General features: G+C 63.3%; 218 protein-coding genes, 2 tRNA genes and 1 pseudogene (2 of these 221 only partly in view). 149 read left to right on the top strand and 72 right to left on the bottom strand.

Annotation, left to right across the window (positions count from 1 at the left end):
* Positions 1-433, bottom strand: the 5' portion of a protein-coding gene (locus tag SPH52_RS07680) for an L-fuconate dehydratase (RefSeq protein WP_411794414.1). Its footprint begins 869 nt before the window's first position; the window shows 433 of its 1302 coding nt (coding positions 1-433); its start codon is at positions 431-433; its stop codon lies off the left edge, out of view.
* Positions 434-675: 242 nt separating this feature from the next.
* On the opposite strand from SPH52_RS07680, the gene SPH52_RS07675 reads away from it, so the two are divergent.
* From SPH52_RS07675 to nanR, 6 genes are all read left to right on the top strand, one after another.
* Positions 676-1440 (top strand): SDR family NAD(P)-dependent oxidoreductase, encoded by a 765-nt coding sequence (locus SPH52_RS07675; protein ID WP_411794413.1) that lies wholly within the window; start codon positions 676-678, stop codon positions 1438-1440.
* A 592-nt stretch (positions 1441-2032) separates the two neighbouring features.
* Complete coding sequence (locus SPH52_RS07670; RefSeq protein ID WP_411794412.1) at positions 2033-3028, top strand: sialic acid TRAP transporter substrate-binding protein SiaP; 996 nt, start codon at positions 2033-2035, stop codon at positions 3026-3028.
* A gap of 78 nt (positions 3029-3106) precedes the next feature.
* A complete protein-coding gene (locus tag SPH52_RS07665) occupies positions 3107-3682 on the top strand; it encodes a TRAP transporter small permease (RefSeq protein WP_411794411.1) in 576 nt (191 codons plus the stop codon).
* A gap of 24 nt (positions 3683-3706) precedes the next feature.
* Positions 3707-5086, top strand: coding sequence for a TRAP transporter large permease (locus SPH52_RS07660; RefSeq protein WP_411794410.1), 1380 nt, complete (start codon positions 3707-3709; stop codon positions 5084-5086).
* A gap of 25 nt (positions 5087-5111) precedes the next feature.
* Positions 5112-6188 (top strand): Ldh family oxidoreductase, encoded by a 1077-nt coding sequence (locus tag SPH52_RS07655; RefSeq protein ID WP_411794409.1) that lies wholly within the window; start codon positions 5112-5114, stop codon positions 6186-6188.
* A gap of 64 nt (positions 6189-6252) precedes the next feature.
* Positions 6253-6969 (top strand): transcriptional regulator NanR, encoded by a 717-nt coding sequence (gene nanR / locus SPH52_RS07650; RefSeq protein WP_411794408.1) that lies wholly within the window; start codon positions 6253-6255, stop codon positions 6967-6969.
* Positions 6970-7035: 66 nt separating this feature from the next.
* Here nanR and SPH52_RS07645 read toward each other — a convergent pair whose 3' ends face one another.
* The 7 genes from SPH52_RS07645 to SPH52_RS07615 form a co-directional block, all read right to left on the bottom strand.
* Positions 7036-8676 (bottom strand): UxaA family hydrolase, encoded by a 1641-nt coding sequence (locus SPH52_RS07645; RefSeq protein WP_411794407.1) that lies wholly within the window; start codon positions 8674-8676, stop codon positions 7036-7038.
* 25 nt (positions 8677-8701) lie between these two features.
* Positions 8702-9565, bottom strand: coding sequence for a fumarylacetoacetate hydrolase family protein (locus tag SPH52_RS07640; protein WP_411794406.1), 864 nt, complete (start codon positions 9563-9565; stop codon positions 8702-8704).
* A gap of 22 nt (positions 9566-9587) precedes the next feature.
* Entirely contained in the window at positions 9588-10337 is a 750-nt protein-coding gene (locus SPH52_RS07635; RefSeq protein ID WP_411794405.1) for an SDR family oxidoreductase, read from the bottom strand.
* Between the two features lie 158 nt (positions 10338-10495).
* Positions 10496-11248 (bottom strand): 2-dehydro-3-deoxy-D-gluconate 5-dehydrogenase KduD, encoded by a 753-nt coding sequence (gene kduD / locus SPH52_RS07630; protein ID WP_411794404.1) that lies wholly within the window; start codon positions 11246-11248, stop codon positions 10496-10498.
* A 222-nt stretch (positions 11249-11470) separates the two neighbouring features.
* Positions 11471-12025: a porin family protein gene (locus SPH52_RS07625; protein WP_411794403.1), complete on the bottom strand. Its 555-nt coding sequence runs from the start codon at positions 12023-12025 to the stop codon at positions 11471-11473.
* Positions 12026-12391: 366 nt separating this feature from the next.
* Positions 12392-12468 (bottom strand) — tRNA-Pro (locus SPH52_RS07620).
* A 280-nt stretch (positions 12469-12748) separates the two neighbouring features.
* Positions 12749-13108 (bottom strand): hypothetical protein, encoded by a 360-nt coding sequence (locus SPH52_RS07615; protein ID WP_411794402.1) that lies wholly within the window; start codon positions 13106-13108, stop codon positions 12749-12751.
* Between the two features lie 201 nt (positions 13109-13309).
* Between SPH52_RS07615 and SPH52_RS07610 the strand changes: the two genes are divergently transcribed.
* The 5 genes from SPH52_RS07610 to SPH52_RS07590 all read left to right on the top strand — a co-directional run bounded on the left by SPH52_RS07610 (position 13310) and on the right by SPH52_RS07590 (position 18012).
* Positions 13310-13483 carry a DUF2970 domain-containing protein gene (locus SPH52_RS07610; protein WP_411794401.1) on the top strand — a complete coding sequence of 58 codons (174 nt, stop codon included), beginning with the start codon at positions 13310-13312 and terminating at the stop codon, positions 13481-13483.
* Between the two features lie 189 nt (positions 13484-13672).
* Positions 13673-14788: a cytochrome c oxidase subunit II gene (gene coxB, locus SPH52_RS07605; RefSeq protein ID WP_411794400.1), complete on the top strand. Its 1116-nt coding sequence runs from the start codon at positions 13673-13675 to the stop codon at positions 14786-14788.
* A gap of 82 nt (positions 14789-14870) precedes the next feature.
* The gene (gene ctaD, locus SPH52_RS07600) at positions 14871-16508 is read left to right on the top strand and encodes a cytochrome c oxidase subunit I (RefSeq protein WP_411794399.1); all 1638 of its coding nucleotides are present in this window, start codon (positions 14871-14873) and stop codon (positions 16506-16508) included.
* Positions 16509-16561: 53 nt separating this feature from the next.
* A complete protein-coding gene (locus SPH52_RS07595; RefSeq protein ID WP_411794398.1) occupies positions 16562-17155 on the top strand; it encodes a cytochrome c oxidase assembly protein in 594 nt (197 codons plus the stop codon).
* Positions 17152-18012, top strand: a complete 861-nt coding sequence (locus tag SPH52_RS07590) for a cytochrome c oxidase subunit 3 (RefSeq protein ID WP_411794397.1) — start codon at positions 17152-17154, stop codon at positions 18010-18012. Before SPH52_RS07595 ends, SPH52_RS07590 begins: the two co-directional genes overlap by 4 nt.
* Before the next feature lie 44 nt (positions 18013-18056).
* Here SPH52_RS07590 and SPH52_RS07585 read toward each other — a convergent pair whose 3' ends face one another.
* Positions 18057-18254, bottom strand: a complete 198-nt coding sequence (locus SPH52_RS07585) for a DUF2909 family protein (RefSeq protein ID WP_411794396.1) — start codon at positions 18252-18254, stop codon at positions 18057-18059.
* Here SPH52_RS07585 and SPH52_RS07580 point away from each other — a divergent pair.
* From SPH52_RS07580 to ihfA, 14 genes are all read left to right on the top strand, one after another.
* Positions 18253-19011, top strand: a complete 759-nt coding sequence (locus tag SPH52_RS07580; RefSeq protein WP_411794395.1) for an SURF1 family protein — start codon at positions 18253-18255, stop codon at positions 19009-19011. The genes SPH52_RS07585 and SPH52_RS07580 overlap by 2 nt on opposite strands.
* Positions 18996-19544 carry a hypothetical protein gene (locus SPH52_RS07575; protein ID WP_411794394.1) on the top strand — a complete coding sequence of 183 codons (549 nt, stop codon included), beginning with the start codon at positions 18996-18998 and terminating at the stop codon, positions 19542-19544. The genes SPH52_RS07580 and SPH52_RS07575 overlap by 16 nt, the downstream gene beginning before the upstream one ends.
* A 48-nt stretch (positions 19545-19592) precedes the next feature.
* On the top strand, positions 19593-20669 hold the full coding sequence (locus SPH52_RS07570) for a COX15/CtaA family protein (RefSeq protein ID WP_411794393.1): 1077 nt from the start codon (positions 19593-19595) through the stop codon (positions 20667-20669).
* The gene (cyoE, locus tag SPH52_RS07565) at positions 20662-21600 is read left to right on the top strand and encodes a heme o synthase (RefSeq protein ID WP_411794392.1); all 939 of its coding nucleotides are present in this window, start codon (positions 20662-20664) and stop codon (positions 21598-21600) included. The genes SPH52_RS07570 and cyoE overlap by 8 nt, the downstream gene beginning before the upstream one ends.
* A 177-nt stretch (positions 21601-21777) precedes the next feature.
* Positions 21778-22548, top strand: coding sequence for a 3'(2'),5'-bisphosphate nucleotidase CysQ (gene cysQ, locus SPH52_RS07560; protein ID WP_411794391.1), 771 nt, complete (start codon positions 21778-21780; stop codon positions 22546-22548).
* 72 nt (positions 22549-22620) lie between these two features.
* Positions 22621-23088 (top strand): DUF2489 domain-containing protein, encoded by a 468-nt coding sequence (locus SPH52_RS07555; RefSeq protein WP_411794390.1) that lies wholly within the window; start codon positions 22621-22623, stop codon positions 23086-23088.
* Between the two features lie 246 nt (positions 23089-23334).
* Entirely contained in the window at positions 23335-24033 is a 699-nt protein-coding gene (locus tag SPH52_RS07550) for an OmpA family protein (protein ID WP_411794389.1), read from the top strand.
* A 306-nt stretch (positions 24034-24339) separates the two neighbouring features.
* A complete protein-coding gene (thrS, locus tag SPH52_RS07545; protein WP_411794388.1) occupies positions 24340-26238 on the top strand; it encodes a threonine--tRNA ligase in 1899 nt (632 codons plus the stop codon).
* A gap of 75 nt (positions 26239-26313) precedes the next feature.
* Positions 26314-26853 (top strand): translation initiation factor IF-3, encoded by a 540-nt coding sequence (infC, locus tag SPH52_RS07540; protein WP_411794549.1) that lies wholly within the window; start codon positions 26314-26316, stop codon positions 26851-26853.
* A gap of 84 nt (positions 26854-26937) precedes the next feature.
* Positions 26938-27132, top strand: a complete 195-nt coding sequence (rpmI, locus tag SPH52_RS07535; RefSeq protein ID WP_089725334.1) for a 50S ribosomal protein L35 — start codon at positions 26938-26940, stop codon at positions 27130-27132.
* Between the two features lie 36 nt (positions 27133-27168).
* Entirely contained in the window at positions 27169-27522 is a 354-nt protein-coding gene (gene rplT / locus SPH52_RS07530) for a 50S ribosomal protein L20 (protein ID WP_411794387.1), read from the top strand.
* A gap of 217 nt (positions 27523-27739) precedes the next feature.
* Positions 27740-28759: a phenylalanine--tRNA ligase subunit alpha gene (gene pheS, locus SPH52_RS07525; RefSeq protein WP_411794386.1), complete on the top strand. Its 1020-nt coding sequence runs from the start codon at positions 27740-27742 to the stop codon at positions 28757-28759.
* A 60-nt stretch (positions 28760-28819) separates the two neighbouring features.
* A complete protein-coding gene (pheT, locus tag SPH52_RS07520) occupies positions 28820-31201 on the top strand; it encodes a phenylalanine--tRNA ligase subunit beta (RefSeq protein WP_411794385.1) in 2382 nt (793 codons plus the stop codon).
* 62 nt (positions 31202-31263) lie between these two features.
* A complete protein-coding gene (gene ihfA / locus SPH52_RS07515) occupies positions 31264-31569 on the top strand; it encodes an integration host factor subunit alpha (protein ID WP_411794384.1) in 306 nt (101 codons plus the stop codon).
* Positions 31570-31696: 127 nt separating this feature from the next.
* On the opposite strand, the gene SPH52_RS07510 is transcribed toward ihfA, so the two are convergent.
* A complete protein-coding gene (locus SPH52_RS07510; RefSeq protein WP_411794383.1) occupies positions 31697-31909 on the bottom strand; it encodes a DUF2788 domain-containing protein in 213 nt (70 codons plus the stop codon).
* Between the two features lie 155 nt (positions 31910-32064).
* On the opposite strand from SPH52_RS07510, the gene SPH52_RS07505 reads away from it, so the two are divergent.
* Together SPH52_RS07505 and SPH52_RS07500 are read left to right on the top strand one after the other, a co-directional pair.
* On the top strand, positions 32065-32529 hold the full coding sequence (locus SPH52_RS07505; protein ID WP_411794382.1) for a flavodoxin domain-containing protein: 465 nt from the start codon (positions 32065-32067) through the stop codon (positions 32527-32529).
* Position 32530: 1 nt separating this feature from the next.
* Positions 32531-32905, top strand: a complete 375-nt coding sequence (locus tag SPH52_RS07500) for a hypothetical protein (protein ID WP_411794381.1) — start codon at positions 32531-32533, stop codon at positions 32903-32905.
* A gap of 60 nt (positions 32906-32965) precedes the next feature.
* On the opposite strand, the gene ppnN is transcribed toward SPH52_RS07500, so the two are convergent.
* Positions 32966-34330, bottom strand: coding sequence for a nucleotide 5'-monophosphate nucleosidase PpnN (gene ppnN, locus SPH52_RS07495; RefSeq protein ID WP_411794380.1), 1365 nt, complete (start codon positions 34328-34330; stop codon positions 32966-32968).
* Positions 34331-34536: 206 nt separating this feature from the next.
* Between ppnN and SPH52_RS07490 the strand changes: the two genes are divergently transcribed.
* Positions 34537-35451, top strand: a complete 915-nt coding sequence (locus SPH52_RS07490; RefSeq protein WP_411794379.1) for a LysR family transcriptional regulator — start codon at positions 34537-34539, stop codon at positions 35449-35451.
* 86 nt (positions 35452-35537) lie between these two features.
* Here the strand turns inward: SPH52_RS07490 and gcvP are convergent, their stop codons facing one another.
* Positions 35538-38432, bottom strand: coding sequence for an aminomethyl-transferring glycine dehydrogenase (gene gcvP, locus SPH52_RS07485; RefSeq protein ID WP_411794378.1), 2895 nt, complete (start codon positions 38430-38432; stop codon positions 35538-35540).
* A gap of 80 nt (positions 38433-38512) precedes the next feature.
* Positions 38513-38905, bottom strand: a complete 393-nt coding sequence (gene gcvH / locus SPH52_RS07480) for a glycine cleavage system protein GcvH (protein ID WP_411794377.1) — start codon at positions 38903-38905, stop codon at positions 38513-38515.
* A 477-nt stretch (positions 38906-39382) separates the two neighbouring features.
* On the opposite strand from gcvH, the gene SPH52_RS07475 reads away from it, so the two are divergent.
* Together SPH52_RS07475 and gcvT are read left to right on the top strand one after the other, a co-directional pair.
* Complete coding sequence (locus SPH52_RS07475; protein WP_411794376.1) at positions 39383-40792, top strand: alanine/glycine:cation symporter family protein; 1410 nt, start codon at positions 39383-39385, stop codon at positions 40790-40792.
* A 99-nt stretch (positions 40793-40891) separates the two neighbouring features.
* On the top strand, positions 40892-42007 hold the full coding sequence (gcvT, locus tag SPH52_RS07470; protein ID WP_411794375.1) for a glycine cleavage system aminomethyltransferase GcvT: 1116 nt from the start codon (positions 40892-40894) through the stop codon (positions 42005-42007).
* 84 nt (positions 42008-42091) lie between these two features.
* On the opposite strand, the gene SPH52_RS07465 is transcribed toward gcvT, so the two are convergent.
* Genes SPH52_RS07465 through SPH52_RS07450 form a run of 4 tightly spaced genes read right to left on the bottom strand, consistent with a single transcriptional unit; the run spans position 42092 to position 46093 of the window.
* A complete protein-coding gene (locus tag SPH52_RS07465) occupies positions 42092-44206 on the bottom strand; it encodes a YjbH domain-containing protein (protein ID WP_411794374.1) in 2115 nt (704 codons plus the stop codon).
* A complete protein-coding gene (locus SPH52_RS07460) occupies positions 44203-44982 on the bottom strand; it encodes a hypothetical protein (RefSeq protein WP_411794373.1) in 780 nt (259 codons plus the stop codon). The genes SPH52_RS07465 and SPH52_RS07460 overlap by 4 nt, the downstream gene beginning before the upstream one ends.
* A gap of 14 nt (positions 44983-44996) precedes the next feature.
* Positions 44997-45749 carry a YjbF family lipoprotein gene (locus SPH52_RS07455; RefSeq protein ID WP_411794372.1) on the bottom strand — a complete coding sequence of 251 codons (753 nt, stop codon included), beginning with the start codon at positions 45747-45749 and terminating at the stop codon, positions 44997-44999.
* Positions 45749-46093 carry a hypothetical protein gene (locus SPH52_RS07450; protein WP_411794371.1) on the bottom strand — a complete coding sequence of 115 codons (345 nt, stop codon included), beginning with the start codon at positions 46091-46093 and terminating at the stop codon, positions 45749-45751. The genes SPH52_RS07455 and SPH52_RS07450 overlap by 1 nt, the downstream gene beginning before the upstream one ends.
* A 790-nt stretch (positions 46094-46883) precedes the next feature.
* On the opposite strand from SPH52_RS07450, the gene SPH52_RS07445 reads away from it, so the two are divergent.
* From SPH52_RS07445 to SPH52_RS07345, 21 genes and pseudogenes are all read left to right on the top strand, one after another.
* Positions 46884-48017 carry a polysaccharide export protein gene (locus SPH52_RS07445; protein ID WP_411794370.1) on the top strand — a complete coding sequence of 378 codons (1134 nt, stop codon included), beginning with the start codon at positions 46884-46886 and terminating at the stop codon, positions 48015-48017.
* 9 nt (positions 48018-48026) lie between these two features.
* Positions 48027-48476 (top strand): low molecular weight protein-tyrosine-phosphatase, encoded by a 450-nt coding sequence (locus tag SPH52_RS07440; protein WP_411794369.1) that lies wholly within the window; start codon positions 48027-48029, stop codon positions 48474-48476.
* Between the two features lie 45 nt (positions 48477-48521).
* Positions 48522-50720 (top strand): polysaccharide biosynthesis tyrosine autokinase, encoded by a 2199-nt coding sequence (locus tag SPH52_RS07435; protein ID WP_411794368.1) that lies wholly within the window; start codon positions 48522-48524, stop codon positions 50718-50720.
* A 135-nt stretch (positions 50721-50855) separates the two neighbouring features.
* Positions 50856-52172 carry a nucleotide sugar dehydrogenase gene (locus tag SPH52_RS07430; RefSeq protein WP_411794367.1) on the top strand — a complete coding sequence of 439 codons (1317 nt, stop codon included), beginning with the start codon at positions 50856-50858 and terminating at the stop codon, positions 52170-52172.
* Positions 52173-52201: 29 nt separating this feature from the next.
* Positions 52202-53152 (top strand): Gfo/Idh/MocA family oxidoreductase, encoded by a 951-nt coding sequence (locus SPH52_RS07425; RefSeq protein WP_411794366.1) that lies wholly within the window; start codon positions 52202-52204, stop codon positions 53150-53152.
* Between the two features lie 8 nt (positions 53153-53160).
* Positions 53161-53757 (top strand): annotated as a pseudogene (locus SPH52_RS07420) (acyltransferase); the annotation flags it as partial.
* 45 nt (positions 53758-53802) lie between these two features.
* Complete coding sequence (locus SPH52_RS07415) at positions 53803-54888, top strand: DegT/DnrJ/EryC1/StrS family aminotransferase (protein WP_411794548.1); 1086 nt, start codon at positions 53803-53805, stop codon at positions 54886-54888.
* Positions 54889-54915: 27 nt separating this feature from the next.
* Complete coding sequence (locus tag SPH52_RS07410; protein WP_411794365.1) at positions 54916-56361, top strand: lipopolysaccharide biosynthesis protein; 1446 nt, start codon at positions 54916-54918, stop codon at positions 56359-56361.
* Positions 56358-57983 carry an asparagine synthase-related protein gene (locus SPH52_RS07405; protein WP_411794364.1) on the top strand — a complete coding sequence of 542 codons (1626 nt, stop codon included), beginning with the start codon at positions 56358-56360 and terminating at the stop codon, positions 57981-57983. Before SPH52_RS07410 ends, SPH52_RS07405 begins: the two co-directional genes overlap by 4 nt.
* Positions 57984-57985: 2 nt before the next feature.
* Entirely contained in the window at positions 57986-58648 is a 663-nt protein-coding gene (locus SPH52_RS07400; RefSeq protein ID WP_411794363.1) for an N-acetyltransferase family protein, read from the top strand.
* Entirely contained in the window at positions 58645-59571 is a 927-nt protein-coding gene (locus tag SPH52_RS07395; RefSeq protein ID WP_411794362.1) for a GNAT family N-acetyltransferase, read from the top strand. Before SPH52_RS07400 ends, SPH52_RS07395 begins: the two co-directional genes overlap by 4 nt.
* Positions 59572-59576: 5 nt before the next feature.
* Positions 59577-61025: a polysaccharide deacetylase family protein gene (locus SPH52_RS07390; protein WP_411794361.1), complete on the top strand. Its 1449-nt coding sequence runs from the start codon at positions 59577-59579 to the stop codon at positions 61023-61025.
* A gap of 19 nt (positions 61026-61044) precedes the next feature.
* Entirely contained in the window at positions 61045-62379 is a 1335-nt protein-coding gene (locus SPH52_RS07385; protein WP_411794360.1) for a hypothetical protein, read from the top strand.
* Entirely contained in the window at positions 62339-63457 is a 1119-nt protein-coding gene (locus SPH52_RS07380) for a glycosyltransferase family 4 protein (protein ID WP_411794359.1), read from the top strand. The genes SPH52_RS07385 and SPH52_RS07380 overlap by 41 nt, the downstream gene beginning before the upstream one ends.
* An 11-nt stretch (positions 63458-63468) precedes the next feature.
* On the top strand, positions 63469-64719 hold the full coding sequence (locus tag SPH52_RS07375) for a glycosyltransferase family 4 protein (RefSeq protein ID WP_411794358.1): 1251 nt from the start codon (positions 63469-63471) through the stop codon (positions 64717-64719).
* On the top strand, positions 64716-65312 hold the full coding sequence (locus SPH52_RS07370) for a sugar transferase (RefSeq protein WP_411794357.1): 597 nt from the start codon (positions 64716-64718) through the stop codon (positions 65310-65312). The genes SPH52_RS07375 and SPH52_RS07370 overlap by 4 nt, the downstream gene beginning before the upstream one ends.
* Positions 65305-66024 carry an acetyltransferase gene (locus SPH52_RS07365; RefSeq protein ID WP_411794356.1) on the top strand — a complete coding sequence of 240 codons (720 nt, stop codon included), beginning with the start codon at positions 65305-65307 and terminating at the stop codon, positions 66022-66024. The genes SPH52_RS07370 and SPH52_RS07365 overlap by 8 nt, the downstream gene beginning before the upstream one ends.
* A complete protein-coding gene (locus tag SPH52_RS07360) occupies positions 66024-67205 on the top strand; it encodes a DegT/DnrJ/EryC1/StrS family aminotransferase (RefSeq protein ID WP_411794355.1) in 1182 nt (393 codons plus the stop codon). The genes SPH52_RS07365 and SPH52_RS07360 overlap by 1 nt, the downstream gene beginning before the upstream one ends.
* Before the next feature lie 49 nt (positions 67206-67254).
* Positions 67255-69234, top strand: coding sequence for a polysaccharide biosynthesis protein (locus SPH52_RS07355; RefSeq protein WP_411794354.1), 1980 nt, complete (start codon positions 67255-67257; stop codon positions 69232-69234).
* 140 nt (positions 69235-69374) lie between these two features.
* Positions 69375-71225 carry a glutamine--fructose-6-phosphate transaminase (isomerizing) gene (glmS, locus tag SPH52_RS07350; protein ID WP_411794353.1) on the top strand — a complete coding sequence of 617 codons (1851 nt, stop codon included), beginning with the start codon at positions 69375-69377 and terminating at the stop codon, positions 71223-71225.
* 131 nt (positions 71226-71356) lie between these two features.
* On the top strand, positions 71357-72631 hold the full coding sequence (locus tag SPH52_RS07345; RefSeq protein ID WP_411794352.1) for an O-antigen ligase family protein: 1275 nt from the start codon (positions 71357-71359) through the stop codon (positions 72629-72631).
* 9 nt (positions 72632-72640) lie between these two features.
* Here SPH52_RS07345 and SPH52_RS07340 read toward each other — a convergent pair whose 3' ends face one another.
* The 4 genes from SPH52_RS07340 to SPH52_RS07325 all read right to left on the bottom strand — a co-directional run bounded on the left by SPH52_RS07340 (position 72641) and on the right by SPH52_RS07325 (position 76100).
* Positions 72641-73252, bottom strand: coding sequence for an alpha-ketoglutarate-dependent dioxygenase AlkB family protein (locus tag SPH52_RS07340; RefSeq protein WP_411794351.1), 612 nt, complete (start codon positions 73250-73252; stop codon positions 72641-72643).
* An 82-nt stretch (positions 73253-73334) separates the two neighbouring features.
* Entirely contained in the window at positions 73335-74300 is a 966-nt protein-coding gene (locus tag SPH52_RS07335) for a LysM peptidoglycan-binding domain-containing protein (protein ID WP_411794350.1), read from the bottom strand.
* A complete protein-coding gene (locus SPH52_RS07330; protein WP_411794349.1) occupies positions 74249-75118 on the bottom strand; it encodes an acyltransferase in 870 nt (289 codons plus the stop codon). The genes SPH52_RS07335 and SPH52_RS07330 overlap by 52 nt, the downstream gene beginning before the upstream one ends.
* An 88-nt stretch (positions 75119-75206) precedes the next feature.
* A complete protein-coding gene (locus tag SPH52_RS07325; protein WP_411794348.1) occupies positions 75207-76100 on the bottom strand; it encodes a LysR family transcriptional regulator in 894 nt (297 codons plus the stop codon).
* A gap of 134 nt (positions 76101-76234) precedes the next feature.
* Here SPH52_RS07325 and SPH52_RS07320 point away from each other — a divergent pair, with 134 nt between their 5' ends.
* Together SPH52_RS07320 and SPH52_RS07315 are read left to right on the top strand one after the other, a co-directional pair.
* Positions 76235-76936 (top strand): CoA transferase subunit A, encoded by a 702-nt coding sequence (locus SPH52_RS07320; RefSeq protein ID WP_411794347.1) that lies wholly within the window; start codon positions 76235-76237, stop codon positions 76934-76936.
* A 68-nt stretch (positions 76937-77004) separates the two neighbouring features.
* Positions 77005-77664, top strand: a complete 660-nt coding sequence (locus SPH52_RS07315; protein WP_411794346.1) for a CoA transferase subunit B — start codon at positions 77005-77007, stop codon at positions 77662-77664.
* Between the two features lie 172 nt (positions 77665-77836).
* On the opposite strand, the gene SPH52_RS07310 is transcribed toward SPH52_RS07315, so the two are convergent.
* The 3 genes from SPH52_RS07310 to SPH52_RS07300 all read right to left on the bottom strand — a co-directional run bounded on the left by SPH52_RS07310 (position 77837) and on the right by SPH52_RS07300 (position 79960).
* Positions 77837-78604 carry a DUF1338 domain-containing protein gene (locus SPH52_RS07310; protein ID WP_411794345.1) on the bottom strand — a complete coding sequence of 256 codons (768 nt, stop codon included), beginning with the start codon at positions 78602-78604 and terminating at the stop codon, positions 77837-77839.
* A gap of 150 nt (positions 78605-78754) precedes the next feature.
* Complete coding sequence (locus tag SPH52_RS07305; protein ID WP_411794344.1) at positions 78755-79015, bottom strand: GrxA family glutaredoxin; 261 nt, start codon at positions 79013-79015, stop codon at positions 78755-78757.
* 123 nt (positions 79016-79138) lie between these two features.
* Entirely contained in the window at positions 79139-79960 is an 822-nt protein-coding gene (locus SPH52_RS07300; protein WP_411794343.1) for an inositol monophosphatase family protein, read from the bottom strand.
* Between the two features lie 95 nt (positions 79961-80055).
* Here SPH52_RS07300 and hybE point away from each other — a divergent pair, with 95 nt between their 5' ends.
* A complete protein-coding gene (gene hybE / locus SPH52_RS07295; protein ID WP_411794342.1) occupies positions 80056-80502 on the top strand; it encodes a [NiFe]-hydrogenase assembly chaperone HybE in 447 nt (148 codons plus the stop codon).
* 85 nt (positions 80503-80587) lie between these two features.
* The gene (locus SPH52_RS07290) at positions 80588-81361 is read left to right on the top strand and encodes a 3-hydroxybutyrate dehydrogenase (RefSeq protein WP_411794341.1); all 774 of its coding nucleotides are present in this window, start codon (positions 80588-80590) and stop codon (positions 81359-81361) included.
* 109 nt (positions 81362-81470) lie between these two features.
* Here the strand turns inward: SPH52_RS07290 and SPH52_RS07285 are convergent, their stop codons facing one another.
* Entirely contained in the window at positions 81471-82010 is a 540-nt protein-coding gene (locus tag SPH52_RS07285) for a response regulator transcription factor (protein ID WP_411794340.1), read from the bottom strand.
* A gap of 19 nt (positions 82011-82029) precedes the next feature.
* Positions 82030-83295, bottom strand: a complete 1266-nt coding sequence (locus tag SPH52_RS07280; protein ID WP_411794339.1) for an ATP-binding protein — start codon at positions 83293-83295, stop codon at positions 82030-82032.
* 185 nt (positions 83296-83480) lie between these two features.
* Here SPH52_RS07280 and prfC point away from each other — a divergent pair, with 185 nt between their 5' ends.
* Genes prfC through SPH52_RS07265 form a run of 3 tightly spaced genes read left to right on the top strand, consistent with a single transcriptional unit; the run spans position 83481 to position 86414 of the window.
* Positions 83481-85070 carry a peptide chain release factor 3 gene (prfC, locus tag SPH52_RS07275; protein WP_411794338.1) on the top strand — a complete coding sequence of 530 codons (1590 nt, stop codon included), beginning with the start codon at positions 83481-83483 and terminating at the stop codon, positions 85068-85070.
* 47 nt (positions 85071-85117) lie between these two features.
* Positions 85118-85606: a large conductance mechanosensitive channel protein MscL gene (mscL, locus tag SPH52_RS07270; RefSeq protein WP_411794337.1), complete on the top strand. Its 489-nt coding sequence runs from the start codon at positions 85118-85120 to the stop codon at positions 85604-85606.
* 46 nt (positions 85607-85652) lie between these two features.
* Complete coding sequence (locus SPH52_RS07265; RefSeq protein ID WP_411794336.1) at positions 85653-86414, top strand: TatD family hydrolase; 762 nt, start codon at positions 85653-85655, stop codon at positions 86412-86414.
* Here the strand turns inward: SPH52_RS07265 and SPH52_RS07260 are convergent.
* Entirely contained in the window at positions 86411-87451 is a 1041-nt protein-coding gene (locus tag SPH52_RS07260) for a YgfZ/GcvT domain-containing protein (protein ID WP_411794335.1), read from the bottom strand. The genes SPH52_RS07265 and SPH52_RS07260 overlap by 4 nt on opposite strands.
* A gap of 202 nt (positions 87452-87653) precedes the next feature.
* On the opposite strand from SPH52_RS07260, the gene SPH52_RS07255 reads away from it, so the two are divergent.
* From SPH52_RS07255 to nei, 4 genes are all read left to right on the top strand, one after another.
* Positions 87654-87851 carry a hypothetical protein gene (locus tag SPH52_RS07255; RefSeq protein WP_411794334.1) on the top strand — a complete coding sequence of 66 codons (198 nt, stop codon included), beginning with the start codon at positions 87654-87656 and terminating at the stop codon, positions 87849-87851.
* A 16-nt stretch (positions 87852-87867) separates the two neighbouring features.
* Positions 87868-88290 (top strand): OsmC family protein, encoded by a 423-nt coding sequence (locus SPH52_RS07250; protein ID WP_411794333.1) that lies wholly within the window; start codon positions 87868-87870, stop codon positions 88288-88290.
* 87 nt (positions 88291-88377) lie between these two features.
* Positions 88378-90399: an excinuclease ABC subunit UvrB gene (gene uvrB, locus SPH52_RS07245; RefSeq protein WP_411794332.1), complete on the top strand. Its 2022-nt coding sequence runs from the start codon at positions 88378-88380 to the stop codon at positions 90397-90399.
* A gap of 157 nt (positions 90400-90556) precedes the next feature.
* The gene (nei, locus tag SPH52_RS07240) at positions 90557-91378 is read left to right on the top strand and encodes an endonuclease VIII (RefSeq protein WP_411794331.1); all 822 of its coding nucleotides are present in this window, start codon (positions 90557-90559) and stop codon (positions 91376-91378) included.
* A gap of 88 nt (positions 91379-91466) precedes the next feature.
* On the opposite strand, the gene SPH52_RS07235 is transcribed toward nei, so the two are convergent.
* A complete protein-coding gene (locus tag SPH52_RS07235; protein ID WP_411794330.1) occupies positions 91467-93257 on the bottom strand; it encodes a thiamine pyrophosphate-requiring protein in 1791 nt (596 codons plus the stop codon).
* Positions 93258-93513: 256 nt separating this feature from the next.
* On the opposite strand from SPH52_RS07235, the gene SPH52_RS07230 reads away from it, so the two are divergent.
* The 3 genes from SPH52_RS07230 to SPH52_RS07220 all read left to right on the top strand — a co-directional run bounded on the left by SPH52_RS07230 (position 93514) and on the right by SPH52_RS07220 (position 97617).
* Positions 93514-95025: a fumarate hydratase gene (locus SPH52_RS07230; RefSeq protein WP_411794329.1), complete on the top strand. Its 1512-nt coding sequence runs from the start codon at positions 93514-93516 to the stop codon at positions 95023-95025.
* 138 nt (positions 95026-95163) lie between these two features.
* Positions 95164-96582, top strand: coding sequence for a cardiolipin synthase (gene cls, locus SPH52_RS07225; protein WP_411794328.1), 1419 nt, complete (start codon positions 95164-95166; stop codon positions 96580-96582).
* A gap of 117 nt (positions 96583-96699) precedes the next feature.
* Complete coding sequence (locus SPH52_RS07220; protein WP_411794327.1) at positions 96700-97617, top strand: LysR substrate-binding domain-containing protein; 918 nt, start codon at positions 96700-96702, stop codon at positions 97615-97617.
* Here the strand turns inward: SPH52_RS07220 and SPH52_RS07215 are convergent.
* Positions 97614-98690, bottom strand: a complete 1077-nt coding sequence (locus tag SPH52_RS07215) for a bifunctional nicotinamide-nucleotide adenylyltransferase/Nudix hydroxylase (protein WP_411794326.1) — start codon at positions 98688-98690, stop codon at positions 97614-97616. The two genes, SPH52_RS07220 and SPH52_RS07215, sit on opposite strands and share 4 nt — an antisense overlap.
* Before the next feature lie 138 nt (positions 98691-98828).
* Here SPH52_RS07215 and SPH52_RS07210 point away from each other — a divergent pair, with 138 nt between their 5' ends.
* Positions 98829-99734: a YihY/virulence factor BrkB family protein gene (locus SPH52_RS07210; protein WP_411794325.1), complete on the top strand. Its 906-nt coding sequence runs from the start codon at positions 98829-98831 to the stop codon at positions 99732-99734.
* Between the two features lie 42 nt (positions 99735-99776).
* Here the strand turns inward: SPH52_RS07210 and SPH52_RS07205 are convergent, their stop codons facing one another.
* Positions 99777-100814: a Glu/Leu/Phe/Val family dehydrogenase gene (locus SPH52_RS07205; protein WP_411794324.1), complete on the bottom strand. Its 1038-nt coding sequence runs from the start codon at positions 100812-100814 to the stop codon at positions 99777-99779.
* Positions 100815-101058: 244 nt separating this feature from the next.
* Here SPH52_RS07205 and yccX point away from each other — a divergent pair, with 244 nt between their 5' ends.
* On the top strand, positions 101059-101331 hold the full coding sequence (yccX, locus tag SPH52_RS07200) for an acylphosphatase (protein WP_411794323.1): 273 nt from the start codon (positions 101059-101061) through the stop codon (positions 101329-101331).
* A 6-nt stretch (positions 101332-101337) separates the two neighbouring features.
* Here yccX and SPH52_RS07195 read toward each other — a convergent pair whose 3' ends face one another.
* Genes SPH52_RS07195 through SPH52_RS07185 form a run of 3 tightly spaced genes read right to left on the bottom strand, consistent with a single transcriptional unit; the run spans position 101338 to position 104153 of the window.
* Positions 101338-102279 (bottom strand): nucleoside hydrolase, encoded by a 942-nt coding sequence (locus SPH52_RS07195; protein WP_411794322.1) that lies wholly within the window; start codon positions 102277-102279, stop codon positions 101338-101340.
* Positions 102280-102312: 33 nt separating this feature from the next.
* A complete protein-coding gene (locus tag SPH52_RS07190) occupies positions 102313-103203 on the bottom strand; it encodes a ribokinase (protein WP_411794547.1) in 891 nt (296 codons plus the stop codon).
* Between the two features lie 2 nt (positions 103204-103205).
* Positions 103206-104153: a D-2-hydroxyacid dehydrogenase gene (locus SPH52_RS07185; RefSeq protein WP_411794321.1), complete on the bottom strand. Its 948-nt coding sequence runs from the start codon at positions 104151-104153 to the stop codon at positions 103206-103208.
* A 155-nt stretch (positions 104154-104308) separates the two neighbouring features.
* Here SPH52_RS07185 and SPH52_RS07180 point away from each other — a divergent pair, with 155 nt between their 5' ends.
* From SPH52_RS07180 to SPH52_RS07120, 13 genes are all read left to right on the top strand, one after another.
* Positions 104309-104572 (top strand): FmdB family zinc ribbon protein, encoded by a 264-nt coding sequence (locus SPH52_RS07180; protein ID WP_411794320.1) that lies wholly within the window; start codon positions 104309-104311, stop codon positions 104570-104572.
* Between the two features lie 53 nt (positions 104573-104625).
* Entirely contained in the window at positions 104626-106404 is a 1779-nt protein-coding gene (gene aspS, locus SPH52_RS07175; RefSeq protein WP_411794319.1) for an aspartate--tRNA ligase, read from the top strand.
* Between the two features lie 94 nt (positions 106405-106498).
* The gene (gene ruvC / locus SPH52_RS07170) at positions 106499-107038 is read left to right on the top strand and encodes a crossover junction endodeoxyribonuclease RuvC (RefSeq protein WP_411794318.1); all 540 of its coding nucleotides are present in this window, start codon (positions 106499-106501) and stop codon (positions 107036-107038) included.
* A gap of 137 nt (positions 107039-107175) precedes the next feature.
* Positions 107176-107790, top strand: a complete 615-nt coding sequence (gene ruvA / locus SPH52_RS07165; protein ID WP_411794317.1) for a Holliday junction branch migration protein RuvA — start codon at positions 107176-107178, stop codon at positions 107788-107790.
* 112 nt (positions 107791-107902) lie between these two features.
* Positions 107903-108940 carry a Holliday junction branch migration DNA helicase RuvB gene (ruvB, locus tag SPH52_RS07160; RefSeq protein ID WP_411794316.1) on the top strand — a complete coding sequence of 346 codons (1038 nt, stop codon included), beginning with the start codon at positions 107903-107905 and terminating at the stop codon, positions 108938-108940.
* Complete coding sequence (gene ybgC / locus SPH52_RS07155; RefSeq protein WP_411794315.1) at positions 108937-109332, top strand: tol-pal system-associated acyl-CoA thioesterase; 396 nt, start codon at positions 108937-108939, stop codon at positions 109330-109332. The genes ruvB and ybgC overlap by 4 nt, the downstream gene beginning before the upstream one ends.
* Before the next feature lie 35 nt (positions 109333-109367).
* On the top strand, positions 109368-110045 hold the full coding sequence (gene tolQ, locus SPH52_RS07150) for a protein TolQ (protein ID WP_411794314.1): 678 nt from the start codon (positions 109368-109370) through the stop codon (positions 110043-110045).
* 12 nt (positions 110046-110057) lie between these two features.
* Positions 110058-110495, top strand: a complete 438-nt coding sequence (gene tolR, locus SPH52_RS07145) for a protein TolR (RefSeq protein WP_411794313.1) — start codon at positions 110058-110060, stop codon at positions 110493-110495.
* Between the two features lie 10 nt (positions 110496-110505).
* Positions 110506-111819, top strand: coding sequence for a cell envelope integrity protein TolA (gene tolA / locus SPH52_RS07140; RefSeq protein ID WP_411794312.1), 1314 nt, complete (start codon positions 110506-110508; stop codon positions 111817-111819).
* Entirely contained in the window at positions 111819-113108 is a 1290-nt protein-coding gene (gene tolB, locus SPH52_RS07135; RefSeq protein ID WP_411794311.1) for a Tol-Pal system beta propeller repeat protein TolB, read from the top strand. Before tolA ends, tolB begins: the two co-directional genes overlap by 1 nt.
* A gap of 37 nt (positions 113109-113145) precedes the next feature.
* Positions 113146-113682: a peptidoglycan-associated lipoprotein Pal gene (pal, locus tag SPH52_RS07130; RefSeq protein WP_411794310.1), complete on the top strand. Its 537-nt coding sequence runs from the start codon at positions 113146-113148 to the stop codon at positions 113680-113682.
* Between the two features lie 36 nt (positions 113683-113718).
* Complete coding sequence (ybgF, locus tag SPH52_RS07125; protein ID WP_411794309.1) at positions 113719-114489, top strand: tol-pal system protein YbgF; 771 nt, start codon at positions 113719-113721, stop codon at positions 114487-114489.
* Between the two features lie 27 nt (positions 114490-114516).
* Entirely contained in the window at positions 114517-115272 is a 756-nt protein-coding gene (locus SPH52_RS07120; protein ID WP_411794308.1) for a YciK family oxidoreductase, read from the top strand.
* 149 nt (positions 115273-115421) lie between these two features.
* On the opposite strand, the gene SPH52_RS07115 is transcribed toward SPH52_RS07120, so the two are convergent.
* The gene (locus SPH52_RS07115) at positions 115422-116084 is read right to left on the bottom strand and encodes an HAD-IA family hydrolase (RefSeq protein WP_411794307.1); all 663 of its coding nucleotides are present in this window, start codon (positions 116082-116084) and stop codon (positions 115422-115424) included.
* Positions 116081-116800, bottom strand: coding sequence for a bifunctional 2-polyprenyl-6-hydroxyphenol methylase/3-demethylubiquinol 3-O-methyltransferase UbiG (gene ubiG / locus SPH52_RS07110; RefSeq protein WP_411794306.1), 720 nt, complete (start codon positions 116798-116800; stop codon positions 116081-116083). Before ubiG ends, SPH52_RS07115 begins: the two co-directional genes overlap by 4 nt.
* 168 nt (positions 116801-116968) lie before the next feature.
* Here ubiG and galU point away from each other — a divergent pair, with 168 nt between their 5' ends.
* From galU to msrA, 6 genes are all read left to right on the top strand, one after another.
* Positions 116969-117859 (top strand): UTP--glucose-1-phosphate uridylyltransferase GalU, encoded by an 891-nt coding sequence (gene galU, locus SPH52_RS07105; RefSeq protein WP_411794305.1) that lies wholly within the window; start codon positions 116969-116971, stop codon positions 117857-117859.
* Positions 117860-117864: 5 nt separating this feature from the next.
* Positions 117865-119178 carry a nucleotide sugar dehydrogenase gene (locus SPH52_RS07100; RefSeq protein ID WP_411794304.1) on the top strand — a complete coding sequence of 438 codons (1314 nt, stop codon included), beginning with the start codon at positions 117865-117867 and terminating at the stop codon, positions 119176-119178.
* Between the two features lie 78 nt (positions 119179-119256).
* Complete coding sequence (locus SPH52_RS07095; protein ID WP_411794303.1) at positions 119257-120174, top strand: hypothetical protein; 918 nt, start codon at positions 119257-119259, stop codon at positions 120172-120174.
* A gap of 54 nt (positions 120175-120228) precedes the next feature.
* Positions 120229-122112 carry an autotransporter assembly complex protein TamA gene (locus tag SPH52_RS07090; protein ID WP_411794302.1) on the top strand — a complete coding sequence of 628 codons (1884 nt, stop codon included), beginning with the start codon at positions 120229-120231 and terminating at the stop codon, positions 122110-122112.
* A gap of 2 nt (positions 122113-122114) precedes the next feature.
* Entirely contained in the window at positions 122115-126353 is a 4239-nt protein-coding gene (locus SPH52_RS07085; protein ID WP_411794301.1) for a translocation/assembly module TamB domain-containing protein, read from the top strand.
* Between the two features lie 34 nt (positions 126354-126387).
* The gene (msrA, locus tag SPH52_RS07080; protein WP_411794300.1) at positions 126388-127002 is read left to right on the top strand and encodes a peptide-methionine (S)-S-oxide reductase MsrA; all 615 of its coding nucleotides are present in this window, start codon (positions 126388-126390) and stop codon (positions 127000-127002) included.
* Here the strand turns inward: msrA and SPH52_RS07075 are convergent.
* The 3 genes from SPH52_RS07075 to can form a co-directional block, all read right to left on the bottom strand.
* A complete protein-coding gene (locus tag SPH52_RS07075; protein ID WP_411794299.1) occupies positions 126983-128023 on the bottom strand; it encodes a hydrolase in 1041 nt (346 codons plus the stop codon). The two genes, msrA and SPH52_RS07075, sit on opposite strands and share 20 nt — an antisense overlap.
* Before the next feature lie 4 nt (positions 128024-128027).
* Complete coding sequence (gene pepQ / locus SPH52_RS07070; RefSeq protein ID WP_411794298.1) at positions 128028-129335, bottom strand: Xaa-Pro dipeptidase; 1308 nt, start codon at positions 129333-129335, stop codon at positions 128028-128030.
* A gap of 69 nt (positions 129336-129404) precedes the next feature.
* Positions 129405-130061, bottom strand: a complete 657-nt coding sequence (gene can, locus SPH52_RS07065; protein ID WP_411794297.1) for a carbonate dehydratase — start codon at positions 130059-130061, stop codon at positions 129405-129407.
* 181 nt (positions 130062-130242) lie between these two features.
* On the opposite strand from can, the gene gorA reads away from it, so the two are divergent.
* From gorA to SPH52_RS07005, 12 genes are all read left to right on the top strand, one after another.
* Positions 130243-131604: a glutathione-disulfide reductase gene (gene gorA, locus SPH52_RS07060; protein ID WP_411794296.1), complete on the top strand. Its 1362-nt coding sequence runs from the start codon at positions 130243-130245 to the stop codon at positions 131602-131604.
* 265 nt (positions 131605-131869) lie between these two features.
* Positions 131870-132448 (top strand): diaminobutyrate acetyltransferase, encoded by a 579-nt coding sequence (gene ectA, locus SPH52_RS07055; RefSeq protein ID WP_411794295.1) that lies wholly within the window; start codon positions 131870-131872, stop codon positions 132446-132448.
* 80 nt (positions 132449-132528) lie between these two features.
* Complete coding sequence (ectB, locus tag SPH52_RS07050) at positions 132529-133794, top strand: diaminobutyrate--2-oxoglutarate transaminase (protein ID WP_411794294.1); 1266 nt, start codon at positions 132529-132531, stop codon at positions 133792-133794.
* Between the two features lie 131 nt (positions 133795-133925).
* The gene (locus tag SPH52_RS07045; protein ID WP_111411858.1) at positions 133926-134321 is read left to right on the top strand and encodes an ectoine synthase; all 396 of its coding nucleotides are present in this window, start codon (positions 133926-133928) and stop codon (positions 134319-134321) included.
* Positions 134322-134680: 359 nt separating this feature from the next.
* Positions 134681-135535, top strand: coding sequence for an ATP-dependent zinc protease (locus SPH52_RS07040; RefSeq protein ID WP_411794293.1), 855 nt, complete (start codon positions 134681-134683; stop codon positions 135533-135535).
* Between the two features lie 36 nt (positions 135536-135571).
* On the top strand, positions 135572-137077 hold the full coding sequence (locus SPH52_RS07035; protein ID WP_411794292.1) for an inactive transglutaminase family protein: 1506 nt from the start codon (positions 135572-135574) through the stop codon (positions 137075-137077).
* A gap of 5 nt (positions 137078-137082) precedes the next feature.
* Positions 137083-138081 (top strand): alpha-L-glutamate ligase-like protein, encoded by a 999-nt coding sequence (locus tag SPH52_RS07030; RefSeq protein ID WP_411794291.1) that lies wholly within the window; start codon positions 137083-137085, stop codon positions 138079-138081.
* A gap of 33 nt (positions 138082-138114) precedes the next feature.
* On the top strand, positions 138115-138567 hold the full coding sequence (locus SPH52_RS07025) for a transcriptional repressor (RefSeq protein ID WP_411794290.1): 453 nt from the start codon (positions 138115-138117) through the stop codon (positions 138565-138567).
* A 21-nt stretch (positions 138568-138588) separates the two neighbouring features.
* Positions 138589-139041 carry a phosphoribosyl-AMP cyclohydrolase gene (gene hisI / locus SPH52_RS07020; RefSeq protein ID WP_411794289.1) on the top strand — a complete coding sequence of 151 codons (453 nt, stop codon included), beginning with the start codon at positions 138589-138591 and terminating at the stop codon, positions 139039-139041.
* Between the two features lie 3 nt (positions 139042-139044).
* A complete protein-coding gene (gene yidD / locus SPH52_RS07015; protein WP_411794288.1) occupies positions 139045-139410 on the top strand; it encodes a membrane protein insertion efficiency factor YidD in 366 nt (121 codons plus the stop codon).
* Between the two features lie 120 nt (positions 139411-139530).
* Positions 139531-140112: a DJ-1/PfpI family protein gene (locus tag SPH52_RS07010; protein ID WP_411794287.1), complete on the top strand. Its 582-nt coding sequence runs from the start codon at positions 139531-139533 to the stop codon at positions 140110-140112.
* A gap of 83 nt (positions 140113-140195) precedes the next feature.
* Positions 140196-140603 carry a ribbon-helix-helix domain-containing protein gene (locus SPH52_RS07005; RefSeq protein ID WP_411794286.1) on the top strand — a complete coding sequence of 136 codons (408 nt, stop codon included), beginning with the start codon at positions 140196-140198 and terminating at the stop codon, positions 140601-140603.
* On the opposite strand, the gene SPH52_RS07000 is transcribed toward SPH52_RS07005, so the two are convergent.
* Both SPH52_RS07000 and SPH52_RS06995 read right to left on the bottom strand, forming a co-directional pair.
* On the bottom strand, positions 140567-140998 hold the full coding sequence (locus SPH52_RS07000) for a SufE family protein (protein ID WP_411794285.1): 432 nt from the start codon (positions 140996-140998) through the stop codon (positions 140567-140569). The genes SPH52_RS07005 and SPH52_RS07000 overlap by 37 nt on opposite strands.
* Before the next feature lie 28 nt (positions 140999-141026).
* Positions 141027-142169: a tyrosine-type recombinase/integrase gene (locus SPH52_RS06995; protein ID WP_411794546.1), complete on the bottom strand. Its 1143-nt coding sequence runs from the start codon at positions 142167-142169 to the stop codon at positions 141027-141029.
* 322 nt (positions 142170-142491) lie between these two features.
* Between SPH52_RS06995 and SPH52_RS06990 the strand changes: the two genes are divergently transcribed.
* Entirely contained in the window at positions 142492-143535 is a 1044-nt protein-coding gene (locus SPH52_RS06990; RefSeq protein WP_411794284.1) for a DNA-binding protein, read from the top strand.
* 75 nt (positions 143536-143610) lie between these two features.
* Here the strand turns inward: SPH52_RS06990 and nfuA are convergent, their stop codons facing one another.
* Positions 143611-144201 carry a Fe-S biogenesis protein NfuA gene (gene nfuA, locus SPH52_RS06985; protein WP_411794283.1) on the bottom strand — a complete coding sequence of 197 codons (591 nt, stop codon included), beginning with the start codon at positions 144199-144201 and terminating at the stop codon, positions 143611-143613.
* A 246-nt stretch (positions 144202-144447) separates the two neighbouring features.
* Between nfuA and metH the strand changes: the two genes are divergently transcribed.
* The 4 genes from metH to SPH52_RS06965 all read left to right on the top strand — a co-directional run bounded on the left by metH (position 144448) and on the right by SPH52_RS06965 (position 151867).
* Positions 144448-148161 (top strand): methionine synthase, encoded by a 3714-nt coding sequence (gene metH, locus SPH52_RS06980; RefSeq protein ID WP_411794282.1) that lies wholly within the window; start codon positions 144448-144450, stop codon positions 148159-148161.
* 63 nt (positions 148162-148224) lie between these two features.
* Complete coding sequence (locus SPH52_RS06975) at positions 148225-149553, top strand: MATE family efflux transporter (RefSeq protein ID WP_411794281.1); 1329 nt, start codon at positions 148225-148227, stop codon at positions 149551-149553.
* Positions 149554-149691: 138 nt separating this feature from the next.
* Positions 149692-151344, top strand: coding sequence for a nitrite/sulfite reductase (locus SPH52_RS06970; RefSeq protein ID WP_411794280.1), 1653 nt, complete (start codon positions 149692-149694; stop codon positions 151342-151344).
* Positions 151337-151867 (top strand): DUF934 domain-containing protein, encoded by a 531-nt coding sequence (locus tag SPH52_RS06965; RefSeq protein ID WP_411794279.1) that lies wholly within the window; start codon positions 151337-151339, stop codon positions 151865-151867. Before SPH52_RS06970 ends, SPH52_RS06965 begins: the two co-directional genes overlap by 8 nt.
* Positions 151868-151929: 62 nt before the next feature.
* Here the strand turns inward: SPH52_RS06965 and smrA are convergent, their stop codons facing one another.
* Complete coding sequence (smrA, locus tag SPH52_RS06960; protein WP_411794278.1) at positions 151930-152523, bottom strand: DNA endonuclease SmrA; 594 nt, start codon at positions 152521-152523, stop codon at positions 151930-151932.
* A 122-nt stretch (positions 152524-152645) separates the two neighbouring features.
* On the opposite strand from smrA, the gene SPH52_RS06955 reads away from it, so the two are divergent.
* From SPH52_RS06955 to pdxH, 5 genes are all read left to right on the top strand, one after another.
* A complete protein-coding gene (locus tag SPH52_RS06955; protein ID WP_411794277.1) occupies positions 152646-153089 on the top strand; it encodes a gamma-glutamylcyclotransferase family protein in 444 nt (147 codons plus the stop codon).
* A 90-nt stretch (positions 153090-153179) separates the two neighbouring features.
* On the top strand, positions 153180-153536 hold the full coding sequence (arsC, locus tag SPH52_RS06950) for an arsenate reductase (glutaredoxin) (RefSeq protein WP_411794276.1): 357 nt from the start codon (positions 153180-153182) through the stop codon (positions 153534-153536).
* A 29-nt stretch (positions 153537-153565) separates the two neighbouring features.
* Positions 153566-154186 carry an NAD(P)H:quinone oxidoreductase gene (gene wrbA / locus SPH52_RS06945; protein ID WP_411794275.1) on the top strand — a complete coding sequence of 207 codons (621 nt, stop codon included), beginning with the start codon at positions 153566-153568 and terminating at the stop codon, positions 154184-154186.
* Positions 154183-154584 carry a DUF2069 domain-containing protein gene (locus SPH52_RS06940; RefSeq protein WP_411794274.1) on the top strand — a complete coding sequence of 134 codons (402 nt, stop codon included), beginning with the start codon at positions 154183-154185 and terminating at the stop codon, positions 154582-154584. The genes wrbA and SPH52_RS06940 overlap by 4 nt, the downstream gene beginning before the upstream one ends.
* Positions 154585-154700: 116 nt before the next feature.
* Entirely contained in the window at positions 154701-155342 is a 642-nt protein-coding gene (gene pdxH, locus SPH52_RS06935) for a pyridoxamine 5'-phosphate oxidase (protein WP_411794273.1), read from the top strand.
* Between the two features lie 56 nt (positions 155343-155398).
* On the opposite strand, the gene SPH52_RS06930 is transcribed toward pdxH, so the two are convergent.
* On the bottom strand, positions 155399-158146 hold the full coding sequence (locus tag SPH52_RS06930; RefSeq protein WP_411794272.1) for a GNAT family N-acetyltransferase: 2748 nt from the start codon (positions 158144-158146) through the stop codon (positions 155399-155401).
* Positions 158147-158254: 108 nt separating this feature from the next.
* On the opposite strand from SPH52_RS06930, the gene SPH52_RS06925 reads away from it, so the two are divergent.
* The 5 genes from SPH52_RS06925 to glp all read left to right on the top strand — a co-directional run bounded on the left by SPH52_RS06925 (position 158255) and on the right by glp (position 162035).
* Positions 158255-159190, top strand: a complete 936-nt coding sequence (locus SPH52_RS06925) for a histone deacetylase family protein (RefSeq protein WP_411794271.1) — start codon at positions 158255-158257, stop codon at positions 159188-159190.
* Positions 159191-159302: 112 nt separating this feature from the next.
* Positions 159303-159935 (top strand): helix-turn-helix domain-containing protein, encoded by a 633-nt coding sequence (locus SPH52_RS06920; protein WP_411794270.1) that lies wholly within the window; start codon positions 159303-159305, stop codon positions 159933-159935.
* Between the two features lie 60 nt (positions 159936-159995).
* Positions 159996-160316 carry a DUF1244 domain-containing protein gene (locus tag SPH52_RS06915; RefSeq protein WP_411794269.1) on the top strand — a complete coding sequence of 107 codons (321 nt, stop codon included), beginning with the start codon at positions 159996-159998 and terminating at the stop codon, positions 160314-160316.
* Complete coding sequence (gene moaB, locus SPH52_RS06910; RefSeq protein ID WP_411794268.1) at positions 160313-160834, top strand: molybdenum cofactor biosynthesis protein B; 522 nt, start codon at positions 160313-160315, stop codon at positions 160832-160834. The genes SPH52_RS06915 and moaB overlap by 4 nt, the downstream gene beginning before the upstream one ends.
* Positions 160827-162035 carry a gephyrin-like molybdotransferase Glp gene (gene glp, locus SPH52_RS06905; protein ID WP_411794267.1) on the top strand — a complete coding sequence of 403 codons (1209 nt, stop codon included), beginning with the start codon at positions 160827-160829 and terminating at the stop codon, positions 162033-162035. The genes moaB and glp overlap by 8 nt, the downstream gene beginning before the upstream one ends.
* 21 nt (positions 162036-162056) lie before the next feature.
* Here glp and SPH52_RS06900 read toward each other — a convergent pair whose 3' ends face one another.
* A complete protein-coding gene (locus tag SPH52_RS06900; RefSeq protein ID WP_411794266.1) occupies positions 162057-163433 on the bottom strand; it encodes an FAD-binding oxidoreductase in 1377 nt (458 codons plus the stop codon).
* A 174-nt stretch (positions 163434-163607) separates the two neighbouring features.
* Between SPH52_RS06900 and SPH52_RS06895 the strand changes: the two genes are divergently transcribed.
* The 6 genes from SPH52_RS06895 (at position 163608) to SPH52_RS06870 (ending at position 169925) form a co-directional block, all read left to right on the top strand.
* Positions 163608-164324, top strand: a complete 717-nt coding sequence (locus SPH52_RS06895; RefSeq protein ID WP_411794265.1) for a FadR/GntR family transcriptional regulator — start codon at positions 163608-163610, stop codon at positions 164322-164324.
* Between the two features lie 34 nt (positions 164325-164358).
* The gene (locus tag SPH52_RS06890; protein ID WP_411794264.1) at positions 164359-165315 is read left to right on the top strand and encodes a LysR family transcriptional regulator; all 957 of its coding nucleotides are present in this window, start codon (positions 164359-164361) and stop codon (positions 165313-165315) included.
* Between the two features lie 142 nt (positions 165316-165457).
* Entirely contained in the window at positions 165458-166981 is a 1524-nt protein-coding gene (locus tag SPH52_RS06885; protein WP_411794263.1) for an amidase, read from the top strand.
* 9 nt (positions 166982-166990) lie between these two features.
* Positions 166991-168274, top strand: coding sequence for a TRAP transporter large permease (locus SPH52_RS06880; protein ID WP_411794262.1), 1284 nt, complete (start codon positions 166991-166993; stop codon positions 168272-168274).
* A gap of 28 nt (positions 168275-168302) precedes the next feature.
* A complete protein-coding gene (locus SPH52_RS06875; RefSeq protein WP_411794261.1) occupies positions 168303-169286 on the top strand; it encodes a TRAP transporter substrate-binding protein in 984 nt (327 codons plus the stop codon).
* A gap of 84 nt (positions 169287-169370) precedes the next feature.
* Entirely contained in the window at positions 169371-169925 is a 555-nt protein-coding gene (locus tag SPH52_RS06870; protein WP_411794260.1) for a TRAP transporter small permease, read from the top strand.
* On the opposite strand, the gene SPH52_RS06865 is transcribed toward SPH52_RS06870, so the two are convergent.
* The 7 genes from SPH52_RS06865 to SPH52_RS06835 all read right to left on the bottom strand — a co-directional run bounded on the left by SPH52_RS06865 (position 169894) and on the right by SPH52_RS06835 (position 173225).
* Complete coding sequence (locus SPH52_RS06865) at positions 169894-170463, bottom strand: ACP phosphodiesterase (RefSeq protein WP_411794259.1); 570 nt, start codon at positions 170461-170463, stop codon at positions 169894-169896. The two genes, SPH52_RS06870 and SPH52_RS06865, sit on opposite strands and share 32 nt — an antisense overlap.
* Positions 170464-170476: 13 nt before the next feature.
* Positions 170477-170830, bottom strand: a complete 354-nt coding sequence (locus SPH52_RS06860; RefSeq protein WP_411794258.1) for a TusE/DsrC/DsvC family sulfur relay protein — start codon at positions 170828-170830, stop codon at positions 170477-170479.
* Positions 170830-171120 (bottom strand): sulfurtransferase complex subunit TusB, encoded by a 291-nt coding sequence (gene tusB / locus SPH52_RS06855; RefSeq protein WP_411794257.1) that lies wholly within the window; start codon positions 171118-171120, stop codon positions 170830-170832. Before tusB ends, SPH52_RS06860 begins: the two co-directional genes overlap by 1 nt.
* Positions 171121-171149: 29 nt before the next feature.
* Complete coding sequence (locus SPH52_RS06850) at positions 171150-171527, bottom strand: DsrE family protein (RefSeq protein ID WP_411794256.1); 378 nt, start codon at positions 171525-171527, stop codon at positions 171150-171152.
* A gap of 13 nt (positions 171528-171540) precedes the next feature.
* Complete coding sequence (gene tusD, locus SPH52_RS06845) at positions 171541-171933, bottom strand: sulfurtransferase complex subunit TusD (RefSeq protein WP_411794255.1); 393 nt, start codon at positions 171931-171933, stop codon at positions 171541-171543.
* 70 nt (positions 171934-172003) lie between these two features.
* Positions 172004-172672 (bottom strand): Bax inhibitor-1/YccA family protein, encoded by a 669-nt coding sequence (locus SPH52_RS06840; RefSeq protein WP_411794254.1) that lies wholly within the window; start codon positions 172670-172672, stop codon positions 172004-172006.
* A 109-nt stretch (positions 172673-172781) separates the two neighbouring features.
* Positions 172782-173225, bottom strand: coding sequence for an NUDIX hydrolase (locus SPH52_RS06835; protein WP_411794253.1), 444 nt, complete (start codon positions 173223-173225; stop codon positions 172782-172784).
* A gap of 76 nt (positions 173226-173301) precedes the next feature.
* On the opposite strand from SPH52_RS06835, the gene SPH52_RS06830 reads away from it, so the two are divergent.
* Together SPH52_RS06830 and nhaD are read left to right on the top strand one after the other, a co-directional pair.
* A tRNA-Ser gene (locus SPH52_RS06830) sits at positions 173302-173391 on the top strand.
* A gap of 148 nt (positions 173392-173539) precedes the next feature.
* A complete protein-coding gene (gene nhaD, locus SPH52_RS06825) occupies positions 173540-175024 on the top strand; it encodes a sodium:proton antiporter NhaD (protein ID WP_411794252.1) in 1485 nt (494 codons plus the stop codon).
* 411 nt (positions 175025-175435) lie between these two features.
* Here the strand turns inward: nhaD and SPH52_RS06820 are convergent, their stop codons facing one another.
* Positions 175436-177142, bottom strand: coding sequence for a potassium/proton antiporter (locus tag SPH52_RS06820; RefSeq protein WP_411794251.1), 1707 nt, complete (start codon positions 177140-177142; stop codon positions 175436-175438).
* Positions 177143-177284: 142 nt separating this feature from the next.
* Here SPH52_RS06820 and SPH52_RS06815 point away from each other — a divergent pair, with 142 nt between their 5' ends.
* Positions 177285-178541: an ABC transporter substrate-binding protein gene (locus SPH52_RS06815; protein ID WP_411794250.1), complete on the top strand. Its 1257-nt coding sequence runs from the start codon at positions 177285-177287 to the stop codon at positions 178539-178541.
* Positions 178542-178547: 6 nt separating this feature from the next.
* On the opposite strand, the gene SPH52_RS06810 is transcribed toward SPH52_RS06815, so the two are convergent.
* The 4 genes from SPH52_RS06810 to SPH52_RS06795 all read right to left on the bottom strand — a co-directional run bounded on the left by SPH52_RS06810 (position 178548) and on the right by SPH52_RS06795 (position 182527).
* The gene (locus SPH52_RS06810; RefSeq protein ID WP_411794249.1) at positions 178548-179327 is read right to left on the bottom strand and encodes an alpha/beta fold hydrolase; all 780 of its coding nucleotides are present in this window, start codon (positions 179325-179327) and stop codon (positions 178548-178550) included.
* 45 nt (positions 179328-179372) lie between these two features.
* Positions 179373-180044 (bottom strand): 7-cyano-7-deazaguanine/7-aminomethyl-7-deazaguanine transporter, encoded by a 672-nt coding sequence (locus SPH52_RS06805; RefSeq protein WP_411794545.1) that lies wholly within the window; start codon positions 180042-180044, stop codon positions 179373-179375.
* A gap of 213 nt (positions 180045-180257) precedes the next feature.
* The gene (locus SPH52_RS06800; RefSeq protein ID WP_411794248.1) at positions 180258-182168 is read right to left on the bottom strand and encodes a propionyl-CoA synthetase; all 1911 of its coding nucleotides are present in this window, start codon (positions 182166-182168) and stop codon (positions 180258-180260) included.
* Between the two features lie 20 nt (positions 182169-182188).
* Positions 182189-182527 carry a hypothetical protein gene (locus SPH52_RS06795; RefSeq protein WP_411794247.1) on the bottom strand — a complete coding sequence of 113 codons (339 nt, stop codon included), beginning with the start codon at positions 182525-182527 and terminating at the stop codon, positions 182189-182191.
* Between the two features lie 12 nt (positions 182528-182539).
* Here SPH52_RS06795 and SPH52_RS06790 point away from each other — a divergent pair, with 12 nt between their 5' ends.
* Positions 182540-182860, top strand: coding sequence for an ArsR/SmtB family transcription factor (locus tag SPH52_RS06790; protein ID WP_411794246.1), 321 nt, complete (start codon positions 182540-182542; stop codon positions 182858-182860).
* 24 nt (positions 182861-182884) lie between these two features.
* Here SPH52_RS06790 and sohB read toward each other — a convergent pair whose 3' ends face one another.
* Positions 182885-183925, bottom strand: a complete 1041-nt coding sequence (gene sohB, locus SPH52_RS06785) for a protease SohB (protein WP_411794245.1) — start codon at positions 183923-183925, stop codon at positions 182885-182887.
* 146 nt (positions 183926-184071) lie between these two features.
* On the opposite strand from sohB, the gene SPH52_RS06780 reads away from it, so the two are divergent.
* Positions 184072-184383, top strand: a complete 312-nt coding sequence (locus SPH52_RS06780) for an SCP2 sterol-binding domain-containing protein (protein ID WP_411794244.1) — start codon at positions 184072-184074, stop codon at positions 184381-184383.
* Between the two features lie 55 nt (positions 184384-184438).
* On the opposite strand, the gene nudC is transcribed toward SPH52_RS06780, so the two are convergent.
* Genes nudC through SPH52_RS06760 form a run of 4 tightly spaced genes read right to left on the bottom strand, consistent with a single transcriptional unit; the run spans position 184439 to position 187254 of the window.
* Complete coding sequence (gene nudC / locus SPH52_RS06775; protein ID WP_411794243.1) at positions 184439-185224, bottom strand: NAD(+) diphosphatase; 786 nt, start codon at positions 185222-185224, stop codon at positions 184439-184441.
* Entirely contained in the window at positions 185211-185975 is a 765-nt protein-coding gene (gene dnaQ, locus SPH52_RS06770; RefSeq protein WP_411794242.1) for a DNA polymerase III subunit epsilon, read from the bottom strand. The genes nudC and dnaQ overlap by 14 nt, the downstream gene beginning before the upstream one ends.
* Before the next feature lie 3 nt (positions 185976-185978).
* Positions 185979-186476, bottom strand: a complete 498-nt coding sequence (rnhA, locus tag SPH52_RS06765; RefSeq protein WP_411794241.1) for a ribonuclease HI — start codon at positions 186474-186476, stop codon at positions 185979-185981.
* On the bottom strand, positions 186463-187254 hold the full coding sequence (locus tag SPH52_RS06760; protein ID WP_411794240.1) for a class I SAM-dependent methyltransferase: 792 nt from the start codon (positions 187252-187254) through the stop codon (positions 186463-186465). The genes rnhA and SPH52_RS06760 overlap by 14 nt, the downstream gene beginning before the upstream one ends.
* A 179-nt stretch (positions 187255-187433) precedes the next feature.
* Between SPH52_RS06760 and gloB the strand changes: the two genes are divergently transcribed.
* The 7 genes from gloB (at position 187434) to SPH52_RS06725 (ending at position 197106) form a co-directional block, all read left to right on the top strand.
* A complete protein-coding gene (gene gloB, locus SPH52_RS06755) occupies positions 187434-188201 on the top strand; it encodes a hydroxyacylglutathione hydrolase (RefSeq protein WP_411794239.1) in 768 nt (255 codons plus the stop codon).
* Between the two features lie 75 nt (positions 188202-188276).
* A complete protein-coding gene (locus tag SPH52_RS06750; protein WP_411794238.1) occupies positions 188277-189434 on the top strand; it encodes a transglycosylase SLT domain-containing protein in 1158 nt (385 codons plus the stop codon).
* A gap of 112 nt (positions 189435-189546) precedes the next feature.
* Entirely contained in the window at positions 189547-191409 is a 1863-nt protein-coding gene (locus SPH52_RS06745) for an extracellular solute-binding protein (protein ID WP_411794237.1), read from the top strand.
* A 44-nt stretch (positions 191410-191453) separates the two neighbouring features.
* The gene (locus SPH52_RS06740; RefSeq protein WP_411794236.1) at positions 191454-192527 is read left to right on the top strand and encodes a microcin C ABC transporter permease YejB; all 1074 of its coding nucleotides are present in this window, start codon (positions 191454-191456) and stop codon (positions 192525-192527) included.
* 3 nt (positions 192528-192530) lie between these two features.
* On the top strand, positions 192531-193616 hold the full coding sequence (locus SPH52_RS06735; protein ID WP_411794235.1) for an ABC transporter permease: 1086 nt from the start codon (positions 192531-192533) through the stop codon (positions 193614-193616).
* The gene (locus SPH52_RS06730) at positions 193609-195207 is read left to right on the top strand and encodes an ABC transporter ATP-binding protein (RefSeq protein WP_411794234.1); all 1599 of its coding nucleotides are present in this window, start codon (positions 193609-193611) and stop codon (positions 195205-195207) included. Before SPH52_RS06735 ends, SPH52_RS06730 begins: the two co-directional genes overlap by 8 nt.
* Positions 195208-195354: 147 nt before the next feature.
* Positions 195355-197106, top strand: a complete 1752-nt coding sequence (locus tag SPH52_RS06725; RefSeq protein WP_411794233.1) for a GGDEF domain-containing protein — start codon at positions 195355-195357, stop codon at positions 197104-197106.
* A gap of 1 nt (position 197107) precedes the next feature.
* Here SPH52_RS06725 and SPH52_RS06720 read toward each other — a convergent pair whose 3' ends face one another.
* Together SPH52_RS06720 and SPH52_RS06715 are read right to left on the bottom strand one after the other, a co-directional pair.
* A complete protein-coding gene (locus SPH52_RS06720) occupies positions 197108-197809 on the bottom strand; it encodes a pseudouridine synthase (protein WP_411794232.1) in 702 nt (233 codons plus the stop codon).
* Complete coding sequence (locus SPH52_RS06715) at positions 197809-198624, bottom strand: amidohydrolase (RefSeq protein WP_411794231.1); 816 nt, start codon at positions 198622-198624, stop codon at positions 197809-197811. Before SPH52_RS06715 ends, SPH52_RS06720 begins: the two co-directional genes overlap by 1 nt.
* Before the next feature lie 161 nt (positions 198625-198785).
* On the opposite strand from SPH52_RS06715, the gene rarD reads away from it, so the two are divergent.
* A complete protein-coding gene (rarD, locus tag SPH52_RS06710; RefSeq protein WP_411794230.1) occupies positions 198786-199724 on the top strand; it encodes an EamA family transporter RarD in 939 nt (312 codons plus the stop codon).
* 4 nt (positions 199725-199728) lie between these two features.
* Positions 199729-200874 carry an FAD-dependent oxidoreductase gene (locus SPH52_RS06705; RefSeq protein ID WP_411794229.1) on the top strand — a complete coding sequence of 382 codons (1146 nt, stop codon included), beginning with the start codon at positions 199729-199731 and terminating at the stop codon, positions 200872-200874.
* Positions 200875-200890: 16 nt separating this feature from the next.
* On the opposite strand, the gene SPH52_RS06700 is transcribed toward SPH52_RS06705, so the two are convergent.
* Together SPH52_RS06700 and SPH52_RS06695 are read right to left on the bottom strand one after the other, a co-directional pair.
* Positions 200891-202483, bottom strand: coding sequence for a methyl-accepting chemotaxis protein (locus SPH52_RS06700; protein WP_411794228.1), 1593 nt, complete (start codon positions 202481-202483; stop codon positions 200891-200893).
* Between the two features lie 192 nt (positions 202484-202675).
* Positions 202676-203950, bottom strand: a complete 1275-nt coding sequence (locus tag SPH52_RS06695; protein WP_411794227.1) for an O-acetylhomoserine aminocarboxypropyltransferase/cysteine synthase family protein — start codon at positions 203948-203950, stop codon at positions 202676-202678.
* Positions 203951-204071: 121 nt separating this feature from the next.
* Here SPH52_RS06695 and SPH52_RS06690 point away from each other — a divergent pair, with 121 nt between their 5' ends.
* From SPH52_RS06690 to SPH52_RS06675, 4 genes are all read left to right on the top strand, one after another.
* Positions 204072-205784: a SulP family inorganic anion transporter gene (locus SPH52_RS06690; protein ID WP_411794226.1), complete on the top strand. Its 1713-nt coding sequence runs from the start codon at positions 204072-204074 to the stop codon at positions 205782-205784.
* A 241-nt stretch (positions 205785-206025) separates the two neighbouring features.
* The gene (locus SPH52_RS06685) at positions 206026-207186 is read left to right on the top strand and encodes a TAXI family TRAP transporter solute-binding subunit (RefSeq protein WP_411794225.1); all 1161 of its coding nucleotides are present in this window, start codon (positions 206026-206028) and stop codon (positions 207184-207186) included.
* Between the two features lie 64 nt (positions 207187-207250).
* Positions 207251-209275, top strand: coding sequence for a TRAP transporter permease (locus SPH52_RS06680; RefSeq protein ID WP_411794224.1), 2025 nt, complete (start codon positions 207251-207253; stop codon positions 209273-209275).
* Positions 209276-209330: 55 nt separating this feature from the next.
* Positions 209331-210758 (top strand): enoyl-CoA hydratase/isomerase family protein, encoded by a 1428-nt coding sequence (locus tag SPH52_RS06675; RefSeq protein ID WP_411794223.1) that lies wholly within the window; start codon positions 209331-209333, stop codon positions 210756-210758.
* Positions 210759-210769: 11 nt separating this feature from the next.
* On the opposite strand, the gene SPH52_RS06670 is transcribed toward SPH52_RS06675, so the two are convergent.
* Genes SPH52_RS06670 through SPH52_RS06655 form a run of 4 tightly spaced genes read right to left on the bottom strand, consistent with a single transcriptional unit; the run spans position 210770 to position 215332 of the window.
* Positions 210770-212161 (bottom strand): hypothetical protein, encoded by a 1392-nt coding sequence (locus tag SPH52_RS06670; protein ID WP_411794222.1) that lies wholly within the window; start codon positions 212159-212161, stop codon positions 210770-210772.
* A complete protein-coding gene (locus SPH52_RS06665) occupies positions 212158-212583 on the bottom strand; it encodes a PaaI family thioesterase (RefSeq protein ID WP_411794221.1) in 426 nt (141 codons plus the stop codon). The genes SPH52_RS06670 and SPH52_RS06665 overlap by 4 nt, the downstream gene beginning before the upstream one ends.
* Positions 212580-214181: a class I adenylate-forming enzyme family protein gene (locus SPH52_RS06660; protein ID WP_411794220.1), complete on the bottom strand. Its 1602-nt coding sequence runs from the start codon at positions 214179-214181 to the stop codon at positions 212580-212582. The genes SPH52_RS06665 and SPH52_RS06660 overlap by 4 nt, the downstream gene beginning before the upstream one ends.
* On the bottom strand, positions 214181-215332 hold the full coding sequence (locus tag SPH52_RS06655) for an acyl-CoA dehydrogenase family protein (protein ID WP_411794219.1): 1152 nt from the start codon (positions 215330-215332) through the stop codon (positions 214181-214183). The genes SPH52_RS06660 and SPH52_RS06655 overlap by 1 nt, the downstream gene beginning before the upstream one ends.
* A 198-nt stretch (positions 215333-215530) precedes the next feature.
* Here SPH52_RS06655 and SPH52_RS06650 point away from each other — a divergent pair, with 198 nt between their 5' ends.
* The 9 genes from SPH52_RS06650 (at position 215531) to SPH52_RS06610 (ending at position 223954) form a co-directional block, all read left to right on the top strand.
* Positions 215531-217054, top strand: coding sequence for a 3-hydroxyacyl-CoA dehydrogenase (locus SPH52_RS06650; RefSeq protein ID WP_411794218.1), 1524 nt, complete (start codon positions 215531-215533; stop codon positions 217052-217054).
* A 19-nt stretch (positions 217055-217073) separates the two neighbouring features.
* Positions 217074-218282 (top strand): 3-oxoadipyl-CoA thiolase, encoded by a 1209-nt coding sequence (locus SPH52_RS06645; RefSeq protein WP_411794217.1) that lies wholly within the window; start codon positions 217074-217076, stop codon positions 218280-218282.
* Positions 218283-218354: 72 nt separating this feature from the next.
* A complete protein-coding gene (locus tag SPH52_RS06640; RefSeq protein WP_411794216.1) occupies positions 218355-219164 on the top strand; it encodes an IclR family transcriptional regulator in 810 nt (269 codons plus the stop codon).
* Between the two features lie 134 nt (positions 219165-219298).
* Complete coding sequence (locus SPH52_RS06635; protein WP_411794544.1) at positions 219299-220393, top strand: MlaE family ABC transporter permease; 1095 nt, start codon at positions 219299-219301, stop codon at positions 220391-220393.
* Complete coding sequence (locus SPH52_RS06630) at positions 220390-221196, top strand: ABC transporter ATP-binding protein (protein WP_411794215.1); 807 nt, start codon at positions 220390-220392, stop codon at positions 221194-221196. The genes SPH52_RS06635 and SPH52_RS06630 overlap by 4 nt, the downstream gene beginning before the upstream one ends.
* Entirely contained in the window at positions 221196-222134 is a 939-nt protein-coding gene (locus SPH52_RS06625; protein ID WP_411794214.1) for an MlaD family protein, read from the top strand. Before SPH52_RS06630 ends, SPH52_RS06625 begins: the two co-directional genes overlap by 1 nt.
* Complete coding sequence (locus SPH52_RS06620) at positions 222131-222745, top strand: ABC-type transport auxiliary lipoprotein family protein (RefSeq protein WP_411794213.1); 615 nt, start codon at positions 222131-222133, stop codon at positions 222743-222745. Before SPH52_RS06625 ends, SPH52_RS06620 begins: the two co-directional genes overlap by 4 nt.
* A gap of 122 nt (positions 222746-222867) precedes the next feature.
* Entirely contained in the window at positions 222868-223557 is a 690-nt protein-coding gene (gene csiR, locus SPH52_RS06615) for a DNA-binding transcriptional regulator CsiR (protein WP_411794212.1), read from the top strand.
* A 175-nt stretch (positions 223558-223732) separates the two neighbouring features.
* Entirely contained in the window at positions 223733-223954 is a 222-nt protein-coding gene (locus SPH52_RS06610) for a hypothetical protein (protein WP_411794211.1), read from the top strand.
* A 24-nt stretch (positions 223955-223978) separates the two neighbouring features.
* Here the strand turns inward: SPH52_RS06610 and SPH52_RS06605 are convergent, their stop codons facing one another.
* Genes SPH52_RS06605 through SPH52_RS06595 form a run of 3 tightly spaced genes read right to left on the bottom strand, consistent with a single transcriptional unit; the run spans position 223979 to position 226370 of the window.
* Positions 223979-224914 carry a biotin-dependent carboxyltransferase family protein gene (locus SPH52_RS06605; protein WP_411794210.1) on the bottom strand — a complete coding sequence of 312 codons (936 nt, stop codon included), beginning with the start codon at positions 224912-224914 and terminating at the stop codon, positions 223979-223981.
* The gene (pxpB, locus tag SPH52_RS06600) at positions 224911-225588 is read right to left on the bottom strand and encodes a 5-oxoprolinase subunit PxpB (protein WP_411794543.1); all 678 of its coding nucleotides are present in this window, start codon (positions 225586-225588) and stop codon (positions 224911-224913) included. Before pxpB ends, SPH52_RS06605 begins: the two co-directional genes overlap by 4 nt.
* 29 nt (positions 225589-225617) lie before the next feature.
* A complete protein-coding gene (locus SPH52_RS06595; RefSeq protein ID WP_411794209.1) occupies positions 225618-226370 on the bottom strand; it encodes a 5-oxoprolinase subunit PxpA in 753 nt (250 codons plus the stop codon).
* Positions 226371-226586: 216 nt separating this feature from the next.
* Between SPH52_RS06595 and SPH52_RS06590 the strand changes: the two genes are divergently transcribed.
* The 3 genes in view from SPH52_RS06590 to SPH52_RS06580 are tightly spaced (at most 34 nt apart) and all read left to right on the top strand, a layout consistent with a single transcriptional unit that may run on beyond the window.
* Positions 226587-227024: a VOC family protein gene (locus SPH52_RS06590; protein ID WP_411794208.1), complete on the top strand. Its 438-nt coding sequence runs from the start codon at positions 226587-226589 to the stop codon at positions 227022-227024.
* Positions 227025-227035: 11 nt separating this feature from the next.
* On the top strand, positions 227036-228013 hold the full coding sequence (locus tag SPH52_RS06585) for a LysR family transcriptional regulator (RefSeq protein ID WP_411794207.1): 978 nt from the start codon (positions 227036-227038) through the stop codon (positions 228011-228013).
* 34 nt (positions 228014-228047) lie between these two features.
* Positions 228048-228160 carry the 5' end (the start) of a TRAP transporter substrate-binding protein gene (locus SPH52_RS06580; RefSeq protein ID WP_411794206.1) on the top strand. It continues 871 nt past the right edge of the window, so the window shows 113 of its 984 coding nt (coding positions 1-113); it begins with the start codon at positions 228048-228050; its stop codon lies off the right edge, out of view.

The raw sequence follows: 228160 nt of genomic DNA, 5'->3' as shown, positions 1-228160 counted from the left end.
GCACCAGCTGCTCGGGGGGCATGTCCACCAGCAGCTTCCAGATGGGCTTGCCCTCGCGCTTGGCCCATAGATCCCACACTGCATTGACCAGGGCCGCGGTGGCCAGGTGGATCGCGCCCTTGTCGGGGCCGATCCAGCGCAGCTGGCTGTCGCCGGTGATCTCGCGCCAGAAGCTACCCATGTCACCGGTGATCGAGGCAAGCGTGCGGCCTTCGACCAGGTGAGCCAGGGCATTGACCGCCGCGACGACGATCTCGTTGCCACGGCCGATGGTGAAGGTGAGGCCGTGGCCCTCTGGGCCGCCGTCGTCGACCCGCAGGATGACGTAGGTGGCGGAGTAGTCCGGCGCGGCGTTCATGGCGTCCGAACCGTCGAGGTTGCGCGAGGTAGGGAAGCGAATGTCCTGTACGTCGACCTGGGTGATGGTGGTCATGCGGCCTCCTTGCGAGGGTTGCCTGTCGTTGCGAGGGGTCTGGTGTTTGGCCGGGACTCGTCTAACATGCTATTTGTGTCGTGTTGTATGACAGGTATGCCAAACAGGTATCACTCTAGCGCAAGGTGTCGAGTCGGGTCGACAGCCGGTCGCATCGGCAGTCACACGGCGCGATACGCATAGCGCGATACACATAACGCAATATACGAAGTGGGCACATTCAATCCGGGGAGGTTCCAGCAATGCTCGACGAGTGGAAGGGCAAGCGCGTACTGATCACGGGCGCCAGCCGTGGTATCGGAGCCGCCGTGGCGCGGCAACTGGGCGCCTTGGGTGCCCGGGTCGCCGTGCACTACCACGCCAGCGCCGACAAGGCCGAGGCGGTGGCCGAGGACATCCGGGCGGCCGGCGGCGAGGCGGTGGTCGTCAAGGGCGACGTGAGCCGTTCCGAGGAGGCCCGGCGTGTGGTCGACGAGGCCGCCGAGCAGTTGGGTGGCCTGGACCTGCTGATCAACAATGCCGGCGACATGCTGGGGCGGGTCGCACTGGCCGAGATCGACGACGAGCACTACGACCGCGTCATGGACCTCAACGTGCGCTCGGTGGTGATGGTTTCCCGGGCTGCACTACCGCATTTCAAGCGCTCCGGCGGTGGCAACATCATCCACACCACCTCGATTGCGGCGCGCAACGGGGGAGGCCCGGGCGCGGGGCTCTACGCTTCGGCGAAAGGCTTCGTCAGCACCATGACCCGTAATATGGCCAAGGAGTTGCAGGGGGAAGGGATACGCGTCAATGCCGTGGCCCCGGGCACCATCGCCACCGATTTTCACGTGCGCCACTCCAGCGATGACCAGTTGGCCGCGGCGCGGACAACCATCCCCATGGGGCGGTTGGGCACCTCGGAGGAGTGTGTTGGCGCCTACGTGTTCCTGGGCACCGACAGCATGAGCGGCTATGTGACGGGGCAGATCATCGAGGTCAATGGAGGCCAGTTGATGCCATGAGCGATGCGATGGCCGGACCCGGTTACCAACTGGCCATCACCATGGGCGATCCGATGGCCGGATCGGTGCCGATGCCGGTGACCTGGCGTTTCGCTGCGTCAAGCGCGCGGTGGAGCTGGAGCCTGAGGCAGCGCTCGATGCCTCGCTTGCGACAGTAACGTCACCGCTACGCCTGCTGGTGCCTGGAGTGTCCGATAGTGACTGCGCTCCCGACGAGGTGGCGAGGGCAATGGGAGAGCGCGTGGCGTCGCCCTCGGCGTTCTCGATGGCGACCCACGCTGCCAAGTCATGACCAAGGCGGGAGGATTCGGCGACCCTGATCTGCTGCTGCGCCTGCATCTTCAGGTCGGGGCAGGCCCCGTCAGCGCCTGACCCAAGCCAATTTTGCCAGCCAGGCGTTTGTCGGTTGCACGCTGGCAAGGGACAGGCTAGGTTTGGAGTGGGTGGTATGATACGTATACAGCAAGACAATCTTTTCGACCGGTTGCTCTGGCCAGGACAGCGCTCCGGGCCGATGCGCTGACGCCGCTGCCCAATGCCTGCTACCTGAATCGATAAGCACAATAAACCGAGAGGTTGTGAGGAGAACAATATGAGCCAAAAGAGCCAACGCCAGCCCAAGCTCCTGAGAATGACCGCCATCGCCCTTGCGGCGGCAGGTATCAGCATGGGGGTATCCGCCCAGGAGAGCCTGCGATTCGCCCACGTCTACGAGACTTCCGAGCCCTTTCACAAATGGGCATTGTGGGCGGCCGAGCAGATCGAAGAGCGCACCGAGGGGCGCTACACCATGCAGGTGCATCCCGCGTCGTCATTGGGCAAGGAGGAGGACATCAACGAGGGGCTCCAACTGGGCACCATTGATGTCATCTATACCGGCACGCAGTTTGCTGGCCGCTCCTATGGGCCCATTGGCATTGCCGGCGGGGCCTACATGTTCCGCGACTTCGATCACTGGCAGGCATATGCGGACAGCGACCTCTTCCAGGAGATCGCCGAGGGCTACCAGAATGCCACCGGCAACGTGCCCATTGCCCTCAACTATTATGGCGAGCGACACGTGACCTCCAACAAGGAGATCAGCACGCCCGATGACATGCGCAACCTGCGTATCCGTGTGCCCAATGCGCCGCTCTACATGATGTTCCCACGTGCCGTGGGCGCCAACCCGACGCCGATTGCCTTCGATGAGGTCTACCTGGCCCTGCAGCAGGGCGTGGTGGATGCCCAGGAGAACCCGCTGCCCACCATTCGGGCCAAGGCTTTCCACGAGGTGCAGGACTACATCAACCTGACCGGGCACATCACCGACTCGCTGATCACCATCGTCGGCGGTCCGCGCTGGAACCAGCTCTCCGAGGAAGATCGCGAGATCTTCCGCGAGGTGTTCGAGGAGGCCGCACGCAACAACACCGAGGAGATCGTCCAGGCCGAGCAGGACCTGGTCGCCTGGTTCCAGGAGCAGGGCACCACGGTCAACGAGGTGGATCGCGCGCCCTTCCGTGAGGCCGTGATGCCCCAGCACCTGGGCGATGCGGCGACGTGGGACGAGGAGACGTACGACCGGTTGCAGGCCATCGGCCAGTAACACCGAGCGTTTCACAGAACCTACATTTCGTTTCAGCCCCATGCCGGCGTGCATGGGGCTGGCCAGGAGGCCTGACCCATGTCCGAGATCCCGTCTCCCAAGGTGCCGTTATCCGAGCCCCCAGAGCCCGAGATCGATTTCAACCTGGCTTTCGATGGCGACGACTTCCGCTTCAGCGATTACGCGGTGGAGGACTATGTCACGCTGGTGGTGTTCTGGGCGCTGATCTTCGTCGTGTTCCTGCAGTTCTTCACCCGCTACGTGCTGGGTGACTCCACCACCTGGACCGAGGAGATCGCCCGCTATTTGCTGATCCTGGTCGGCTTCATCGGCAGCGTGATGGCGGTGCGCAGGGGCACCCACATCATGGTCGAGTTCTTCTACCACTACATGCCGGCCTGGCTGTCGCGGCTGCTCAACCTCTGCGTCGATGTGGCGAGCATCACCTTTTACGGCATGCTTGCCTGGGTCACATTCAAGCTCTCGGGGCGAACGGGGGGGATGATGATCTCCGTTGACGTGCCCAAGAGCGTGCTCTACTACGCCGTTTGCGCGGCCTTCGCGTTGATGGCGCTGCGCGGACTGCAGCGGCTGGTAAGCAGAATTCTGGCAGAGCGACGCCAGGGCCAGCCCGTTCCATCCGACTCCCACTGACAAGAGCGACTCGCGAGGCTACGCATGGCTCGACTCTCCGTGATGCGCTGGCAGAAGCCCATCGTCACGCCCACGCTTTCGGCCCTGGCCGTGCTGGGCTGTATCGTTCTGGCCGTGATGGGGCACTACCTCTCCTTTCTGTTCTTCTCGTTGTTCACCATGCTGGTGCTGGGTATGCCGATTGCCATCAGCCTGGCGGGCTCCTGCCTGATGTTCGTGCTGATCAGCGGACAGGTGCCTGACATCGTGGTGGCCCATCGCATGATCAACGGCATCGACAGTTTTCCGCTGCTGGCGATTCCGTTCTTCATCTTTGCCGGTAGCCTGATGAACAACGCCGGCATCACCGAGCGCATCTTCAACTTCGCCAAGGCACTGATGGGCTGGATGCGCGGGGGGCTCGGCCACGTCAACGTAGGCGCGAGCATCGTCTTTTCGGGCATGTCCGGAGCGGCGGTGGCGGACGCCGGTGGGCTCGGCATGATCGAGGTGAAGGCGATGAAGGATGCCGGCTACGATGAGGAGTTCGCCGTCGGCATTACTGCGGCTTCCTCTACCATCGGGCCGATCATTCCACCCAGCCTGCCGATGGTGATCTACGGGGTCATGGCGTCGACCTCGGTGGGCCAGCTGTTTGCCGCCGGCCTGCTGCCCGGGCTGCTCATGGGGGCCATGCTGATGATGATGATCTTCATGATCTCGCGGCGTCGCGGCTACCAGCGCGATGCCATCTTCTCCATGCGCGTGCTGGGGCATACCTCCGGGCGGGCGTTGCTCTCGCTGATGACGCCGGTGATCATCGTCGGCGGTATCATCACCGGAGCCTTCACTCCCACCGAGGCGGCCGTGGCCGCCGTATTCTACGCGCTCTTCCTGGGCGTGGTGGTCTACCGCACCCTGACCTGGCGCAAGCTGCTCAAGGTGAGCATGGAAACCATCGAGACCACGGCGGTAATCCTGTTCATCGTCTCGGCCGCCTCGATCTTCGCCTGGATTCTCACCAGCAATCAGGTCACCCAGCATGTCATTGCCCTGATGGGGCCCTTCTCGGACAGCAAGGTGGTGGTGCTGATGATGGCCAACCTGGTGTTGATCCTGGTGGGATGCTTCATGGAAACCATTGCCGCCATCACCATTCTGGTGCCGGTGCTGTTGCCGCTGGTCATGGCCGTGGGTGTCGACCCCGTGCACTTCGGGGTGATCATGGTGCTCAACCTGATGATTGGCTTGCTGACGCCGCCGGTGGGAATGGTGCTCTACGTGCTGTCACGGGTTTCCAACGTCAGCTTCGAGCGCTGCATGCGGGGGACGATTCCGTTCCTGATCCCGTTGGTGATCTGCCTGTTGCTGGTCACCTTCGTGCCGACCATCTCCATGTGGCTGCCGACCTTGGTCTATCGCTGAAATGGAATCACAAGGGAAGTGAACGATGAGTGAAGGCGTAACCGATTTTCGAGTGGCCAAGGATGAGCTGGAGCGCTTCATGCTGACGGTGCTGGCACGTGCCGGGGCCGATACGGCTTCGGCTGATGCCGTGACCCGGGCACTGGTGACCGCATCGCGCATGGGCACCGACAGTCACGGTCTGCGTCTGCTGCCGCACTACGTGAGCGCGCTGCAGGGCGGGCGTATAGCGGGCTCGCCCAAGATGAGCTTCGAACGCTGCCTGCCTGCCACGGGGTATCTCGATGCCGGTCACGGTTTCGGCCATCTAGCCGGTTATACCGCCATGGCGCATGCTGCCGACATGGCCGGGGAGGTCGGCATCGGCGCGGTAGCGGTAGGGAACTCCTCGCACTTCGGCGCGGCGGGCTGTTACGCGCTGGCCGCCGCCGAGCGAGGGATGATCGGCCTGGCGGTGTGCAATTCCGACCCCTTCGTGCTGCTGCACGGTGGCACGCGGCCCTTCCATGGCACCAATCCCATCGCCTTTGCCGCGCCGGTGGCCGACGGATCGCCCTACCTGCTCGACATGGCCACCAGTTCGATTCCTTGGAACCGCGTACAGCAGTACGGCGCCATCGGCCGCGAACTACCCGACCAGGTAGCAGCGGATGCCGAGGGCAGGGTGACCCGAACCGCTGCGGAGGTGGCGGCGCTGCTGCCATTGGGTGGGGCGGATTTCGGTTTCAAGGGCGCGGGCCTGGGGGGCATGGTCGAGGTGCTGAGCTCCACCCTGGCAGGTATGGTCAACGGCTTTCGGTTGCTGCCAATGAACGGACCGGACATGGCCACGCCGCGGGGCGTCGGGCATTTCTTCCTGGCGCTGAAGCCCGACGCCTTTGCCCGGGGCGGCCCATACACGGCGCGAATGCGCGATTATCTCGCCGACCTGCGCGGTCAGCCGGGGCGCGGGGGCGCTCGCGTGCTGGCGCCGGGGGACCGGGAGTGGGCCTGCCAGGACCGTCGTGATGCCGAGGGCATTCCCCTGGATAGTGCCAACCAGGCTGTCTATCGAGAACTCGCCGAGCGCCTCGAGGTAGCTGAGCTGCAGAGCCTGCCGTGAGTGGTGCGATGTCAAAATACGGTAAACTGGCGGCGATTGGCGACATCAACAGGAGCACCAGCCTATGAGCAGATACCGGGTCGAGCGCAAGACGCTTTCCGAGCAGGTGGCCGAGCAGCTCGAGGCGGAAATCCTCGAGGGGCGGCTGAGTGAAAACGACCAGTTGCCTTCCGAACGCGAGCTGATGGAACAGTTCGGGGTCGGCCGCCCGGCGGTACGCGAGGCGTTGTTCCACCTGCAGCAGCTCGGCCTGATTGCCATCAACAGCGGCACCCGCGCCCGGGTGATTCGCCCTACGGCCGAGTCGGTGATGGCGCGCCTTTCCGGGGTGACGCGTCAGCTCTTGTCCAAGCCCGACGGCCAGCAGTATTTCCAGGAGGCGAGGGCGCTGTTCGAGATTTCCCTGGCACGCTACGCGGCGCGTCACGCCAGCGACGATGACCTGGCCCGGTTGCGCGATGCGCTGCAGGACAATCGCGATGCGCTGGGCGATGAAGCGCGTTTCAAGCGCTCGGACAACGATTTTCACGGCGTGCTGGCGAGCATCGGACGCAACCCCATCTTCGATGCCATCCACGTGGCGCTCTCGGAGTGGCTCGATGACCGTCGCGCCCAGGTGCTGCAGCAGAAGGATGAGGACAAGGCGGCAATGGCGGCTCATACGGAGATCGTCGAAGCCATCGAGTCCCGCGACCCCGATGCCGCAGAGGCGGCCATGCGGCGCCACCTCGACCGCCATTACGGTACGTACATGAAGTTGAAAAAACGCCTGGCGGAGTGACGCTCTGCTGCATCTAGGTGAATCGCATGCCTAGAGAACGTAGGCGAGCGCAGCCTCGTTATACCACTATAAAGAGACGCCGCGCTTCCAGGGGATGAAATCATACTGCGCCAGGCGCACCGCATGGGGCCGGTAGCGTCCCGAGGCGGTGTCGATGCACAGCCGCAGCAGCCGCTCTGCCAGTTCATTGATGCTAGCCTCGCCGCGGATGATGGACCCGGCATCGAAGTCGATCACGTCGCCCATGCGGGCCGCCAGCTCGCTGTTGCTGGATATCTTCAGCACCGGAGTTATCGGGTTGCCGGTGGGGGTGCCGAGGCCGGTGGTGAACAGGATCAGGTTGGCGCCCGAGCCGGCCAGCGCCGTGGTCGATTCCACGTCATTGCCCGGAGTGCAGAGCAGGTTCAGGCCGGCCTGGGTCTGCGGTTCGGTGTAGTCGAGCACGCCGACCACCGGGCTGTCGCCTCCCTTCTTGGCTGCTCCCGCCGATTTCATGGCATCGGTGATCAGGCCGTCGCGAATGTTGCCTGGGGAAGGGTTCATGGAGAAGTCGGCGCCCACCCGGGCGGCATGTCGCTGGTAGGCCTCCATGAGCGAACGGAAACGTTCGGCCACGCTGTCGTCGCGGCAGCGTGCCATCAGTTCGTGTTCGACGCCGCACAGTTCGGGAAATTCACTGAGAATGCCACTGCCGCCCAGGGCCACCAGGCGATCGACCACGGCGCCCACCAGCGGGTTGGCCGAAAGCCCCGAGAAGCCGTCGGAACCACCACACTCCACTCCCAGTGAGAGTGCCGAGAGCGGTGCGGGCGCACGCTCCACGGTATTAGCCAGGGCCAGGCCGTCGAAGATGGTGGTCAGGGCGTCGCGGATCAGCGCCTCCTCGCTGGTACTGGCCTGCTGCTCCAGGTAATGCACGGGGCGTAGCCCCTGGGGGTCGCGCTCGGCCACGGCAGCTTTCAGCATCTCGATCTGTGCCTTCTGGCAACCCAGACTGAGTACAGTGGCGCCGGCCACGTTGGGATGGCAGATATAGCCCGCCAGCAGCTGACAGAGCGCCTGGGCATCGTCGTCGGTGCCACCACAGCCCAGGGTGTGGGTGAGGAAACGCACACCGTCGACATTGGGGAAGAGCCGCTCGCTGGCAGGCAAGACGGGCTGGATGACACTCTCGCCATGCAGTAGCGCTCGCGCCATGTGTTTATAGTCACGATAGGGGTCCTCGCCCAGTGCATCGGCGACGCACTGGCGCAGTACCTCGATGTTGCGGTTCTCGCAGAATACCAACGGCACTACCAGCCAGACATTGGCCGTGCCGACCTTGCCGTCGGGGCGATGGTAGCCATCGAAGGTGGCACCAGTAAAGGCAGAGACATCCGGGGCATGCCACTCACCGCGCTTGGCCTGCGGCACGGTGGTGGCGGTGCTGTGCTCGGTGTTGTCGACGGTGATAGCCGTTCCTGCCGGGATGGGGCGCGTTGCGCGGCCTACGGTGACGCCGTACATGATGACGGCCTCGCCAAGGGCCAGATCCACGAGGCTGAACTTGTGCTTGTGGCGGATGGGCTCTGCCAGTGGCAGTTCGAGGTCACCATCCACGACCGTGGTGCCGGCCGGCAGGTCCTTTAGGGCCACGCGCACGTTATCCGCAGCGTGAACGCGCAGGCTATCGAGTTGGCTGCTGTCGCTGGCAATGGTCTCTGTCATGGCGAGGGGCTCCGAGGTGCTGGGCTCATGCCCGGCTGCTGTCGGTCGGTTCGGCAATGACGCGCTGGGTCTGTACACCCAGGCCTTCGATACCCAGCCGCATCTGCTGGCCAGGTCGCAGGTAGACTGGCGGTTTCTGTCCCATGCCTACCCCCGGCGGGGTGCCGGTGGAGATGACGTCACCGGGTTCGAGCGTCATGAAGCGGCTCAGGTAGCTGATCAGAAAAGGAATGCGATAGACCATGGTGCGCGTATTGCCGTTCTGGTAGCGGTGGCCGTCCACCTCCAGCCACATGTCGAGCGCATGCGGATCAGCGATCTCGTCCGGCGTCACCAGCCAGGGGCCCAGCGGGCCGAAGGTGTCGCAGCCCTTGCCTTTGTCCCAAGTGCCGCTGCGCTCGAGCTGGAACTCCCGCTCGGAGACGTCGTTGACCACGCAGTAGCCGGCCACGTGTTCCATGGCGTCGGCTTCGGCCACGTAGCGCGCCTGCTTGCCGATCACCACGCCGAGTTCGACTTCCCAGTCGGTCTTTTGCGAATCCCTCGGGATGATGACTTCGTCGTTAGGGCCGCAAATAGCGCTGGTCCACTTGTTGAAGACCACCGGTTCGGGTGGCACTTCGGCGCCGGTTTCGGCGGCGTGATCGGAGTAGTTGAGGCCGATACAGATGAACTTGCCGACACGACCCACGCAAGGACCGAGCCGGGTATCGGCAGCTACCTCCGGCAGGCGAGCGGGATCGAGCCCTGCCAACTCTGACAGAGTGTGTCGTCCCAGGCGACCGCCGTCGAGATCGTCGATATGGGCCGAGAGGTCACGGATCACGCCGTCGGCGTCGAGCAGGCCGGGTTTCTCGTGGCCCCTGGGGCCGAAGCGCAGCAGTTTCATGTCGTCTCCTTATTCTCAGAACTCAGACCAGCCAGCCGCCGTCGATGACCTGGGCGGTACCGGTTGTGTAGGCGGATTCGTCCGCAGCGAGATAGGTGGCCAGGGCGGCGATCTCTTCCGCCGTACCGAGACGGCCCAGCGGCTGGCGGGCGAGAAACTCGGCATGTACCTCGGCTTCGGGCCGCCCCTGCTGGCGTGCCTGGTCGCGAATGCGCTGGCGCAGCGAGGGAGAATCCACGGTGCCGGGGCAGATGGCGTTGCAGCGTATGCCCTGGGTGATGAAGTCGGCGGCAATCGACTTTGTCAGGCCGATTACCGCGGCCTTGGTGGTACCGTAGGCGCAGCGGTTGGGTACACCCTTGAGGCTGGAGGCCACCGAGGCCATGTTGATGATGCTGCCCCCACCATGTTCGATCATGCTCGGCAGCAGGGCGCGGGTCAGGCGCATCATGGCGGTTACGTTCAGGGCCAGCGACAGTTCCCAGTCCTCATCGCTGCCGGCAAGCAGCGAACCGCTGGCCACGAAGCCGGCGCAGTTGAACACCACGTTAACGGGGGGCAGCTCACGGGCAAGGTCATCGATGGCATCGCTGTCCAGCACGTCCAGGCGACGGGTTTCGATGCCGTCGGTGGAGGCCAGGTCGGCGAGCTTGTCCGCGTCGATGTCGGTGGCGATGACGCGTGCTCCCTCGGCAGCGAAGCGCAGGGCGGTGGCACGGCCGATCCCTTGTCCTGCGGCCGTGATCAGCGCCGTCTTGTCGCGCAGTCGCATGGCGGTTCCTCGTTGTGGTTATAGGAACATCGTGGTCATGGGCATGCTGGGTTCGTACCGGTCATCCTAGGTGGTATGACAGGATACTAGCCTGACGTTCATCCCGATTATGGCTCAGTCCGGAAGAAATGCAACTCGGCGCAGATGTCATGCGTCGGTCAGCGTGCCAGCCAGCCGCCATCCACGGCGAGGGCGTGTCCGTTGACGTAGCCGGCGGCATCGGAGCAGAGGAATATCACGGCGCCGGCGAGGTCCTCCTGGGTTCCCCAGCGGCCGGCGGGGATGCGGCCGAGTATCTCGGCGCTGCGGTTTTCGTCCTCGCGCAGCGCCTGGGTATTGTCCGTGGCCATGTAGCCGGGGGCGATGGCGTTGACGGTAATGCCATGGACGGCCCATTCGTTGGCCAATAGGCGTGTCAGCCCAAGGATGCCGCTCTTGCTGGCGGTGTAGGAGGGAACCCGGATGCCACCCTGGAACGACAGCACCGAGGCGATATTGACGATGCGGCCGGGCGCCTTGCGCTCCACCAGATGGCGCGCCACCTGCTGGCTGAGAAAGAAGGCGGCCTTGAGGTTGACGTCCATCACCTCATCCCAGTCCGCCTCGGTGAATTCCAGTGCAGGGGCGCGCCGGATCATGCCCGCGTTGTTGACGAGCATGTCGATGCGCCCCATGCACTCGACGGCACGGGCGACGATGTCTGCCTCGCGGTCATGCCCCAACTGGGCTTCGAGGTTTACGTAACGACGACCGAGCGACTCTATGCGCTTGCGGGTCTCGTCGGCGGCGCGGCGATTGACACCAATGACGTCGGCACCGGCTTCGGCCAGGGCCACGGCGATGCCTTGGCCGAGGCCCTTGTTGCAGCCGGTCACCATGGCGACACGGCCGTCCAGTGAAAAGCGTGACATGCGGTTCCTCCCTCTGCGAAGCCATATTGCTGTGAAATGATCATGCAGAGATGAAGATAGCGTCGATTCGCTGAGGAGGGCTGACAGGGGGAATTGTGTCAACTTATATGCTTGGGAGCGTCCTATGCAGGTGGTCATGCTTGTATCCGGATCTCAGAGGCCTCATGCAAGAGAGGCCGGCAAATGCCGGCCTTCTGTTTTTGTTACCCTGATGTAGGCTGATTAGAAGTGGTAGTTCAACCCCAGGCCTAGACTGGTCAGCTCGTAATCGGACTTGTCCAGATATGATGTGTATTCCAGATTGACCGACAGATGCGGAGTGAAGTGGCCTTGGATGCCTACGCCATAACTGAAACCGCTATCGCTGTCGCTTTCAGAGATGCCGAATGCGGGAGCCGACAGGGTTGCCTTGGCGCGTGTGAACCCTACCAAGCCGTACAGGGAGACCGGTGAAGCTCCCAGAGGCAGATAGCCGACGCCATAGACGCCGAACATGTGGTCGAGTTCACCTTCGATGTCGATACCGGCAATGGTGATGGTGTCATCAGATATGCCAGTTCCAGCACGCGCCTCGATGGCAAAGTGGTCAACGATGAAATGACCGAAACGGCCGATAGCGGCGGTTGGCTCGAGGTCGGTTGAGATACCGCTCTCATCGTAGTTGAGCCATGAGAACTGACCGCCTGCATAGGTACTGCCAGCTTTAACGTCAGCCAGCACGGTGGTGGAGGACAGTAGAGCGACGGCTGCGGCAACAGCTACGTTTTTCCCTTTCATTGGTTTCTTTCCCCTTGCGTATGGTTGCACTGCTTTGTGCGGGGCGAAACCTACCATCATCAAAGTAGAATTAACATAGTGAAACATGTCGCCCTGGTGGCCCTTTTAGGTGACACCATCATGGAGACGGCATCATTCGTGGAGTATTACTGTTGTGTAAGCCATGTCTTACAAAAAAAGACGATAATCTCTTACCTGCCATGGCGAGCCGGGAATGAATGCACATCCAGGTCGCCTGGGACTGGACTTGACTGGAGAGGGGAGCGACGCGGGCAAGGAAGGGAGTGACGATGATGGCAATTTTGCCCGCCCACGAAAAACCGCCACCCGGCATGATCCGTAAGTGGCGGTTTGTCTTGAATCTAATGGTCGGAGCGACAGGATTCGAACCTGCGACCTCTGCAACCCCATTGCAGCGCGCTACCAAGCTGCGCCACGCTCCGACGGTTCTTGCAGCACTAATAAGCGAGGCGCGCTTTCAGTGCTTCGGGTTGCCGACCATCGCCAGCGCCCCTGAGAACGAGGCGTATACTAGCGCGTTCGAGGTCAAATGGAAAGCCCCTTTTGTACTTTCCTTTCAGATGCTTGCCTGTACCCATGAGACGGCACGAGAGAGTGTCGACTGCTTCTCCGTGCGGGGTGAAGGGGCGGCATGCAGCCAAGCCGGTGTCAGAGGAGGAAACCGCAAGCCACCCTGACGCCGCTATGCTCGGGCTCGCTCGTTCAGAGTTCTTCCCAGATACGACGCCTGAATTCCTGGGGCAGGGTGGCTACCTGCTTGAGCCGCTGCATGTGCTGATCGGCCACTTCGCGGGCGATCTCTTCGTAGCACTCCTTCATTTTCTCCGGATCGGTCCCATGGGTCTCGTAACAGTGGCTGAGCTGTTCCCCGGCGGCGGAAAGGGCGGCGAAGAAGCGTGCCTCCTGTTGCATCATGTCGGTCAGGCTCTCCATCCAGGCGAGCTGCATGCGTGTCATGGGAGTAATCCCCTGGACCCATTGTTGAGTCCACCACTCCACCAGCGGCTGCGAGGCGCTTAGAGCGGGGTTGTGGAGAGGGGATGTCTTGCTGGCGCTGGCCATTGTCGGACTCCTGTCGCGAAGAAGCGAGGGTGGCGAAGGGAAGTTTGATCCATTGAGTGTAGCTCAGGCGCTGCGTGCCTCCAGCGGTTTTTGCTGCGCTGCGACATGAAATTTTCTCGCGTCCTGACACTTGTCGCTTCCCTTGGTCAGGCCTCGATGTGGCATGCTGCGGTTGTGGCTGAGCCTATCGGGAGCATTGCGATGTGGAATGTGATCAAGTCGGTGCTGGCGGCTTTCCTTGGTGTCCAACGAGACCAGCAACGCCGTGAGGATTTCGAGAAGGGAAGCCCGCTTGCCTTCATCGTGACAGGCATCGTCATGGGGCTGCTGCTGGTGGGAATTCTCGCCATGGTGGCGGTCCTGGTGGCAGGCTGATGCCAGGTTTTTCCAGGCATCGTTGACTGCCGCGTTAGCCAGAAGGAGGAGGCCGAACCAGTGACTTTCTCATTTCGGCTTCATATACTCGCTCCAGAAGCGGCTAATGTTCTCTGGGATGAGAACCCCCTGGACCCTGACATTCTGGGCGGCCGTTATCGAGACAACTACAAACATCGGGAGGCGTCGATGCGCACTCTGCTCGTCTGGTTGGCAGGGGGCTTGTCCCTTGTCGGCTCGAGCCAGGTGGCTCTGGCTAGCGGCTGGAACATGCCTGTTGGGGTTACGGACCTCAGTAGAGAAATCTACAACCTGCACATGATCATCTTCTGGATCTGTGTGATCATCGGCGTGCTCGTGTTCGGGGTGATGTTCTATTCCCTGTTTCGCTATCGCCACTCCAAAGGTGCCAAGGCTGCCAATTTCCACGAGAACACCACCGTCGAGATCATCTGGACGGCGGTTCCACTGTTGATCCTGGTCGGAATGGCGATACCGGCCACGGCTACACTGCAGAAGATTTACGACCCTTCCGATGCCGAACTCGATGTCATGGTCACCGGGCAGCAATGGCGCTGGCGCTACGAGTACCTGGGTGAAGACGTCGCCTTCAACTCCAACCTTGCTACCCCCAGGGCGCAGATTCGCGGCCAGGAGGAGCGCGGCGAACACTATCTGCTCGAAGTCGATGAGCCGCTGGTACTGCCGATCAACCGCAAGGTCCGCTTCCTCTTCACCTCCGATGACGTCATTCATGCTTGGTGGGTGCCGGATCTCGCCGTCAAGCAGGACACGGTGCCCGGTTTCGTGACCGAGAACTGGGTGCAGATCAACGAGCCGGGCATCTACCGTGGGCAGTGTGCCGAGCTGTGCGGCGTCGACCATGGTTTCATGCCTGTCGTCGTTCGCGCCGTGGAAGAAGAAGAGTTCGATGCCTGGCTGGCAGAGCGCCAGGAGATGGCCGCCGAAGAGGCCATGGGGGTCGATCGCGAGTGGGAAATGGATGAGCTGATGGAGCGGGGCGAGGGCGTCTACGGCAGTATCTGTGCCTCTTGCCACCAGCCCGAGGGGCAAGGTTCGCCGCCGGCATTCCCCGCCTTGGCTGGCAACGAGCATTTGATCGAGGATATCGATTGGCACAAGGACACGATCATCAACGGGGTGTCCGGCACGGCCATGCCTTCGTTCCGGACCACGCTCAATCCGGTCGAGCTCGCAGCAGTGATCACCTATACCCGCAACGCCTGGGGCAACGACACCGGGGATGTGGTACAGCCCGCTGAGATTGCCGAGCGGCTGCAGTGACGATCACCATCACGGTGCGCCTGCACCGTGATGCCCTCTGACATGCTGAGCTATTACAAGACAACGATACTGGAGTATTCCGATGGCCCCTAAGGTACCTCCTCAGCCGACTCTCGAGCAGAGCGCCACCGCCGCGGAAGCGGGGCATGGACATGCCCACGACTCGCCCCCCAAGGGCATCATGCGGTGGTTGTTGACCACCAACCACAAGGAGATCGGTACCATGTACCTGATCTTCTCGTTGGTCATGTTCTTCATCGGCGGGATCTTCGCGCTGGTGGTTCGTCTCGAGCTCTTCCAGCCCGGGCTGCAGTTCGTCAATCCGGAATTCTTCAACCAGATGACCACCATGCATGGCCTGATCATGGTCTTCGGTGCGGTCATGCCGGCCTTCACGGGGCTGGCCAACTGGATGATTCCGCTGCAGATCGGAGCGCCGGACATGGCGTTGCCACGCCTCAACAACTTCAGCTTCTGGTTGTTGCCGGTGGCGTTCGGGCTGCTGCTCTCCACTCTGTTGATGCCAGGCGGAGGCCCCAACTTCGGCTGGACCTTCTATGCACCGCTGTCGACGACTTATGCACCGCCGTCAACGACCTTCTTCATTCTGTCGTTGCACATCGCGGGCATCAGTTCGATTCTGGGCGCCATCAACATCATCGCCACCATCCTCAACATGCGTGCGCCGGGCATGCGCATGATGGACATGCCGCTGTTCGTGTGGACCTGGCTGATCACTTCTTTCCTGCTGATCGCCGTGATGCCGGTGCTCGCCGGGGTGATCACCATGATGCTGATGGACATCAACTTCGGCACCAGCTTCTTCAATGCCGCGGGTGGCGGTGATCCGGTGCTGTTCCAGCACCTGTTCTGGTTCTTCGGGCATCCCGAGGTCTACATCATGATCCTGCCGGCGTTCGGCATCGTGTCGGCGATCATCCCGGCCTTCGCCCGCAAGCGCCTGTTCGGCTATGCCTCGATGGTGTATGCCACCGCGGCTATCGCCGTCCTGTCGTTCATGGTATGGGGCCACCATATGTTCGTGGTGGGCATGCCGCTGGTCGGTCAGCTGTTCTTCATGTATGCCACCATGCTGATCGCGGTGCCCACGGGCGTGAAGGTCTTCAACTGGGTCACGACCCTGTTCCGGGGCTCGATCAGCTTCGAACCACCCATGTTGTTCGCCCTGGCCTTCGTCGTGCTGTTCACCATTGGCGGTTTCTCTGGGCTGATGCTCGCCATCGCGCCAGCCGACTTCCAGTATCACGACACCTACTTCGTGGTGGCGCATTTCCACTACGTGCTGGTGCCCGGGGCTATCTTCTCCATCATGGCCGCAGTCTATTTCTGGCTGCCGAAGTGGACCGGTCACTACCCCAACGTGCGCCTGTCGCAGTGGCACTTCTGGCTCTCCGTGATCAGCGTCAACCTGACCTTCTTCCCCATGCACTTCTCGGGGCTGGCAGGCATGCCGCGGCGGATTCCCGACTATGCGCTGCAGTTTGCCGACTTCAATCTGGTCTCGTCGCTTGGCGCCTTCATGTTCGGCCTTTCGCAGCTGCTGTTCATTGCCGTGATCGTGATGTGTGTGCGCGGTGGACAGAAGGCGCCGGCCCAGGCCTGGGGCGAATATGCCGACGACCTGGAGTGGACCGTGCCGAGCCCGGCTCCGTTGCATACGTTCGAGACACCACCGACCTTCCAGCGCCCGGCTCACTGAGCCGGGCGGTCGGCCATCGGCTGGCCGACAGGCGAGAAGAGGAGGAGTGAAGCATGAGTCAGAACGATATGCAGGCGCGACAGGTGGCGGTACGACGCACGGTATGGCGCAGTGCGGCTGCGTTGGTTGGCATGTTTGCCTTCGCGTTCGCCCTGGTACCGCTGTATGACGCCTTCTGCCGGGTGACGGGTATCAACGGCAAGGTCGATACCACCGCCCAGGCGCTCGTCCATGACGAGGTCGATCAGTCGCGCATGGTGACCGTGCAGTTCATCACGCGCAACGGCTCGGGCCTGCCGTGGCGGATGGACGTGGAGACGCGTCAGGTGAGGCTGCACCCGGGGCAGACGTCCGAGGTCAATTTCTCTTTCAGCAACCAGAGTGGCGCCGAGAGCTGGGGGCGCGCCGTGCCCAGCGTTTCGCCATCCACCGCCACTCGGCATGTGCGTAAGGCAAGCTGTTTCTGCTTCGAGGAACAAATGCTGCAGGCGGGGGAGCGGATCGAGCTGCCGCTGGTTTTCCAGTTGGACCGTGATCTCCCGCCCGAGGTCAATACCATCACTCTGGTCTATACCCTCTATCCCGTGGAGGGCAAGAAGGTAACGCTGCAGGCTGGGGTCAAGAGCGACGAAGGAGGTGAAGCATGAGTGGTGGCAGCTATTACGTTCCCGCAACCAGCAAGTGGCCGGTGCTGGGTTCCCTGGCCCTCGGGACGATGATGATCGGCACCGGGATGGTGCTGGTCCATGGGCGTGGCACCATCGTTTCGCTGATCGGTCTGGTGGGCGTCATTGCCGTCATGGCACTGTGGTTTCGCGACGTGGTGACGGAGTCACGCGGTGGCCTCTACGATGCGCAGATGGATCGCTCCTTCCGCTGGGGCATGGGCTGGTTCATCTTCTCCGAAGTCATGTTCTTTGCCGCCTTCTTCGGGGCGCTGTTCTATGTGCGCACCTTCGCCATTCCCTGGTTGGGCGGTGAGGGTGCCAAGGGGGCAACGGCGCTGCTGTGGCCGGAGTTCACCGCACACTGGCCTCTCCTCAGTCCACCTGATTCCTCCGTGGCTGGCCCTGCCCAGGTCTTCAGTCCGTGGCACCTGCCGCTGGTCAACACCCTGATCCTGGTGTCGTCGAGCATCACGCTGACCGTGGCACACGAGGCGTTGAAGGAGGGCAAGCGTAAGATATGCCGCAACTGGCTGGCGGGTACCGTCCTGCTGGGCTTGTGCTTCGTCACCATCCAGGCAGTGGAGTACTACGAGGCCTACGCGCACTACGGCATCACCCTGCAGGCTGGTATCTATGGTGCCACCTTCTTCATCCTGACCGGCTTCCATGGCGTACACGTCATCGTCGGTACTCTGATCCTCATCGTCATGTTGATGCGGGTGATGCGGCATCACTTCTCGCCTGAGGAGCACTTCGGTTTCGAAGCCTCCTGCTGGTATTGGCACTTCGTCGATGTGGTGTGGGTGGGGTTGTTCCTGTTCGTCTATGTATTTTGACGTTCTGTGCGGCAGCCCGATGAGACATTCGGCGACCTGGGCGGCTACGCCTGGCCCAGGTTGCCGAAATGAAATCCGTAGAACAGCAGGGCCAGCAGTAATGTGGCCAGGGCGACACGAATCTTCAGCGATACCAGCAAACGTCTCGAGCTGGAGTCATCGCGAAGAAGAAAGCCGACGCCGGCGGCAAGACTGGTCAGCATGGCCAGGAATACGACGGCTATCAGGGTCTTGAGGATCATGAATCACTCCATCAGGGATCAGGGGGTAGGGAGCTGGCGCCTGAGCGCCTGGTTCTTGTTCTGGTCGCTGCTGGTGGTGCTGGGTTCGTTACTCGGACTATGGCAGTGGGAACGGGCCGACGACAAGCGCGACTATCTAGCGCGGTTGGATGCAGCGCCAACGCTCGAAGCCCCGCGAGAGGCTCCGCCGGAAGGTACCCATCTTACCCTGCGTGGCCATTATCTGGTCGATCAGACACGGTTTCTCGATAACCGCACCCATCAGGGCCGCCTGGGCGTTGCGGTGCTGACTCCGTTGCGTACCGAAGACGGGCGTCTATGGCTGATTCAGCGAGGCTTCCTGCCTACCGGGACGAGTCGTGAGTCGCCTGCGGTGGACACCCCTGCCGGCGAGGTCGTGGTAGAAGGGCAGTGGCAGGTAGCGGGTGCGGGCACGCCGCTGTTTGGCCCCAATATCGAGGGTGACAGGCTGCAGCGTATCGAGCTTTCCGCCTGGGAATTCGATGTTGGCTTTGCCCACCCAGGGTGGATGCATCTCGAGCGAGGGGGCGGGTCGCTGGAGCCCTGGTGGGAGCCCAGCGTCATGCCGCCCAGCCGTCATGTCGGCTATGCCGTGCAGTGGTGGGGGTTGGCATTGACCGCCCTGGTAGTGATGCTCGTTGGTGGTCGCAGGTTGATGAGAGATCGACGTTCCCGTCGGGAAGCAACTTCAGGTAACGCAACATCCGAGGAGACGGAAGCGTGCAGGAAGCCCTGAAAATCCGCCATCAGCGCCTCAAGCTGCTGGCTCTGGTTGCCGTGTTTGCCGTGCCGGTAATAGCGGCCTGGGTCATGGTGCAGTGGCGCATTGGCATACCGGAACAGCGTACGGCCCATGGTCAGTTGGCCCCGGAAGTACCGCAATTGGCCGAGTGGCCCTTGGTCGAACCTTACGACACGCTGGATGGGGGCGACTGGGTACTTGCATTCGACTGCTCCAGTGCCTGTGCCCAGGAGGCCGAGCGCTGGTGGCGTCTGCATCGAGCCCTGGGTCGTGAGGCGCCGCGTGTCACCCGGCTCAGGGTCGGCGGCGAGGGCGAACTTTTGCCAGGGGAAGTCGCTAACCAGTGGTTTGAGGTTCCCGATTGGCAGACCCCGGGGCGGGTGTGGGTGTTGGATCCTCAGGGGAAGGTCGTATTGACCTATGGCCGTGAAGTCGAGGAACGTGACGTAATGGACGACCTCAGTCATCTGTTGCGCATGAATCCCGACCGCCGGACGGCACCTGAACTGGACGATGCTCAACGCTGAGTGGGCGACAACGACGATTCGATATGTGACGAAGCCATGGATTCCAACATGCAGGGCGTTTCTACGCCGAACTCTACCAGCCAGGTGCGCAAGTCGCGGCTGCGCCTGCTGCTGGCGCTGAGTCTGGCAGGTGTCGTCTTCACCACCGTGGTGATACTCATCGGCGTCTGGACCCGCCTGGTTGATGCCGGGCTGGGATGTCCGGACTGGCCGGGTTGCTATGGCCGGTTGGTGGTGCCCGATGCCGAGCGGGCGATGGCGCACTCTCCCGATGCGCCGCTGGAGTCCTTCAAGGCATGGGTCGAGATGATTCACCGCTATGTTGCCTCGGCGCTGGGACTGCTCGTCATCGGCCTGCTTGTGCTGGGAGCCGGGCTGCGTCGTCGCCCGGGCTATCCGTGGGCGACCAACGTGACGTTGCTGGTGGTGATCCTGCTGCAAGGAGCCTTCGGCGCCTTCACCGTGACGCTCAAGCTGTGGCCCCAGGTGGTCACGCTGCACCTGCTGGGTGGGCTTTCGGTACTGCTGTTGTTCCTGTGGCTGCATCTGAGCCTGCGCCGCTTCGCGAAAGGGCGTGTGCTCGATGCGCCAAGGCGCCGTTTGACCCCGCTGTGGGGGGTGGCCATGGTCCTGCTGCTGCTGCAATTGGCACTTGGCGGCTGGGTGTCCAGCAACTATGCCGGCATTGCCTGCCAAGGCTTTCCGACTTGCAATGGCCAGTGGTGGCCGGAGATGGACTGGAGCGAGGGATTCCACCTGACCCAGACAGTCGGTCCCAACTATCTGCACGGGCAGTTGCATGCCGATGCTCGCACCGCCATTCATCAGGGGCATCGTATCGGTGCACTGCTGCTGGGGTTGGCGCTGATAGCGCTCGCGGTACGCCACTGGCGAGAAGTGCGCATGCGGCCCTGGCTGGCTGGACTCGTCTTCGCCTATGCTGTTCAACTGGGCTTGGGGGTTGCCAACGTCTTGATGTGGCTGCCCTTGTGGTTGGCATTGTTGCATACGGCCGGTGCCGTTTCGCTGGTCTTGCTGATGGCATTGGCGATTTGGCGCTGGCGTGAGACGGCCCTCGAAGCCGTGGGTTCAAAACGACGAGACAAGGAGTGGGTGCATGTCTAACGCGCTGCTGAGGCGAGTGGGTGTGAAGCGCGTAGTGCTGGCTCAGTTGGAGACCTCTGACTGGACCTGGCAGGACCTGCTCACACTGTGCAAGCCCAGGGTGGTAGTGGTGATGCTGGTGTGCGCCCTGGTGGGCATGGCCTTGGCGACGCCGACCTTGCCACCGCTTGCCACGGTTGTGTTCGGCCTGGCCGGGATCGGCATGGCCGCGGGCGGAGCGGCCGCTTTCAACCATGTGGTCGACCGCAAGCTGGACGCGATGATGCTGCGGACCTCGCAGCGCCCCCTGGCCAGCCAGCGGATGCCCACCGCGCTGGCGCTGGGCTGGGCGACCCTGCTATCCATTGCTGGCATTGCCCTGCTGCTGTGGCAGGTCAATGCGCTGACGGCTTGGCTGACGCTGGGTTCGTTGATCGGCTATGCCCTCATCTATACGGCCTTTCTCAAGCGCGCTACGCCGCAGAATATCGTTATTGGCGGCGTGGCGGGGGCGGCACCGCCCATGCTTGGCTGGACGGCGGTTACCGGCCAGTTGGGGCCGGAGCCGCTGCTGCTGGTGCTGATCGTGTTCGCCTGGACGCCACCGCACTTCTGGGCTTTGGCGATCCACAAGCGCGACGAGTATGCCCGCGCCGGCGTGCCGATGCTGCCGGTCACCCATGGCGAGGCGTTCACTCGCCTGCAGGTGTGGCTCTATGGCTGGCTGACCGTCGCCGTGACGCTGCTGCCGTTCGTCATTGGCATGAGCGGAGCCGTGTACCTGCTGGGTGTGATGGCGCTTAACGTGCGCTTCATGCACTGGAACTGGAAGGTCTGGCGTGGCAAGGACCCCAAGGCACCCCTGGCAGCCTTCTGGTTCTCGATCCGCTACATTCTGGGCGTGTTCGGTATCCTGCTGCTGGATCACTACGCGGGGCTCTGGGTCATGTAGCCTCGCTGCGGCGCTATCGATCTCGCTCAGGCAAGCGCCCGGCATGTTCATGCCGGGCGCTTGCCGTTGCGACAAGAGTGAGGCGGTGACGTCAGCTTGTCGGTGCCGGCATCACCGAGCAGATTGGCCACCGCGGTGCCGATGCATGCTGTCTTCAGAAGCGAAAAGAGAGTCTATATGTTTTTCAATGGGTTGGATTCTAGCCTGCGTGAGTTGTGCGAGACGGCGGGACGGGACATCCTCGCCGTTCGTGGCATACGACACGAGGTGGACTACAAGGGGGATGGCAGCCCTGTGACGGCGGCCGACATGGCAGCTCACCGGCGCTTGGCCGAAGGATTGCCCCGCCTGCTCGACATCCCCTTGCTGTCGGAGGAGCAGGCGAGCATCTCCTGGGTGGAACGTTCTGCCTGGCAGCGCTACTGGCTGGTCGATCCGCTCGACGGTACGCGGGAGTTCGTCGATGGCTTCGACGATTTCACCGTGAACGTGGCGCTGGTCGAGGCGGGCAGGGTCGTGCTTGGCGTGGTGCATGCGCCGGCGCTGGGACTGACCTGGGCTGGCGGCAGAGGCCTCGGCGCTTGGCGCTGGTCTGATGACGAATGCCGGGCGCTGGCCGTGCACGCCGAGCGGCCGCCGAGGATGCTTGCCAGCCGTGCCCACCTGGACGAACGGACCCAGGCCTGGCTGGCGCGCTTTCCGGAAGCCGAGCTCGTGCGCTGCGGAAGCTCGGTAAAGTTTTGTCGGATCGCCGAGGGCGGTGCCGATCTTTATCCTCGCTTCGGCCCCACTTGCGAATGGGACACCGCCGCGGGCCAGGGGGTGCTCGAAGGGGCCGGTGGGGCCGTCATCGAGATGCACAGCAGGCTGCCACTGCGATACAACTGCCGTGAAAGCCTCGTCAACGGCGCTTTTCTCGCCTGTAGCGATCCAAGCCTGCTGGAATAAATACGACGATACCTGTCCTCGTCCTCGGCTTGCGTTACAATCCTGCCTGGAACTCATCACTCAGGAGCTTCGATGACGACGACAACGGCATTGATAATGACTGCCGTAGGCTTGGCCATCATCGCCGGCCTGGGAGCCTATGCCTTCACCCTCTGGCAGGAAGTGAGGCGTCGTCGGGCGTTTCGGGAGGACGAACTGCGTCGAGCCCAAGAGAACTGCCTGGCCAATCTCGAGATCGTCGCTTCCTCTCTGTTGCAGGAACAGGTCGATGTCACGGAGGGGGCCTGGCGCTGCAAGGCATTGCTCGATATTCTCGACCCCGGCTTGATCGAGGAGCCAGCTTTCCAGCCCTTCGGCGAGGTGTACACCCGAACGCAGCATCTGCATACTCACTCCGCACGCAAGGAGTTGGCGCCGCGAGATCGGATGCGTGAGGATCGTGAACGTCTCGAAGTCGAAGCACAATGGCGCCAGCCGATTCTGGCGGCAGCGGAAGAAGTGCTACGTTTTCGCCGGAACTGGCCGGATGGCCTGCACTAACTATACAAACACTTTACACCAATGTATGTTGGCAACGCGTGCGTACTCCGCCAAGCTAAACAATGGCCATTCCCTGGGTTTTTTCTGGCAGAAAACGGCACAATGGTCAACGAATGGAGTGAGACGGCGCTTTGAGCAAGGGCAATAAAGGCCTACACTTGAAGCCGTTGGGTCAATGAGTGTCCTGACCTTCGGGGAGTTCGCTTTTGCATAGCCCCGAGATGAAAATCAAGAAGGAGTCTTGCAATGAAAAAATCAACGACTGGCTTGCTGTTGGGTTCTGCACTGGTGATCGGCCTTTCCGGCTGTGCCACGGATTTTCAGAGAGGTGGTGAAACTGCGGGTGGCACTACGACTGCCTCAAGCGGCAACGCTTGGTACCAGCAGCCCGTAGTGTGCGGTATCGCGGGCGGCCTCATCGGTGGCAGCATCGGCTATGCCACCAGCGGTAGCTCCGACGAAGATACAGGTGCTGCAACCGGTGCCGTGGCAGGCTCCGCAATCGGTGCGCTGCTGTGTGCCGACCGCACTCCGCCGCCCCAGCCGGTAGCCACGCCCGAGCCGCCGCCCCCGGCACCCGAGCCGGCTCCGGTCACCGAGTTCGAGCCTGTGACGCTGGATAGCGAAGTTACTTTCGCCTTCGATTCCGCCGAGATTCGTCCCGGTGCGCACCAGACCTTGGACCAGGTGGCTGCAACCCTGCGTGAGAACCCGAATCTGCGGGTTCGCATCGAAGGTCACACCGACTCCGTGGGCTCCGCTCAGTACAACCAGGGCCTGTCCCAGCGTCGCGCCGATTCCGTTCGCGACTTCCTGGTTTCTCGCGGCATCGCCGAGAATCGCATGACCACGCGTGGCTTTGGCCTGGAGCGTCCGGTTGCGACCAACGAGACCGACGAGGGCCGCGCCCAGAACCGTCGTGTCGAGATCCTCAACTGGGATTGATAGGAGCAGTTTCGGGTTTACGACCCGGCGCTATTCCATCTGGACAGGGGCACCTTCGGGTGCCCCTGTTTGTTTGCTGTGCGGCTTCTCTGAGCCAACCACTCCTCTGCCAATGGCGCAGACGTTATCGATTCTGGTAGTCTTGTCGGCTCCTCGACATACGGCGGGGCCGGCTGGTGCGGCACCCGTATCACCCAGGGTAGTGGGTGGGCCGTATGCGGGTAGAGAGCCAGCTTTATTCGTATCTGCTATCAACCGCGACACGTGATCCCTGGTATGGATCACCACTGCGCAAAGGACCTTTCGATGCCCATCGTTACCCTGCCGGACGGCAGCCAGAGAACCTTCGACGAACCCATCAGCGTGATGCAGCTTGCCGAGTCCATCGGACCCGGTCTGGCCAAGGCCTGTGTGGCTGGCAAGATCGATGGCGAGTTGGTGGATGCCGCTGATCTGATCGACCGTGACGCCGAGGTGGCGATCGTCACCGCTCGCGACCCCGAGGGGCTCGAGATCATTCGCCATTCCTGTGCGCATCTGATCGGGCATGCGGTCAAGCAGCTCTATCCCGATGCCAAGATGGCCATCGGTCCGGTGATCGACGACGGTTTCTACTACGACATCGACTTCGGTCGCTCGGTGACGCCCGACGATCTGGCCGCCATCGACGCGCGCATGCAGGAGCTGATCGACAGCGAGTACGACGTGGTGCGCGAGTACGTCGATCGCGACAAGGCGATGGCTACCTTCGAGGAGCGTGATGAACCCTACAAGCAGGAGATCATCCGCGATATCCCTCAAGGGGAGACGATTCGTCTTTATTACCACAAGGAATACACCGACATGTGCCGGGGCCCTCACGTGCCCAACACCCGGCACCTGAAGGCGTTCAAGCTGACCAAGCTGGCCGGCGCCTACTGGCGCGGCGATGCCAGCAAGCCCATGCTGACGCGTATCTATGGCACCGCCTGGGGTGACAAGAAGCAGCTCAAGGCCTACCTGCAGCGGCTCGAAGAAGCCGAGAAGCGCGACCATCGCAAGCTGGCCAAGCGCATGGATCTCTTCCACCTGCAGGAAGAGGCTCCGGGCATGGTGTTCTGGCACCCCAACGGCTGGACGCTCTACCAGGCGCTGGAGCAGTACATGCGCCGTATCCAGATCGAGCACGGCTATCAGGAGATCCGCACGCCGCAGGTCGTCGACCTGTCGCTGTGGAAGAAGTCCGGTCATTGGGGGCATTACAGTGACCTGATGTTCACTACCGAGTCGGAGAAGCGCGAGTACGCGGTCAAGCCGATGAACTGTCCCTGCCATGTGCAGGTGTTCAATCAGGGCCTCAAGAGTTATCGCGACCTGCCGTTGCGCCTGGCCGAGTTCGGCAGCTGCCACCGCAACGAGCCTTCCGGTTCGCTGCACGGCTTGATGCGGGTACGCAGCTTCACCCAGGACGATGCCCACATCTTCTGTACCGAGAAGCAGATCCAGGGTGAAGCCGAGGCCTTCATCGCGTTGACGCTCAAGGTCTACAAGGAGCTCGGTTTCGACGACGTCGAACTCAAGCTGTCGACCCGTCCGGAGGATTTCATGGGCGAAGCCGCGCTGTGGGACCGTGCCGAAGCCGGCCTCGAAGCAGCGTTGAACGCTACCGGTCTCGACTGGGAGCTGCAGCCGGGCGAGGGGGCCTTCTACGGGCCCAAGATCGAATTCGCGTTGCGCGACTGCCTCAATCGCGTGTGGCAGTGTGGTACCCTGCAGCTCGACTTCAACTTGCCGGGCCGCCTGGGCGCCCAGTTCGTCGACGAGGATGGCGAGCGCAAGACGCCGGTAATGCTGCATCGGGCGATCCTTGGCTCCTTCGAGCGTTTCATCGGTATCCTCATCGAGCACTACGCCGGGGCCATGCCGCTGTGGCTGGCTCCGGAGCAGGCGGTGGTGATGACCATCACCGATGCACAGCGCGATTATGCCTTCGAACTGGAGCGGCGCTTGCAGAAAATTGGTCTTCGCGTCAAGGCGGACTTGAGGAACGAGAAGATCGGCTTTAAAATCCGCGAACATACGTTGCAGAAGGTTCCCTATCTTCTTGTGGTAGGAGATAAGGAAGTCGAAGCCGACTCGGTTGCCGTGCGCACGCGCACCGGCGAAAACCTGGGCACCATGACCGTTGATGCCTTCCTTGAGCGTATTCGAGCTGAAGGGTGGTAGCATGGGATGGTAACGACAGGTTGGTAAAGACAGTTTGGTAACGACATCGTCAATTACCGGAACGGAGACGGAACGATCAAGCGAAGCAGCCAGCGCGCACGTCCACAGGACAAGCGCCCCCCGATGAACGAGCGGATAACCGAGGATCAGGTTCGCCTGATCGACAGCGACGGCGAGCAGCTGGGCGTAGTGCCCACCAGCGAAGCGCTCGAGCGTGCCGAAGCAGCCGGTCTAGACCTCGTCCAGATTTCCAATGCCGATCCGATCGTCTGCAAGATCATGGATTACGGCAAGTTCGTCTTCGAGCAGAAGAAGCAGAAGTCAGCTCAGAAGAAGAAGACGAAGCAGATTCAGGTCAAGGAAGTCAAATTCCGACCTGGCACCGACGAGGGCGACTATCAGGTCAAGCTGAAGAACCTGATCCGTTTCCTCGAAGGTGGCGACAAGGGCAAGGTCACGCTGCGGTTTCGCGGCCGTGAAATGGCGCACCAGGACCTCGGCCGCAAGCTGATGGAGCGGATCGCCGCGGATCTCGAGGATATCGGGACCGTGGAGGCCTTCCCGAAGATGGAAGGGCGCCAGATGATCATGATCATTGCCCCCAAGAAGAAGTGATCCGAAGGCCAGTCAAACGGGTGGCCGGCGCAAGCCGTCCACCGGCCCCGGGTTTTCTGAAAAATCTCGAGCGGAGTTATTCTCATGCCGAAAATCAAGAGCAACAGCGGCGCTGCAAAGCGCTTCAAGAAGACGGCCAACGGCTTCAAGCACAAGCAGTCGTTCCGTAGCCACATCCTGACCAAGAAGTCGACCAAGCGGAAGCGTCAGCTGCGCGGTATGAAGCAGATTCACGACGCCGACAAGGCCCTGATCCAGCGCATGCTGCCGAATCTGTAAGCCTTTGGTTGCCCAATTTAACGTCAGGAGAAAGCTATGACTCGTGTCAAGCGTGGTGTCGTCGCTCGTCGTCGTCACAAGAAGATTCTTAAGCTGGCCAAGGGCTACTACGGTGCCCGTTCGCGCGTCTTCCGCGTAGCCAAGCAGGCCGTCATCAAGGCCGGTCAGTATGCATATCGCGACCGTCGTCAGCGTAAGCGTCAGTTCCGTGCCCTGTGGATCCAGCGTATCAACGCCGGTGCCCGTCAGCACGGTATGTCCTACAGCCGCTTCGTCGGTGGCCTGAAGAAGGCCGGCATCGAGATCGACCGCAAGGTGCTGGCCGACCTGGCCGTTCACGAGAAGGCTGCGTTTGCCGCCATCGTCGAGAAGGCCAAGGCTGCCCAGTAAGTGACATCGGCCGATGGCGTCGGGCCGGCCCAGGCCGGTCCGCTACAATGCCAGACCGTCGCAGGGGAAGAGCAGCCGCTCTTCCCCTGTTTTTTGTGGCCACCATGGCGGCCACGCTGCGGGCCGTCGTTGTCGCGGTATGAGAGAACGCTCCTGCGTTTTTGCCACGCGCCATTGACGTGTTAACAGTAGAACCAACGATTTCGGAGCTCAGCGGATGGACCATCTACCGACATTGGTCACCGAGGCCCGTCAGGCCATACAGGCCGCCGAGAGCATTGCGGCGCTCGATGAACTGCGGGTGCGCTACCTCGGCAAGAAAGGCGAGATAACTGCCCAGCTCAAGAGCCTGGGCAAGCTGCCGGCTGATGAGCGCCCGGCAGCAGGAGAGCGTATCAACCAGGCCAAGCAGGCCCTGGCCGAAGAACTCGATGCGCGTCGTCACTCGCTCTCCAAGGCTGCCCTCGAAGCGCAACTGGCCGCGGAGCGCATCGACGTGACTCTGCCGGGGCGCGGTCAGGCCAGCGGTGGCCTGCATCCGGTCACCCTGACCCTGGAGCGCATCGAGGGGCTGTTCAGCCGTATCGGCTATGAGGTCGCCGTGGGGCCGGAGGTGGAGGACGACTACCACAATTTCGAGGCCCTCAACATCCCGGCGCACCACCCGGCGCGGGGCATGGCCGACACCTTCTACTTCGACGCCACGCGCCTGCTGCGTACCCACACCTCGCCGGTGCAGGTGCGCACGATGAAGGAGCAGGCGCCGCCGATCCGCATCGTCTGCCCGGGGCGGGTCTATCGCAGCGACTCCGACCTGACCCACACGCCGATGTTCCATCAGGTCGAAGGGCTGCTGGTCGACGAGGACGTGAGCTTTGCCGACCTCAAGGGGACCATCGAGGATTTTCTGCACGCCTTCTTCGAGCGTGACGACCTCTCGGTGCGCTTCCGGCCTTCCTATTTTCCCTTCACCGAGCCTTCCGCCGAGGTCGATATCCAGTGCGTGATGTGTTCGGGCGAAGGCTGCCGGGTCTGCTCTCACAGCGGCTGGCTGGAGGTCATGGGTTGCGGCATGGTGCATCCGGAGGTGTTCCGCCACTCGGGCATCGATTCGGAGCGCTACAAGGGCTTCGCCTTCGGCATGGGCGCCGAGCGCCTGGCCATGCTGCGCTACGGCGTCAACGATCTGCGCATGTTCTTCGACAACGACCTGCGCTTCCTGCGCCAGTTCGCCTGAAACAGGCTCGCAAGTGCTCGAAAGGCGTGACATGACATTCGGCCGAACACAGGATAGATCATGAAATTTTCCGAACAGTGGCTGCGCGAGTGGGTATCTCCGCGGCTGGGCGTACAAGGGCTGGCCGACCAGATCACCATGGCCGGGCTGGAGGTGGATGCCGTCGAGCCCGTGGCGTCGGCGTTCAGCGGCGTCGTGGTAGCCGAAGTCGTCGACAAGCAGCCGCATCCCGATGCCGACAAGCTGAACGTCTGCCAAGTGGTCGATGGCAGCGGCGAGACGGTGCAGGTGGTGTGCGGTGCTGCCAACGTGGCGGTGGGTCAGAAGGTGCCTTTCGCCCGGGTAGGCGCCGTGCTGCCCGGCGACTTCAAGATCAAACAGGCCAAGCTGCGTGGCGTCGAGTCTCGCGGCATGATCTGCTCCGCCTCAGAATTGGGCCTGGCCGAGGAGACTTCGGGAGGCATTCTGGTACTGCCCGCCGATGCTCCTGCCGGAGAGGACTTTCGCGCCTGGATGGGACTCGACGATCACACCGTCGAGGTGGACCTCACGCCGAACCGCGGCGACTGCCTGAGCCTCAAGGGGCTGGCACGGGAGGTCGGCGTACTCAACCGGCTGCCGGTCACGCCGCCCGTCGTCGAGGCGGTTGCCGCCAGCCATGACGAGACCTTCCCGGTGCGGGTCGAGGACGCGGAGCGCTGCCCGCGCTATATCGGTCGCTTGATCAAGGGCGTCGACGTTGCCGCGGCGACGCCACTGTGGATGGTCGAACGCCTGCGGCGTAGCGGTATCCGTTCGATCGATCCGGTGGTCGACGTGACCAACTACGTAATGCTCGAGTTGGGCCAGCCGCTGCATGCCTTCGACCGTGAGAATCTGCACGGAGCGGTAGTGGTACGACTGGCACGGCAGGGCGAAAGACTGACTCTGCTCGACGGCCAGGAGATCGCCCTGGAAGCTTCCACGCTGGTGATTGCCGATGAGCGCGGTCCGCTAGCCATTGCCGGCGTGATGGGTGGCGAGCACTCCGGGGTTGGGCCGGCGACGCGTGACATCTTCCTCGAGTCGGCCTTCTTCTCGCCGCTGGCGGTAGCTGGCCAGGCGCGTTCCTATGGCCTGCACACCGATGCCTCCCACCGCTTCGAGCGGGGCGTCGATCCGCAGCTTACTCGCGATGCGGTGGAGCGTGCCTCGGCGTTGCTGCTGCAGATCACCGGTGGCGAGCCAGGGCCGCTGGTGGAGGCGGCAAGCGCAGCACACTTGCCGGGTGAACGAGAGGTTACCCTGCGTGCCGCTCGACTGGAACAGGCGTTGTGCAAGGCACTGCCCGGCGAGGAGGTGCAGGAGATCCTCGAGCGACTGGGCATGCAGGTTCGTACGACAGACGCCGGATGGCAGGCTCAGGTGCCGAGCTGGCGCTTCGATATTTCCATCGAGGAGGATCTGATCGAGGAAGTCGCGCGCATTCACGGCTATAACCGACTGCCGGTACGCCGTCCGGCGGCGCGTCTGGCACTGCGCCCCGACCACGAGGCACGTACGCCACTGGCGCGTTTGCGCCGCCAGATGGTGGCGCGGGGCTACCAGGAGGCGATCACCTACAGTTTCGTTGCTCCTGAGCTGCAGCGGGCGCTGCTGCCGGATGCAGTATCGCCGCGCCTGGCCAATCCCATCTCCAGCGACTTGGCCGTGATGCGGGCGAGTCTGTTCCCAGGGTTGGTGCGAGCGCTCGAGTACAACCTCAACCGTCAGCAGACCCGCGTGCGACTGTTCGAAACGGGCCTGGTGTTCCGTGGTGATCTGGACGATCTCGAGCAGACACCCATGGTGGGTGCGCTGGCCTGTGGTGAACGCTTCCCCGAAGGCTGGGCCGGCAGCCGTGACAAGATCGATTTCTTCGACATCAAGGGCGACCTGGAGAGCCTGATCGCGCTGGGTGGCGAGGAGGGGGCCTGGCGCTTCGAGCCGGGCGAACATCCCGCCCTCCATCCGGGGCAGAGTGCGCGGATCGTCCACTGCGGCGAGCCGGTGGGCTGGATCGGTGCGCTGCATCCCGGCGTCAAGGCTGAGTTGGGGCTCAAGGCTGAGGTGTTCCTGTTCGAGGTGCGCCAGGACGCGCTGACCTATGGCGATTTGCCCAAATTCGAGCCGCTGTCACGCTATCCCGAAGTGCGTCGGGACCTGGCCTTCTTGCTTGGAGAGGGCCGCCCCGTGCAGGCGCTGCTGGATTGCGTTCGCAGCCAGGCTGGGGAGTGGCTGCAGGAGCTGAGTCTGTTCGATGTCTATCAGGGCAAGGGCGTACCCGAAGGAAGCAAGAGTGTTGCCTTGGGCTTGACCTGGCAGCATCCTTCGCGCACGCTGAATGACGAGGAAATCAATCAGTTGGTCGATGCCATCGTCGCCGAATCGCATCAGCATCTGGGAGCCGAGCTGCGCGGATGAGCGCACTGGGAGAGCCGGGGCCATGAAGGCGGCGGGCTGGACCGCCACTCTGAGGAGGGGACATGGGAGCGTTGACCAAGGCGGAACTGGCCGAACATCTTCACGCCGAGCTGGGTCTGACCAAGCGCGAAGCCAAGGCCATGGTAGAGGCATTCTTCGAGGAGATCAGGGCGTGCCTTCGCGAGAACGAGCAGGTCAAGCTGTCGGGATTCGGCAATTTCGACCTGCGCGACAAGCGTGAGCGTCCTGGGCGTAACCCGAAGACCGGCGAGGAGATCCCCATTTCGGCGCGTCGTGTCGTGACGTTCCGCCCTGGGCAGAAGCTCAAGAGCCAAGTGGAACGTTACGACGGTCCACAGCCCAGCTGATGTGTAGCCGCCAGGGTGCTACTCCGACAGGAGTGGCACCCTGGCGTTCGTCTCGGGGCGAGGCGGGCCTGGGTCTTTCAAAAGCAGGCTTGCGAAAGTGGAACGATCGGACACTGCTCGGTCGCAGCTAGATGCCGCCGCTCTCCATCAGCCAGGTAATGATTACCTTGAAGATATAGCCCATCATTCCCGCGCCGAGCACCACGAAGAGCATGATGGTGCCAAAGCGCCCCGCCTGGGATTTCTTTGCCAGGTCCCAGATGATGAAGCCCATGAACAGGATCAATCCACCTATCAGCAGAGGAGTGATCCAGGCTTCCAACGTGTAGGTATCCAGCATGACGCCTCCTTGACAGAGAGGCCGACTATTATACTCGGGTATTTGTGGTGCCGCATGCGACAACGCGTCGCTCGACGGCAGCGCCTGGCAGCGAACTGCGTCAGTCGCCTACGTCATGATATTATGCCGTTGAATGGTTAAGGTTTATCCCCGCTATGCCAATGCTGAAAATCTTCGTAGGAACCATGTATGGCGGTGCACTCGATGTCGCCGAGCAGATCGCCCCGCTGTTCGAGGCAGCCGGCTATGAAACCGCCGTCCTCGAGCAGCCCACGCTCGAGGACTTGACGGAGGAGCGGCCCGACCTGGCGCTGTTCTGCGTCTCTACCACCGGTAGCGGTGATTTCCCCGGCAACATCGTGCCCTTTGCGCGTGCGCTCGACGAGCAGAGCCCGACGCTTGTCGGGCTGCGCTACGGCGTCATCGCCCTGGGCGACAGCTCCTATGGCGACACCTTCTGTGGGGCCGGGCGGCGCCTCGACGAGATGCTCGAAGGGCTCGGTGCCATTCGCCTCGGGGAGCGGCTGGAAGTCGATGCCATGGAGACCTTCATGGCCGACGATGCCGCGCTGCCATGGGCCGAGGAATGGATCGAAAATCAACAGCTCAAGGTGGCTTGAGATGAACGCCGCACCGACTGCAGAACGGTTGAGCCTGCTGGTGGGGTTGCTGGTGCTGATGCTTGCCACCGTGCCGAGATATCTTGCCGGAGGGTATGAGAATCGCCTGAGCCTGATCACCATTGCCTTGGCGGTGGTTGCAGCGGTGGCGTTCATGAATTGGCGCATGCTCGACAAGAGCGAACGTATCCGGCTGCCCCGATTGGGCAAGAGGCTGGTGGCGTCGCTGGTGGCCGGCCTGGCCCTGATGGGGCTGTGGCACGTGCTGTTCACGGCCTGGATCAGTTGGGAGCTGCTCATTGCCCATGGAGCCACCCTCGGGCTGCTGTTGCATGCCCTGTGGATATGGTGGCGCCCCGTTAGCCCACAGGATTGATGGCAAATGGCCGGACGCGACTGCGTCCGGCCATTTGTCGATATTTGCTTTTCCTTCCTTTCACACCAGTCGGTAGCAGGGCTCGTACTCGCGCCCTGGCAGCTTCATGCGCCCTTGGGCGACGAAGGAGCTGAGCAGGTCGTCCAGGCGGCGCATCAGCTCCGACTCTGCATGTAGTTGAAACGGCCCATGAGCCTCGATGGCGCGTAAACCGTGTTCCTTGACGTTGCCGGCAACGATGCCCGAGAACGCCCGGCGCAGGTTGGCCGCCAGCTCATGGACCGGCTGGTTGCGATGCAGTGCCAGGCCGGCCATCGCCGCGTGGGTGGGTTCGAAGGTTTCCTGGAAATTGCGGGCGATGGTCAGCCGCCAGTTGTAGTGGAAGGCATCCTGTTGGGCGCGGCGGAATTCGGTGACGCTGTCGATGCCTTGGCGCATGGTGCGGGCGACCTCGACAGGGTCGTCGACGATGATGCGGTACTTGCTGCGTGCCGCTTCCCCCAGGGTGTAGACCAGGAACTCATCGATACGCTGGAAATAATCGGCCGAATTGGCCGGGCCGGTGAAGATGACCGGCAGTTCCATGTTGTCGTTGTCGGGGTGGAGCAGAATACCCAGCAGGTAGAGGATCTCCTCGGCCGTGCCGACGCCGCCCGGGAAGACCACGATACCGTGACCGAGACGGACGAAGGCCTCCAGGCGCTTCTCGATGTCGGGCATCACCACCAGTTCGTTGACCAGCGGGTTGGGTGCTTCGGCGGCGATGATGCCGGGCTCGGAAATGCCCAGGTAGCGGCCGTCGCCGATACGCTGCTTGGCATGCGCCAGATTGGCTCCTTTCATCGGCCCCTTCATGGCGCCGGGGCCGCAGCCGGTGCAGATGTCCAGTTCGCGCAGGCCAAGCTGGTAGCCGACATCCTTGGTGTATTCGTACTCCTCGCGGGTGATCGAGTGGCCGCCCCAGCACACCACCATGCCGGGGTCGCGTCCGGGCTTCAGCGTGCCGGCCTTGCGCAGGATATGGAATACCGCGTTGGTGGTGCCTTCGCCCGTGGACAGGTCGAACCGCTGGTGCTGCTGGATCTCGTTGTAGACATAGATGATATCGCGCAGCACCGAGGATAGGTGCTCGCGTATGCCGCGAATCATCTTGCCGTCGACGAAGGCCTCGGCCGGTGCATTGGTGACCTTGAGTCGAATGCCGCGGTCCTGCTGAATCACTTCGATATCGAAATCGTGATAGGTCTCCATCAGCACCAGGCTGTCGTCGGTCATGTTGCCGGAGCTGAGCACGGCGAGGGAGCAGCGCCGCAGCAGGTCGTGCAGGCCGGCCTTGGAGGTGTCGCGCAATCGGTTGACTTCGTGCTGCGAGAGCACTTCCAGGCTTCGCAGGGGAGAGATGGTGGCGGAGATGGTGTCGGGCATGAAACGATCCTTGTGGTGTCGGCTTGCGCCCCTGTTACGTGCATGCGGACAGGGGGTCATGCAATGTTCATCGAGTCGTGTTCATCGAGTCGTGAACCGATGCTATCACGCCGGCCGAAAAGGCGCAGCGCTGCGCCGTGGGGCTCGCGGTGTTAGGATGGCAGCATCCGGTCTCGCCCCCTGACCGAACTTGCAAGCGATGCACCATGTTCAACGCCCAGTACTTCCGTACCTTCATTACCCTGGTCGAAACCGGCAGCTTCACGCGGACTGCGCGTCACCTCGACATGACGCAGCCCGGCGTCAGCCAGCATGTGCGCAAGCTCGAGCAGTATCTCGACAAGCCGCTGCTGGAGCGGCAAGGGAGGCGCTTCACGCTTACCGAGGCTGGGCGGCGGGCCTATGACTATGGTCTGCGCCTGTTCGCCGAGCACGAGCAGTTCCGCCATTCGCTGGATGACGATGCGCTCGATACCGGTGAGTGTCGCATCGCTTCGCCGGGTAGTGTCGGCCTGATGTTCTACCCCTACATTCTTGGCCAACAGCAGATGTCGCCGGGACTGACGGTCAATTACAGCTTTGCCTTCAGTCATGAGATTGTCTCGGACGTGTTGGCCGGCCGCCACGACCTGGGCATCGTTACCGAGCCGATCCGCCATCCGGAGCTGGATTGCAGGCTCTGGCATCAGGAACCTCTGTGCCTGGTGGTGCCGGCCGATTTCGCAGGGACCACGTTGGCTGAGCTGATCGGCATCGGCTTCCTCAACTATTCCGATGGTATCAGCCATGCCGGGGCGCTGCTGCGCAGCAATTTCCCCGACGAGTTCCGCTCCATGAGCCAGTTCCGGCGCCAGGGCTTCACCAACGAGGTGGGCATGGTGCTGGACGCGGTAGCCCGTGGCCTCGGCTTCACCGTGGTGTCGCGGCTGGTGCTTGAAACCTCGCCTTGGCAGCGCCAGGTCAAGGAGCTCGACCTGCCGGTGACGGAGCACGAGACGCTGCATCTGGTCAGCCGTTCCGGCGCCAAGATACCGCGCCGCTATGAGCGGCTGCTGGAGGGCTTCCGCGAGCAGCGCATGCGCGAACGCTTCGGTTACGGTGAAGTCGCTTCGCCGTTGTAGCTGGCGTTCGGCAATGTGCCATGCAAACGGCCCGCCGATCGCTCGGCGGGCCGTTTCGTCTGCTGCGCTGTATCAGCGGTGACGGTTCAGTCGCGATACTCGTCGATGCTGGGGCAGGAGCAGATCAGCTGCCGGTCGCCGAAGACGTTGTCGACGCGATTGACCGCCGGCCAGTACTTGGCTGCCTTGACCGCTGCCGAGGGGAAAGCGCCGGTCTCGCGGGAGTAGGCGCGCTCCCAGGTCGGGTCCATCAGGTCGGCCAGGGTGTGCGGCGCGCTTACCAGCGGGTTGTCGTCGGCCGGCCACTCTCCACTTTCGACCCGGGCGATCTCTTCGCGAATGGCGATCATGGCGTCGCAGAAACGGTCGATCTCGTAGCGCGACTCCGACTCGGTGGGCTCCACCATCAGCGTACCGGGCACCGGGAACGACATGGTCGGGGCGTGGAAGCCGTAGTCCATCAAACGCTTGGCTATGTCTTCCTCGCTGATGCCCGAAGCCGCCTTGAGCGGGCGGATGTCGATAATGCACTCGTGGGCCACGGTGCCGTTGATGCCACGGTAGAGCACCGGGTAGTGCTCCTCCAGACGCTTGGCGACGTAGTTGGCGTTGAGGATGGCCAACTCGGTTGCCTGGCGCAGGCCGCGAGCACCCATCATCTTGATGTAGGCCCAGGAGATCGGCAGGATCGAGGCGCTGCCATAGGCTGCCGCGGAGACGGCGCCGCAGTGCTCCTTGACGCCTGCAATCGGTGTTACCACATGGTTGGAGACGTAGGGTGCCAAGTGCGCCTTGACGCCGATGGGGCCCATGCCCGGACCGCCGCCGCCATGGGGAATGCAGAAGGTCTTGTGCAGGTTGAGGTGCGAGACGTCACCACCGAAGTCGCCGGGGCGGGACAGGCCCACCTGGGCGTTCATGTTGGCACCGTCGATGTAGACCTGTCCGCCATGGCGATGAACGATGGCGCAGGCTTCACGGACCCCCTCCTCGAACACGCCGTGGGTGGAGGGGTAGGTGAGCATGATCGCGGAGAGCGCTTCGCTGTGCTGCTCGGCCTTGGTGCGCAGATCATCGAGGTCGATGTTGCCCATGCTGTCGCACTCGACCACCACCACCTTCATCTGCGCCATGGCGGCTGAAGCGGGGTTGGTACCATGGGCGGAGCTGGGGATCAGGCAGACATCGCGATGTCCCTCGCCCTGTGCCGCCTGGTAGCGGCGGATGGCCACCAGACCGGCGTATTCGCCCTGGGCGCCGGAGTTGGGCTGCATCGAGATGTGGTCGTAGCCGGTGATCTCGACCAGGAACGCCGCCAGCTCGTCGATCATCTGCTTGTAGCCGACGGCCTGCTCCTGGGGCACGAAGGGGTGCAGCTGGCCGAACTCGGGCCAGGTGATCGGGATCATCTCGCTGGTGGCGTTGAGCTTCATGGTGCACGAGCCCAGCGGAATCATCGCGTGGGTGAGCGAGAGGTCCTTGTTCTCCAGGCGCTTGAGGTAGCGCAGCATCTCGGTCTCGCTGCGGAAGCGCTTGAAGTTCGGGTGCGTCAGGAATTCGGTTTCGCGGCGGCTGGCAGCGGGTATGCCGCTGATACCCTCGGCGGCGATTCGCTCGTCCAGGGCCGTGACCGACAGGCCATGCTCGTCGTCGACCAGCACGTCGAACAGGGTATCGAGGTCGTGGGCGGTGGTGGTCTCGTCCAGGCTGACGCCGATATCGCCGTTGTCGAAGTAGCGCAGGTTGATCTCATGGGTCAGCGCTCGGCCGTGGATCTTGCCGGCGTCTACGCCAGTCAGGCGCAGGGTGTCGAACCAGCTGTCGTGCACCAGTGACACGCCCTTGGCCTTGAGACCTTCGGCGAGGATGGTGGTCAGGCGATGGATGCGGGTAGCGATCGTGGTAAGGCCTTCGGCACCATGGTAGACGGCGTAGAAGCCGGCGATATTGGCCAGCAGCGCCTGGGCGGTGCAGATGTTGGAAGTGGCCTTCTCGCGGCGGATGTGCTGCTCACGGGTCTGCATGGCCATGCGCAGCGCGGTGTTGCCGCGGGCATCCTTGGACACGCCGATGATGCGGCCGGGGATGGAGCGCTTGAGTTTGTCTGTAGTGGCGAAGTAGGCCGCATGGGGGCCGCCGTAGCCCATGGGCACACCGAAGCGCTGGGTGTTGCCGACGACGATGTCGGCGCCGAGCGTGCCCGGATCCTTGAGCAGCACCAGGCTCATGATGTCGGCGGCCACACAGGTCATCACATCCTTTGCGCGGGCGGTGGCCAGCAGCGGGGCCAGGTCGTGTACGCGGCCGCTCTCGCCGGGGTACTGCAGCAGGGCACCGAAGACGTCATGCTCGGCCAGACTCTCGGCCGGGCCGACGATCAGCTCGAAGCCGAAGTAGTGGGCGCGCGTGCGTACCACGTCCAGCGTTTGCGGCAACACGTCGTCGGCAACGAAGAAGGCATTGCTCTTCGATTTCTTGTTGGAGCGCTGGCACAGCGCCATGGCTTCGGCGGCGGCGGTGGCTTCGTCGAGCAGCGAAGCGTTGGCCAGCTCCATGCCGGTGAGGTCCATGACCATCTGCTGGAAGTTGAGCAGACCCTCCAGGCGGCCCTGCGCGATTTCCGGCTGATAGGGGGTATAAGCGGTATACCAGCCCGGGTTCTCCAGCACGTTGCGCTGGATCACTGCCGGCACGTGGGTGTTGTAGTACCCCTGGCCGATGTAGGTCTTGAACACCTTGTTCTGACGCGCCAGGCGCTTGAGGTAGTCGAGCGCCTCGGCTTCGCTGCGCGGCGGGTCGAGATCGAGTTCACGGCCCAGGCGAATGTCCGCCGGAATCGTACGTTCGACCAGTGTCTCGAGGCTGTCCATGTCGAGCGCCGCCAGCATGGCGGCTACATCTTCGGCCCCGGGGCCGTTGTGGCGGCGGATGAAGGCGTCATGATCGGCCAGTTCGGCCAGGCGGCGATTGTCGTTAACCATGGAGAACCCTGTGCTTGGATGTGAAGTGCCAGCGATTGGAAATACCCGGCCGCGTGGCCGGGAGCATCGCTGCGTCGTGATCAGGCGTCGCTGTCGACCACTGCCTGGTAGGCCTCTGCATCGAGCAGGGCTTCTACGGCGGCCGCGTTCTCGACGCGGACCTTCATGATCCAGCCACCCTCGTAGGGCGCCTCGTTGACGGTCTCGGGAGCGCTCTCGAGGGCTTCATTGACCTCGACAATCTCTCCGGCCAGCGGAGCGTAGAGGTCGGAGGCAGCCTTGACCGACTCGATCACGCCGAACTCTTCTCCTTTCTTCAGGGTGCGACCCACTTCCGGAAGCTCAACGAACACGACGTCTCCAAGTGCCTCCTGGGCGTGATCGGTGATGCCTATGGTGACGGTGCCGTCGCCGTTGTCCAGTACCCACTCGTGGCTATCGTTGTAGCGCAGGTTGGCAGGAATCGAGCTCATGATGATTTCCTATAAGAAAAAGGTTTTCTGACTGGGCGAATGCTAACGCCATTGACGGCGTTTGGCGAGCCCGAGGGCGGCCTCCGGTGCATGTGTGCCGGCTTTTGCCGCATCGATAGCGTGGCGCGCGGAGTGACAGGCGTCCAGTGCAACTTGCTTATGCTTGGGCAAGCCCGGCAGGTGGCCACGCCATTCGACACCCGCGGCACGGCTCACTAACCTGTGAGGCATGCTGATCGGCTGCGCCAGGGCGAATGGGGCGTGTCGCCAAGTTGAAAGTCGGCGGTGTTTTGACGTTTGTTTCCGATACGAAACACGCGCTAAGCTTGCGCAGGCAGCATACTGGCGAACGGAACGCAGCAGGCATTGCGACCGGGTGGTGCATTCTTGGCATTTTCCGCTATGGTACGCCGTCTCGTCGTGTAGATTTTTCGAGAATGTCCTTAAAAACAGTTCATACAACAGAGGGAAACGTTCGTGGAAACCTTGACAGCGATATTCAGCGCCATCAACGGGGTGGTCTGGGGGCCGTTGATGCTCATCCTGCTGCTGGGAGTGGGGCTCTACCTGCAGATCGGATTGAAACTGATGCCCATCCGCAAGTTGGGCACCGGCTTCAAGCTGATGTGGCAAGGTCGTGATGCCAAGCCGGCGCCGGGAGAAGCGAAGAAACCAGAGGACGAAGGTGAGATTTCACCTTTCAATGCCTTGATGACGGCACTGTCGGCCACCATCGGTACCGGCAATATTGCCGGCGTGGCCACGGCCATCGCCCTGGGTGGCCCTGGTGCGGTGTTCTGGATGTGGATCACGGCGCTCGTCGGCATGGCGACGAAGTTCGCCGAAGCGGTGCTCGCTGTGCGCTACCGCGAAACTGACAGCACCGGCTATCACGTCGGCGGGCCGATGTTCTATATCAAGAATGGCCTGGGCAGGAAGTGGCTGTGGCTTGGTGGCGCCTTCGCCTTCTTCGGCGCCGTGGCGGCGTTCGGCATCGGCAATACGGTGCAGTCCAACTCCGTGGCCGATGCCCTCGACTCGACCTTCGGCATTCCGCACTGGTTGACCGGCGTGGTGATCATGATCCTGGCGGGGGCCGTGATCCTGGGCGGTATCAAGCGTATCGCCAAGGTGGCCGGCAAACTGGTGCCGATCATGGGTATCGCCTATGTCGTGGCTGGCCTCGTGGTACTGGCCGTGAATGCAGGCCAGATCGCCGATGCCTTCGGCTTGATCTTCTACTATGCCTTCAATCCGCATGCGGCGATGGGGGGCTTTGCCGGTGCCGCCGTGATGGCCGCCATTCGCTTCGGTGTGGCACGCGGTATCTTTTCCAACGAGGCGGGCCTGGGTAGCGCACCGATTGCCCATGCGGCTGCCAAGACTCGCAACCCGGTGCGTCAGGGCATGATCGCCATGCTGGGTACTTTCATTGACACCATCATCATCTGCACCATCACCGCGTTGGTCATCCTGACCTCCACGGTGTGGGTGGACGGGGAGGCAGGGGCATCGCTGACGGCGCTCTCCTTCGATGCGGCGTTGCCCGGCTGGGGCAACCAGATCGTATCGCTGGCGCTGGCGATCTTTGCCTTCACCACCATCCTGGGCTGGTCGTTCTACGGTGAAAAGTGCTTCCAGTTCCTGTTCGGCACCCGCTCCATCATGCTCTACCGCGTGCTGTTCGTGCTGGCGATCCCCTTGGGGGCCATTGCTCAGCTCGGCTTCATCTGGCTGATGGCCGATACGTTCAATGCCTTGATGGCGATTCCCAACCTCATTGCGCTGGCGCTGCTGTCGCCGGTGGTGTTCAAGGTCACGCGCGATTATTTCGATGGCAAGGAAGTGTTGCCGGGCGAGGATCTCGATCACAACACTCGATCATAACGAGGGCTGACGGAAGCCTTGCGCGCAACGAGGCGCTCAACGTGGCGCCTCGTTTCACCCGGGCTCCGGCTGCTTAACACCACCTTCCGAGGAAAACCCATGAGTCAACTCAAGCGTACACCGCTGTACGACCTGCACCTCGAGCTAGGGGGCAAGATGGTGCCCTTTGCCAGCTATGAGATGCCGGTGCAGTTCCCTCTCGGCGTCAAGAAGGAGCACGAACACACCCGTGCCGCCTGCGGCCTGTTCGATGTTTCCCATATGGGCCAGATTCTGCTGCATGGCCCGCGTCCCGCTGAGGCGCTCGAGACACTGGTGTGCGCCGATATCGTTGACCTGCCCGAGGGCATGCAGCGCTATGCGCTGTTCACCGGCCAGCAGGGCGGTATCCTCGACGACCTGATGGTGGCCAATCCTGGTGGTGGGGTGCTCTACCTGGTAGTCAATGCCGCGTGCAAGGAGCAGGACGTGGCGCTGCTCGAAACGGGGCTCGTCGATGAGCACCGGGTCGAAGTACTGGAGCGCGGCCTGTTGGCCCTGCAGGGACCGAAGGCGGCTGAGGTCATGCGCCGTTTCTGTCCCGAAGCCTGCGAGATGGTGTTCATGCAGCATGGGCGTTTCGAGATCGATGGCGTGCCCGTATGGATTAGCCGCAGCGGCTACACCGGCGAAGACGGCTTCGAGATATCGGTGGCGGCAGAAGCGGCGGATGCGCTGGCCCGTCGCCTGCTTGCCGAGGAGGAGGTGGAGCCCATTGGTCTGGGCGCGCGGGATTCCTTGCGCCTGGAAGCTGGGTTGTGCCTCTACGGTCACGATATCGATACCGAGACCACACCGGTGGAGGCGGGGCTGGTGTGGGCCATCGGCAAGGCGCGTCGCCACGGCGGCCAACGCTCGGCCGGTTTCCCGGGCGCCGACCTTATTCTGCATCAGGTGGATGCCAAGGACCATCGTCGCAAGCGGATCGGCCTGCTGGGTGAAGGGCGTGCCCCGGTGCGTGAGGGAGCCGAGCTCTACAGTGCCGAAGATCGGCGCATCGGTGAAGTCACCTCCGGAGGTTTCGGGCCCAGTGTGGGCCAGCCAGTGGCGATGGGGTATGTCGACATCGAGCATGCCGAGATCGGCGCGACCGTCTATGCCGAGGTGCGTGGCAAGCGTCTGCCGATGGTGGTGAGCAAGATGCCGTTCGTAGCGCCGGGCTACCATCGCGGTTGATTGGGTTATACCGTTATCTTTCAAGTTGCAAGGCCACCGCATGAAAATGCGGTGGCCTTGTCTTTGCTGTCGTTAAATCGATGCTCAACGCATCAGTTCGGCTTGATCTTCCCAGTAGCGACCCATGCTGCGCTCCTCGGTCAGGTCGAAAAGCGTTTCTCGACGTGACAGCTGGGCGCCACCATCCCGCGTGAGCGGGCGCCATGCGAGTTGGGCGCGCTGGCGTGTGGAACGGACGAAGAAGGCATCCAGCGGTAACGAGAGGTAGATCCCCTTGTCGAAACTGCCTTCACCGAAGTCACTGCCGGCATCGGTAAACGTAGCCCAGCCGCCGAGGCGAACACCGGAATCGAATTCACGTGATATATCGAACGTGACGCCCAGGTCGCCGGCCAGGTAGCGGCCCACGCTGACCTTGGCCAGCACGTCCTCGTAGTCGGTCTGCCAGTAGCCGGTCAGGTGGCCCGTCCAGGTGCTGTAGTCGCGCATCTCGAAAAGTTGGTCGAATTCGCGCTGTTTGACCCAGTTGACGTCGAGGCCGAGTGCCACGTCGCCATTGAACGGCCGATAGAGCAATTCTCCACCTGCCCCTGCGAACATGGTTTCGAGAAGGCCACCATAGCCCATGGCGTACCAGTCGCCGCCCAGGTGGGCGGTATGGGTGTACTGCAGGTTGCTGATGCCGATGTCGGTCTCGGCCAGGTAGTCGCCAATGTGGGTGCGTACCCGTGGCAGGTCCGAGGGGCCGAGATAGCGGTACTTGTCGAGGTTGTCGGCCACCGTATAGGTGAGCGTACCCGAGAGCCAGTGTTGGGCTCCCAATCGGTATTGGCCGTCGAGGTTGGCCGAGAGCCGGTAGAGGTAGCCGTCGGGGCCGCCGAAGTTTTGTTCGAGCTGTGGCTCGAGGCTGTAGGAAAGCCCGCGAGAACTAGATTCATGCAGCACTTCGCCTTGGCTCGGGGAGAGCATGGCATGGGCATAGAGTCCGTGGCGATATGTTACGGCTTCATCACTGGACGAAGAGGCAGCGGTCAGTGCCTCACGCTCATGTACGCTCTCGCGCAGGGGCATGCCGCGCTCGTGCCAGCGGAAGCGGAAGGTCTCAACCTCGCCGCCGAGATGGTTGTGCAGCAGGCGTCCGGCCCGCTGCTCGCTCTCGGCCAGTGAGCGATAGCGCGTAGGTTCGCCTTCGACGATCACGTTCGATCCGTCCTGGCGGATCCGGTAGACACCAATGCCGGCATTTGCTTCGAGCTCACGACTGAGCCCGTTCCAATCGCTGGTGTGCTCGGCAGGGGCAGGGGCCAGGTCCACGGGGGGCGGGTCGCGCTTGACCTGTGACACGCTGGCTAGGTTGGTGGCAAAGCTGACCCCGAGCATGGCGGTATTGCCTCGTTGCCATCCGGCCTTGAGCTCGATGTTGTCCGTCAGCTGCAGGCGAGCGCCGAGGTTGATACGTGAATCCTGGTCCTGATGGTTGCGCTGCGGCTCATGCTGGTAGTTATTGCCTTCCACCTCCAGCTGCAGTACCAGGGGGTCCCATGGCGTCTGGTACTCGATGCCGCCAAAGAGCGCACTGCGCCCGCTGAACAAACTGCCGAGATTGACGCTGCCGCCGTCTCCTCCCGAGGTAAACCCGGAGCGCCGTTCGAAACGATCGTCGAGTTGGGCCAGGGGATTGGTGAAATCGGCATGGTTGCCCAGGTAGCCCCAGCCGATCCCCAGGGAAAAGTCGAAATTGTGCCAACGCTTGTTCGCAACCAGATACTCGCCGGAAAAGAGGCCGGTACCGCCGATGTCACGGGCGCCGACGGCTACCTGTGGCCAATAGCGATCCTCCTCGCGCAGCCTTATCTTGAAATCGACACCCTTGTCCAGGTTGTTACGGTCTCCCGTGGCAGCCAGGTAGCGCCTGTTTTCTACCTCGACGTAGCGAAAGCCGGTTTCCAGCCATTCGGTGGGCTGGAAGAACAGGCTATAGCGTCGGTAGGGCGCCGTGCGCGAGAGCGAGAATGCGAATCCTCCAAGCGGTGCCATGCGCGCGGTAGGGGTCTGCATCAGCCCCACGCCCCCGAAATCGCCCTGGCCGGAGCCAAGACGTGGCTGGCTCGGATCGGCGAGCGCCGGCGTGGCAGCGGCCATGGCGATGGCCAAGGTCAGCGGGGTGAGGCGTGACGGGCGAGGCTCGGAACGCTTCATGTCGCAGGCCCTTCCGAATCGGTTTGGCCTGCTTCAGGCAGAGCGATGGAATGGCAGGTATCGCCGGGTAGGCGGGTTGCCAGAAAGCCGGATAGGGCGCGATTGACCCAGTCTGCCTCCTGTACCGGTTCGGGAAGGACTAGCGCGACGCGACTGCCGGCAACCAAAGGGGAGTCGCCAGCGTTCCAGGCTGCCACACCGATTCGGCGGGGGGAGCTTTGAGGGGTGATCACCCACGCTTCCTCGGCGCTGGACCAGTGGGAGCCGGGCTGCTTGCGCAGCAGTTCCCGCAGACTCAGGCCAGGGCTCCAACGATGCCGGGACACGCCTCCGAAATGCCACAGTTCCACCCATTCGGGCACGTCGCAATGGCCAGCTTCGGCTAGCGTGGCCAGTAGGGGATCGTGCCGCGGCATGGCGAGCAGGGCGGCAAGGTCAGCCCTGGCCGCCGTGCGGCCCGGTGTCGACTGCAGCGCGGCGATAGCGTCCTGCCATTCGCTCAACCCGCGGGCGAGCTCGGTGTGGCCGTCAAGGGAGTACCAGTTGATCAGTGTCGCCAGCTCTTCCTGCAGGCGTCGGGCCTGGCGCTGCTGGGGCTCTTGCTGCCGTTCGAGCAGGTAGTAGGTGTAGGCGGGTGGCTCGGGCAACGCCGGCTGCTCGAGCCACAGGTCGGAAAGCCGCAGGGCATCGGCCTGGCCGTTCAAGGGCAGGGTCAGTAGCGCACCCAGACAAGCTGCCAGCCAGCGGCTGGCACGGGGGGGGGAACGTCGGGTCATTCTCGCTCTCTTTGTCACGACGATGGCGCGCCGTCGGGCAGGGTAGCCTGCTCGTCGCCGCGCCCGGTGTCCTCGGCATCGCTCCACCAGGGTCTCGCCACCTGCCAACGCAGGCGGGGACCGTCCGGCCAGAGCGCCATGTCACCCCCCCAGATCCGCAGGCTGCCCGGCTCTCGCCAATACACCCCACGGCTATGCGTATTACTGCTTTCCCAGTCGAGTCGCTCGGTACAGCGCTCCAGGGCCAGTCGGGTCAGAGGGAGCTCGACGGACTGGGCCGACTCGCATGAGAGTCTTGCCGTTGCCACGTCCTGCCATTCCTGACCGCTGGCGTCCCGCCAGTGTACGTGTACTCGGTAGTGCCCTGAACTCGAATCGGCCGAGAGCCAGCGCCCCAACAGGATTTCTTCGAAGCCGGCCGTACTCGCGGGTACGCCGTCGCGCAGGTGCAAGGTGGCGCGATCGCCGGCCTGCCAGTATGTATCACGCCCCTTTTCCCCGGTGCGATGTGCCATGACGAGCAGAGCGCGATTTCCCTGATTCCGCGCCACCAGCGATGCGTAGGGCAAGGCTTCGGCCTGTGCCGCCAGATCCTCCCTGTGACGATCGCCCATCAGCGTGGCGCCCATGGGAGTCAACTGACCGCCCTGCGCACAGGCCGTCAGACCTGCGACCAGGCTTCCCAGCAGCATCAAGCGAAACAGGACCGCCTTGCGGCGGCCCTGGGTCGGCACACGTATCTTGCTGCACCGTCTGTTGCGGCTCATCAGCGCGTCCCGGTGCCGGTACCTGTACCTGTTCCGGTACCCGTGCCAGTAGCACCGATCGCCACGCCAATGCCGGCTGCGCCACGGTTCACGGCGCCGGCCAGAGCCTGGCCGGAATTACCCGGGGCGCCACCTCCAGCTCCGACGCCAGTGGCGAGTCCGCCGCTGGACACCGCGCCTGGCGCGGGCGTGTTGGCTGAATTGCCAGGAGCGCCTGGCGTGCCCTGGGGCAGCGTTGCCTGCTGCGCTAGCGCGACTGGGGCGAGGCCCAGCAGGGCCACCCCAGCCAGGGCGACGATGTGTCGCCGCAGTTTCCTGGGACCACGTTTCATGGGATCAAGCATATCGATATAGCTCCTCTGTTGCGCCGGCCACTGCCGACGGGACGAATAGCCGGATAGTGCACCCTGCTCTTGATAGTGAGTGCCGGATGACTATCTGGCCGACCTGCCGTGGGCAGGCAATTCGGGCTGGCTCATCCCATAGAATCGCCCCCGTGACGTTTTAATGTCATGGGGGTGACGGTTCGGACGCTGAATTGATACCCTAGTTTTAGATAAGTGAAAAGAAACTTATCTTATTGTAGGTTTTCTATGTGTATATTAAGGTAAAAAAATGTATAAAATCAAATAAAGGGTAGTGACAAGCCAAGAAAAAGGATTATTCTAGCCCCGTTCGCTTGGTGCCTTGCATGGAGGTAAAGGCTCCCTGTCTCAGTCGATTCCTTGAGTTTGCGTCGTGCCGCGGTTTATGCCGTGGGTCATTTTGTGCCTTGTTGATCAAGGTGTTGCGCATGGTTTCGGGGAATTCCATCTAACCTCGTGGCGGTAGCGTGTCTAACGGCAGAGGTTATATCGATAAATATAGAGCGATTGGCAAAGAAGATTTCGGTCGAGGTTGGAAGATGCTGGGTGTCTAAATAGAGCGACAGTTTAAACTAGTCGGCGTCGCTAAACGACAACAGCAGTGTCTTAATGGAGTGTCATGGTGAGAAACGTGTATGACATTGGTGTTAATTATTCGTTTCTGCTCGTGTCACTAAGTGGCGACATGCGGTGAATAATAAAAGCGACATGGAATGATTGCTTGAAGCGACAGGGTAAAGGTAATAATGACCACGCGAGTGAAAGTCGAATGAACCACTATTTCCTGCGACCCCGAGTGCGTGCGCTTTTCATTTTCGGGCTTTTCGCCCTGAGTGGATGTGCCTTTGCCCCTGGCGGGCATATCGACTATCGGGCCGACTCCGCCCCTATCGACGACCTCGTCGACATCGAGCCCATTACCTTTGGCCTGGTGCGTAGCCAGCGCCAAGAGATGCGGGGGCCGGAGGATATCGGCAAGATCAGTGAGACGCTGCGCGAAGATATCAGGGGCTATGAGTACTACATCGGCAAGGGCGACGTCCTCAGCGTCATCGTCTACGGCCATCCGGAGTTGACGATTCCCGCCGGCGCGGAGCGTAGCGCCGCGGAGTCGGGCAACGCCGTGCACAGTGATGGCACCATTTTCTACCCCTTCATTGGCCGCATTCCCGTCGAAGGGAAAACGGTACGCGAGGTGCGCGAGATCATCGCCCGTGGCTTGGAGCCCTACGTGGCCATGCCGCAGGTCGAAGTCCAGGTTGCCCAGTACAACTCACAGAAGGTGAACGTCACTGGTGCCGTCCAGGACCCCGGTCCGCTGCCGATCCGCAATTTGCCGCTGAGCGTGCTCGATGCCATCAACCTGTCGGGTGGCCTGGCGGATCACGCCAACTGGCACGACGTCCTGCTGACTCGCGATGGAGAAGAAGTCCGCTTGTCCCTGCACGAGATGCTCAACGATGGGCGCCTCGACCAGAACATGCTGCTCCGCGCTGGCGACGTGCTGCACGTGCCCGATAACACTAACCAGAAAGTCTACGTCATGGGCGAGGTGCGCGAACCCAGGAGCTTGCCGATGGGGGCGAGCCGGCTGACGCTGACCGATGCGCTTTCCGAAGCCGGGGGCATCAACGAAGGCAATGCCAATGCGTCGGGCATCTTCGTCATTCGTCGGGCACCGGAGGACAGCGACAAGCTCGCCACGGTCTACCAGCTCGATGCACGCAACGCTACGGCGTTGATGCTGGGGGCAGAGTTCACCTTGCAGCCGACCGATGTGATCTATGTCACTACCACGCCGCTGGGTCGCTGGAACCGTGTGGTACGCCAGATCCTGCCCACTGTCAGCAGCATCTACCAGACCACGCGTACCGGGCGTGAGCTGGAACGCATCGGCGAGTAGGGGAAGACGATGTTTCGAGACGTTCTCGTGGTGTGCACCGGCAACATCTGTCGCAGCCCGGTCGGAGAGGCACTGCTCAAGCAGGCGCTGCCCAGCCACCGCATCAGTTCGGCGGGCCTGGGAGCCTTGGTCGGTCACTGTGCAGACCCTACCGCGGCGCGGCTGGCCGAAGCCGATGGACTCGATCTTTCCCGGCATCGTGCACGCCAAGTCGACGCCGAGATGGTCAGGCAGGCTGACCTGATTCTGGTGATGAGCGAGGGTCAGCGCCTTTCCCTCGCCGAACGCTTTCCCTTTGCCACCGGCAAGACCATGTGCTTCGGACGCTGGCTGTCGAGTGACGCGGGCAACGGGGTAGACATCCCCGACCCCTATCGCAGGAACGAAGAGGTCTTTGTACGCGTGCATCTTCAGCTCACCGAAGCGGCGCGGCTGTGGCAGGCACGCCTCGGTAGCTAGCGGGGCTGACGCGAACGACCACCTTTTCACGCCAGGACCTTATCAATGGTGAAAGAGATCAAGACGGGCTCGCGCCCGGGCAGTGACGATATCGATCTGGGCAGGCTGTTCGGCGTCCTGCTGGACAACAAGTGGCTGATCATGTTGGTGACGGCGATCTTTGCCGTGGCCGCCATAGTCCATGTGCAGCTAGCCACGCCGATCTATCGTGCCGATGCCCTTGTACAGGTGGAAGGCAAGACCGGTCTGAGTAATCCGCTTGCCGAAGTGCGCTCCATTCTCGGTGAGGAGCCCAAGGCCGAGGCCGAGCTGGAGATCCTGCGTTCACGCATGGTGCTCGGTCAGGCCGTGGACCAGGAACGCCTCGACATCGTGGTGACCCCGACCCGTCTTGCTTTCGTTGGAGATTACCTGGTCCGTCGCGGTATGGGGCGGCCCGGTTTTGCCGAGCGAAGCGTATGGGCAGGGGAGTTCCTCAATGTGGGCGAGCTGCGCGTCGATCACGAATGGCTGGGGCGCGCAATGCGCCTGGTCGCCGGTGAGCCTGGCAGCTATCGGCTCTATCACGGCGAAGAGTTGCTCGGCGAGGGGCGTGTCGGTACCACGGAGAGCTTCGATGAGGGCCGGGTCGAGCTGCGCGTGGCCGAGCTGGAAGCCGGTGAGGGTGCTGAGTTCACCGTGGTGCGCCGTACCCGCCTGGCCGCCATCAACAACCTGCGTTCACGCTTCAGTGTCGGCCAGCGTGGCCGTGACAGCGGCGTGTTCAACATGACGCTGACCGACGAAGACCCGCGTCGCGCCGAACGCACCTTGAGCGTCATCTCACAGATCTACCTGACCCAGAACGTCGAACGCCAGAGCGCCGAGGCGGAGCAGAGTCTTAAATTCCTCGAGGAGCAGGTGCCAGAGGTGCGTACCGAGCTGGCTGCCGCCGAGGACGCTCTCAATGCCTTTCGCATGGAGCACGAGAGTCTCGATCTCAGCCTCGAAACACGCTCGGTACTGGATCGGGTCGTTGACCTCGATACCCAGCTCGGCGCGCTTGAGATGGAGCAGGCCGAGCTGAGCCAGCGCTATAACTCCTCGCACCCGCTCTATGCCGCCTTGATGGAGAAGCGCAACAACCTGGAGCGCGATCGCGAGCGGCTCAACGAGCGTATCCACGGGCTGCCGGAGACCCAGCAGCAGATCCTGCGCATGTCGCGCGACGTGGAGGTGACCCAGCAGGTCTACGTGCAACTGCTCAACAAGATCCAGGAGATGAGCATTACCAAGGCCAGTACCGTGGGCAACGTGCGCATTCTTGACGATGCCGTGGCCCAGCCGGGACCTGTGGAGCCGCGCAAGCCGGTTACCGTAGCCATGCTGACCCTGGTCGGCGCGTTCCTCGCGGTTGCCTTCGTGCTGGTTCGCAGCATCTTCAACCGCGGCGTGGAGAGTGCGGAGCAGATCGAGGATCTGGGTTTGCCGGTCTATGCCACCGTGCCGCTCTCCGAGGACCAGCAGAAGCTGCTGCGGCGGGTCAAGCGCGACAACCGTCGGCGCGGCCGAGATGTCGCCTGTGGGGTGCTGGCCCAGAACGCGCCCGACGATACGGCCGTCGAGGCCCTGCGTGGTCTACGTACGTCGCTGCACTTCGCCATGCTGGAGGCCAAGGACAACCGGTTGATGATCACCGGGCCGAGCCCGAACATCGGCAAGAGCTTCATCAGTGTCAACCTAGGGGCGGTCATCGCCCAGAGCGGCCAGCGCGTCCTGGTTCTGGATGCCGACATGCGCAAGGGGCACGTCCATACCGCCTTCAACGCCGACAGCAAGGGTGGCCTTTCCGAGGTGCTGGCCAACAAGGCTGGGCTGGAGGAGGTGGTCCGGCAGTCACCGATCAATGGGCTCAGCTATGTGGCCCGCGGCAAGGCACCTCCCAACCCTGCCGAATTGCTGATGAGCGAGCGCTTCACGCGGCTGCTCGATGAACTGAGCGAGCGCTTCGATCTGGTGATCGTCGATACGCCGCCGATCCTGGCCGTGACCGATGCTGCCGTCATCGGCCACCACTGCGGTACCACGCTGATGGTGGCCCGATTCGGCCTCAATCCGCCACGTGAGGTAGATGTCGCCATCCACCGCCTCGAGACCAGTGGTGTGACGGTCAAGGGTGCCATCCTCAACGCCATCGAGCGCAAGGCCGCCACCAGCTACGGCTACGGCTATTACCACTATGCCTACAAGACCACCCAGACCTGAGCGCTGCCTACGCAGGTGAGTGCTGTCCGTGCCTGCCTGGGCAGGCCGTTCCCTGGCGTGAGGCCATCGGGCCGCAACTGGCTTTGCGGCCGGGCCGAGCGCCGATCACTACCACTCGAAAACCATGGATGCGTCATGACCACTATCAAAGATCGTCTGATTGGCCGGCTCGAGCGCAAGGAAGCCGTGATCGGGATCGTCGGGCTTGGCTATGTAGGGCTGCCCCTGATGCTGCGCTATAACGAGATCGGTTACCGCGTACTCGGCATCGACATCGATGCCGGTAAGGTCGAGAAACTCAATGCCGGGCGCAGCTACATCGAGCACATTCCGGCCGAGAAGGTCGCCCAGGCGAGGGACTCCGGCTTCGAAGCCACGACTGACTTCTCTCGTGTAGCTGAGGCGGATGCGCTGATCCTGTGCGTGCCCACGCCGCTCAACAAGTACCGTGAACCCGATATCAGCTTCGTCATTGGCACCGTCGATGCGCTCAAGGCCCATCTGCGCGAAGGCCAGGTGATCTCGCTGGAGAGCACCACCTATCCCGGTACCACCGAGGAGGAGTTGCTGCCGCGTGTCGAGGAGGGCGGGCTGAAGGTCGGTGACGAGCTGTTCCTGATCTACTCGCCGGAGCGCGAGGATCCGGGCAACCCCGATTTCGAGACCCGTACCATTCCCAAGGTGGTCGGTGGCCATACGCCGGCGTGTCGGGAAGTGGGCGTGGCGCTTTATCGTCCGGCCATCGATCAGGTCGTGCCGCTGAGCTCGACCCGAGCCGCCGAGATGACCAAGCTGCTCGAGAACATCCATCGCGCAGTGAACATCGGTCTGGTCAACGAGATGAAGATCGTTGCCGACCGTATGGGCATCGACATCTTCGAGGTGGTCGATGCCGCCGCCACCAAGCCGTTCGGTTTCACGCCTTACTATCCCGGCCCGGGGCTGGGTGGCCACTGCATACCCATCGACCCCTTCTATCTGACCTGGAAAGCCCGTGAGTACGGTCTGCACACCCGCTTCATCGAGCTTTCCGGCGAGATCAACCAGGCCATGCCCGACTACGTGGTCGCCAAGCTGATCGAGGGGCTCAACCAACGTGGCCTCGCCCTCAAGGGCAGCCGGGTGCTGGTGCTCGGTATCGCCTACAAGAAGAACGTCGATGACATGCGTGAATCACCCTCGGTGTTCATCATGGAACGCATCCGCGACCGCGGTGCCGAGGTGGCCTACAGCGACCCCCACGTACCGTCATTCCCGACGATGCGCGAACACCACTTCGACCTGGAGAGCGTCCCGCTTTCACCCTCCACTCTGGCCGAATACGACGCCGTGATACTCGCCACCGATCATGATCGCTTCGACTACGACATGATCCGCGCCCATGCCCGACTGATCGTCGACACTCGTGGCATCTATCGCGGCGAGAGTAACGAGCAGGTCATCAAGGCTTGATATCCATGCCGAACGCACAGGTAAACGCCATGAAATATTTCGCACTGGTCGGCGCCGCCGGCTACATCGCTCCGCGCCACATGAAGGCCATCAAGGAGACCGGCAATCATCTGGCCATGGCCTACGACATCAACGACTCGGTGGGGATCATCGATTCGATCTCACCGGAGAGCGAGTTCTATACCGAGTTCGAGCGTTTCATCGAGAGCGCCTGGCAGCGCAAGCGCGACCCCTATACGGCGCTCGACTACGTTTCGGTGTGTTCGCCCAACTACCTGCACCACGCGCACATTGCTGCGGGGCTGCGCCTGGGTTGCAACGTGATCTGCGAAAAACCGCTGGTGCCCACACCGGCCCTGCTCGACGAGCTCGAAAAGGTCGAACAGGAAACCGGCCGCCGCGTGTTCAACATTCTGCAGCTGCGCCATCATCCGGCCATCGTCGAGCTCAAGGAGCGGGTGGCCACTACGCCCCGCGACGACAAGTACGACGTCGAACTCACCTACATCACCTCGCGCGGCAAGTGGTACCACGAGAGCTGGAAGGGGGACCCGCGCAAGTCCTTCGGTGTGGCGACCAATATCGGCGTGCATTTCTTCGACATGCTGCACTTCGTCTTCGGCGACCTCGAGCGCAATGTCGTGCACTACCTGGACGATCAGCGCGCTGCGGGCTATCTCGAGTATCGCAAGGCGAGGGTACGCTGGTTCCTCTCCATCGACAGCAGCGACCTGCCGAGCAGCGTACAGGGGCAGCAGTCCACCTACCGCTCGATCCTGTGCGAGGGCCGCGAGATCGAGTTCTCGGGCGGCTTCACCGATCTTCACACCGTTTCCTACCAGGAGATCCTGGCCGGCCGCGGCTTCGGCCTCGATAGTGCTCGCCACTGCATCGAGACCGTCGACACCATTCGCAATGCACCCTTGGAAATGCCTGCCCGAAACGAGGCTCACCCCTGCCTCAAGCGGCACATGATGTGAGGTTCGCCATGGACAGCCAACCGCTTGAAAAACACTACCCCGGCGTGCAGATCCATCCCAGCGCCATCGTCGATCCCGGCGCCGAGATCGGCGAATCGTCCCATGTCTGGCACTTCGTTCACGTCTGCGGCGGTGCTCGAATCGGCCGTGGCGTCTCGCTGGGGCAAAACGTCTTCGTCGGCAACCGGGTCGTCATCGGCGACGGCTGCCGGGTACAGAACAACGTTTCGGTCTACGACAACGTGACCCTGGAGGATGGCGTTTTCTGTGGGCCCAGCATGGTTTTCACCAACGTCTACAACCCGCGCTCGATGGTCGATCGCAAGAGCGAGTATCGCGACACCTTGGTGCGTAAGGGAGCCACGCTCGGGGCCAACTGCACCATCGTCTGCGGTGTGACCGTAGGACGCTACGCCTTCATCGGTGCAGGCGCAGTGGTCAATCGCGACGTGCCCGACTTCGCCCTGATGCTGGGCGTGCCCGCTCGCCAGCAGGGCTGGATGAGCCGCCACGGCGAGCGTCTCGAGCTGCCTGTGCATGGCGAGGGCGAAGTGACCTGCCCGCATACCGGCGAACGTTATCGACTTTCAGGCAATACGCTCACCTGCCTTCCCGCCGAGGAAGCCGCTAACGGCCAGGACACGCCACGCATGGAATTCATCGACCTCAAGGCCCAGCAGATGCGCATTCGCGAGCGTATCAACGTCGGCATTCGCAACGTGCTGGAGCATGGCAAGTACATCCTCGGCCCTGAAGTGGACGAACTCGAGGCACGCCTGGCCGACTACGTGGGCGTGCGTCACTGCATCACCTGCGCCAACGGTACCGATGCGCTGCAGATCGCCCAGATGGCGTTGGGCATTGCGCCCGGCGACGAGGTGATCACGCCCGGTTTCACCTACATCGCTACCGCCGAAACTGTGGCCCTGCTGGGCGCGCGCCCGGTCTATGTCGACATCGACCCACGCACCTACCTGCTCGATCCCGAGAAGCTGGAAGCTGCGATCACCCCACGCACCCGCGCGATCGTTCCCGTATCGCTGTACGGGCAATGTGCCGACATGGATGCCATCAACGAGATCGCCGCGCGTCACGGCATCCCGGTAATCGAGGACGGCGCCCAGAGTTTCGGTGCCACCTATCGCGGCCGGCGCTCGTGCAGCCTGTCGAGCATCGCCACCACCTCTTTCTTCCCCAGCAAGCCCCTGGGCTGCTATGGCGATGGAGGTGCGCTGTTCACCGATGACGACGAACTGGCCAAGGTGCTGCGCCAGATTGCCCGGCACGGTCAGGGACGGCGCTACTACCACGTCAGGATCGGCGTCAACAGTCGCCTGGACACGCTGCAGGCCGCCATCCTGTTGCCCAAGCTCGACATCCTCGATGAAGAGCTCCGGCTGCGTGAGCAGGTCGCCGATCGCTATGGTCGCCTGCTGCGTGCCCATGGCTTCGATACTCCCCATGTGGAATCCCACAACACCAGCGCCTACGCCCAGTACACCGTGGAGGTCGACGATCGTGAGGTGGTGATCGCGCGACTGGCCGAGGCCGGTATCCCGACTGCCGTGCACTATCCGATACCGCTCAACAAGCAGCCCGCCGTGGCCGATCCGGGCTGCGACCTGCCGATCGGTAATGCGGCGTCCCGCCGAGTGGTCAGCCTGCCGATGCATCCCTACCTGTCAGTGGAAGACCAGGAACGGATCGTTGCCGCACTCAGGGAAGCGGTGGCCTGAGCCACCTGCCAGGGAGGGAGACATCACGTGTTGAATCGGCTTGTCATACCGGCCAAGCGCCTGCTGCCGACCCATGCTTTCGCCCGTGGCGTGAGCGTGCTGGTGGGGGGGACGGCCGGGGCGCAGCTGCTGGCCATCGTCGCAGCACCGCTGCTGACCCGGCTCTACGCCCCCGAGGACTTCGGCCTGCTGGCGGTATACGGTGGTCTATTGGCACTGTTCACCGTGGTGGCCAGCGGTCGCTACCAGATGGCCATTCCGCTGCCCGAAACGGAGCGCGAGGCGGCCGAGGTGCTGGTGCTCAGCCTGGCAGTGGCTGCCTTGACTACCCTTGCTGCGTTGCTGCTGGTGGCACTGGGCGGCCGCACCCTGGCAGAGGCGCTTGGCGTGCCTGCGCTGACCCCGTGGCTGTGGCTGTTGCCGCTGGGCGTGGCCTTCGCCGGTAGCTACCAGGCGGCCAGCCATTGGGCGGTGCGTACCCGCGCCTTCCCGGCTATCGCCGCGACCAAGATCAAGCAGTCACTGGCGTTACTGGTCATCCAGCTAGGTGCCAGCCCGCTGGGCGGTGGCGGCCTGCTGCTCGGCCATGCCGCGGGGCAGGGTGTCGGCACGCTGACGCTGGTACGACCGGCCCTGCGCGCCGCTGCAGAGCACCGCGTCACCGCGGCTGGCGTCTGGGCGGCGGCGCGACGCTACCGCAAGTTCCCGTTGTTCTCCACCTGGTCGGGGCTGTTCAACACCCTCGGCAAGCAACTCCCGCCGCTGCTCTTCGCGGTGCTGTTCAGCCCGGTGGCCGCTGGCCTCTACGCCCTTGCACACCGGGTGCTGGCCATGCCCATGTCGCTGATCGGCGAGGCCGTGGGCAAGGTGTTCTTCTCCAGCGCCGCCGAGGCGCATCGGCGTGGCGAGCTGGGCCCATTGGTGGCCAAGGTGCATGCCACGCTGGCGCAAGTCGCCATGCCACCGGCGATCGTGCTGATGGTGATCGGTCCGGACCTGTTTGCCCTGGTCTTTGGCGAGCGCTGGCGCGAGGCCGGCGACTTTGCCCGCTGGATGGCGCCTTGGCTGTATCTGGTGTTCATCACGTCGCCGCTCAGCCACCTGTTCTCGGTGATGGAGCGCCAAGGGCAGGGCCTGGCCTTCCAGGCGCTGCTGCTTGGCGTGCGCGTCGCGGCGATCGCCATCGGCGCCGCCTTGGGTGACCTGTTGCTGACGGTGGCGTTGTTCTCGTTGGGCAGCGCTGCCTGCTGGGTCGGCTTCCTTGGCTGGATTGCCCTCCTGACCGGCAACCGGCCGCGGCGTCTGGCAGTGCCGACCCTGACGGCACTGGGCTGGAGCCTGGCACTGCTGGCACCGCTGATCGCCGTCGAGTGGCTGGCGCCTGTGTGGTTGCCCTGGAGCGCAGCGCTGTTGCTCAGCGCCGCGCTGGTGGGAGTGCGATATCTGTTCCTGTTCCGAAGGGCCTACAAATGAGTTCGATACATTGTCACTTTTCTTCCTCGCGTTGGCAGGAGTGCGAGCTGTCGGGCGGTCGTGGCTTCGTGTGCGGCACCGCCTGGCTGAGTGGTCATCGCTTGTCCGCAAGCGGTGCACTCAAGCAGATGGACCTGGCGGAAGGGGTCGATGCCTGGCGCAAGCGCATGGGTGAGCTCAATGGTTTTCACGCCCTGGTGCGCCGGACTGGAAACGAAATGGTGGCGGCCGTGGATCGCATACGTTCGATCCCGCTCTTCTATGGCGTCCAGGCCGGTGACGTCTATCTCAGCGACGATGCCGACTGGGTCCGCCAGCAGCTCGACGAAGCGCATATTCACGACGAGGCCCGAGCCGACTTCGAACTGGCCGGCTACGTCACCGGCCAGGACACGCTGTTTCGGCGCGTCAAGCAGCTGCGTGCCGGAGAGGCGCTGATCGTCAGCGATTCCGACCTGGGCCTGACATTGTCACTGGAGCGCTATTTCCTCTTCCAGTACTACGGCATGTCGGACCGGGACGATAGCCGGCGCTTGATCCGTCTCGAAGAGATCGTCGAAGAGGCCTGCGAGCAACTGGTCAAGACGGCCAACGGTCGCCAGATCGTGGTGCCGCTGAGCGGCGGCTACGACTCGCGGTTGATTGCAACGCTGCTGGCGCGCTGCGAGTACCCGCGCGTGCTGACTTATGCCTATGGCCATCGCGACAACCAGGAGGCGAAGGTGAGTCGCGAGGTGGCGCATGCCTTGGGGTTGCCGTGGACCTTCGTCGAATACAGCCAGGAGGCGTGGAACCAGGTTGCCGATAGTGACGAGTACTGGCGCTACCAGCAGTGGGCCTCGGGCTGGAACGGCATCGCCAACATGCAGGACTGGCTGGCGGTCAAGTTACTGACGGAGCAGGGCAAGGTCGAGCCGGGCTCGCTGTTCGTGCCTGGGCACTGCTGCGTGACCGGCTTTCTGCTGCCGAGCGTATTCGAGGCCAAGCGTGCAGGCCGTCTGATGGAGGCGGGTGAGCTGACCGAGGCGCTGCGTCAGCGTCATTTCACCCTCAATGCAAGCGAAGAGGGCGAGGCACTGTTTCGCGAACGCGTCCAGCCTCGTCTGGCCCTGGACTACCCACTCGATGAAGCGCTGGATCCCGATGAGTTCATTCGTCAGTTCGTGCTGTTTGGCTGGCAGGAGCGTCAGGCCAAGTTCATCGTCAACTCGGTGCGCTGCTTCGAATTCTTCGGTCACGACTGGTGGATGCCGCTGTACGACCGTGACTTCATGGCCTTCTGGCAATCTGTGCCGCGCCATTGGCTGGAGCATCGTTCCGGCTACGTCACCTTCGTCGAGAACATGTTCACCGAGGTCAGCGGTCTCAAGGCGCCGCTCGGTAACGCCTCACAGAAATCACGCCAGAGCCTGCGTGCCCGCTTGAGTCGCCTGGCTGCTTTCCGCCGCGGACCCGGGGCCCGCGTGAAGCGCCTGGCAAAGCGGCTGATGCCGGGTCTGGCCCGGGGTAACACCTTGGCTTCGACAGGACGTTTCCCACCCGAGACCCTCGAGAGACTGCGTTCGCAGGGTTACTCGCACAACGGCGTGGCGGCACAGCTCTTCCTCGAGAGGTTCTGCTGATCATGAGTACCAACGCACCGAGTCGGTATCTGCGGGTCGCTTTCGAAGCAGCCGCGTTGATCGTACGCAACCTGCGTCGGGCACGCCGCTTCACGCCGGTTCCGTTGCGCTGCCATGAGGACTACCGGCTGTGCGCCATGGAACCTTCCCACCTGGCCGGGGCGCTGGCGCTGTATGCCGAACTGCACGCTGGCAAGGCGTTGGCGCTGCCCCGGCGCTGCCTGTATCGCCTGGCCGGCGATCGCCTCGGCGTGGTTGCCCTCGACATCGAAGGACGCGTGGTGGGGGCGGCCTTCTACGGTTTCAGCAGTCGCGACCTGCGTGAGGGCCGGGTGCACTCCAGTTTCAGCGGCGTGCACCCGGCCCACCGCGGACGAGGCCTTGCCACCGAGCTGCGACGCACTGCCATCCTGCACTTCCGCGCCAACGGGGTACAAGGCTATTCCGCGCGGATCTCGGCCGACAACGTCGCCTCGCTCAAACCCAGCCTGCGTCTCGGTTTCCGCATCGCCGAGCGCTACCAGGATCCGGCCAGCGGTGAGCTGCGCTACTACCTGGTCTGCGACTTCGACGACGACTATCGCGATGACCCGACGCAGGAGCCGACCCCGGAATCCGGGCCGCAGCCTGCGGCCACGGAGACGGAAAGGAAAGCCGTACCATGATGAACGATCCCCTGTTCCATCCCGGTTGGATCCGGTTCAACGAGCAGCGCTGGGGGCTTACCGCCGAGCCGCTGACGTTCGCACCCGACAAGGGCGACGGTTGGCAGCTCGAGACCGTGCTCTACCGAAACCGCCACGGTCGGCTGGTGACGCCGCCGCGTAACTCCCATCTACCCATCGACTTTCAGTGCGCCAGTGAACGTCCGGCCGCGCGCAATCGTCGCAAGCGCTTGGCCCTGACCCGGCTGGCCGAGTACCTGCAGCAGTGCGAGTTCGGCGGCAGTCTCAGCCTCTCGTCGGTAGCGGACGACGTGCGTCCGTTCGAGTGGGCCAACATGATGGCACGACCGCGCTTCACCTATCACCTGGACATCGCCACGCGCGAGGACGCCATCGATCCCAACGCGCGCAAGAAAGCCCGCAAATGCCGCCGGCTGGGCTACAGCTGCGAGGTCACCGAGGACTACCAAGCGGTGGCCGACTGTCTGGCAGGACCGGAAGCGCGTAAAGGCTTCGACTATCGCCTCGATGCCGCTGAGCTCGCGCGGCTGGCCGAGCTGATGGGGCCGGAGCATTTCGTCTGCTTCCTGGCGCGCAATGCCGAAGGTGCTGCCATGGGTACGCGGGTCTGTCTCTTCGTGCCGGGCGGTCACGCCTTGGCCTGGTCGGCAGGCATGAAGACGGAGGCAATGAAGGATGGTGTCAACAACCTGGTAGCTGAGGAGGCGTTGGATTTCTTCGAGCGCCAGGGATGCAGTGTCTTCGATTTCATCGGCGCCAACATCGCGCCGGTGGCGGAGATGAAGGAGGCATGGGGCGGCCGCTTGGTGTGCCACTACGCGATCAGTCCGCGGGGAATCCGCCAACTGGCCCGCGAGGCATATGTCACGGCCCGCACACTGATGAAGAGGGAATCCAAGTGAATGACATGACTGCACTTTACGATCGGAATTCCCAGGCGCGGCCGAACGCCTCGCCGACCCTGCCCGGCGTGCCGGAAAGTCTGTCCGTCGTTTCGCCGGGCGCCACATCGAGCGAGCCGGTACTTGCCTGGCTGGAACGGGTGCTGCAGGAACGCTTCGGGCTGCCGCTGCATCTCGAGCGCGACGGACCCGAACGGCTCTATCTTCGTCATGCCGAGGCGCAGGGACATATCCTGTTCGATCGCTTGCAGCCGGGCTTCTACCTGGCTGGGGTGGATCTGCCTCATTGCCAGTGGGACGCGACGGAGGAAGGCCTGAGTGCGCCGCTGGACCTGCCGTTACCGGCGCCAGGCGCCGCCAGCCTGCCACGGCCGCTGGTCGAGACGGTGGGGGAAGGGCTGGCGATACACTACGACATCCTTGGCCTGACCTACTGGATGCTGTCGCGGCTGGAGGAGGTCGATGCCCAGGACCTCGACCGCCACGGTCGCTTCCCCGCGAGCGCTTCCCACGCCGGGCGCCACGGCTATCTGGAGAGACCCGTGGTCGACGAATGGCTGGCGGTGCTCGGCCAGGTGATCCGCCGCCAGTGGCCTCAGGTAAAGCTGCGCCGGCACGAGTTCAATCTGCGCCCGACCCATGACGTGGACCGCCCCAGCCGCTACGGCTTCGCCCGTGACGTCAAGCTGGCGCGGGTCATGCTGGGGGATGCGCTGCTTCATCGCCGCCCGCAGGCATTGTTGCTGGGTCCCTGGGTTCGCCTGCGTACCCGCAGCCGGCTGCATCCGCTGGATCCACTCAACACCTTCGATTGGCTGATGGACGTCTCCGAGCGCTACGGCCTGACCAGCGCCTTCTATTTCATCTGCGGGCGTACCGATCCGCGCAAGGATGCCGACTACGAGCCGGAACATCCGGCCATACGTCATCTCATGCGGCGTATCCATGAGCGTGGTCATGAGGTTGGCCTGCACCCCAGCTACCACACCTTCCGCAATCCCAAGGAACTGGCCAACGAAGCCGGGCGCCTGCGTCGGGTGTGTGCCGAGGAGGGCATCGAGCAGGCCCAGTGGGGCGGTCGCATGCACTACCTGCGCTGGCAGATGCCGCTGACGCTGCAAGGCTACGAGCAGGCCGGTCTCGACTACGACACCACGCTGTCCTACGCCGAGGCTCCGGGCTTTCGCTGCGGAACCTGCTTCGACTACCCCGCATTCGATCCGGTCAAGGGGGAGCCGCTGGCGCTGCGCATCCGGCCGCTGATCGCCATGGAGGCTTCGGTGATCTCGCCCCTTTACCTGGGGCTCGGCACCGGAGAGGAGGCGTTCGAGCGCTTCAGCATGCTCAAGGAGCGCTGCCGGGCTGTGAACGGCACCTTCACCTTGCTATGGCACAACTCGGAACTGACCACGTCGGCCCAGCGTGAGCTGTACGAACGCGTGCTGCGCGACTGAGAGGCGGAGAGGTAACGGCATGGTCCTTTCCGGTGATGCATTGGCGACGCGCGCCTCCGCTATTGGCTTCTTCGTGCTCTTTCCGGGGTTCATCCTCTACCACACCCTGGTGGCGATGGGGCTGATCCCGGCTTTCCTGGGTGGCCTGTTCGGGGTGGTGTCGGTGGTGATGTTCGTCATCTACTGCGCATTGCTGCCGTCCCAGCTTTACGTGCTGCTGGCCTCGACGCGTGGCTATGCGCTGGTGACGCTGGGCTTCTTCGCCTATGTGCTGCTGTGGGCAATGGCCAACTACGGCCTGGTCGGCGGTAGCGTGATGCGGGTGGCGCTGGTCCAGACCATCGAAACGCTGGTGCTGTGGATGGTGCTGTTCGTGATGGGCTATCGCGTGCCGCTCACTTCGCCGCGGTTGGCACGGGCCTTCTGGATCGCCTTCGCCCTGATTGCCGGCTACCTGCTGTTCCATGTGGCGACCACCGGCCAGTGGTCGTTCTTCGCCAGTCGCATGATCGAGGTCGAGACCGACGAAAACGTTTCCACCTACCAAGGCTATGCCCGCAGCGCCCTGGTAGTGCTGGTATTCCTGATTGCCGTCAGCCAGCGCGCCATGGTGCGTGCCGCCCTGATCGTGCTCGGTGCCTTCGTCATGTTCATGCTGGGGGCACGCTCCGAGCTCTATGCCTTCCTGGGGCTGTCGCTTGTCCTGCTCACGCTGTGGGCAGGCCTGAGTGTCAAGTACCTGCTCACGCTGCTGGCGGTGGTTGCCGTGCTGATCGCGCTGGTGATGAGCCAGTTCGAGTCGCTGGCCGGCAGCCGCCAACTGCAGGTGTTCGACCTCACGGGAAACAGCTCCTGGCTGGCACGCCAGAACCTGGGCCAGCGCGCCGTGGAGCAGATCCTGGCCAATCCGTTGCTGGGTCGCTTCGGCGGGCATATTGGCTCTTCGGAGCTGGCCGGAAGCTACGCCCACAGCATGATTTCCGCCTGGGTCAACTATGGGCTGCTGGGCTTCGTGCTCTATGTCGGCCTGACCGCGGTTGCCTTCCTGGGCTCCGCCTATCGCATGTTTGCCGGTGGCGATCGGGCCGCCTGGTGGGTTTTCGCCTTCTCGACCAATTTCGTCTGTCTGCTGTTGATTGCGCTGGCCAAGCCGGTCTTCTGGCCGCTGCCGGCGCTCGGCTGGGGCGCCTTTGCCAATGCCCTGGTCGCCGCGCGCCAGGAGCGGGACGACGACGCCACACGGCAGGCCGGTGCTGGCCATGACGAACCGGGGCAGCGAGATGCTGCCGAGGATTTACAAGGACGCAACGATAATGAAAGTGGTTCACCTGACCTCAGCCCATCCGCGCTATGACACGCGTATCTTCCACAAGCAGTGCCGGTCGCTGGCCGCCGCTGGCTATCCGGTGACACTGGTGGTCGCGGACGGAGAGGGAGACGAAGAGCGCGATGGTGTATCCATCGTCGATGTCGGTCGCCTGGACGGCCGACTCAATCGCGTGGTGAAGACCACGCGCCTCGTGCTCGAGCGGGCCAGGCAGCTGGATGCCGATCTCTACCATCTTCACGATCCGGAGCTGATGCCGGTTGGCCGTCGCCTCAAGCGGCTGGGCAAGCGCGTAATATACGACGCCCATGAGGATCTGCCGCGCCAGATGCTGGCCAAGCACTATCTCGGAAAAATCACCCGGCAGGTCCTGTCGCGCGGCGTCGAGGCCTACCAGAACCGCGTCTGCCGGCACTTCGACGCCATCGTGGCGGCAACCCCCCATATTCGCGATCGCTTCGAGGAATTCCATCCCCGGGTTGTGGACGTCAACAACTTTCCCATGCAGGGCGAACTCGACGGGGCCCCCGATGCACGCCTGACCGCCAGCGCGGGTGAGCGGCCGGCCGTATGTTACATCGGCGGCATCGCGGCGATCCGCGGCATTCGCGAGATCGTGCGTGCCATGGAGTTGGCCGAGAACGACTGCCGGCTCCAGCTCGCCGGCGACTTCAAGGTGCTGGCCCTGGAGCAGGAGGTGATGACCTATACCGGCTGGTCACGGGTCGAATCGCACGGCTATCTCGATCGTGCCGGCGTGCGCCGGGTGTTGGCCAGCTCGATCGCGGGTCTGGTCACCCTGCATCCAACCATCAACTACCTCGATGCCTTGCCGGTGAAGATGTTCGAGTACATGAGTGCCGGTCTGCCGGTGATTGCCTCGGACTTCCCCCTGTGGCGCGAGATCGTCGAGGGCAGCGACTGCGGGCTATGTGTCGATCCGCTCGATCCCCAGGCAATCGCCGAAGCCATCGATTTCATCGTCAGTCATCCCGAGCGCGCCCGAGAAATGGGCGAGAACGGCCGGCGGGCCGTGACCGAGCGTTACAACTGGCAGCAGGAGGAACTCAAGCTGCTGGACACCTATCGCGACCTTTCCCGCTGACCGAGGACTTCATGAAACACGTCTGGATCCTGAATCACTATGCCAAGCATCCTGAAGCGGCCGGCGGGGCGCGTCACTATCAGCTCGCTCGTTACCTGCCTGACTACGGTTGGCAGGCCACTCTGATCGCTTCGAGTGTCGATCATCCCAGCGGCGAGCAACGTTTGAAGGACGATGAGCAGTGGCGGCTGGAAACCTGTGGCGAAGTGCGTTTCCTGTGGCTGCGCACGTCCAGCTATCGCGGTAACGGCGGTGGACGCATGAAGAACATGCTCGAGTATGCCTGGCAGGCGGTACGTCCCTCGCGCCTGGCTGGGCTCGAGCGGCCCGACCTGATCGTAGGCTCGAGCGTGCATCCTTTCGCGGCTCTTGCTGGCTGGTGGCTGGCGCGGCGGCATGGCGTGCCGTTCGTGTTCGAAGTTCGCGACCTGTGGCCGCAGACCTTGATCGACATGGGGCGACTGCGGGAGGGCGCGTCGGTCACCCGTGCCTTGCGTGCACTGGAAACTTTCCTCTATCGCCGTGCGCGTCGCGTACTGACCCTGCTGCCCCGTGCGGTGGATTACATCGTACCGCTGGGCATACCCGAGGAGCGGGTGGTGTGGCTCTCCAACGGCGTCGACCTTGCCGACTTCCCTAGCGTCACGCCGCCAGCGCCACGTCCGCCCCAAATGCCGTTGACACTGATGTACTTCGGCAGCCACGGCGAGGCCAACGGGCTCTCCGACCTGCTGGAAGCCATGGCAATCGTCAAGCAGGGCAGGCTCGATGGCGAAGTGCCGGTGCAACTGCGCCTGATCGGCGACGGCCCGGCCAAGCAGGATCTGCTGCGCCAGGCCAACGGGCTCGGCCTGGACGGACGCTGGGTACGCTTCGAACCGCCGGTGCCCAAGCGTGAGATCCCGGCGCTGGCACGTGAGGCCGACGCCTTCGTCATCACGGTGCGCGACCTGCCGCAGCTTTATCGCTTCGGTATCAGCATGAACAAGCTGTTCGACTACATGGCTGCCGCGCGCCCCGTGATCATCGCCTCGGCGGCGGTCAACGACCCGGTCGCCGAAGCGGGGGCCGGTATCACGGTTCCTCCCGAAGATCCTCTGGCGCTGGCCGAGGCCATCAAGCGCTTGGTGGCGCTGCCGCCCGAAGAGCGTGCGCGCATGGGGCAGGCGGGCCGGACCCATATGGAAGCTGTCTACGACTACCGGATCCTGGCCGAGCGCCTGGCCGGCATCATGAACGACGTCATGGATGAAAAACGATGAAACGACTGTTCGATATCGTAGTGGCGCTGATAGCTCTGGCGCTGCTCGCTCCGCTGATGCTTGTGGTGGCCCTGCTGGTACGGCTGAAGCTCGGTTCTCCCGTGCTGTTCCGCCAGACCCGGCCGGGGCTCCATGGTCGCCCCTTCGAGATGATCAAGTTTCGCACCATGCGCGATGCCTGGGACGAGAACGGCAAGCCGTTGCCCAACGCGGAGCGCATGACGCGGTTCGGCAGCGTGCTGCGTGCCACCAGCCTCGACGAGCTGCCGGAGCTGTGGAACGTGCTCAAGGGCGACATGAGCCTGGTCGGGCCGCGTCCGCTGCTGATGGAGTATCTGCCGCTCTATACGCCGCGCCAGGCCCGACGCCACGAGGTGCGCCCGGGCGTTACCGGCTGGGCCCAGGTCAACGGGCGCAATGCGCTCAGTTGGGAGCAGAAGTTCGAACTCGACGTGTGGTACGTCGACAACCGTTCACTATGGCTCGACTTGCGCATCCTGCTGCTGACCGTGAAGAAGGTCGTGGTTCGTGAAGGCATCGCCCATGACGGCGATGTCGCCATGCCGAGATTCCGTGGAGGTCACCATGAGTAATCGTCGTCGTCTCGCCATTCTTGGCGCCAGTGGCCACGGCAAGGTAGTAGCTGACATCGCCATGCAGGCCGGTTGGCAGGAACTGGTGTTCTATGACGATACCTGGCCGCAGCGGACGCGCCATGAGCATTGGGCGGTGGAAGGTACGCTGCCCATGCTGCTCAACGACCTGCCAAAGGTCGATGGTGTCGTGGTGGCAATCGGTCACAACGCCATTCGTGAGGCCAAGCTCGACGCGCTGCTGACGCACGGTGCGCGGATCGTCACGTTGATCCATCCGCGCGCCACGGTCAGTCCACTTGCCAGGCTCGAGGAAGGCTGCGTGGTGGTTGCCGGCGCGGTGGTCAATGCCTTTGCCGAACTTGGCCGGGGCTGCATCGTCAATACCAGCGCTACCGTGGGTCACGACTGTCGCCTGGGGGCCTGCGTGCATGTCGCCCCTGGTGCCAATGTAGCCGGCGACGTGGAGGTCGGGCGCACCACCTGGATCGGCGCCGGTTCGGTGGTGCGCCAGGGCGTGGCCATCGGCGAGGGCGTGATGGTCGGGGCCGGGGCGGCTGTGGTTTCAGATATCGACGGCAATCTCGTCGTGGCAGGCGTACCGGCGCGCCCGATGTCGACCGAGCAGGAACGCAACGATGCGGATGACATGTCTCCGAACGCTTCCAATGTCCACCGGCTCAACCTGGTCTCGCCACAAGGACGAACGTAATGCTCAATGGACTCTTTTCCCCCTGGCCTTCCTACACTCGCGAGGAGACCGATGCGGTCTCCCGGGTGCTGCTCTCCAACCGGGTCAACTACTGGACCGGTGAGGAGTGTCGTAATTTTGAGCGCGAGTTCGCTCACTTCGCCGACAGTGAATACGCCATTGCCGTGGCCAACGGGACCGTCGCTCTCGACCTCGCCCTGCGCGGGCTCGGTATCGGTGAGAATCCTGACGACGAGGTGATCGTGACCTCTCGCACCTTCCTGGCATCGGCCTCGAGCATCGTCATGGCCGGGGCTCAGCCGGTATTCGCCGATATCGATCGCGACTCGCAGAATGTCACTGCCGCGAGCGTGGCCGAAAAAATCACGCCGCAAACCCGGGCGATTCTCGCCGTTCACCTGGCCGGATGGCCCTGCGAGATGGACGAGCTCATGGCCCTTGCCGAACGTCACGGACTCTACGTGATCGAGGACTGCGCCCAGGCCCACGGGGCACGTTACCGAGGGCGCAGCGTCGGCAGCCTGGGGCACGTTGCCTGCTGGTCGTTCTGCCAGGACAAGATCATGACCACCGGCGGGGAGGGCGGCATGGTCACCACCAGTGACACTGCCCTGTGGCGTCGCATGTGGGCCATGAAGGATCACGGCAAGAGCTGGGAGGCGGTCTACCAGCGCCAGCATCCGCCCGGCTTCCGGTGGTTGCATGAGAGCTTCGGCACCAACTGGCGGCTCACCGAGATGCAGGCTGTCATCGGCCGCATCCAGCTTGGCCGCATGCCGACGTGGAAGGCGGCAAGGCAGGCCAACGCGAAGCGTATCTGGCAGGCTGCGGCCGGCTGCCCGGGGCTGCGCGTGCCCAAGGTGCCGGCGCACTGCGACCACGCGGCGTACAAATGCTACGTCTTCGTTGAACCCGAGCGGCTGGCGCCGGGCTGGGACCGTGACCGCATCATGGCTGAGGTCAATGCCGCTGGTGTGCCGTGCTTCTCTGGTTCCTGTTCGGAGGTGTATCTCGAGAAGGCGTTCGAGGGCACCGGTTGGCGCCCCGAGCGACCGCTTCCCGTCGCCCGCGAGCTGGGCGAGACAAGCCTGATGTTCCTCTGTCATCCGACGCTGACCGAGGGCGAGATCGCGCAGACCTGCGCGGTGCTCGAAGAGGTCATGACACAAGCCGGCGCCTGACGCCTGGAATCAGCGGGCGCGTCGGCGTCCGCGGTCATGGAGAGACGACATGCGAAATGTGCTGCAATCCCTGTTCCGCCTGCCCAGGCGACAGAAGCGTTCCATTCAGCTGGCAGTGGACTGTGTACTGATCGCCACCAGCTTCCTGTTGGCGATGCTGCTGCGCCTGGAGAGCTGGGCGCCACTGGCTGAGCTGCAGACCTGGCTGGCCCTGCTGGTGATGATTCCGCTTAGCCTGGCGATCTATGTCAGGCTCGGCTTCTATCGGGCGGTGATCCGCTACCTGGGGCCGAAGGCGATACGTGCCGTGATCATCGGGGTGGTGGTTTCGGCGCTGTCGCTGCCGCTGGCCAGTTACCTCTTCGCGCTGGGGATTCCGCGCAGCGTGCCCTTCATCTACGCCATGCTGGCGCTGCTCACCATTGGTGGCGTGCGTTTCGGGCTGCGCGCCATCTATCTGCGCAGCCAGATCCGCCACAAGCCGCGCGTGGTGATCTACGGTGCCGGTTCGGCCGGGCGCCAACTGGCGGTGTCGCTCAACCATGGCCAGGAGTACCTGCCGATCGCCTTCGTCGACGATGCGGTGGGCCTGCAGAACACCTATATCGAGGGGCTCAAGGTCTATCCGCCGCGCCAGCTCGGCTACCTGGCCGATACCTATGGCGCCGAGAGGGTGTTGCTGGCCATACCCAGCGCCAACCGGGCGCGACGCCGCGAGATACTCGCCGAACTGGAGCCCCAGGGGTTCCCGGTGCAGACGATTCCCGGCGTGGTCGACGTGGTCACTGGCCGCGCCAGGATCAGCGAGGTGCGTGACGTGGCGGTGGAAGACCTGCTCGGGCGCGACCCCGTGCCGCCCAATCCGTCCCTGATGGACGCCAATATCCGCGACAAGGTGGTACTGGTCACAGGAGCCGGTGGTTCCATCGGTTCCGAACTGTGCCGCCAGATCCTGCGCCACGGCCCCCGGCGGTTGCTGCTGCTCGAGATTTCCGAGTTCGGGCTCTACCGTATCGAGCAGGACCTGCTGAGCATTGCCAGGGAGGAGGGGCTCGAGGTGCGTATCGAGGCGCTGCTCGGCTCGGTGCAGCATCGCAAGCGTCTGACCGCGGTGATGAAGGCCTATGAGGTGCAGACCGTCTACCACGCAGCGGCCTACAAGCATGTACCGATGGTCGAGCACAACGTGGTCGAAGGGGTGCAGAACAACGTCTTCGGCACGCTGTCGAGCGCGCGCGCAGCGATGGATGCCGGCGTCGAGACCTTCGTGCTGATCTCCACTGACAAGGCGGTACGGCCCACTAACGTGATGGGCACCACCAAGCGCCTGGCCGAACTGATCTGTCAGGCGTTCGCCAACCACCAGGACGCCACTCGCTTCTGCATGGTGCGCTTCGGCAATGTACTGGGGTCGAGTGGCTCGGTGGTACCGCTGTTCCGCGGGCAGATCCAGGCGGGTGGGCCGATCACCGTTACCCACCCGGACATTACTCGCTTCTTCATGACCATCCCCGAGGCGGCTCAGTTGGTGATTCAGGCCGGCGCCATGGCTCGGGGCGGCGATGTCTTCGTGCTCGACATGGGCGAGCCGGTGCGTATCGCCGACCTGGCGCGACAGATGGTGCGGTTGTCGGGACTGAAAGTACGCGACGAGCAAAACCCGGATGGCGATATCGCCATCTCCTACAGTGGCCTACGGCCAGGGGAGAAGCTCTATGAAGAGCTGCTGGTGGGCGATGATGTCGCTCTCACCTCGCACCCGCGCATCATGACCGCCCAGGAGGTGTTCTGGGAGTGGCCGCGGCTCGAGGGCTATCTCGACCGGCTGTTCGAGGCATGCCGCAACTTCCACCACGATGGTATCCGCAGCCTGCTGTTGGAGGCGCCGACGGCGTACCGGCCGGAGGGCGACATTGTCGATCTGGTGTGGTTGGAGAAGCGTCGCCGTGAGGCGCGTTCGGCGGGCTCGAAGAAGGTTTCGGTGACGCCGCTGCGTCCGTTGCGTCCTGTGCTCGAACGTCACAAGTAGATGATTTCATCGCGATTCCTGTCGGCCCGGGATGGCCGCCAGCCGATTCTCATCGCAGCCGTTGCATCGCACCGCGAATTCATTGCCCTAGCAAGGGCACCACGGCCCGAGGCCGTGGCACCGTTCATGGAGAAGAGAACATGTGTGGCATCGTAGCTGCCGTGGGTTCGGACAACGTCCTGCCCATCCTGATGGAAGGTCTCAAGCGCCTCGAATATCGAGGCTATGATTCAGCGGGTGTCGCCCTGGTGGAAGCCCCCGGCAAACTGGGCCGTGCCCGTGAGGTGGGCAAGGTAGCGGCACTGGAGCGGTTGTTGACGTCGGCACCGCTGACGGGCATGACCGGTGTGGCCCATACGCGCTGGGCAACCCATGGCGAGCCCAGCCAGGACAATGCTCATCCGCATGTGTCGGGGCGTATCGCCGTGGTGCACAATGGCATCATCGAGAATCACCAGGCGCTGAAGGCCGAGCTGGCCGCCGATGGTTATACCTTCACCTCGCAGACCGACACCGAAGTCGTCGCTCACCTGATCGAGCGTGAGCTGCGCGCCCACGGTGACTTGCTGGCGGCGGTCGAGACCACGGTAGCACGCCTCGAGGGTGCCTATGCGCTGGGCGTGATCGATGCCGACAGGCCCGATCGTGTCGTAGGGGCGCGCCACGGCAGCCCGCTCGTGGTGGGAATCGGCGAGCACGGTTGCTACCTGGGTTCCGACCCGCTGGCGCTGCTGACGGTAACCGATCGCTTCGTCTACCTCGAGGACGGCGATCTGGTGGAAGCCACGCGCGCAGGCTGCGTCGTACATGGGCTCGACCCTGCGGGTCATCGTGCTCCCGTGGTGCGGGAGGCGCTGCGCTACGAGCACGACGACCAGGCGGTCGGCAAAGGCGAATTCGAACATTACATGCTCAAGGAGATCCATGAGCAGCCGGTGGCCGTGGCCAACGCTCTGGAAGGGCGACTGGGTAGCGACCAGGTGCTGATCGAGGCCTTCGGGCCCCAGGCGCGCCAGTTGCTCGGCAAGACCCGCCAGATCCACCTCGTCGCCTGCGGCACCAGTTACCACGCCGGGATGGTGGCACGCTACTGGATCGAAGCGCTGGCCGGTGTACCATGCCAGGTGGAGATCGCCTCGGAGTACCGCTATCGCGATGTTGTTGCTCCCCCGGGCACGCTGCTGCTGACCCTGTCGCAGTCGGGTGAGACGGCGGACACCTTGGCTGCCTTGCGCCATGCGCGCAAACGCCAGGGAGATAACTATGCCGGGGCACTGTCGATCTGCAACGTGCCGGGCAGTTCTCTGGTGCGCGAATCCGATCTCAGCCTGATGACCCATGCCGGTCCCGAGATAGGTGTGGCCTCGACCAAGGCCTTTACCACGCAGCTGACCTCATTGATGCTGGTAGCCTTGGCGCTGCGTCAGCTACGCGGTGGCGATCAGGACCTGACGGCCAAGCTGGTACACCGTCTGCGCTACCTGCCGACCCTGCTGGGCGACACGCTGCAACTCGACGCCGAAATTGCTGCTCTGGCCCAGCGCTTCGTCGACTACCGCCATACTCTGTTCCTGGGCCGCGGTGCGCAGATGCCGATCGCCCTGGAGGGGGCGCTCAAGCTCAAGGAGATCTCCTACATCCATGCCGAAGCGTATCCTGCCGGGGAACTGAAGCATGGTCCCTTGGCGCTGATCGATGCCAACATGCCGGTGGTGGCATTGGCGCCCAAGGACGACTTGATCGACAAGCTCAAGTCCAATCTGCAGGAGGTTCGGGCGCGTGGCGGTCAACTGCTGGTATTCGCCGATCCCGAAAGCGGTCTGGAACAGGAGGAGGGTATGACGGTGGTCAAGGTGCCCGGTTGCTGCCGCTTCCTTGCACCGATCGTCTATACCTTGCCGTTGCAACTGTTGGCTTACCACGTGGCGGTAGCGCGCAATACAGACGTCGACCAGCCGCGCAATCTGGCCAAGTCCGTCACCGTGGAGTGACGAAGCGAGCCGGGTGGGCATCGATTCCACTATCATGAGAGGTAATGTTCCAGCACGGCGCCAGGAGAGCGAGGAGGGATAGCCCTTCCTGGCGCCACTGACGGCAGCGTATCAACGGATGAGCCATTGCCATGATCGAAGACAATTCCTACCGTCCGCTACCCAGTGCCATGCCCCGTAACCTGAAAGGGCAACTGCAGGCAGGGTTGGCGGCCATGGCCATGCTCACGCTGGGAGCGGCAATGCTGGTGTTGCCGTGGGGGGCACTGGTTCTGGTGCCGGTGCTGTTGCTGGCGGCGGCCTGGCTGGGTGAAGAGGGACAGGTCGATGCCTTTCCACGGCGTGAGGATCTCTTTCTCGCGCTTGCACTGGGGCTCCAGGGTTGTGTCTGGATTGGTATGCTGCTGGTCCACGGTGAAGGAGCCGATGGCTTGGTCGATGCCTGGCCCTTTGCGCTCGCCGTGGCGGCACTGCTTGCTTTCGCCAGGGTCAGGGTGCAAGCCACCTGGCTATGGGCCAGTCTGGCGCTGGGCAGCCTGGCGGCGGGCGGATGGGCCATTTGGCAGCGCATGGTCGAAGGCACGGCGCGAGCCAGTGGGCACGAGCCGCTGCATGCCATCCTGTTCGGCAACCTGGGGTTGCTGATGGGGCTGCTGTGTTTCGCAGGCTTGAGCTGGTCATTTGCCCGTCGCGAGCGATGGCCCTGGTCGCTGCTGTTGATCGCCGGTGGCCTGGCTGGTCTGCTTACCTCCGCGTTCTCCGGCTCACGCGGGGGTTGGATCGGCCTTCCCTTGGCGATCTGGGTGCTCTATCGAGGGCATGGGCGGCGCCTGTCTCTGGGCTGGCGGGTAACTCTGGTGGCGGCATTGATGGCGCTACTGGGTAGCCTTTACGCGATGCCTCAGACCGGCGTGGCCGCTCGGGTCGATCATGCCGTCGACAGCATGCGCCAGTACGTGGCGGGTGACGATGAGATGACCTCGGTCAGCGCTCGGCTGGAAATGTGGCGGAGCTCTTCGCAGCTGATCCTCGAGCGTCCATTGCTCGGTTGGGGTGGCAGCGGCTACCAGGACACCATGCGCGAGCGCGGTGCGGAAGGCGTGCAGGATCCTGCGCTCGGGCGTTACTGGCATGCCCATAACGACATACTCGATGCCTGGGTCAAGCGAGGGTTCCCAGGTCTACTGGCGTTGCTGGCGCTTTATTTCACGCCCCTTTGGCTGTTCGCTCGCGGGGTCGGCGCCGGCTCGGGCGAACAGAGAGCGCTGGCCGTGGCAGGCACCCTGGTGCCGGTCGCCTTCATCGACTTCGGGTTGACCTACAGTTTCCTGGCGTACCCGGTCGGGGGACTGGTCTATGCGCTATTGATCATAGTGCTGTGGGGACTCTATCGGCAGGCTCGCTGACCCGCAGTTTCAACGATGATCGCCGCACGGCAGGACATGGCGAAACGTGAGACTGATGCGCAGCCCGGGGATGCGCCTGGGTAGCAGGGCGTGCTGCAGGCTCGACTGACAGCCGGACCCCATCAACAGCAGGCTGTCGTGCGCCAGCCAGACATTGAACGGTTCACCGCCGCCGTGCTTCCAGCGAAACCGCAGCGGCCGCTCGCTACCCAGCGTGACGGCAGCGATGATGGGGGCCTGGCCGAGTTCGGGTTCGTCGTCGCTGTGCCAACCCATGCGCTCCTCGCCGTCGGCATAGCGGTTGAGCAGGACACTGTTGAAAACGGTCTCGACGCCCTGTGCCGCCAGCAGGGCGTCCAGCCGCTGGCGAATCGCGACGACATCCGGGTGCCAGGGCCGTGGCAGGAAGTCACGTCCCGAATAGCGATAACGCGCCTCGGGCTCACCCATCCATACCTGCCGTCGGGGGATCGGATGTTCTCGCCCATACAGGCGCAGGCTGGGGCGTTGCCAATCCAGTTCGGCATCCAGTCTGACCAGGACCTCACGGGCCCTGGGTTCGCCGAGTACGCCCTGGTAGCGATGCAGTGGAGGCGTCGTCAGCAGCGTTTCCCAAGCCATTCTCCCCTATCACCTCCTTAATTCTCTCTCCAATCCTTTCTCCAATTCTCTCCTGATCCTGCATGACTGCTATGGCGTGCCTCTAGCGTAGAACGCGTCGCGGGTCGATCGGCTTGCCGCCGAGGCGAATGTCGAACAACAGGTCGAAACGCTCCGTGGCGTTGCTGAAGCCGACTTCACAGACTGGGGTGCCACGGGTGACTCGCGCGCCGTCGGCTACCAGCAGCGTATCGCACAGGGCATAGACGCTCTGCAGGTTGTCGGCATGGTGCACGATGATCACGCGGCCGAGCTGGCGCATGCTACCGGCGAAACGCACGTCGCCGTCGGCGACCGCCTTGGCCCGGGCGCCACGGCTGGTGGCCAGCAACATCGGCTGCAAAGTGCCGTTACTGTCGGTGCCATAGGAGCGCACGATGCGGTAATCGTCCAGTGGCCAGGGCCAGTTGCGTGCCGAGCTTGGCACCGCACTGGGCGAGGGAGGCGGCGTAGCGGTGCGCGCCGGGGCGCTGGCCGCGCGACTGGCCGAGGATCCCGATGACGTTGCCGCCACCGCCGAGGTCGAACCGCGCAGGGGCACCTGGATGACCTGGCCCACGCGTAGCCGCGTCGGTTCGACACCGGGGTTGGCCGACTGGATTCGTGCCGGGGTGGTGCCGAAGCGTCGGGCCACGGCCGAGTACGTATCCCCGGGGCGAATCTGGTAGCGGTAGGGACCACCTGAGGGCGCGCGCTCCTGCTGGGTCGGTATCAGCAAGCGTTGGCCGACCGCCAATCGGCTGGGATTGACGTCGGGGTTGAAGCGCTGCAGCCGGGCGAGCGGTACGTCGGCCCGGGCCGCAATGCTGCCGAGGGTGTCACCGCGCTGTACCACGACCCAACTGCCGCCAAGGCTGGGGTCGCCACTGCGCGGGGTTTCCCCCGCACGCTGAATACCACCGCCGCCGGGTGAGGCGCACCCGGCGAGCGATAGTAGCGACAGTAAGCAAAGCAGTGTCAGCGCGATTCGAGCGACTGGTCTTTTTCCTGCCACAGGGCGTTGAGCCATGAATGGAAGCGTTCCTTGTAGTGCGGATCGTCATGATAGCGACTGTCGAGCATCCAGCCCGGTACCTCGAGGCGGCGAGCCTCGAGCGTTATTGCTCCCTCGCGTCCACACAGGAAGCCCCAGAAGGTCGGATCCGGGTTCGTATAGTGCAGCGTGACGTCGAGGATACCGTCGAGCTGGTCGCCCAGGTGGCTCAACACTTGGGCGACACCTCCAGCCTTGGGTCGCAGGAGGTGGCGGAAGGGGCTATTTTGCGCGTCGCGCTTGGCCGGGGTAAAACGCGTGCCTTCAACGAAGTTGAAGATGGCAAGCGGCATCTCTCGTGCTCGCTCGCACATGCGCTCGGTGGCCTTGCGGTCGATGTGCGCCAGCTGTGGATTGCGCTCGATCTGCTCGCGGCTGTAGCGGCGCATGAAGGGGTATTCGAGCGCCCACCAGGCCAGCCCGACGATCGGGATCCAGATGAGCTGCTGCTTGAGGAAGAAGCGCGGCATCGGTATGCGCCGATGCAACACCATGAGCAGCATGAAGATGTCGGTCCAACTGCGGTGGTTGGAAATCACCAGCCAGCGCTGTTCGGGCGACAGCCCTTCTGGCAGGGTTACGTTGAGCTCTGGTTTCAGCCAGCGACGCATCCACCACAGGTTGCAGCCGATCCAGTTCAGGGCCACGCCATTCAGTCCACGCAGTACGATCAGGCGCAGGGTACGTGTCGGCGTGATCAGCTTGAGCAGGGTCAACAGGATCAGGGGAACCGACCAGAACAGGGTATTGACCACCAGTAGCAGTACGCTGACGATCCCTCTCAGGGTCGACATGCCTGACTCCTTGCCGTTGTGTCTTGTCGTTTCGGGACGATTGGCGCACATGCTAATGGATTGGGTGCGTACTGCCCAGCGCTTCCACTCACGCTGGCGGCTCGCAAAGCGTCGTCTGCAGCACTTCGTACAGCGCACGCGCCGCAATCGAGAGTTCCTGGCCGGCTCCCAGCACGACGCCAACGGTGCGGCGAATCTGGGGGTCGAAGAGTGGCACGCAGCGAGCCCCGAGCTCATGCATCTGCTCCCGGCACAAGGCGGGTACAGCACTGACCCCGAGACCACTGGCCACCATGCGCCCGACGGTAGCCAACTGGTGGCTTTCGAACGCCACCGGCAGCTCCGTTTGTTGGCGCGCCAGGGCCTGCTCCAGCAGGATGCGTACCATGGAGGGGCGCTGCAGGGTGATGAAGTCGTATGCCAGCAGGGCTTTCCAGTCGATCGACTCGACTTCAACGAGTGGCGAATCGGGAGGGAGCACGGCAACGAAGGTATCGTCGAACAGGGGCAGGAAGTCGATGCCTTCTCGGGTTTCCGGCTCGAAGGCAATGCCGAGCTCGACTTGCTGGTGGCGTACCATGTCGATCACCTGCTCGTTGATCACGTCGTGCACCGTCACGTTGACCCGGGGAAAACGCACGCGGAAATGCTTCAGCGCGCGGGGCAGACGGTTGCAGGCGATGGAGGGCATGGCGGCCAGTGCCACTCGCCCAAGCTGTAGGGTGAAGCGCTGGCGCAGCAGCTCCTCGGCATTGTCCCAGTCCGCCAGCAAGCGCTTGGCCAGCGGCAGCAGGACTTCGCCTTCCGGGGTCAGCCGCACGCTGCGCGTGCTGCGAATCAGCAGCGGGCCGCCGAGGGCTTCCTCCAGCCCCTTGATGGCAAGGCTGAGTGCCGGCTGCGACAGGTGCAGCCGTTCGCAAGCCTGGGTGAAGCTGAGGGTCTGCGCCACGGCGAGGAAGGCGCGAAGCTGCTTGGCTGTCATGGAGTACGGCCCATTTTATAAATAATTCATATCAATTGATAAAAAAAACAAACTTAACAAATATATTGAGTGGGTCAACACTGATCAGGTAGCTTTTTTCCTGTATTCATTTCACAACAAGACGAGGCTTTGCGATGTCCGGATTCGACAAGCGCGTGTACTCCTACGAAGAGGCGATGGCAGGCATCGAAAGCGGTATGACCCTGGTTGCCGGGGGCTTCGGCCTGTGCGGGATTCCCGAGAACCTGATCGCCGAGGTCAAGCGCCGCGGCGTCAAGGATCTGACCGTCATCTCCAACAACTGTGGTGTCGATGGTTTCGGCTTGGGCGTGCTGCTAGAAGACAAGCAGATCAAGCGCTTCTATGCCTCCTATGTGGGAGAGAATGCCTTGTTCGAGCAACAGATGCTCAACGAGGAGATCGAAGTGATCCTGACGCCGCAGGGAACCCTGGCCGAGAAGATGCGTGCTGGCGGTGCGGGTATTCCCGCTTTCTATACCGCCACCGGCTACGGCACGCCGATCGGCGAGGGCAAGGAGGTGCGCGAGTTCAACGGGCGCCACTATATTCTGGAGGAGGCGTTCCACGCCGATTTTGCCATCATCAAGGGCTGGAAGGCCGATCGCTACGGCAACGTGGTGTACCGCGACACCGCCCAGAATTTCAACCCGATGGCCGCCACCTGCGGCAAGGTCACCGTGGTGGAGGTCGAGGAGATCGTCGAGCCGGGCGAGTTGCGCCCCGATCAGATCCACACCCCGGGCATCTACGTCGACCGCATCATCCAGGGCACCTTCGAGAAGCGCATCGAGAAGCGCACCGTGCGCGAGGGCTGAGCCCGACGCTGCTTCCGATCCGGTAACGACCGGCATCGCTTCTCTATCGAACACAAGAGGCAAACAAGATGGCACTGACTCGCGAACAGATGGCACAGCGCGTGGCGCAAGAACTGCAGGACGGCTTCTACGTCAACCTTGGGATCGGCATTCCCACACTGGTGGCCAACTATGTCCCGGAAGGCATCGACGTGATGCTGCAATCGGAAAACGGCCTGCTCGGCATGGGGCGCTTCCCCACCGAGGACGAGGTCGACCCCGACATGATCAATGCCGGCAAGCAGACCGTGACGGCGCGGCCGGGTGCGGCCATCTTCAATTCGGCCGAATCCTTCGCCATGATCCGCGGTGGTCACGTCGACCTGACCGTGCTGGGCGCCTTCGAGGTCGACCAGGAAGGCAACATCGCTTCATGGATGGTGCCCGGCAAGCTGATCAAGGGCATGGGCGGCGCCATGGACCTGGTGGCGGGTGCCGAGAACATCATCTGCACTATGACTCATGCCTCCAAGCATGGTGAATCCAAGCTGCTCGAGAAGTGCACGCTGCCACTGACCGGGGCTGGCTGCATCAACCGCGTGCTCACCGATCTCGCTTACCTGGAGATCGAGAATGGCGCCTTCATCCTCAAGGAACGCGCCCCCGGCGTCAGCGTCGAGGAGATCGTCGAGAAGACCGCCGGCAAGCTGATCGTGCCCGATCACGTGCCGGAAATGACCTTCGATTGAGCATTCCGTGGTAGCGCAAAGGCCCGGGCATTGCCCGGGCCTTTGCGTTTCAATATGTGATGATTTTATGATCAACGTGATCGGAGCGCGTCGTTCTTGCACCCAAGGCGCTTGTCACAGCGTCTTGCACAACGTTATCCACAGTTTCTGTGGATAACGCTCTGGCCCCGGTTCAGGTGATCTCGCAGCGGGTATGGTGGGGCAGCAGCAGCTCCACGGCACGTTCATGGTCACTGCTCAGGCGTTTCTGCATCAGAGCCAGGCCGCCGAGGCCAATGCGATGTTCGTCCCCATCGGCAAAGGCCAGGCGCTGCGAGCAGGTGGGGTAGAAGCGATACTTGAGGAGCGGCGATACGGGGAAGACGCCATGGTGACGATCTTCGCTGCCTTCGAGACCGGCAGCGGCCAGGGCGGCATCGAGCGCTTCGAAATTGCTGCCGAGGCGCTCGCAATCGAAGCCGGCGTGATGCACGCTCGGCCCCATGGCGGCGATCCAGGCGGCCAGCGGATGTGCGGCATAAAGCGAGCGATAGACATCCCAACTGGGCATGGCCCAGGGGCGTCCTCGGCTCAGCAGGTTCTTGCCGCGGGTATCCTGGCGATGGGTGTGGCTTACCAGTTCTGCCAGCCGGTCACGCGGCTCGCGCGTCAGGCTGCTGAGCTGCAGCTCTGCCAGCACCAGCCAGGCGCCGCTGTCGGGCGGTGCCAGCAGGGACACCAGCAGGCCACGATCGGCCATGGCATAGCGATGCACGGGGCGATAGCCGAGGTGGCCAAGCGTTGGTAGCAGGTCACCGGCAGCGAAGGGGGGCTGATTGAGGGTGAGAAGCGTCAGATACTCTACCGGCGCATCCGTCGGCCACAGGCGCAGCATGCCCACATCCGGGTGGTGATGAATGTAGTCGAGCCAGAGTTGCTGAAGGAATTCTTCCCTTTGCATCGTGCCGTTCCTTTTGTCCAGATGCGCTTGCGCATTAGACCTCAGTATAGGGGCTGGCCGGGAACGGCTTTCAACGCGTCGGGAACGTTAAACGGGAAATGAACGCTTGGCACGAGCCGGGACGATGCCCGGCCTCGTCGGGAGCAATCTTCACGCCATGAGTGCGTTCTCACGGACGTACTGGTCGAATTCGGTAAACCCGCCGACATGGGTCTGGTCAATGAAGATCTGCGGTACGGTCGAGACCGGCTTGCCGATGGTCTTCTCCAGGTCGGCCTTGCTGATGCCTTCGGCCCAGATGTCCACGTAGCGGTGCCCTTCGATCACGTTGGCACTTTCCAGTCTCTCGGCGAGTTGCTGGGCACGAACGCAGAAGGGGCAACCGGGACGACCGAAGATGACCACGAACATAGAAATCTCTCCTGAAGATGTTTTCCTGGCGCCATTGTGACGGATGGGAAGGCCGGGGGCCAATAGCAGGCTGCTAGCGATCCGATTGCAGGTCGCTATTGCCTTGCTGGCCAGCCCAGGCCTTCAGTAAGTCCTCAGTTCGTTGGCGTCGGCGGCACGCAGCAGGTCGCCGAGTTCGGCATGAATCTCGGGGGCGCTGACCAGCAGATTCTCGCCGTAGAGGTCTTCCGGAATCCCTTCAGGGCAAGGGTACAGGTGACCGGTGCTGGCGCCCGCCTCCCGGGCGATCAATACGCCGGCGGCAAAGTCCCAGGGCGACACGCTCTCGTAGTAGGCATCCAGGCGTCCACGGGCCACGTCGCACAGGTCGAGTGCGGCTGAGCCATTGCGCCGCACATCCTGGCAGTGCTCGAGAATGGCCACCAGGCGGCGCATCAGTGGCGGGCGGCTGTCACGCCGATAGGGAAAGCCGGTGCCGACCAGACACCGCTCGAGGTTGGTGGTGCGACTGGCGTGGATCGGCTTGCCGTTGCACCAGGCCCCTTGTCCGCACAGGGCGGTGTAGGTCTCGCCAAGGAAAGGTGCGTGCACCACGCCCAGGCATGTCTTGCCCTCGCTGACCCAGGCGATGGACACGGCCACATGGTGCAGGCCATGGGCGAAATTGACGGTGCCGTCGATCGGGTCGATGACCCACAGCGCCTCAGCCGTACGCATTACCTCGCGGTCCGGTGAGAGTTCTTCGCTGAGCCGTTGCTCACCGGGCAGTTTGCCTTCCAGGCGCTCACTGATCAGGGTGTCGACAGCCACATCTACATCGGTGACCAGTTCCTGGCCGCTCTTGAACTGCTGATTGAAGGCCTGGCTCTGCCTGGCCTCCACGATTCGCTCGCCGGCCTCCCGGGCAATGGAGACGGCCAGCTCTAGGCGTTGCTGAGGGAGCATGGGCATTCCTCGTCGCACTTGGACCTGCCAGAATAGCAGCCGTGAGGCTTCCTGCCGAACAGGGACCCTTCCCATCAGCGTAGAAGGAGAGTGTCATGCTGGCCCCGACACCCGATCAATACCAGCGCCTGAACGAGATGGCTCAGGCCTGGAGTCGCTGCCAGGCCGTCATGCTCGAAGCGTCGCCGGGACGTAACCCGCATCTCGAGGTCGACGCCCTGTGCTTTCAGGCCTGCTCCGAGGGTGGCGTGGAGTCGGCGGGCCGCGACTACCTGATCGGTGCCCTGATCAGCCCCGTCTCTCTTTCGCTAGTGCTGTTCCCTGTCTTCGGCAGTGCCGCAGCACCTGTCGAGGGTGAGCGTCGCGCCTTCGAGCTACCCTCTGGGCGCTATCCTTTCGTTGCCGAGGTGTTGGAGGAGGGGCTATGGCTATGGCGCTGCGAGCTGCTCGGCGACCTCTCCGACCTGGAGTCGCGCGAGGAGGGGAGCCGTCTGGCTCAGCGTCTGATGGACAAGGTGATGTCGCCGGAACAGGCCGGGTGATACCACGGCCTGGCTGGCTCCGGTCGTGGCTCCGGGCTTATGCTGGAAGCATCTTTCAACCCAACACGTGTAGAAGGATTTACTCATGCCCAATGCAACGTCCGGCGTACCCCGTGTTGCCCTGGTGACTGGTACCGGCAGCGGTATCGGGGAGGCCGTGGTGCGCCAGTTTCGCGAACTCGGCCACCAGGTGCTGGCCGTCGACTTCAACGACCAGGCCAAGGAGAAGGCCGATGCCGTCGGTGCGGCATTCTTCAAGGCCGATCTCGCCGACGGCGAGGCGTGCAAGGCCGCCGTGGCGGAGGCCATGAGGCGCTTTGGGCGGGTCGACATCCTGGTCAATAACGCCGGCATCCAGCACGTGTCGCCGATCGAGGACTTTCCCGAGGCCAAGTGGCGCCAGATCATCGACCTGATGCTGACGGCGCCTTTCCTGCTGACCCAGGCGGCGTGGCCCTCGATGCGCCAGAATGGCTGGGGGCGTATCGTCAATATCGCTTCGGTACATGCTCAGGTCGCCTCGCCGGGCAAGGCGGCCTATATCAGTGCCAAGCACGGCATGATCGGGCTGACCAAGACGGCCGCGCTGGAGGGCGGTCCCCAGGGGATCACCGCCAATGCCATCTGCCCGGCCTATGTCAAGACGCCGCTGGTGGAGAACCAGATCGCCGACCAGGCCCGGCTGCACAACATGGACGAACAGGACGTGGTGGAGCAGATCATGCTCAAGAACGCCGCCGTCAAGCGCTTGATCGAACCCGAGGAGGTGTCGGGGCTGGTAGCCTACCTGGCCTCGGATGCGGCGGGGGCGGTGACCGGCTCGAGCTGGAATATAGACTTGGGCTGGACAGCCCAATAAGACGCGGCTGCGCCGCTCGAAGAGGACAGAGCGGCGCTACGCACCTGGAATAGGGAAGAAAGAACTCCATCCTCTCTTCTCTCTACAATCTTCCTTCTTGCGTCTCTGATCAGCGCCGCACCGGCCGCTTCTGCAGCTTGCGCTGCAGGGTGCGGCGGTGCATGCCCAGGGCTCGCGCAGTAGCGGAGATGTTGCCGTCGTGCTCCTGCAGCACCTTCTGGATGTGTTCCCAGGCGATGCGATTGATTGATGGCGGGTTGTCGGCCACTTCGGCTTCCGGGTCGCCTTCCTCACGCCCCAGTGCGACAAGAATTTCCTCGGCGTCGGCGGGCTTGCACAGGTAATTGACGGCACCGAGCTTGATTGCTTCGACGGCGGTGGCGATGCTCGAATAGCCGGTCAGCACCACGATGCGGCAGCTCGGCACCACCTCTAGCAGCTCCGGCAGCAGCTTGAGGCCCGAGCTGTGTTCCAGCTTGAGGTCGAGGGTGGCCAGCTCCGGGCGGTGACGGCGGGCCAGCGCCAGGGCCTGTTCCGCATCATGTGCCACCAACACCTCGTAGCCGCGCCTGGCCATGGCGCGAGAGAGTACGTGGCAGAACATTTCATCGTCGTCGATGATCAACAGGCGGGTATCGGCGTCTTGCATGGCAACCTCGTCGCGTCGCTCAGGGCTCACTATGCGGCAGGATCACTTCGGTCAGCGTTCCCCCATCGGGATGATTATACAGGCTCACGCCGCCGCCGAAGCGATTGATCGTGGCGTGGGTCAGGAACAGCCCGATGCCAAGCCCCTTGCTCTTGGTCGAGACGAAGGTTTCACCCAGTTGGTCGGCGATGTCCAGGGTGACGCCGGGCCCATGATCGCGAATGTCGATCACCACGTCTTCGGCGTTCCAATCCAGGCCGATGCTGATGTCGTCGGGGTTGGCGTCGGCGGCGTTGTTGAGCAGATTGGTGATCGCCTGGTCGAGGGTCGTATCGACCTTGAGCCAGGGCGTGCCTCGCTGGCTGGCGATCTCGAGGCGGTGGCTGACATCCGGTCGCAGCACCAGCCAACGCTGCACTACGCCCTGCAGCCAGTCACGGGCATCACGCACTTCCGGTTCGGCCATACGTCGCCGGTCGGCGCTTTCCACCAGGTGACGCAGGCGGGACTTGCACACATCGACCTGGCGGCGCAGCAGCTCGATGTCCTCGAGCAGTTCGGGGTTATCGCGGGCGTCCTGACGCATCTCACTGAGCAGTACCGCCATGGTCGACAGGGGCGTGCCCAGCTCGTGGGCGGTACCGGCCGCCTGTGTCGCCACGGCAACGATCTGTTCGTTGCGCAGGGCCGATTCGCGGGTCTGGGAGAGAGCCCGCTCCCGGCTGCGCAGGGCATGGGCCATCTTGTAGATGAAGAAGGTCACCAGTCCGGCCGAAAGTCCGAAGTTGATCCACATGCCCAGCACGTGCAGGTTGACCCCGAAGCCTTCGTGGTAGTGGGCAAACTGCGGTACCGGCTGGTAGTCCCACATCAGCAACGTATACGACGCCATGGCCGCCGAGGCGACGATCCAGGCGTAGCGCCAGGGCAGGGTGGCGGCAGCGATGGTCACCGGTACCAGGTAGTAGTTGATGAAGGGGTTGTTGGAGCCGCCGGTGAGGTAGAACAGCAGCGTGAGTCCCAGGACGTCGGCCAGCAGATGCAGCACGTACTCGACATGCGTGACCGCCCACTGGCGGCCGAGACGCCACCAAGTGAAGAGGTTGACCAGCCCCATGCAGACGATGACACCGATCACCACGGGAACCTCGAGCTCGAAGTGAAGCAGCTCGATGCCGACGATGACTGCCGCCAGGAAGCCGGTCCAGGTGATGCCGCGCACGATGGTCAGGCGAACCAGGTTGCGGCTGGGCGTGGAGAGCGGCAGAGGGGGGGCGGTCGGCATGGTGGCTCCAGCGGGAATTGGCCGCCACATGATAGCGTGTCGATCCACGCTTGTGCGCATAAGCGCGGCTGGGTGGGCCTCTATTCGCACTACCGCCCTACAACTGTTCGGGGCAAAGCCGTAGAATGCGTGCCAATTCACCATTCACGCACCGCTGTTGGTGCCATACAACGAATTCGAGACTGATGTCAGCTGCCGATCTGGCCCGGGAAGTCGGGCTGCGTAGGACCTTCGCCATTATCTCGCACCCCGATGCGGGTAAGACCACCATCACCGAGAAGATGCTGCTGTTCGGGAATGCCATCCAGCTCGCTGGCTCGGTGAAGAGCAAGCGTAACGATCGTCACGCCACCTCCGACTGGATGAAGATGGAGCAGGAGCGGGGCATCTCGGTAACCACCTCGGTGATGCAGTTCCCCTACGGCGGACGCATCGTCAATCTGCTCGACACGCCGGGACACGAGGACTTCTCCGAGGATACCTATCGCACCTTGACCGCGGTGGACTCGGCGCTGATGGTGATCGACGGCGCCAAAGGCGTCGAGGCGCGCACCATCAAGCTGATGGAAGTGTGCCGCCTGCGCACTACGCCGATCCTCACCTTCGTCAACAAGATGGACCGCGACATTCGTGATCCCATCGAGGTGATGGACGAGGTCGAGACGGTGCTGAACATCGAGTGCGCGCCGATGACCTGGCCGATCGGCATGGGGCGCCACTTCAAGGGGGTCTACCACCTCTACAACGACGTCATCCACCTCTACACCCAGGGGCAGGGCAGCCGCATTCCCGATGACAAGCGCATCGAGGGGCTCGACAACCCGGAGGTCGACGCGGTGCTCGGCGCGGAGCAGGCCGAGGAGCTGCGCATGGAGGTAGAGCTGGTGCGCGGCGCTTCCCACGAGTTCGATCATGCGGCCTACCTGCGCGGCGAGCTGACCCCGGTCTACTTCGGTACCGCCATGGGCAACTTCGGCGTGCGCGAGATGCTCGACGGTTTCGTCGAATACGCACCGCCGCCCCAGCCACGCGAGACCGATACGCGTACCGTGGAAGCCGAGGACGGTCGATTCACTGGCTTCGTGTTCAAGATCCAGGCCAACATGGACCCCAAGCACCGCGACCGTATCGCTTTTCTGCGGGTCTGCTCGGGCAAGTACGAGAAGAACATGAAGATGCGCCACGTGCGCATCGGCAAGGACGTCAAGATCGCAGACGCCCTGACCTTCATGGCTGCCGACCGCTCCCACGTGGAGGAGGCCTGGCCCGGTGACATCATCGGTCTGCACAACCACGGCACCATCCAGATCGGCGACACCTTCACCATGGGCGAGGAGATGCGCTTCACCGGTATTCCGCACTTCGCCCCCGAGCTGTTCAAGCGCGTGCAGCTGAAGGATCCGCTCAAGCTCAAGGCGTTGCAGAAGGGACTTCAGCAGCTCTCCGAGGAGGGCGCCACCCAGCTGTTCCAGCCGCTGGACAACAATGACCTGATCCTCGGCGCCGTGGGTACCCTGCAGTTCGACGTTGTCGCCCATCGCCTCAAGGAGGAGTACAAGGTCGATTGCGTCTACGAGCCGGTCAACGTGCAGACCGCTCGCTGGATCTACTGCGACGACGCCAAGAAGCTGGAGGAGTTCAAGCGCAAGGCGAGCGCCAACCTGGCCCTGGATGGCGGCGGTTACCTGACCTACATTGCTCCCACAAGGGTCAATCTGCAGATGACCCAGGAGCGCTGGCCGGAGATACGCTTCGCCGCCACCCGCGAACACTGAGTCAAACAGGCCAGGCGGTGATCACCGTCGCTTCGGGGAGAGAGATCATGGCGTCGAAGATGTTGAAGGAGTTCCGCGAATTCGCGGTCAAGGGTAACGTGGTCGACATGGCGGTGGGGATCATCATTGGCGCCGCCTTCACCTCCATCGTCAACAGCCTGGTTCGGGACGTGTTCACTCCGCTGATCAGCCTGGCGACGGGAGGCATGAACTTTACCAACCAGTTCCTGGTGCTGCGCGACGGCCCCGGCAACGAGGTCTACCATACCTTGGAGCAGGCCCAGGCAGCCGGAGCGGTGACCCTCAACTACGGCCTGTTCCTCAATGCGGTGCTGTCGTTCCTGATCGTGGCGTTCGCCACCTTCCTGCTGATTCGCAATATCAACCGGCTCAAGAACCGCGCCTATCCGCCCGAGACGGCGGCAGCTCCGACGATCAAGGACTGCCCTTTCTGCCTGAGCAAGATCCCTCTTCCGGCCACGCGTTGCCCGGCCTGCACTTCGCAGCTGACTGTCACGCCACCCGAGGCGGGATGACTTGGGTGGCAGCGTGGCCATAACCACGCAATGGAGCACGACACGGATGTTGATAGACGCTCACTGCCATCTCGATTTCGAGGCTTTCGACGACGACCGCGAGGCGATGTTCGAGCGTGCCAGGGCGGCAGGCGTCGGACACTTCATGGTACCCGGCACCACCCGCCAGCGCTGGCCGGCTGTGCTGGCGCTGGGCGAGCGCAGCGACGTCCATGTCAGCCTTGGCTTGCACCCCTACTTCATGCACGAGCACGGCGAAGGTGACGTCGAGGCCCTGGCTCGCCTGCTCGACGAGCATTCCGAGGTGCGAGCACTGGGGGAGTGTGGTATCGATGCCCGCTTCGAGGAGACCCTCGACGATCAGTGGACGCTGTTCAACGCCCAGCTGCGCCTGGCCAAGTCGCGCCAGCTGCCGGTGGTGATCCACTGCGTACATGCCAACGACAAGGTCTCCAAGCGGCTGCGCCAGCTTGATCTCCCGGCAGGCGGCCTGATTCATGCCTTTGCCGGCTCGCCGGACCAAGCTTGGAAGTTCCTCGACCTCGGTTTTGTGGTAGGGCTGGGCGGGGCGGTCACCTACGAGCGAGCCCAGCGTCTGTGGCGCGCAGTGAAGAGCCTGCCCGAGGATGGCTTCGTGTTGGAAACGGACAGTCCCGACATGCCGCTGTGCGGCTACCAGGGGCAGCGCAATGAGCCCTCGCGTATTACCCAAGTGTGCGAGATGGTAGCCAAGATAAGGGGTGAAACGCCCGAAACGATCGCCGCGCAGAGCACGGCGACCGCCAAGCGGGTGTTCGGACTCTTCTAGACGCTTGCCGCGGCCAATTGCTCGGGGTCGAGCCGTTCGATGGGGTAGGGTAGCTTCAGCAGTTTGAAGGCCTGGCTATCGATGCTCAGTGGCCCTGTTTCCTCCCTGGTGGAAAGCACTGCCAGCACCTCGGCCTGACCATAGGCGTCGAGCTCCGCGGCTACTACCTCGCCCAGGCTCTTGCCATTCTCGTCGACCACCGCCGTTCCCAATGCCGGCAGGCGATCTCCTTCGAGTTGGGCCCGAGCCAGGCGTTTTTTCACCTGGCCGCGGAAATGCGCGCGCGCCACTACCTCCTGGCCGGTGTAACAGCCCTTCTTGAAGCTCACGCCACCCAGTGCCTCCCAGTTGATCATCTGCGGTAGCAGGGCGTCCTGGTGCGCCGGGGTGAGCCAGGCGAGCCCGGCCTGGATGTCCTGCAGGCACCACACGGCATTACCGACCGGAGCCGCTTGTCCGGTGAGCTGGGCCATGGTGGCCTCGGTCTGCTCCTGCGGCAGGCAGATCAGCAAACGAGGCTGCGGCCCGGGATGGGCCAGCAACTGGCACTTGTCATTGCTGGCCTGGTGCCAGACCCTGGGGGGAATGACATCGAAGCGCACCTCGACCAGGGCTGGGGCCTCCTTGCCGATCAGGCCCAGCAGTGCCAGGTCGTCGCGAATGGTGAGCTCGCTCTTGTAGAACGGCGCGAACTTCTTGAGGTGGTCGCGCAGCGGCTCCAGCAGGCCGCGATGCAGGATGAGGCGGTACCGCTCGGCGTCGATGCGCAACAGCTGGGCATTGGCCAGCATACGCCCCTTGGCGCTGCAGAAGCAGGTCAGGGGGGCGAATTCGCCATCGGCGAGGTCGACCTGGGCGCTGGTCTGGCCTTGCAGCAGCTTGGCGGCACCGGGGCCGGTCACGTCGAGTACGCCGAGGTGAACGAGAGGAGTGACTACGGTGTGCTCCATGGCCTGACGGGCGGGCTCGGGTGCATCGAACTCCACCCTGTCCTCGCTCACGCGTCGCCCTTCCAGGGCGGTTATCCAATCGCTCATGCCTGTCTGGCTCCAGGTCGTCATGTGGGGAATGCTATCGTCCGGTAATGTGGGCGAGGGCGATCGATTACAAGGGAATGCCGCACGCTTCACGCTGCCTGAGAATCTCTGCCTCGCGGTATTGTCGGCTTTCCCAGGCAGTGTCGCACTCAGCAGCCATGATAGACTCGTTCCTTTTCATCCATGCATCGGGGAGACATGCATGCCATTTCAGTCGCTCAGCTTCAGCGGCGTGGAAAATGCCGACCAGATCAACCGAATCACCACGGCCTTGATGATGGTGGATGGCGTGGAAAGCGCCGAAGTGGGTCGGCATGGAGCCGATGTCGAGGGGCGTGTCAGTCGTGAAGCACTGATTCGCGCCGTCCAGGCTCTCAAGTTGCCCATCGAGGTCAAGTAACCAGGTGGAGTCGTCCATGAAAAAGACCATCGAGATCGTCAGCGAACGCAACAGCATCTTCCGGCAGCGGGTCCAGATAGCGGGTTTTGAGGATCTTCATGTGGACGTGCCCAGAGCCTTCGGCGGCGAGGGTAGCGCGCCGGATCCGCACGACTACTTCGACCTCTCCCTCGGTGCCTGCAAGGCGATCACCGCGCAGATGTATGCCCAGCGCAAGCAGTGGCCGCTCGAAGGCATCAGCGTCAAGGTCAACCGCGACGACAGCGAGGAACGCAAGGGCACTTATCGACTCGAAGTGGTGATGATCTTCCACGGCATCGAGGACGAGGAGCAGCGGGCTCGGCTCGAGGAAATCAGTCACAAGTGCCCGATACATCGCCTGATGACCAGTTCCACCGTGGAGGTCACCACGCGTACTGCCGATGTCACCGAAGCGTAGTTCGGGAATCGGTCTTATACTGTTTTCCCGCTATCGGTACGTTCCGTCCAGGCGCCGCATGGCGCCTGTAGCTCGTCTGGAGTCGACATGAGCAAGCCGTTTCGCCTCAATGCCAATTTCGAGCCCGCCGGCGATCAGCCCGCCGCCATAGAGAGCCTGATCAAGGGGCTTGAGTCAGGGTTGGCTCACCAGACCCTGCTCGGCGTGACCGGGTCGGGCAAGACCTTCACCATGGCCAACGTGGTCGAACGGCTGCAGCGGCCGGCCATCGTCATGGCGCCCAACAAGACCCTGGCTGCGCAGCTCTACGGCGAGTTCAAGTCCTTCTTCCCGGACAACGCCATCGAGTATTTCGTCTCCTACTACGACTACTACCAGCCCGAGGCCTACGTCCCTTCGTCGGATACCTTCATCGAGAAAGACGCCTCGATCAACGACCACATCGAGCAGATGCGGCTCTCGGCCACCAAGGCGCTGCTCGAGCGGCGCGATGCGCTGATCGTGGTGTCGGTGTCGGCAATCTACGGTCTCGGCGACCCCGACCAGTACCTCAAGATGCGCCTGCACTTTACCCGCGGCGAGCTGATCGACCAGCGCTCCTTCCTGCGCCGCCTGGCGGAGCTGCAGTACACCCGCAATGACATGGACTTCAAGCGCGGCACCTACCGGGTGCGTGGCGACGTGATCGACATTTATCCGGCCGATTCCGACGAGGAGGCGGTGCGCGTCGAGCTGTTCGGCGACGAAATCGACTCGATTCGCCTGTTCGATCCACTCACCGGCGAGACTCGCGGCGAGGTGCCGCGCATGACGATCTATCCCAAGAGCCACTATGTGACGCCGCGGGAGACGATCATCTCGGCTGCCGATCGGATCAAGGTCGAGCTGGTCGAGCGGCTGGAATGGCTGCGCAAGAACGACCGCCTGGTGGAGGCTCAGCGGCTGGAGCAGCGCACCCTCTACGACCTGGAGATGATGAACGAGCTGGGCTACTGCAACGGCATCGAGAACTACTCGCGCTATCTTTCAGGGCGTAATCCCGGTGAGCCGCCGCCCACCTTCTTCGACTACCTGCCTGACGATGCGCTGCTATTCATCGACGAATCCCATGTCAGCGTTCCCCAGGTGGGCGGCATGTACAAGGGTGATCGTTCACGCAAGGAGACGCTGGTCGAGTACGGCTTCCGCCTGCCCTCGGCGCTGGACAACCGTCCCATGACCTTCGAAGAGTGGGAGAGTATCTGCCCGCAGACAATCTTCGTCTCGGCCACGCCCGGTCCCTACGAGGCCGAGCACGCCGGGCAGGTAGTGGAACAGGTGGTGCGCCCGACCGGCCTGGTCGATCCGGAAATCGAAGTGCGCCCGGCCACGACCCAGGTCGACGACCTGCTCTCCGAGATCCGCCTGCGAACCGAGGTGGGCGAGCGGGTACTGGTTACCACCCTGACCAAGCGCATGGCGGAGGACCTCACCGAATATTTCGACGAGCACGACGTGCGGGTGCGCTACCTGCACTCCGATATCGACACCGTTGAGCGGGTGGAGATCATCCGTGACCTGCGTTTGGGCAAGTTCGACGTGCTGGTGGGTATCAACCTGTTGCGTGAGGGTCTCGATATTCCCGAGGTCTCGTTGGTGGCGATCCTCGATGCCGACAAGGAGGGCTTCCTGCGCAACGAGCGCTCGTTGATCCAAACCATCGGCCGGGCGGCGCGCAACGCCCATGGCAAGGCAATCCTCTATGCCGACCGCGTGACCGACTCCATGCGCCGCGCCATCGACGAGACCGAGCGGCGTCGTGCCAAGCAAGTCGCCCACAATGAGAAGCACGGCATCACGCCGACCACCGTGACCCGCTCGGTGGCCGACATCATGGAAGCGGCCCAGGCACCGGGGCGCAAGGGCAAGGGGCGGCGCGGCGAACGCAAGGTGGCCGAGGGTGCTGCGATCTACGATCTCTCCGAGCTGTCGCCGAGCGACCTGATCAAGGAAGTCTCGCGGGTCGAGGACGCCATGTTCGAGGCGGCCCAGAACCTGGAGTTCGAGGAGGCGGCCAGGCTGCGCGATCGGCTGCATGAGTTGAAGGAGCGGCAGCTGGCGCTTGGGTAGTATGTCCGCTCGAGGCTTTCCGTCGACAGGGCTACGAGGGGCGCTGTGAACCCCTCCCTGGGCGCTACTTTTGCCATCCATGGCAAAAGACCCCCTCTACGCCCTGTCCCCGGCGCCTCTCGCTGCGTTCTCGCATTGTTCTGAATTTGGAGTAACGATGCCCGAAGGCCCTGAGATTCGCCGTGCCGCCGACCGCCTGCACGAGCAACTCGCCGGCAAAAGGCTGGAGTCCGTGTGGTTCGCCTTCCCCGAACTGGCCACCGAGGCCGATTCGCTGGTGGAGCGTGTGGTTACGGCGGTGGACAGCTGGGGCAAGGCGCTGCTGATCCGTTTCGACGACGGCCGGGTGCTTTATTCCCACAACCAGCTCTATGGCGTGTGGAAACTGCACGATGCCGAGCGCGAGCCGGACACCCAGCGTTCGCTGCGGGTACGGCTCACCGCGGAAGGGCGCTCGGCCAGTCTCTACAGTGCCTCCGACGTCTCGCTATGGCCGGCCGAGAAGCTCGATGAACATCCCTTCCTCTCCCGTCTTGGCCCCGACCTGCTGACCCACGGCGTCACGCTTGAGCAGGCCATGGCGCGGCTTGCTGAACCCCAATTCGTCCGTCACCGGTTAGGCGGGTTGCTGCTTGACCAGACACTGTTCGCCGGTATCGGCAACTACCTGCGCTCCGAGATCCTGTTCTTCGCCGGGCTGCCGCCCACGACCCGGGTCGCTGATCTTGACGCCGAACGGCTGAAACGACTGGCAGAGGCCATCCTCGGCGTGATACGCCAGGCCTACGAGCAGGCCGGGGTGACCAGCCGGGCCGAATGGGCCGCCAAGGCACGACGGCAGGGCGAGAGCCGCCGCCTGTGCCGTTTTGCCGTGTTCGAGCGAGACGGGCTTCCGTGTCATGTTTGCGGCACGCTTATCGAACGGCTGATGGTGGCCTCGCGTCGGCTGTACCGCTGCCCTCAGTGTCAGTTCGATTGATATTTATACCGTTAACTTCATGTTGCCTTTGTCGTTGCCTGCCCTTCTTCACCGTGAAAAGGGCAGGCAAGCCGAACGAACCGTCGGTTCACTTCTTGTTGCGCTTGAATAGCGAGCGTCCCAATTGCTTGGCCGATAACTTGGCGTTGTGCAGGCCGGACGAGTCGCCCTTCAGCATCGAGGCGAGGTAGCTCTTGGCCTGCTCGAATTCGATGTGCGGGGGGAGGGGGGCAATGTCGCTATCGGTATAGGCGTTGATGACCACGGGCCGGTCGGAGGTGAGCGCCTCGTTCCAGACCCGGTCGATGTCGTCGGGCTCGCGCATGGTCAGGCCCTTGAGACCCAGGAGTTCGGCGTACTGGTCGTAACGGAACTCGGGAAGTTCCTGCGAAGTATCGAACTTGGGGTCGCCCTCCATCACGCGCTGTTCCCAAGTGACCTGGCTAAGGTCGTGGTTGTTGAGCACCAGGATTATACAACGGGGGTCCTCCCACTCCTGCCAGTATTTGGCCAGGGTGATGAGGGCATTGTTGCCCAGCATCTGCATGGCGCCGTCGCCGACCATGGCGATGGCAGGGCGGTCTGGGTGGCAGAACTTGGCGGCGATCAGATAGGGCACGCCGTTGCCCATCGAAGCCAGCCCACCCGAGACTGAGCCTAGCATCCCCTGGCGGATCTTCAGGTTCCTGGCATACCAGTTGGTGGCGGAGCCGACGTCACAGGCGATCATGACGTTTTCCGGCAGCCGTGGCGAGAGGCTCTGGAACACGAGCTGGGGATTGATCGGCTTGGCCTCGGTGGCGGCGCGCGCCTCGGTCTTCTCCCACCAATCATCGATCCAGCCCTGTATTTTCTTGCGCCACTTATCATTGGGCTTGGACTCGAGGCGTTCGGCTAAGGCGGCCAGGGTGGCACCGGCATCGCCATGCAGGTTGATCTCGGTGGGATAGCGTACGCCCAAGGCTTCCGGCATCACGTCGATCTGTACGGCGCGAGCCTGGCCCGGCTCGGGCAGGAACTCGACGTAGGGAAAGCGGGTGCCGACCATCAGCAGGGTGTCGCACTCCTTCATCATGCGATCGCTCGCCTCGGTGCCGAGCAGGCCGATGGCGCCAGTCACGCCGGGCAGGTCGTCGGGTACCATGGTCTTGGCCAGTATCGCCTTGGCGATGCCGGCGCCGGTGAGGTCGGCCACGCGGATGAGTTCTTCGACGGCGTGCTTGACCCCGGCCCCGGCAAGGATGGCTACCTTCTCGCCCCGGTTGAGTATCTCGGCGGCGGCATCCAGATCGGCGGGCTCCGGCAACTGCTGGGGAAAGCGATAGCCGACGCCGGAGAATACTGCGCCATGCTCACGTGGCGGATCCTCCATGGGCAGATCCTGCACGTCATTGGGCAGGATCACGCAGGTCACGGTGCGGCGTGCAATGGCGATGCGCATGGCCTGGTCGATGACGTGGCGGGCCTGGGCCGGCTCGGTGACCATCTGCACGTATTCGCTGGCGACGTCCTTGAACAGCGCCATCAGGTCCAACTCCTGCTGGTAGTCGGTGCCCAGGCTCTTGCGCGCCTGCTGGCCGACGATGGCCACGGCCGGCATGTGATCCTTGCGCGCATCGTAGAGTCCGTTGAGCAAGTGCACGGCGCCGGGACCGGAAGTGGCGACGCAGACACCGACCTGGTCGCTGAACTTGGCATGCCCGCAGGCCATGAAGGCGGCCACTTCCTCGTGACGTGGCTGGATCAGGCGAGGATTGCCGTCGGCACGGCGCAGGGCGGACATGAAGCCGTTGATGCCGTCGCCGGAATAACCGTACAGGCGCTCCACGCCCCATTCACGCAGGCGGGAAACGAGGAAATCACTAACGCTGGGCTGCATGATCGGCTCCTTGATCGTTGCGGTACGAATCCATGTCAGGCTACAGGAAGCGTAGAGGTGGTCCGGGGAACGAACAAACTGACATTCATATTTATACCGTTATCTTCCTGCGCATAATCTTCCTGCTTACGACCTTGGCGGCACAACCCTGTCGACCAGGACGCGATACGGTATAATTCGGCACCGTTCGAGCCCGCCGCTTCGCATTGCGAACCCAGAAGCGGGCATGCCGTTACTGCCGAGGAGTTCCTTGCACATGACTGTGATCCGCCAGGACGATCTGATCCAGAGCGTCGCCGATGCCCTGCAGTACATTTCTTACTATCACCCCAAGGATTTCATCGACGCCATGGCGGCGGCTTACGAGCGGGAGGAGAACCCGGCGGCCAAGGACGCCATTGCCCAGATCCTGATCAACTCGCGCATGTGCGCCATGGGGCACCGGCCCATCTGCCAGGACACCGGTATCGTCACCGTCTTCGTTCATGTGGGCATGAACGTGCGCTGGGAGGCCGAGATGAGCCTCGACGACATGATCAACGAGGGCGTGCGCCGGGCTTACCAGTTGCCCGACAACGTACTGCGCGCTTCGGTGCTGGCCGACCCGGACGGCAAGCGCAAGAACACCGGTGACAACACCCCTGCGGTGATCCATCACAAGATCGTGCCCGGCGATACCGTCGAGGTGCATGTGGCGGCCAAGGGTGGCGGCAGCGAGGCCAAGTCCAAGTTCGCCATGCTCAATCCCTCCGACAGCGTGGTCGACTGGGTGTTGGAACAACTGCCCAAGATGGGTGCCGGCTGGTGCCCGCCGGGCATGCTGGGCATCGGCATCGGCGGTACCGCCGAGAAGGCCATGGAGATCGCCAAGGAGGCGCTGCTCGACCCCATCGATATTCAGGAGCTTCAGGCTCGCGGTCCGTCCAACCGTGCCGAGGAGCTGCGTCTGGAGCTGTTCGACAAGGTCAACAAGAGCGGTATCGGCGCCCAGGGCTTGGGTGGACTGACCACGGTGCTCGACATCAAGGTCAAGGACTATCCGACCCACGCCGCCAACAAGCCGGTGGCGATCATTCCCAACTGCGCTGCCACGCGTCATGCCCATTTCACCCTGGACGGCTCCGGCCCCGCGGCGCTGCCGGCGCCCAGGCTGGAAGATTGGCCGGAAATCACCCGCGAGATGGGCGATAACGTCAAGCGCGTGAACCTGGACACCGTGACGCCGGAAGAGGTGCTGACCTGGCAGCCGGGCGACACCCTGCTGTTGAACGGTAAGCTGCTCACCGGACGCGACGCGGCCCACAAGCGCATGGTCGACATGATCGCCAAGGGCGAAGCGCTGCCGGTCGATCTTAAAGGCCGCTTCATCTATTACGTTGGCCCCGTCGATCCGGTACGCGACGAGGTGGTCGGTCCGGCCGGTCCCACCACGGCCACGCGTATGGACAAGTTCACCCGCACCATGCTCGAGGAGACCGGGTTGCTCGGCATGGTGGGCAAGGCCGAGCGCGGCCCGGCCGCGATCGAGGCGATCCGCGACAACAAGGCGGTCTACCTGATGGCCGTGGGTGGGTCTGCCTACCTGGTGGCGCAGGCGATCAAGAGGTCCAGCGTGGTGGGCTTCGCCGATCTGGGCATGGAGGCGATCTACGAGTTCGAGGTCGAGGACATGCCGGTCACCGTGGCGGTGGACAGCCAGGGTACCTCGGTGCACCAGACAGGCCCTGCCAAGTGGAAGGCGATCATTGCCGAGCGAGTCACGGCTTGATCTGAGCTGGCAGCGCAGCCGACGCTGCCACTTCCGGACACGTGATGTGTTGTATTCACGGCTGAACGGCCCCGCCAACTGGCGGGGCCGTTGTCGTCTGGGGTATGCTGCATATTGCTGTTTTTTCAGGGAGAGATCATGGCATCCTGGCTGTTCGGCCTGGCGATATTCCTGGTGCACCTGCTTGGCTTCCTCTCGGCGATCCTGGCGCTGCTCTCCAGTCGTACCTCGCAAGGCGCCGTGGCCTGGATCATTTCACTCGTCACCATTCCTTACTTGGCCGTACCGGCCTTCTGGATCTTCGGCCGGCCGCGTTTCTATGGCTACGTCTCGGCGCGTGGCGAGCGCGACACGGTATTGCGTCGCATCCTGGCGCGCTATCGCGAACGTCTCGAGCCTTTCCTGGCCGATGCTCGCAACCCCGACGTCCGTGCCGTCGAGCAACTGGCCATGATGCCGCTGACCAGCGGCAACCAGGCCGAGCTGCTGATCGATGGCAAGGCCACTTTCGACAGCCTTTTCGCCGGTATCGATGCAGCCCACGAGTACGTGCTGATCCAGTTCTTCATCGTTCGCAACGACGCCTTGGGACATCGCTTGAAAGATCATCTGCTGCAGGCTTCGCAGCGGGGTGTCCGCGTCTATTTTCTGTATGACGAAGTCGGCAGCCGCAAGCTTGCCGAAGGCTATCTGCATGAGTTGAGAGAGGGTGGCGTCGAGGTCAGTCCTTTCCGTTCCTCACGCGGCTTCAAGCATCGCTTCCAGCTCAACTTCCGCAACCATCGCAAGATCCTCGTTGTCGATGGCAATGAGGGTTGGCTTGGCGGCTTCAATGTCGGGGTGGAGTACCTGGGGCAGCATCCCAGGCATGGGCCCTGGCGTGATACGCACCTGAAACTGACCGGCCCCAGCGTTCTCGGGCTGCAGGAGGCGTTCTGGGAGGATTGGCACTGGGCGACCGGGGATGTCATCAACCTGCGCTGGGAGCCGCATGTCACCTGCGAGGAGTGTCAGAACGTGGTGATCGTACCTTCGGGACCGGCCGATCGTCAGGAGACGGCGAGTCTGCTGGTGCAGCATGCCATCCACAGCGCACATGAGAGGCTATGGGTCACGAGCCCCTACTTCGTGCCCGACCAGGGCGTACAAGACGCCTTGCGACTGGCGGCCATGCGCGGAGTCGACGTGCGTATCATGATTCCCGAACATCCAGATCACCTGCTCATCTATCTGTCTGCGTTCTCGTTTCTCCCCGACATGGTGCGCGCGGGAGTCAAGGTGTATCGCTATCAGCCCGGCTTCCTGCATCAGAAGGTCATCCTGATCGATGACAGCGCCGCAGCGGTGGGTACGGTCAACCTCGACAACCGCTCGTTTCGTCTCAACTTCGAGATCACCGCCTTCATTCCCGACCGACGCTTTGCGGCACAGGTTCGCCTCATGCTTGAGCGCGACTTCGCCGACTGCCGCCGCATCAGTTACGAGGAGCTGCAGCGCCGGCCGCTGTGGAGCAAGTTGGTGTCACGTGCGGCCTATCTCACCGCGCCGATCCAGTAAGGTATGAAGTTCCTTGGGTTCGATGAATGGCTAGGGTACATTAGGCATGCCTCAGCAAGTCCTCAGGCCCAGCCTGAAACGTCCATTGATTCGTGATTGTCGTCAGCGGGAGTCCCGGTGAACCTCGAGACAAAGTGGCTGGAAGATTTCGTGGCCCTGGCCAGTACCCGCAGCTTCTCCGCCTCCGCACGGCAGCGCCATGTCACTCAGCCGGCTTTCAGCCGTCGTATCCGCGCGTTGGAGCAGGCGGTGGGCGTGACCCTCGTCGACCGCTCTACCACCCCGATCAATCTGACGCCGGAAGGGCAGCTGTTCCTGATCACGGCACGCAACCTGGTGGAGCAGCTCAATGAATGCCTGGGCCACCTGCGCGGCGTCTCCATGGCACGCGAGGCGCTGGACATCGTCGCTGCTCACTCCCTGGCCCTGAGCTTCTACCCTGAGTGGATCTCACGCTTGCAAGAGGGGCTGGGCGAGTTGCCGACGCGCCTGGTGGCGATGAACGTGGGCGAGGCGATCCACGTGCTGCGCGAAGGCAACTGCGACCTGATGCTGGCCTACCACGACCCGTACGCCACCATGCAGCTCGACGGCGAGGTGTTCCCCTCGTTTTCCATCGGTCAGGTCAAGATGCTGCCGGTGAGTCTCCCCGATGCCAAGGGCAAGCCGCGCTTCAGCCTGGAGAGCAAGGACACCATTCCCTATCTGGCCTATACCCAGGGCGCCTTTCTCGGGCGCAGCGTGCGCATGCTGCTGAAGAACGATCCGCTGCGGCTGCGCTTGCGTACCGTTTACGAGACCGCCATGGCGGAAGGGCTCAAAGGGATGGTGCTGCAAGGCGTAGGTCTGGCCTGGATTCCCGACTTCTGCGTGCGAGAGGAGCTCAAGAGCGGCAGGCTGGTGCGCGCCGGCAACGAGAAGTGGGACGTGCCGCTGGAAATCCGTCTCTATCGCTGCTCGCTGGTGCACAAGCCGGGGGTCGAAAAGCTGTGGCGGCAGATGATGAAGTTGCCCAGAGACTTCTTGCAGGCTTAATTTCCGCCGAAATCGGCCGGCAGGCCGAGAAAATTCTGGATGATGAAGAAGTGGTCCTCGAACAGGCTGTCGGGTTCGAGTTCGGCCAGCGGCACCCAGCGTGCGTGATCGCCGCCCTTGACCGGCTTGAGGCGCGGCAGCTGCTGATCGGGGCGCAGGGCGAAATAGAAGGCTTCGGCGAGGGTGCGGCCACGCCAACTGCGGTGCGGCTCATCGAACAGGCGCTGGCCGCGCAGCGAGCCCTTGAGTACGGGCTCCGGGACCTTGAGCCTGACGCGTTCGCGCAGCTCGCGCAAGCAGGCGTCGAGCAAGCGCTCGTGCGGGTTGACGAAGCCGCCGGGCAACGCCAGCAGTCCCTTGCCGGGTGCCGCGGTGCGGCGCACCAGCAGCACGTGGCCGGACTGCACCACCACGGCGTTGACGGTAACGAAGATCGGCGGGTAGGGCGCATTGGCCCAGGCCTGGCGATACTGGTCGAGCAGCTTCTGCTCTTCCATCAGCTGCAGGTGGGCATCGCTGCCGGCAAAGTTGCGCAGCGCCTGGCACACGCCGGGTGGCAGGTCGTGTGCCGCACCAGTACTGAGGTAATCCTCGGTGGAAGAGGGCGAACGAAACAGGCGCTCGCGAATCTGGCTGGCCGAGATGCCATCGACCAACGGCACGCTGACCGACTCCCATTGAGGAAACAGCGAGAGATAGTAGCTGGACTGGCCGCGGCTGGCTCCTATCAGGCCGATACGCGGTAGGCGGGCATGATGATGCCCTGCGATATTGCGCACCTTGCGCTGTACGTCGCGCACCCAGACGTCGTTGTTGTAGAGCGCATCCAGCAGCGGAACGATCTCCAGCCGCGCATTCTCCTCCTCGTCGAAGCAGCTGCGCAGCTGTTCCTGACGTTCGTCGAAGCGCCACGGATTGCGCAGCGAGCGCGCCTGCCAGGCCGAACCCACCAGTACGATCACCTGCCTTGCGTAACGCAGGGCCTCGTTGATTACCGCCAGATGGCCCAAGTGCGGAGGCTGGAAACGCCCGATGAATACGAGACAGTCGAAATCGTGATGGGTATCGTTCATCGGCGTATCCTTCGCTGGTGGCTCGGGGGCTACATTATGGGCGTGGGCTGAGGGGCGCTGCAATGCAAGTCTTTGGCCGACAGGAGCATTTCGATTGCGTATGCTGAAAAAAACGGATGGGGTGGCCAAGGAGGTGTCGTGTCGAGTCTCTCGTTCAGGTTCTGGTGGAATACGGTCCAACAAGCGATCAGTCTATGGTTGGAACGTAATGCTTTCAGTTATGCCGGTTCGCTGGCTTTCTATACGCTCTTCTCCCTTGCCCCTACGGTAATCATCGCCGTCGCCGTGATCGGTGTGGTCTTCGGTGAGGATGCCGCCCAGGGGCAGATCGTCGCGCAGTTGCAGGGGACGCTTGGCGAAGAGGCGGCGAGGGCAGTCGAACAGGCGGTCGCGGCATCGCGTATCGAGCAGGCGGGTATCCTGCCGACCCTGCTGGGGGTCGGTGGCCTGTTGGTGGGGGCGACTACCGTCTTCGCCCAGATGCAGTTCTCGCTCAATACCATCTGGGGTGTCACTGCCAAGCCGAGCCGTAACAGCATCCTGCTGTTCATCAAGCAGCGCCTGCTATCGCTTGCCGTGGTGCTTGCCATCGGTTTCATCCTGCTCGTGTCGTTGCTCATCGGCGTGATGCTGCGCGCCATGTTGCAGGCCATCGGTGATGCCATGCCGTTGGTGGGGACCCTGACGGCGGGGGCCGAGTTCCTGGTTTCCCTTGTCGTGATTACGGCGCTGTTCGCCACTATCTTCAAGGTGCTGCCCGACGTGGTGCTGGGCTGGCGGGATGTGCTGTTGGGAGCGTTGGTGACTGCACTGCTGTTCGCTATCGGCCGTAGCGTCATTGCCTCCTACCTGGCCTATACCGCCACGGCCTCGACTTATGGCGCCGCCGGCTCGGTGGTGATGATCCTGCTATGGGTCTACTACAGCTCGTTGATCCTGTTGTTCGGTGCCGCCTTCACGCGCAGTTACCTGCTGGCCAGGGGGCGTGGGGTCGTACCACGTAACAGCGCCGTCATCGTCAAGCGCGAATTGGTGACGGAATGATTCGATGATGCGGCCGGACGGCGGAACCGCCCGGCCTTGGCATCAGCCTGCGAGACGCTCGCGCGCCAGTTGGTCGGCCACCTCTGCCGGGCTCCTGTCTTCCACTCGGGCGCGGCTGAGGATTTCATCCATGGTGGTCGTGATCCGCTCCACGTGGCGCATCACTGCGTCTCGGTCGTAGCGCTCATGGCGTTGGGCTTCCACCTCGATGACGCCGCCGGCGTTGGCGACGTAGTCGGGTGCGTAGAGGATACCGCGGTCATGTAGATGGGCCGCGACGTCGGGCGTGGCCAACTGATTGTTGGCTGCACCACAGATCACCTTGGCCTTGAGTCGCTCTGCCACCTCCGCGGTCAGCACCGCGCCCATGGCGCAGGGGGCGAAGACATCGATCTCGGCGTCGAAGATAGCCTCGGGTGCCATGCTCTCGGCCCCCAGTTCGTCGATCAGCATGCCCAGGCTGTCTCGATCGACGTCGGTCAGTACCAGTCTTGCTCCTGCCGCGTGCAGCTCGCGGGCCAGGTGTGCTCCGACGTGTCCTACACCCTGGATGGCTACGCGCAGGCCCTTCAGCTCGTCGCGATCGAAGCGGTGGTGTACGGCACTCTTCAGCGCACAGAACACGCCATGAGCAGTGAAGGGCGATGGGTCGCCGGAAATGCTGCCTCGGCCCAGGCCACTGACGTGGCGGGTCTCCTGACGAATGAGGCGCATGTCCTCTTCGCCGCTGCCCGAGTCTTCGGCGGTGATGTAGCGTCCGCCCAGCGACTCCACCAGCCTGCCCATGGCGCGCAGCATGTCGGCGGTCTTGTCACGGCGGGGATCGGCAAGGATCACCGCCTTGCCGCCGCCCAGGGGCAGGTCGGCCAGTGCCGACTTGTAGGTCATGCCACGCGACAGGCGCAGCACGTCGGTCAGGGCGTCGTCTTCGCTGGCATAAGGATAGATGCGCAAGCCGCCCAGGGCGGGGCCGCGGCGCGTGTCGTGGATGGCGATGATGGCGTGCAGTCCGCTGACTTCATCGCAGCCGAAGACGATCTGCTGGTGGTGGTCGAACTCGGGGTGGTCGAAGACCCGCATGGTGCTCTCTCCCTTGTGAGGATCCATTGTTGTGGTCTGGAGCGCAGTGGTTGGCACTGCACTCCCGGGGCGGTCATTGCTTGTGGCGAGGCCGCATCCCTATTATCAAGATTAGAGCATTTGCGCAGGCGGCTGGAATCCCGCTTGCGAGTCTTGTGCGTTGATTGCGGCGCGCTATCCAGGCTTGACGCAAGCGGCCAGACTGGAGAGGACGAGGACGAACTGACGGAGCGAGGAGGGAAGAATGAACAAGCGCTGCGTGAAGGCCCTGGTGGCCGGTAAGGTGCAGGGCGTGTGGTATCGCCGTGCGGTGCAGGAACAGGCGCTCCAGCACGGTCTGACCGGCTACGCCAAGAACCTGGCCGACGGCCAGGTCGAGGTGCTGTTGTGCGGCAATGGCGAAGCGGTCAACCAGGTGGCGTCCTGGCTGTGGCAGGGGCCGCCGAATGCCCGGGTCACACATGTCGAGCTGGAATCGATCGAGTGTCGCGACCCGGACTGTTTCATTTGCTTGTAGCTGTGCTCAGCCCAATGTATCGGCGATCCATTCGACTACGGCCTCTCCGTCCACTTCTAGGCACACTTCCACCAAGGGCGTCTGCGACCAGCGCTCCTGGATGAAACCACGGCCTTCGGGGGCGAAGAGGGTCTGGCCCTCGGCCATGCCGTCGGTGACGACCGACAAATGCCCCGGGGCTGTGGTGAACAACTCCGGACGCAACAGCCAGGCCAGTGCGCAGCTGTCGTGAGGGCAGCAGCCATCGATGCCGAGGAATTCGCGATAGAAGTCGCGATAGAAGGCATAGCTGCCGGCCAGTATTTTGCCCAGCTCGCCCTGGCCCGCCTCGATGCGCTGCATGTGGGCCGGCGTCAGCACGCAGCGATGGGTCACGTCGAGCCCCACCAGGGTCAGCGGCCAGCCGGCGGTAAGCACGCGCTGGGCGGCGTGGGGATCGTTGAACATGTTGGCCTCGGCCACCGGCGTGACGTTGCCGCCCTCGCGGACCGAGCCCCCCATGATCACCACCCGCTTGACCTTCCCGGTGAGCGCCGGGTCGAGCTGGAGCGCGGCGGCCAAGTTGCCTACCGGCCCTACCGCGACCAGCGTGACTTCACCGGGGCGGGCATTGACCGTATCGACAATGAACTGTGCTGCGCTGCGCGGGTCTTTCTTGCCCTTCACTTCGGGCAGCTCGATGTTGCCCAGTCCGTTGGCGCCGTGGATGTGCGCCGGTGCCGGATGACGCGGCTTGACCATGGGGCCGGCGGCGCCCTGGGCGACGGGAATGTCGCGGCCAGCCAGTTCGCTCAGCAGCAGGGCGTTGTGCGTGGCGGTCTCGATGTCGACGTTGCCGTAGGTCGTGGTCAGCCCCAGCAGTTCGATCTCGGGGTGGCGCAGGGCGATGGCGATGGCCTGAGCGTCGTCGACGCCAGGGTCGGTATCGAAAATGATCGAATGAGACACGTTGCCTCCTTGTGAGTGTCAGGTGCTGGATTGTCAGTTTAGAAATCGCTCGACCTCGTCGCGCGATGGAATGCTGTCGGCGGCACCCGGGTGCTGCACGCCCAGCGCCGCAGCATGGGCGGCAAGCGCCAGGCAAGCGGGAATGGCACGCTGCTCCTGCAGTGCCGCCATGAAGTAGCCGATGAAGGTGTCGCCGGCCCCGGTGGTGTCTACCGGCTCCACCGGCAGGGCAGGCTGGAAATGCCGCTCGCCGCCCGACTGGTACCAGGCACCTTCGCTACCCAGGGTCAGTACCGTCGCCGTATCCGGCAACCGCTCATGCAGCCCCGCGAGCAATGCCTGGGCATCGCTGGTCTCGGGTAGACCGGACAGCCAGGCGGCCTCGCCGCGGTTGATGAACAGCAGCTGGCAGGTCTCAAGCGGTAGCGCGAGTACCGCATCGCTCATCGGCGCTGGGTTGAAGGCGATGGCGAGGCCCTGCTTGCGGGCAGACTCGAGTAGCTCGGGCAGGCCATTGCATTCGTTCTGCACCAGCAGCCAATCGCCGGGCAGTGCCGTCTCGCACAACCTCTCCCGATGCTGGCGGGTGAAGCCGTGGTTAGCGCCCGGGTGCAGAATGATGGCGTTCTCGCCGTGGTCGTCGACCTGGATGATGGCATGTCCGCTGGGCTCGTCGACCAGCTCGACATGCGTGACGTCGACACCGGCACGGGCCAGTCGATCGCGGGCCCAGCCGTCCTGGCGGCCCAGCCGGCCCCAGTGGCAGACCTGGCCGCCGGCTAGCGCCATGGCCAGCGACTGGTTGGCGCCTTTGCCCCCAAGGCCGAGATGGTAGCTGCGGCTGGCCAGCGTCTCGCCGGGGTGCACCAGGTGCGGCACGCGGTAGAAGTGATCGAGATTGATCGAGCCCAGGTTATGCAGCATGGTCATGCTCTGCTCCGCTGGGCTTTCCAGTGATTCAGATTGTCGGCCGTGAGCGCGACGATGCGTTGGCGTGCTTCGGGTGTGATCCAGGCACTGTGCGGCGTGACGATCAGGTTGAGCGGCTCGGCCAGGGCGTCGAGCAACGGATGGCCGTCGCGCGGCGGTTCCACCGGCAGCACATCGACACCCAGGCCGCCCAGCCGTCCTTCACGCAGAGCCAGTAGTGCCGCTGCCTCGTCGATGATACCGCCGCGCGCGCAGTTCACCAGCAGGGCTTCGCCCTTCAGCTTGGTGAGCAGCTCGGCGTCGATCAGATGACGGGTGGCCTCGGTGAGTGGACAGTGCAGGCTGATCACGTCGGCTTCCGAAGCGAGTTCAGCGATGCCTGGGCGTGTGTCATTGCCTTCGTTGCCGGGCCGGGCCGCGAAGCTGACGCGCATGCCGAAGGCTTCTGCCAGGGCCGCCACACGGCTGCCCAGCTCGCCCTGGCCGACGATCACCAGGTGCTTGCCCTCGAGCTGCAGGGTGCCGTGATCCATCAGGCAGAAGAAGGGGCTCCGGTTCCAGTGCCCGGCCGCCACGTCACGCTGGTAGAGTGGCAGCCGGTTGGCCAGGGCCAGGATCGTCATCATGGTGTGTTGGGCCACGCTGGCGGTACCGTAGGCCGTGACGTTGCGTACCGCAATGTCCAGGCGCTCGGCTGTGGCCATGTCGATGTTGTTGGTGCCCGTGGCCAGTACGCAGATCAGCTTGAGCTCAGGTAGCGCCTCGAGGGTGGCGGCATCGAGCACTACCTTGTTGACGATGGCGACCTCGGCGTCCGCCAGGCGCTCGCGGCTCTCGGCGGTGGTGCTGGTCTGATGGACGTCCAGCGTGTCGACCTGATCGCGGATGGGAGCAAGGTCGACGTCAGAGCCCAGGCTGGCGGCATCGAGTATCACGGCTTTCATGCTGGATTCCTTGTGTTGGTTCGCCGCGGCAAGGCTGGGACAGGCCTTGCCAGGCACGTTATACTATCGGGCTTTCACGGCAGGCTTGGAAAGTGCGCCGCTCGACCCTATATCGCCGTTGGTTGCGCGCTGTCGAATCAGGAGTGAATTGAACCATGCCCATCTATGAATATCAGTGCAAGGCCTGCGGCCATCGTCTGGAGAAGCTCCAGAAGCTCAGTGCCGCCCCCCTGACCGACTGTCCCGCCTGCGAAGCACCGGCGCTTGGCCGCCTGGTTTCCGCGGCGGGCTTCCGTCTGGCCGGTGGTGGCTGGTACGAAACCGATTTCAAATCCGGCAGCAAGAAGAACCTGGCCGGTGACTCCGCTGGTGGTGGTGGCGAGAGCAAGGCGCCGGCCAAGGACGGCGCCGCGGCCTGACCGCGACCGATACCGACACTTTTATCGAAACGCTTAACGAAACAGGATACGACATGCGCAGCCATTATTGCGGCCAGCTCAACGAGACCATGGTGGACCAGACGGTCACCCTGTGCGGCTGGGTTCACCGTCGCCGTGACCACGGGGGTGTGATCTTCCTCGACATGCGCGATCGCGATGGCATCGCCCAGGTCGTGGTCGACCCCGATACCGCCGAGGCCTTCGCCACTGCCGACCGTGCTCGCAGCGAATTCGTGCTGCGCATCTCCGGCCGCGTGCGGCTGCGCCCCGAAGGCACGCAGAATCCCAAGATGCCTACCGGGCTGATCGAAGTTCTGGCCAAGGAAGTCGAAGTGCTGAATACGGCGGCCACGCCGCCGTTCCAGCTCGACGAGCACGGCAAGGTCGGCGAGGAAGTGCGTCTCAAGCACCGCTACATCGACCTGCGCCGCCCCGAGATGATCGAGAAGCTGCGCCTGCGCTCGCGTATCTCGCACCATGTGCGTGCCTTCCTCGAGGGGCAGGGCTTTCTCGACATCGAGACGCCGATCCTGACTCGCGCCACACCCGAGGGCGCTCGTGACTACCTGGTGCCGAGCCGCACCCATCCCGGCAGCTTCTTCGCCCTGCCGCAGTCGCCGCAGCTGTTCAAGCAACTGCTGATGGTGGCCGGCTTCGACCGCTACTACCAGATCGCCAAGTGCTTCCGCGACGAAGACCTGCGCGCCGACCGCCAGCCGGAATTCACCCAGATCGATATCGAAGCCTCCTTCGTGGAGGAGGGCGATATCATGGGTATCACCGAGGCGATGATCCGCGAGCTGTTCCAGGACGTGCTCGACGTCGAGCTGCCCGAATTCCCGCGCATGACCTGGGCCGACGCCATGCACCGCTACGGCTCCGACAAGCCCGACCTGCGCATCCCGCTGATGCTGGTCGACGTCGACGACCTGATGAAGCAGGTCGACTTCCAGGTCTTCTCCGGTCCGGCCAATGCCGCCGATGGCCGTGTGGCGGCACTCAAGGTGCCGGGCGGGGCGAGCATGTCGCGCAAGGTGATCGACGACTACACCAAGTTCGTCGGCATCTACGGCGCCAAGGGCCTGGCCTGGATCAAGGTCAACGAGCGCGCCAAGGGCCTCGAGGGGCTGCAGTCGCCGATCGTCAAGTTCATGGAGAACGTGATCGAGGAGCTGCTCGACCGCGTTGGCGCTCAAGATGGCGACATCGTCTTCTTCGGCGCCGACAAGGCCAAGGTCGTCAACGAAGCCCTCGGCGCACTGCGGGTCAAGCTGGGCGAGGACCTCAAGCTCTACACCCGCGACTGGGCGCCGCTGTGGGTGGTCGACTTCCCCATGTTCGAGGCCGACGACAGCGGTCGTCTTAGCCCGCTGCACCATCCGTTCACTTCGCCTTCGTGCAGCCCCGAAGAGCTCAAGGCCAACCCGGCCCAGGCGCTTTCGCGTGCCTACGACATGGTGCTCAACGGTACCGAGCTGGGTGGCGGTTCGATCCGTATTCACGACCAGCAGATGCAGAGCACCGTGTTCGAGATTCTCGGCATCGGTAAAGAGGAGGCTCGCGAGAAGTTCGGCTTCCTGCTCGACGCCCTGCACTATGGTGCGCCGCCCCATGGCGGCCTGGCCTTCGGCCTCGATCGCCTGGTCATGTTGATGGCGGGCTCTCGTACCATTCGTGAAGTGATCGCCTTCCCCAAGACCCAGAGTGCAGCCTGTCTGATGACCGATGCGCCGGGCGAGGTGAGTGGCGACCAGTTGCGCGAGCTCAACATCCGTCTGCGCCAGAAGGCGAAGGTGGAAGGGCAGGAGTGACTGGCTGCCCTGACGTAGCAGCATGTACCGAACCGGCGCCCCCAGGGCGCCGGTTTCACGAGGTATCCATCAAGGCGAAGCTCGAGGGCATGCCATGCTGATTCTGGGAATCGATCCGGGTTCGCGTATTACCGGCTACGGCGTGCTCGACGTCTCCACGCCTACGCCACGCTACGTGGCCAGCGGCTGCATTCGCCTGCAGGACGTCGAACTTCCCCAGCGCCTGGCGCGCATCTATGCGGGAATTGCCGAGCTGATTGCCCTGCATCGCCCGGGGGAGCTGGCCATCGAGCAGGTGTTCATGGCCAAGAACCCGGACTCCGCGCTCAAGCTGGGCCAGGCGCGAGGTGCGGCAATCGTCTGTGCTGCCAACCACGGTTTGGCGGTCAACGAGTACGGGCCGCGCCAGATCAAGCAGGCGGTAACCGGCAGCGGTGGGGCAACCAAGGCCCAGGTGCAACATATGGTGGTGGCGGTCCTGGGGCTCGATGGGGTTCCCCAGGCCGATGCCGCCGATGCACTGGCCATTGCGCTGACCCACGCTCACGCCAGGCTCGGGCTGATCACTAGAGGAAGTTTCGGCGGCCACCGTGCAGGCCGGCGTGGGGGCTCCTGGCGTGATTACCGGCCCTGAAAGCGACGTGCTGGCGACGGTAAAATTATTGTCGAACACCGTTTACTCTGGACTGGTCAGCCGCTTGAGCGACCAGTATAGTGGCGCCAGGAAGGCTTTTGGCCTGGACGTATTCGGATGGGGATAGTGAAGCTTCCATGATCGGACGCCTGCGTGGCACCCTGCTCGAAAAACAGCCGCCCTGGCTGGTCGTGGACGTGGCCGGGGTCGGCTATGAACTCGAAGCCTCTATGACCACCCTGGTGGCATTGCCTGGCGCGGGTGAGCTCGTTTCCCTGTATACGCACCTCATCGTGCGCGAGGATGCCCACCTGCTGTTCGGCTTTGCCCGGGAGCAGGAGAGGGCGCTGTTTCGCGCCCTGATCCGGGTCAATGGTGTCGGCCCCAAGCTGGCTCTGGCGATTCTGTCGGGTATGGACGAAATGGCCTTCATCCGCTGCGTGATGGAGGATGACATCAAGTCACTGACCCGCCTCCCGGGGGTCGGCAAGAAGACCGCCGAGCGGCTGATCATCGAGATGCGCGACCGCTTCCCGCACTGGGAACATCCGGGCGCGGTCGATCTGGTCGGCGCTTCGGCGGTGTCTAACGAGGCGGGAGCTCGTCAGGACCCACTGGCCGATGCCGAAGCCGCGCTGGTCAGCCTGGGCTACAAGCCCACCGAGGCGTCAAAGATGCTCTCGGGGCTCGACGAGAATCTCTCGACCGAGGCCATGATCAAGGCGGCCCTGACCAAGCGCATGGCCGGCTAGGATGCGACATGACGAACGATGTCCTGCCGGCTACTTCCATTTCCATGGGTCGCCCGATCGGTGATAGAGAGATCGCTACCCAGAATGTTCATGAACGCCGCGAGTGTTCGACATGATGCACAATGACCGCCTGATCGCCGCCGACGAGCGCGAGGGCGAGAGTCGCGTCGACCACGCGATCCGCCCCAAGACCTTGGCCGAGTACATCGGTCAGCCGCGCGTGCGCGAGCAACTGGAAATCTTCATCAGCGCGGCCCGGGGGCGTGACGAGAGTCTCGACCATACCCTCGTGTTCGGCCCGCCGGGACTGGGCAAGACCACCCTGGCCAACATCATCGCTGCCGAGATGGGCGTCGGGCTCAAGTCCACCTCCGGCCCGGTGCTCGAGCGTGCCGGCGACCTTGCCGCCATGCTGACCAACCTGCAGCCCGGTGACGTGCTCTTCATCGACGAGATTCATCGCCTCTCCCCGGTGGTGGAGGAGATCCTCTATCCCGCCATGGAGGACTTCCAGCTCGACATCGTCATCGGTGAAGGTCCGGCAGCACGCTCCATCAAGCTCGACCTGCCGCCCTTTACCCTGGTGGGGGCCACTACTCGTGCGGGTCTGCTGACTTCGCCGCTGCGCGATCGCTTCGGCATCGTCCAGCGCCTGGAGTTCTACGACATCGAGGAACTCACCGAAATCGTGGTGCGTTCGGCCAGGCTGCTCGGCGTCGAGTCGGATCGCGATGGAGCCCGTGAGGTGGCGCGTCGCTCACGGGGTACGCCGCGCATCGCCAACCGCCTGCTGCGGCGGGTGCGCGATTTCGCCCAGGTCCGCGCCGATGGCAAGGTGAATGCTGCCATCGCCGATCAGGCGTTGAACATGCTGCACGTCGATCACCATGGGCTCGATCATATGGATCGCCGCCTGTTGCTGGCGATGATCGAGAAGTTCGACGGCGGCCCGGTGGGCATCGACTCGCTGGCTGCGGCGATCGGCGAGGAGCGCGATACCATCGAGGACGTTATCGAACCCTACCTGATCCAGCAGGGTCTGATGATGCGTACAGCCCGTGGCCGGGTGGTAACGCGCCAGGCCTGGCAGCATTTCGACCTGGTGCCGCACGAGCAAGCCATGGACGCGAGCGGTGAGGTACGTCAGTGAGTGATTTCCACCTGCCGCTGAGGGTCTACATCGAGGATACCGATGCTGGTGGCATCGTCTATTACGTCAACTACCTCAAGTTCATGGAGCGGGCGCGCAGTGAGTGGCTACGCCAGCGCGGTTTCACCCAGCGCGAACTGCTCGAAGCCGGCATCCAACTGGTGGTGCATCGGCTGGATTGCCGCTATGCCAAGCCCGCCCGCCTTGACGACGATCTCTCGGTCACCGCGACCGTCGAATCGAGCGGCCGCTGCCGGCTGAGCTTTTTACAGACGGTGACGCGTGACGGGGAACCCCTATGTGAGGCGCGGGTCGACATCGCCTGTGTGGATGCCGTGCGTCTCAAACCCACACCTTGGCCGCCGGCACTGGCCGCGGTTCTCAACGGTTAACTGCAAGATCAGCGAGGAAGCCCGTGAACGACTCCATGTCAATACCGCACCTGATCATGAGCGCCAGCACCGTGGTGCAGCTGGTCATGCTGATCCTGGTGATAGGCTCGATTCTCTCCTGGGTGGTGATTTTCCAGCGCACCTTCGTGATGCGCCGTGCACGCCAGGCGCACCAGGCGTTCGAAGAGCGCTTCTGGTCGGGGGTCGACCTGAACGAGCTCTACCGTGATACACCCTCGGAGCAGGAAACCCAGGGCGCCGAGCACGTCTTTCGCGCCGGTTTTCGCGAGTTCAATCGCCTGATGGCGAAGACCAAGAGCGCCGATGCGATTCTCGATGGCGTTCAGCGCAGCATGCGCGTGGCCTGGTCGCGGGAGGAGGAGCGCTTGACCCTGCACCTCGTGTTCCTGGCCACGGTGGCCTCGGCGAGTCCTTATATCGGCCTGTTCGGTACCGTCTGGGGCATCATGGGCTCTTTTCAATCGCTCTCCATGGCCCAGCAGGCCACGCTTGCCACTGTGGCGCCGTGGATTGCCGAGGCCCTCATCGCAACCGCCATGGGCCTATTCGCCGCCATCCCCGCGGTCATCTTCTACAATCGCCTGTCGTCTGAGTCCGATCGCATGTTGGGCAAGTACGAGGACTTCGCCGAGGAGTTCCACTCCATCCTGCACCGCAATCTGCAGGGTCGCAACGAAGCCGGCGCCGCCTGAGGGAGTCGCGACATGCATGGACCGTTCAACCGCGGCGGCCGCCGCAAGCCGATGGGGGAGATCAACGTCGTTCCCTTCATCGACGTCATGCTCGTGCTGTTGGTCATCTTCATGATCACCGCACCGATGCTGACTCAGGGCGTGCAGGTCGAGCTGCCCCAGGTCACTTCCGAGCCGATCGAGGCCCAGGAGGACCGTGACCCGATCATCGTGTCGGTGGATCGCGAGGGTGGCTACTACCTGTCGATCGGCGGTGATGAGATGAACGTAGGGCTCGAGGAGCTGGGCGATCGCGTGATCATCCTGCTCGAGCGTCAGCCCGGCACGCCGGTCATGGTACGCGGCGATCGCTACGTTCCCTATGGCGAGATCGTGACGCTTATGAGCACCCTGCAAGTGGCCGGTGTGGCCAACGTCGGGCTGATCTCCGAGCCGCCGCCGCGTGATTAGGGGCCTCTTGATGAGGAAATTGAGAGACGTGATGGCCCGACGCCGGCAAGGCCCTACTCGCGTAAACGACCGCCCGGTCGGCTATGGCGTGCCTGCGCTGCTGGCAATTGGCCTGCACGTGCTGGTCGTGGTGCTCAGCGTGATCACCTTGCCCCAGCGTCAGCCGGATGAACCCGAGTCGAGCTCCATCGTTCAGGCTACGCTGGTCAGCACCGAGACGACGACGGACCAGGCTCAGCGGGCCGAGGAGGCGCGCGCGCGCGCAGCGGCACGCCAGGCCGAGGAAGAGGCACGCCAGGCTGAGGCTGAGGAGCAGGCAAGGGCTGAAGCCGAGCGTCAGGCGGCTGAAGAGCGGGCTCGCGAAGCCGAGCAGCAACAGGCTGCCCGCGAAGACGAAGCCCGTCGCCAGCAGGAAGCCAGGCAGGAGGCCGAGGCGGAAGCACAGCGCCGCGCCGAGGAGGCCGAGCGCCAGGCGCGTCTGCGCGAGGAGCAGGAGGCTGAGCGCCAACGCCAGCAGGAAGCCGCGGCAGAGGCAGAGCGCCAGCGTCAGCTTGAGGCTCAGCAGCGTGCCGAAGCGGAAGCCCAGCGCCAGCAGGAGGCCGAAGCCCAGCGTCAGCGTGAGGCCGAGGAGCAGCGCCAGCGCGAGGCGGAAGCCCAGCGTCAGCGTGAAGCCGAGGAGCAACGCCAGCGTGAGGCGGAAGCCCAGCGCCAGCGTGAGGCCGAGGAGCAGCGCCAGCGCGAGGCGGAAGCCCAGCGTCAGCGCGAAGCCGAGGCGCAGCGCCAGCGCGAGGCGGAAGCCCAGCGTCAGCGCGAAGCCGAGGAGCAGCGCCAGCGCGAGGCGGAAGCCCAGCGTCAGCGCGAAGCCGAGGAGCAGCGCCAGCGCGAGGCGGAAGCCCAGCGTCAACGCGAGGCCGAGGCGCAACGCCAACGCGAGGAGGAGGCACGCCGTGCGGCCGAGGCCGCGTCCCAAGGGCTCGATCGCGCCATCGAGGGCGAGTCGGATGCCGTGGCCAATGCTAGGCAAGCTCAGGAGGCCGCCAATAGTTTCATCAACCTGGTCCGCCGTGCGGTGGAGCAGGCCTGGGTGATTCCGCCCGGCGCCAGCGGTGGCTTGTCTGCTACCGTACAGGTGCGGCTGGGTCCCTCGGGAGAGTTGTTTGGCGCTACCATTAGTCAGAGCAGCGGAGATAGCAGTTTCGATCGTTCCGCCATTCAGGCAGTGGAGGCCGCCGCACCGTTCAATGAACTGCGTCAGCTGCCAGCAGCGGCGCAACGTGACTTCCGCCAGTTCAATCTGCGATTCACACCGGGAGATGTACGCTGATGAAAGCCCTGATGACCACCTGGCTGAGTGCAGTGCTGCTGATGTTCGCTTCGCTCGCCCAGGCCGACCTGACCATCGAGATCACACGCGGCAGCGATCGGGCTACCCCCATTGCGATCGTACCGTTTGCAGCCGACGGTGAGAGCCTGCCCGAAGACGTTGCCCAGATCATCAGTGACGATCTGCAGCGCAGCGGATACTTTGAGCCGTTGCCACGCAATGCCATGTATGATCGCCCCAGCTCAGGCGATCAGGTACGCTATGGCCAATGGGGCGCACTCGGTGTGCGCTACATGGTCGTGGGCCAGGTCAGCCGTGGCGCCGACGGTTACCGCATCCGCTACGAACTGATGGACGTCAGCGGTCAGCGTCGCATGATCGGTGAGAGCGTCAGCGCCGGCGGCAGCGAGCTGCGTGGAGCCGCTCACTACATCAGCGACCAGATCTTCGAAGCCATTACCGGTATCCGCGGGGCCTTCTCGACCCGCATTGCCTACGTCACGGCGCAGGGAACGGACCAGGACATGCAGTTCGCCCTCTACGTTGCCGATGCCGACGGGCATAATAGTCAGCAGGTGCTGAGCTCGCGTGAGCCGATCCTGTCGCCGGCCTGGTCGCCGGACGGGCGCAGGCTGGCCTACGTCTCCTTCGAGACCGAGCGACCGGCGATCTACGTGCAGGATGTGAACACCGGGCAGCGGGCTAGCGTGGCTTCGTTCGACGGCATCAATGGAGCGCCTGCCTGGTCACCCGATGGTCGCCGCCTGGCCATGACCCTGTCGAAGGATGGTCAGCCGGATATCTACGTGATGGACATCGGCTCGCGCAATCTCGAGCGCATCACCAACAATTCGAGTATCGATACCGAACCCAGCTGGGCGCCTGATGGCCGCAGCCTGATCTTTACCTCGGACCGCAGCGGCGGGCCGCAGATCTACCGCTACAGCTTGAGCGGTGGACAGACCGAGCGCTTGACCTTCACCGGCAATTACAACGCGCGGGGACGTATTTCTCCGGATGGCGAGTCGCTGTTCCTTGTCCACCGCAGCAACAATGGTTACCAGGTGGCGCGGCAGGATCTGGGCTCCGGTCGCCTGGTCGTACTCAGTGACTCTCGTTGGGATGAATCACCTAGTGTTGCGCCCAACGGGACCATGGTAATCTTCGCCACCCAGCAAGGTAACAACGGGGTGTTGGGGGCCGTGTCGGCCGATGGACGGGCGTCCTATCGGTTGCCTTCGGCGCGTGGTGACGTGCGTGAACCCGCATGGTCACCCTTCTTGAACTAATGGTACGTGTCATTCAAGTCCTGTGAGGAGTTTGACGATGCAATTCAAGTCACATGCCAGAATCCTGGCAATTGCCCTGTCTCTGGCTCTGGTTGCTGGCTGCTCAAGCACCGGGGGAAGCCGTGACGGGTCCATGGATGGCACACGCGCCGATGGCGGTGTCGGTACCGGTACTGCTGGCTCGGGTCAGGTAAGCGGCAGTGGTGTCAGCGGTGATCGCGCCGGCCAGCAGGCCGACGGTCGCATTCCCGATGTTCGCACCATCTATTTCGATTTCGACCGTGACACCATCCGTTCGGAATTCGAATCAGTTCTGGTGGCTCATGCCCGCTTCCTGCGCTCCAACGGCAATGCGCGCGTTGTCCTCCAGGGCCACACCGACGAGCGCGGTACCCGCGAGTACAACATGGCGCTGGGTGAGCGTCGTGCCAACTCGGTCAAGCGCTTCCTCGAAGTGCAGGGCGTCTCACCGTCTCAGCTCGAGGTGGTCAGCTATGGCGAAGAGCGGCTGGCGGTTCGTGGCAACGGCGAAGACGCCCATGCCCAGAACCGTCGCGTGGTCTTTGCTTACTGAGCGAACTGGCGCAATCGCGCGCCAATGGAGTGAAGCATGAGACACAGTCTGAAAAGGCTGTGCGGCGCGGGAGCCTTGGTGCTCCCGCTGTCCGTGATGAGCCTTGTAGAAGCCCAGCAGCGCCCGATCGTCGAAGACCGCAGCGCCCAGCCGCGGGGATTTCTCGAGCAGGCCGAGGTGCGTGAAGAAGCCGGTGGCAGTCTGGTGATGTACAACCAGTTGCAGGAGCATCAGCGCGAGATCCAGCAATTGCGTGGCCAGATCGAGGAGCTGCGGCACCAACTGGAGCAACTGCGCAACCAGACCCGCCAGCAGTACATGGATCTCGACGAGCGACTGACAGCTGGCAGCGCCGGTATCCAGACCAGCCCCGAGGTCGATCAGGAGTCGGCACGCCAGGTAGCCCAGACGCCTTCGCCGAGTGGCACCAGTACCGATGCGCAAGCCGCTTATCAGGCTGCCTTCGCCAAGGTGCAGTCGCGTCAGTTTGGTGAGGCAATCACGGCGTTCGAGGCGTTCGTCGTCGACCACCCCGACACCAACCTCACGGCCAACGGCTACTACTGGCTGGGCGAATTGCACTCGGCGGAAGCCAACCTGGGGCAGGCGGAAACCGCATTTCGCCAGGTAATCGACAACTATCCGCAGAGCAGCAAGGTTCCCGATGCCCTGTACAAGCTCGGCCTGATCAAGGCACGCCAGGGCGAACTCGAGGAGAGCCGGGGATTGCTCGAGCGCGTGCGTGACGATTACCCCGACAGCAGCGCTGCCGGGCTTGCCAACGATTTCCTGCGCCAGTCCCTGTAAGGGGCTGGCCTCGTCCAAGGAGTCAAGATGACCTGCAAGATCGACTATACGGCGCCTGCCGACCTGCTTCGCGACCGCATCATTCTCGTGACGGGGGCCGGTGATGGAATAGGCCGTGCAGCTGCCCTGGCCTTTGCTCGCCATGGCGCCACGGTGATTCTGCTGGGCCGTACGATCGCCAAGCTGGAAAAGGTCTACGACGAGATCGAGGCAGCCGGAGGTCCTCAGCCGGCCATCTTCCCGCTAAATTTCGAAGGTGCCACGCACAAGGATTACCATGACATGGCCGAGACCCTGGACAAGGAATTCGGTCGTCTCGATGGTATTCTGCACAACGCCGGGCTGCTGGGCCGCATCACGCCGTTCGAACAGTACAATCCGGAGCTGTGGGAACAGGTAATGCAGGTGAACATCAACGGGCCGATCTGGATGACCCAGGCCCTGCTCCCGCTGTTGCAGGCCTCGCCCGATGCTTCGGTGGTCTTCACCTCGTCCAGCGTCGGACGCAAGGGGCGGGCGTTCTGGGGTGCCTACGCGGTGTCGAAGTTTGCCACCGAAGGCTTCATGGAAGTACTGGCCGATGAGATCGAGCACTTGGGTACGCTGCGTATCAACTCGCTCAACCCCGGAGCCGCTCGCACCAAGATGCGTGCCAATGCCTACCCGGGCGAGGATCCAGAGGCCCTGCGCACCCCGGAAGAGATCATGCCGACCTATCTGTGGCTGATGGGGCCGGAGAGCAAGGGGCACAATGGCCAGCGCTTCGACGCGCAGCCGAAGTGACAAATGGCTGCGCGAACTAGGCGTCCCCGACGAATTCCCATGCGCTCGGATTGTTGTGCTCCGGGTGCCTGGCGCTTAATCCCGCTCGCCAATTTGCGCTCGCCTGGCTGGCTGCGTTGCTTGTTTTGGTACAGCCTGCCTGAGTCGGCTCAGGCAGGCTGAAGAAGGGCCTGAACCAGCGCTTCGCAGGTCTCGAACCAGAGGTCTGCCGGCCACTCAAGGTAGTCATCTCCTTCCTCGATATAGCCGTAACCCACGGCGACGGCCACCATCCCGGCGGCACGGGCGGCCTGCATGTCGCGCAGATGATCTCCGATGTACCAGCACTGTGACGGGGGTACGTCCAGTCGCTCCGCAGCGGCCCACAGCGGTTCCGGTGCTGGCTTCCTCTGGGGCAAGTCGTCGGCGCACAGCAGTACGCCCGGTGCCAGCCCGAGCGCATCGACGAGCGGTGCTGCGTAGGCGCGCGGCTTGTTGGTGACGATGCCCCAGGGCCGATTTTCCGTTTCCCATTTGGCCAGCAGCCGGTCGAGATGGGGGAACAGGCAACTCTCCTCTGCCACTGCCTGGCCATAGGCATCGAGCAGGAACTGTCGCGCCTCGTCATGATCCTGGTGCGTCTTGTCGAGCCCCAGTGCCAGAATGACCAGCGCACTGCCGCCGTTGGAGACCTGGGCGCGAATCAGCGGGTAGGGTAGTGGTTCGAGACCATGGTGGCCACGCAAGGCATTGGTCGCCCGGGCGAGGTCCGGCGCGGTATCGACCAGGGTCCCGTCGAGGTCGAACAGCAGAGCATGGGGCATGCGTGTCATGCCAGCTCCCGGCGGCAGTACATCAGATAATTGACCGAGACATCTCGCGACGAGAGCCGATAGCGGCGCGTCAGGGGGTTGTAGACCAGGCCGCTCTGCTCGCGCACGCCAAGCCCGTGCTCGCGACACCAGCCGGCCAGCTCGGAGGGACGGATAAACTTGCGATACTCGTGCGTGCCGCGGGGTAGCATCTGCAGCAGGTACTCGGCGCCGACGATGGCCAGGGCATAGGCCTTGGGATTGCGGTTGATGGTGGAGAAGAACAGGTATCCGCCGGGCTTGACCAGGGTGGCGCAGGCCTGGATGACCGAGCCGGGGTCGGGCACGTGCTCGAGCATCTCGAGGCAGGTCACCACGTCGTACTCGCCGGGCTGTTCGGCGGCCATGGCTTCGGCGCTGGCTTGACGATACTCCACCTCGACACCGCTCTCCAGCGCATGCAGACGCGCCACGCCGAGCGGCGCTTCCCCCATGTCGATCCCGGTGACGTGAGCGCCGCGGTAGGCCATGGCCTCGGCCAGAATGCCACCACCACAGCCAACATCGAGCACCTTGCGACCGGCGAGCCCGCAGCGGGCATCGATGAAATCCAGGCGCAGGGGGTTGATGTCATGCAGCGGCTTGAACTCGCTGTGCGGGTCCCACCAGCGGCTGGCCAGGGCCTCGAACTTGGCGATCTCGCCTTGGTCGACGTTGTGGTGGAAGGTTGCGCTCATGTGGTCTCTCCGTGTCATTTGGTCTGGCACCCTGGCAACATTCTTTACCTTCGGTATCATGCGCTATTGTACCCGTAGCTGCCCGGGCTTTCCCATGACGGAATCTAGGACCGGTCAGGGGAGTATCATTCACCTACCGATCGTTCACCGACCGACAAGGAAGGCACCATGATTCGCAAGGCCGTACTGCCCGTCGCTGGATTCGGCACTCGCTGCCTGCCGGCTTCCAAGGCGATTCCGAAGGAGATGATCACCATCGTCGATCGCCCTGTGATTCAGTACGTGGTCAATGAGGCGGTAAAGGCGGGCATTCGTGACATCGTGCTGGTGACTCATGCCAGCAAGAGCGCCATCGAAAACCATTTCGACACTCACTACGAGCTCGAGGCCACTCTCGAGGCCAAGAACAAGCAGGAGCTGCTCGACGAACTGCGCGGCATCGTGCCCGCCGACGTCAATATCATCAGTGTTCGTCAGCACGAGCCGCTTGGACTTGGCCATGCCGTGCTCTGTGCCCGCCCCGTCATCGGCGATGACGAGCCCTTTGCCGTGCTGCTTCCCGACGTGCTGGTGGACGACGAAGGCCTCGAGCGGAACGACCTGGCCGGCATGATTGCCGCTTACGAAGAGTCGGGGCGGTCGCAGCTGATGGTCGAGGACGTGCCCTGGGAGAACGTGCACAAGTACGGCATCGTGAGCCCCGCGGGCGAGCCGCCCGCCGCCGGAAATTCCTGCCCCCTGGCCGGAGTCGTGGAAAAGCCCACCCGTGAGGAGGCGCCTTCCAACTTGGCTGTGATCGGCCGCTACGTGCTGCCGGGCAGCATCTTTGCGCTGCTGGCCGAAACCCCTCCGGGTGCCGGCGACGAGATCCAACTGACCGATGCCATCGAGACGCTGCGCCAGCGTGACGGTGTCGACGCTTGGCGCATGTGCGGCAAAACCTATGACTGCGGACACCAGCTTGGCTATCTCGAGGCCACGCTGGTCTATGCCCGCCGTCACCCGCGCTTCGGCGAAGGCTTCCGCGAGCTGCTCGCACGCTATAGCCACACGGAGTGAGTGCCATGCGCATCGAGATACATGGTAGCGAGCTGGCGGCGGCGACGGCGGCTGCCGCGCTTTCCTGGGTCGGCCATCAGGTACTCTGGGTGCCACATGAAAGCATGCGCTGGCCATCGCTCAAGGCAGCCGACTGGCTGCGGCGGGAGCCGGACCTGCTCGATCGCCTCGAGGAGGGGCTGGAGCAGGGTACCTTGCGCTTGGCCAACGGTGGAGGAGATGCCTCGCCGGAACAGATCGACATCCTCTGGCTGGCATTGTCGCCTGAGCAGCGCGAGGAAGCCGGCGAACTGGTGGCCGGGGTAGCCGCGCGACAGGGGGGGGCGCTCACCCTGATCAACAATTCGACCTTTCCGGTCGGCGAGACCGAGCGGCTGGAGTCGCGCCTGGGGCATGACGTGCGCCGTGCGGTAGCCCTGGTCGACATGATCGAGGAGGGGCGGGCCTGGGCCAGCTTCACCCGTCCAGGGCGCTGGTTGCTGGGGTGCGATGACGAGCGGGCCGAGGCCCAGGTGCGTGAGCTGCTTCGGGCATTCAACCGCCGTCGCGACGTGATCCAGCTGATGCCGCGTAGGGCCGCCGAGTTGACCAAGCTGGCGACGATCGGCATGCTCGCCACGCGCATCAGCTACATGAACGAGATCGCCGGGCTCGCCGACAGCCTGGGGGTCGACGTGGAGTTCGTGCGCCAGGGTATGGGTGCCGATTCCCGTATCGGCTACGAATACCTCTATCCCGGCTGTGGCTTCGGCGGGCCTCACCTCTCGCGCGACCTGATGCGCCTGGCCGATGTGCAGGAGGCCAGCGGACGTCATTCGGCACTGCTCGAACAAGTGCTCGACATCAATGAGCAGAAGAAGGAGACGCTCTTCCGCAAGCTCTGGACCCACTTCCATGGGCAGCTCGAGGGACGTACCGTGGCGATCTGGGGCGCCGCCTTCAAGCCGGGCTCGGCGCGTATCGATCATGCCCCGGTACTTACCCTGCTCAAGGCGCTCTGGGCCCAAGGCGTGCGGGTGCGACTGCATGATCCGGCGGCAACTTCGGCGCTGCGCACAGAAGTGGGCGATCATCCGTTGCTGACACTGTTCGATGGCGATCCCTATGCCGCTTGTGAGGGAGCCGATGCACTGATGCTGGTGACCGAGTGGAAGCACTACTGGAATCCGGACTGGCCGCGCCTGGCCTCGCTGTTGCGCGAGCGCCTCTTGCTGGATGGCCGTAATATCTACGATCCCGGTCATGTGGCCAGCTGGGGGCTGAGCTACCGCGGCATAGGTCGCCGCGCTGATCCGCAAGAGCAGCCGACGACGCGTTGAGGCGGCGGTGTGCGCGCAGGTGCTTGACCTGCTTACAATGGACAGGCGCCTGCCGCACCTGCCTAGAAGGAGTTTGACATGCCCGAAGCGCGTCCCTCCGAGCGACGCCCCATCGTGCCCGACCCGGATTCCAGCCTGACGAGGCCGCGCCGTCCATTGCCACCGCATCCACGCCTGTGGCCGCTGAAGTTTGCCGTGCTGCTCCTTTTGGCTATGTTGCTCGGGGTGTCGTGGCTGGGTTGGCAGGAGCGCGAGCGCCTGAATACCCAGTTGCAACAGATCTCCGCCGAGATGTCCAACGTCCACGCCCGCTTCGATGCCGAAGAGGGACGTGGCGATCGTCTCGAAACCATCGAGTCACGGCTCTCTTCCACGGAAGGCCATGCCGAGTCGATCGTGGCGCGCATGGCGAGCCTGGAGGTAGACTTGCAGCAGGCGACCGAAGGGGATGCATCGAGGTACGAAGCGCTCGATGAGCGCGTTGATGAGGTTGCGGCCAGGCTCGAGCGGCTGATCGGCGAGGCCGAGAATCGCGAAGCCATGCTCGTGGCGGTGCGCACCTCCCTCGATTCGCTGGAGCGAGCCGGCGACGAGGGGCGCGAAGCCCTGGCCGCGAGGCTCGAGGCCTTGGCTGAAACCAGCGAACGTCATGGCCAGCGTCTTGCCGAATGGCAATCGCTGCACGATGAGCTGGCGGAAGGCCAGCAGACCGTGAGAGCATCTTTCGAGGAGCGTCTCGAGGTGTTGGATCAACATGTCCGGCAGCTGATGGAGCAGGAGCTTGCAGCTCTGGAAGAGAGCTTGCAGGCGCGCGAAGCAGCGATGGAAGAGCGTCTCGACAGTCTGGCAACCGAGATCGAGGCAGTCGCCGAGCGTGACGAAACCACGCAGGCCGTAGATGGCCTTCAGGGCCGTTTGACGGCGATAGAGGCCGAGTTGCGCGAGCTACGCCAGGAGCAGCTGTCACTCAGCGCAGGGCTGGAAGCCCTGCGGTAGTTTTGCCCGGCCCACCCATGGACCGGGCAAAAGTCAAGTCGGGAAGCCGTGAATATGGAAAGAGGCGTGATCTCACGCATGGGGGCGGCGGCCCTGTGTCTTGGCATGGCGCATGGAGCGCTGGCACTCGAGGCGCGTATCGACGGGTTGGAAGGCGACGTTGCCGACAACGTCCGCTACTACCTCGGTGATCTGGATGCCGCCCAGTACGACCGACGTCGTCTGGAAGGTGAGGCGGTGCGCCGCACTCGCGAGGCCATGCGGGTCTACGGCTACTACGAGCCGCGCGTGCGCTCGCAGCTCGACGAGCAGGAACCACCGCGCTACGTAAGTCTCGCCATCGATCCCGGCCCGCAAGTCGTCATCGAGGTGCTCGACATCCGCTTGGAGGGTGAAGCCGCCAGGGACGAGCCCTTTCGCGATACCGTTGATGCCTTTCCCCTGACGGAGGGCGACCCCCTGGTACATGCGCCGTGGGATCGCATGCGCAACCGGCTGGCCAATCTCGCCCTCGAGCGTGGCTATTTCGATTGGTCCTTCACCGATCGACGGATGGAAGTACGCCCGTTCGACGAGAGCGCCAGGCTCTACCTAACCCTGGACAGCGGCCGACGCTATGACTTCGGGGAGATCGCGATTCGCGGTAACCATATCGTCGAAGACCGTTTACGCAACATTGCGCCTTTCGAGCCAGGCAATCCCTATCTCGCCGGCCAGGTAGCGCTCTATGCGCAGCGCCTGGGCCAGACCGGCTGGTTCAGTTCGGTCAGCGTGCGGCCGCGGCTCGACGCGCGTCGCGAGCTGGCTCTGGCGCCACCGACGGTGGGATGGTGGAACGCGGTTGCGACCGAAGGGGAGGCATCGCTGCCGCAGGTACCAAGCTCGCGTACCATGATAGCCACCGGGCCCCGACTCTCCGCTTCGGCTCTGGCTGCCGTCGCTCGCCTGAGCGCGCCCGAGCGTCCCAACATGCCAGTCGACGTGGTACTGGCTCCGGCCGATCGTCATCAGTTCGAAACCGGTATCGGCTATGCCACCGATGTCGGGCCGCGCCTGCGTTTCGGCTGGAACCAGCCATGGATCAATCGCTTTGGGCATAGCCTCGAGCACGATTTTTTCATCTCCCAGCCAGAGCAACATCTGACCGGCACCTATCTGCTGCCGCTGGATGACCCACTGCGCGACCAGTACCGTTTCCAGTACGGCTTGCGCCATCGCGACATCGAGGACACGCGTACCAACGAGGCGACCATCGAGTTGGCGCGTCGCTGGGAGTTCGACAATCGCTGGGTGCAGACCCTGTTCGTGCGCGCCACCTTCGAAGACTTCACCCAGGGCGGTGAGGATGAGAGCGTCTTCATCTACTACCCGGGGGTGAGCTGGTCGCGTACGCGCACCCGTGACCCCCGTTTTCCGACCTGGGGTGATCGACAGCGCATCACCTTCGAGTATTCGGACAGCGTCTGGGGTTCCGATGCCGATTTCCTGCGCATGACAGGCAACACCGAGTGGATACGCATGTTCGGCGATGACACGCGTTTCGTCACACGGTTGGCCTTGGGCGCCATCGAGACCAGCGATTTCTCGCAAATACCGCCTTCACTGCGTTTCTTCACCGGTGGTGATCGTTCGGTTCGCGGTTACGGCTACGAAACCCTGGCGCCGCGCAACGAGGAAGGATTGCTGCGGGGTGGTCAACAGATGCTGGCTGGCAGCGTCGAGCTCCAGCGTCGAATTACCGGCAACTGGTGGGGGGCGGCTTTCGTCGACAGCGGGGACGCCTTCGACGACTGGTGGCCGGAAACCCTCAACACCGGTGCCGGCCTTGGCGTACGTTGGATTTCCCCCGTTGGCCCGGTACGTTTCGATATCGCTCACCCCTTCGATGACGAGGAGAACTCGTGGCGCCTGCACTTCGCCATCGGCCCGGAATTCTGAGAATGCGTCTGTTGCTATGGTCGTTCGTGCGGTTGCTGATCGTGCTGCCTTTGCTGGCGATCGGCGTCGCAATCCTCGTACTCGGTCTGGCGCTGTCGCCCTGGGGAGCCAGCTTGCTGCTCGAAGAGGGGGCCAAGCGGGGCTTCTACCAGTTGGAGCGCGTCGAGGGAGCACCGCTGGATCGCTTGGTGCTGCATGGTTTTCAGATCGAAACGGGCCCCGTCGATATCGCCGCCGAGCGACTCGAGCTTACCTGGGCGGATGATTGCCTGCTGCGCGGTCGCTTGTGCATCGAGCGCCTGGCCATGCAAGGCGGGCGCGTGCTGCTGCATCAAGGCGACGCCGAGCCTGAGCCGGCCCGGCCAGCCCCGCAGCGGGATGTCGCGAGCGACCCCATCCAACTGCCGCTGCCGATGGAGGTCCGTGAACTGGTACTCGAAGATACCCGGGTTCAACTGGCCGACGGCACGCAGATCGAGCTTGCACGACTGGCGACGAAGGCACAGGCGGAGCGGGCCCAACTGCAACTGGGCGGCTCTCGTGCTGACGGTCTGCGCGTCGTGCTGCCCACAAGTCCCCAGCCGGCGCCGGGCAGTGACGACGAAGTGGCACAGCGGTCCGCACTGGAGGCGCTCGAAGACGCACCGCAAACGCTGGACCCGGTACCGTTTCGCTTCCCGCTGGATATATTGGCGCCAGAACTCGACATAGAGAACGTCGAGCTGTGGCTTGCCGATGGCACGCGGATCGGCTGGGATTCCCTCTACACCGGCATCGAGGCCGAGGATGAGCGACTGACCCTGCTGCCTACGCGACTGACCCAACTGCAGGTGGACATCCCGCCATCCGGTGCGGCCCAGCTGGCCCTGGAGGCGCCGGTCGATGCCCCGGCGCTGAGCGAGCAGGCACTGATTGCTGCAGCAACCGTGCAAGCCCCGGCCGCCGAGCCAGCGCTGCCCTTCGAAGAGCGCGAACGTATCGCGCTACCCGAGATCGTACTGCCGTTGACCATCTCGGCGCCCCGTGTCCATGTTGACGGTATCGAAGTGAGCGGTCCGCTGGACTACGCCTTGCGCCACCTCACCCTTGCCTTCGAGGCGAGCGGCCAGCAAGTGGAGATAGCGGCGCTGGAAGCTGCCAGCCTCGATGCCGATGCCAGGCTTACCGCTAGGATCGAACTACGTGACGACTACCCGCTTGAGGCTCGGCTCGAGACCGCCCTGTGGCTGCCCGAGCTGATGCCTGAGCTGGCCGGCCAGCGCCTCGACCTGAGACTGGGCGGCAGCCTGGGCGATCTCAGCGCAGAGCTGGTGGCTCACGGCCCGGTAGACGTCCGCTTGACGGCACAAGCCGATGTGCTGGACCCCACCGTGCCATTCAGCGCCTCTCTGCAGAGCGAATTCCTACGCTGGCCGCTGCCCATGGCCGCGGAACTGGCACAGTCGGAGGAGCTTGCCGAGCCTTATGTCGTCGAGGATCTCTCCCTGCGTCTATCGGGTAGTCTGGTCGACTACAGCGCTGCGCTGTCGATGCGCCTGGAAGGCCCCGATATCCCCCTGACTCGGGTCGCCCTGTCGGGAAGTGGCGATTTCGAACACTTCGCCTGGACGCCGCTGTCGCTTAGCCTCGGCAATGCCTCGGTGGTCAGCCGGGGACGCATCGAATGGCACGATGGCATTGATGTCGACGCCACGGCGCGATTCGACAATGTCGATCCTGGTCTGTTTACAGATGCCATGGAAGGCCGTCTCGACGGTAACCTGGATGTCGCCTTCAGCCAGAGCCCGGAGGGTTGGCAACTGCGCGTGCCGCGCTTGGCAATCGACGGCGAGTTGCAGGAATTGCCGCTGTCGCTGCGGGCGCGCCTGGCTGGCAACAGCGACATGCAATGGCAGGTGCAGGAGTTCGATTTTCGTCAGGGCAACAACCGGGTCACGGCCAGTGGAGCGATCGCGGACAGTCGAATGGACTTGAGCGGGGATATCTCGCTTACCGAGCTTGGCAGCCTGCACGACGAGCTGAGTGGCAGCTTGACAGGGCGCTTCCGTACCGCGGGCACGCCGGAGCGGCCAAGGCTGAACTTCGATCTGGAGGGCCAGGAACTGGCCTTCGCCGACAATCGCCTGGAGAGGCTGCGACTCGCGGGCAGCATACAGGGCCTGGACGATCCCGAGCTCGATGTGAACCTCGACGTCGAGCGCCTCAATGCCGGCGGGCAGCGATTCAGCGAGGTCACTCTTGGGCTGACCGGTCGCCTGTCGTCCCATCGCGCTGAACTGATGGCCATGGCCGGCCGCGGCATGCCACTGTCGCGGGCTTCGCTGGTCCTCGAGGGTGGCCTGGCGACCGAACGTCAGCGCTACACAGGTCGCATCGACCCGTTGGAAGTCGACACCGACTACGGAGACATGCGTCTCGACGAACCGATCGCCTTCACTGCCGACCTGGCTACTGGCCGGGCCCAGGTACAGCCGTTCTGTTTGCGCCGTGAGCAGGGCGGGCGCCTGTGCCTGGAGGAGACGCTGCAGGCGGGAGCCGATCAGGGGCAATTGAGCGTGACCGTGCGTAGCCTGCCCATGGAGATGTTCGAGGAGTGGTTGCCGGAAGATTGGCGTGCCGGGGGACAGACCGACCTGCAGCTCCAGGCCCGCTGGCGTCAGGGCGGAAGACAGTGGAATGTCGCGGCGGATCTCGCCAGCGAACTCGACCTCGAAGGTCGCGATATCTATGGGCAGCCCTGGTCGCTGCCGGATACTCGCCTGAACGTCCGGCTCGATGCCAGCCAGGCGCGCATGGCGCTAGAGCTCCGGTTGGGGCTGGGTGATGCGGGTCGCATCGATCTGGACATCGCTCTCGACGACCCCCTGGGTAGCGGTGAGTTGAGCGGCGTACTGGTCCTCGACGGGCTGGACCTGTCGCGCTACCGGACCCTGGCCGAGGGGCTCGACATGCTGGAAGGCATTGTCGCTGGCCGGGTCGGGATAGCGGGTACGCGAGACAACCCGAGCCTGAATGGTGCGCTCGAGCTCAGCGGCCTGCGTGCCTCGGGGCTCGATGTGCCGCTGATCGTCGAGGATGGCCGCATACGCATCGAGTTCAATGGCGACAGTGCCAGGCTCATGGGCTATGTGGCCAGCGACGAAGGGCGCCTGGTCATCGACGGTAATGCCAGCTGGCCATCGCTTGATGAGTGGCGCATCGCCGTGGACCTGGACGGTACCCAGCGTCCACTGCTGGTGAGCCTGCCGCAGTTCGGTCGGCTACGCATTGCCCCGCAGATCGCCGTGCGGATCAATCCGCAGGAGCTGCGCGTGCGTGGCGACGTCCAGGTACCCTGGGCCAGGCTCGAGATCGGCGAAGCCCCACCGGCGGCGGTCAGTCCCAGTCCTGACGAGATCATCATCACTCGTCGTGACGAGGCGCGAGCCCAGCGGCAGGAGGAACTAGAGGCGACCTCCGGCGGCGACGAAGCGGCTGCGGTTGCCCTGCGCGAGGCCGGCATGCGCTTGGACGTACGGCTGGAACTGCACCTCGGGCCCGACATGATGCTTGCCGCCTCGGGACTCGAGACCGGGCTCGCCGGAACCTTGCAAGTGCGTCAACAGGACGGTCCGGTGCAGCTGTTCGGCGAGGTCAACCTCACCGATGGTCGCTTCCGAGCCTTCGGCCAGGATCTGTTGATCCGGCAGGGCCAGCTGTTGTTCAGCGGCCCACCGGACCAGCCGCTGCTCGACTTCGAGGCCATTCGCAACCCGGACATCACCGACGACGGTGTCATAGCCGGCTTGCGTGTCAGCGGGTTTGCCGCCGAGCCCATCCTGACGATCTTCTCCGAGCCGGCCATGGACGAGGCGCGGGCGCTTTCCTACCTGTTGCGCGGTCGCGCGCCCAGGGATGGCGATGCCGACGGGGCGCTGACGGCGGCCCTGGTCGGTTTGACGCTGGGCCAGACAGGCGGCGTGGTGGGCGCCATCGGCCAGGCCTTCGGCATCGATGACCTGGCGCTGGAAACCACCGGCGTTGGTGACGAAAGCCAGGTGGTGGTCAGCGGTTACCTGACAGAAGATCTGCGCGTCAGCTATGGTGTCGGTATCTTTTCGCCGATCGCGGAACTCACTCTGCGCTACACCCTGTGGCGCAACCTGTACGTGCAGGCCGTCTCCGGCGCCGCCCAGGCCGTCGACCTGGTGTACCTCTTCACGCGGCCTGGCCGACCGCCCAGACTCGAGGGCCAACCATGAAATTTTTCAGCCCCTCTTCATCGAGGACAACGTCATGAACGTCGACCCAGCCGAAGCCCTGCCGGGGCGTGAGACACCGCTCCAAGTCTCGGGGATCCATGCCGTGAACGGGCGTTCCATGCTGCCTCCTTTTCCGCAGGGGCACGAGCAGATCGTCTTCGGCCTCGGCTGCTTCTGGGGGGCCGAGCGCCTGTTCTGGCAGTTGCCCGGAGTCCATGTCACGGCGGTGGGGTATGCCGGCGGAGTGACGCCCAACCCCACCTACGAGGAGACCTGTAGCGGGCGCACCGGCCATGCTGAGGTGGTCCAAGTGGTTTTCGACCCTCGGGAAGTGGATATCGAGACGCTGCTCAAGGTGTTCTGGGAGGCGCATGACCCGACCCAGGGCATGCGGCAGGGCAACGATATCGGTAGCCAGTATCGCTCGGCGATCTATACCTACAGCGATACCCAGCTCTCCGCAGCGCGACGCAGCCGCGACACCTACCAGTACTCCTTGGCCCAGGCCGGGCAAGGGCGGATCACCACGGAAATAGCGCCGCTGGAGGCCTTCTTTCTGGCGGAGGAGTACCACCAGCAATACCTGCACAAGAATCCGGGAGGCTATTGCGGCCTGCGAGGGACCGGGGTCAGTTGTCCGATCGGCTGAGGTGGCGACCCATGGCCGATTGCCACGAATCGCCAGTGTCGGCCCAGCAGGCGAGTTCGTCAGCCAGGCGTCGCGCCAGCCAGGGCTGCAGGCGTCGGTTACGCCACTCCATGAAGCCGACATGACCGCCATGGCGGGTAATTTCCAGACGCACCGCATCGGCTGGCTCGGGTAGACGCTCGAACAGGCCCGCAGGCATGAAGGGGTCGTCGTCGGCATGCAGGATCAGGGTGGGTAGCTCGACCTCACCGAGCAAGCGACCGGCGGAGGCGCGCCGGTAGTAATCGGTAGCATCGCTGAAGCCATGCAGCGGCGCAGTCACTGCATCGTCGTATCCCCACAGGCTATCGATTCGCGACAGTGCACGGCTATCCAGTGCCAAGGGCAGCTCGCCACGCTCAAGGCGGGGTGCAACCTTGCGTTTCAGTGCGTTCAGCAGATGACGTTCATAAACTCGCGAAAAACCGCGATGCAGCCTCTCCGCACTGGCTGCGAGGTCGAGCGGGGCACTGACGACGATCGCCCCGGCCAGGTCGATGCCACCGCCACCTTGTTCGGCGACGAGCTTGAGCAGCATGTTGCCGCCCAGCGAGACACCGGCCGCCACCTTCAGCGCCTTGGGGTAGCGTCGTGACAGTTCATTTATCAGCCAATAGGCATCGGCGGTATCGCCGCTGTGGTAGGCGCGGGGTAGGCGATTCGGCTGATGGCCACAGCCGCGAAAATGCATGAGCAACGAGCGCCAGCCCATGCCACTGGCCGTTGCCAGCAACCAGCGGGCGTAAGGTGAATCGAATGACCCCTCGAGGCCATGGAACAGCACGAAGACCGGTGCCTCCGGGCTCGCAGGGGCCGGTCGGATCCAGTTGAGCTCCACGAAGTCGCCGTCGGGCAGCTCGAGGATCTCGCTGTCGCGTGCAAGCCGGAGCCTGGGCAACAGGCGAGGCAGCAGCGTCTGCACGTGCGGGTTGGTCAAGCCGTGCGGGGGAGCGAAGCTGGCGTGCTGCCACCGTTCACGCATGGGATTACTCGATATCTGCGGTCAGGTTCCTGGCTGCGTGGGCCGTGACGCTCACGTTGTCCTCGGTGCGAATGCCGCCATGAGGAGCCAGGCGCTCGATCAAAGCCCAGTTCAGGTGCTGGCCCGTGGGTGACGACTCGAGCGGCTCGAGCAGCATGGGTATGACGTACAGCCCCGGTTCTATGGTGACCGCCATTCCCGTTTCCAGTTCCCGCGTCAGCCTCAGGGCCGGATGCTCGGGTGGCGGTGGCAGGGGAGTGCCATCGCGTGCCGTGCGGCCAGCCACGTCGTGGACCTGGACGCCGAGCAGGTGGCCAAGCCCATGGGGACAGAAGGCTCGTGTGATACCGCTTTGCACGGCACTCTCCGCCGAGACGGTGACCAACTCGCTTTCAACCAGCAGCTCGCCGAGCAAGTGATGCATCCGCTCATGAAGCTCGACGAAGTCGACGCCGGGTGCGACCGCTGCGATCAGGCGCTGCTTGATCTGATGCATCCGCTCGACCAGCGCGGTGAAGGTGGGCTCTGCGTCCGGTCCCGGCCAGGTACGGGTGATATCCGCACAGTAGCCACGATAGCGGTGACCTGCGTCCACCAGCAGGCTGTAGCGCTTGTGTGGCGTTGCCGTGTCGTAATGCTGGTAGTGCAACACCGCGGCGTGGCCGCCGATGCCGACGATATTGCCATAGGGCAATTCACTTTCACGCTGGCGAGAGGCCTGGAGGTAGGCCAGGTGGATGTCTAATTCGCTGCCTCCAGCCAGAAAGGCTTCCCGGGCGGCACGGTGGCCGAGCATGGCCATGCGATTGGACTCGCTCAGACAGGTAGTCTCGAATTCGCTCTTGCGCACGCGGCCCTCGTCCAGCGCGGCCAGCAGCGCAGGTGGGTTGCACTGTACTCCAAGCGCCGAGGCGGTTGTCTCGGAGACGTTGCCGATTACGGCAAATCGGCCTGTGCCGAGCTTCGGGGGGGCATCGTAGCGGCCCGTCAGCACCTCGAAATGCTCGGTCCATGCTTGCTCGGGGAGGTGGGGCGGCAGATGCCAGAAGTCGTCCGGTGCATGGAAATAGCAGATGGGCCGTTGCCCGGGGCGAATCAGCAGCCAGCTATGGGCCAGTCCGGCCTGGCCGATCCAGTGTTGAAAATGACCATAGCTGCTGAAACTGGCGTGCTGGTCGTCGCCGAAGTGAAGGGCAGGATGGCCGCTGTATATCAGCACGCCATCGTAGCCCAGTGAGGTCAGCACCTCGGCATAGTCCCGCTCGAGGATTTGGAGATGTTCACGCTGAAGCGTGGCAAGTGGGTCTGACATGAGGTTTCCCTGCGGTGGACATCGCTCGCAGTGTAAAAGGCGGAGCCAAAGGTTTCGAGCCGGTCCGCATCAGCAGGCGTCGGGGCTGGCCTCGATTCGGTCGATGCGATAGAGCGTGGCCACCTGATCCAGGCCCTTCACGGTGCACTCGAGATCGGTGATGCGGCCGTCGCCGAGGCCGTAGATCCAGCCGTGTACGGCCAACGGCTGGCCGCGCTGCCAGGCGAGCTGGACGATCTTGGTACGACACAGGTTGTTGACCTGTGCCTGCACGTTGAGCTCGCACATGCGATCGATCTGCTGATCGAGAGGAAGATGCGCCAGGGAAGAGCGGTGGTGGCTATAGAGCTCACGCACCGAGTGCAACCAGTAATCGACCATGCCGCATTCGCCACCGGCCACTGCCGCACGCACGCCGCCGCAGCCGTAGTGACCCACGACCATGATGTGCTTGACCTGCAACACGTCGACGGCGTATTGCACTACGGACAGTGCATTCATGTCGTTATGATGCAGCAGGTTGGCGACGTTGCGATGAACGAAGACCTCGCCCGGCGGCAGTGACACGATCTGATTGGCGGGTACTCGGCTATCCGAACAGCCGATCCACAGGTAATTGGGATTCTGTTGTTGCGAAAGCCGCGTGAAGTAATCCGCATCCTCACGACACATCCGCTCCGCCCAGGAGCGGTTGTTGTCGAGCAGGATTTCGATTTCCTTGTCCATGGTTGGGTCCCGTTGGCCAGGGGTGGCTGTTGTGGAGCGCCTCTTGTACCGCCGCTGGCGGTGGGGGTCAACCAACCGATGCCGAAGCGGGAGTCGGCTCTACACGCAAGGGGCGCGCTGGTAAAATCATGCGATCCGACCGGGCCAGTTATTCCACACCCGGCAAGACAAGGAGAATCGTGTGTCTGATTTCGACTATGACCTGTTCGTCATTGGCGCAGGCTCCGGTGGGGTGCGTGCCGCCCGTACCGCGGCAGCGACCGGTGCACGGGTGGCCGTTGCCGAGGACCGCTACCTGGGCGGGACCTGCGTCAACGTTGGCTGTGTACCCAAGAAACTATACTCTTATGCCGCACATTTTCACGATGCCTTTCGGGATGCGCGGGGCTTCGGCTGGAGCCTGCCGGAAGCCCCAGTGTTCGACTGGGCCACGCTGCGTGATAACAAGGTCCGCGAAATCGCCCGGCTCAACGAGATTTACGGCCGCCTGCTGGACAATGCCGGCGTACGCCTGATCAACGGGCGAGCACGGGTGGTGGATGCGCACCGAGTCGAGGTGGCAGGGGAGAGCTTCACTGCTGCCAAGATTCTGGTGGCTGTCGGCGGCTGGCCTTGGGTGCCCGATTTTCCCGGGCGCGAGCTGACCGTGACCTCCAACGAAGTGTTCGATCTGGAGCGGATGCCGCGACGTTTCCTGGTCCTCGGCGGTGGCTATATCGCAGTGGAGTTCGCCAGTATCTTCAACGGCCTGGGCAGCGAGTCCCATCTGGTCTATCGCGGTGAGCTGTTCCTGCGCGGTTTCGACCGTGAAGTGCGCGAGTTCACCCGTGAGCAGATGGCGGCCAAGGGTGTCAACCTGCACTTCGAGACCAACATCGAGAGCATCGACAAGGTCGAGGGAGGCTTGCTGGTGTCGCTCACCAACGGCGAATCGCTGGAAGTCGATGCCGTGTTGGCCGCTACCGGTCGCAAGCCCAATCTCGAGGGCGTCGGGCTCGACGCGCTGGGCGTCGATCTCAACCCTGACGGCAGCGTCAAGGTGAACGACCGCTTCGAGACCTCGATACCTTCCATCCTGGCGCTGGGCGACGTGACCGGTGGGCCGGAACTGACGCCGGTGGCCCTGGCCGAAGCGATGCACCTGGTACAGCAGCATTTCTCTGACGCGCCGACTGCGCCGATGGATTATCGCAACATCGCTACCGCCGTGTTCTGTCATCCCAACATCGGTACGGTCGGGCTTGCGGAGGAACAGGCACGCAAGCAGTATGCTGCGATACGGGTCTACCGCACTGATTTTCGTCCCATGAAGCATACGCTTTCCGGCAGCGAGGAGCGCTGCCTGATGAAGCTGATCGTCGATGACGCCAGCGACGTGGTGGTTGGTGCCCATATGGTAGGCGAGGAGGCCGGTGAGCTGATCCAAGGCATCGCCATTGCCGTGAGGGCCGGTCTCACCAAGGCGGATTTCGATGCCACGGTCGGTATTCACCCGACGGCCGCCGAGGAATTCGTCACCATGCGTACGCTTTCACGCCACTGAACTACACTCCTGCTGAAACACGCTCCTTTGATCATCGGGCTGCCTTAGGGCTGCCCGATTTCGTTTTGCCACTTGTTCACCAACGTGGTCTAGACTTTTCCCTGGTGCTTGTCCATAGCGCTTCTCCATAGTGTTTCTCCCTAGCGCTTTGGCAACCAATGATAATTTTTTGTTATGCAACCGTGCCGTAGCCATAATGCTAGTTTTGATTTGCCGGTGAGCCCTGTTATTATTAGCCGCAACATCGCTACAGCGAAGCCTTACCATGAACGTGACACCGCAGCCTTTTACACCCTCCGCCGAGCTGGCCCGCCCCAGTGTGGCCGATGCCGTAGTCGGCAGTGATGCCTCGCCACTGTTCATTCGCAAGCCCAACCCGGACGATGGCTGGGGAATCTACGAGCTGGTCAAGTCCTGCCCGCCGCTCGACGTCAACTCCGCCTATGCCTATCTGCTGCTAGCGACGCAATTCCGTGATACCTGCGCCGTTGCCACCAATGAAGAAGATGAAATCGTCGGCTTCGTGTCGGGTTACGTGAAGAGCAACGCGCCGGATACCTATTTCCTCTGGCAGGTGGCGGTAGGCGAGAAGGCCCGCGGCACCGGCCTGGCTCGGCGCCTGGTCGAGGCGGTCATGAGCCGCCCGGAAATGAACGAAGTGCATCATCTGGAAACGACCATCACGCCGGACAACCAGGCGTCGTGGGGGTTGTTCCGCCGCCTCGCCGATCGCTGGCAGGCGCCTCTCAATAGCCGTGAGTACTTCTCCACGGATCAACTCGGCGGAGAACATGACCCCGAGAATCTCGTGCGCATCGGCCCTTTCGACACACGGCGCATCTGATCCCATCCGATTCGCTGGATGGTCGAGGCCTTCGGCCGTCCATGCTTCCCTATGCTTGATTATTCCGACAGGAGGTCGACATGCAGACCCAGATTCTCGAACGTCTCGAATCCAACGTGCGAACCTATTCGCGCTCTTTCCCCGTCGTCTTCACCACGGCCAGGAACGCTCGATTGACCGATGAGGAGGGGCGCGAGTACATCGATTTCCTGGCCGGGGCCGGCACCCTCAACTATGGCCACAACAATCCGCACCTCAAGCAGGCGATGCTCGACTACCTGGACAGCGACGGGATCGTGCACGGCCTCGATTTCTGGACCGCCGCCAAGCGTGACTACCTGGAGACCCTCGAAGAGGTGATCCTCAAGCCGCGCGGGCTGGAATACAAGGTTCACTTGCCGGGGCCGACCGGCACCAACGCCGTCGAGGCGGCGATTCGCCTGGCCCGGGTGGCCCAGGGACGGCACAACATCGTCACCTTCACCAATGGCTTCCACGGTGTGACCATGGGGGCACTGGCCACTACCGGCAACCGCAAGTTCCGTGAAGCCACCGGTGGGATTCCGCTGCAGGGCAGCGCCTTCATGCCTTATGACGGCTACTTGGGCGAGCATACCGACAGCCTGGACTATTTCGAGAAGCTATTGGGCGACAATTCAAGTGGCCTGGACCTGCCGGCGGCGGTCATCGTCGAGACTGTGCAGGGCGAGGGCGGCATCAACGTGGCAGGGCTCGACTGGCTCAGGCGCCTGGAGCGGATCTGTCGAGACAACGGCATCCTGCTTATCGTCGACGACATTCAGGCCGGCTGCGGTCGTACCGGCAAGTTCTTCAGCTTCGAGCATGCCGGCATCAAGCCCGACATCGTGACCAACTCCAAGTCGCTGTCCGGCTTCGGTCTGCCGTTCGCCCACGTGCTGATGCGGCCGGATCTCGACAAATGGAAGCCGGGCCAATACAACGGCACCTTCCGCGGCTTCAACCTGGCCTTTGCCACGGCCGCGGCCGCCATGCGGCAGTACTGGCGTGACGATACCTTCGAGCGTGATGTCCAGCGCAAGGGCAGGGTAGTCGAGGACCGCTTCCAGAAGATCGCCGCCTGGATCACCGAACAGGGTGTGTCGGCCTCCGAGCGTGGCCGCGGCCTGATGCGCGGCATTGATGTGGGCGATGGCGAACTGGCCGACAAGATCACCGCCAAGGCCTTTGAGAAGGGGTTGGTGATCGAGACCAGCGGCCAGGCCGGCGAAGTGGTCAAGTGTCTGTGCCCGTTGACCATTCCTGACGAGGACTTGCTCGAAGGGCTGGATATCCTCGAGGCAAGTGTCAAGGAAGTCATGACCTGAGTTAGTGCCGGTGCCATTATCCGATACGGCACCCAACGCATTCATGTTAACGGTCGGCTGTAGTTGCTGCATGTAGTTGCTGTAGTTGTAACGGCAGCCGGCCAGTCCAAGAATCGAATGGAGACTGGAAGATGATCGTTCGCAATCTCGAGGAAGCGCGCAAGACGGACCGCCTGGTCAAGGCGGAAAGCGGCACTTGGGACAGCACACGTCTGGTGCTGGCCAACGATGGTGGTGGTTTTTCGTTCCACATCACGCGGATCTACGAAGGCACCGAGACGCACATCCATTACAAGCATCACTACGAGTCGGTGTACTGCATCGAAGGTGAAGGCGAAGTGGAAACCCTGGCCGACGGCAAGATCTGGCCGATCAAGCCGGGCGACATCTATATTCTCGACCAGCACGACGAGCACTTGCTGCGGGCACACAAGACCATGCATCTGGCCTGCGTGTTCACGCCGCCGATCACTGGCAAGGAAGTGCATCGTGAGGATGGCTCTTACGCGCCGGCCGATGAAGCCTGAACCTGGCTTGGAATGAAAGCGACGTGAAATGAAAGTGGCTTGGCGTGAATTGATATGCAGAGGAACCTCGGCAGCGAGCCGGGGTTCTTTGCGGAAGTTGTATGCTTTTGGGCCATACATGCCGACTGGGCGGCTCCAGCGAGCCGACATCGAGATGTAGCGCGATGGCGCGGGATAGCATGTGAGTTCGTGTAATGTATATTATGTTAAATGTGATCTCTGTCATGGCGTTGGACAACGCCACCTCGAAATCCTTATCATCCTCCGTCATGTTTCACCGCGACGAAGCGTGTGTCCTTCAAGCCAAGCCCACTGCCGCTACGTTTTTCCCGTAGCCCGACCGGAGGCTGTCGATTCCAATGCGACCGAGAACGCTATCCGCACCCATACCCTGGTTGCTGAGTTCATTGTTGATCAGCGGATGCGCCCTCACACCCGACTCACAGTCAGAGCCCGAGCCCACACTCAGCCCCGCAGCCTTCGAGGCGCGCATCGGCCAGCTCGAGGAACAGATTGCGCAGAGCTGCGACCGCTCCGATACCCAGGCCGCCAATGAGCGGCAACAAACGGAATTGCTTGCCGAATTGCGCGATGCCGGGATCACACTTCGCCACCTTCGTGGCGATATCGAACGGCTGGAGCAGCGTCGTGGCGACGACCCGGTGCTGATTCCGGCCGAATGCAGCGGTGAGCTGAGCGAGACGCTCTCCTCCAAGGAAATGGTTGGCCGTGCCGAATGGATTGGTCTTCCCGACGTGGGCACCTATCTGCGTGCACGCGTGGATTCCGGTGCCAACACCTCCTCCCTGTCCGCCACGGATGTCACGCGCTTCGAGCGTGACGGAGAGGATTGGGTACGCTTCAAGCTGGGTTTGAACGACGATGATATCGTCGTCGATAACGTGCGTGACGAATGGATCGAACGTCCGGTGGAGCGTCGCGTTCGTATCCTGCAGGCGGCAGGTAGCGAGTCGCGTCCGGTGGTCAGCATGATGATGTCCCTCGGGCCGATCCGCGAGACGGTGGAATTCACCCTGAGCGACCGCACCCATCTCAACTACCCGGTGCTGCTCGGGCGTCGCTTCCTGATGGATATCGCGGTGATCGACGTGGCGGAGAACTACCTACATCCACGTCCCGAGTTTCCCGGAGGTCGCCCGGCCTCCGAGGCGCCGGAGGATGAGATCAACGACCGGGACGAAGAAGAAGGCTGATACCGAGCCTGTTTGCCCTATTTGCAAGGATGATACATGTCGCGACTGCCCTTCTATCTCATCGTGGGTCTTCTGATGGTGCTCGGCATCGGTACGAGCCTGCACCGCCATATTCAGATGGAGGTGCCTTGGACCCCTGGCGAGCTGCGACAGATCTGGGAGGTCGAGGCGATCGTTGACTTCACCGCCCTGGGCGAGCCCGTCCGGGTGGACCTGGCACTGCCCTCGCATCAGCGTGGCTACCGGATCCTGACCGAGAACACCGCGTCACCGGGTTACGGCCTGTCGTTCCTGCAGGACGAGACTGGCCGCCGCGCACAGTGGTCGATCCGCCGTGCAACGGGCAGCCAGCAGCTCTACTACTCCGTGCGTCTGCAGGTGACCGATGACCGCCGGCAACGCCAGGTTTCTCGTCCGGAGCTGCGCGAAATCAGTTGGGAACGGCCCTACGATACGGCAGCAGCTCAGGTGATCGAGCGCGCCTGGATGCGCAGTGCCGACCCCTATACCTTTACCCGGGAGTTGATTCGCGACTTCAACGAGGATCGACAAGGGGAGAATGCGCGGCTGCTGCTGACCCAGTTCGAGCGCACCGCCCTCCTGGTGCGCCTGCTCAACCAGGCCGGCGTTCATGCCCGTGAAGTCAGCGGCCTGGTACTCGAGGATGGCCGCCGTCGGCAGGCACTGACCTCTTGGATCATGGTCTTCACAGACGAAGAGAACTGGGCGCTGTTCAACCCGCGCACCGCCGATCAGGGGCAGCCGGAAAATCTCATGCTCTGGGAGACCGGTGGGCGTGCAGTACTCGAAGTCCAGGGGGGGAGCAACTCTCGGGTCACCTTCTCCATGCTGTCGCGCAGCCAGCCAGCCGCGGCCGCCGTGCGCAGCCAACTGGCCGACGATACCCTGCTCAACTTCTCGATTCACAGCCTGCCGCTCGAGGAGCAGGCACTGTTCCAGACCATTCTGCTGATTCCCATCGGCGCGCTGGTGGTCGTGTTCCTGCGCATCCTTGTCGGGATCAAGACGTCGGGGACCTTCATGCCCGTGCTGATCGCGCTGGCCTTCATCCAGACGACCTTGCCAACCGGCCTGATCGGCTTCCTGCTGATCGTTGCCGTTGGGCTGGTGATACGCAATTATCTGTCGTATCTCAACCTGCTGCTGGTGGCTCGAGTCTCGGCGGTGATCATCACGGTCATCGCCATCATCTCGATCTTCTCCGTACTCTCCTATCGTGTAGGGCTCAACGCCGGTCTGACGATCACCTTCTTCCCGATGATCATCCTGGCCTGGACCATCGAGCGCATGTCTATCCTGTGGGAGGAAGAAGGACCCAAGGAGGTCTTGATTCAGGGCGGGGGAAGCCTCATTACTGCGGTACTGGCCTATCTCGCCATGAACAACCCGTGGATACGCCATATCACTTTCAATTTCCTGGGCGTACAGCTCATCATCATGTCGCTGATACTGCTACTGGGTAACTACACGGGATACCGGTTGCTCGAGCTGAGACGCTTCAAACCGGTCACCGAGGATTGAACAACATGTGGGCACGGCCGAGCCAGCTCCTGCGTCGCGGCATCATCGGAATGAACCGGCGCAACATTCGCTACATCGGACGCTACAACAGTCGGCGGCTCTACCCGCTGGTGGATGACAAGCTGAAAACCAAGCTGCTGGCAGAAAAGCATGGCATCACCACGCCTGCCCTGATCGGCACCGTCTCCACCCAGTTCGGCATCAAGGGCTTGCAGGGAATGATTGCCGGCCATTCGGGCTTCGTCATCAAGCCGGCCAAGGGCAGCGGCGGCAAGGGCATCCTGGTTATCGAACGTGTCGACCAGGATGGCTTCATCAAGCCCAGTGGCGTGCGTCTCGGCCTCGAGGATCTCCATCGGCACGTCTCCAATATCCTGTCCGGTCTCTATTCACTAGGTGGAACGCCGGACGTGGCCATGATCGAAGCCCTCATCAACTTCGACGAACAGCTCTCCGAGTACACCTACGAAGGCGTGCCGGACATCCGCGTGATCATCTTCCGCGGTTATCCGGTCATGGCCATGATGCGCCTCTCCACTGCCGCTTCCGACGGCAAGGCCAACCTGCACCAGGGGGCCGTGGGCGTAGGACTCGACATCGCCACGGGAACGGCTGTACGCGGCGTCCAGTTCGACCGCTCGCGACGCGACCACCCGGATACCGGCCATGAACTCGCCAGCCTGCACATCCCTGACTGGACCAGCCTGCTGGAACTGGCGGCAGGCTGCTACGAAATGACCGGACTCGGCTATCTCGGCACCGACATGGTGATCGACCGCAACCGAGGCCCCATGCTGCTCGAGCTCAATGCCCGCCCCGGGCTTGCCATTCAGATGGCCAACGGCGAAGGACTCCGCCCTCGCCTGGACCTGGTGGAGAAGCAGCCCGAGGGGTTGGGGGTCAAGGAGCGGGTCGCCTTCGCCCAGCGGCACTTCGCCCGCCAGGGCGAACTCAAGGGACTACCCGAGGAGACCGAGCTGGCCCAGCCCTGCCTCAGCACGTAGAATGAAGGCCATTCCTGACATATCGGGTCGCCCATGACCGACGCTACCGCCCTGCTCGTGCAGGCCGAAAGACAGTGCCAACTTCGCGGGGTTCGCTTCACCCCGATTCGCCGACGCGTGCTAGAGATGATCGCCGGGGCCAGCGGTGGCCTGAAGGCCTATGAATTGCTCGATCGCCTGGCCGTCGAGCATGCGGCGGCCCGACCGCCGACAATCTACCGAGCGCTCGACTTCCTTATCGAGCAAGGGCTGGTGCATCGTATCGAATCGCTGAATGCCTATGTGGCTTGCCCCTGCCCCGAGCATGCCCACGGCTTCCAGCTATTGATCTGTCGCCACTGCGGGCGCGTCGAGGAGTTGCATCTGGATGACGTCAATGCCCAGCTCAGCGCCCAGGCGCGCGACCTGGGCTTTCGTGTCGAACGCCAGACTATCGAGCTCTTGGGCAGCTGCGACCTGTGTCTGAATGCTGCAGCGCGGGCCTGAGCCAGCCATAACGGAAACGCCATGACCGATACCTTCAAGCAACTCGAGCGTGCCGAGCTCGATGCCCGTCTGCCGCTGGCGCGGGTTCTCGATGCGGTGTGCTTCAACGGCGACGGCTTGATTCCCGCCATTGCCCAGCAGCATGACACCGGCGAGGTGTTGATGATGGCCTGGATGAATCGCGAGTCGTTGCAAGAGACGCTCTCGACCGGGCGCGTCTGCTACTGGTCGCGTTCGCGGGGCAAGCTGTGGCGCAAGGGGGAATCCTCCGGCCAGCAGCAGCACCTGCGGGCAGCCAGTCTCGACTGCGATGGCGATACCCTGCTGCTGCAGGTCGAACAGACCGGCCCGGCCTGTCATACCGGACGCCGCAGCTGCTTCTACGTGGCCCTGGAAGGCTCCGAGGCGCGTATCAGCAGTGAGCCGCTGATCGATCCCGAGGCCCTCTATCGCAAGCCGGTGGAGGATCGCTGAGCCATGCCCTGCCTGACGGCCTGGCTCGTGCGCCTGGGCAGGTTGCTGCGAGCTGCCCTGGGGCTGTCGATGATCGCCCTGGTGAGACTCTACCAACTGGTGGTGAGCCCCCTGCTGGGGCCGCGCTGTCGTTTCTGGCCCAGTTGTTCGCACTATACCGTTGAAGCCATCCAGGTCCATGGTCCGCTGCGTGGCGGCTGGCTTGCCGCCAAGCGTATCGTGCGCTGCCACCCCGGCAGCAACGGCGGCATCGATCCCGTGCCTGGCGGGCTGAGCGAGCGAATGTGCCGTGAAGATCCCGAGCTCGACGAACACTTTTGCTGCCGTCCCGCCGGGCGTGCTGCCGAACAGCGCCAGGTCCGCCACTGATCCCGCTGACGGCTAGTAGCTGTCCACTTGTAGTAGCCCACTACCACCCTCCTCCGGTTCGTTCCTGCCACACTGGTCAGTGGTACATCCAACCACAACGATCCGATGAGGAGAGACGCCATGTCCGCCAAACGACTGCTCTTGCTGTGCGGCGACTTCGCCGAGGACTACGAGACCATGGTGCCGTTCCAGGCTCTGCAGGCCGTGGGCCATCGCGTTGATGCCGTATGTCCGGACAAGCGGGCCGGCGACAGCATCGCCACTGCCATCCACGATTTCGAGGGCGACCAGACCTACAGTGAGAAGCCTGGGCACCGCTTCACCCTCAACGCCGACTTTGCCGCTGTAGAACCTGGCGACTACGATGGGCTGGTGATTGCCGGCGGTCGCGCCCCGGAGTACCTGCGCCTGAACGACAAGGTCATTGCGCTGGTGCGTCATTTTTTTGAAGCCGACAAGCCGGTAGCGGCGATCTGTCACGGTGCCCAACTGCTGGCTGCCGCCCGCGTACTGGAGGGGCGTACCTGCTCGGCCTACCCCGCCTGCCGCCCCGAGGTGGAGCTGGCCGGCGGCCGCTATGCCGACATTGCGGTGGATGATGCCGTAACCGACGGCAAGCTGGTCACCGCCCCGGCCTGGCCCGCCCACCCGGCGTGGATCGCCCAGTTCCTGACCGTGCTGGGTACCCGTATCGAACTCTAGCCGCTATCCGAAACCACCTTGCCCTGGCCCGCTGTCGACGCCATGATGAAAGCGTCGGCCGGGCCAGCAAGGGAGGAGATGGCATGTGCAGGCTTTTCATCGGCGCCGAGCCGGACCTCTGGGAGCCCCAGACCCGCTCGATGCGGCTGGATGGCGTTTCGACCAGCGTGCGCCTGGAGCGCTTCTTCTGGAAGGTTCTCGAAGAAATTGGCAGGCGCGACGGCCTCTCTCTCAGCCAACTGGTCGCAAAGCTCTCCCGGGAGTGCGCCGAGGCCGGGCACGATCCGGCCAACTTTGCTTCCTTCCTGCGCGTCTGCTGCGGCCGCTACCAGGCTTTGCAGGTGGCGGGCGAGATTCCCACTGCGCCGGGCGTTGCCATTGCCAGCCTTGATGCCGAGGGCATTCTCATGCGGGAGCGTCAGCGGCATGCCGCTGCGCTTCCCGCAGTCCGGGGTCAGGCGGAGGCGGCCTCTTTCTCGGCGACTTCGTAGATCTTGCCGAGCATGGCATGCAGGCCATTGCTGCGCGTGGGAGAGAGATGCTTGTCGAGGCCCAGATCCTGCAGGAAGTGGGGACTGGTGTCGCGAATCTCGTTGGCTGGACGATCGTTGTAGATCCGCATCAGCACGGCGATCAGGCCGGAAACGATGGCCGCATCCGACACCGCATCGAAGTGCAGTACCTCGCCGTCGCGCTGGTGATGCATCCAGACGTTCGACTGACAGCCCTGAATCTTCAGTTCGGGCGTCTTCCACTCTTCGGGAAACGCCGGCAGTTGCTTGCCCATGTCGATGATGTACTGGTAGCGGTCCATCCAGTTGTCGAACATCTCGAACTCTTCCCGCAGCGCCTGCTGGGCCTGCTCGGCCGTGGCTTCGGTGGTCATGTTGCCTCCCGTGTTGACTTGGCCATCATTATACCGGTTCGGCCCTGGATCCGTCCGCCTTGCCGGGCAAGCCGTGAGCGGACTGCTGGCGATGCCACTCCTCGTCCTCGCTGTGCAGGTACTGGGCCGTGGTATCGAGCCGCGCATGTCGCGCAGTGCCGGCGAGATAGCGTAGCTCAACGCCGGCCTGGGCCTGATGTGTAAGCGCGGTATGGCGCAGCCAGTGAGGCGTGGCGGCGCGCAGCCGTGCCACCTGTGACGTCGCCTTCTCGCCTGCCTCGGCTTCCAGGGCGTCGGCTGCCTGGCGAAAAGTGTCGCGGATCAGGCGATAGAGCTGGTTGTCACCGATGCCACGCCGACCGTCGAGCCCGCGCAGCACCGGGTCCTCCTCGCCAGGCCGCGGTTCGGCGGCGAGGCCCAGCGTTTCACGCCAGTCGGCGAGCAGGGCCAGCATGTCCTCGGGTACCGGGATGCGTGCCGTCTTGCCGCCCTTTCCCGTCACACGCCACCACCAGCGCCCTTCACGCTGGAAGAAGTCGCCCATTTCAGCGGCAGCCATCTCGCTGATGCGCGGCGCCAATAGGTAGGCGAAGCCGAAGATCGTACGGCGACGCTGCCAGAGATAGCGCTCGCGAGCGCCGGTGTCCTCGGCGTGCGGCTCGCTCAGCCATCGCCATAGCCACTCCCACAGCGGGCGCTCCAGATAACGGTCGATGCCGGGCTGGCGATTGTCGAGCCGACGGCGCTTGTCGCGCATCAGGCGAAACGGATTGTGGCCGACCCACCCCGCCTCTACCAGCCAGGCGAACATACCCTGCAGGATGATCAGGCTCTGCCGACGGCTGGACGGCGACAGTGACCCACGAAACGGGCGCCAGTCCGGTGAGTGACGCGGCCGTGGCGGCCCCACCCAGAGGTGGCGCGGTGTGGGCGATGCCAGAAAGGCTTCGAAGGCGTCCAGGTCCTGGCGGCGAAGTTCGTCGAGCCCGCGCCCCTGATGCCCCAGCCACAGCAGCAGCCGTTCGGCTTCCCGGCGGTAGGCGCGTAGCGTCTGCGGGCTGGTGCGGAACTCGGCGAGCCACTGCGCCACCGCCTCGGCGTCGTTACCAGCGGCAATGCGTGCAGCCCCGCTTGCGCTTGATGTGGGTAGCGCAAGGCCTTGGGCATGCATCCCTTCTTCGTGCTGATCGCTGGAGAGAATGGCGGTGCCGCCCTTCTCGCTCGCTGGCCTCATCGTGCTTCGTCGCTTCTTGCTGTCTGATGGTTTGAGTCTCACCCGTAGCGGTCAGTTATTCAAGATAATGCGGGTAATCTTGAAAAAATAAGAATTATGTTACGTAAATTACGTAATACGTATAATGTAATTTTCTTTCCGCTTTCAACGAAAGTCGCTATGCTTGGATATCCGAGCGGGCGCAAGGAAACGGCAAAGAACAAACGACGCCTGCCGCGTGATGCAAGGATCAGCCGCCACACCACACAAGGAGATCGTCATGGCGCGCAGCGGTGTGCAGTACGAAGACGTCCAGCAGGCCATCGAGACCCTGCTGGCCAAGGGGGATGCGCCCAGCGTCCAGAAGATTCGTGACGTACTGGGAACCGGCAGCTTCACCACCATCAGCGATCATCTGCGCGAGTGGCGATTCCAGCGCGAGGCCAACCGCGACCTACCTTCCTCGCAGACCATGCCGGAACCGGTGCTGAGACTGGCGGAAAGCTTGTGGCACAAGGCCCAGGAGTCTGCCGGCGAAGCGCTGGCAAGCTACCGTGAGCAGGCCGACCGGCGCGTAGCCGAGGCCCAGGCTGCCATGCAGGAGGCGCAGCGTCAGGTGGAGGATGCCGAGCAGCGCGAAGCCGCCCTGTCCGCGCATCTGGCGGGAACGGAACAGCGGCTGGAGTCACGCAGCGCGGCGCTGGCGCGAGTCGAGGCCGAGCGTGACCAGTGGCAGGAGCGAGCGCGTCAGTTCGAGGAACGCCTGAACCGTGCCCTGCAGCAGCTCGACAAGCTGCAGAAGGAGAACGAGCAGCAGGCCCAGGCCCACCTGCAGGCGCTGGCCGACCGCGACGCCCAGCACCTGGCGCGCCTGAATCAGGAAGAGCAGCGCCACGAGGCGGCCGAGGCGCGCCTCATGGGCCTGCTCGACGAGTCGCGGCAGGAGCGGGTGTCTGCCGAAAAGCGGCATGACGCCACCGTTGCGCAACTGGAGAAGCGGCAGGAAAACCTGCAGCGGCAATTTCACGAGACACAGGCGGCGCTGGGTCGTGAGGAGAAGCAGCACCGCGAGACGCAGTGGGCCAGGAGCCGGGCCGAGGAACGGATCGATACCCTACGCCACGAGCAGTCGCTGTTGCAGGCGCGCATCGACGACCAGAAGCGTCACATCGATGAGCAGGCGGCGCGTCTGCGTACGCTGGAAGCAGAACTGATGCGCCGTACCTGGCAGCCGGGTGAGGAGGGATTTACGTCTCGTCGCACCGACAACAGTGCGGAAGCGCAGGAAAGCCCTGCAGTGGAGCCTTCCGAGGGCGTTCGCTGAGATTGCTCAGGCGCGCCCCTCGGGGCGCGCCGGGTGATCCTAAGAACGGCATGCTGACGGGTCGCTGGAAGAGCCTCAGCGATAGTAGGCGTTGGTGGTATCGGTGTGGTCAGTCACGTCGCGGATGCCGGCAAGTTCCGGAATGCGCTCCATCAGGGTCTTCTCCACCCCCTCCTTGAGGGTCAGGTCGACCGCGGCACAGCCCTGGCAGCCACCGCCGAAGGCGAGTATCGCCACTTGGTCCTGGGTCAGTTCGACCAGCTTTATCTCGCCGCCATGGGCGGCGAGACCCGGGTTGATCTCGCTGTAGAGAATATAATTGACGCGATCCTCCAGCGGGCTGTCGGCGTTGACCTTGGGCATCTTGGCGTTGGGCGCCTTGATGGTCAGCTGGCCGCCCATGCGGTCGGCATTGAAATCGACCACCGCTTCCTCGAGGAAGGCAATGCTGTTCTTGTCGAGCAGCACCGTGATCTTGGCGAGCTCCAGGCGCTCGTCGCTGGGCTCCTCCTCGCCGGGCCGACAGTAGGCCAGGCAGGTCTCGGCATAGGGCGTGCCCGGCTGGGTGATGAAGATGCGCACTGCAATCCCCTCGACGTTCTGCTTCTCGAGCAGTTCGGCAAGGTAGTCCTGGGCGCTGTCGGTAATCTGGATGATCTCGCTCATGGTGTTCTCGCTGGTCGGGCCTGGGCCTTGGCGGGCCGGCCGTAAGTGACATGCCATAATGGTAAGCAAAAGCCCGCTTCGAGACAATCCCGACTGTTTTGGTCGGTTTTTGACCAGCCCTGCCCTCAAGCGCCTGGTTTTGCTACCATGTCGGGCCGATACGACCGCCCTGGCCAGAAGCCGACAAGAATCAACGGGGCGGCATAGATTCCTGGACGTGACTTTCGCTGGAGACCGACCCGACCCATGGCCGCCCTACCCCCCGCACTGACCGCCACCCTCACCGAACGGCTCGGTGAGCGCATCCTCATGCTGGATGGCGGCATGGGTACCATGTTGCAGAATGCTCGCCTCGACGAAGCCGACTTCCGCGGCGAGCGCTTCCGCGACTGGCCCTCGGACCTGAAGGGTAACAACGACCTGCTGGCGCTGACCTGCCCCGAACTGGTCACCCGCATTCATCGCCAGTACCTCGAGGCCGGTGCCGACATCATCGAGACCAACACCTTCAACAGCACCCGTCTTTCCCAGGCCGATTACGGCATGGAGGAACTGGTGCCCGAACTCAATCGCGAGTCGGCACGCCTGGCGCGTGAGGTGTGCGATGCAGTGGCCGCCGAAACCGGCGTGCCGCGCTATGTTGCCGGCGTACTTGGACCGACGTCGCGCACGGCTTCGCTCTCCCCTGACGTCAACGACCCGGCCAAGCGCAACGTCACCTTCGACCAGCTGCGCGAGAACTACTACGAAGCTGCCGAGGCGCTGATCGAAGGTGGCTCCGACCTGATCCTGATCGAGACCATCTTCGATACCCTAAATGCCAAGGCCGCCATCTTCGCTTTGGAAACGTTGTTCGAAGATCGCGGCGAGCGCCTGCCGGTGATGATCTCCGGCACTATTACCGACGCTTCCGGCCGCACCCTCTCCGGTCAGACCACCGAAGCGTTCTGGAACTCGGTGCGCCACGCCCAGCCGCTGTCGATCGGGCTGAACTGTGCGCTGGGTGCCGAAGAGCTGCGCCCCTACCTGGAAGAGCTCTCGAACAAGGCCGATACCTTCGTTTCCGCGCACCCCAACGCCGGGCTGCCCAACGAGTTCGGCGAGTACGACCAGACACCGGAAGAGATGGCGGCGATCGTTGCCGAGTTCGCCGAGAGCGGGCTGGTCAACATCATCGGCGGCTGCTGCGGCTCGACGCCCGAGCACATTGCCGCGATCCATGACGCCATCCAGGGCATGCCTCCGCGCAAGATCCCGGAGCGTCCGCGAGCTTGTCGCCTGTCGGGGCTGGAGCCCTTCAACATCGAGAAGGGCTCGCTGTTCGTCAACGTCGGCGAGCGCACCAACGTCACCGGCTCGGCGCGCTTCAAGCGCCTGATCGTCGAGGAGGATTTCACCACGGCGCTGGAAGTGGCGCTCGACCAGGTGGAGAACGGCGCCCAGATCATCGACATCAACATGGACGAGGGCATGCTGGAGTCGCAGGAGGCCATGGTGCGCTTCCTCAACCTGATCGCCGGCGAGCCCGACATCGCCCGGGTGCCGATCATGATCGACTCCTCCAAGTGGGAGATCATCGAGGCCGGACTCAAGTGCGTGCAGGGCAAGGCGGTGGTCAACTCGATTTCGCTCAAGGAGGGCGAGGCGGCATTCCGTGAGCAGGCGACGCTATGTCGACGCTACGGCGCGGCCGTGGTGGTCATGGCCTTCGACGAGACCGGCCAGGCCGATACCTTCGCGCGCAAGACCGAGATCTGCCAGCGTGCCTATACCTTGCTGGTGGAGGAGATCGGCTTCCCGCCGGAAGACATCATCTTCGACCCCAACATCTTCGCCATCGCCACCGGCATCGAGGAGCACGACAACTACGCCGTCGACTTCATCGAGGCCACCCGCTGGATCCGCGAGCACCTGCCCCACGCCATGGTTTCCGGCGGCGTCTCAAACGTGTCGTTCTCGTTCCGCGGTAACGACCCGGTGCGCGAGGCGATCCATTCGGTCTTCCTCTATCACGCCATTCGCGCCGGGCTGACCATGGGCATCGTCAACGCCGGTCAGTTGGCGGTCTACGACGGCCTGCCTGCCGAGCTGCGGGAAGCCGTCGAGGACGTAGTGCTCAATCGCCGCAGCGACGGGACCGAGCGGCTGGTCGACCTGGCTGACAAGTACAAGGGCGATGGCAGCGGCGGTGCCAGGAAGGAGGACCTCGAGTGGCGCAGTTGGCCGGTGGAGAAGCGCATCGAGCACGCCCTGGTCAAGGGCATCACCGCCTTCATCGAGGAAGATACCGAGCTTGCCCGCCAGCGTGCCGCGCGGCCCATCGAGGTAATCGAGGGGCCACTGATGGATGGCATGAACGTGGTCGGCGACCTGTTTGGCGCCGGCAAGATGTTCCTGCCCCAGGTGGTCAAGTCGGCACGCGTCATGAAGCAGGCAGTGGCCTATCTCATTCCCTTCATCGAGGCCGAGAAGAGCGAGCTCGCGGCGGAAGACCAGCAGGCCAAGGGCAAGATCGTCATGGCCACGGTCAAGGGCGACGTGCACGACATCGGCAAGAACATCGTCGGTGTGGTCCTGCAGTGCAACAACTACGACGTGGTCGATCTCGGCGTAATGGTACCGGCGGAGAAGATCCTGCAGGTCGCGCGCGAGGAGAACGCCGACATCATCGGTCTTTCGGGGCTGATCACGCCGTCGCTGGACGAGATGGTCCACGTGGCCAAGGAGATGAAGCGACAAGGCTTCAAGCTGCCTCTGCTGATTGGCGGTGCGACGACTTCCAAGGCCCATACTGCAGTCAAGGTCGAACCGCAGTACGACGAGCCGGTCATCTACGTGACTGATGCTTCCCGCGCGGTGGGCGTGGCGGGCAAGCTGCTCTCGCCAGCGCTCAAGCCCGCCTATGTGGCCGAGATCAAGGCCGAGTACGAGCAGGTGCGCGAGCGCAATGCCAAGCGCCGGCCCAAGGCGGCGGACCTGAGCTATGCCGAGGCCCGCCAGCGCAAGCTGCCCATCGACTGGGCGAGCTATACGCCACCACCGCCCACCTTCACCGGCCTCAAAGTCTTCCATGACTACGATATCGAGGAGCTCATCGAGCGAATCGATTGGACCCCGTTCTTCATGAGCTGGGAGCTGGCGGGCAAGTATCCTCGCATCCTGGATGATGCCGTCGTCGGCGAAGCTGCTCGCAGCCTGTTTGCCGATGGCCAGGAGATGCTGCGCAAGCTTCTCGACGAGAAGCATGTGGAAGCACGTGGCGTCATCGGCCTGTGGCCTGCCAACAGCGTCGATGACGATGTCATCGAGGTCTATGCCGACGAGTCGCGCAGCGTGGTGATCGAACGATTGCATCACATTCGCCAGCAGACCACCAAGAATCGCGACGGCATCTGCTACAGCCTGGCCGACTTCGTGGCTCCCAAGAGCAGCGGCAAGGCCGACTGGATCGGCGGCTTTGCCGTGACCACGGGTCACGGCGTCGAGGCGCTGGCGGAGCGCTACAAGGCCGCCGGGGACGACTACAGCGCGATCATGGTCCAGGCGCTCACCGACCGCCTGGCCGAGGCCTTCGCCGAGCGCATGCACGAGCGGGTGCGCAAGGAGTTCTGGGGCTACGTGCCCGACGAGACGCTGGACAACGATGCGCTGATCGCCGAGAGATACCAGGGTATTCGCCCCGCACCGGGCTACCCCGCCTGCCCCGACCATACCGAGAAGCGCACGCTGTTCCGCTTGCTCGAGGCCACCGAGAATGCCGGCATCGAGCTGACCGAGAACTTCGCCATGTGGCCGGCGGCCGCGGTGTCAGGCTGGTACTTCTCACATCCACAATCTAAATACTTCTCCACCGGCAAGATCACCCGCGAGCAGGTCGAGGCCTTGGCCGAGCGCAAGGGTATGTCGCTGGAGGAGATGGAGCGTTGGCTGTCCCCGGTACTTTCCTATGACCCGGCTTGATCGATGACGCCCTGTATCGCTCGCGCCACCGGCGCGAGTCATCCTCTAACCCAGCGATAGGCCATGCTACCCGACTCGAGTCGCCGCCAGCGTATCCTGCGTCTCGCCACGCCGATCATTGCCGCGATGCTGACCCAGAGCCTGATCAACCTGATCGATGCGGCGCTGGTCGGCTCGCTCGGCGAGGTGCCGCTGGCCGGGGTGGGTATCGGCGGCTACGCCATGTTCCTGATCACCGCACTGGTCTTCGGACTCTCTTCCGGTGTTCAAGCGCAGACCGCACGACGCCATGGTGAGGAGGCCTGGCATCTGCGCGCCCTGCCGCTCAACGCGGGCTTGGTCATCGCGCTACTGGTATCGCTCCCCGGTACCCTGCTCTGCCTGTGGCAGGCCCCGCGGCTGATGGGGTTGATCAATCCCAGTGCCGAGGTGAACGCAGTAGCGGTGGAATACTTTCGCTGGCGGGTACTGTCGCTCGTCGCCGTGGCGATGATCTTCTGCTTTCGCGGCTACTGGAACGGCATCCAGCAGAGCGATTACTACCTGCGCATCATGCTGGTGATGCACGTCGTCAATGTGGCGGCCAGCGTGTGCCTGATCTTCGGCTACTTGGGCCTGCCCGCCATGGGAGCGGCAGGGGCTGGTGCGGGCACCACCCTTTCGCTGTTCGCTGGCCTCGGGCTCTGGGCGCTGCTCAGCCTCCGCCGTGCCCTTCCCAGTGGGTTCCTGGCCGGCCTGCCCCGGCGCCCCACCCTGGCGACCACCCTGCGCCTGGCAATGCCGCACTCCTTCCAGCAGCTATGGTTCGCTGCCGGCTATGCGGTGCTGTTCTGGATCCTGGGCCAGATCGACACCGCCAGCGTTGCCGTGGGCCACGTGCTGGTGAATCTCTCGCTGCTGCTGATCCTGCCAGGCGTAGGCCTGGGCATGGCCGCGATGAGCCTGGTGGGACAGTCGCTCGGCCAGCAGGCCCATGGCGATGCCCATCGCTGGGGTTGGGACGTGGTGCGTCTGGCCTGGCTGTGCCTGGCCGCGCTGGCGCTGCCCATGGCCGTGTTTCCCGATTGGATCCTGGCAGTGTTCCTGCACGACCCCGATCTGATAACCTTTGCCCGCCTGCCCTTGCAGCTCACCGCGATCATGATCGTACTGGATGCCGCTGCGCTGGTATTGGGACAGGCCTTGCTCGGTGCCGGTGCCAACCGTACCGTGATGACCACCACGCTCACTCTGCAGTGGCTGATCTTTCTGCCGCTGGCCTGGTGGGTCGGCGTAGTCATGGAAATGGGACTGCTGGGCATCTGGTGGGTGCAGCTCGGCTATCGCGGGCTGAACTCACTGTGGTTCGCGGCGATCTGGCAGCGCCGGCATTGGTTGAGGTTGCAGCTTTGAGCCGTGTGCAGATGACTTGACGCTTTATATGCTTTTACGTATAAAAAATATAAATATTTATTCTTTCATAGAATATGCCAGGGGCGTTATGGTGCCCCCTGACGCTTCGCCAATCCCCTAAGCAGCAGGACCGGCTGAATGTATCGCTACGACACCCATGATCAGACCCTGGTCAATGAACGCGTCGCCCAGTTTCGCGACCAGATGAATCGCTATCTGGCTGGCAGGATCAGTGACGAAGAATTTCTGCCGCTGCGCGTGCAGAATGGACTCTACGTCCAGCGTTACGCGCCCATGCTGCGCATTGCCATCCCCTACGGCATGCTGGCCTCCTATCAGCTGCGCAAGCTGGGTGACCTGGCACGCGACTATGATCGCGGCTACGGGCACTTCACCACCCGCACCAATCTGCAGCTGAACTGGCCGAAGCTGGAAACGGTTCCCGACATGCTGGCGGAGCTCGCCAGCGTGCAGATGCACGCCATCCAGACCAGCGGCAACGACATCCGTAATACCTCTTCCGATCAGTTCGCCGGTATCGCCGAGGATGAAGAGGTCGATCCGCGTCCCTGGTGCGAGCTGATTCGCCAGTGGTCGACCTTCCATCCCGAGTTCACCTACCTGCCGCGCAAGTTCAAGATTGCCGTGACGGGCTCTGCGGAGGATCGTGCTGCCATCCAGGTGCACGATGTCGGCCTGCGCCTGTGGCGCGACGACCAAGGCGAGGTACGCGTCAAGCTGCTGGCCGGCGGCGGCCTTGGCCGCACGCCGATGATCGGCGAAGTGGTGCGTGACGATCTGCCGTGGCAGCACCTGCTGACCTACCTGGAAGCGCTGGTACGCGTCTACAACCAGTTCGGCCGCCGCGACAACAAGTTCAAGGCGCGCATCAAGATTCTGGTCAAGGCGCTGGGTGTCGAGGAGTTCCGCCGTCGGGTCGATGCCGAATGGGCGCACCTCAAGGATGGCCCGCAGACGCTGACCCGCGAAGCGGTCGAGGCGATGCAGTCGCATTTCGTCGACCCGGAGCGCCGCGCCGTCAGCGAGGAGGCAATCGCCGACTTCGAGCGCCTGCGTAGGGAAAACCGGGCCTTTGCCCGCTTCGTGACCAACAACGTGCATGGCCACAAGGTGCCGGGCTACAAGGCGGTCACGCTGTCGCTCAAGCGCCGCGGTCACTCACCTGGCGACCTGACCTGGGAACAGATGCATCAGGTAGCCGACCTCGCCGACGAGTACAGTCATGGCGAGATTCGCGTCACCCACGAACAGAACCTGGTGCTGGCCGACGTGGCGGTGGATCGCCTGGAGGAGCTCTGGCAGCGCCTGCAGGAGCTCGGCCTGGCCAACCCCACCGTGGGTACCCTGGCCGACCTGATCTGCTGCCCGGGCGGCGATTACTGTGCCCTGGCCAACGCCAAGTCGATTCCGGTCGCTCAGGCCATTCAGGAGCGCTTCGAGGACATCGACTACCTCTACGACCTGGGGCCGCTGGATCTCAACATCTCCGGCTGCATGAATGCCTGCGGTCATCACCATGTCGGTCACATCGGCATTCTCGGCGTCGACAAGAAGGGCGAGGAGTGGTACCAGATCTCGCTCGGCGGGGCCCAGGGCAACGAATCCTCGCTGGGCAAGATACTCGGCCCCTCGTTCGATCGCGAGAGCGTTCCCGAAGTCATCGACAAGGTATTGCAGGTCTACGTCGGTGAGCGTGCCGAGGGCGAGACCTTCATCGAAACCTATCGCCGTATCGGCCTCAAGCCTTTCAAGGAGCGGGTATATGCCTGATCAAGACGCTTCAGTACGCCCCTTCATCCGTAGTGGCAAGCCGGCCGAGGACCGCTGGGCGCTGATCCGCGACGAGGACGCTGTGCTGCCGGACTCCCCTGCCATCGTGCCTCTGGCGCGCTGGCAGGCACTAGAAGGAAGCCGTGAGCTGGCGCCGTGGCTCGCCAGCGATACCGAGCTGACGCCGGAACTGGCCGAGGAACTGGCCGCTGCACCGCTGATTGCCATCGACTTCCCCAAGTTTACCGATGGTCGCGGTTATAGCCTGGCTCGGCTGCTGCGCGAACGCTACGGCTTTAATGGCGAGATCCGCGCCATCGGCGACGTGCTGATCGATCAGGTATTCTTCCTCACCCGCTGTGGCTTCGATGCCTTGTCGCTGCGCGAGGACCAGTGGCTTGAAGACGCTCTCCAGGCCCTCAACGCCTTCAGTCGTGCCTATCAGCCGGCCGTGGACGTGGCCGAGCCGCTGTTCCGCCAGCGTATGCGTGAAGCCCTGGGGCGTGAGCCTGCCCTGGCCTAGGCTTGTCGCCACTCGCTGCTGAAAAAGCCGGCCACGAGCCGGCTTTTTTGTCGTCCAGCGGGTCAGCCGCGCCGCTTCTGCTGGCGCTCGCGGTTATCCGCCCTCGCCCGCTCGCTCTTGCGCAGCATGACCCAGGTCGCTCCGAGCCCACCGTCGGCCTGCTGCGCCGACACATAGGCCTGGACAACCTCGAACTGGTTCAGCCATTTGGCCAGGTAGGAGCGCAGCACGTTGGCTGGGCTGTCGATCTCATGACCCCGTCCGTGCACGATCAGCAGGGAGCGCAGGTCATGGGCATAGGCTTCGTGGATGAACTGGGGCAGCACCCGACGGCACTCGGCCGGTGGGCGACGCAGCAAGTGCAGGCGTGACTGAGCGGGATAGCCGCCCTGGCGCAGGCGGTCGGCCACGCCCTGCTGGATACCGTCGCGACGGAACTCGATGGGGTCGAACGGTGGCAGCAGTTCGACGAAGTCGTCCGACAGGAAGCTGTCCTGGCCGAGCTCCTCCTGGGCGCTTTCGCGGCGCGCCAACTGGGCCTCGGTGGGACGAGATCGGCGAGGGCCAGGATCGGCTCGATTGGCGCTCCTGCATAGCGGCTTCACGTCTCCCATCAATGCCCTGAAGTCCTGTTCCTCGTGTGCCGACTGGGTCATGGGCATCCTCCGCTGTTTCGAGCCTTGATTTTCATCCTAGCAGAGCCTTGCGACCGCTAGAACCGGACAGGAGTCCCCCTGCCGTGGCAGGATGGTTGCCTACAGGACTCAAGGAGGAGTACATGCGCATTCGCTATGTCACCCTGGGCACGGTGGCGGCCCTGCTAGCCGTGCTGGGTTGGCTCTGGCTCACCATGCTCAGCCCCTATACCTATGACCGACCTGCGCATCTCCCTGACATCGAGGAGGGTGAGCATGCGGTTTTCGTCTATGGCACGCTGCGTTTTGCTCCTGTTCGCTGGGTGGTGATGGGCCGCGCCGGGGATACCCAGGCGGCGGCCCTCGAGGGGGTGCGCCGCGAAGGCCTCGACCTGACCGAGGCGCCGGGAGAGCGTGTCGAGGGTGAAGTCATCGTGGTCGACGCCGGCGAGCTGGAGCGACTGGACCGCTACGAGCGGCTTGGGATTCGCTACCAGCGTGTACCCATGCGTCTGGCGAATGGGCGTGCGGTGTGGGTCTATCGGCGCTTGGAGGAGGTATCTGCCGACGCTGACGCAACCAACTGATCGAAGCGGACATTTTCGGGGCCACGGTTGTGGCCGACATGACGCGCCTTCTACAATAAGGCTAGCCTTTCAAGGATCGAGGAGTCTCGCATGGCTATTACGCTCTATCACAATCCCCGCTGTTCCAAGTCGCGCCAAGCGTTGGCGCTACTGGAGGAACACGGTGTCGAAGTAACGGTACGACGCTACCTCGATGAACCGCTGAGCGAGGAAGAGCTTCGCGACCTGATGTCGCGTCTGGACGCCGATGGGGAGGCGCTGGTGCGGACCCAGGAAGCGGAGTGGCAGGAGTTCGAGGACATTGACCTGCAGGATCAGGAAGAGGTGATACGCGCCATTGTCAGCTATCCCAAGCTGATGGAGCGTCCCATTGCCGACGACGGCAAACGCGCTGTGATCGGTCGCCCGCCGGAGGACGTACTCGCTCTGCTCCATGCGAAAGATTGATCCCTGCCCTCTTGCGAACTGGAGCCACGATGCACGACTCCCTTCCCTATGTGTTGATCTTGTATTACTCCCGACACGGTGCCACGCGTAGCATGGCCGAGCAGTTGGCCGCCGGCGTCGAGTCCTGTTCCGGCATCGAGGCAAGGCTGCGTACCGTGCCGCCGGTCTCGCCCACCTGTGAAGCCGTCGACCCCGAGATTCCCGCCGAGGGGGCGATCTACGCCGATCTCGATGACTTGCGCCACTGTGCCGGGCTGGCACTGGGCAGCCCGACCCGCTTCGGCAACATGGCCGCGCCATTGAAGTACTTCATCGATTCGACCAGCGCCTTGTGGCTCAACGGCGCGCTGGTGGACAAGCCGGCCACGGCGTTCACCTCCACGTCCAGCCTGCATGGCGGGCAGGAGACCACCCTGGTTTCCATGCTGCTGCCGCTGCTGCATCACGGCATGGTCTATGCCGGCCTGCCCTATAGCGAGACCGACCTGATGACCACTATCGTCGGCGGCACCCCCTACGGGGCCAGCCATGTGGCCGGTCAACGCAGCGACCAGCCCCTGGCCGATGTCGAGCGTCGACTGGTTCGCGCTCAGGGTAAGCGGCTGGCACGCCTGGCTCTGGCCCTTGGCGACCTGAGGCAGGATTCATGAGGCGCTGGGTCGAGGATCTCGAGGCGCGCCACGGGCTGGACCTACTCACCGAGCGAAGTCGCCAACTGGTACTCACCAGCTATGTGGTGCTGCTGGCCCTGCTGATCTGGAGCGGCCTGGCGATGGAGGCTGGAACCAATCCGCTGACACCGATACTGATTCGCACCCTGCCGCTCATGCTCTTCCTGCCTTCGATCATGGGGAAGCGGCCCAGGGGGCATGCCTGGCTGGCTTTCGTCAGCCTGCTGTACTTCATTCAGGGAGTGATGGTGGCCACGCTGCCGGGTCAGGGGCTGCTCGGCGTTGTCGAGGCCCTGGCGGCCTTGGCGCTGTTTACCGGCTGCATGTTCTATGCCCGCTTTCGCAGTCGGCAGATGAAGGCGGAGCGCGGTGAGTGAAGTGAGGGCATGCTGACTCGGCCCGAATCACGCATTCAGTGATAACGGTCAAGCTGCGGGTGTTGTGCTGCTGCCCCTCAGCGGCCACCATTGAGAAAAACGACGAGGAGTACGCCATGACACGCAACATCGCCGACATCCGGCGCGATTACGAGGGTGGCAGGCTCGAGGAAGGCATGGTGCCTGCAGAGCCCATGGAGTTGTTCAACGAGTGGCTGACGCTGGCACTGGATGCCGAGGGTGAGGACGGCAACGTGATGACGCTGGCCACCGTCGACAGCCAAGGTCTGCCCCATGCACGCATCGTGCTGCTGAAGGGCTTCGATGAGCGTGGCCTGGTGTTCTACACCAACTACCACAGCCACAAGGGCAGCGAGCTGAGCAACGTACCGCACGCCGCGCTGGTGTTCTGGTGGCCTTCCCTGGGGCGGCAGGTGCGTCTCGAGGGCCGCGTGGAAACGGTAAGCGACGAGGAGTCGGATGCTTACTTCGACAGCCGCCCCCGTGCCAGCCAGCTGGGTGCCTGGGTCGCGACCCAGAGCGTGGTGATTCCCGATCGCCATTGGATCGAGGAGCGTCAGCACCGTTTCGAGCAGGCCTACGAAGGCCAGGAGATCCCACGGCCCGGGCATTGGGGGGGCTATCGCGTGGTACCGGACATGATCGAGTTCTGGCAGGGACAGCCCAGCCGGCTGCACGACCGCATTCGCTACGAGTATCGCGATGAAACCTGGCGCTCCTTCCGTCTGGCCCCCTGACCTGCCGAGCGCGAGCGATAGGAAGCCCTGGTTCCTGTCATGAATAAGGGCTTCCGTTAGTCCGGCAGACTCTCCAGCCGATGCCGCTGCCACTCGCTTTCCGGCTCGTTGAGGCGCAGCACCGCATCCACCACCTGTTCCTCCATGTTGTAGCGGCAGCGGAAGCCCAAGTGCTTCATCAGGGCTCGCATGGGGTGGTTGTCGACCATGATCTTGCCGATCATTTCCAGCGTGCCCACGCTCGTGCAGTAGCCGATCATCTTTTTCATCAGCAGGCTGCCGAGCCCCTGTCCGGCCATATCGTCGCGCACGATGATGGAGAATTCGGTGCGAATGTTGTCGGGATCGTTCCATACCCGCACGACGCCCAGCATCTCCTTGCTGCCATCCTCCTTCTGATGTTCGGCGATAAAGGCCATTTGTCGGTCGTAGTTGATGTGGGAAAGGATCGACAGGTCGCGCTGGCTGAGGTCGGACTTGTTGTGGAAGTAGCGAAAGCGAATGCTCTCCTCTGACAGCTGGCTATGGAAGCTGGTGATCAGCGGCGCATCCTCGGCACGGATGGGGCGCACCTCTACGTTCATGCCATTGTTCAGTGTTACCCATTCCCGCAGTTCCTCTGGGTAAGGCATGATCGCGAAACGTGCCGGAGGACCGAGGTCGAGGGCAAAATCCACCGCCACCATCCCATCCCGATTGAGCAGCAACGGGTTGAGTTCCAGGCCACGCAGCTCGAGCAGATCCGACGCCATCTGCGACAGCTTGACCAGCAGCTGGCACAGCCTCTCGAGGTCGCGCTCGGGCTCGCCGGAGTGCTCGCGTATCAACCGGGCGGCGTGGGTACGCCCGACCACGTCGGCCGCCAGGGTCATGTTCAGCGGGGGCAACGCCACCTGCCGGTCGGCCAGGATATTGACCTTGTAGCCGCCGATGCCGAACACGATGAGCGGGCCGAACACCGGGTCCCGGGTGATGCCGGCGCAGATCTGCATCGATTGCTTGCCGCGCTGCATGGGCTGCAGGCAGTACTCGCGGATCTTCACCGGGGGAAACTTCTCGTGCACCTTGTGGCCAAGCCGGGTGAGACCCTCGGCTACTTGCTGGGGATCGTGAAGGTCCTGTAGCAGCCCCGCCGAGATGCGATGGGGATGCTTGCGGTAGCGGAACGGACGGCAGTTGCCGTCGTGGACCACCTTCAGCGCCCAGGGCCCCTCGATCTCCTCGGCGGCTGCCGCGGCCTCCTCGGGCGTATGCGCGTAGCGACTGGGGGCCACGGGGATGCCGTAGGCCTCGAGCACCTGAGCGGTTTCGGAGTGCGACAGGGTTTCGCGTCCCTCCTCTCGAGCCTGTGCGATCAAGGTGTGGCAGCGAGCGCGAATGTCGGCGGTGGTACTGAACGGCAGACTCGGTGGCGTTTCCTGCAGCAGCGCCTGCACCCGCTGATAGTCGACCATGTGCATGAACGCCTTGACCGCCTTCTCCGGCGAGACATAGGTGGGAATGCCCGCCATGCTGCATTCGTGACGTGCGTAGAGGGCTCCTTCCAACCCCATCCAACTGGTCAGCAGGTTGCGCTTGAAGCGCTTGCGATTGGCAATGAGCGCCTGGGCGGTGATCTTCGAGGGCGCCAGGCGTGTCGGAGCATGCACTACCAGAACGGCATCGACGCCGGGGTCCGCTGCGACGATTTCCAGCGCTTCGACGAAGCGTTCCGGCGTGGCGTTCCCGCCCAGGTCCACCGGGTTCTCTCCCGGCTTGCTGATGTCGAACTCGCCTTGGTGCAGTGCCTTGCGCGTCTCCACGGTGAAGGTCGCCAGGGTGCCGCCGGCGCTGACCAGCTTGTCGATGGCGAGCATGGCGGGCCCCAGGCCATTGGAGACGATGGCCAAGCGGTCGCCCTTGAGTGGACGCATCTGCGACAGCGTCATCAGTGCGTCGAACAGCTCGTCGGAGTCGTTGACCCGCACCACGCCGGCACGCGAAAAAGCTGCATCAAAGACCACGTCGCGGTTGGCGATGCCCGGGGTCGGCGGCATGCCGGAGAGATCGGACTGCGGCGTGCGCCCGCTCTTGATCGCCAGTACCAGGCGATGGCGCGAGGCGTCGCGCAGGGCGGTCATGAAGTGCTGTGAATCCTGGATACGCTCCAGATGGAGCAGGATGGCCTGGGTCGGGGCGTACTGGTTGATGTAGTCGATCAGATCGGGAAGCATGACATCGACGCTGTCACCCACCGTGATCAGATGAGAGAAGCCGATGCCGCGTCCAGCCGCCCAGTCGATCATGGCATTGCCGAGCATGCCCGACTGTCCCAGATAGGCGACCTTGCCCGCCTTGACCGGCTGGCTGGAATAGGAGGCGTTGATGCGGCGCCCCGGTACGATCAGCCCCATGCACTCCGGTCCCAGCACGCGAATGCCGGATTCGCGTGCGGCTGCCAGCATGCGCTCGCGGATCGAGCCCTTGTCCCCTTCGGCTTCGTCGAGATGCGCGCCACCGGATAGCACCAGCGCCGCCTTGACGCCTATCCGCCCCAGACGCGAGATCACCTTGGGCAGGGTCGCGGCCGGCGTACAGACGACGGCGAGATCCGGTGTCTCGGGCAGTTCGCTGATCCGCGCGACGCACGGTTGCCCGAATACCGTCTCGTAGCCCTTGCGATTGACCGCCCATAGTTGCCCGGGGAAGCCAGCCTCCTGCAGGTTGCCAATCACGATACCGCCGATGGAGAGGGGCTTCTCCGAAGCGCCGATCACCGCGATGGTGCGAGGTTCGAAGAAGTGGCGCAGGAATCGGGTACTCAAGACGTCACCTCACCAGAACAGTATATGCACCCTTGTGTACGACTTATTGACACTGTTGTGCAAGGGCTTGCGGGCATTAAGGTGACCTCAGTCACTCTGGAGTTCCATATGATCACGGCGTTCATTTCGCATCCCGATTGTGACCTTCACCATATGGGCCCGGAGCACCCCGAAAGTCCCCTGCGGCTCGAAGCCATCCGTGCCCGCCTGGCCCTCAGCGGGTTGCTGCAGCAGACCATGCAGTCGGAAGCGCGCCCGGCCACGGAAGAGGAACTGGCCAGAGTGCATCCCCTGCGCCACCTGCGCGCGCTGGACAAGTGCGTCCCCGAGTCGGGTATGGTCAGCCTCGACGGCGACACCCTGATGAATCCCGACAGCCTGGATGCAGCCCGCGTGGCGGCGGGCGCGGTAATTCGTGGCGTCGACCAGGTCTATCGCGGGCAGGCAGACAACGTGTTCTGTGCGGTGCGCCCGCCTGGCCACCACGCCGAGGCCACCGATGCCATGGGCTTCTGCTTCTACAACAATGTCGCCGTCGGTGCGGCGCATGCACGAGCCCGCTACGGGGCTCGCCGAATCGCCATCCTCGACTTCGACGTGCACCAGTGCAATGGTACCATCGACATCTTCAAGGACGATCCGGACATCCTGATCTGCACCAGTTTCCAATACCCCTTCTACCCTTGGCGCTACCTGCGCAGCGAGTGGCAGAACGTGGTCAATACGCCCCTCGAGGCCGGAACCGACAGCAACGCTTTCCGCCGCGCGATCGAGGACGATTGGCTGCCGGCGCTGCACGCCTTCAAACCAGAGCTGGTCTTGGTGTCGTCGGGATTTGACGCCCATCGCGACGACCCGCTCGCCGAGCTGTGCCTGGAAGACGATGACTATTACTGGGTCACTCGGCTGGCCTTGGACATTGCCGCGCTGTATGCCGACAATCGCCTGGTCTCCGTGCTTGAGGGCGGCTACGACCTGGATTCTCTCGGGCGCAGCACCGAAGCGCACGTCAAGGCACTGCTCGGCCTGCCCTTCGAGGCTTGAGCTCGCCGGCAAGTGTCGGTTACGCGTATAGCGACGGCGCCTTCCGGTCGGTGCATGCGCCGCCTTCTGTGGTACGCTTCGGGAAACTCTGTTTCCTATAGTGAACTCATCAATGTCCACCCATACCGACCAGCAGGCCGCGCTGCGCATCGCCTCGGGACGCAAACCGTTCGTCGAGCCGCTGCGTCTCGGTGAGCGGCTCAAGGAAATCCGTCTGGCCAATCAGTGGACGCTTGAGGACGTCAGCCAGCGTACCGGCTTGGCGCGTTCCACGCTGTCCAAGATCGAGAACAACCAGATCTCGCCGACGTTTACTGCGGTGCAGAAATTGATCAATGGCCTGGGTATCGATCTGCCGCAGCTGCTGACACCGCCGAAGGTGCAGCCACGCACCATGGGCCGCCGTGACCTGACACGCCAGGGCGATGGGCAGCGCCATCCGACACCGACCTACGAGCATGAGCTGCTCAGCTGCGAGCTGGCCCAGAAGCGCATGATTCCCTTCAAGACCATCGTGCGGGCGCGCAGCTTCGACGAATTCAGCGAATGGGTGCGCCACGATGGAGAGGAGTTCCTGATGGTGCTGGAGGGTGAGATCCAGCTCTATACCGAATTCTACGAGCCGCTGCAGCTGTCGCGTGGCGACAGCATCTACTTCGACAGCGACATGGGGCACGCACTGGTCTCGGTGAGCGATGACGATGCGGTGGTGCTGTCGGTCTGTACTCGCGGCGATGCCGCTTGATCCGTCAAATGCTGGCGTCTTTTTTGTTATCCTGAGGCAACTTAACCAGGAGCCAACGTCATGCAGCATCTCGACGACGCCACACGCACCCAGCTCGAGGCCGCCGCCTTCCGTCGCCTGCTTCAACACCTGGATGCCAACAAGGACGTGCAGAACATCGACCTGATGATTCTTGCCGACTTCTGCCGCAACTGTCTCTCCAAGTGGCTGGTGGCTGCCGCCGATGAGCGCGGGGCCGAACTCGATTACGAGGCCGCGCGCGAGTACGTCTATGGCATGCCTTACGCTGAGTGGAAGGCCAAGTACCAGCACGAGGCCACCCCGGAGCAGCAGGCCGCCTTCGAGGCGCGGCAGGCGCGAAAGCGGGAGTCTCAATCATGAGCGAGGAGATGATTCCGCTGCGGATCGCGGTGCTGACCATTTCCGACACTCGCGATTTCAGCAGCGACCGCAGCGGTGCCCTGCTGGCCGAGCGGCTCACGGAGGCTGGGCATCAACTGGCCGAGCGGCGCATCGTCATCGACGATGTCTACCGGATCCGCGCGGTAGTTTCCGAATGGATTGCCAACCCTGAAATCCAAGTCATCCTGACCACCGGTGGCACTGGCTTCACGGGTCGGGATTCCACGCCGGAGGCGATATCGGTGTTGCTGGACAAGCGCATCGAGGGCTTCGGCGAGCAGTTTCGGCAGCTCTCTTATCAGGAGGTCGGCAGCTCGACCATCCAGAGCCGCTGTCTCGGTGGGCTGGCCAACGCCACGGTGGTCTTCTGTTTGCCAGGCTCGAGTGGGGCCTGCAGCACGGCCTGGGACGGCCTGCTCGCCGAGCAGCTCGACAGCCGGCACAAACCGTGTAATTTCGCCAATCTTGTCATTCCCGAGCGAGGCCAGCATGGCTGAACTGCAGTCCGTCGAAGCGGCCCTTTCCGCCCTGCTGAAGGATGTCACGCCGGTCGACGCCGAAATCATTCCCTGCGCGGAAGCCGGGCGTCGCGTGCTGGCTACAGAGGTTGTCGCGCGGCTCGACGTACCGCCGTTTAACAATAGCGCCATGGACGGCTATGCCCTGCATCACGACGATGCCGGCAAGCGCCTGCCGGTGACCCAGCGGATCGCCGCGGGAAGCCCGGCGCAATCCCTCACCCGCGGAACCTGCGCGCGCATTTTTACCGGCGCACCGCTGCCACCTGGCGCTGATTGCGTAGTAATGCAGGAGAAGGTCGACGTTACCGGTGACGAGGCTTCGATACCTGTGCAGGTGGCGGTGAATGACAACGTACGACACCGCGGTAGTGATGTCATGGCCGGCAGCGTGTTGCTCGAACGCGGCGTGCGGCTCGACAGTGCGGCGCTGGGACACCTGGCCAGCCAGGGCATCGTCGAGGTGTCGGTGCGCCGGCGGCCACGCGTCGCCTTGCTTATCAGCGGTGACGAGATCGTCGAGCCGGGCCGGCCGCTGGCGCCTGGGCAGATCTACAATAGCAACCGCCCCATGCTGCAAGACCTGCTGGAACGGTTCGGCGCCGAGATCTCCTTCATCGCCACGATGCCCGACGCCGTCGACGGCACGCGAGCCATGCTGGCACTTGCCGCCGAGCAAGCCGACGTCGTGGTTTCCACCGGCGGTGTCAGCGTGGGCGAGGAAGACCATGTCAAGGCTGCCCTCGAGGCGATTGGCCGGCTCGACCTGTGGCGTCTGGCGCTCAAGCCCGGCAAGCCCCTGGCATTGGGAAGGCTTTTCGCCAGCGGCGGTCGTGAGGTTCGCTTCGTCGGCCTGCCCGGCAATCCCGTCTCCAGCTTCGTTGCCGCCTGGCTCTTCCTGCGACCGCTGATGGGCGCCCTGCTCGCCTGCCCGAGCCTGGCCAGCCTGCCGATGCTGCCCGCGAGAGCAGCATTCTCCACCCGCACCGGGCCACGACGGCACTACATGCGCGTCCGCTTGAGCATGAACGAAAGTGGCATCACAGCGTACGCCTTTCCGGATCAAGGCTCCGGCGTGCTCTCATCCTGCGTCAAGGCCGATGCGCTAGCGGTGGTGCCGGCTGACGCCCAGATCAACCCGGGCGACAGGCTCGACTGCCTATGGCTGCGGGTTGATTGAAATCAGGCGCTAACTCAGGCACTACAGCGAGAAAACTCTTCCGGGGTTGAGCAGATTCTTGGGGTCCCAGGCACGCTTGAGGCTTCGCATGAGCTCGACCTCGGTATCGCTCCGGCTGCGGGCAAGCCAGGCCTTCTTCTCCATGCCGATGCCGTGCTCGGCCGAGACCGATCCCCCCACATCGAGCAAGGGTGAGTATACCGCCTCGTCGCTTGCCAGGTGATCGGCATCTTTGCTCTCGGGCTGTATGAAGAGGTGCAGGTTACCGTCGGCGATGTGACCGAACTGGATGCAGCGCGCATCGGGCCAGCGCGCGACAATCCGCTGCCTGACGGCTTCCGCGTAGCCTGCCATCTCCCGTATGGGCAGGCTCACGTCGTATAGGAAGGTGGTTCGTCCCGCGAGCATGGCCTCGAAGTTTTCTCGAATTTCCCACAAGGCGTGTCGCTCGTTCTCGGATTTTGGAACCACGGCATCGACGATCACGCCAGATTCGAGAGCTCGTTCGAGCAGCTGTTCGAAATGCAGCGAATCCCTTTCGATGTTGGCTCCTTCTGCCTGCAGCAGAACATAGAACGGATACTCCCGGTCCAGCGGAGACGGGTGTCCTCCCGGCTCGGTAGCCGCATGGTAGTAGCTGTTCCACATCACCTCATAAGCGCTGAGTGTGCCAGCCAGGTCTCTCTGCATATCCGTCAGCAGTTGCGTTACCGCCTCGAAGGAGGTCAGGGCGGCGAGAGCCGTATTGCAACTTTTCGGCAAGGGGTGCAGACGCACCACCACCCGGGTCACGATCCCGAGCGTACCTTCAGTGCCGATCATCAGGTGCTTGAGATCGTAGCCTGCATTGTTCTTGAGCACTTCGTCCATGCTCGACATCACCGTGCCGTCAGCGAGTACCGCTTCCAGGCCGAGGATCTGGCTGCGCATCATGCCGTAGCGCATCACGCTGATGCCGCCGGCATTGGTCGCTACGTTGCCGCCAATGGTGCAGCTGCCGCGTGCCCCCAGATCCAGTGCGAACAGGCAGTCTTGCTCACGTGCCGCCTCCTGAAGGGCCTGCAAGGTGACGCCCGCCTGGACCGTCGCACTACCACCGATCGGGTCGATGGACTCGATGACGTTCATGCGCTCCAGCGAGATGATGACCTCTTCGTGTGAGGCTACCGCGCCTTGTACGCACCCTGTCAGTCCGCCCTGGGTGACGACCGGCTGGTCGTGGCAGTGGCAAATTTCGAGCGCCTTGCTGACCTCTTTGGTGGTGCGCGGCTTGACCACTGCGAGGGCCTGAGTCGGGGAGGCGTCCCAGTAGCTAGTGGCGCGCTCGGCGACTTGAGCGTCATGCAACACGGCCTGCTCGCCCAAGGCATCGATCAGCGCTTCGATCACGGGTTTCATTGCGTTCAGCCTCCTTGAGCATTCGAGCAGAGTGTCGCATGGGTAGCGCAAACCTATATGATAGGTTGTGCCAAACATATGCCAGCGGAGCGGGGGATGCAACCAGACGGGAGCCCAGCAGTGTGGCATCATGAATCGCAACACGACCGGCATGCCGACAACAGAGGGTGGCGAATGACTGTGAAGCGCGGAAGCGAAGATGCTCCCGGGACGATGGTCGATAAAGCGATGCGCAGCATTCTCGATCACATCCATCGACAAGGGTTGATGGCAGGCGATCCGCTGCAGAGCGAGGCTTACTTCATTGAGACGCTTGGCGTCAGCCGTACCGTAGTGCGTGAAGCGTTCAAATCTCTGGCCGCCATGCGCATCCTTGAAATGAGTGCCGGTCGCCGCACACGCGTGGCAGCCTTCGACGATACTGCTATTGCCCTCACCCTGTCGCATGCACTGCGCACCGCGCAGCTCAATCCTCAACAATTGTTGGATGCGCGTCGTGCCATTGAGCTACGCACCGTGGAATTGGCAGCGGGTCGACGCAGTGAGGCCGAGGCGCGAGAGCTTCTTGCTCTGGTCGAGCGGATGCGAACGGCATGTCACGAAGTCGAGGCAATGACCGGGTCCGACATTGCCTTTCACATCGCGGTGGCGCAGGCGACACGCAATCCGCTGTTTCCGGTCCTGGTGTCGTCCCTGACCACGGCCATGCACGATACCAATGCCATCGTTTGGCGCTATCGCACGTCAAGCACCGCTCGTGAAGAGGTCGTGGCTCTGCATGGAGCCATCGCGCAAGCGATCATGGAACGCGACCCCGGTGCGGCTCGCTCGGCTCTCGAGAAGCACTTCGAAGTCGCCTCGCAAGGCCTGATCCTCGCTGGCTTCAATTAGTAGCGACTCCGTGGCCCGATTAGAGAACCCCGAGATGCCGGAATCCAACCAGGACATCAAACGCTTCTTCAAACAGACCCTGAAGCTCAGGCACTTGCGCACTATCGCGATGCTGGCCGAGATGGGACAGGTGAGCCGGGTCGCGCAGGAGTTGAACGTCACTCAACCTGCCGTTTCCAAACAGATTGGCGAGATCGAGCGAGCGCTGAAGATTTCCATCGTGCAACGACAGGGCAATCGTATCGTCTTGACGCCTGTCGGCGAGAGGCTGGCGACTCATGCCAGGGAGATCGTACAGCAGATCGAACGGGCCGAATTCGACGTCGATGCCCTACATCGAGGTCTTGGCGGTCGTGTCGTGGTTGGTGTCGTTACCTCGATTGCCCCTACCCTGCTGCCGGAGGCGATAAGGCTATTGAAAATCACCGCTCCGCCTGCCGTCGTCTCGGTCGTGGAGGGGCATTTCAATCAGTTGCTGCCGATGCTGGAAAGCGGTGGACTGGATTTGCTGATCGCCCGGGTATGGGAGCCTGTTTACCGCGAGGGGATCGAGCAGGCCACCTTGCTACGCGAACCCATTCTCCTGGTAGCCGGCGTGCAGCATCCACTGGCCGGGCGCCAGGAGATCGAATGGAAGGATGCAGTTGCCTGGCCATGGATCAGTCCGGCCGCAGGGTCGCTGGCTCGGCAGGGAATCGATGCTTTCCTCGCCAGATCGGGACTCGCATTTCCTCCCGGTCATGTCGAGTCCACGTCGCTCCCGCTCAATATAGAACTCATGCGGATCTCTCCCTTCATCAGCCTCATGCCTCAATGGCTGGCGCGACATCATGCGGGAAAGGGCGACCTGACCATCCTGCCACTGCAGCTGGAAGGCGTGCTCTCCGAGGCCCGTTGCTACTGGAGAAAGGAATCCTCCAACGCGACGTCCAATCTCTTTCGCGAGTGTCTGGAGCAGGCCAGCCGCCAGGCGCGTTTTGCTCCTCTGTGACGGTGGCGAGCGTTCCATCGCCTCATGGTATTACCATTTGGTAATACACTGCTGGCAAGATTTCATTGGTCTGCCCCCCGCTCCGCTGCGTACGCTCGAGTCATGACATTAAATAGACTCTCGCTCATGTGGGGCGTACTTCATGTCTTCAGATAACCTGACGACCGCGTCAGCCAACGAACTGCTGCGTTTGATGGGACTGGGAGAGGTGTCCCCCGTCGAGCTCCTGGCATCCTGCATCGAGCGGATCGAACGCCTGAATCCGGCCGTCAATGCCGTCACCGCCACCTGCTATGAACGGGCCCGCGCAGAAGCGCGCGAAGCGGAGCGCCGGCTGCGTCGTGGCGATACCATTGGTCCTCTGCACGGCTTGCCCATCGGAATCAAGGATCTTCAGGAAACGCAGGGCCTTCTAACGACCTATGGCTCTCCTCGCTTTCGGGACCATGTTCCTTCCGCCGACCACCCCTTGGTGGCATCGCTGCGCCGCGCTGGGGCGATCGTGGTCGGCAAGACCAACGTGCCGGAGATGGGCGCCGGTGCCAATACCAGAAACCCGGTGTGGGGGGCCACCGGCAACCCCTTCGATCCCATGCTGAATGCCGGTGGCTCGTCAGGGGGCTCGGCGGTGGCGCTCGCTCTCGACATGCTCCCCCTCTGCACCGGGTCGGACACCGGCGGCTCACTGCGTATTCCGGCTGCATTATGTGGCATCGTGGGTTTTCGCCCCTCTCCGGATCTGGTACCCCATGCGACCCGTCAATTGGGCTGGTCGTCGATATCGCTGCTCGGCCCCATGGCCCGGAACGTTGACGATCTCTGCCTGCTGCTTCGCTCCATGGTCGGCTGTGACTCTCGCGACCCACTCTCGGCGAGGAACGATCCTGCTCTCTTCGGCGCCTACGATCCGCCGGAACTACGTTCGTTGCGTATCGGCTACACCGAGGACTTTGGCGTATGCGCCGTCGATAACGATATCCGCAAGGTGTTTCGCGAGCGCATGGCAGCGATTGCTCCCCTGTTTGGTGAGTGTCGACCGCTCGACTTCGACTTGGGCGAGGCTGACCAATGTTTCGATGTCGTGCGTGCCGAAAGTTTCGTTGCTGCTTTCCATGACGATTACCGGAGAAACCCGGAACTTCTGGCCCCTGCCGTCAAGGCCAACTACGAGCTCGGTGCATCCATGTCCCTGGCTGACCGGGCTTGGGCGCATGCTGAACAGACACGGATTTTTCGAAGCTTCCAACGAACGCTGGCCGATGTGGATGTGGTGCTTGCCCCGGTGACCCCAGTGACTCCCTTCAGCTGGCAGCAGGCCTATGCCGAGCGTATCGACGGCATTCCGCTCGCGACGTACTATCGCTGGCTTGCACTCACCTATGTCGTCACATTGGCCAATAATCCGGCCCTGTCGATGCCGTGCGGTCTCGACCATGCCGGCATGCCATTTGGCATGCAGGTGATCGGCCAGTTCAGGGGAGATGCCCAATTGCTGCAGGCTGCCCGAGCCATCGAGCAAGCCTTCGAGTCGCTATCGGCGACACGTCGTCCGAAGCCGGATCTTGCCAGGCTTTCCGAGCCCACACCGGAGTTGAAGTCCATCGTCACGTCGCCTCCCGGTTCGAACGACGGCTACTCTGCGACGTCGGCATCCATCCCCGTCTAGGAGTCAGTCATGGCCTACGTCATTGCAGCCTTTCTGGTATTCCTCACCACCGGTACGGCGTTCGCCTACCTGATGGGGGCAACCGCGATCCTTGCTTTCATTGCGGCGGGCTATCCCCAGTATCTGGCCATCGTTCCCCAACGTATCTTCTCTCAGTTGGATGTCTTCGCCTTCATGGCCATGCCGTTGTTCATCCTCACTGGAGAGTTGATGAACCGCGCCGGGGTAACGCGAGCCTTGATCGACCTGGCGATGGCCCTGCTGGGGCGTCTCAAGGGTGGGCTGGGTCACGTCAACATCATGACCAGTCTCTTTTTCTCGGGTATATCGGGCTCCGCCGTGGCCGATGCGGCGGCGGTGTCGAATACCTTGATCCCTGCCATGCGGGAGCGTGGTTACTCGCCCTATTACGCCGGAGCCATCACGGCTGCCTCTTCCATGATCGGGCCGATCATTCCACCCAGCATCATCATGATCATCTATGGCGGGTTGACCGGCACTTCGGTGGCGGCGCTATTCGTTGCCGGCATCCTTCCCGGTCTGCTGCTGGCCTGCATGCTGTTTGGCATGAACGGCTGGCTTGCTCGTCGAGAGAATCATCCTGGTGGAAACGCCATCGAAGTACCGCCTCTCCGTGCCAGCTTTCTGAGGGCCGCTCCTGCCCTGGCCATTCCGGTCATCATCCTCGGCAGCATCGTTTTCGGCCTGACCACGCCGACCGAGGGTGCCGCACTGGCAGTAGTGGCTGCCATTCTTGTCGGCAGGCTGCTGGGCGCCATGACGCCCAAACTCTTCTATGAAGCGGCAGAGGCAACGGCCCGTTTGACGGGAGCGATCTTCATCATCCTGTGTGCCATTGCGGTACTTAGCTATCTGGCGGGTCTGCTCGGCTGGCCGCAATTGCTGTCGGGGTGGGTGGAGTCGGCGGGGCTCACCGGGACTCGATATCTCATCCTGCTGATTGCGGTGCTGTTGATTGCCGGGATGTTCATGGATACACCCGTAGCGCTTACCCTTCTGGTTCCCCTGCTCGCACCAACGGCTCTGCTCCAGGGGATAAGTCCGGTACACCTGGGCATCGTGGTGTGTTTCAACCTCTGCATCGGCTTGATAACGCCGCCCCTGGGCAAGTGCCTCATCGTGGTGGCGGCTATCGCCAAACTCGACTATTGGCGGCTTGCCCTGGCAACCCTGCCGTTCATCGCCGTGCAGATCGTCACTCTGTTGATGATTGCGTTCTTTCCGGAGATCAGTCTGTCACTGCCTCGGATATTCGGCTTCAAAGTAGATTGACCATAATAACCACAAGAGGAGACATGCCATGAAACTGTTGCAAAAGCTGGCTTTGGCCGGTGCCCTGCTTGCCCTGACCGCGGCAGCCTGGAGCAGTGAGATCAAGGTTGCCCTCGACAGTCCGCCGGACCTCGAGAAGTCAGGCTCCTATGTCTGGGCGCACCACTTTACCGAAGCGCTCAATGAGCGGGGCCTGACGGCCAGGGAACTGCCACGTGACGCCGTCGGTGGTGAGGCGGAAAAGCTCGATCAGATAGCAATGGGGCTGTTGGAAGTATCGTTATCGGATGTCAACTCTGTCGCGCGAATCGACCCCTTCATCTTCGGCGTACGACTGCCTTATCTCTTCGATGGCGTGGCACACATGGATCGGGCCTTGGCCGAAGGCGATGTGTTGAAACGAATCAATGACGACATCGCACATGCCAGCGTTCGATTGTTGGCGATCGTGCCGCTCGGGCCGCCTTCGGGCATCATCACGACACGCAAGGCCGTGACCACGCCCGATGACATGTCCGGCCTGAGGATGCGCGCCCTCGACGATGCTCAGATCGCTCTCTACAGGGCCTGGGGGTCCAACGGCACCATCGTCTCCTGGGGGGAAGTCCCGGCTGCCCTGCAGACAGGGATCGTCGACGGCTACATCAATACGCCGCTAGTACCCATTATGTTTGGTCAAACGGACATCGTGCGCTATTACACCGATGCCAATGTCATGAATGCGTTGCGCGCCGTCCTGGTGTCGGATGACTGGTACCGGGGGCTGAACGATGATGAGAGAAGCATCGTCGATGAGTCCGTCGAGGTTGCCAACCAGGCCAACCGCTACTGGTTGGAGGAGGTCACGCCTAAAGCGCTGGCGGAACTGGAAGCCGCTGGTGTGGAGGTCATGGTGTTGTCGGATACGGCGAGAGAGAGATTCCGTGAACTGTCACAGCCTGTCTACCATGACACGACGCTGACACCGGAGCAGGTGGAGACCTGGTCGGAGCTGGCCCAACGTACTCGCTGATTTCAGCGGGTAGGCCCCCCGGTGCCAGGCTCAAACTGGCACGGGGCTGGGTAATCGTCGTGTTCCCGACAGGGTGTGCCGAATATGTATCGCTCAATCGTCATCTTCAGTGACTGGCTGGACTGGCTGACACGGCGCTTGGCGGTGCTGTGTCTGACGGCCATGCTGGTGTTCGTGGCCATACAGGTCATCGCGCGTTATGCCTTCAGCGCCCCGCCGTCCTGGACCGAGGAGATGGCGCGTTACATGATGGTCTGGAGTGGGCTGCTTGGTGCCACTCTCTCCTTCAAGTCGAAAGACGATCCGGCGCTATTCAAGGACCCCATGCAAGACAAGGGGAGCCCCTGGTGGCAGTTCACGGCTCTCGTACGCGGCACGGCAGTGCTCATTTTTCTGGTACCGATCATTTATTTCAGCATCTTTGGCCCGGGGATGGATACGGCACGCGGCTTCATTGCACGCCAGGCCCGGCTCAGCGCAGACACGCTCGGGTTTCCAATGTCCTGGGTGGCGATAGCCGTGCCGATCTGCGCCGCGATCATCCTGATCCATTTGCTGGCGCGAGCCTGCGAGCTGAAAATGGCGGAGTCGACCCGTAGGAGGCGATTCAGTGGGCAGGAACCTCGAGTGCCTCGATGACCGCCGGCCACAGCCGGTCGAAGTCGCGCTGCAGGTTGCCGTAATCCGCCTCCAGCCAGGGTACCAGGGCAGCCAGTCGATTGGGGCCCGACAGGCGGTTGCCGATCCCCTGCACCGCATTGCAGGTGAAGGTGAAATCGGCGTAGCGGTGCAGCCAGTCCTGGGCGACCAGGGCCGGCACCATCCGCTCCAGGCGAGCCGGTGCGGGCCGGTGGCTCAGCACGCGATAGCTGCGCAGCACCAGACGCGACTCCTGAGTCTCGAGCTCGAGTTCACGGGCCACGAAATGATCCCACAGCAGGTCCAGCGCGATGCCGGCATAGCGACGATGCTCAGCGGGCGCTCGTCTGCGCGCCGACCGCACGACCGGGTGAGCGTCGACGAAGGCATCGACCCGACGATGATGGCGAATGCCCAGCGCCACCTCGGCAGGCCAGGCGGAAAGGTCGCTGCCCTTGACCCCATCGGCGATCAGGTTGCCATAGAGGAAGTCATCGCTGCCGCCGCGGGCAAGCCAGGCATGGGCGAGAAAGTTCATGTCGTGGCCATCATCAGAGACAGTTGGCGGGCTTCGGCAACCCTGCAAGGCGCGCCGCCACCTTGGCGGGACTGTCTGGAAAAAGCCTCATCAGGTGCAGTGAACGGCCCTTCTCCGGCCCCAGTGCCTGGCCCACCGCCTTGACCAACGGACGCATGGCCGGTGACGCCTCGTAGCGTGAGTAGAAGCTGCGAATCACCTCGATCACCTCCCAGTGCTCCGCACTCAGCTCGCGCCCCTCCTCTGCGGCCAGGGCTTCGGCGATGGCCGGCGTCCAGGCCGACAGGTCGACGAGGTATCCTTCGGGGTCGAGCGCAATACGCTCATCGCCGACGCTCAGGTAGCGATCGATCTCGGTAGAAGCCATCAGAACCAGCTCACCGTCTTGTCGGCTTCTTCGGTCAGGGTGACGAAGCCATCCACGTCGACGACCTGGACGCTGGCATCGCACTGGCCTTCCAGACCGCGCGCGCTCAGGTCTTCGCGCAGAGCGAAAAGGCGCCCGTCTATCGCCTGGAAGTGACGTACTTGTGCCGTCATGGCGCCCAATACGCCATCCTCGATCAGCAGCAGTCGATCCTCGATTCCCATGGCGGCGAGCGCATCGCGATAGACCAGGCTCGCACTGGGTGGTCGATTGAGTATGTGCAGGATCATGGGCATCCTCGCAGTGGCATCGTCGTCATTCAGAATGTCAGGACCAGCCTATGCCCGGCAATCAGTCGAGGAATCGAACTGGCATCGACCCCGGCAGCAGGAAGCAACAGGTCGTGCTGGGTGAGTCCGAAGCGTTTACCTGCCTCGAGGTCGAAGTAGAGCGACTCGATATCGTACATCGCCAGCATGTCCAGGGTGGCCGAAGTGCCCTTCTGGCCCAAAGGGCCAGCCTGCTGTCCCTTGGTCAGAGCCAGAACGCCATTGCTCTGGAACAGCAGGCTCACCGACTGGCCGAAGGTGGCGGCGACCAGTGCCGCATCGAGACCCTCGCGCAGCCAGCTGCTGCCGTACGGTGCATGGCGCAGGATGACCAGTAGGTCTCCGGTGGCAAGGGCGTTTGACGACATCCGTTCGTTCTCCTCAGGGGGCAAAGGTCACCAGGCGATCGACCGTCTGTCCCAGGTCGATCAACTGGCCAAGCCCCGTCAGCTCGAAGGGAGGTTCGACGCTGTGACCTGCCTTGCCGTGGCGGCCGGCTTCCCGTGTGTCGAGCAGCCCACGACGTAGTGCAGCGGCAATACAGACCTGCAGCTGCGTGCCGTAGTCGGCGTGTAACGAGCACCAGGCATCGTACAGGTGGGGTTCGTCCTGGGGTGGCGCAGCTAAGCGTGCCGCATTGTAGACCCCATCATGATAGAAGAAGACGCTCTCAAGTTGGTGCCCTTTCGCTATCAGCGCTGCGGCAAAGCGCAGTGCGGAATGGGATGCCTGGCTGCTGTAGGGCGCTCCCTCGACGAGTAGACCATAGCGCATGGCAGTTCCTGCCTTCTCAAACACGCAGGCCCCGCATCGGCGGGGCCTGGAAGTACCTGACCTGTCGGGTTCAGTCGTTGCTCATGATACCGAGCAGCGACAGCAGGCTGATGAAGAGGTTGTAGATCGAGACGTACAGCGTGATGGTGGCCAGGATGTAGTTGGTCTCACCGGCGCGATGCACGATCTCACTGGTCTGGTAGAGAATGGCGGCCGAGGCGAACAGTACGAAGCCGGCCGATACCATCAGCATCAGGGTGGGAATCTGGAACACCAGGCCCGCCACCATGGCCAGGATCAGCACGATGGCGCCTGCCAGGAGGAAGTTGCCCAGGAAGCTGAAGTCCTTCTTGGATACCAGTGCCACGGCGGATAGACCGATGAAGGTCAGCCCGGTCATGGCCAGGGCGTTCATGATCAGCGCGGCGCCATTGGGCAGGGCCAGATAGGCACTGAGGATCGGGCCGAGGGTGAAGCCCATGAAGCCGGTGAAGGCGAAGGTTGCCAGCAGGCCGGTAGCCGAGTTGGCGGTCTTGTGTACCAGGAACATCAAGCCGTATGCGCCGATGAAGAACACGAAGATGTTCATCCGTTCGACGCCCATGGCCATGGCGGCACCCGCTGTGACGGCGGAGAACAGCAGTGTCATCGCCAATAGCGCATAGGTGTTGCGCAGCACCTTGTTGGCGCTGACGGCCTGTGACGAGTGCTGGGTCACATGTGTGTCGTGATAGGCCATTGATCCAGAGCTCCCTGTGATTGATCTTTGTTGATCTCTGCAGTTGACCAAGGATGCCGTCGGTTGGTTCCCGGTGCAAGTCCTTAGTTCTACAAGGCTCAACGAATCTTCATCGCCTCATGGGGTGCGCAAGCACGTCGATGGCGATACGACGGGCGCTGGCGCATAGGCTCGGCTCGCTGCTCACCTGGGCGGCGTCGAGCCAGTGAACCTCGCTGGCATCGTCTCCAGCGACAGCACTCCCGGCCAGCCAGTGACAACTCACCACCACAATGACGAAGTGGCTCGACAGACCGCCTTCATCATCGAACTGAAACTGGTCGATGGCAGTCAGCACCCGCCCTGGCTCGGTATCGATACCGGTTTCCTCGCGCAACTCGCGCAGGGCCGTCTCCCACAGCGGCTCGCCTGGTTCCACTCGTCCTCCCGGCAGAGCGAGCATGCCGGCGTTAGGCGCACGACGGCGCCGCACCATCAGCACCCTCCCCTGGTGAACCACCACCGCAGCCACGGCCGGGGTCGGCCTCGATGGTGGGTTTGCATGACACGGCATACGGACTCCTTGGCAGTACCTGTCTGCCAACTCTTGACCTCATGAGCATAACTGGTAATATTCGCCCCCGTGAGCCGGAGGGATGGCAGAGCGGTTGAATGCACCGGTCTTGAAAACCGGCAAAGGTGAAAGCCTTTCCAGGGTTCGAATCCCTGTCCCTCCGCCAACGAACTTTGCAAGCCTCTGATTAATCAGAGGCTTTTTTCTTTTTAGAGCTAATTATTAGGCTTATTCTCTATATTGCAGAGCAATATCGGATGGTAGAATGGGGCGGTCTTTCAATCCTCCCCTAACCTTCACTCAGGTACCCATCCATGCCAACTGGCTTCTGCTCTCTCGCCAGGCTCCGGGGCATCTCCCGGTGGCCGGGCATACTGCTGCTTGCCCTTTCTGCAACGCTGTTCAGTCCCGCCGCTCTTGCTGTCACCGGCAGCCTGGAAATGACCAGCTCGGCGGTCGGTTTCTTTGCCGTGATCATCTTCGTTCTCGCCTATGCACTGGTCATGGCCGAAGAAAAGCTACATATGCGCAAGTCCAAGCCGGTGCTCGTCGCGGCCGGTCTGATCTGGGGCATGATCGGCTGGGTTTACGTCCAGTCCGGAATGCCCAACGAGGCCGAACACGCCTTTCGCGAAACGCTGCTCGAATTCACCGAACTGATGCTGTTCCTGCTGGTGGCAATGACCTACATCAACGCCATGGAAGAGCGGCGGGTATTCGATGCCCTGCGTTCCTGGATGCTGCGCAAGGGCTTCAGCTACAAGCAGCTGTTCTGGCTGACCGGCGTGCTTGCCTTCGTGATCTCGCCCATTGCCGACAACCTGACCACGGCCATGCTGATGTGTGCGGTGGTGACCAAGGTGGCCGAGGGCGACAAGCGTTTCATCAACCTTTGTTGCATCAATATCGTGGTTGCCGCGAATGCCGGTGGCGCCTTCAGCCCCTTCGGCGATATCACGACGCTGATGGTCTGGCAGGCCGGCATCGTGCAGTTCTACGAATTCTTCACCCTGCTGGTTCCTTCGCTGGTCAATTTCCTGATACCAGCGAGCTTGATGAGCCTGTTCATCAATAACCGCAAGCCTGAGGGTGTCTACGAGGACGTCTGGCTCAAGCGCGGAGCACGCCGGATCATTGCGCTCTTCCTGCTCACGGTGGCCACGGCCGTTGCCTGCCATACCCTGCTCCATTTGCCACCGGTGCTGGGCATGATGACCGGCCTGGGCTACCTGCAGTTCTTCGGTTACTACCTGCGCCGTAGCCTGCCCCGCTCGCTGGAGCGCAAGCGCATTCGCTACACGGCCCGGGGCGACGAGCGCAAGCTGGCTCAGTTGGGCGGGGTGGTGCCGTTCGACGTCTTCAACCGCGTGGCTCGGGCGGAGTGGGATACCCTTCTGTTCTTCTATGGCGTTGTGATGTGCGTAGGTGGGCTGGGCTTCATGGGCTATCTGGGGCTGCTCTCCGAGGCGCTTTACTACGGCTGGAACCCCACCTGGGCCAACATCGTGCTGGGTCTGGTCTCGGCCGTGGTCGACAACATCCCGGTCATGTTCGCCGTGCTGACCATGCAGCCCGAGATGTCCCATGGGCATTGGCTGTTGATCACCTTGACGGCTGGCGTGGGCGGCAGCGTGCTGTCGATCGGTTCCGCTGCCGGCGTCGCGTTGATGGGACAGGCGCGTGGCAACTATACCTTCATGGGCCACCTGCGCTGGGCGCCAGTTATCATACTGGGTTATGCGGCCAGTGTTGCCACTCACATGTGGCTCAATGCCGCGAGTTTTGCCATTCCCAGCTGAGTGCCAGCAGGACTCAGGGTCATGTTTTGCGCCCGGCCATGGCCGGGCGCAGTGCTATCTGACGGGGTACGGTTTCAGTTGCCTGGCATGACGGTACTGGCCGGTGCACTGCCATTCAAAAGATCAGCATCAGCAGACCGATGACCACGAGTAGCCCGATGAGGAAGATGATGCCGACGGTGCTTGCCAGAAACTTGAGCATGTGACGACTCCTTGTCGATGTAAAAACATTGAACTCCACCAAGCGAAAACGGCCTTGTTCACACCTGGGGGAGCATGAGGGTTGCCTGGAAGATAGCTGCCACCCCGAGGTTCGGCAAGCAAGCCGCCTGGTAGCGCTATCCGAATCAACTACGACAGGACGTAGCGATACCGGGTTGCAGCGCGCCACTCGCCGCATACTGCAGACAGCTAGTAAAGGCGCAAGCCGACTCGCGTAACGCGATTTCCCTCCATCTCGCTGACGACCCAATGAATGCCATGCCAATCGATATCGTCGCCGACCACCGGGTGGCCGCCGACGCGCAGCGAGACGAAATCGGCTAGTGTCATTTCGCTCTCGCCGGGGCTAAGTGTCAGACCATAGACGCCGGCGATGTCCCTCATGAGGGCATCGCCATCGAAAGTGAAGGTGCCAAAGAAGGCGCGCTCACGCTTGAGCTTGGCATCGCCACTGAACAGCCTGTTGAGTGCCGGCAGGTCTTCGCTGCGCCCGATCACGCAGATAATGTCGCCCGGCTTCAGTCGCGTACTGCCCTTGGGGTGCAACATGGCGTGCTGACGAAATAGTGCCGAAATCACTGCGCCGGAGGGAAAGCGCAGCAGGCGAATGGGAACGTCCTCGAGATCTTGGTTATCCACCTTGTAGACGAACATCTCGTAGTCGTTTTCCGGCAGGATTCCCAGCGGTCCCCGATGGTTTGGGGTGACTCCCAAGGGAATTTCCACCTTCGTCCAGCGCGCCATCAGCGGCAAGGTGCCTCCCTGAATCAGCAGGGACAGCAGCACTACGGCAAAGGCAACGTTGAAGTAGAGTTCGGCATTCTCGACCCCGCCGATGACCGGAAAGATGGCGAGCACGATGGGAACGGCTCCCCGTAGCCCCACCCAGGAAATGAAGCCTATCTCACGCCAGCGAAAGCGGAAGAAGGGCTTCACGGTGATCAGTACCGCCAGTGGCCGGGCGACGAAAATCAGGACCAATGCCACCAGCGAGGCCGGCAGCGCGAATTCAAGCAGTCCCGATGGGTTGACCAACAGGCCCAGAATCAGGAACAGGCCGATCTGGCTCAGCCAGGCCAGGCCATCGTGTACCGGGAGAATGAAGTTGAGGTGCCGGCCCGGTTGGTTGCCGATCATCAGCCCGGTCAGGTAGATCGCCAGGAAGCCACTTCCGCCGAGAAAGCTGGTCGCACCGAAGACACAGAAGCCCAGGCCCAGAGCCAGCAGCGAATAGAGCCCGGGCGCTAGGTCGAGCCAGCGCAACAGCTTGGCGCTCAACCAGCCGCCGCCCAGGCCGATCAGTGTGGCGAGGCCGAATTGCAGCACCATGAACATGACTAACTCGAGCGGGCCACGAATGTCTCCCACCAGCAGCTCGACCAGCAGCAAGGTGAGGAAGATGGCCATGGGATCGTTGGTGCCGGATTCGATCTCGAGCGTCGCGCTCACGCGTTCGTTGAGATGTACGCCCCGGCCACTCAGCATCGAGAATACTGCGGCTGCGTCCGTCGAGCCGACGATGGCACCGACCAGCAGACCCTGTACCAGGGAAAGGTCGAAGACCCACATGGCGAACAGCCCCACTACACCGCTGGTGACGAACACGCCCAGCGTGGCCAGCGACAGTGCGGGCTTGAAGCCGACACGAAAGGTCTTGAGCCGGGTGCGTAGGCCGCCGTCGAGCAGAATCATGGCCAGCGCAAGATGACCGATGAGAAACGCCAGCGAGTAGTCGTCGAAACGAATGCCCAGGATCCCCTCTTCGCCTGCCAGCATGCCCAGCCCCAGGAAGATCAGCAGCAGCGGCAGCCCGACCATTGACGAGATACGGCTGGCCACGACGCTAAGGGCGATCAGAAAGCCTGAAAGCAGGAAAAGGGTATTGATGGTGTCCATGCATGACCTCGAGCTGGAATGCCCCATTATGCCACGGGAGCCCATGGTCGAGGCAGGCAACACCTCGGCTAGCCATGGCTGGCATGACAGCGATAAACTAATTGCTTACTGAAATTTACGGTTTTCCTGGAGATTTCCATCCATGGCCAAGCCCCATCGGCGCTGCGTGGCTCGCGCCCTGGCTGGAACGATCGCCATTCTGATCATGCTGCTTTCCCTGCAGCTTCTGGCTGAAGCCGACAGGGACACCATGCCACTTCCCACATTGCCGCTGCAGCTCGACACGCTCGTCAAGGTGCCTTTCCTGCTGCAGGACGCCGAAACCCTGGCGCCAAGCGGAGCCTCGCCAGTGGTTGAGGTGCCACCTGTAGTCGAGGGCCCGGGAGTGCTGGAACGCCTGCTGCCGGTCGAGCATACCGCCGAGGAGGAAAGGCAGGCGCTGGAAGTACCCTCGGTGGTCAGCGAGCCGGCCGAACCCATCGTCCCGCCGCCCACGACCCGTCTGACGGTCACCCTCGACTGGTACCTCAATCCCCAGCACGCCACCTTGCTGGTGGCACGCGAAAAAGGCATGTTTGCGCGCCGAGGGCTGGATGTGGCGCTGATAGTGCCTGCGGATCCCAGCGTACCCACCAAGCTGCTTGCAGCAGGCCGAACCGATTTGGCGCTAGGACGGCAGCCCCAGCTGCATTTGCTGGCGGACAAGGGGGTACCCTTGGTGCGAGTGGCTACCCTGGTTGCGGCTCCCGTTTCAGGCTTGGTTCTGCGCGATAACCTCGAGGATGAGAAGCGCGAGATCCTCCTCGATGGCTTGCGCATCGGCTTTACCGATAGCGACGGGCGCGATGTACTGCTGGCAAGCATACTCACGGAGCTGCTGGGTGTAGCCAATGGGCTGGAACTGGTGGGGCTCGAGGAGATTGGTTACTCGGCTCTCGATGCTATGCGCGAGCAGCGTATCGATGGGATGATCGTGCATCATCGCTTCCTCCTACCTCGGCAGTTGGCCGATGAGGGGGTGATGACGCGCACACTGCCGATCGAGGCGTACGGGTTGCCCGCCCATGACGGCTTGATTCTGATGGCCAATCGTGACCAGCTCAACGGCAAGCGAGATGCCGTTCGGCGCATGGTATCGGCTCTCGAAGAGGCCGCTCTGTGGATCGTCAATCATCCGCAGGAAGCCTGGAAGCTGCTGGAAAGGGCTGAACCCGCACTCGCCGACCATACCGGCCGAGATACTTGGGCCGATATGTTCCCTCGCCTGAGCCTGCAGCCTGCGGCCGTGGACCAGGGGCGTTACTTGCGCTTCGAGCAGTTCCTGCTGGAAGCAGGTCTCGTCGAGGTCATTACGCCACTGGAGCGGCTCGCCATCGATCTCGGAACGGCCGCTCCCTGAAGCCCTTCAGCTCAGCGAGCTCAGGAATTCATTGACCGCCGTCTGGAATGCCTCTGGCTGCTCGGCATGCAGCCAGTGGCCGGCCTCTTCGAGGGTGACCAGACGTGAATTGGGCAATACCTCACGCAGGCTCGGCAAGGCTGAGTCCGGTACGTAATGGGATCGCCCTCCCCGCAGCACCAGCACGGGGCCCTCGAAGGCACCCTCCCCGGCCGGTTCTTGCATGATGTCGCGGTAGCCTGCCTCGATCTGCTCGAGGCCTACTCTCAGTGTCAGCCCACCGTCTTCTCCTCGCTCCAGATTGGTGGCCAGAAACAGTCTTGTGGCCCGTTCGTCGACATGCTCGGCCAACAGCTCATCGGCTTCGCGCCGATTTGTGGGATTGCCACGCTGAAGGTGCCTTAGCCCCGCGAATACGGCGTCATGCCCATGCCCATAGGCTTGCGGTGCGATGTCCGCCACGATCAGCGATGCCACACGCTCAGGCAACAGCCGTGCCAGGCTGATGACCACCTTGCCGCCCATGGAGTGGCCGAGCAGGTGTGCCTTCTCGATGCCGAGGCGATCCATGAGTGCCAGCAGATCCGTGGCCATCTCGCGATAGCTCATGCCTTCGGCATGCGGCGAACGGCCATGGTTACGCAGGTCAACTGCCACTACCCGTCGCTGGGCCTGCCACTGCTTGACATGTGAACGCCAATTGTCGGCACTGCCCAGCAGACCATGCACCACGATCAGAGGCGTGCCCGCCCCGCCGGTATCCTGGTAGTTGAGTTCGACGCTCATCCCTTCTCCCCGTGGTTGGCTTGACGATGTATGAATTCCTGCCGATCAGGAGCGCTGTGGCGCGAGGTCCTGTTGCCCGGTGAGTTCCACCATCCTGCGACTCAGCCAGGCCAGCAGCACGCCATACAGCGGCAGGAAAAACAACAGGCTGATACCAAGCTTGATGACGTAGTCCACCGTTGCGATTTCGACCCAGTTCGCTGCCATGAAAGGATCGGGGCTACGATAGAACGCCATGGCGAAAAATGCTGCGGTATCGGCAAGGTTGCCCAGCACGGTGGAGACCGCCGGTGCTATCCACCAGGCTCGCAGGCCGCGCAGACGGTCGAAGACCTGGACGTCGAGCAACTGTCCCAGGACATAGGCCATGAAGCTTGCCAGCGCGATGCGTGCTACGAACAGGTTCCCTTCTCCCAGTGCCTCTAGCCCGGCAAAACTTCCGCGCGGAAAGACCACCGAGACGACATAGGAGATGACCAGTGCCGGAAGCATGACCCGCATGATGATGGCCCGAGCAGGCCCTTTGCCGAACAACCTCACCGTGAGGTCGGTGGCAAGAAAGATGAAGGGAAAGCTGAACGCCCCCCAGGTGGTATGAAACCCGAACAGGGTAAACGGCAATTGCACGAGATAGTTGCTGGCGGCGATCACAAGGATGTGGAACGACACCAGCAACAGCAAGCAGCGGCGTTGCTGCGCTTCCGACAGTACGAACATGTATGAAGCCTTTTTGGTGGCCTTGGTTAGGCCATGTCGACTGACGAGGGGTGAGGGAACCCTCGCCGGCATCCGCCGAAAGCGGTTGCCGGAATTGAGGCGCAGATTATACGTGGCGCCGATAGCGCTGGCCATGGCGAGATCGCTTGTGCCATTGGCCAACAACGAGCGCGCCGCCCGGCGGGCGGCGCGAATTCAGAGGAGGCCTTGGGCTCAGACCTGGCGAGCCTCGTGGGCAGAGCCGATGTCACGCTCCTTCATGGCATCATGTACGTCCTGGAGGCTAGCAGGATCGTCGATGGTCGAGGGGACTCCGTACTCCTTGCCATCGGCGATGTTCCGCAACAGCTTGCGCAGGATCTTGCCGGAGCGTGTCTTGGGCAGCCGGTTGACCACCAATACCTGCTTGAAGCAGGCGACCGGGCCGATCTTCTCGCGCACCAGGGCGATCAGCTCGTTCTCCAGAGCAACCTCGTCGCCATCGAAACCGTCCTTGGGTATCACCAGGCCGACCGGGACCTGGCCCTTTAGGGCGTCGTGAATACCGATCACGGCACACTCGGCCACTGCCCGGTGTGCGCCGACCACCTCCTCCATTTCACCGGTCGACAGTCGATGCCCCGCCACGTTGATGACGTCGTCGGTACGCCCCATGATGAACAGATAGCCGTCATCGTCGAAGTAGCCACCGTCGCCGGTCAAGTAGTAGCCGGGAAAAGCCGCCATGTAGGCGCTGTGGAAGCGTTTCGGATCGCCCCATATTCCCACCAGGCATCCCGGCGGCATGGGTTGCTGTATCACCACGCTACCCTGCTGCATCGGTCCCGCCTGCTCGCCTTCGCGATCGAGAACTTTCACGTTGAAACCCGGCACCGGCACGGTGGCGCTGCCGGCCTTGGTCGCCATAGGCTCGAGCCCTTGCAGGTTAGCGGCGATCGGCCAGCCGGTCTCGGTTTGCCACCAGTGGTCGATTACCGGCACCTCTAGCAGGTCGTCGAGCCAGTGAAAGGTCGGTGGGTCGAGGCGCTCACCGGCCAGATACAGCGCCTTCAAGCAGGAGATGTCGTACTGCTGCAGCAGCTTGCCGTCGGGATCCTCCTTCTTGATCGCGCGAAAAGCCGTTGGCGCGGTAAAGAAGCTCTTGACCCGATACTGGCTGATCAGCCGCCAGAAGGCTCCCGCATCGGGCGTTTTGACTGGCTTGCCTTCGTAGACCACGGTGGTACAGCCACGCAACAGGGGGGCGTAGACGATATAGGAGTGGCCCACCACCCAACCCACGTCCGAAGCCGAGAAGAACACGTCGCCCGGCGCCACGTCATAGATGGTTTCCATGGAATAGTGCAATGCCACTGCATATCCCGCGGTATCGCGGACCACGCCCTTGGGTTTGCCGGTAGTGCCGGACGTATACAGCACGTACAGCGGGTCGCTGCCCTTGACCGGCGCGCACTCGGCGGGAGTTGCGTTCTGCACCAGCGTCGACCAGTCATGGTCACGTGCGCCGAGCTCGGCACGCTGCTGCTCACGCTGCAGGTAGATGCAGGCATCGGGCTTGTGCTCGCTGTGCTCGATGGCTGTATCGATGTTCGGCTTGTAAGGGATCACCCGGTCGATCTCGATACCACAGGAAGCAGCAACCATGACCTTAGGCTTGGCATCGTCGATGCGAACGGCAAGTTCGTGAGGAGCGAAACCACCGAAAACCACGGAGTGCACGGCACCCAGGCGCGCACAGGCGTACATGGCCACCAGCGCCTCCGGCACCATGGGCATATAGATGACGACCCGGTCGCCCTTCCCCACCCCCAGGCCCTGCAAGGCGCCGGCGAACAAGGCGACTTCATCGCGCATTTCGCGATAGGTCACGGTCCGTTTACTGCCGGTGACCGGGGAATCCCAATATATGGCCGGTTGATCGCCTCGTCCCTGGGCAACATGGTGGTCCAGCGCAGCATGGCAGATGTTCATCTCGCCATCCGAGTACCAGCGGGCATGGCCCTGCTCGTCATATTCTAGAATGGTGGTGGGGGGCGTGAACCAGGGAATACGGCGCGCCTGGTCAGCCCAGAAGGCTTCCGGCTGGTCGATGGAGCGTTGGAACTCGGCGTTGTAGGTTGTCATGTGTGTTATGTCCCGGCATCTCACGAAACTTTGATTGTTGACACTTTAGAGGTTTCTCTGAGGATTTCCTTCATACCATCGGCTAATTTTGCCCAGATGAAGGCAAAAAGAGCCTTGGAAAAGGTTTTATTGTTGACAATGAGGGCGTCCACGGTAGTGCGATGAGCCGTTAGGTTGATTCTTCGTTTGACAGTCGCGGTGTCACTATCAATGATGACTAAATCAGCAATGCCATGACCAAACTTGGGCACTGCCGGATCGCACCGTCTGCGACAGGTGGTTTGCGCCCTCTGTCGTGGGCCGAGGTAGCCGCCTGAAGCCGCCAGCCCGGAGCCAGGATATTGTTCGGGCAGCAACACGGGGAGATCATCATGAGCACCTCGAATACCGCTGCATCCCGCCTTCTCCAGGCCGGCAACCCGGCCATCGACCAGGCCACTGCCCTGTTGAAGGCTTTGGCGAATGACAATCGGTTGCGTATCCTCTGCCTGCTGGATGGGTCCGAGCTATCGGTGACTGAGCTCAACCAGCGGCTGGCTCTGAGCCAGTCAGCGCTGTCCCAGCACCTGGCGATTCTAAGGCGCGAAGGGCTGGTTTCGACGCGTCGAGCGTCGCAAACGATCTACTACTCGCTGCAAGGGGAACAGGCGCGCCAGATGATTGGAGCGCTCGTGCGCCTGCAAGATGCGTGACGAAGCCTGTAACGGGTATTCTATTCAGCGTCTCTCCCAACGGCTCGCATCGAGCCGTTCCAGCAGGCGCTCGACTCCCCCTGCCACGCCCTCGCTGATGGCCATGCCGAGACGTTTTCCCATGGCATGCCGAGCCTCAAGGCGCACACTGACGATCCGGGCTTCTTCCATTCGCGAGACGAGGTAGGCTTCGCTGGTACCCAAGGCGTCCACCAGCCCTTTCTCGAGTGCGTCATGGCCGTACCACACCTCGCCTGTTGCCACCTTGTCGATGTCGAGAGCCGGGCGGCGCTGGATAACATGCTGTTTGAACAGGTCGTGAATGTTGTCGAGGTCCGACTGTAACTTGTCGCGTCCTTCTTCGGTGTTCTCGCCGAACACGGTCAGGGTTCGCTTGTACTCGCCTGCCGTCAGTAGTTCGATATCGACATCGTGGCGCTTCAGCAGGCGATGAACGTTCGGCAGCTGCGCCACGACCCCTATGGAGCCGAGCACGGCAAAGGGGGCGGCACGCAGTTGGTCCGCTGCACATGCCATCAGGTAGCCTCCACTGGCCGCCACCTTGTCGACACATACCGTAGTGGAAAGCCCCGCATCGCGTAGCCGATCGACCTGGGCAGCCGCCAGGCCATAGGAGTGCACCAGCCCTCCCGCCGACTCCAGACGAATCACGACCTCATCTCCTTCGCTCGCCGCCGCCGTCACGGCGGAGATTTCCTCGGCGAGCCGCCCTGCCCCCGTAGCCTTGAGGTCGCCGTGAAAATCCAGCACCCACACCGTGCTGCGGGGTTTGTCGGCCTGCTTTCGGCCGGCCCGGGAACGGCTCTTGTCATCGCGCCGGAAGGCCTTGGCCAGGCGCTTGCGAGCACTCGGCTCGGTGGCGGCCAGGGACAGGCGCCGGCGACGATATTCGAGGCGCTCGTTCAACTCATCGACCCGCAGACGAACACGCTCACCCGTTTCGCCCTTGATCCGAGCGATCACCACTACCGCGACCACGACCAGCAGGGTCAGGATCGACATCTGCAAGACGAAACGTCCCATGTCCAACAGCCATTCATTCACGTTGCCACCCCTCTCTCTGCGTTGATCGCCCAATCGTGCCCTTGAGCGCAGTTACTGACAACGGGCTTGATTGAAACAGTCGTTTGAAATAACCTCTGACAGATGGACTGCCGAGTCCACCGATCATCAACAAAGGAAACGTCCCCATGTCCACCTCGACCCTAGACAAACTGCAAGAGCGTTTCGACCCCCAGGCTGCCCAAGGCATGGACGATATCTTCCAGTTCCACTTCAGCGACAACGGCAGCCACTACCTGGTCGTCAAGGATGGCACCATGGCGATCGAGGAAGGTGAACATGAAGATCCCTCCGTATCGCTCTCCATGAGCAGCGACACCCTGAGGGGCATCATGACCGGGGAAGTCAATGGCATGACGGCGTTCATGACCGGCAAGCTCAAGGCCACCGGTAACGTGATGCTGGCTACCAAGCTAACCAGTCTGTTCCCGAATCGCTGAACCACCGGCTTTCCGAATGCAGCGGACCGCCTTCGGGCGGCCCGCTGCATTTTCGTCAGCGTGACTGACCGATTCCGTCGGCCACCTCGGCAAGGTGAGTCTCGATCAATGCCCGCGAGATGGAATAGGGTGGCGGCAGTTGCGGTAGCCGCTTCGGGTGGAACCAGGCGGCATCGGCTATCTCGATACCGTCGATGCGAATTCGCCGAGTGGCCGCTTCGGCAAAGAAACCCAGCATCAGCGCATGCGGGAAAGGCCAGGCTTGGCTACGGTAGTAGCGTATCCGGCCTACACTGATCCCCACCTCTTCGTACACCTCCCGATGCACGGCCTCCTCGGCAGACTCTCCCGGTTCGATGAAACCCGCCAGAGTGGAATAACGGCCAGGAGGAAAGCGCGGGCTTCGGGCCAACAGCATGGCATCGCCATGAGTCACCAGGGTAATGATGCAAGGCGATATCCGGGGATAGTTACGGTGCCCGCACTGCTCGCAGTGCATGGCGAACTCGGCGTCGAGCCGTGAAGCAGGCGCGCCGCAGCGGCCGCAGAATCGGTGATCGCGCAACCAGGCGGCGACCTGCAGGGCGGTGGAAATCAGCGGGAACCATGATTCGGGGAGCCGGGAGAGCCATTGGCGTCCGTCAGGCCAGTCCTCCCCGGCCTGCTCTTCCACGGAAAGCGCGATCGGCTCGTCATGCCAGTAGGCCAAAGGCTGAACGCTGTCCGGCCAGGGTTGCTCGGCCTGCAGTGGGTTACCGTCGGGCCCGGGCATAATTTGCCCAGCCGCGACCCGGATCAGCCGCCCATGGTTAGCTTCAAGCGGCAACTCACGGCGCAGCATCGCTGCTCCCTTGGCGCTGATCCGGCAGCGTATCCCACTGGCAGCTGCCTGCAACCTGGCGGATCTGCTCGAGCTTGGCTTGATGCGCTGCCAGCTCAACGTCACCGGGGCGCAGCACGCGAAGGCTGCCGGGGGAAAGCGTCATGCGCTTGATCGAAAGGCCGCTGGCCATGGCCTGATTGCTGCTCCGCTCCTCCGCATCCAGCGACAGCGCTGTTTGCCCGCCGGTCATGGCGAGGTAGACATCGGCCAGGATCTCGGCATCGAGTAGTGCGCCGTGCAGCACGCGACGACCATTGTCGATTTCGTAGCGCTTGCACAGCGCATCGAGGTTGTTGCGCTGCCCGGGGTGGCGCTCGCGGGCCAGTTGCAGGGTGTCGAGGATGCGGCAGTGCTCCGCCACCGGCCCCAGCCGCGGCTCACCGCGCGAGCCCAGCAGCAGCGTGAATTCGTGGTCGATGAAGCCGACATCGAACGCAGCGTTGTGGATTACCAGCTCCGCACCACGAATGAATTCCCAGAAGGCATCGGCGACTTCGGCAAATACAGGCTTGTCGACGAGAAATTCATTGGTGATGCCATGCACGCCAATCGCCTCGGCCTCGACCTCACGCTGTGGATTGATGTACTGATGGTAGGTATTGCCGGTGAGGCGCCGGTTGATGAGTTCCACGGCGCCGATCTCGATCAGTCGGTGCCCTTCGCGGGGGTCGATGCCGGTGGTTTCGGTATCCAGAACGATCTGACGCATGATCTAGGACTCAGGTTGAGTGGTTTGCGACTTGCTACGGGTCCAGTGGGCGTCGATGGCGGCGTTGGCCAGCGCATCGGCACGCTCGTTGCCGGGGTGGCCACTGTGCCCTTTGACCCAGTGCCATTGGATACGGTGCCGATGGGTTTCCTCGAGCAGCTCCCGCCACAGCTCGGCGTTCTTGACCGGCTGCTTGCTTGCCGTCTTCCAGTTGCGCTTCATCCAGCCGTGTATCCATTCGGTGATGCCGCGGCGAAGATACTCGGAATCGGTCCACAGCTCGACTTCGCAGGCCTGCTTGAGCGCTCGCAGGGCCATGATTGCGGCCATCAGTTCCATCCGGTTATTGGTGGTGGTCGCCTCGAAGCCGTTCAGGGTCTTCTCGTGCCGGCCGCTATGCAGCACGGCCCCCCATCCGCCCGGCCCTGGGTTCCCACGGCAGGCGCCATCGGTATGAATGATGACTTTGGGTAGCGGCTTGTCGGGGTCACTGGCACTCAACTTCGGTGGTCCTTCTGCTCGGTTCCGGTGCGGTACTGCCGACACGCGTGGCGTGGCCCAGCGCACCACCGCCCAAGGTACCCTGCAGCCGCAAGCTGGGACGCTGGCTCTGAGCGAGCCGGCTTCGGCGGCGGGCGTGAATGATATAGCTGTCACCCAGCGGCACGTTGTGGCGTCGCCCCAGCGTTTCCAGCGTTGCATTGGTAGGCAGGCTGCCGGGGAGATGAAAGCCGCAGTAGTCTACCCGCTCGACGCGGAAGTCGACAAATGCAAGCCAGTCGCCCAGCTTGGAGGGGGTGCGCCAGTGGCCGCGCCAGGGCAAGCGACTGCGACGCCCAGGTGCGAGCCGTGAGAGCCCGGTCAGGCCCAACGGAGCCCAACCGAGTATGACCAGGCACCCATCGTCGGCGGTGACCCGAGCGGCTTCCTGCAGCAACCGGTGGGGTTCGTCGACGACCTCCAGTAGATGGTGGACGATGACCAGGTGGAGGCACTCATCGGGCAACGCGAGCGCGTCGAGGGGGCACACTAGGGTGGAAGCATTCTCGGATAGTTCGGCTGTCGGGACCCAGCGTATGTTATGGCGAATGGGCGACATGTCGGTAAGCGAGGGACCCATGCCAAGCTCCAGACTATGGCCACCGTGCAGGCTCTCGCAGATCGGCCCCAGGCAGGCCCGCTCGGCGCGCCAGTGGGCCTGGCCGTCGTCGCTGGACCAGTAGCGGCGTCCTTCACGATACAGCTGAGTCAGGGCCAGCGCTTCATGCGGGTTTGACATTGCTGACCATTACCTCCATGATCACCGGTTTTGCAGGTCATTTCTTGCATTTTAACCGTGCACAGCCCGTCGAAAGTCCGAGAGCCATAGTGGTCCCGGGCCGTGGCGCCGAGTGCGAGGAAACGGGCCAACGACCGCCACTCACTTCGGTTGACGACGCGACGAAGGACAGACCGCTTATGCTGAGCGTGACACCGATTCCCGCTTTTAGCGACAACTATATATGGCTCATGCGCCAGGATACGAGCCCCGAAGCCTGTGTCGTGGATCCAGGCGATGCAGAGCCGGTCATTCGCATTCTCGAGCAAGAGGGTCTCACTCTCGGCTCTATTCTCATCACTCATCACCACCACGATCACACCGGCGGCCTGCCGGAACTCATCGATCGTTACTCGCCGCAGGTGATCGGCCCCGATAATCCAGGCATCGCTGGCCTCACGGAACGTGTTGGAAACGGCGACACCTGTCGGGTCATGGGGCGGCGCTTCGATGTGTATGAGGTACCCGGGCACACTCTCGACCACATTGCCTTCTTTACTGCCGGCATACCGCCGCTGCTGTTCTGTGGTGATGCCCTGTTCTCCGCGGGCTGCGGCCGGCTGTTCGAGGGCACTCCCGAGCAGATGTATCGATCCCTGCAGACCCTGGCCGGACTGCCGGACGACACGCTGCTGTTCGCCGCGCATGAGTACACGCTGGCCAATCTGAAATTTGCCCAGGCCGCCGACCCGCACAACCGCGACGTTGGCGATGCCCTGGTCGAGGCCCAGCGCATCCGCGCTCTCGACCGCCCCACGCTGCCGAGCCATCTGGCCCGGGAAAAGCGCATCAATCCCTTCTTGCGCTGTGACGATCCCGATGTACGTGCGACGGCTTCGCAGCATGGCAGTACCGATACCGACCAGGCCACTTTCACCACCCTGCGCGCCTGGAAAGATAGTTTTTAAAGTCAGTTTCCAAAGACAGTTTTGAGAATCGACGCATCCCATGGGCGGTGTGAACAAGCCCTGAAGGAGAACGGAATGACCTACCGAACGACACGGCAATGGACCTTGGCCCTTGCCGGTGGCATCGCTTTGATCGGTGCGCTGTCGGCGACCAGTCCGGCGCTGCTGGCAAGCCCGCATCCCGGGGCTACGCCGCCCCTCCCCACCCACCATTTCTGGGACGACCTGAGCCTCGATTTCCTGCCCGGGGATGCCTGGGAGCGGTTGCGCGACAACCTGGAGTGGCATGATCGTCGCCACGATGCCAGGGTGCAGCAATGGATCGACCACTACCGTGCCAACCCAGGCAACATCGTCGAGATCATCGAGCGCGCCCGTCCTTGGATGGCCTGGATCACCGAGCAGGTCGAGCTACGCGGGCTGCCCGGCGAGATCGGTCTGATCCCCTTCGTGGAGAGTTCCTACGATCCCCAGGCGCGCAGTCATCGAGGCGCCGCTGGTCTGTGGCAGTTCATGCCCGGCACCGCCGATGCCCTGGGCTTGCATCGCCGCAATGGCTACGACGCTCGCCTCGACGTAATCGCCTCGACCCAGGCAGCGCTGGACTACATCGAACTGCAGGCCGACCAGTGGTACGAAGGGGACATCGAGCTCTCGCTTGCGGCCTACAATGCCGGTGCGGGCACCGTCAATCGGGCGCGACACGCTGCAGCGGCACGTGGGGCGCCCAGTGACTACTGGAACCTGCAATTGCCCAGCGAGACGATGAACTACCTGCCCAAGCTCAATGCCATTGCTGCCATCATCGACGACCCTGAGGCCCATGGCGTCGCACTGCCCGAGATCGACGACGCCCCCGCTTTCGCCAAGGTGCCGGTCAATGCGCCCATCAACCTGTCGCAGTTGGCCAGCGTAGCCGGGGTGGACCAGGCGGAACTCGCCGCCCTGAACCCTGGGTTGACCAATGGCAGTGCCAGCCCCGCCACGGTCGACGTGGTACTGGTGCCCATCGAACAGGAAGAGGCGGTACTGGCTGAACTCAATGCGCCGTCTCCATCGGTTCCCCATGAAGGTGAACAGTACCTCGTCCAACGTGGCGACAGCCTTTCTGCCATCGCCAGCCGTCACGGCATCAGCGTGGACGAACTACGCCAGCACAATGGCCTCAATGGCGATGCCATTCGCACCGGCCAACAGCTCGATATTCCTCGCCGCAGTCTTGCGGCGCGCTGAGTCAGGCAATCACCATCCGCTGCATATCGAGGTTTACAAGCGCCGGATGGCCTGACACCTTATGGCGGTAAAGCCCGGAATGCCGGGCCAGCTTCCACCAAGGATGTCATTGATGCGGTTCGCCTTGCGTTCAACTCTCGTCTGTTGCCTGATGTTTGGCTGGGGACCATTGTCGTTCGCCGCCCAAGCGGACGAAGCAACCACTGACGAAATATCTGCTGAAGAAGTACCGACGGTGCATGGACTGGCGCTTTACGACGAGCCGGAGCTGCCCGCCGACTTCAGCCACTTCCCTTACGTCGACCCGTACGCACCCAAGGGCGGCAGCATGACCCAGGCGGCAGTGGGCAGCAGCTTCGATTCGACCAACCCGTTCATCATCCGCGGCACGCCGGCCATTGGCATCGGCCAGATCTACGACACGCTGCTCACCGAGAATGCCGACGAGCCGTTCAGCGTCTATGGCCTGCTGGCGGAAGGCATGCGTCTCGACCCCGATCGTTACTGGATCGAGTTCGACCTGCGCCCCGAAGCACGCTTCCACGATGGCGAGCCGGTTACTGCCGAAGACGTGGTATTCAGCTTCAACCTGTTGATGGAGGAAGCCAACCCCTTCTACCGTGGTTACTATGCCGACGTGGAGAGCGTGGTGGCGCTGGACCGCCACACCGTGCGTTTCGAATTTTCCACCAACCACTCGCGTGAGCTGCCGTTGATCGTCGGGCAGTTGCCGATTCTACCCAAGCACTACTGGGAAGAGCGTGATTTCAGCGCCCCTACGCTGGCACGCCACCCCGGCTCTGGCCCCTACCGCATTGCCAGCGTCGAGCCGGGCCGACGCATCGTTTACCGTCTCGACGAGGAATACTGGGGGCGCGACCTGCCCGTCAACGTGGGGCGGCACAACATCGGACGCCTGATCTACGATTACTACCGCGACCGCGATATCGCCTGGGAAGCCTTCAAGGCAGGAGTGATGGACTATCGCATCGATGCCCGCGCTTCGACCTGGGCAATCGGCTACGACTTCCCTGCCTATCACGATGGCCTGGTCAAGCGCATTACCGTGCCCGACGGGACGCCCTCGCGCATGCAGGCATTCGTGTTCAACCTGCGGCGTGCCAAATTCCAGGACCCCCTGGTGCGGGAAGCGCTCAGCCTGACCTTCGACTTTCCATGGCTCAATGCCAACCTGTTCTACGACTCGTACCATCCCACCGAGAGCTATTTCCAGAATTCCGAGATGGCGGCCGAGGGGCTGCCGAGCGAGGCAGAACTCGAGCTGCTTGAACCGCATCGCGAAGAGCTACCCGATCGTGTGTTCGACAGCCCGGTGCCCATCGACCACCCCGAGAACCTGCGTGAACGCCTGCGGCTCGCCTACGACCTGCTGCTGGAAGCCGGCTACGAGGTGCGCGACGGAACGCTGGTCGATGGTCGCGGGCGTCCTCTCACCGTTGAAGTGATGCTGTTCGACAGTGGCATGGAGCGGGTCGTGCAGCCGATGCTGCGCAACATGTCGCGGCTCGGCATCCAAGGCAGGCTGCGTATCGTCGATATCAACCAGTTCCTCAACCGCCTGCGCAGCTTCGATTTCGACATCGTCGTCGGCCAGTTCCCGCAGTCCAACAATCCGGGCAACGAACAGCGTGAGTACTGGACCAGCGAGTTTGCCGACTCTCCCCAGAGCCGCAACCTGATGGGCCTCGATAGCCCGGCCGTGGATGACCTGGTGGAGCGGCTCATTCGTGCCGACAGCCGCGAGGAACTCAATACCGCGACTCGTGCACTGGATCGAGTGCTGCTGTGGAGCTTCATCACCATTCCCCAGTACCATTCCGGGGAGACGCGCATTGCGGTATGGGACAAGTTCGGCTACCCGGAGCCCTTCCCCCAGTACGGTTTCGACCTTTCGGCCTGGTGGGTGGATACCGACCGAGAAAACGAACTGAACCGCCGTCTACGACGCAGGTAGGCCGTTGCCACTCGTCACCCAAGCTTCTACAAGGATGATTTATCGTGAGCCGTTACATCCTGCGCCGCCTGCTGCTGATGATTCCTACCCTGATTGGCATCATGCTGCTCAATTTCATCATCGTTCAGGCTGCCCCGGGCGGGCCGATCGATCAGATGCTGGCTCGTTTCGAGGGCATGGACGCCATGGCCAGCACGCGGCTGGATGCTGGTGGTGGCGACGTGGTGGTACAGGACGAGTCGCGCGGCGCCCGGGGGATAGACCCGCGCTTCATCGAACAGCTCGAACAACAGTTCGGTTTCGACAAGCCGGCTCACGTTCGCTTCCTGACCATGATGCGCGACTACGCCACCTTCGATTTCGGTAACAGTTTCTTCCGCGACCGACCGGTGGTGGAATTGATGATAGAGCGCTTGCCGGTATCGATCTCGCTGGGCCTATGGACCACGCTGCTGGTCTACCTGATCTCGATTCCGCTGGGGATACGCAAGGCGCTGCATCACGGCTCGCGTTTCGATGTGTGGACCTCGGGACTGGTCATCGTCGGCTACGCCATTCCCGGCTTCCTCTTCGCCATCCTGTTGATCGTGCTGTTCGCCGGCGGTAGCTACTGGGATCTCTTCCCCTTGCGCGGGCTGACCTCACCGGATTTCGATGAGCTTTCCGCCTGGGGCAAGGTCAAGGACTACTTCTGGCACATCACCCTGCCGGTGGTGGCCATGACCATCGGCAGCTTTGCCACCCTGACCATGCTGACCAAGAACAGCTTCCTCGATGAGATCCACAAGCAGTACGTGTTGACGGCACGGGCCAAGGGCGCCAGCGACCACCGTACCCTCTACGGCCACGTGTTCCGTAACGCCATGCTGATCATCATCGCCGGCATGCCCGGAGCCCTGGTGGCGATCTTCTTCACCGGGTCGCTGCTGATCGAAGTCATCTTCTCGCTCGAGGGACTCGGGCTGCTCGGCTTCGAGGCGGTGATGCAACGCGACTATCCGGTGATTTTCGGTACGCTGTTCCTCTACACCCTGATCGGGCTGATCCTGAAGCTGATTTCCGACCTCACCTATGTGTGGGTGGATCCGCGCATCGATTTCGAGACACGGGAGTCCTGAGCCATGGCCTTTGCATTCTCTACCAAGCTCTCTCCCATCGCACGGCGGCGCATCGATGTCTTCCGCAGCAACCGGCGTGCCCGGATCTCGCTGTGGATCTTCCTCGCCCTGTTCGTGGTGAGCCTGGGGGCCGAGCTGATCGCCAACGACAGACCTATCGCCATGCGTTATGACGGCCAGTGGTATGTGCCACTGCTGGTGGACTACCCCGAGACGGAATTCGGCGGTTTCCTACCCACCCGCACCGACTACCACGACCCCTTCATCCGCGAGCAGATCGAGGAGCACGGCATCGCTATCTGGCCGTTGATTCCCTTCTCCTACCAAACCCTGGACATGCAGATCATGCGTCCATCGCCCTCACCTCCCGATTCGCGGCACTGGCTGGGTACCGACGACCAGGGCCGAGACGTACTGGCGCGCGTGATATACGGTTTCCGCCTGTCGGTATTCTTTGCTCTGGTGCTGACCGGTGGCTCGCTGGTAATGGGCGTGATCATCGGTGGCATCCAAGGCTACTTCGGCGGCAAGACCGACCTGATCGGGCAGCGGTTGACCGAGATCTGGTCGGGGTTGCCCGTATTGTTCCTGCTGATCATCCTGGCCAGCTTCGTCCAGCCCGGCTTCTGGTGGCTGCTGGGGATCATGCTGCTGTTCTCGTGGCTCGGCCTGGTGGACGTAGTGCGTGCCGAGTTCCTGCGCGCTCGCAACCTCGAGTACGTGCGTGCCGCCAAGGCCATGGGGTTGCCGTCACGGCTGATCATGTGGCGTCACGTGCTGCCCAATGCCATGGTGGCTACCCTGACCTTCATCCCCTTCCTGTTCACCGGTGCCATCACCACCTTGACGGCACTCGACTTCCTCGGTTTCGGTCTCCCGCCAGGTTCACCCTCGCTGGGTGAGCTGGTCGCGCAGGGTAAGAACAACCTGCATGCGCCCTGGCTTGGCATCACCGCCTTCGTCAGCCTGTCGCTGATGCTCTCGCTGCTGGTCTTCATCGGCGAAGGGCTGCGCGACGCTTTCGATCCACGTCACATTCAGCACGCACCCAGCGCCACGCCGTTGACCAGGACTCAGCCCAATGCCTGATTCTCGCTCCCAACCCTTGCTGCGCCTCGACAAGCTTTCGATTGCCTTCGATGGCAAGCCGGTTCTTCGCGAGCTGACCCTGGAAGTACGGCGAGGGGAAACCCTGGCACTGGTAGGTGAATCCGGTTCCGGCAAGTCCGTCTCGGCCCTCGGCGCCATGAATCTGTTACCGGACAACGCCCAGGTCACGGGAGGCCGCTGGCTGGGCGATACCGACCTCACCGCGCTGAAAAAGCGCGATTGGCAGGCGCTACGCGGCGGCCGAGTCGGCTTCGTGTTCCAGGAACCGATGACCTCGCTCAATCCGCTGCACACCGTGGGCAAGCAGATCGGCGAAACCCTGCGCTTGCACCAGGGACTTTCGGGCCGTGCGGCTCGTGAGCGCACCCGCACGCTGCTGGAGCAAGTCAAGCTACCGCGCCCTGGCGAACTGCTCGACGCCTGGCCGCATCAACTCTCGGGCGGCCAACGTCAGCGTGTGATGATCGCCATGGCCATTGCCAACGATCCGGAGCTGCTGATTGCCGACGAACCTACCACGGCACTCGACGTCACCGTGCAGCAGGAGATCCTGGCCCTGCTGGCCGAGCTGCGCGATCGCCATGGCATGGGCATGCTCTTCATCACCCATGACCTCAACCTGGTGCGGCGCCACGCCGACCGCATCTGTGTGTTGTACGACGGCCACGAACAGGAGACAGGGCCCGTCGGCGAGGTCTTTGCATCGCCACGCAGTGCCTACACACGGACATTGCTGGATGCCGAGCCGACCGGCCGGCCGGCGCCGGTCACATCGGCGCAGGCATTGCTCGAGGCACGCGGTGTTGCAGTGAGTTTCCAACGTCCCAAACGCCTGTTTGCCAAGCGTCCTCCTGCTTTCGAGGCAGTGAAGCCGATCGATCTGCACCTGGCGCCGGGCGAAACCCTGGGTATCGTCGGGGAGTCTGGTTCGGGCAAGACGACGTTGGCCATGGCACTGCTCAGGTTGGTGGAGAGCCGCGGCGAGATAGAACTCGACGGTGAACGGTTGGACCAGTTGACTGGCAATGCCCTGCGCAAGCGCCGCAGACGCATTCAGGTGGTGTTTCAAGACCCCTATGGATCACTCTCTCCCCGCATGCCGGTTTCCGACATCATCAGCGAGGGGCTGCGTTTCCACTTCCCTGAGCTTGCTGACGCAGAGGTCGACAAGCGGGTGCGAGCCGCCATACAGGAAGTTGGCCTGCCTGCTGATTGTGCATCACGCTATCCCCACGAATTCTCAGGTGGTCAACGGCAGCGTATTGCCGTCGCCCGAGCTTTGATCCTGGAGCCGGCACTAGTAGTACTCGACGAGCCTACTTCGGCGTTGGATCGCACCGTGCAGAAGCAACTTGTCGAGTTGTTACGCGATCTGCAGGCGCGGCGTGGTTTGAGCTTTCTCTTCATCAGCCATGATCTGGCGGTGGTACGTGCCATGGCGCACCGTGTATTGGTGCTGAAAGATGGGGAGCTGGTGGAACAAGGTGAATGTCAGGCGCTACTGGCTGATCCCGCCAGCGACTACACTCGTGCCCTGGTCAAGGCAGCAGGCCTTGTGCCGCAACTTTGACGTAATAGGAAGAGCGTAGGACAAGTTTGTTTTGCGTAGAAGATAACGGTATAAACCCGATATGCCCTAAGTACTCATAACGCGCTCAGAACACGGCTTTGCCTTATACTAGGGCTTGGCCCGTCAGGAACAGAGGAAACGCCACCAATGCGCTGCCTTGTCCTCTTGTTGCGGCTATCCATACCTCTGTTGCTGTTCTTGTTCCCTGTCGTCGCTACGGCAGCGTTCCCTTCCCAGGATCTCGACACCGGCTGGGAATATCGCTGGGGCGACTCGCCGCGACTCGACGACGGCACACACAGCTGGCTCCTCGACACGGCAGAAGAGCCCGCCTGGCAAGCCATCGATTTCCCTTCCAACCCGCCGGGTCGGGAGGGGCACCGTCATGCGTGGTTCAGGATTACCCTGCCCGCCGGCGAATGGCGCGACCCGGTACTCTATATCTATAGTATCGATCTGATTGCACAGGTTTTTCTGGATGACGAGCTGATCTACCAGCACGGCAGTTTCGACGCCCAAGGTGAAGGCCCTTTCATCGGCTGGCCCTGGCATGTGATCAGCCTTCCCGAAAACTTCGCCGGTCGCCAGCTCACTTTCCGAGTCTACTCCAACTACACAGATATCGGCCTGTGGGGCGAAGTTCGCCTGATGGACCGCCCCGAATTCTTCGCCATGCTCCTGAACCGCTCGGCGGCAGATCTGGCAGTGAGCGCTTTCTGCCTGTTACTTGCGCTGCTGGCCGGCAGCTTCGCGTTGATTCATCAGCGCCGGCAAACCTTTGCTGGCATCGGGCTCTTTTCACTAGCCTCCGGCGTGATGATCCTGGCCGAGACCCAAGCCAGCCAACTGCTGCTGGCAATGCCGCTATTCTGGAATTATCTCGCCGCGGCGGGTTACTACGCCTTACCGATAGGTATCGGCCTGCTGCTCGAACCCTGGTTTCCGAACCAGCATTCACGCTGGATTCGTCGGCTGTGGCAGCTCCACCTGGGCTACCTGGTACTTGCTCTAAGCCTCGCCCTAAGCGGTGTCGTCGATCTCTCCAGCACCTTTCCCCTCTACGATGTGATGCTGGCCATTAGCTTGCCGGTTCTGTTCTCCCTCATTGCCGTGCACCTGAAACGGCTCAATGGCGAACAGCGGCTGATCATTGCCGCCTATGGCCTGTTCGGCCTGTTGTTGCTGCTCGACATGGCGGTTGCCCATGGCCTGCTGCCATGGCAGCAGATACCGGTCAGCCTGGGCGCGCTTGGCTTCAGTTTCGCTATCGTGGCAATTTCACTGCGTCATTATGCTCTCACCCAGCGCGAGCTGGTCGAGCTGAACCAGCACCTCGAGCGTCAGGTAGCAGATCGCACCCAGGACCTGCAGCACATGGTCGAGCAGCTGCGAGCGTTCTCCTACCAGGATCCCTTGACTGGCCTGAAGAATCGCCGTTACTTCGACGAGATATTCACTCATGAGGCAGCCATTGCCCGGCGCGGCGGGGCACTGTCGCTGGTCATGCTCGATATCGATCACTTCAAGCATTTCAACGACCTGTATGGACACGAGGCTGGCGATACGGTGCTGATAGACACGGCGCGACTGATTGGCGAGCACTTCCGCGAAGCCGACGTGGTCTGCCGCCTGGGTGGTGAGGAGTTCGTCGTGGTGATGCCCGCCGCCACGCCACAGCAGGCCAGCGAAGCCGTCGAGCGGCTGCTGGAGTCGATGCGTCAGCAGTGCTTCCTGCATGGCGGCGAAGCGCTTGGCTGCGTCAGCCTCTCTTGCGGTATCGCCAGCTATCCGGCACACGCCGACGACCCGCTCGAGCTGATTCGTTTGGCCGACCTGGCACTTTATCGCGCCAAGCACTGCGGCCGCGACCGCAGCGAAACCTACGCGCCGTCGACCTGACTCAGGCGAATGCAGCGACCTCCTCATCGTTCAATTCCCGCCACTCTCCCAGGGCGAGAGCCCCCAGCGAGAGTGGCCCCACCGATTCCCGGTGAAGCGCCGTGACGTGATTGCCGATAGCGGCAAACATGCGCTTGACCTGATGATAACGCCCTTCGTAGAGAGTCAGCTCGGCCTCGTGGCTGCTACGCATCACGAGTTCCGCCGGTAGCGTCGGTTTCTCTTCACCCTCAAGCAGAAGCCCCTCTTCGAAGCGTCTGAAGGCCTCGGCCAGTGCTTCGCCTGCAAGCGGTTCGGCCAGGGTGGCCAGATAGACCTTGGCGCAGCGCTTGCGTGGCGAGGTAACTCGATGCGACCACTGGCCATCATCGGTCAGCAGTACCAGTCCGGTGGTATCGACGTCCAGCCGCCCCACTGGCTGCAGACGCTCGGCCTTGGGCAGGTCGATGAGATCCACTGCGCGCGGGTATAGCCCGCGTCGCGCGCTACACTCCACGTCGGCAGGCTTGTTGAGCATCACGTAGCGCAGGCCGACCAAGGCCAACGGCTGCCCGTCCCATTCCACTCGATCGCTTTCCCCCACGTGGCTGGCAGGCTGCTTCACTACCACTCCATTGACGCTGACTTCGCCACGTTGCAGCGCCTTCTTGGCCAGGCTGCGGGTCAGCTCCGTAGTCTCCGCCAGGAAGCGATCCAGACGCATCAGAACCCGACTCCATCCGCCAGTGTGAAATGATCGGCATCGCGCCAGGCCGGAAACTTCTCGCGGAAGGCCTCGAGGTCGGCGCGGGAAAGCGTCGCACTCTTGATGAAAGTGGTATCGCGCGGCTCATCGATGATCGCCTCGCCCTTGAAATCCACCAGCATGGAGTCACCGGAATAGCGCATGCCGTTCGCGTCCTCGCCGACGCGATTGACCCCAATGACGGGACACAGGTTCTCGATCGCCCTTGCCTGCAGCAGAATTCGCCAAGGATGCCGTCGCGGCGCCGGCCAGTTGGCCACGCACAGCAGTGCATCGTACTCGAAGTGCTCGCCGGGCCCAGGGCTCTGGCGCAGCCAGACCGGAAACCGCAGGTCATAGCAAACGCTGAGCAGGATACGAAAGCCCTTCAGCGTCACGATCACTCTATCGTGACCCATGGAGTAACGTTCGTGCTCGCCTGCCATGCGGAACAGGTGTCGCTTGTCGTAATAGGCCCGGCTACCGTCCGGCCGCGCCCAGACCAGACGGTTGTAATACTGGTCATCCTCGACGACCGCCACGCTGCCTGTGACGACGCAGTTACGCTTTCTCGCCTGCTCGCTCAGCCACGCGACTGCATGGCTCTGCTCCATGGGCTCTGCCATCTCGCGGGAGTTCATGGTGAAGCCGGTGGAAAACATCTCGGGCAGTACGATGAGGTCGGTCTCGTTGCCATCGAGTTCTCCCAACTGCTCTTCGAGCATGCGGCAGTTGGCCTCGGGATCTTCCCAGCGCAGGTCGCACTGAACCAGGGTCGTACGCAAATCGCTCATGGGGGGTGGTCCCTTGCAGTTGGTCATCCATCGTTTCAGCCTACCCCAGGCAGGCAGCGACGTCAGCCCGGTTCAGCGCCTCTTACGCGTATGTTTAGAGACCATGGAGCTGGATTCAATAGGCTGCTAAATTGTAGCGTCACTTCATCAGAGTATCCGGTATGTCCCTGCAGTTATCGAGCGATCGTGAAGCCGCGCGCGGCGTCGGCTTCGGCCTGACCGCCTATGTCATGTGGGGTTGCTTTCCGCTGTTCTTTGCCTTGTTCGATGGTGTCCCCGCCTTTGAAGTGCTGATCCATCGTATCATCTGGTCTTGCCTGTTCCTGGTGGGCCTGGTGACCCTGCTGAAGCGCTGGGCCCCCATTCGCAAGGCGTTTGCCGAGCCGAGGCGGCTGGGGCGAGTGCTCGGCTGCGCCGTGCTGATCGCCACCAACTGGGGGCTCTATATCTATGCAGTGGAGACCCGCCAGGTGTTCCAGGCCAGCCTGGGTTACTTCCTCACCCCGCTGGTCAACGTCGCGCTGGGCATGCTGGTACTGCGCGAGGCCATGGCCGGGTTGCAGCGCATTGCCGTAGGGCTGGCCGGCCTGGCCATTGCTATCCAACTGCTATTGCTGGGTGAGCTGCCATGGATCAGCCTGACGCTGGCGCTGACCTTCGGCACCTATGGCCTGTTGCGCAAACAGGTGCCCCTCGATGGACTTTCGGGGCTCTTTGCCGAAACCCTGCTGCTGCTGCCACTGGGGCTGATGGCGCTGGCCTGGCTCAGCGCAGCCGACCTCTCCCATTTCATGAGTGGGCCTGTCATCACGCTGCTGCTGGTGGCGAGTGGTGTGATCACTGCCCTGCCGCTGCTGGCCTTCGCCGGGGCGGCTCGTCGCCTACGCCTCGCAACGCTGGGCTTCCTGATGTACATCAATCCCACTATCCAGTTCTTCATCGCACTGCTGGTATTCCGCGAACCGCTCTCGCCGGTACAGCTCGCCACCTTCATACTGATATGGGCCAGCCTGGGACTCTATTCCTGGTCGGCATGGAACGGCCGCATGCGCTCCCCCCTGGCCCCGGCCGGTGCCCCCCAGCCAGGAGAGCGGAGCTGAGATCATGGCGGAGACGAGCGAAGGGCACCCTCCGCGCATTCTGCTGATAGGTGCGGGCCATGCCCATCTCCACCTCATGCGCCACCGCGCGCGCCTTCCGCACGCCGAACTGACGGTCGTCGACCCGGGCAGCTTCTGGTATTCAGGTATGGCTGCGGGCGTGCTGGGTGGTGCTCATGCTCCCGGTTTGGACCGCATCGATCCCGTGCGGCTCGCCCATCGCTATCGCCTCGACCATGCCAGGGGGCGCCTTGCACAACTCGATATCGCTGGACGCCGAGTGCACCTGGAGGACGGCCGCACACTCCCCTTCGACCTGCTTTCGCTCAACGTCGGCTCATCCGCACTCGCTCTCCCGGCCGTACCCGATGGCCCAGTGGTCTGGACGGTCAAGCCGATCCAGCAGCTCGTGGCGCTGCGTCAACGCCTGCTCGGTGCCTGCCGTCGAGGCGAGCATCCGCGGATCGTGGTGGTGGGGGGCGGGGCCAGCGGTGTGGAGGTAGCCTGCAATCTTCGTGCGCTGACAGCGGAATACGGAACACAGGCAGCGATCACGCTGGTGAACCGCGACAGTACCCTGCTGGCGAGTGCCCCGGCTGGCGCGCAGCGCTGGCTGGAACGACACTTGCACCGCCTTGGCATCCAGCTGCGCAGCGGCCTGAGCGCCGTCGCTCATCATCGCGAAGGAGTGCTGGTAGCCGAAGAGAACGTAGCCGGGCAGGATAACCTTGGGCTGCTCGAGTGCGACCATATCGTGCATGCCTGCGGCTTGGCGCCCCCAGCGGTACTCGAGCGCCTCGGCCTGACGCTGATTGCCGGACGAGGCGTGGCAGTACGGAGCACTCTGCAGAGCGTGGACCACCCGGACATATTCGCCGCCGGCGACTGTGCTGCCATGGTCGACCATATCCTGCCCCGCCTTGGCGTCTACGGAGTGCGACAAGCGCCGGTATTGCTGACCAACCTCGCTGCTCGCCTGGGCAACCACTCGCTACAATGCTATGTACCCCAGAGCAAGGCCCTGAGCATTCTCGATCTTGGCCAAGGCCAAGGCTTGGCGTTTCGTGGCCGCCTGTGGTGGGCCGGCCGCCTCAGCCTGCGCTGGAAACGCTGGCTGGATGGTCGGTTCATGACTCAGTATCGGTGTTGAATCCGGCGCGATCGATTCAGGCTGTCTCCGGCTTGTAGCCCACGCGGAAGCCACCCCAATGCTTGCCCCCCACGTAGATCGGTACGGAAAGGTCGTGCATGATTTCGCCCGTATCGCGCTTGTAGGTCTGCAGCAAGAGGGTCTGTTCGTGCGTGCCGCAGCGCTGGCCGGTCGTGTCCTCGTAGATCCTTCGGTTGCGGCAGAACTTCAGGTCGTGATCATAGTTGCCTGTAGGCGGCTTGCTGCTCTGCATGTTGTGAGTGGGAATGTAACCGCGGCGGTCGATACCGATAGCGTAGGCAACGCCCAGTCGCTCCAGCAGGGGCTCCTGCACGCTGGGAAAATGCTCGTCCGTGTAGTGGACGAAACCGGTCTCGAACTGCTGGGGGTTGGTACCAGGGATCGGCGTGTAGGTGGCATGGAAGAGGATCTGCTCATCGAGTTCGCCCTGCTTGATGGCGGATTCGAGCAGTGAACCGAGCTTTCTCGCAGCCTGACGCGCCGCTTCGAATACCTGCTGGTGGCGTCCCTCGAGGCGCTGCTGGGCAAGCGCCGCATCGACCCCCTCGGCCCCTGCCATCAGGGCACGTGCCTGGCTGGCCAGTCCGTGCATGTCACGGTTACCCTGCTCGGCATCTTCTTCCAAGGTGGAAAGCGTGCCGGCCACGCGTTGGGAATGCCGGTTGGTGTCCTCCATAGCCTCGGCAATGGAACGGATCTCGCCTTCTACCTGATCGAAATGCCCCGTCATCTCGGTGAGCTGCTCACCCACCTTGCTCATCTCTTTGGCCCGGTCGCCCACCCGCTGCATCAGATGACCGATAGTGTCGACCACACGGTGACTGCTGTCGCCGATGTCCCCAACCAGCGCTTCGACATTACGTGTGGCATCCGCGGTACGCCCGGCGAGCTGGCGTACCTCGCCTGCCACCACGGCGAAGCCACGGCCATGCTCACCGGCCCGGGCAGCTTCGATCGAGGCATTGAGCGAAAGCAGGTTGGTCTGCTCGGCAATCTCTTCGATCAGGGAGGTCACGTGGCGCACACTGTCCGCCTTCTGGCTCAATACGTTGAGCAGTTCCAGTGCCTCCTCGGAGCGCTCGGCCAGGGCCTGCATCTCTTCGATTACCTGATCGAGCGACTCGCGGCTGACGTGGCTGGCATCCCGTGATCGGCTGGCCAGGGTAGCCACGTTGGAAGCGCTGACAGCTACTTGCTCTATCGCCGCAGTGATCGCCGCCATGCTTGATGAGGCTTCACGAACGGTCTGCTCCTGCCGCTCCAGTCGCTGGTCCATGCGGTCGGCGTGATGGGAAACCTCGGCGGAAGCGATGGCCGTGGCGCTGGCCTGACGAATCAGGCCATGGGACATCTGGCGCAGGGAGAGATAGTCGCGAGTGACAGGCAGCCAAGCATGGAGACGGCCATGCGCAAGTGTTTCGGCATCGGCTCGGTAAACAGCCGCCATGCCGCTCAGCGCCATCGCAACACCGGCCACAACCCCAAGACCGAGCCCACCGAAGGCCTGCCAGCCCACACCGCTCGTATAGGAAAGGAAAAATCCACCGGCAAGCGAAACCGCGGCCAGTAGGAGCATCAAGATCCGCATGACGTCTCGTCTCTTTGTTATTGGGGAGTTTCGTGAGATTAACGCCATGTAAGCAATATTCGCATCACCACTTTGGCCTGAGAGACGAAAGCACGACTCAAGTCATTGACCTTGGAGCCGATAGAATCCTTTTGTAGCTTGCCTGGATCCGCCTGAAGCTCAGGCCGCCCCTTACAAGGGCGGCCCACATGCTCAAGCCTGGCTGGCAGCGATCGCCTGTTCGAGATCGGCAATGATGTCGTCGACGTGTTCGATGCCGATGGATAGCCGCACCATGTCGGGCCTCACGCCGGCCGCGACCAGTTCGTCATCGTTGAGCTGTCGATGGGTCGTCGAGGCCGGGATCGACGAGCAGGTCTTGGCATCACCGATGTTGACCAAACGCAGGATCATGTTCAACGCATCGTAGAAACGTGCCCCCGCCTCGCGTCCGCCCTGAATGCCGAAGCTGAGAATGCCTGAGGCGTGACCGTTCATGTAGCGCTGGGCAAGGGCATGATCCTTGTGGCCAGGCAGGCCGGCGTATTGCACCCAGTTCACTGCCGGATGCTCCTCCAGGTACTCCGCCACCTTGCGCGCGTTGGCACAGATGCGTTCGATGCGCAGCGACAGCGTCTCGAGCCCCTGCAATAGATTCCAGGCCGCTTGAGCGGAGAGCGCCGCGCCCATGTTGCGCAGCGGCACCACGCGGGCTCGCGCTATGAAGGCGGCCTCGCCCACGTCACGGGTGTAGCTTACGCCGTGATAGGAGACGTCCGGTTCGTTGAGCAACGGGAAGCGCTGAGGGTGGTCGGCCCACGGAAACTTGCCAGAGTCGACGATCACGCCACCGATCGTCGTGCCATGCCCGCCGATGTACTTGGTCGCGGAATGGATAACGATATCGGCACCATGCTCGATCGGTCGCCACAGGAAGGGTGTGGGCACGGTATTGTCGACGACCACGGGCACACCGTGCCGATGAGCGACTTCTGCCAGTCTTGCCATGTCGACAACGCTACCCGAAGGATTGCCGACGCTCTCGCAGAATACCGCCTTGGTACGGGCATCGATCAGCGACTCGATACCGTCGAAATCGTCCTTGTCAGCGAAGCGCACCTCGATACCTTGGCGTGGCAGGGTATGCGCAAACAGATTGTAGGTGCCACCATAAAGCTCGCTGATCGAGATGATATTGTCGCCGGCCTCGGCGATGGTCTGGATCGCATAGGTGATTGCCGCCATGCCCGAGGCCACCGCCAGACCGGCTATCCCCCCCTCCAGTGCAGCAATGCGCTGCTCCAGCACCGCGCAGGTGGGGTTCATGATACGCGAGTAGATGTTGCCCTCGACCTTGAGATCGAACAGGTCGGCGGCATGCTGGGCGCTGTCGAAGGAAAACGAAGTGGTCTGATGGATGGGCACCGCCACGGCGTGCTGGTCGTTGGGGGTGTAGCCGTGGTGCAGGGCAATGGTTTCGGGCTTCATGATGTGTCCTGTCGGTGGTTGTCGTTGTGCAGCGTATTTCATCAGATGCTAACCAACACTCAACCCATCCACCAATATCGTTTAGTCTGGGCGTACCCACTCCCTGAGACGAAGAGACGGGATGCTCAGACGCTACCTGCCGATCCTTACCTGGCTGCCCCACTACAATCGTCGTCTGGGCGGCGCCGACGTGCTGGCGGGCCTGATCGTTACCGTGATGGTGATACCTCAGTCGCTGGCCTACGCCGTGCTGGCCGGACTGCCTGCTGTCGTGGGCCTTTACGCCAGCCTGCTGCCAGCCATCATCTATGCCCTGCTGGGCACCAGCCGGGCCCTGGCCGTGGGGCCGGTCGCCATTGTTGCGCTGATGACCGGGGCGGCATTGTCGGGAGTCGCCGCACCGGGCACACCCGAGTATCTGCAGGCGGCGCTGGTGCTCTCCCTGCTATCGGGCCTGATCCTGCTGTTCATGGGATTGCTGCGCATGGGCTTCGTGGCCAACTTCTTGAGCCACCCCGTCATTGCCGGCTTTCTGACAGCATCGGGTATTCTCATCGCCGCCAGCCAGGTGGGATACCTGATTGGCATCGAACTCAGCGCACGTGATTTATTGCCCAGAGTGGCGGAACTCGCCCGAGGCCTGCCCGGCCTGCACCTGCCGACGCTGACCATCGGCGGTGGTAGCCTGCTGTTCCTGCTGCTGCTGCGGCAGTACGGCCGGCCGGCCCTGCGCCGCCTCGGCCTACCCCGCCCCCTGGCCGACCTCATTACCCGTGCCGGCCCTGTCTTCGCCGTGCTGGCGACTACGTTTGCCACCTGGTACTTCGAGTTGGCCGAAGCCGGTGTCGCCGTCATTGGCGACGTCCCCCAAGGCCTGCCGCCGTTGACCGTGCCCGGTTTCGACGCCTCCCTGTGGCAGGCACTGCTGGTGCCGGCACTGCTGATCAGCGTGGTGGGCTTCGTCGAGTCCGTCTCCATGGGACAGATGCTGGCCGCCCGGCGGCGCGAGCGCATCTCGCCCAATCAGGAATTGATCGGCCTGGGCGGCGCCAATGTTGCCGCCGCCTTTTCCGCGGGAATGCCGGTCACCGGTGGGCTGACCCGCACCGTGATCAACCACGATGCCGGCGCGCAGACCCCGTTGGCGGGTCTCTTCGCCGCCATCGGCATCGGTTCGGTGACGCTGTTTCTCACCCCGGCGCTCCAGTACCTGCCCATTGCCACCCTGGCGGCGACGATTACCGTATCGATCATCACCCTGATCGACATTCCCATGATCCGACAGACTTGGCGCTATTCGCGCAGCGATTTCTCGGCCATGGCGGTCACCATCCTGCTGACGCTGGTCGAAGGCGTCGAAACCGGCATCATCAGCGGAGTGGCGCTCTCCATCGGCCTGTTCCTCTATCGCACCAGCCGGCCGCACAGCGCGCTGGTGGGGCGTATTCCCGATACCGAACACTTCCGTAACGTCGCACGCCATGAGACCGAGACTGCCAGCCATGTGGCACTGCTGCGCATCGATGAAAGCCTCTATTTCGCCAATGCCCGCTACCTCGAGGACACCGTCTATGACCTCGTGGCCACCCGTCCCGAGCTCGAGCACGTGGTGCTGATCTGCTCGGCGGTGAACCTGATCGATGCCTCGGCGCTGGAGAGTCTCGACGCCATCAATGCCCGCCTCAAGGATTCTCGCGTCACCCTGCATCTGGCCGAAGTGAAGGGGCCGGTCATGGATCGCTTGAAGCGCAGCGACTTCCTCGACGACATGACGGGGCGAGTCTTTCTCAGCAGCTATGCCGCCTGGCGCGAACTCTCCCGCCCCTCTGAATAGCCGGGCCGCCTATACCTTGGTCGAAGCGGCTATTCCCCCGCCTTGTCTGATCTTTGGCAAGCCTTTCTTTTGTCGAACGTTTTTACCCCTCCACGAGCGGCATTCCGCCTAGCGGAAAGCAGGCGGCGACTCATCGGCAAGCTTGCGTTGACACCGCTACGGGGGGTTCCTAGTATCGAGTTCAGTTTCGGAATCAAATACCGCACAGCAAAACAACAATCACTTTTACAGGAGTCGCTCCATGCGCCAGCTGTCCCGCTCACTCATTGTCGTCGCCCTTCCGTTCTCGCTGGTTCCCGCCACCACGTCCCAGGCTGCTGAAGTCGAACTGCCGCGCACCATGGCCTGGACCGCCTACGGCACCAATTCCAGCGGCTACGCCCAGGCCGTGGCCATCGGCAACATGCTGCAGAACCACTACGGCACTTCGGTACGCATCCTGCCCGGCGACAACGACGTCTCGCGCATGACACCGCTCAAGCAGGGCCGTGTCGACCTGTGCGCCTGCGGCATCGCCAGCTACTACGGCGCCGAGGGCGTGATGATGTTTGCCGACCGCGACTGGGGACCCCAGCCCATCCGCGTAATCACTACCTCCACCGCCTCCTTCGGCCTGTCCCTGGCGGTAGCCGGCGACCTCGACGTCGAGACCCCTGCCGACCTGGCCGGCAAGCGTATCGCTTACATCCGCGGTGACGACGCCCTGAACAAGGGCACCGAAGCCTATCTGGCCTTCGGCGGCCTGACCTGGGACGACGTCGAGCGCGTCGACTACCCCGGCTATGCGCGTTCGTTCGACGGCATCATCGCCGGCGATGTCGATGCCTCCTTCACTACCACCGTGACACCTCCCGCGCAGCAGCTCGCCAGCAGCCCGCGCGGCATCAGCTGGCCGGTACTCGACCCCGACGATGCCGAAGGCTGGGAGCGCATGCTGGCAGTGGCACCCTACTTCCAACCGCATGAAGTCACCGCCGGGGCGGGCAACGTCAGCGCTGACAACCCCGTGCCCAGCGCCAGCTATCCCTATCCAATCGTGGTGGCCAACCAGGATCTCGACGACAAGGTTGCCTACGGCCTGATCAAGGCACTCCAAGACAACTACGACGACTACAAGGATGCCGCCCCCGGGGCAGTGGGCTATGCCTTGGAGTACCAGGACCTGACCTGGGTGTTGCCCTTCCATGATGCCGTGGTCGAGTACTACAAGGAGATCGGCGAATGGACCGACGAGATGCAGGCGCATCAGGACGGGCTGATCGAGCGTCAGGAACTGCTGCTCGAAACCTGGGACGACTTCATTGCCGATGCCCCTGACGGTGAGGATGAGTTCCACGAAGCCTGGATGCAGGCACGCGCCTCAGCCCTGCGTGATGCCGGCTTCGACCCGATCTTCGAGTGATCGCTCAACGAGCGACTGACTTTGGGGCGGCACTGCCGCCCTTTTTCGCCTCACGGATGCCGTCATGACCACCGCCAGCTCACCGCCCGATACGTCGCAGCAAATAAAAGAGAAGGTTTACCACGTTCGCCAGCTCCCACAGGCCATGCGCTGGGTACCCGGCACGGTCACGACCGTACTGATGGCGATGACGCTGGACTACCTGTTCAACCTCGGCTGGCTACGCTTCGTGACCGGGCTGGAAACGCAATTCTACTATGCCGTGGTGGCTCTGCTGCTGCCGCTGGTCTACCTGTTGTGGCCGGCCGTGCCGTCGCTCCAGCATCGCCCGGTGCCGTGGTACGACTACCTGCTCAGTGCCGTCACCCTGGTCGTCGGCGGCTACTTCGTCTATCACGCCGAATCGATCCTCGAGCGCGGCTGGGCCTTTGCGGCCCCGGGTACGGCCATACTGGCAAGCTACGCCTGGTGGCTGCTGATCATCGAGGCCGCCCGGCGTGCCGGCGGCTGGCCCATTGCCGTGATCGTTGCCATCTTCTCGCTCTACCCGCTGGTGGCAGACATCGTGCCCGGACCGATCCAGGCGTTTCCCTCCACCCTGGAGGAGACCGCCATGTACCACACCATGAGCACCGAGAGCATCATGGGCGTACCGCTGCAGGCCTTCGCCGGCCTGGTCATCGGCTTCCTGGTGTTCGGCGTCGTGCTGCAGAAGAGCGGCGGCGGCCGCTTCTTCATCAATCTCGCCTTCGCCCTGCTGGGCCACGTACGCGGCGGCCCGGCCAAGGTTTCGATCTTCTCCAGCGGACTGATGGGTTCGATGAGCGGCAGCGTGATCAGCAACGTGCTGACCACTGGCGTGCTGTCGATCCCCGCCATGCGCCGCATCGGCATGGGCCGCTCGTTCGCCGGCGGCGTCGAGGCCTGCGCCTCCACCGGCGGGGTGCTGATGCCGCCGGTCATGGGTGCCACCGCCTTCGTCATGGCGATGTTCCTCGACGTACCCTATGCCGCCGTGGCGCTGGCCGCGGTGATTCCCTCGATCCTCTACTTCCTCGGCCTGTTCATCCAGATCGACGCCTACGCCGCACGTCACGACATCAAAGGTCTGCCCGCCGCAGAGCTTCCCTCGCTCGTGCAGACCCTCAAGGAGGGCTGGTACTTCATCTTCGTCTTTGCCCTGCTGGTGTGGATGCTGCTGGTGATGCAGCGCGAAGCCGTGGCCCCCTTCTATGCCACCGCGCTGTTGCTGGTGCTGAACCAGTTCTCACGCCATAACCGCTGGGGGCTGCGCGAGCTGGGTGAGTCGCTCTCCTCCGCGGCCAAGCTGTTTGCCGAGCTGATCGCGATTCTGGCCGGCGTCGGTATGCTTGTCGGCGCGCTGTCGATGACCGGTCTTTCCGGCACCATCGCCAACGACTTCATCCATATCGCCGGTGGCAGCGTGCCGCTGCTGTTGATCATGGGCGCATTGACCAGCTTCGTGCTGGGTATCGGCATGACCGTGACGGCCGCCTATATCTTCCTCGCCGTGGCACTGGCTCCGGCACTGATCCAGGGCGGTGGGCTCGACCCGATGGCGGTGCACATGTTTATCCTCTACTGGGGCATGCTCAGCTTCATCACTCCACCCGTGGCGCTCGGCGCCTTCGCCGCCGCCACCGTGGCCGGTGCGCGTCCCATGGCCACCGGCCTTCAGGCCATGCGTCTGGGCAGCGTGATTTACTTCATCCCCTTCCTCTTCGTACTCAACCCGGCGCTGATCATGCAGGGCGAGCCGTGGCAGATCATACTGGTCTTCGTCCAGGCACTGGTCGGCATCGTGCTGTTTGCCTCGGCCATGCAGGGCTACCTGATCGGCGTGGGCCGGCTCGGTATCGGCGCCTTGCATGAAATCCCGTCCCGTGGCCTGGTGCTGGTAGCTGGCCTGCTGTTCGCCCTGCCCGGTGGCGGCATGGTGCCTTTCAATCAGTGGGAGCTGCTGGTCGGTGCCTTGGTCGCACTGATGCCTGCGGTATTGCTGGCACGCTGGAGCCAGCGCCGAGCTGGGCCGCGCACGGCGAGAATGGCGCCTCCCATCGACTCATGAGCTATCGTATGCCCGATCCATTCGAACCGAAGCCTGATACAGGGAGCCAGCCAGCATGACGTCCCCCGTTACCTACCAGCGTCATGACGACATCGGCGTGATCGTCATCGACAACCCGCCGGTCAATGCCTTGGGACAAGCCGTACGTCAGGGCCTGATCGAGGCCGTCAACCAAGGCAACGAGGATCCCCAGGCCCGTGTACTGGTACTGGTTGCCCGCGGCAGTACCTTCATTGCCGGGGCCGATATCCGCGAATTCGGCAAGCCGCCTCAGGCACCGATCCTGCCGCAGGTGATCGCTCACCTCGAGGACAGCGCCAAACCCATCGTCGCCGCCCTGCACGGTACGGCCTTGGGCGGCGGGCTCGAGGTCGCACTGGGCTGCCAGCTGCGCGTGGCATTACCAGGCACAAAGGTCGGACTACCCGAGGTCAAGCTGGGTCTATTGCCCGGCGCTGGCGGCACGCAACGCTTGCCACGCCTGGCAGGTATCGAGGCAGCGCTGGACCTGATCACCAGTGGGCGCTTCGTCGCCGCCGACGAGGCACTGTCGCTGGGTATCGTCGATGCCGTGCTCGCTTTCGACGACCCGCTGAAGGCAGGCCTGGCCGCCGCCCGTGAAATCGCCGACGGCACCCGTACACCGCGAATCACCGGCGAGCTGCCGTCGCCGGCCGCAGACCCCGAGGCGATCGAGCGCTACCGCGCCCAGCTGGAAAGCGAAGCGCCCGATCTCTATTCGCCGTTCCGCTGCATCGAGGCGATTGCCGCCAGTTGCGAAGGCAGCCTGACCGAGGGCCTACGCCGCGAGCGCGAGCTGTTCCTCGACTGCATGGAGTCGCCCCAACGGGCCGGGTTGATCCATGCCTTCTTTGCCGCCCGTGCCCCGCACAAGGTGCCCGACGCTGGTGGGACACCCGCCCTCACACGTATCGCTCTGCTTGGCGAGCATCCGCTGTTCGCACGTCTGCAGAGCAAAGCCGAGCGGGCCGGCATCGAACTCAGCGCTCGCTCAGACGACAACACCCAGGCCTGCCTCATCGCCCCCGGAGCCGACACGACCTGCCCAGCCCATTGCCTGAGCATCGCCCTTCTGGGCGTGGAAGCCGCGGTGGATCTTGAAAGCCTTGGCGCCGACCTGGCACTGGTCGTATCGGCCCAAGGCAGCCTGGCAGAGCTGATCATGCTACGCGCCAGTGCCGAGCAGCAGCAGGCCACGGCCAACGCGCTGAAGGCACTGCGTCAGGGAGTCGTGGTCAGCCGCCAGGGCAGCCTGCTCGCCACCCTGTCAAAAGCCGCAAGCGACGACGTTGCCAATCCGCATGCTGCCTTGGAAGCTGCCAGCCTGATGCTGGCCGATCGCGGCTGGGCCTATCGCGGAGGCGACATCGACCTACTGGCCATCGAGGTGCTCGGCTACCCACGCCACCTGGGCGGCCCGCATCGTCAGGCCACATTGGCGATCGAAGAGCAACGCAGTTGAAGGCCTCGGAGCTAATACCAGGCAGCGAGCAGGAACCAGCCGGCGAGCAACGGGATGCAAGCCAGCAGAAAGCGTGCGTTCCAGCGATAACCGATGCGGGTCGAGGCAACCCCGGTGAAGCGCGACAGGATCAGCATCGAGGCCGTCATGGGCGACGACATCAGCGCCAGTGCCCAGCCTACCATCAGTGAAGCGCCGAGCAGTGCCGGTGATAGCCCCTCGATGGGCAGTGTCGGCAGCAACCCGACGAGCAGCGTCACGGTGACGATGGGGTTGATCCCGACCTGGGCCAGCCCCACCACCAGCAGCATCGCCAGCACGGCGTTGGCAGCCCCCAGGGGCTCCACGATCATCATGAGCGGACCGAGGCTGGAGATCGGTACCAACGCCACGCACAGATGCCCCAGATAACCTGCCGCACCGAGCACCACCACCTCGTTGGCGCTCGGTGCCAGCAGCCACGGCAGCTGCCGATGCAGGCTGGCGAGCGCCGCCGGCACCCCGAGCATACCCAGGCGACGGCGCTGCCAGGCAAGCCAACTGATCGCGCCGAGCGGCGCTCCCATCAGGGCAGCGATGGGCAGCCGGACCTGCAGCGCCCAGGCCAGCAGGAATACCAGCGAGACGATGCCCAGCAGCAGCAGGCAGAACCACCCCAGCGGCACCAGCGAGGGGGGCGTCCGCTCGGCCTGGCGCGCGGCGGGGTGCGGGCCGGTGAGATGATCGATACCCCACCCCACCAGGAAGATGACCAGTGCCGCGCCGATCACGTAGGGGGCGAGATCGAGCCAGCGTAGCTCGGGCAGGTTGGAGAGCACTACCGCCACGCCGATGCCCATTGGCGAGATCAGCGGAGCGAGCGAGAAGCCGCGCAGCAGAGCCAGCATCATCCGCCGCTGGCGTGCCTCGCGCACCCAGTCACGTCCTTGCGCTGCCGCCAGGGTATTGCTCTTCTCGATCATGCCGGCAAACAGATTGAGCACGCCGATATTGAGGATGATGCCGAACAGCGCCGAACCGGCAGAGAGAATCGGATAGCGGCGCCCGGGTGGCTGCAACAGCATGGCCTCGCCGCAGCGGCGCACCAGTCGCGAGCGGTAGGCCGGCAGGCGCAGCAGGCTGAGCGCCACCACGAAGGTGGCAAAGAAGGCGAAGCGGCCGGCTGCCTCGAACAGCAGCTGGCCGGGAGCCTCGACGTGCCACAGCGCGACCACCGTGAGTACGGCGGCGGCAACGAGAAGGCAGCGCGCCATGGACGAAAGCTGCGCGCCCAGCGAGATCAGGTAGGCGGCCAAAGCCAATGCTCCCAGCCCCTGCAGCCAGGCGCTCACGAACATCAAGTGGCCAAGGGTCGTCAGGGTCACCAGTGCCAGCAGGCCGGCGCGTAGCCGCGCCGTTGTCACTCGGGCACTCCCTCCAGCGACTCGCTGCCACTGCGGCGGCGGAACGCCCCTTCAGCCATGGCCAGCAGGCCGCCCTTGGCATCGGTGACTTCACCGCTGGCCATGAAGACCTTGCGCCCTCCTCCGCGCACGCTGCCCGTCGCTCTCAATACGCCTGGGCCGGCGGGCGCGACGAAAGTAGTCGCCAGCGACAGCGTCATGCCGCGGCGCACTCGCCCGGGCAGCTCGCAGTAGAGTCCGGCCAGGCTCAGGGCGCTGTCGAGCATGGAGGTCAGCACACCGCCATGGACGATGCCGCTGCGGTTGAGGTGCTTGGCATCGGCACGCAACTCGACCACCGCGTACCCTTCCGACCACTCCACCACCCGCATGCCCAGTAGCTCGTGGTAGCCCATCAAGACCGACTGACCGTCATCGTTCATGCTCCCCCCTCCCGATTGGCCAGTTCGCGCAGGCGACCCTTGAGTATCTTGCCGCTGGCGGTAGCCGGCAAAGCATCCATCAATACCAGTCGCGAGGGCCGCTTGTAGGGCGCCAAGCGCTCGGCGACGAAGGCCTTGAGCTCCTCTTCGTCAACCCTGGCGCCGGGCTCGCACTGAACGAAGGCAACCACCTCCTCGTTGCCGTCGACCTGGCGCCCCACCACTGCCGACAGCGTAACGTCCGGGTGCTCGTTGATCACCGCCTCGACGTCCGGCGGGTAGATGTTGAAGCCGGAACGGATGATCAGCTCCTTGCTGCGGCCGACGATGTACAACCGTTCGTCTTCATCGAAGCGAGCAATGTCGCCGGTATTGAGCCAGCCCTCCTCGGTGAGACAGGCGCGGGTGGCCGCCGGCTGGCGGAAGTAGCCTTTCATCACGTTGGGACCGCGCACCCACAGCTCACCGGCTCCCGCATGATTCGGTTCGTCCGAGCCGGCATCGCCCAGCGGCTCGAGGCGATACTCCAGCAGCGGCAGCACGCGCCCCACGGTATTGTTGTCGAAGCAGTCGTCGATGCGCGTCTGGCTGATGGTCGGACTCGCCTCGGTGAGACCATAGCCGTTGTGCAGCGTCAGGCCGAACAGGGCCTGGACGCGGCGCTTGAGGTCGCCGTCAAGCGGGGAGCCGCCGGCGGAGATGTAGCGTAAGGCCGGCGCCTCCAGCGGCCGCCCTTCGCGACGCAGAAACTCCAGCGTACGCGCGAACATGGCCGGTACGCCTTGCAGTACAGTGATACGTTCATGCACCAGGGCCGCCAGCATGGCGGAGGCATCGAAGCGCGGCACGGTATGGAGACAAGCGCCATTGTAGAGCGACCCCATGCATACCGACGACAGGCCGAACACGTGGGACATCGGTAGCACGCCGTAGACCCGCTCGCCTGCGCAGAGGTGGCGCATACCGCCCGAAAGAGCGGCGATGTACAGGATGCCTCGGTGGGTGAGCATCACTCCCTTGGGCGTCCCGGTGGTCCCGGAGGTGTAGATCATCGCCGCAACCTGATCGCCGCCGCCGGCCGCGACCGGCTCGGGCTCGACTTCTGCCAGCTGCGAAAGCCTCAACCGGCCCAGGCTGGGGTGGTCGAAAGCATCCGCGCCATGCCGCTCGCCGTGGGCCTCGGCGTCCGGCGATGCCGCACTGGTATAGAACACCCGTCGCGGCTGGCAGTTGTCGCGAATGGCATCGACCTCTTGAGCGGTGAGGCGGGAATTGACGATGGCCACCCAAGCGTCGCGCTCACTCGCCGCCAGCAGCAGGACGACCAGCGCCCGACAATTCTCGCTCACGGCCATGATGCGATCGCCAGGGCGGATACCCAGCGTGTCTAGCCACTCGTCGGCGGTGCGGATCTCTCGCCCCAGCTCGTCGTAGCACCAGCGCACCTCGCCGTCGACCAGTGCCGGTTCGTCGCCCAGGCGCTCGGCGTTCTCGAGCACCCGCGTACTCAAGCGCTCCGGCAGCTCGGCCACCAAGTCGCTTGCCAGGCGGCCGAAGATCTCCTCGTCAGGCGCCCGACGCGTCACCGCCAGCGCCATCAGCTCACCTCCCGCACCATGTTGCGCGCAATCACCACCTGTTGAATCTGGGTAGTACCCTCGTAGATGCGGAACAGGCGTACGTCGCGGTAGAAGCGTTCCACCGCATATTCGGCCATGTAGCCCGCGCCGCCGTGTACCTGCACCGCTCGGTCCGCTACCCGTCCCACCATTTCGGCGCAGAACAGCTTGCAGCACGACGCCAGGGTGGAGACGTTCTCGCCGGCGTCCTTGCGCCGCGCGGCATCGAGCACCATGGTGCGCCCGGCGTAGGCCTCGGTCTTGCTGTCGGCAAGCATCGCCTGGATCAACTGATGCTCGGCCAGCGGTACGCCGAATTGCTTGCGTTCGATGGCGTAGTTCAGCGACTCCTCGACCAGGCGTTCGGCCACGCCCACGCACACCGCCGAGATATGCAGGCGGCCACGATCGAGCACCTTCATTGCAGTCTTGAAACCCTGCCCCTCGCGACCGCCGATGATGTTCTCGGCCGGCACCCGGCAGTCCTCGAAGATGATGTCGCAGGTATGAGCGCCTTTCTGCCCCATCTTGTTGTCCGCAGGGCCGCGCTTGAGGCCCGGCGTGTCTCCCTCGACGATGAAGGCCGTGATGCCGCCGGCGCCCTTGTTGCTTGGATCGGTGCGCGCCATCACGGTGAAGACGTCGGCCTCGGGGCCGTTGGTGATGAAGCGCTTGGTGCCGTTGAGCACGTAGTGGTCGCCGTCGCGCACCGCAGCGGTTCGCAGGCTCGCTGCGTCGGAGCCGGAATCGGGCTCGGTGAGACAGAAGGCGCTGAGCAGCTCACCGGTGGCCAGGCGCGGTACGTACCTGGCCTTCTGCTCCGGAGTGCCGTCGATCAGGATGCCCTGGGCGCCGATACCATTATTGGTGCCGAACACCGAGCGAAAGGCCGGCGAGGTCTTGCCGAGCTCCATCGCTACCATGGCCTCTTCCTCCATGGTCAACCCCAGGCCGCCGTACTGCTCGGGAATCGACAGGCCGAACAAGCCTATCTCCTTCATTTCCTCGAGCAGCTCCTGCGGTACTTCATCCTCTTCCGCCAGCCTCGCCTCGTTCGGGATCAGACGCTCACGCACGAAGCGGGAAATGGTATCGATGAGCTGATCGAGCAGTTCGGGATCGCGAATCATGGTATGTCCTCACGAAGACAGCGGACGACCCGGAATGGCGGGCCCTTGAAATGTCGGGCCCTATCTGCTTTGTTTCGCATAGCAGAATCAGAGACCGCACTTTATTGTCAGGAACTCTTGCATAGCCTAGGATGGCAGTCAATATACGGAATTATGTTTCGCTATGCGGAATAAAAAACAACTCTTGGAGGATCAAACATGCCGAATGGCTCACCGCCAGCCCCGTTCCGAACGCTGGGGATCGTCGGCACTGGCGCCATGGGAAGAGGGATCGCCCAGATCGCCGCCCAGGCCGGCGTAACCGTCTATCTCCACGACCTGCGTGAAGGTGCCGTGGCCGAAGCCCAGCAATTCATTGCCGACCTGTGGTCCCGCGGCGTGGAGAAGCAGCGCCTGAGCGAGGCCGACGCCGAACGTTATCGCGCCAGCCTGAAGGAAGCCGCCTCCCTAGACGAGCTGGCGGAGTGCGAAATCGTCGTCGAAGCCATCGTCGAGAAACTCGAGGTCAAGCAGGCTCTCTTCATCGAACTCGAGGCGATCCTCGACGACCAGGCGGTACTGGCCACCAACACCTCGTCGCTGTCGGTGACCGCCATTGCTTCGGCCTGCCGCCGTCCCGAGCGGGTGATCGGTTTCCATTTCTTCAATCCGGTCCCGTTGATGAAAATCGTCGAGGTGATCCCGGGGCTGCGCACCGATGCCAAGGTGACCGAGCGGGTCGAGGCGCTGGGTCAGGCCATGGGGCACTTCACCGCCCGCGCCACCGATACGCCGGGCTTCCTGGTCAACCATGCCGGACGCGCCTTCGGCACCGAGGCGCTGCGTATCCTCGGCGAGAGCGTCACCGACCACGCCACCATCGATCGCATCCTTGTCGATCAAGGCGGCTTTCGCATGGGGCCGTTCGCCCTGCTCGACCTCACCGGGCTCGACGTTTCCCATGCGGTGATGGAATCGATCTACCACCAGTACTATGAGGAGCCGCGCTTTCGCCCCTCACCGCTGACCCGCCAGCGGCTGACGGCCGGCCTGCTCGGGCGCAAGAGCGACGAAGGCTTCTATCGCTATGTCGATGGCAAACCCCAGGTACCCGAGGAGCCGCCACTGCCCCAGGCCGAACCGCGCGCCGTCTGGGTTGGCGCCGAGGACGATGATGCCCGTCGACAGCTCACTGAGCTGGTAACCCAGGCCGGCTGGCCGCTGGACAGCGCTGATACGCCTTCGCCGGACGCGCTCTGCCTGCTCGCCCCGCTGGGCGAAGATGCTACCGCCTGCGCCTTGCGCCTGGGCCTGCCGGCGGAGCGCTGCGTGGCAGTCGACATGCTGGCCGGTCTCGCCAAGCGTCGCAGCTTGATGACCACCCCGATGACTTGCGATGAAATTCGCGCCGCCGCCATGGCGCTGTTCGGTCACGACGGCACGCCGGTCAGCGCTCTCGCCGACAGCAACGGCTTCGTGCTGCAGCGAGTGGTGGCGTGCATCGTCAACGTCGGCAGCGAGATCGCCCAGCAGGGCGTGGCCGAGCCACAGACCATCGATCGCGCCGTGGAACTGGGCTTGGGCTATCCCCGCGGCCCCCTGTCCATGGGCGACCACTACGGCAGCCGCCGGATCCTCACGATTCTCGACAACATGCTGGCCGCTTCCGGCGACCCCCGCTACCGCGCCAGCCCCTGGCTGCGCCGCCGCGCCACTCTCGGCCTGCCGCTGACAGCGGCTTGAAGCCTTCAAGGAGTTTGCCATGCAAGACGCTTATATCTACGACGGCCTGCGTCCGCCCTTCGGCCGCCACGGCGGCAGCCTGGCTGCGGTGCGCCCCGACGACCTGCTCGGCCAGGTGCTCAAGGCACTGGTCGAGCGCAACGCCTTCGCCACAGAGGCCTATGAAGAGGTATTGGCCGGCTGTACCAACCAGGCCGGTGAGGACTCGCGCAATGTGGCTCGCCAGGCCGGGCTGCTGACTGGGTTGCCGGTGGAGGTCGCGGCGCAGACGGTCAATCGCCTGTGCGGCAGCGGGCTCGCCGCGGTGATCGACGCCGCCCGCGCCACACGCCTTGGCGAGGGCGAGCTGTTTCTCGCCGGTGGCGTGGAGTCGATGTCCCGCGCCCCCTACGTGCTGGGCAAGGCCGAGTCGCCCTTCGCTCGCAACCAGCCGCTGTACGACACCGTGATCGGCTCACGTTTTCCGAATCCCTGGATTGCCCGCGAGTACGGCAGCCACAGCATGCCCGAGACTGCCGACAACGTGGCCCACGACCTCGGCATCGGCCGCGACGCCAGCGACGCCTTTGCCGCCCGCTCCCAGGCTCGCTATGCCGAGGCGCTGGCCCGGGGTTTCTATGACGACGAACTGCTCGCTGTCGAGGTGCCCCAAGGGCGCAAGCAGCCACCGCTGATGGTGAATCGCGACGAGCACCCACGTCCGGGCACCGATGCCGATAAACTGGCGCGGCTCGGCCCGCTGTTCGAGGGTGGCGTGGTCACTGCGGGCAACGCTTCGGGGCTCAACGATGGCGCCGCGGCGCTGATCGTCGGTAGCCTGGCGGCCGGCGAACGCGCTGGAATCTCCCCACGAGCGCGCATCGTCGCCAGCGCCGTGGCCGGGGTTCCGCCCCGCGTGATGGGCTTGGGGCCGGTGCCCGCCAGCCACAAGGTGCTGGAGCGTGCCGGTTTGAAACTCGAGCAGATGGATGTCATCGAAATCAACGAGGCCTTTGCCGTTCAGGTGCTGGGGTGCGTCAAGCAGTTGGGCATCGCCCCAGAGGACGAACGCCTCAATGCCAACGGCGGCGCCATCGCCATCGGCCACCCGCTCGGCGCTTCGGGCGCGCGCCTGGCCTTGACCGCGCTGCGCCAGCTCGAGGCCAGGAATGGCCGCTTCGCCCTGGTCACCATGTGCATCGGCGTTGGCCAGGGCATCGCCTGCATCATCGAGCGCCTGGACGTCTAATCGGCTCCAGGCTCCGTGCCTCAGGGCGATATGCGATACTTCGCCACACGATCTCGCGACAGGGAACTGCAAATGAACAAGCCTGCACCGCTGGAAGAGGTATCTCCGGCCAAGGATCGCAACTTCGTCACCGCCCTGGCCCGTGGCCTGGAGTTGCTGCGCGCCTTCGGTACCGGCGAGGAGTACCTGGGCAACGCGGAACTCTCCAGCCGCACCGGCATCCCACGGCCTACGGTTTCGCGCCTGACCTATACGCTGACCCAGCTAGGCTACCTGCGCCACAACACCCGCCTGGAAAAGTACCGCCTGGGTCCGGGTATCCTGGCGCTGGGCTACCGCTTCCTGGCCAACCAGGGTATTCGCGAGATTGCCCGGCCCTTCATGCAGCAGTTCGCCGAGGCGACCGACTGCAACGTCAGCCTGGGGGCAGCCGACAAGAACGACATCATGTACATCGAGAGTTGCCACGGCAGCGGCCCGCTGATCGTGCGGCTCGACGTGGGGTCCCGGCTACCGATGGCGACCACGGCGATCGGCCGCGCCTGGCTTTGCGGCCTTCCCGAAGTTCGCCGCGAGGCGGTCATCGCGGAACTCGCCAAGGCGCACGGGAAGGACTGGCCTGCACTCGAGAAGGGCATCCGGCGCAGCCAGGAGGATTACGCCCGCTATGGCTTCTGCCTTTCCGAAGGCGACTGGCAGTCCCAGATCAGCGCCGTGGCCACCCCTCTCATTCTCGAGGACGGCGCCGAGGTGATGGCCATCAACTGCGGTGGCGCGGCACACCGCCTCGGCCACTCGATCATGGTCGACAATCTCGGCCCGCGGCTCAAGGAAGTGGCAAGGCGCATACTTGCCGAATTGCAGCATGGCAATGCCCACTAGCAGTTGCAGCGGCAGGCAGCCTGCTGTCGCCTAACGGCTTATGACGATATAGTGATGGTGAGATGCCCCCAAGGGCACCATTTGCAGAGAGAGATGGACGACTCGCCATGCCCGACACCGCTTCGCGTCCCGGCATGCTGGTGCAGGATGCCCATCGTCTGAGAGCCGTTGGCGACTGGACGCTGCCGCACTATGCCAGGCTGCGGGAAGCCGTGGCCAAGATCCACGAGGCCGAATCGGTCGACCTGCAGCAGCTCGGTGAACTGGACACCTCCGGCGCCGCCCTGCTGGTCGACCTGCTTGGCCCCGAAACCGTGCGCGACATCGGTCAGTGGGCACCGAACCTGCCGACCGAACGCCAGGCGCTGCTCGAGGCAGTCGCCAATGCCACCCGCACTCCTCCGTTCGCCCCGCCGTCGCCACGTAGCAACCCGCTGGCCGCTTTGGCCGGACTTGGGCAGGTAGTCGAGCAGCTTGCGAAACAGCAGCTCAAGCTCGTTGCCTTCATCGGGCTGACGCTGAGCACGCTGCTGGCCACGCTGGTCACGCCCTGGCGTTGGCGGGTCACCTCGCTGGTGGCGCACGTCCAGCAGAGCGGACTCAATGCCATTCCCATTGTGGCTCTGCTCACCTTTCTCGTCGGCGCCGTAGTGGCCTTCCTCGGCGCCACCGTGCTGCGCGATTTCGGCGCGACCATCTATACCGTCAATCTGGTGACCTACTCCTTCCTGCGCGAGTTCGGCGTGTTGCTGGCAGCCATTCTGCTGGCCGGTCGTACCGCCAGCGCCTTCACCGCCCAGATCGGTTCCATGAAGGCCAACGAGGAGCTCGACGCACTGCGCGCCCAAGGGCTGAACCCCATCGAACTGCTGGTACTGCCCAGGGTGCTGGCGATGATGATCAGCCTGCCGATCCTGACCCTGATCGGCATGCTCAGTGGCATGCTGGGTGGGGCGCTGGTGTGTGCCTTCGCACTCGACATCACGCCTACCCAGTTCCTCACCATCCTGCAGCGCGACATCCCTCTGCGCCACTTCCTGGTAGGCATGAGCAAGGCGCCGCTGTTCGCCTTCCTCGTCGCCGTAATCGGTTGCCTGGAAGGCTTCAAGGCCAGCGCGAGCGCTCAGTCAGTAGGGGAGCACACGACCTCGAGCGTGGTTCAGTCGATCTTCATGGTGATCCTGCTCGATGCGCTGGCGGCGCTGTTCTTCATGGAGATGGGCTGGTGAACCCAACGGGCGATGCCATTGTCGAGATTCGCGGTCTGGTCAACCGTTTCGGCTCTCATGTCGTGCACGACGGCCTGGACCTGGACATCCGGCGCGGCGAGATTCTCGGCGTGGTGGGAGGCTCCGGTACCGGCAAGTCGGTGCTCCTGCGCAGCATCGTCGGCCTCAAGCAGCCCGACGGCGGCTCCGTCCGGGTCTTCGGCGAAGACTTGCAGCGTTTGCCCGCCGCTCGCCGGGCCAGCGTCGAGCGACGCTTCGGCGTGCTGTTCCAGCGCGGGGCCCTGTTCTCCTCGCTCAACCTGCAGGAAAACGTCGCTCTGCCGCTGATCGAACATGCCGGCCTGTCGCGTGCCGACGCCGAGCGCCTCGCCCGGGTCAAGCTGGCGCTTGCCGGGCTGCCGCCCGATTCAGCCCGGCTCAAACCGGAGGAGCTCTCCGGTGGGATGATCAAGCGAGCCGCGCTCGCTCGCGCCCTGGCTCTCGACCCCGAGGTGCTGTTCCTCGACGAGCCCACCGCCGGCCTCGACCCGATCGGCGCTGCCGCCTTCGACAAGCTGCTCATGACCCTGCGCGACGCCCTCGGCTTCAGCGTCTTCCTGGTCACTCACGATCTCGATACGCTGTACTCGAGCTGTGACCGGGTCGCCGTGATAGCCGACAAACGCGTCCTGGTGGCCGATTCGCTGCCCATGGTAGAAGCCACCGACGACCCCTGGATACACGACTATTTCCACGGGCCGAGGGGGCGCGCCGCCAGCCAGGCAGCACAACGCCATTCACCACCAACAAGGAGGGAACGCTGATGGAGACCCGCGCGCACCACGTCGTGATCGGTCTGTTCGTCGTACTGGCGGCCGTCGGCGGGGCGCTGTTCGCTCTCTGGCTCAACCAGAGCACGCGCGACCAGGCCTATACCCAGTACGAGGTTCTCTTCAACCATGGGGTCAGCGGCCTGTCGGAAGGCAACGCCGTAGAGTACAGCGGTGTGCGCGTCGGTGAGGTGGTCAATCTGCGCCTCGACCCCACCGATCCACGCAATGTCCTGACGCTCATTCGCGTGCAGAGCCAAGTGCCGATCCGCCAGGACACCCGTGCACGCTTGGCGCTGGCCAACATCACCGGCAGCATGTCCATACAGCTGCACGGAGGTACCCCGGATAGCCCGCTTCTGGTCACCCGTGGCACCCAGCCCCCACGTATCACCGCCGACCAGTCACCGCTGAGCGCCATGCTCAGCGACAGCGAGGAACTGCTGGGCAACGTCAATCGCGTGCTGTCGCGGCTGGAGGAAGTACTTTCGGAAGAGAACGTGCACAACGTCGAGCGGATACTGGCCAACCTGGAGCGCACCACGGCCCAGTTGGCCAATCTCGGTGACGCACCGGGACGACTGGTCGAGCACTTGAACGAAGTGTCCCGGGAGGCGGCTCGCGCGCTTGCCGAGATCCGCGGCCTGGCCGGCCGCACCGGGGACATGATGCAAGGTCATGCGGAAGGCATGCTGGTGGATGCCCGTCAGGTCACCACCAGCCTGGCGCGTACGGCACAGAGTCTGGAGTCGCTGCTGGAAAACAATCAGGGCGCCCTGGAGAGCGGGCTGCGCGGCGTGCAGGGCTTGGGGCCCGCAACGCTGGAACTGCGTAATACGCTCTCTTCACTGAACCGCCTGGTGCGTCGTCTTGAGGAAAATCCGCGCGCCTTCTTGCTGGGACGCGAACGGATCGAGGAGTTCAGCCCATGAGGCATCGTCTGCCCCTGCCTGCCGTGATGGCAATCGTCCTGTCACTGGCCGGCTGCAATCTGGTGCCGGAACGCACCCCGGTCACCCTGTATGAACTCCCGGCTCACAGTCTCGAACCCTCCCGCCATGCGGAACAGCGAATCGAAGCGACCCTGCGCCTGGCAACGCCGCGTGCCAGCGGCCTGCTCGATAGCTCACGGATCCTCGTCGTGCCGCTGCCCAACCAGCCCCGGGTCTATGAAGGCGCACGTTGGGCAGACGACATGCCGCAGATCATGCGCAACCGACTGCTCGATGCCTTCCAGGACGACGGCCGCATCACTCATCTGGTGCATGACGATGCCTCCGTGTCGACCGACCTGGAGCTGCTCAGTGACCTGCGCACCTTCCACAGCGAATATGTCGATGGCCTGCCCGTGGCAACGCTACGCCTCGACGTCAGGCTGATCGGCACCCGCTCGCAGCGAGTCCTGGCCAGCCGGCGCTTCGTCCAGCAGCAGCAGGTGGCGAGCGAAGCCATTCCCGCCGTGGTCGACGCCTTCGGTGCGGCGGCGGACAGGCTGGCACGTGAACTGGTCGACTGGACTGCAACGCAGATGGACCAGCGCTGAGCTAGCGTTGCCAAGCCAAGCGGCCTGTGGTGAATACAGATATCTCGCATGAATGTCGAGTGCTTACCAGTAACGGTAGCGGTTGGTTATCATGCTCGGCAAATGCTAGGGAACAACGACAAATGACGATGGATACGCCACGCCAGAACCTTGGTATCAGCGCCTACAGCTGGCTCAAGCACGACATCATTCGCAGCGTCTTCCAGCCCGGTGAGAAGCTGTTGATGAGCCGGCTCAAGGAGCGCTATGGCCTGGGTATCGGACCACTGCGCGAAGCCCTCTCCCAGCTCGTCGCCGAGCGGTTGGTGGTGGCCATCAGCCAGCGTGGCTACCGGGTTGCGCCCATGTCACTGGCCGAGCTCAACGATCTCTACGATGCACGAGCCCAGCTCGAAGGGCTGCTGCTCAAGCTTGCCATCGAGCGCGGCGACGACGGCTGGGAGGCCGACATCCTGGCCACGACGCATACTCTGTCCAAGGTCATGGAGGTGAACTCCCCTGACGAGCTGCTGGATGTCTGGGATGCACGGCACAAGGCCTTTCATACGGCGATCGTGAGCGGATGTCGCTCTCCTCACCTGCTGCAGGTGCGCGACAGCCTGTTCGATCAAGTCGAGCGTTATCGCCACCTGTGGCTGTGCGAGACGGTCTTTTCCGAGGCAGCGCTGGAGCGCAAGCGCCAGGAACACGCCGCCCTTGTCGAGGTCATCCTCGAACGCCAGGCGGTACGCGCCGCCGACATGATGCGTGAGCACCTGATGACGCCGGTTCCCATCATCACCGAAGTGATGACCCGCCGCGGCCTTGCTTGAAATCCGGCTTGAAAGCCCAGCTTGGAATCCTTGCCGGGGCGTCCGCTCGCCCTCACGTCACCATCCTGTCATGCGCTGTCGCCAGAATGAGTGATGACAGGCCAAGCGCCTAGGCTTATGTTGAGAGTAAACCAGAACAACCGGCCTGTTCGACGCAGGGCCAGGGGAGGACGTCATGCCACACCTGCTGCGATTTTCCCGCGATATCGAATCCCGCCTCGAGCGGCTCGCCCAGCGTACCGGCAAGAGCAAGGGCGAGTTGATCGAGAGCTGCCTTGCCGTGGGGATGCACGACCTGGAAGCCCAGTTCCTGCTCGAGGAAGCCGTCAGCTCTCCCTTGCCGAACAACCGCCCCGCCCTCGACCAACTGCTGCGCGAAAGCGGGTTGGGCGCCTGACCGTCAGGCTTCAACGTCGTCGGCTCAGCGGAATTCGTCCAGGCACCTCCTGTGTGCCGACAACGCTCGCTCGCGGGATGTCGCCACCAGTCTCACTTCGTCACCTGGCAGGCACTGCGCCAGGCGGGCGGCTGACAGCGGAGTCAGCGCCCCCAGCCGTGGGTACCCGCCAATGGTCTGGCGATCATTGATCAGTACGATGGGTTGGCCGTCCGGCGGTACCTGTACCGCGCCGAGAGGAATCCCCTCGGAAATCATGCTGCCCAGTCGGCAGTGCAGTTCGGGCCCACGCAGCCTGATGCCCATGCGATCGGCGCGCTCGTCGATGCGCCACGGCGCATTGAAGGCACGGTAAAGGCTTGCGCCGGTGAAATGACCAATCTGCGAGCCAGGCACCAGCGCCAGCCGCTGCCCCACAAGAGTGATGCCTGTGGCCGGGTCGAACGGCAGGCGACGCACCTGAGCCTGCTGCCCGCTCCATTCGAGCCGATTGCCGCTGCCCAACGCACTGCCGTCCCCCAGATGCCCACCCAGCCGCTCCCGGGGCGTTGCGCTGCGGCTGCCCAGCACTTCAGGCGCATCGAACCCGCCCGGCACGGCCAGGTAGGCACGCAGGCCCTGGCGCGGCTGACGGAACGTCAGTCGTTGGCCCGGGCCGATCCGAAAGGTGGCACCCGCAGCGAGCGGACGGTCGTCGAGGTGGGCGTCGAGATCCGCCCCGGCCAGAGCCAGGGTGGCATCCTGCTCCACTTCCAGCGTCAGGCCGCCACCGATCACGATCTCCAGTGCCGCGGCATCCAGCGCATTACCCAGCAGCCAGTTGGCCCAATGAAAAGAGACCCAGTCGGCGGCACCGCCTTGGGTCACGCCCAGGTGGCGCACGCCAAAACGGCCACCGTCCACGACCAACGCCAGGGGGCCCGCCTGAACCACACGCAGGGCGTGACGTGTGCGACTCATGGGCTAGCCTCCAGCGGCGTGGTGTCGCCGCCCTGCTGCTCGAACTCGACTTGCGTCATCGGCACGAAGCGCACTCGGTCCCCCGGCATCAGCAGTGGTTCGCCACGCCGCGCATGCTCGAACAGCGGCACGGCGGTGCGACCGAGAATATTCCAGCCGCCCGGCGACTGCAGCGGGTAGATGGCCGTCTGGCGTTCGGCGATGGCAACGCTGCCGGCAGGCACCTTGAGCCGCGGCGTACTCAAACGTGGCGTGGCGAGCGCTTCTTCCACCAGCCCCATGAAGCCATAGCCTGGGACGAAGCCAAGGGCGAAGACGTGATAATCGCGGCCACAGTGGCGTCGCACGACCTCATCGACGGTAAGCCCCACCCGTTCGGCTACACGCACCAGCTCCGGGCCGACGCTCGGGTCGTACCAGACCGGAATTTCGTGGCACTTGCCCAGCCCGGCATCCTCAGGCTCCAGCCGTTCCAGGATGCGCCCGATACGCTGTAGCGCCTCTTCATGCGCCAGGTTCAGACAATCGTAGTGCAGCATCAGCGTGGTATAGGAAGGTACCAGATCGATCAGCGACGGCCCGAAAACCTCTCGCAGAGCCCGGTCGGCGGCGAGGATCCAGGGCATGTTCGCTTCGTCGATGGTGTCGAACAGGCGCACCATGAGCACATCCATGGCGGTCAGTTCGATACGAGGCTGGATCTTCACGCCGTCTTCAGCGCCTGGAAAGCCTCGCGAATCGCCCGTACCGCAGCCACCGATTCGGGGTTGTCACCATGCACGCAGAGCGTGTCACAGGGCAGCTGTAGAAGCGTTCCGTCGGCAGCCTCGAGGGGCTCACCACGCGCCAGGCTCACCGCCTGGGCCACGATGGTCGCCTGATCGTGGTGTACCGCCCCCGGCAAACGGCGAGAAACGAGATGGCCCTTGCCATCGTAGGCCCGGTCGGCAAAGGTCTCGAACCAAATGCCGATGCCCTCCTTCTTCGCCAGTTGCCGGCTCGGCTCGGGGTCGGCCGTGGCCATCAGCATCAACGGCAGATGCGGGTCGTAGCTGAGCACCGCCCGCATCACGGCACGCAGCAGCTCTGGGTCGCGCGCCATGTCGTTGTACAGTGCACCATGCGGCTTGACATAGCTGATGCCCGTGCCCTCTGCCTGGCAGATGCCGGCCAGCGCCCCGATCTGATACAGCACCAGGTCCTCGACCTCCGCGGGGGAGCAGGCCATGGAGCGACGCCCGAACCCCATCAGGTCGGGATAGGCCGGGTGCGCCCCCACCCTCACCCCATGCTCCACCGCAAGTCGTACCGTACGGCGCATCACGTGCGGGTCGGAGGCGTGGAAACCGCAGGCGATGTTGGCGCAATCGACATGGGGCATCACCTCACTGTCGAGCCCCAGCGAGTAGTTGCCGAAGCTTTCGCCCATGTCGCAATTGAGCAGGGGAACGGCCATGACGACTCCTGTGTCAAGCGGTGTCAGCGTCTATTCTTGTAACGCATTCCACTATATGAAGCGGCCTTTTCCATTGCCAATCGTTTTTCACGATACTCAATATCGGCATTCCCTATCATATTGTTATTTAGTGGAAAAATGGTTGACCTCGTGTCGCGCGAGGATTATCAATGAAATGAAACGAGGCCATATAACGTCAACAAAAGGAGTTTCCTCATGGCGGTTAAAGATCCCTTCCATCTGGCCATACAAGTGCACGACATCGAAGAGGCACGACGCTTCTACGGAGACTTTCTCGGCTGTCCCGAAGGCCGCTCTTCGCAGAGCTGGGTAGATTTCGACCTGTTCGGACACCAGTTCGTCTGCCACCTTAATCCGGCCCTCAAGGACAACCCGGTTTCCAGCCACAAGAACCCCGTGGATGGCCATGGTGTGCCAGTGCCGCATTTCGGCGTGGTACTGGAAATGGATGCCTGGGAAGACCTGGCCCAGAAGCTTCGTGACCACGGAGTGGAATTCGTGATCGAGCCCTATATTCGCTTCAAGGGCGAAGCCGGCGAACAGGCCACCATGTTCTTCTATGACCCTTCCGGTAATGCCTTGGAGTTCAAGGCGTTCAAGAACCGCGAAGAACAGTTGTTCAAGAAGGCCTGACCGGCTCCGCCATGCTCGATTTCAAGGAACTGGAGGCCTTCGTCTGGGCAGTCAGGCTGGGCTCCTTCCGCAAGGCGGCAGAGCGCCTGCATCTGACGCAGCCTTCGATCTCGGAGCGCATCTCGCGCTTGGAGGCCACCGTCGGCGAGGTCCTGCTGGAGCGCTCGGCCAGACCCATCCAGCCCACCATGCGCGGCCGAGAGTTCTTCTTGCATGCGGAGCGTCTCCTGCAGCAGCGCGACGAGGCGCTGCGGCTCTTCGATGACGAGGAAACCTACTCCGCGCCTCTGCGCCTGGGCGCCATCGAGACCATCGCTCATAGCTGGCTGCCCGACTTCATGCGTCGCCTGACCGAGCGCTATCCACAGCTCACCATCGAGCTGAGCGTCGATTATTCGCCTGCTCTCAACCAGAGGCTGGCAGGCAACGATCTCGACATCCTGCTCGCCATGAACGGTTACCTCGACCCGGACCGCGTCGACCAGGTATCGCTCAGCCCCTACGAGATGGGCATGTTCGTCTCCCCGGACCACGTCGAGATGCTCACTGCGAGCCCGGAAAGTTGGGGAGTCGGGCTGCCGTTCATCTCCTTCGGCAAGAAGGCGCGACCCTATGAGGAGTTGATCGAGTACCTGGCACGGCAGGGTCTGGAGCAACCACGCATCCACAGCGTGAGCACCCTGATGACCATCGTGCGCATGACCATGGAGGGCCTTGGTATCGGTGCCCTGCCCGTTGCCACCGTGCTGGACGAATGGCGCAGCGGCAAGCTGTACCGCCTGGAGCTGCCATGTGCGCTGCCCGACATGCATTACGACGTCATATGGCGTCCAGCCAGCCACCCACGCTTCTGTCGCAGCGTTGGGCTGCTGGCCCAAGAGTGCGCCGAGCACTACGCAAGATCGCGCCGCGACGACATGGCGCACAGCGATTTTCCCGGCCGTTGGGTGCGGCCACAACGTCCCACGACACACCCGCTGGCAACATGAAACAACCCGTAGAAATCCAACAAGAGAGAAAACGATGAACAAGATCCTGTCCCGCTCCTTGCTGCTGGCGACTGCCTGCAGCCTTTCCGCAGCGGCCTCGGCCGCCGAGTGGACCATGGCCACACCCTATGGCGATGCCAGCTTCCA

Source organism: Halomonas sp. A29, assembly GCF_046723295.1.
Lineage (GTDB): Bacteria > Pseudomonadota > Gammaproteobacteria > Pseudomonadales > Halomonadaceae > Halomonas.
Note: the sequence above shows the minus strand (reverse complement) of the source record. Positions and strands in the feature narration are given on the sequence as shown.

Bases quoted from the DNA above. Each gene is read 5' to 3' on its own strand.
- SPH52_RS07675 (WP_411794413.1), top strand. From the start codon at position 676: ATGCTCGACGAGTGGAAGGGCAAGCGCGTACTGATCACGGGCGCCAGC.
- SPH52_RS07670 (WP_411794412.1), top strand. From the start codon at position 2,033: ATGAGCCAAAAGAGCCAACGCCAGCCCAAGCTCCTGAGAATGACCGCC.
- SPH52_RS07665 (WP_411794411.1), top strand. From the start codon at position 3,107: ATGTCCGAGATCCCGTCTCCCAAGGTGCCGTTATCCGAGCCCCCAGAG.
- SPH52_RS07660 (WP_411794410.1), top strand. From the start codon at position 3,707: ATGGCTCGACTCTCCGTGATGCGCTGGCAGAAGCCCATCGTCACGCCC.
- SPH52_RS07655 (WP_411794409.1), top strand. From the start codon at position 5,112: ATGAGTGAAGGCGTAACCGATTTTCGAGTGGCCAAGGATGAGCTGGAG.
- nanR (WP_411794408.1), top strand. From the start codon at position 6,253: ATGAGCAGATACCGGGTCGAGCGCAAGACGCTTTCCGAGCAGGTGGCC.
- SPH52_RS07645 (WP_411794407.1), bottom strand. From the start codon at position 8,676: ATGACAGAGACCATTGCCAGCGACAGCAGCCAACTCGATAGCCTGCGC.
- SPH52_RS07640 (WP_411794406.1), bottom strand. From the start codon at position 9,565: ATGAAACTGCTGCGCTTCGGCCCCAGGGGCCACGAGAAACCCGGCCTG.
- SPH52_RS07635 (WP_411794405.1), bottom strand. From the start codon at position 10,337: ATGCGACTGCGCGACAAGACGGCGCTGATCACGGCCGCAGGACAAGGG.
- kduD (WP_411794404.1), bottom strand. From the start codon at position 11,248: ATGTCACGCTTTTCACTGGACGGCCGTGTCGCCATGGTGACCGGCTGC.
- SPH52_RS07625 (WP_411794403.1), bottom strand. From the start codon at position 12,025: ATGAAAGGGAAAAACGTAGCTGTTGCCGCAGCCGTCGCTCTACTGTCC.
- SPH52_RS07615 (WP_411794402.1), bottom strand. From the start codon at position 13,108: ATGGCCAGCGCCAGCAAGACATCCCCTCTCCACAACCCCGCTCTAAGC.
- SPH52_RS07610 (WP_411794401.1), top strand. From the start codon at position 13,310: ATGTGGAATGTGATCAAGTCGGTGCTGGCGGCTTTCCTTGGTGTCCAA.
- coxB (WP_411794400.1), top strand. From the start codon at position 13,673: ATGCGCACTCTGCTCGTCTGGTTGGCAGGGGGCTTGTCCCTTGTCGGC.
- ctaD (WP_411794399.1), top strand. From the start codon at position 14,871: ATGGCCCCTAAGGTACCTCCTCAGCCGACTCTCGAGCAGAGCGCCACC.
- SPH52_RS07595 (WP_411794398.1), top strand. From the start codon at position 16,562: ATGAGTCAGAACGATATGCAGGCGCGACAGGTGGCGGTACGACGCACG.
- SPH52_RS07590 (WP_411794397.1), top strand. From the start codon at position 17,152: ATGAGTGGTGGCAGCTATTACGTTCCCGCAACCAGCAAGTGGCCGGTG.
- SPH52_RS07580 (WP_411794395.1), top strand. From the start codon at position 18,253: ATGAATCACTCCATCAGGGATCAGGGGGTAGGGAGCTGGCGCCTGAGC.
- SPH52_RS07585 (WP_411794396.1), bottom strand. From the start codon at position 18,254: ATGATCCTCAAGACCCTGATAGCCGTCGTATTCCTGGCCATGCTGACC.
- SPH52_RS07570 (WP_411794393.1), top strand. From the start codon at position 19,593: ATGCAGGGCGTTTCTACGCCGAACTCTACCAGCCAGGTGCGCAAGTCG.
- cyoE (WP_411794392.1), top strand. From the start codon at position 20,662: ATGTCTAACGCGCTGCTGAGGCGAGTGGGTGTGAAGCGCGTAGTGCTG.
- cysQ (WP_411794391.1), top strand. From the start codon at position 21,778: ATGTTTTTCAATGGGTTGGATTCTAGCCTGCGTGAGTTGTGCGAGACG.
- SPH52_RS07555 (WP_411794390.1), top strand. From the start codon at position 22,621: ATGACGACGACAACGGCATTGATAATGACTGCCGTAGGCTTGGCCATC.
- SPH52_RS07550 (WP_411794389.1), top strand. From the start codon at position 23,335: ATGAAAAAATCAACGACTGGCTTGCTGTTGGGTTCTGCACTGGTGATC.
- thrS (WP_411794388.1), top strand. From the start codon at position 24,340: ATGCCCATCGTTACCCTGCCGGACGGCAGCCAGAGAACCTTCGACGAA.
- rpmI (WP_089725334.1), top strand. From the start codon at position 26,938: ATGCCGAAAATCAAGAGCAACAGCGGCGCTGCAAAGCGCTTCAAGAAG.
- rplT (WP_411794387.1), top strand. From the start codon at position 27,169: ATGACTCGTGTCAAGCGTGGTGTCGTCGCTCGTCGTCGTCACAAGAAG.
- pheS (WP_411794386.1), top strand. From the start codon at position 27,740: ATGGACCATCTACCGACATTGGTCACCGAGGCCCGTCAGGCCATACAG.
- pheT (WP_411794385.1), top strand. From the start codon at position 28,820: ATGAAATTTTCCGAACAGTGGCTGCGCGAGTGGGTATCTCCGCGGCTG.
- ihfA (WP_411794384.1), top strand. From the start codon at position 31,264: ATGGGAGCGTTGACCAAGGCGGAACTGGCCGAACATCTTCACGCCGAG.
- SPH52_RS07510 (WP_411794383.1), bottom strand. From the start codon at position 31,909: ATGCTGGATACCTACACGTTGGAAGCCTGGATCACTCCTCTGCTGATA.
- SPH52_RS07505 (WP_411794382.1), top strand. From the start codon at position 32,065: ATGCCAATGCTGAAAATCTTCGTAGGAACCATGTATGGCGGTGCACTC.
- SPH52_RS07500 (WP_411794381.1), top strand. From the start codon at position 32,531: ATGAACGCCGCACCGACTGCAGAACGGTTGAGCCTGCTGGTGGGGTTG.
- ppnN (WP_411794380.1), bottom strand. From the start codon at position 34,330: ATGCCCGACACCATCTCCGCCACCATCTCTCCCCTGCGAAGCCTGGAA.
- SPH52_RS07490 (WP_411794379.1), top strand. From the start codon at position 34,537: ATGTTCAACGCCCAGTACTTCCGTACCTTCATTACCCTGGTCGAAACC.
- gcvP (WP_411794378.1), bottom strand. From the start codon at position 38,432: ATGGTTAACGACAATCGCCGCCTGGCCGAACTGGCCGATCATGACGCC.
- gcvH (WP_411794377.1), bottom strand. From the start codon at position 38,905: ATGAGCTCGATTCCTGCCAACCTGCGCTACAACGATAGCCACGAGTGG.
- gcvT (WP_411794375.1), top strand. From the start codon at position 40,892: ATGAGTCAACTCAAGCGTACACCGCTGTACGACCTGCACCTCGAGCTA.
- SPH52_RS07465 (WP_411794374.1), bottom strand. From the start codon at position 44,206: ATGAAGCGTTCCGAGCCTCGCCCGTCACGCCTCACCCCGCTGACCTTG.
- SPH52_RS07460 (WP_411794373.1), bottom strand. From the start codon at position 44,982: ATGACCCGACGTTCCCCCCCCCGTGCCAGCCGCTGGCTGGCAGCTTGT.
- SPH52_RS07455 (WP_411794372.1), bottom strand. From the start codon at position 45,749: ATGAGCCGCAACAGACGGTGCAGCAAGATACGTGTGCCGACCCAGGGC.
- SPH52_RS07450 (WP_411794371.1), bottom strand. From the start codon at position 46,093: ATGCTTGATCCCATGAAACGTGGTCCCAGGAAACTGCGGCGACACATC.
- SPH52_RS07445 (WP_411794370.1), top strand. From the start codon at position 46,884: ATGAACCACTATTTCCTGCGACCCCGAGTGCGTGCGCTTTTCATTTTC.
- SPH52_RS07440 (WP_411794369.1), top strand. From the start codon at position 48,027: ATGTTTCGAGACGTTCTCGTGGTGTGCACCGGCAACATCTGTCGCAGC.
- SPH52_RS07435 (WP_411794368.1), top strand. From the start codon at position 48,522: ATGGTGAAAGAGATCAAGACGGGCTCGCGCCCGGGCAGTGACGATATC.
- SPH52_RS07430 (WP_411794367.1), top strand. From the start codon at position 50,856: ATGACCACTATCAAAGATCGTCTGATTGGCCGGCTCGAGCGCAAGGAA.
- SPH52_RS07425 (WP_411794366.1), top strand. From the start codon at position 52,202: ATGAAATATTTCGCACTGGTCGGCGCCGCCGGCTACATCGCTCCGCGC.
- SPH52_RS07415 (WP_411794548.1), top strand. From the start codon at position 53,803: ATGGAATTCATCGACCTCAAGGCCCAGCAGATGCGCATTCGCGAGCGT.
- SPH52_RS07405 (WP_411794364.1), top strand. From the start codon at position 56,358: ATGAGTTCGATACATTGTCACTTTTCTTCCTCGCGTTGGCAGGAGTGC.
- SPH52_RS07400 (WP_411794363.1), top strand. From the start codon at position 57,986: ATGAGTACCAACGCACCGAGTCGGTATCTGCGGGTCGCTTTCGAAGCA.
- SPH52_RS07395 (WP_411794362.1), top strand. From the start codon at position 58,645: ATGATGAACGATCCCCTGTTCCATCCCGGTTGGATCCGGTTCAACGAG.
- SPH52_RS07390 (WP_411794361.1), top strand. From the start codon at position 59,577: ATGACTGCACTTTACGATCGGAATTCCCAGGCGCGGCCGAACGCCTCG.
- SPH52_RS07385 (WP_411794360.1), top strand. From the start codon at position 61,045: ATGGTCCTTTCCGGTGATGCATTGGCGACGCGCGCCTCCGCTATTGGC.
- SPH52_RS07380 (WP_411794359.1), top strand. From the start codon at position 62,339: ATGAAAGTGGTTCACCTGACCTCAGCCCATCCGCGCTATGACACGCGT.
- SPH52_RS07375 (WP_411794358.1), top strand. From the start codon at position 63,469: ATGAAACACGTCTGGATCCTGAATCACTATGCCAAGCATCCTGAAGCG.
- SPH52_RS07370 (WP_411794357.1), top strand. From the start codon at position 64,716: ATGAAACGACTGTTCGATATCGTAGTGGCGCTGATAGCTCTGGCGCTG.
- SPH52_RS07365 (WP_411794356.1), top strand. From the start codon at position 65,305: ATGAGTAATCGTCGTCGTCTCGCCATTCTTGGCGCCAGTGGCCACGGC.
- SPH52_RS07360 (WP_411794355.1), top strand. From the start codon at position 66,024: ATGCTCAATGGACTCTTTTCCCCCTGGCCTTCCTACACTCGCGAGGAG.
- SPH52_RS07355 (WP_411794354.1), top strand. From the start codon at position 67,255: ATGCGAAATGTGCTGCAATCCCTGTTCCGCCTGCCCAGGCGACAGAAG.
- glmS (WP_411794353.1), top strand. From the start codon at position 69,375: ATGTGTGGCATCGTAGCTGCCGTGGGTTCGGACAACGTCCTGCCCATC.
- SPH52_RS07345 (WP_411794352.1), top strand. From the start codon at position 71,357: ATGATCGAAGACAATTCCTACCGTCCGCTACCCAGTGCCATGCCCCGT.
- SPH52_RS07340 (WP_411794351.1), bottom strand. From the start codon at position 73,252: ATGGCTTGGGAAACGCTGCTGACGACGCCTCCACTGCATCGCTACCAG.
- SPH52_RS07335 (WP_411794350.1), bottom strand. From the start codon at position 74,300: ATGGCTCAACGCCCTGTGGCAGGAAAAAGACCAGTCGCTCGAATCGCG.
- SPH52_RS07330 (WP_411794349.1), bottom strand. From the start codon at position 75,118: ATGTCGACCCTGAGAGGGATCGTCAGCGTACTGCTACTGGTGGTCAAT.
- SPH52_RS07325 (WP_411794348.1), bottom strand. From the start codon at position 76,100: ATGACAGCCAAGCAGCTTCGCGCCTTCCTCGCCGTGGCGCAGACCCTC.
- SPH52_RS07320 (WP_411794347.1), top strand. From the start codon at position 76,235: ATGTCCGGATTCGACAAGCGCGTGTACTCCTACGAAGAGGCGATGGCA.
- SPH52_RS07315 (WP_411794346.1), top strand. From the start codon at position 77,005: ATGGCACTGACTCGCGAACAGATGGCACAGCGCGTGGCGCAAGAACTG.
- SPH52_RS07310 (WP_411794345.1), bottom strand. From the start codon at position 78,604: ATGCAAAGGGAAGAATTCCTTCAGCAACTCTGGCTCGACTACATTCAT.
- SPH52_RS07305 (WP_411794344.1), bottom strand. From the start codon at position 79,015: ATGTTCGTGGTCATCTTCGGTCGTCCCGGTTGCCCCTTCTGCGTTCGT.
- SPH52_RS07300 (WP_411794343.1), bottom strand. From the start codon at position 79,960: ATGCTCCCTCAGCAACGCCTAGAGCTGGCCGTCTCCATTGCCCGGGAG.
- hybE (WP_411794342.1), top strand. From the start codon at position 80,056: ATGCTGGCCCCGACACCCGATCAATACCAGCGCCTGAACGAGATGGCT.
- SPH52_RS07290 (WP_411794341.1), top strand. From the start codon at position 80,588: ATGCCCAATGCAACGTCCGGCGTACCCCGTGTTGCCCTGGTGACTGGT.
- SPH52_RS07285 (WP_411794340.1), bottom strand. From the start codon at position 82,010: ATGCAAGACGCCGATACCCGCCTGTTGATCATCGACGACGATGAAATG.
- SPH52_RS07280 (WP_411794339.1), bottom strand. From the start codon at position 83,295: ATGCCGACCGCCCCCCCTCTGCCGCTCTCCACGCCCAGCCGCAACCTG.
- prfC (WP_411794338.1), top strand. From the start codon at position 83,481: ATGTCAGCTGCCGATCTGGCCCGGGAAGTCGGGCTGCGTAGGACCTTC.
- mscL (WP_411794337.1), top strand. From the start codon at position 85,118: ATGGCGTCGAAGATGTTGAAGGAGTTCCGCGAATTCGCGGTCAAGGGT.
- SPH52_RS07265 (WP_411794336.1), top strand. From the start codon at position 85,653: ATGTTGATAGACGCTCACTGCCATCTCGATTTCGAGGCTTTCGACGAC.
- SPH52_RS07260 (WP_411794335.1), bottom strand. From the start codon at position 87,451: ATGAGCGATTGGATAACCGCCCTGGAAGGGCGACGCGTGAGCGAGGAC.
- SPH52_RS07255 (WP_411794334.1), top strand. From the start codon at position 87,654: ATGCCATTTCAGTCGCTCAGCTTCAGCGGCGTGGAAAATGCCGACCAG.
- SPH52_RS07250 (WP_411794333.1), top strand. From the start codon at position 87,868: ATGAAAAAGACCATCGAGATCGTCAGCGAACGCAACAGCATCTTCCGG.
- uvrB (WP_411794332.1), top strand. From the start codon at position 88,378: ATGAGCAAGCCGTTTCGCCTCAATGCCAATTTCGAGCCCGCCGGCGAT.
- nei (WP_411794331.1), top strand. From the start codon at position 90,557: ATGCCCGAAGGCCCTGAGATTCGCCGTGCCGCCGACCGCCTGCACGAG.
- SPH52_RS07235 (WP_411794330.1), bottom strand. From the start codon at position 93,257: ATGCAGCCCAGCGTTAGTGATTTCCTCGTTTCCCGCCTGCGTGAATGG.
- SPH52_RS07230 (WP_411794329.1), top strand. From the start codon at position 93,514: ATGACTGTGATCCGCCAGGACGATCTGATCCAGAGCGTCGCCGATGCC.
- cls (WP_411794328.1), top strand. From the start codon at position 95,164: ATGGCATCCTGGCTGTTCGGCCTGGCGATATTCCTGGTGCACCTGCTT.
- SPH52_RS07215 (WP_411794326.1), bottom strand. From the start codon at position 98,690: ATGAACGATACCCATCACGATTTCGACTGTCTCGTATTCATCGGGCGT.
- SPH52_RS07205 (WP_411794324.1), bottom strand. From the start codon at position 100,814: ATGCGGGTCTTCGACCACCCCGAGTTCGACCACCACCAGCAGATCGTC.
- yccX (WP_411794323.1), top strand. From the start codon at position 101,059: ATGAACAAGCGCTGCGTGAAGGCCCTGGTGGCCGGTAAGGTGCAGGGC.
- SPH52_RS07190 (WP_411794547.1), bottom strand. From the start codon at position 103,203: ATGCTGCATAACCTGGGCTCGATCAATCTCGATCACTTCTACCGCGTG.
- SPH52_RS07185 (WP_411794321.1), bottom strand. From the start codon at position 104,153: ATGAAAGCCGTGATACTCGATGCCGCCAGCCTGGGCTCTGACGTCGAC.
- SPH52_RS07180 (WP_411794320.1), top strand. From the start codon at position 104,309: ATGCCCATCTATGAATATCAGTGCAAGGCCTGCGGCCATCGTCTGGAG.
- aspS (WP_411794319.1), top strand. From the start codon at position 104,626: ATGCGCAGCCATTATTGCGGCCAGCTCAACGAGACCATGGTGGACCAG.
- ruvC (WP_411794318.1), top strand. From the start codon at position 106,499: ATGCTGATTCTGGGAATCGATCCGGGTTCGCGTATTACCGGCTACGGC.
- ruvA (WP_411794317.1), top strand. From the start codon at position 107,176: ATGATCGGACGCCTGCGTGGCACCCTGCTCGAAAAACAGCCGCCCTGG.
- ruvB (WP_411794316.1), top strand. From the start codon at position 107,903: ATGATGCACAATGACCGCCTGATCGCCGCCGACGAGCGCGAGGGCGAG.
- tolQ (WP_411794314.1), top strand. From the start codon at position 109,368: ATGTCAATACCGCACCTGATCATGAGCGCCAGCACCGTGGTGCAGCTG.
- tolR (WP_411794313.1), top strand. From the start codon at position 110,058: ATGCATGGACCGTTCAACCGCGGCGGCCGCCGCAAGCCGATGGGGGAG.
- tolA (WP_411794312.1), top strand. From the start codon at position 110,506: ATGAGGAAATTGAGAGACGTGATGGCCCGACGCCGGCAAGGCCCTACT.
- tolB (WP_411794311.1), top strand. From the start codon at position 111,819: ATGAAAGCCCTGATGACCACCTGGCTGAGTGCAGTGCTGCTGATGTTC.
- pal (WP_411794310.1), top strand. From the start codon at position 113,146: ATGCAATTCAAGTCACATGCCAGAATCCTGGCAATTGCCCTGTCTCTG.
- ybgF (WP_411794309.1), top strand. From the start codon at position 113,719: ATGAGACACAGTCTGAAAAGGCTGTGCGGCGCGGGAGCCTTGGTGCTC.
- SPH52_RS07120 (WP_411794308.1), top strand. From the start codon at position 114,517: ATGACCTGCAAGATCGACTATACGGCGCCTGCCGACCTGCTTCGCGAC.
- SPH52_RS07115 (WP_411794307.1), bottom strand. From the start codon at position 116,084: ATGACACGCATGCCCCATGCTCTGCTGTTCGACCTCGACGGGACCCTG.
- ubiG (WP_411794306.1), bottom strand. From the start codon at position 116,800: ATGAGCGCAACCTTCCACCACAACGTCGACCAAGGCGAGATCGCCAAG.
- galU (WP_411794305.1), top strand. From the start codon at position 116,969: ATGATTCGCAAGGCCGTACTGCCCGTCGCTGGATTCGGCACTCGCTGC.
- SPH52_RS07100 (WP_411794304.1), top strand. From the start codon at position 117,865: ATGCGCATCGAGATACATGGTAGCGAGCTGGCGGCGGCGACGGCGGCT.
- SPH52_RS07095 (WP_411794303.1), top strand. From the start codon at position 119,257: ATGCCCGAAGCGCGTCCCTCCGAGCGACGCCCCATCGTGCCCGACCCG.
- SPH52_RS07090 (WP_411794302.1), top strand. From the start codon at position 120,229: ATGGAAAGAGGCGTGATCTCACGCATGGGGGCGGCGGCCCTGTGTCTT.
- SPH52_RS07085 (WP_411794301.1), top strand. From the start codon at position 122,115: ATGCGTCTGTTGCTATGGTCGTTCGTGCGGTTGCTGATCGTGCTGCCT.
- msrA (WP_411794300.1), top strand. From the start codon at position 126,388: ATGAACGTCGACCCAGCCGAAGCCCTGCCGGGGCGTGAGACACCGCTC.
- SPH52_RS07075 (WP_411794299.1), bottom strand. From the start codon at position 128,023: ATGCGTGAACGGTGGCAGCACGCCAGCTTCGCTCCCCCGCACGGCTTG.
- pepQ (WP_411794298.1), bottom strand. From the start codon at position 129,335: ATGTCAGACCCACTTGCCACGCTTCAGCGTGAACATCTCCAAATCCTC.
- can (WP_411794297.1), bottom strand. From the start codon at position 130,061: ATGGACAAGGAAATCGAAATCCTGCTCGACAACAACCGCTCCTGGGCG.
- ectA (WP_411794295.1), top strand. From the start codon at position 131,870: ATGAACGTGACACCGCAGCCTTTTACACCCTCCGCCGAGCTGGCCCGC.
- ectB (WP_411794294.1), top strand. From the start codon at position 132,529: ATGCAGACCCAGATTCTCGAACGTCTCGAATCCAACGTGCGAACCTAT.
- SPH52_RS07045 (WP_111411858.1), top strand. From the start codon at position 133,926: ATGATCGTTCGCAATCTCGAGGAAGCGCGCAAGACGGACCGCCTGGTC.
- SPH52_RS07040 (WP_411794293.1), top strand. From the start codon at position 134,681: ATGCGACCGAGAACGCTATCCGCACCCATACCCTGGTTGCTGAGTTCA.
- SPH52_RS07035 (WP_411794292.1), top strand. From the start codon at position 135,572: ATGTCGCGACTGCCCTTCTATCTCATCGTGGGTCTTCTGATGGTGCTC.
- SPH52_RS07030 (WP_411794291.1), top strand. From the start codon at position 137,083: ATGTGGGCACGGCCGAGCCAGCTCCTGCGTCGCGGCATCATCGGAATG.
- SPH52_RS07025 (WP_411794290.1), top strand. From the start codon at position 138,115: ATGACCGACGCTACCGCCCTGCTCGTGCAGGCCGAAAGACAGTGCCAA.
- hisI (WP_411794289.1), top strand. From the start codon at position 138,589: ATGACCGATACCTTCAAGCAACTCGAGCGTGCCGAGCTCGATGCCCGT.
- yidD (WP_411794288.1), top strand. From the start codon at position 139,045: ATGCCCTGCCTGACGGCCTGGCTCGTGCGCCTGGGCAGGTTGCTGCGA.
- SPH52_RS07010 (WP_411794287.1), top strand. From the start codon at position 139,531: ATGTCCGCCAAACGACTGCTCTTGCTGTGCGGCGACTTCGCCGAGGAC.
- SPH52_RS07005 (WP_411794286.1), top strand. From the start codon at position 140,196: ATGTGCAGGCTTTTCATCGGCGCCGAGCCGGACCTCTGGGAGCCCCAG.
- SPH52_RS07000 (WP_411794285.1), bottom strand. From the start codon at position 140,998: ATGACCACCGAAGCCACGGCCGAGCAGGCCCAGCAGGCGCTGCGGGAA.
- SPH52_RS06995 (WP_411794546.1), bottom strand. From the start codon at position 142,169: ATGCATGCCCAAGGCCTTGCGCTACCCACATCAAGCGCAAGCGGGGCT.
- SPH52_RS06990 (WP_411794284.1), top strand. From the start codon at position 142,492: ATGGCGCGCAGCGGTGTGCAGTACGAAGACGTCCAGCAGGCCATCGAG.
- nfuA (WP_411794283.1), bottom strand. From the start codon at position 144,201: ATGAGCGAGATCATCCAGATTACCGACAGCGCCCAGGACTACCTTGCC.
- metH (WP_411794282.1), top strand. From the start codon at position 144,448: ATGGCCGCCCTACCCCCCGCACTGACCGCCACCCTCACCGAACGGCTC.
- SPH52_RS06975 (WP_411794281.1), top strand. From the start codon at position 148,225: ATGCTACCCGACTCGAGTCGCCGCCAGCGTATCCTGCGTCTCGCCACG.
- SPH52_RS06970 (WP_411794280.1), top strand. From the start codon at position 149,692: ATGTATCGCTACGACACCCATGATCAGACCCTGGTCAATGAACGCGTC.
- SPH52_RS06965 (WP_411794279.1), top strand. From the start codon at position 151,337: ATGCCTGATCAAGACGCTTCAGTACGCCCCTTCATCCGTAGTGGCAAG.
- smrA (WP_411794278.1), bottom strand. From the start codon at position 152,523: ATGACCCAGTCGGCACACGAGGAACAGGACTTCAGGGCATTGATGGGA.
- SPH52_RS06955 (WP_411794277.1), top strand. From the start codon at position 152,646: ATGCGCATTCGCTATGTCACCCTGGGCACGGTGGCGGCCCTGCTAGCC.
- arsC (WP_411794276.1), top strand. From the start codon at position 153,180: ATGGCTATTACGCTCTATCACAATCCCCGCTGTTCCAAGTCGCGCCAA.
- wrbA (WP_411794275.1), top strand. From the start codon at position 153,566: ATGCACGACTCCCTTCCCTATGTGTTGATCTTGTATTACTCCCGACAC.
- SPH52_RS06940 (WP_411794274.1), top strand. From the start codon at position 154,183: ATGAGGCGCTGGGTCGAGGATCTCGAGGCGCGCCACGGGCTGGACCTA.
- pdxH (WP_411794273.1), top strand. From the start codon at position 154,701: ATGACACGCAACATCGCCGACATCCGGCGCGATTACGAGGGTGGCAGG.
- SPH52_RS06925 (WP_411794271.1), top strand. From the start codon at position 158,255: ATGATCACGGCGTTCATTTCGCATCCCGATTGTGACCTTCACCATATG.
- SPH52_RS06920 (WP_411794270.1), top strand. From the start codon at position 159,303: ATGTCCACCCATACCGACCAGCAGGCCGCGCTGCGCATCGCCTCGGGA.
- SPH52_RS06915 (WP_411794269.1), top strand. From the start codon at position 159,996: ATGCAGCATCTCGACGACGCCACACGCACCCAGCTCGAGGCCGCCGCC.
- moaB (WP_411794268.1), top strand. From the start codon at position 160,313: ATGAGCGAGGAGATGATTCCGCTGCGGATCGCGGTGCTGACCATTTCC.
- glp (WP_411794267.1), top strand. From the start codon at position 160,827: ATGGCTGAACTGCAGTCCGTCGAAGCGGCCCTTTCCGCCCTGCTGAAG.
- SPH52_RS06900 (WP_411794266.1), bottom strand. From the start codon at position 163,433: ATGAAACCCGTGATCGAAGCGCTGATCGATGCCTTGGGCGAGCAGGCC.
- SPH52_RS06895 (WP_411794265.1), top strand. From the start codon at position 163,608: ATGACTGTGAAGCGCGGAAGCGAAGATGCTCCCGGGACGATGGTCGAT.
- SPH52_RS06890 (WP_411794264.1), top strand. From the start codon at position 164,359: ATGCCGGAATCCAACCAGGACATCAAACGCTTCTTCAAACAGACCCTG.
- SPH52_RS06885 (WP_411794263.1), top strand. From the start codon at position 165,458: ATGTCTTCAGATAACCTGACGACCGCGTCAGCCAACGAACTGCTGCGT.
- SPH52_RS06880 (WP_411794262.1), top strand. From the start codon at position 166,991: ATGGCCTACGTCATTGCAGCCTTTCTGGTATTCCTCACCACCGGTACG.
- SPH52_RS06875 (WP_411794261.1), top strand. From the start codon at position 168,303: ATGAAACTGTTGCAAAAGCTGGCTTTGGCCGGTGCCCTGCTTGCCCTG.
- SPH52_RS06870 (WP_411794260.1), top strand. From the start codon at position 169,371: ATGTATCGCTCAATCGTCATCTTCAGTGACTGGCTGGACTGGCTGACA.
- SPH52_RS06865 (WP_411794259.1), bottom strand. From the start codon at position 170,463: ATGAACTTTCTCGCCCATGCCTGGCTTGCCCGCGGCGGCAGCGATGAC.
- SPH52_RS06860 (WP_411794258.1), bottom strand. From the start codon at position 170,830: ATGGCTTCTACCGAGATCGATCGCTACCTGAGCGTCGGCGATGAGCGT.
- tusB (WP_411794257.1), bottom strand. From the start codon at position 171,120: ATGATCCTGCACATACTCAATCGACCACCCAGTGCGAGCCTGGTCTAT.
- SPH52_RS06850 (WP_411794256.1), bottom strand. From the start codon at position 171,527: ATGTCGTCAAACGCCCTTGCCACCGGAGACCTACTGGTCATCCTGCGC.
- tusD (WP_411794255.1), bottom strand. From the start codon at position 171,933: ATGCGCTATGGTCTACTCGTCGAGGGAGCGCCCTACAGCAGCCAGGCA.
- SPH52_RS06840 (WP_411794254.1), bottom strand. From the start codon at position 172,672: ATGGCCTATCACGACACACATGTGACCCAGCACTCGTCACAGGCCGTC.
- SPH52_RS06835 (WP_411794253.1), bottom strand. From the start codon at position 173,225: ATGCCGTGTCATGCAAACCCACCATCGAGGCCGACCCCGGCCGTGGCT.
- nhaD (WP_411794252.1), top strand. From the start codon at position 173,540: ATGCCAACTGGCTTCTGCTCTCTCGCCAGGCTCCGGGGCATCTCCCGG.
- SPH52_RS06820 (WP_411794251.1), bottom strand. From the start codon at position 177,142: ATGGACACCATCAATACCCTTTTCCTGCTTTCAGGCTTTCTGATCGCC.
- SPH52_RS06815 (WP_411794250.1), top strand. From the start codon at position 177,285: ATGGCCAAGCCCCATCGGCGCTGCGTGGCTCGCGCCCTGGCTGGAACG.
- SPH52_RS06810 (WP_411794249.1), bottom strand. From the start codon at position 179,327: ATGAGCGTCGAACTCAACTACCAGGATACCGGCGGGGCGGGCACGCCT.
- SPH52_RS06805 (WP_411794545.1), bottom strand. From the start codon at position 180,044: ATGTTCGTACTGTCGGAAGCGCAGCAACGCCGCTGCTTGCTGTTGCTG.
- SPH52_RS06800 (WP_411794248.1), bottom strand. From the start codon at position 182,168: ATGACAACCTACAACGCCGAGTTCCAACGCTCCATCGACCAGCCGGAA.
- SPH52_RS06790 (WP_411794246.1), top strand. From the start codon at position 182,540: ATGAGCACCTCGAATACCGCTGCATCCCGCCTTCTCCAGGCCGGCAAC.
- SPH52_RS06780 (WP_411794244.1), top strand. From the start codon at position 184,072: ATGTCCACCTCGACCCTAGACAAACTGCAAGAGCGTTTCGACCCCCAG.
- nudC (WP_411794243.1), bottom strand. From the start codon at position 185,224: ATGCTGCGCCGTGAGTTGCCGCTTGAAGCTAACCATGGGCGGCTGATC.
- dnaQ (WP_411794242.1), bottom strand. From the start codon at position 185,975: ATGCGTCAGATCGTTCTGGATACCGAAACCACCGGCATCGACCCCCGC.
- SPH52_RS06760 (WP_411794240.1), bottom strand. From the start codon at position 187,254: ATGTCAAACCCGCATGAAGCGCTGGCCCTGACTCAGCTGTATCGTGAA.
- gloB (WP_411794239.1), top strand. From the start codon at position 187,434: ATGCTGAGCGTGACACCGATTCCCGCTTTTAGCGACAACTATATATGG.
- SPH52_RS06750 (WP_411794238.1), top strand. From the start codon at position 188,277: ATGACCTACCGAACGACACGGCAATGGACCTTGGCCCTTGCCGGTGGC.
- SPH52_RS06745 (WP_411794237.1), top strand. From the start codon at position 189,547: ATGCGGTTCGCCTTGCGTTCAACTCTCGTCTGTTGCCTGATGTTTGGC.
- SPH52_RS06735 (WP_411794235.1), top strand. From the start codon at position 192,531: ATGGCCTTTGCATTCTCTACCAAGCTCTCTCCCATCGCACGGCGGCGC.
- SPH52_RS06730 (WP_411794234.1), top strand. From the start codon at position 193,609: ATGCCTGATTCTCGCTCCCAACCCTTGCTGCGCCTCGACAAGCTTTCG.
- SPH52_RS06725 (WP_411794233.1), top strand. From the start codon at position 195,355: ATGCGCTGCCTTGTCCTCTTGTTGCGGCTATCCATACCTCTGTTGCTG.
- SPH52_RS06720 (WP_411794232.1), bottom strand. From the start codon at position 197,809: ATGCGTCTGGATCGCTTCCTGGCGGAGACTACGGAGCTGACCCGCAGC.
- SPH52_RS06715 (WP_411794231.1), bottom strand. From the start codon at position 198,624: ATGAGCGATTTGCGTACGACCCTGGTTCAGTGCGACCTGCGCTGGGAA.
- rarD (WP_411794230.1), top strand. From the start codon at position 198,786: ATGTCCCTGCAGTTATCGAGCGATCGTGAAGCCGCGCGCGGCGTCGGC.
- SPH52_RS06705 (WP_411794229.1), top strand. From the start codon at position 199,729: ATGGCGGAGACGAGCGAAGGGCACCCTCCGCGCATTCTGCTGATAGGT.
- SPH52_RS06700 (WP_411794228.1), bottom strand. From the start codon at position 202,483: ATGCGGATCTTGATGCTCCTACTGGCCGCGGTTTCGCTTGCCGGTGGA.
- SPH52_RS06695 (WP_411794227.1), bottom strand. From the start codon at position 203,950: ATGAAGCCCGAAACCATTGCCCTGCACCACGGCTACACCCCCAACGAC.
- SPH52_RS06690 (WP_411794226.1), top strand. From the start codon at position 204,072: ATGCTCAGACGCTACCTGCCGATCCTTACCTGGCTGCCCCACTACAAT.
- SPH52_RS06685 (WP_411794225.1), top strand. From the start codon at position 206,026: ATGCGCCAGCTGTCCCGCTCACTCATTGTCGTCGCCCTTCCGTTCTCG.
- SPH52_RS06680 (WP_411794224.1), top strand. From the start codon at position 207,251: ATGACCACCGCCAGCTCACCGCCCGATACGTCGCAGCAAATAAAAGAG.
- SPH52_RS06675 (WP_411794223.1), top strand. From the start codon at position 209,331: ATGACGTCCCCCGTTACCTACCAGCGTCATGACGACATCGGCGTGATC.
- SPH52_RS06665 (WP_411794221.1), bottom strand. From the start codon at position 212,583: ATGAACGATGACGGTCAGTCGGTCTTGATGGGCTACCACGAGCTACTG.
- SPH52_RS06660 (WP_411794220.1), bottom strand. From the start codon at position 214,181: ATGGCGCTGGCGGTGACGCGTCGGGCGCCTGACGAGGAGATCTTCGGC.
- SPH52_RS06655 (WP_411794219.1), bottom strand. From the start codon at position 215,332: ATGATTCGCGATCCCGAACTGCTCGATCAGCTCATCGATACCATTTCC.
- SPH52_RS06650 (WP_411794218.1), top strand. From the start codon at position 215,531: ATGCCGAATGGCTCACCGCCAGCCCCGTTCCGAACGCTGGGGATCGTC.
- SPH52_RS06645 (WP_411794217.1), top strand. From the start codon at position 217,074: ATGCAAGACGCTTATATCTACGACGGCCTGCGTCCGCCCTTCGGCCGC.
- SPH52_RS06640 (WP_411794216.1), top strand. From the start codon at position 218,355: ATGAACAAGCCTGCACCGCTGGAAGAGGTATCTCCGGCCAAGGATCGC.
- SPH52_RS06635 (WP_411794544.1), top strand. From the start codon at position 219,299: ATGCTGGTGCAGGATGCCCATCGTCTGAGAGCCGTTGGCGACTGGACG.
- SPH52_RS06625 (WP_411794214.1), top strand. From the start codon at position 221,196: ATGGAGACCCGCGCGCACCACGTCGTGATCGGTCTGTTCGTCGTACTG.
- SPH52_RS06620 (WP_411794213.1), top strand. From the start codon at position 222,131: ATGAGGCATCGTCTGCCCCTGCCTGCCGTGATGGCAATCGTCCTGTCA.
- csiR (WP_411794212.1), top strand. From the start codon at position 222,868: ATGACGATGGATACGCCACGCCAGAACCTTGGTATCAGCGCCTACAGC.
- SPH52_RS06610 (WP_411794211.1), top strand. From the start codon at position 223,733: ATGCCACACCTGCTGCGATTTTCCCGCGATATCGAATCCCGCCTCGAG.
- SPH52_RS06605 (WP_411794210.1), bottom strand. From the start codon at position 224,914: ATGAGTCGCACACGTCACGCCCTGCGTGTGGTTCAGGCGGGCCCCCTG.
- pxpB (WP_411794543.1), bottom strand. From the start codon at position 225,588: ATGGATGTGCTCATGGTGCGCCTGTTCGACACCATCGACGAAGCGAAC.
- SPH52_RS06595 (WP_411794209.1), bottom strand. From the start codon at position 226,370: ATGGCCGTTCCCCTGCTCAATTGCGACATGGGCGAAAGCTTCGGCAAC.
- SPH52_RS06590 (WP_411794208.1), top strand. From the start codon at position 226,587: ATGGCGGTTAAAGATCCCTTCCATCTGGCCATACAAGTGCACGACATC.
- SPH52_RS06585 (WP_411794207.1), top strand. From the start codon at position 227,036: ATGCTCGATTTCAAGGAACTGGAGGCCTTCGTCTGGGCAGTCAGGCTG.